The sequence below is a fragment of the Streptomyces sp. NPDC046985 genome, assembly GCF_040644415.1.
Taxonomy (GTDB): domain Bacteria; phylum Actinomycetota; class Actinomycetes; order Streptomycetales; family Streptomycetaceae; genus Streptomyces.
The window spans coordinates 387,024-603,393 of the sequence record NZ_JBEYWK010000001.1; the positions used below are offsets into that span (position 1 = coordinate 387,024).

Genomic DNA, 216,370 nt, shown 5'->3' on the forward strand with positions numbered 1-216,370 from the left:
GCGCGACCGCAGACTGGCCGCGCTGCGGCTGGTCGGCGCCGACAGCCGGATGGCCCGCCGGATCGCCGCGGGCGAGGCGCTCGGCGGCTCGCTGCTCGGGCTGGTCTTCGGCGCCGTCTTCTTCCTGCTCGGGCGGCAGGCGGCCGGCTCGGTCGAGATCCTCGGCATCAGCGCCTTCCCCGACTACCTCGACCCGGCGCCCGCGCTGGCCGCCCTGGTCGCCCTCGCCGTCCCCGCGGCCGCCGTGCTGGTGACCCTGTTCGCGCTGCGCCGGGTGGTCATCGAACCGCTGGGCGTGGTCCGCACGGCCAAGCCCGCACGGCGGCGGCTGTGGTGGCGGCTGCTGCTGCCGCTCGCCGGCCTGGCGATGCTGTCCGTGATGATCGGCCAGGGCCGGACGAACGGGGACTTCAACCAGTACCTGGTGATCGGCGGCGTGCTGCTGCTCCTGGTGGGCGTGACCACCTTGCTGCCGTGGATCGTCGAGACCGTGGTGGCCCGGCTCGGCCGGGGGCCGGTGGCCTGGCAACTGGCTGTGCGGCGCTTGCAGTTGAGCAGCGGCACAGCGGCCCGCACGGTGAACGGCATCGCGGTCGCGGTGGCCGGGGCGATCGCCTTGCAGATGCTGTTCGCGGGCGTCGCGGGCGACTACACCAAGGCGTCGCGCAACGACCTGGACCGGGCCCAGATGGAGGCGCAGCTCTCGCCCGGGACGCCTGCCGCGCCGCTCCTCCAGGCGTTCGCGGCCACCCGGGGCGTGCGGAAGGCGATCGCGCTGGGCGGCGCCGACGCGGGCCCCCGGCGCTCCGAGGACGACGGGGGCCCGAGCACGGAAGTGACCGTCGGCGACTGCGCGGCGCTGCGCGAGGTCGCCGCCCTGCCCTCCTGCCGGGACGGCGACGCCTTCGCCTTGCGCGGCGGCGACGACGACGACGCCGCCGCCTCCCTCGCCGAGCCCGGCCGGCCGCTGTACCTGCACGTCTCCCAGGGCGTGCGCGCCCCGCTCAACCTGCGGTGGACGGTGCCGCGCGGCGTGCGGCAGGCCCGCAGCGTGCCGGATCTCGAAGGCCGGCGCCGCAGCGGCCTCCTGGTGACCCCGGCCGCGCTGCCGCGGGGCGCCGACGCGTCCGTCGAACGGCAGATCTACCTGTCGCTGGACGACTCGGCGCCGGACGTCCGCGACCGCGTGCGCAACGCGGCGGCGCGCGCGGACCCGCTCGCGACCGTGTCGGTGTGGTCGTCCACCGAGCAATCCGAGAAGTTCGCCTCCATCCGCACCGGTCTGCTGGTCGGCGCCGCGTGCGTGCTGGCGCTGATCGGCGCGAGCCTGCTGGTCTCCCAGCTCGAGCAGTTGCGTGAGCGCAAGAAGCTGCTGTCGGCCCTGGTCGCCTTCGGCACCCGGCGGCGGACGCTGAGCCTGTCGGTGCTGTGGCAGACCGCGATCCCGATCGGGCTCGGCCTGCTCCTCGCGACGCTCGTGGGGCTGACGCTGGGCGCGGTGCTGCTGAAGATGACGGGCGCCTCGATCAGGGTGGACTGGCCGGACGTGCTGGCGATGACCGGCGCGGGCGCCGCGATCGTGCTCGCGGTCACCCTGCTCAGCCTGCCGCCGCTGCTGCGGCTGATGCGCCCCGAGGGGCTGCGCACGGAGTGATCGCCGCCGCGCCGGTGGCCGGGCACGGCGGGGAGGGGCCCTTCCCGGTGGGGGTCCCTGCCGCCCGGGGGGTCTTTCCGGACCGGTACTACTTCCGCAGAGTCGACGCCACGTCCCTCCCGCGCGGGGGGTCTTCCCGGTGGGCAGGCCCATTCCCGGTGGGGAGGGGCCCCTCCTAGTGGGCGGCACCCTTCCCGGCAGGCCCCCCGGGGCCCGCAGACGCCCGGAGCCCCCAGGTGCCCGGAGCCTGCTGGCGCCCGGAGCCTGCTGGCGCCCGAAGCCTGCGGGGCCCGCCGCTCAGGCGTCGGCGTCGGCGTCGGCGTCGGCGTCGGCGTCGAGCACCCGTACCGGCAGCGCGCTCAGCTCCGTGCGCAGGGCGGCGGCCAGTTCGCGGTACTCGGCGGCGCGGGCGGCGCCGGTGCGCAGGGCGAGGGCGATCCGGCGCGAGGGGGCGGGCTCGGCGAAGCAGCCGGTGAGGAGCTGGCTGCTGCGAGAGGTCTCGACCCTCAGCGCGGTGCGCGGCAGCAGCGTGCAGCCGAGGCCGCCGGCCACGAGCTGGACCAGCGTGGACAGGCCCGCCGCGGTCGTGGTCACCGGAGCGTCCTCGCGTCCCGCCTCCCGGCACACGTCGAGGGCCTGGTCGCGCAGGCAGTGGCCCTCGTCGAGGAGCAGCAGGCGCAGTTCCCGCAGCGCCGCGCGCGGTATGCCCTCGCGGCCGCCGAGCGGGTGGCCGAGCGGGGTGACGAGCACGAAGTCCTCGTCGAACAGCGGCAGTTCGGCGACGCCGGGCATCCCGGGCACGCCGGGAACGCCGACGGGCACGGCCAGGAGCAGCAAATCCAGGCGGCCCGCGGCCAGCCCCTCCAGCAGGCTCGCGGTCTGCTCCTCGTACACCTGGAGGTCGAGGTCGGGGTAGCGCTCGTGCACCAGGCGCAGCACCGTGGGCAGCAGGTAGGGCGCGACGGTGGGGATGACGCCGAGCCGCAGCACGCCCGTGAACGGCGCCCGGACCGCCTCCGCCTCCTCCAGCAGGGCGCCGACCTCGGCCAGCACCGCCCTGGTCCGCACGGCCAGCCGCTCCCCCGCGGGCGAGAGCAGCACCCTGCGCGTCGTACGCTCCACGAGGGTGACGCCGAGCGTCTCCTCCAGCGCGGAGACGGCGCCGGACAGGGCCGGCTGGCTCATGCCGATCGCGGCGGCGGCGTCCCGGAAGTGCAGGTGCTCCGCCACGGCGGCGAAGGCGCGCAACTGGGACAGGCTGGGCAGGGCCTTGCGCCTGCCTGGATTACCGACGGTCACTGATAACTGCCTCCGATCAACACGACCGAGTGTAGCTATTTCCGCAATCAATGCACGATGTGCCACCATCGGCATGATCCAACCCATGGGACGTACGCGAGCCTCGCGCGGTCCCTCAGTGCAAGGAGAGCGCGTGCTCACTGTCGGTGACAAGTTCCCCGAGTTCGAACTGACCGCCTGCGTCTCGCTGGAGCCGGGCGCGGAGTTCCAGGAGATCAACCACAAGACCTACGAGGGCAAGTGGAAGGTGATCTTCGCTTGGCCCAAGGACTTCACCTTCGTGTGCCCGACCGAGATCGCCGCCTTCGGCAAGCTGAACGAGGAGTTCGCCGACCGCGACGCCCAGGTGCTCGGCTTCTCCGGCGACTCCGAGTTCGTCCACCACGCCTGGCGCAAGGACCACGACGACCTGCGCGAGCTGCCCTTCCCGATGATGGCCGACTCCAGGCACGAGCTGATGCGCGCGCTGGGCATCAAGGACGAGGAGGGCTTCGCCAAGCGCGCGGTCTTCATCGTGGACCAGAACAACGAGATCCAGTTCACCATGGTGACGGCGGGCTCGGTCGGCCGTAACCCCAAGGAGGTCCTGCGGGTCCTGGACGCGCTTCAGACGGACGAGCTGTGCCCGTGCAACTGGAGCAAGGGCGACGAGACCCTGGACCCGGTCAAGCTGCTGGCCGGTGAGTGACCCGTGTCCCTCGACTCCCTGAAGTCCGCCCTGCCGGACTACGCCAAGGACCTGAAGCTCAACCTGGGCTCGGTCATCGGCAACAGCGACCTGCCGGCGCAGCAGCTCTGGGGCACGGTGCTGGCCACGGCCATCGCCGCGCGCTCCCCGCGGGTGCTGCGCGAGCTGGCGCCGGACGCGAAGGCGAACCTGTCGCCTGAGGCGTACACCGCGGCCAAGTCCGCGGCCGCGATCATGGCGATGAACAACGTCTTCTACCGCACCCGGCACCTGCTGTCGGACCACGAGTACGGCGCCCTGCGCGCCGGTCTGCGGATGAACGTCATCGGCAACCCGGGCGTCGACAAGGTCGACTTCGAGCTGTGGTCCTTCGCGGTGTCGGCTGTCAACGGCTGCGGCATGTGCCTGGACTCGCACGAGCAGGTGCTGCGCAAGGCGGGCGTCGACCGCGAGGTCGTCCAGGAGGCCTTCAAGATCGCCTCGGTGATCCAGGGCGTCGCGACGACTCTGGACGCGGAGGCGGCGCTGGCCGAGTGACCCGGCCGGCGCCCGCCCTCCGAGCCCCGTTCACCCCTGCGGTGCGCGGGGCTCGGCGCTCTCCGGCGCCGGCTCCCCGGGATCAGGCGACTCCGGCGACACCGGCGTCTCCGGCGTCTCCGGCAGCGGCGGCCGCTGCGGGACGACGTCCGCCGAGGCGGTCGACCCGCGCGGCCGGGGGGACTGATGCAGCGTCTGATCGTGGGCATAGGCCCGCAGATAGCCGACGACCGTGTTGGTGACCGCCACCAGCGGCACCGCCACCACCGCGCCGCCGATGCCCGCGATCATGCCGCCCGCGGCCACCGTCAGCACCACCGCCAGCGGATGGACCCGCACCGCCCGGCCCAGGATGAACGGCTGGAGCACATGGCCCTCGATCTGCTGCACCAGCAGCACCACCGCCAGCACCATCACAGCGGTGAACACCCCCTGGGTGACGAGCGCGACGACCACCGCCAGCGCGCCCGAGACCACCGCGCCCACCAGCGGGATGAACGCGAACAGGAAGATGAACACGGCCAGCGGCACCGCCATCGGCACGTTCAGGAAGTAGATGCCGAGGCCGATGAAGATGGCGTCTATCAACGCCACGATCACCGTGCCCCGCACATACGCCGTGAGCGTGCGCCAGGCGCGCGGACCGGCGCCGGCCACGCCCGGACGGGCCGCCGCGGGCACCAGCTTGAGCGTCCACTCCCAGATCCGCCGGCCGTCGTAGAGCAGGAAAAGCGTCGAGAAGACGGTCAGCAGGATGCCGGTGAGCGCCTCGACGACCACCGTCACGCCTTCGAGCCCGGCGGAGGTGATCTGGTCGGTGTTCGCCCCGATCGCGTCCCGCAAGTTCTTGGCGATCTGGTTGATCTGCTTGTCGGTGACGTGGAAGGGGCTGTTCAGCAGCCACTTGCGCAGCTCGTCGATGCCGTCCTGGATCTGGCTGGAGAGCGTGTCGATGTTCTCCATGACCTGCCAGGTGACGAACCATCCGATCAGGCCCATGACGACGAAGCCGAGGATCGCGGTGAGCGCGGTGGCCGGTCCGCGCGGCAGCCCGTAGCGGCGCAGCCGCGCCACCGTGGGCTGGAGCAGCGCCGTGACGAGCAGCGCGGCCACGAAGGCCAGCACCACCAACTGGACGGCGCTGATGACCCGCATCAGCACCCAGAGGGTGCCCGCCAGCACCAGCAGCCGCCATCCGGCCTCCGCCGCCACCCGGACGCCCCAGGGCACCGCCTGGGCGGGGTCGGGCCGGACCGGTACGACGGTCACTTGACCGGGCTGGTGCCCGTTGAGCGCACCCCGCTCCGGTTCGGATCCGACGCGGTCCTTCTCCACTTCGGCGCGGCGCTCGTCCAGCCGTTCACCCATCTCGGTGAGCCCGGCGCCGAGCCGTCCGAGCCACCCTCGCACACGCGACATGATCCGTCCTCTTCCCCCGGCCTTCCCCGCCACTCCTCCGGGAGCCGTCCTCTCTGACGCTACATGGCGACAGCCCCTCCCCCTAGAGACGGGGAGGGGCTGTGCGGGGTTGAGCGCGGCGCGGGATCAGTAGTTCCCGTTGGCCTGCCAGTAGGACCAGGCGTCGCAGGGGCTGCCGTAGCGCTGGTTCATGTAGTTGAGGCCCCACTTGATCTGGGTGGCCGGGTTGGTCCGCCAGTCGGCGCCCGCCGAGGCCATCTTGCCGCCGGGAAGCGCCTGGACTAGGCCGTACGCGCCCGAGGAGGGGTTGACCGCCCGGTAGTTCCAGGTGGACTCGTGGTCCACGATGTTGCTGAAGCACTGGAACTGGCCGCCGGGCACGATCTGCCGTGCGATGGCCTGCACCGCGCTGACCGAGTAGGAGCTCTGCAGCGGGAAGCTGGAGGCGTCGCGGGCGGCGCTGCGGCTGGCCGCCTTCTCGGCTTCCTCGCGCTTCTTGGCCTCTTCGGCGGCCTTGGCCGCTTTCTCGGCGGCGTCCTTCTTCGCGTACGCGGTCTCGGCGGCCGCCTTGCGCGCCGCCGCCTCGGCGTCCTTCTTGGCGGTCGCGTCGGCGGCGATGGCCTGGGCGTCGGCCTGCTGGGCGAGGGAGGCGGTCTGCACCTGGGCCTGCTGGCCCGCGGGAATGTCCGCGAGCAGCGTCGCGTCGGCTGCCGTCGCCTCGGCGTCGTTGTTCTGAGCGGTGCTGCCCGAGGCAACGCCGACGACGCTTCCCACAGCGGTGACCGCAGTGGCCGAGGCCACCGCGAATCCCCGGACCGAGATCCGGCTCACACGGTTTTCCTTCCAGCATCGCCCGCTTCGGTGACCCTGGCGGACGCAATCGTGCCCCCTGGCACTGGCCTCCCAACTGCGGGGTCACGGGGAGACGCGGGCCCGGTGGGCAACTCCCGGAAAGGGAGCGCCGCGTGGTGCTCGGGCGGCATACGACGGCGCTATGGAGTTGGCTGGTGCTCAAGAGGCGCTGCACCGCTGGGAATACAACTGTGTCGTATGCGGGGCCTGACAGGACTGAGACTCTGCCGCAACGGGATGCCGCGAGGCAATTCCGGGTTGAGTGTGAAAGCTCACATCCCGTTTGGCCCAAGGAGTTTGATGGAATCCCCGCACACGCGGACGCCGCCCGGCTAGGCTCTCGGCCTTTAGGGGCGGCGTCGACGGCCGCGTCACCGCGTCCCCGCCGGGGCCCGGTGCGCACCTCGGTCGGACGTGTCAGATGTGCCCGTCCTCCAGCATCTCCGTGACCAGGGCCGCGATCTGGGACCTCTCGGACCGGGTCAGCGTCACGTGGGCGAACAGCGGATGCCCCTTCAGCTTCTCCACCACGGCGACCACGCCGTCGTAGCGGCCGACCCGCAGGTTGTCCCGCTGCGCCACGTCATGGGTGAGCACCACCCGCGAGTTGGCGCCGATCCGGGACAGCACGGTCAGCAGGACGTTCCGCTCCAGCGACTGGGCCTCGTCCACGATGACGAACGCGTCGTGCAGGGACCGGCCGCGGATGTGGGTGAGCGGCAGCACCTCCAGCATCCCGCGCGCGGTGACCTCCTCGATGACCTCACGCGAGGCGACCGCCGACAGGGTGTCGAAGACCGCCTGCGCCCACGGGCTCATCTTCTCGGCCTCGCTGCCGGGCAGATAGCCCAGTTCCTGCCCGCCCACCGCGTACAGCGGGCGAAAGACCATCACCTTCTTGTGCTGACGGCGCTCCAGGACCGCCTCCAGGCCCGCGCACAGCGCCAGCGCCGACTTGCCGGTGCCGGCCCGGCCGCCCATGGAGACGATCCCCACGTCCGGGTCGAGCAGCAGGTCGAGCGCGATGCGCTGCTCGGCGCTGCGGCCCTTGATGCCGAACGCCTCCCGGTCTCCGCGCACCAGGCGCACGCTGCCGTCGGGGGTCACGCGCCCCAGCGCGTTGCCCCGCTCGGACTGGATCGTCAGGCCCGTGTGCACGGGCAGCTCGGCGGCCTCGGGGACGTGCACACGGCCCTCTTCGAAGAGGACGTCCACCTGTTCGCCCGGAAGGGTGAGGTCGGACATGCCGGTCCAGCCGGAGGCGTCCGTGATGGCGAGTTCGGCGCGGTACTCCTCGGCCAGCAGGCCGACGGAGGACGCCTTGATCCTGAGCGGCAGGTCCTTCGAGACGACGGTGACGTCGTACCCCTCGGCCTGGAGGTTGCGGGCGACCGCGAGGATCCGCGAGTCGTTGTCCCCCAGCCGGTAGCCGGTGGGCAGCACGCTGGGGTCGGAGTGGTTCAACTCGACCCGGAGCGTCCCGCCGAGGTCCCCGATCGGGATCGGGGCGTCCAGACGGCCATGGCGAATCCGGTAGTCGTCGAGCAGGCGCAGGGCCTGCCGGGCGAAGTAGCCGAGTTCGGGATGATGCCGCTTTGCCTCCAGTTCCGTGACCACGACGACGGGGAGCACGACCTCGTGCTCGTCGAAGCGGGTCAGTGCGTTCGGGTCCGCCAGCAGGACGCTGGTGTCGAGAACGTAGGTGCGCCGGTCTGGCTTGTGGCGCTTAGTGCTGGTCACCACGGAAGGACGTACCCCCTCGGATGAGGTCGGGGAGCGACGAGGCGGAGGTGGGCCGGTCGACGGCCGCGATGCACGCGCGCGGGCCGAGGACCGGCCCTCCGCGGCTGCTTCCGTGCGGTGAGCGCACGGTCGGGCTGGTGCAAAGGGCCTCCCGGGCGGGCGGCCCCGTGCCGCCCGCTGAGATGCGACACCCGTGGTTCGGGTGCCGACCTGACGGGGTTATGCCCTTTACGGTGCACCGCCATGCAACGGCGGGCTGCGCCACCCGGATGAACTCCTCGTGAAGAGCGGCGCGCCGCTCGCCTCCCGTGCGGCGCTCAGCCCCCGTAGCGGCGGTGACGGGCCGCGTAGTCGCGCAGCGCGCGCAGGAAGTCCACCTTCCGGAAGGCCGGCCAGAAGACCTCGCAGAAGTAGTACTCGGCGTGCGCCGTCTGCCACAGCATGAATCCGGACAGCCGCTGCTCCCCGCTGGTGCGGATCACCAGGTCCGGGTCGGGCTGGGCCTTGGTGTAGAGGTGCCGGCCGATCATGTCCACGTCCACGGCGTCGGCGAGGTCCTCCAGCGGGACGCCCCGGTCGCGGGCGTCGTGCAGCATCGAGCGCACGGCGTCGGCGATCTCCTGTCGGCCGCCGTATCCGATGGCCACGTTGACCACTATGCCCGGCACGTCGGCGGTGGTCTGCTCGGCGTCCTTCAGAGTGGCCTGCATGGCCGCCGGGAGCAGGTCCCGGGCGCCGACGTGGTGCACGCGCCAGCGGCCGTCGGCGGCCAGCGTGCGGACGACGTCCTCGATGATGCCGAGGAGGGGGCCCAGTTCGTCCTGCGGCCGGTCGAAGTTGTCCGTGGACAACAGCCAGAGGGTGACCACCTCGACGTCCGTCTCGGCGCACCAGCCGAGGAACTCCTCGATCTTGTCGGCGCCGGCCCGGTGACCGTGCGCCGTGGAGGAGCCCGCGGCCTTCGCCCAGCGCCGGTTGCCGTCCATGATGACGCCGATGTGCTTGGGCACCTGAGCGTGGTCCAAGTGACCTTCCACCCGGCGCGCGTACAGCCTCACCAGCAGACCGCGCAGCGTGTCGCGCAGGTTCACGTGTTCGTCAGCCCCTCCGTCGGGATCGGACAGGCGCGGCCGGGGGGCACTCCCCGCCCGTGCGGCGGCCTGGTCCGAATGGCGGTCCCCCGGGGCGAAGCGTACCCCCGGTGCTTCCAGGGTCCCGCACCCGGTTGTCCTGCGCGCCCCTAAGTAGGGGCGGTTGAGCGAGGGCCGTGGGGAGGGGTGGTGAGGGGGGTGTGCGTACGCCGGGTGGGGCGCGCGCTGGGGGGCGCGTGCGCTGGGCGGGCGGCGGCGTGGAGGGGGCGGCGGGCGCCGTGGGCGTGGGCAGAAAGCCCCCTCGAAGGAGCCGTCGAGAACCGGCGAGGAGCCGCAAGGGGGCTTCGGAATGGAAAGCAGCCGGGGCCCGCGGGGCCCGGGAACAGAAAACGGGCCGGTCCGTGGGGGGGATACGGACCGGCCCGAGGGGGGGTTTCCACCATAACCCTTCGTGAGTGCTACTGCGCGCTTCGGCGCGAAACAACTACTCTCCGAAGTCATCCGGCGACGCCCGAGGAGGGGCGGAGCCTGTCATTCCGCACCCGATCCTGGCTGGAACACAGCGAATTCACAGGGAAAACAGTCCGGGTGCGCCGCGTTGCGGAGACTTTGCGCCATCTAGGGGGCGCTCGGCGCGTCGTGCCCGCGTCGCCCGACCGGGCGACCCGGTCGCGAACGCGCGCTTGACGCGGGCGGCGGTCCGGCCGGAGTCGTCCGGAGGGCGCGGAGCTGGGCTCGCGGTCGCGCGCGGCACCGCGCCATCCCCTCCACAGCGCGCCGCCGCCCGCGCCGCTTTGCTCACGCGATTTGCAATGTTCCGAACTTAGTAGAGGCGAGAGTGTGACGGGAGGGGCCTGCGATAACGATGTGGACACCGTGAGACGCCGTCCCAGAACTCCCGGAGCGGCACCCCCCGTCACGCCGCCTTACGGCCCTCGATCAGATGGCGCGTGCTGTACGCCACGAACGGGCCTCCCGAGCCGATCTCCTCGTGCAGCTCACGCAGCCTGGGCTCGTGGGCCTCGACTGTGAAGCCGGGCGGCGGGCGCAGCCGGTGGAGAGGCGGGCCCGGTGGAGAAGCGGGCGCGGCGGGCAGAGCGGGTCACGTCGCCGTGAGCGCCCCCAGCAGTACGCCTGTGAGCGCGCCGCCGATCATGAACGGCCCCAGCGGCATCGCCGTCTTGCGGTTCGCGCGGCGCAGCAGCACCAGTCCCAGGCCGTAGCAGGCGCCGTACAGCAGTCCGGCGGTGCCGCCGAAGACCAGGACGGGCCAGCCGTACCAGCCGAGCGCCGCCCCCAGCGCGGGCGCCAGTTTGACGTCGCCGAAGCCCATCCCCGAGGGGTTGACGAGGAAAAGCACGAAGTAGACGGCGCCCAGGGCGGCCGCGCCGAGCAGCGCCGTCCGCCAGGAGCCGCCCGCGGCGGGCAGCAGCGCGGCCGCGCCCAGCAGGACGGCGGTCCCCCCGGCCAGCGGCAGCGTCAAGACGTCCGGCAACCGGTGCACGCGCAGGTCGACGAGCGCGAGCAGCACGCAGAGCGGCGCCGCCAGCAGCCAGACGGCGGCCTCGGGCCGGGGCCCGGTGGCCGCGGCGAGCGCCGCGCAGACGAGGGCGGTGACCGTGACGGCGACCGGGGCGCCCGGCCCGTACCCGGCGCACTGTGCGACGGCCGTGCAGCGGGCCCGGCCCAGCCAGCCCCCGAACGTCCCCGTGATCGGATGCCCGGCGGGGCAGTCCGCCCGCCACCGCTGCCCGGCGTCCACCGAGAACCGGTGCACGGCCCGGGGCACCAGCATTCCGGCGCCCGCGCCCCACAGGGCGGCGACGACGATCAGTAGTACGCGCACGCGGGGACCCTAGTCCGTGCAAGTACGCCCCGCATGGGCCCATGGACCCATGCGGGGCCCATGACCCGGCGGATACGGTCGGGCGGCACGGTGCCGGCACGGCGTGGCGTACGCGGCGCGATGGCCAGGCGAGGCAGGGCGAAGTGGGGAGGCGGGCCCGGGGATGGGGAGGGGACGGCGCCGGCGGGACGGGCGGGGCGAACTGGTCGTGCACGGCGAGGACGGTACGGCCGCCGAGCCCCCGGCCCAGGCGGCGACCGCGGCGACGGCCCCGGTGGCGGTGCTCGTGACGGTGCCGCTGGAGCTGGCGTCCTCTTATCGTGCCCGTACGAGGGGGCTGTTGGGCCGCGACGGGATCGACGGGGCGATCCTGCTGTCCCCCGCCAACAGCGTGCACACCTTCCGCATGCGCTTCCCCATCGACGTCGCCTACCTCGACCGTCACCTGCGCGTCCTGGCCGTCCGCACCATGCCTTCGGGCCGCCTCGGCCTGCCCCGCCTCCGCTCCCGGCACGTCCTGGAGGCGGAGGCGGGCGCCATGGCGGGATGGGGACTGCGAGCGGGCACACAGGTGGAGATCCGGGAGACGGATCAGGGATAGGCGAGTCCCTGGATAAGGGGAGTGACGGTGGGGCGCTCGCTGGGGTGCGCTGTCGGGGGTGGCTGGCGGTGCGGGGCTGGCTGGCTGGCGGTGCGTTGCGGGGCTGGCTGACGGTGCGTTGCGGGGGGGGGCGCTGGAGTCAGGGCGTGGCGGCTCGGTCCCGTAGGTGGGGCGGCAGGGTCGGGTCGGTCGCGAGGCGGGTGAGGGCCTCGCGGCTCCGTGCCGCCGTGCCGTGCCAGCGGAGCATGTCGACGGCCTCCTGCGCGGCCGTCCCGCACCGCGCGTACCGTTCGGCGAGTTCCATCGCCCAGGGGGTGAGGAGCGCGTCGTCGTCCACGTCCCTGCCGAGCCAGACGAAGACGCCCGCGGCGATCCAGGCGCCGATCCAGGTCGCCCACTGCCGCGCGAAGCGGCGCGCCTCCGCGCCGTCCGGGTCGCGCGGCACACCCGGCACGCCCAGCAGCGCGCACTCCCGCACCGCCTCGGCCATGCGCTCGCGGGTGACCTGGCGCGGGTAGGGCATCAGCTCCCACATGACCGCGCGGACGTCGAGCCAGGCGGGCAGCCGGTCGTCCCCGGTTCCGCTGCCCGCGGGGTCCGGCGCCGGCCCGAACGGCCCCGGCAGCGGTTCGGCCGGGGCGAGGGCCGTCAGCACGGCTCGGGCGCGGGCGGTGTTCTCCTCGTCCTCCGGCAGATCCTCCGGCCACTGGAAGCCGCTGCCCCAGCTATACGGCAGTTCGCGCACGGCGGGCGGCAGCAGGGGCGCCTCGTCCCGCGCCGGTCGCCGCGCACGGGCCTCGTAACGCGGGCGGCGCAGCTCGATGAGCGCCTCGCGCGCGCGAGCGCGGACGTCCTCGTCCGTCTCCGCCTCGCGCGCCAAGGCGTGGGTGCCCGCGTCCGTCTCCCGCTCGCGGGTCAGGGCGTGGGCGTCCTCGTCCGTCTCCCCCTCGCGCACGACGTCCAGCAGCGCCCGCTCCCCCTCGGGTGAGCCCAGGGCGTGCAGCAGTTCCAGCGCTTGGCCGGGCGCGAGCCCGCCGACGGCGCACCGCCCGGCCGCCGCCGCGATCGCCGCCGCGTCGTACGGCTGCTCCCCCAGCCACCGCAGCACGTCGCGGGCCCAGTCGGAGAGCGCGTCGCGGGCCAGCGTTTCGACGATCAGGTCCCGTTCCCGCCGCAGCCACCAGCGCGGAACCGGCGGCCGCGCCGACCCCGCCCAGTCCTCGACGACGGCGGCGACCCCCTCACGGGTGAACGATCCGGCGTCCGGCAGGGCCTCGTCGAGCCGTTCGCCCGCGCCCTGGCGGATTCGCTCGAAAAGCTCCCAGGAGTCGTCGTTCCAGAGGCTCCGCGCGGGCGGCCGCGGGGCGGGCTGGGCCGCCGTCAGCGCGTCCAACGCCGACTGTTCGCTGGCTCGCGTGTGCGGCAGTTCCGCGAGACCGCGGGTCCGTCGCCGGGTCAGGTCGGACCAGGGAGGGGACAGCCGGCTCATGCCCGCGGGCAGCAGCGGGCGCGTCGTCGCGGCCCGGTCGCCGCGCCCGCGCGGGCCGTCCGCCGGTTCTGCCTCAGGAAACACCCAGGTACTCCATCGCGGTCTTCGGGTCCTTCATCCTGCCCGAGTCCCGGGCCGCCTGCTTCTCGGCGTCGGTCATCCGGCTCCACGCGTCGTCCATCTCCCGGAGCTGCCGGGGCGAGAGATCCTGCCCGGCGACGCGCAGGGCGAGGCCGTTGTCGGCCAGGGTCCGCGCGGGCGAACCGAGCGGCGCCTCGCCCGTCTTCTTGTCCTTCTGGAAGCCGTCGAAGACCTTGTCCCAGCCCTGCTGCGTCTCGATCTCGTAGCGCGCCGCGCGGCCGGGGGCCGCCTTCTGCCACTTGGCCAGCTTCCCGGCCTGGGCGCGCACCGACGCCTGAGCGGCCGCCTGCCCGGTGTTCTTGACCTCCACGACGTGCACGGCGCCGTCCTTCCCCTTGTAGACGACGTCGGCGTCGTCCACGGCGCTGAGATCGGCGGTGGTCCCGTCGCCCAGGTCCACGGTCTTACGGCCCTTCTTCAAACCGACCCCGGCGTACACCTTCGTGCCCTCGGCCGCCTCGTCGGCAGCGCGCCGGGCCGCCCTGACCTCCGCCATGGCCTCGGCGAGCTGGTGCCGGTCGCCCGCCCTGAGCACGGGACCGCCCAGCGCGCCGCGGCTCTGGCTGTCGATGTTCCTGGTCCGCAGCATGTCCGAGAGGTCGGTGAGGGACTGGGCGAGTTCTTCCTTGCCGATCTCGCCCTTGGCCAGGTCCGGGTGGTCCTTCGCCTGGGCCACCAGGTCGTCGATCCTGCGCTCGTCGAGCTGGAACCGGTCGCCCTTGGGCGTCTTCTGCTTGTCCCTGGCGTCAGCGATGGTCCGCTTGGCCTCGTCGGCGGCCTGCCGCAAGTGCGCGGCGGCGGCCGCCGCATCCGCCTCGTCCGCCTGCTTGCGCGCCTCCTCGGCCTGCTTCTCGGCCTGCTCGTCGCAGCCGTCGTCGGCGAGGACGACGTAGGGGGCGGAGGCGCCGGCGGCGAGGACGGCGGTGGCGCCGGGGGATTCGATGCCGGTTCCGGTTCCGGTTTCGGTATCGGTCCCGGTTTCGCTTACGGCTTCTTCGCCCGGGTGAGGGGCGGGGGCGCCGGGGGATTCGCTCGGGCCGTCGCCGTACGGGATTCTGCGGGCCGGGGCGGAGACGGTGCAGCCGGACTGGCGCGCCTTCCTCTCGGCCTCGTCGGCCGCCTCGTCCGCCTGCTTCGCCGCCTTCTCGGCGCCCTCGGCGTCTCCGGCCTTCGCCGCCTTCTTCGCGTCCTCGGCCGCCTTTCCGGCCGTCTCCGCGAGTCGGCCGAGTTTGCCCAGCCTGCCGATCTTGCCGAGGTCCCCGACCTTCTCGACGACCTTGGCGGCGTCGTAACCGGGAATGAGGATCGAGCCGACGTTCCAGAGGACGTGGGTGACGGCGCGGGTCTTGTCGCCGTGCTTCCAGTCGTCGGCCGCGTCGGCGCCGACGAACATGTCGTACAGGACCGTCCCGCCGGTCTTCAGCGAGGCGCCGCCCCAGCTCCACACCGCGCCGAAGTGGTCGCCCTTGGCCCACTTGGCGCGGGCGCCCTGGGAGTCGTCCCACCAGTCGTCGCCGAGCTTCTCGCCGTAGGCGCCGATGCCCTTGATCGTGTCCACCGGGTGGCGGACCATGCCGTAGATCCCAGTGACGTCGCCCCACACGCCGTCGACGAACAGCCCCTGTCCGGCCTGCTTCACCTGGTGACCGGCGCAGCCGAAGAAGGCGCCGACGCCGGAGAAACAGCCGTGGTCCTTGCTTCCGCCGCCTTGGTTCTTGTCTGCGGTGGGTTTGTCTCCGGTGGGTTTGTCTGCGGTGGGTTTGCTTCCGCTGGGCTTGTCTCGGGTGGGCTTGCTTCCGGTGGCGTTGTCTTGGGTGTTCTTGCCGTCGCCGGACCTGGGGCCGCCGGTGGGCCTGGCGCCGTCTCCGGGGCCGGAGGCGTGGGCGTCGCCCGTAGGAGCGGGGCAGCCCATGCCGGTCACCTTGCAGACCTGGGCCTGGATGCCGCCGAAGATCTGCGTTCCGAGCCCGCCGACCACCAAGGCCAGCACGACGGCCATGACGAGCGCGACGAGTCCCGCGTACTCGACGGCGGTCTGCCCCTCGTCCTGCCGCCGCCACCGCATCATCCGCGCGACCGAGAACGGCCGGGGCTCGATCCGCTCCGCGGCGGGGAGGAGGTACCACTGACGGCTCTCCGGCTGGAGGAGGAAGCAGAGGATGAGGACGGGCAGGAGGAGCTGCGTGCCGCCGCGGGCGTTCCCGGCGACGACGTGGACGAGCGCGCCGAGGATCAACCACGCCTGCACGCCGATCAGTCCGCGCCGGACGCGGGTGCCGCCCTTCCTGCTGCGCCGGGCGAGCCACCAGCCGAGGACGCCGGGCGCCGCGGCGTAGGCCGTGAGGGCGACGACGGCGCCGTCGAGGTCGCCGTACGATCCGGCGGTCAGCAGCAGGCCGATCCCGCCGAGGACGGTGACGGCGAACAGGGCGTGCACGAGCAGGAGCGCTGCGGAGAGGGAACGCGGCATCGCGCCGTCCCCGCCGTACCTGGGCGGACGCGATCCTTCCGGCCCCACTGCTTCCGCTCCCCCGAACGGCCCCATGCGTAACGCCTCCCCCGCGCTGTTCGACACAACGCACCGAGGCTAGGAAGAGACGGGCCGCCCGACGTGGGCCCGAGGACCCAAACCAGCGCCCAAATCTTCGGGCAGGCGGGCGCGCAGGTCCGGTCGCGTCAGTCCGGCTGGGTTCGGGGGAAGGTGACTTCCACGCGGCGGTTCTTCCTGCGGCCGTCCTCGGTGGAGTTGTCCGCGATGGGGTACTGCTCGGCGTAACCGCGGACGTCGAAGGTGACGTTGGGGTCGTTCAGCTCCTGGGAGAGGACGTCCTGGACGGCGTTGGCGCGTTGCTTGGACAGGGTGACGCCGTGTTCGTGGGTGCCGAGGTTGTCCGTGAAGCCGAAGACGCGGACCTGGCCGGCCTTCTGCTTCTTGATCTCCTGCGCGATGGCGTCGATGCGGGACCGCGCCTGGTCGCTCAGCTTCGCGCTGTCCTTGGCGAACAGCACCTCGGCCTGGAGGGCGAACGTCACGTCGGTGTTGGTGTCCTCGCGGCGCTCCTCACCGCCCTGGTCCTCGACCACGGACTTGATGTCCAGCACCTTGGGCGCGGCGAGGGTGGCGCCCTCGGGCAGCTTGAGGTCCGGGTCGGCGGGGTCGACCCGCACGGGCGCGGAGGCCGACGCCTCGGTCCCGGGCGGCTGGCTGGGCCCGCCGTCGGCATGAGCGGCCGCGGCGCCGCAGAGGTTCGCCGCGAGGAGGAGGGTGGCGGCGGTGAGGACTTGGGGGAGGCGGGGGTGGGGGGGACGGGGGTGCGGGTGAGGATACGGGTGGGGGTGCGGGTTCGGGTTCAGGTGCGGGTCCGATGGGGGTCGGGGTGAGGTGTGGGTCATGGTGGCCGCCTCAACCGGAGATCTTGATGGTGCCGCTGGAGAAGGTGGGGAGTTGCAGGGTGACGTCGGTGACGTCCGTCGGCGGTGACGGGAACTGCATGAAGACGGGGATGGTTTGGCCGGCGTCCACCGTGCCCAGGCCAGTCGTCGTCAGCGGACGTCCCTCAGTGTCCCGCAGGACGTAGTAGCGCTTCTTCCCATGCGAGTCCACCAGGGTGGCGCCTCCCAGTGAAATCCCGTGTCTAATGATCTCGGTTTCATCTCCACTGACTTGCGCCGGAATCGGAACAGTGTTCGCACCATCGTTCTTCAGGGTGCCATTCACAGTGACGAATCCGCCGGAATCACGCTGGGCAGAGGCGACCTGAAGAAGCAAACCGTCCGATCCCCGGAGTTCTACCAGAGGGGTTTGCGACTGACCTTCCTGAGCACTTGGTTGAGATCCGCCGCTGCCCTTCGGAGCCGATGCCGAGGCTTCCGGCTTCTTGTCGTCGCCGCTCCCACCGCAGCCGGTCGCGCCGAGGGCCAGACCGGCCATCATGGTCAGCGCGACCAACCCTCGGCGGCCCCTCGCAGTGAATCCAAGGCTCATCGCTCTGCTTCCCTTTTCGCTCGTCGTTCGCTGATCAGTTGGCCAGGTGGACGTCGAACAGATCCTGAGGTTGGGGGAGATCGGTGAGGTGCTTGGGATCCAGATCCCAGTACCTGTTGTTCTTGCAGGTGAGACGCGGCAGGACGTCCGGACCGGCATTCGCCGCCGGCGGCTGGAATGTGCAGAGCCCCTGGATCACCGCGGTGGCATGCGCCTTCGAGTGCTTGGTCGCGGTGACGGGCACCACCGACTTCCCCATGGCCTTGTTCGTCTCGACCGATACCGAGTACTTCGGGAGGTCCGGAAGGCACGTGCCGGGGAGGAGCCGGGCGTCGTTCTCCTGGGCGAGTTCACTTGCCCGCTGGCACGAGCTCCGCAGGCCAAGCCACTTGCCGTCGAAGATGTCCTGCCACTTGGCCGGGTCGAGGACGTTCTTCGTCCACGCGTCCGCGAGCTGGTCACGGGTGTCCAGGGCGGCCCCTAGCGCCGCCGCGTCGGCCGCCGTCTGCGCGCTGCTCCGATTCACCGTCGCCTGGCCGACCGCGAAGTAGGCGAGCGCAAGGAAAAGCAGGCCCCCCACCACCGTGATGTAGATGGGGAAGGCCTGCCCGGCGTCGCCGTAGCGCCGCGGTGGCGTCAATTGCCGACCTTGCCGATGAGGCCGGTGATCTTGGTCAGGATGGTCTGACCGATGCTGGTCCCCGTGATCGCCAGCACGATCGCCACCACGACCGCGATGATGCCCAGGTACTCGACCGCGGTCTGGCCCCTGTCGCCGGTGCGGCGCTGCATCGCCTCGACCGTCGTGTTCTTCCAGCCGTTCACGCGGACCTTGGTCGCCACCGCGGTCTTCAGCATCAGGTCGCTCATGGTGTTCCCCTCCCGGTTCGGTCTCCGTGCCGCTCGCGGCAGCCGCACCGTATGCCGGAACGTCCCGTCGGCCAGAGGGTCCCTGGGCCCAATCCCGGGCCCAAAGGGAGGACCGGCCGCGCCTCGCCCGTGCCGTCACGTCAGATCACCTCGGCCCTTGGCGCGAGGAGTCAGGCGACGTGCCCAGCCACTTCGCGGCCGCCTCGGAGCGGCTGGTGCTGTGCAGCTTGGCGAAGATGCGGTTGATGTGGTTCTTGACGGTCTTCTCGCTGATGAAGCAGGCAGCGGCGATCTGCTGGTTCGTCATCCCGGACGCGATGAGGTCCATGATCTCCGCCTCCCTCGCGCTGAGCAGGAACCTCGACCTGTCGACGGCGGCCGACCGGCCCCCCGTCCACCCAGAAGACGACTGTCCCACGTTTGGTTGCAAACGTGAAGGTGACTGCGCAGAATTCGCTCGATGTAATGAAGTTGACGGCTCTGCGTCGTGTGCATTCGCACTTCCCAGGCCCTCCGGCAGGCGCGCACCCGCCGCTCCCGCCGCACCCGCCGCTTTCGACTCCGCCGCCCCGGCCTGCCGCAACTGCGCCAGCAGCGCCCCCGCCGCCGTCGGCGTGAAGTGCGCCCGGCCCTCCTTGACGTCCCGTATCGCCGCGACCAGTTGGCCGGCCGTGAACTCGCCGTGGACCAGGTAGCCGACCGCGCCCCGGCGCAGCGCCTCCTGGACGATCTCGGCCTCCCTGCTGTAGGTCAGCATCATCACCGGGGCGAACGGCACCAGGTACGGCAGCGCGGAGATGCCGTCCACGCCGGGCATGCGGACGTCGAGCAGGACGACGTCCGGCCGGTGGCGGTGGGCGGCCTCCCAGGCGGCGCGGCCGTCCGCCGCCTCCGCGACCACGACGATGTCGGCGCGGCCGGAGAGCAGCGCGGTCAGCCCGGCGCGGACCACCGGGTTGTCGTCGGCGACCACGATCCGCAGGGGCGCGGTCGGCGCCGTCGCGGGAAGGTCCTCGAAGGGGTCCTGCATCAGTGGTGCCTCCTCTCAGGACGGGGGTGCGGGGCGGTCGGCAGGGCGGCGAGCGGGAGTTCCAGGCGTACTTCCGTCCCTTTCGGACGGCTGCCCCGGCCGATGCGGATGCGGGCGCCCACCGAGGCGGCCCGTTCGACCATGCCGACCAGGCCGAAGTGGCCCGTGCGGCGGAGCTGTTCCAGTGTGGTGCCGGGGGGCAGGCCGCTGCCGTCGTCGTAGACGCTGATGCGCAGCAGGTCGCCGTGCACGCCCGCGCGGACGTCGACACGGGTCGGCGCCGCGTGGCGGTGGGCGTTCTCCATGGCTTCCGAGGCGATGACGAGGAGTTGGCGGGCCACCGCGGGCGGGACCGGCGGCACGTCGTGCTCGCCCGTCGGGCGGTAGACGGCCGGCACGCCCGTACGGGCGGTGAAGTCCTGTACATGCGCCGCGAGTTCGACCAGCACGTCGGCGCCGTGGCACGGGTCGTGCTCGCGCCGCAGGTCGGTGAGCAGTTCGCGTGCCTCGGCTGCGGCTCGGCGTGCCGAGCGGGCGACCAGGTGCGCCTGCCGCTCGACCAGGTCCGGGTCCATGCGGTCGACGGTCGCCGTGCCCGCGAGGCCCTCGGCGGCGAGGGCCACGCCGTGCAGGGTCTTGGCCACCGAGTCGTGCATCTCCCGGGCCAGCCGGGCGCGTTCGGCCGCCACCGCCTCGGTGACCGCGAGGCGGGACTGGACCGTGGTCAGGGTCCGGGTGGCCTCGCCGAACCGGAGGAGCAGGGTGCGCTGGGTGGCGCCGGCCGCGCCCGCGATCAGGCACAGGCCCGGGAACAGCGCGGAGCGCGCCAGATCGGCGTGCAGTTCCTTCGTCGCCGCGTAGACGACGAGCAGGATCAGCGACTGGAGCGAGGCGAAGATCGCCGCTCCGCGCCAGCTATAGACGAGTCCGGCGAGCAGCGGGGTGCAGACGCTGACGTAGGCCAGGGTGCTGTCCGGGCCCGCCGCGATCAGCAGCAGCGAGTTGAAGAGGGTGTCCAGGGCGAGCAGGACGGGGTGGCGCAGGAGGAGGGGGCCGAAGCGCTCCCAGTCCCGGAAGAGGACGTAGGAGCCCATGAAGGTGACGACGACGGCCGCGCCGACCAGGCGGGTGGCCACTCCGGGGGCCGCGTTGACCAGGGCGGAGGGGGCGGAGAGGGCGATCATCGCCAGCCGGAAGGCGAAGACGTGGCGGCACATCGCCTGGAGCGCGCCGATCTGGATGCGTTCCGGGTCGGGAGCGGGGCCCTGCGGGAGCGGGGCGGCCGGGAGGACGGTTCCCGCCGGAGGGGTGGTGATCTCGGGTGTCCTGGGGCGGCGGCGGAGCGGTCCCGTGCGGTCGCGGACCTGCGTGCTCGTCATGGCCGGACTCACCTCCCCCTCCCCCGCCTTCCCTGTCTCCCCCGCCTTCCGCGGCCTGCTCACCCCTCGCTCCCCCGCTACTTGCCCGTGACGGAGCCGAAGTCCACGCCGGAGCCGAGGATCAGGCCCGCGCCGAGGAGGATCATCGTGGCCGGGACCATGAACGTGGTGATCATCACGGTGGCCTTGGGGACCGCGCGGGCGGCCTTGCGGCGGGCGTTCTGCGCGTCGGTGCGCCGCATGTCCTTGGCGAGCGAGACCAGGGTGTCGACGATCGGCGCGCCCAGTTCCTCGCCCTGCTGGAGGGCGGTCACGAACATGGCGACCTGCTCGGAGTCGTTGCGGCGGCGCAGTTCGGCGAAGGCCTGGCGGCGGCTCATGCCCAGGTCCATCTGGCGCAGGGTGATGCGCAGTTCGTCCGCCCAGGGACCCTCGTACCGGGAGGCCACCCGGTCCAGCGCCTGGCGGAAGCCCAGACCGGCGCTGACCACGACGGCGAGCACGTCCAGGAAGTCCGGCAGGGTGCGTTCGATGACGTCCCTGCGGACGCGAATGGCTGACCAGAGGCCGACCTCCGTCCAGAACGCGCCGAACGCGAACAGCAGCGCCGCCACGACGAACTGGCCGCGCAGGACGAAGACCGCTCCGCCCACGCCGCCGAGGAAGCCGTACACCGCCCGCCTGGCCGCGTAGCGGTCGATGGTGAGGCCGCCGGGGTTGCCGGCCAGGTCGATCTTGCGGCGGTACTTGGCGACCCGTTTCGGGCCCATCAGGCGCAGCACGGCGGGGGCGTAGCGCATGCCGAGGCGGTCGACGACGGAGTCCACGGCGCCGGTGCGCGTGGCGCCGACCTCCAGGGCGAGCGCCAGGTCGCCGGGGAGTCTGGCCTCCGCCCGGTACATGCGGACGCCGGCGAAGGCGCCCCAGACGGCGAGGCCCATGACGAGGGCGAGCAGCGGTCCCATCCCGTCTCCCCTCCTTTCGTTGTCCGTTGGTCGTGGCGTGGGTCGTGGCGGCGGTCGTGGCGTGGAGGCTCAGACGTCGACGCGGGACAGCCGGCGGATGAGGAGGAAGCCGACCGCGTAGAGGGCGAACGCGATGATCACCGCGGCCTGGCCGAACGGGGAGCCGGTCATGCGGTCCAGGGCGCCGGCCTTGACGCCGTTCATCAGGAAGAGCGCGCCGACGCCGAGGACGGGGACGGCGTAGGAGGTCATGTTGACCTGGGAGAGCTGGGTGCGGACCTCGCGGCGGGTCTCCTTGCGCTCCTCCAGGGTCTCGGTGAGGTTGCGCAGCGCGCTGACCACCTGGCCGCCCGCCCGGTTGGACAGGACCAGGGTGGTGACCAGCACCACGAGTTCGCGGGACGGGAGGCGGTCGGTGAGTTCGCCCAGGGCGTCGTCCATCGAGGCGCCGAGCGCCAACTGGTGGGCGACCTTCCCCAGTTCCTCGCCCGCTGGGGCCTCCAGTTCCTCCGCGGCCATGCCGACGGCGGTGCGCAGGGCGAGGCCGGCCTGGGTGGCGTTGGCGAGGATGCGGGCCAGTTCGGGAAGCTGGTTGATGAACTTCTCGATGCGCCGCTGGCGTTGCCAGGCGAGGAACTGCCAGGCCGCCCAGACGCCGAGGAGTCCGGCGAGCGGCCCGAAGAAGGGGGCCAGGGCGGCCTGGCCGATGAGCCAGAGGGCGGCTACGGCGGCGAGCATGGCGGCGAAGAACTCGCCCGGGGTGACGTCCAGGCCGGTCGCGGCCAGCCGCAGTTCCAGCCTGCGTCCCACCTGGGTGCGGCGCAGGCGGCGGTCGAGGGTGCGGAAGCGGCGACGGCGGCCGGCCGTGACCTGGCCGGTCTGGGACAGGCGGTCGACGAGGGCCGCCCGCTGCGCGCTGCCCCGGCTGTAGACGTGCAGGCCGATGACGGCCAGCATGCAGGTCAGCAGGGTGACGCCGGTGGTGAGGGCGACGAGGGTGCTCAGATCCATGGGGACGGTTCCTCCCTGCCTACCGGGCTTCCCGGGTGGCGAGCTGGGCCGTGGAGCGGGCGACGCCGAACGCCTGCGGGATGGGCTGGTTCGCCATGTAGAGGCGTTCGGCGGTGCGGCGGGGCATCGGATGGTGTTCGAAGGCGCCGTGGATCCGGCCGTCCGGCGTCATGGGCTGGGCGGCGAAGCGGGCGACGGACGCCAGCCGGTACGGCTCGCTGCCGTGGCTGTCGAGCACGGCGACCTCGGTGACGCGGCGGGCGCCGTCGGCGAAGCGGGTGAGCTGGACGATGACGTCGACGGCGCTGTTGATCTGGTCGTGCAGCGCGACGAAGGGGACCTCGACGTCGGACATGGAGGCGAGCGTCTGGAGGCGCATCAGGGCGTCCTCGGCGCTGTTGGCGTGCACGGTGGCGAGCGAGCCGTCGTGGCCGGTGGACATCGCCTGGAGCATGTCCAGGGACTCCCCGCCGCGGACCTCGCCGACGACGATGCGGTCGGGCCGCATGCGCAGCGAGTTGCGCACCAGGTCGCGGATGCTGATCTGGCCGCGGCCCTCGACGTTGGGCGGGCGGGACTCCAGCCGGATCACGTGGGCCTGCTGGAGCTGGAGTTCGGCGGAGTCCTCGATGGTGATGATGCGCTCGCCCTCGGGGATCAGTCCGGACAGGGCGTTGAGCAGGGTGGTCTTGCCGGTGCCGGTGGCGCCGGAGACGATGATGTTGAACTTCGCCTGCACCAGACCGGCTAGCAGGAACAGCGTGTGCTCGTCCAGCGAGCCGAAGCCGATCAGCTCCTGGAGGGTGAAGGAGCGCGGGAAGCGGCGGATGGTGAGGATGGGCCCGGTCAGCGACAGCGGCGGGATGATCACGTTGACGCGCTCGCCGGAGGGCAGACGGGCGTCGACCATCGGATGGGACTCGTCCACCCGGCGGTTGACCGTGGAGACGATGCGCTCGATGGTCTGCATGAGCTGGTCGTGGGAGGCGAAGCGGAGCGGGAGCTGCTCGACGCGGCCGCCGCGCTCCACGAAGATCGCGTCGGGGCCGTTGACCATGATCTCGGTGATGGAGGCGTCTTCGAGCAGCGGTTCGAGGATGCCGAGGCCCAGCGCCTCGTCGACGACCCGGCGGATGAGCTGGGAGCGTTCCACGGTGGACAGGACCGGGCCTTCGCGGCTGATGATGTGCCCGAGGACGCGCTCCAGCCGGGCCCGGCGTTCGGCGGCGGCCAGCGAACTCATCTCCGCGAGGTCGATCTCCTCCAGCAGCTTCGCCCGGTAGGAGGTGACGAGGTGGCCGTCCTCGCCCCGGCTGCCTTGTTCCTCGGGCGAGTTGACGCGTGCGCGGAGGCTCATGGGCGCCTTCCTGGGTCAGTGGTCGAGCGGCATGGTGGCGGTCTTGCGGGCCGCCCCGAAGGCGCCGTCCCAGAGCGGGATGACAGACGGGATGCGCACGCTGGCGGTGACGGTGACCGTGTCGCCGCCGGCCGAGGTCGCGCAGGCGGTGCCGGCCGCGAGGTTGCCGCTGACGGCCTGGACGCACGCCTGCTGGGCGTCCTGCCGCAGGGAGGCGGCGCGCGCCCCGGCTCGGGCGGCGGTGCCTGCCTGCTGGGCGGTGTAGGCGACGAGGCCGATCTGCACGGCGGCCAGGGCGACCAGCAGCAGGACAGGGAGGAACCCCAGGTACTCGATGGCGACTTGGCCCCGGTCGCGCCGGGCGCGGGCGGACGGCATGTCAGTGGGTCGCCTCCTCGACGGCGCCGGCGTGGCCGGGGACCGTGACGGGGAAGTCGATCAGGCCCGGGACGAGGACGGGCACCTTGAGGGAGACGTCGGAGGTCACGTAGCCGCCGGCCGTGTGGCACGCCACGGCGGCGCCGCTGCGCCACGCCGCGGACAGCTTGTCGAGCCCGGCCTGTTCGCAGGCGGCCTCCCGCCCTCCGGGATCGGCCGCCGTGCCGGCCCGCACCGCCTCGTCCGCGGCGTTGCCCGCGAGCGTGTACGTGTATCCCAGCAGCACGCACTGCCACAGCAGCACCAGCGTGACGATGATCGTCGGCGCCATGCCCAGGAACTCGATCGCGACCTGCCCGCTGTCGGAGCCGCAGCGGTTCGCGCCGTGGGAACGCCGCTGCTTCCTCGCGCCCGCCTTCATCCCCCCGCCTCCCTGCGCCGCCGGAAGCTCACCGCGCCGCGGTCGCCGCCGCGCGGCCGGCCGCCGCCCTTGCGGTCGCCCTCGGGCGCCTTGACGAGGGCCAGTTCGGCCGCCAGACCCCACAGTGCCTGTTTGACGGTGCTCTTGTCGTCCAGTTCGTGCATCCGGCCGGAGTCGACCGCGCTCTGGAGTTCTTTGAAGTTCGCCGGGATCGCGGTGGCCGCCACCGCCGTGCCGGTGATCTTCCGGATGAGCGGGGGCTGGATCTCGGTGGCGCGGGTGTGCCGGTTGACCACGATCGTCGTCTCCTCGGCCTTGCGGATCTGCAGCCGGTCCCACATCCGCACGGTCCGCTTGGCGGCCCGTACGGAGACCACGTCGGGGGTGGTGACCAGCAGCGCGGTGTCGGCCATCTCCATCGCCGCCGCGCTCGCCTCGCTGAGCTGGGCGCCGCAGTCCAGGACGACGACCTCGTAGCGGGAGCGCAGGGCGCTGACGATCTGGCGGGCGGCCCGGTCGGCGACCTCCTCGCCGCGTTCGCCGTCGCCGGGGGCGAGCAGCAGCGCGATGCCGGTGTCGTGGCGGAAGACGGCGTCGGCCAGCACGCGCGGGGAGATGTCGGCGATGGCCGCCAGGTCGGCCACCGAGCGGCGGAACTGCACGTCCAGGTAGGAGGCGACGTCGCCGGACTGGAGGTCCATGTCGACCAGGGCGGTGCTGTGCCCTGAGGTCCGGGCGGCGAGGGCGAGTTGGATGGCCGCCACGGTGGCGCCCACGCCGCCCTTGGCGCCGCTGACCGCGACCACGCGTCCGCCGACGCCGGTGAACACGTCGCCGCCGCGGCCGAGATGGCGACGGACGCCCACCGACCACTGGGCCACCGCCTGCACCCGGTTGGCCAGTTCCTCGTAGCTCAGCGGCAGGGAGACCAGTCCGCGGGCCCCGGAGTCCATCGCGGCCGCGAACAGGCCGGGGCTCGCGTCCGAGGTGACGAGGATGACGCCGACGGCGGGGAAGCGCAGGGCGACCTCGCGGATCAGTTCCAGGGCCGGCACCGGACCGATCCGCTCGTGCACGACCACGATCTCGGGCAGTTCGTCCACGGACTCGGCGGCCAGCCGGGCGAGGGCGTCGACGAGCTGGGTGGAGTCGGCGACGGGAGTGACCGGCTCCGCGTCGGGGAGCTGGCTGAGCAGGGTCGTGACGGACCGGAGGGCGTCCGCGTCGCCGGCCGCCGGGAGGATCCTGGTGGGCATCCGTGCGCGCCTCTCACTTGTCTTTGGCGAGTTCGTAGGTCCGGTCCTGGGCGGGGACGCCGGCGCCGCCGCCGGGCCCGACCAGCGCGAGCCGGACCCGCTGGGCGAAGGACTCGGCGTAGGTGATGCGCTGCGCGTCGATGGTGGAGAGCGCGAAGGTGATGGGGACGGTCTCGGCGGACTGCCGGTTCTTGTCGTCGGCGTTCGGGTCCAGCGCGGTGATCTCGCCGACGTCGAGCACCCGGGCGCCGGTGACGATGATCTTGGACTGGGCGGGGTCGCCCTCGCGCTGTCCGGCGAAGGTGGCGTAGACGTTGACCGTGGCGCCGGGCGTGATCTTGCCGGCCACGCCGGTGGCCGCGTCGATCATGATGGCGACCTCCTGCTGACCGGGCTGGAGGGCGGGCTGGTTCACGATCATGTCGCTCTGGAGCAGCGAGCCCTGGCGCAGCGCGGTGACCGCGATCTTGCCCTGGATCTGGGCGAGGTCGGTGACGGCGTTCGGCGACAGCCACCGCTTGGGCATCCGTATCTTCTCGAACTGGCCCGTGTTCAGCGGCGTGTAGGGCTGCACGCTGGTCCTGAGCTGGTACGCGGTGACCTCTGGGCCGACCTCGGACTTGACGTCGCTGACGACGGAGAGCACGCCCGCGAACGCGCCGAGCGCGCAGAGGACGGACAGGAGCAGGAGTATCACGCCGCGGCGCTGACGGGAGTTCATGAACCGTGCAACCTCGTTGGGGATGTCGGTCGAGCGTGATCCGGCGGGCGGGAACGCGATCGAACGGGATCGGACGGGATCAGGGGGCGGGGCGGGCTCGGGCGGATGCGTGGGCGTGCTGGGAGCGCTTCGGGGTCACCCCGTCGGCGTGCGGCTGTCGTCGGCCGGCCGGTCGGGCCGGTCGTGGCCGGGTGGAGTGGCGGAGCAGAAGACGCAGCGGTCCCCGATCACGTCGACGCCGCACCAGTGGCAGACGCTCTGCCGCACCGAGGTGACCAACTGGTAGAGGACCGGGAGATCGGGCAGGTAGGTGCAGAACTCGACGAGCTTCGCCGTGCCCCACCATCGCGCGGACTCGGCGGGGAGCGGGACCTCGCGCAGCCCGAGCACGTTCCAGGAGGGGGCGAGGGAGGCGGTGACCCAGTCCGACGGGAGCTGGCCCTTGGCGACCAGCATCCAGGCGCCGAAGTCGGGTCCGGACAGGGCGGCTTCGGGGCCGATCCGCACCAACTGCGGCTCAGGGTGGGCGATCACGCCGAACTGGGCGCCCGGGACCCAGGACTTGGCGTGCGCCTTGAGCCCGACGGGGACCCGGTCCAGGCGGGTGACGGAGCCGAGGACGGCACCGCAGTGGACGTAGTGGGTGAGCAGGCGGGCCGCCGAGGCGAGCACGCCGGGGCTGAGGTCGCAGGTGGCCAACTGCCTCAACTGGCGTGCTAAGACGGCGATTCCGAGGGGCGGCAGCCCCGGGCGGTATAACGCGATGCGGTCGCTCTCCAGCAGGGAGCGCACGGTGCGCAGCCGCCGCAGCACGCCGTCGGCGGCGCCGTGCGAGCAGACGACGATCAGGTGCCCGTGCTGGTCGAGCACGGTCCGCACGCCGTCCAGCGTCTGCTCCAGCGGCTGCCGGTCCAGGTCGTGCAGGACGACGGCGGGCATGGTGCGCTCGTCCTGCGCGGGCAGCGCCATGTCGGCGCCGGTGACGGCGATGGCAGTGGACACGCGAGCCCCCCGTTCGAGCCTGCCGGTCCGCCGTGGGTCCTCCGGCGCACCGAGTTGACTTCACTGCGTGACTACCTCAGCACTGTATCCACGCCTCACTGACCGGAGAAACAGCGATTCTGTAGCTGAGCGGCAATTGTGATCGCGCAAGTCACGCCAAAGCGGGACAGGTTGAGCATTCGGACCGGCCCCGAACGCCTACGGTCGGCGCTTCCCCGCTGACTTCGCCGCCGCGGGCGGGGAGTTCGCACCGGGCCCATTGACAACTCAATTGGTCTGGACCAGCTTAGGGGCACGCGGTGGCCACCGCGCAGCCCCCCTCCCGGTCCTCCCCCGCCGGGCGCCCCGCCCCTGCCGTCCCCCTCCGCTCTCCTCCGCGCTCCCCCCTTCTCCTCCTTCTCCCCCTTTCTCGCCTTTCCCGCCTTTCTCTCCCTTCTCCCCACCGGAGGCACCCCATGGACCGCGCACCGGGCACGTCCCGACACAGACGCATCTGGGCCGGCGCCGCCGTCGCCGCCCTCGCCCTCTCCTTCGCGGGCGCCGGACAGGCGTCGGCGGCCGACGTCAACAACGCCAAGAACGCCGGGTTCGAGTCCGGCCTGAGCAACTGGACGTGTTCCGCGGGCAGCGGGACGACCGTCTCCTCCCCCGTGCACGGCGGCGCGGCCGCGCTGAAGGCCACCCCGACGGGCCAGGACAACGCCCAATGCACCCAGACGGTGGCGGTCAAGCCCAACTCCACCTACACGCTGAGCGCGTGGGTGCAGGGCGGCTACGCCTACCTGGGCGCCACCGGCACCGGCACGACCGACGTCTCGACCTGGACCCCGGACACCGCGGCCTGGAAGCAGTTGTCGACGACCTTCACCACCGGCTCGTCGACCACCTCGGTGACGGTCTACCTGCACGGCTGGTACGCGCAGGCGGCGTACTACGCCGACGACGTGTCGGTCCTCGGCCCGGACGGCGGAGGCGGCGGCGACCCGGCGCCCACGGTCCCGGCGACCCCGGGCGGTCTCGCGGTGACCTCGACGACGTCCTCCTCGGCCTCGCTGTCCTGGAACGCGGTGACCGGCGCGACGGGCTACAACGTCTACCGCGACGGCGCGAAGGCGGCGTCGGTGACGGGCACGTCGGCCACGGTGAGCGGCCTGACCGCCTCGACCTCCTACTCGTTCCAGGTCACGGCGGCCAACGCGGCCGGCGAGTCGGCGAAGTCGACGGCGGTGACGGCCAGGACGGCGGCCGCCGGAGGCGGCGGAGGGGGCGGGGGCGGCCTGCCCAAGCACGCGGTGACCGGCTACTGGCAGAACTTCAACAACGGCGCGACGGTGCAGAAGATCTCCGACGTGCCGTCCGCCTACGACATCATCGCGGTCGCCTTCGCGGACGCCACCGGCACACCGGGCGCGGTCGCCTTCAACCTGGACTCGGCGGGCCTGAACGGCTACACGGTCGCCCAGTTCAAGGCGGACATCAAGGCCAAGCAGGCGGCCGGAAAGAAGGTCGTCGTCTCGATCGGCGGCCAGAACGGCACGGTGTCGATCAGCGACCCGGCCTCGGCGGCGAACTTCGCGAACTCGGTCTACTCCCTGATGCAGACCTACGGCTTCGACGGCGTCGACATCGACCTGGAGAACGGCCTGAACCCGACGTACATGACGCAGGCGCTGCGCTCCCTGTCGGCGAAGGCGGGCCCGTCGCTGATCCTCACGATGGCCCCCCAGACGATCGACATGCAGTCGACGTCGGCCGGGTACTTCCAGACGGCGCTGAACGTCAAGGACATCCTGACGGTCGTCAACACCCAGTACTACAACAGCGGTTCGATGCTGGGCTGCGACGGCAAGGTCTACAGCCAGGGCTCGGTGGACTTCCTCACCGCCCTCGCCTGCATCCAGTTGCAGGGCGGTCTGGCCGCCTCCCAGGTGGGCCTGGGCGTGCCCGCCTCCCCCAGCGGCGCCGGCGGCGGCTACGTCTCGCCCACCGTGGTGAACAACGCCCTGGACTGCCTGACCAAGCTGACGAACTGCGGTGCCTTCAGGCCGTCGACGAGCTACCCCGACCTGCGCGGCGCGATGACCTGGTCCACCAACTGGGACGCCTCGGCGGGCAACGCCTGGTCGAACTCGGTGGGCGCCCACGTGCACGCCCTGGGCTGACGGCGGCCCCCGGTTCGTTCGGCGCCCGGTCCCTGGGACCGGGCGCCGAACGGCGCGGAGGACGCCGTACGGCCTGAGCCGCGCTGAGCGGCGCTGAGCGGTGCGGCGGAGGGCGCGAGGCACGCGAACGGCTGGCGGATGCCGATGACTTCGGCCGTCGACAAGACGGGACGTCAGCCGTCAGCCGTCAGCCGTCACCCAGCGGCCGTCAGTCGTCGGCCGTCAGTCGTTACTCGTCAGTCATCAGTCGTCTTCCGAACCGTCCGGGGTCGCGGGCTCGCGCCGCGCCTCCGCCTCGTCCTCGGGATCCTGGCCCTCCGCGGCCCCGGGCTCCTGGCCCTCTTCGAAGTACGCGTCCAACACCGCGTCCAACTCCCGCTCCCAGTCCGCGAAACGGGACCGGGACGGCGCCTCGATCTCGATCGGGTACCAGCGGCGGTCGGGGGTGTGCACGGTGATCGTGAACCGCTTGCCGAAACGGGGGGTCTCCGTCTCGACCGCGCCGATCTCGTCCCAGCCGAACTCGCACCGCTGGTCGTCCAGGGACAGGCGTACGCCCCGGCGGTCGGCCACGATCCGGGCCCGGCGGTCGGCGGCCTCGAAGACGGGACCGCCTGGGGCCTCCTCCGCGGACTCGCCCGGATCCTCCTCCCCGACGGCGTCGGCCTCGGCGCCGCCGTGAGGGCGTGGCGGCGGCTCCTCCGCGCGGGACGCGGACGGGGACGTGTCCCGCGGCGCCGCCGCGGCGGCCTCCTCGCCGTCCGGGCTCTCCGGCGCCGGGGTCGCGGGCGCGGTGAGGCCGGGGACGAAGGCCGGGTCGAACCCGGCGCCCGTCACGGGCTCGCTCGTCAGGGGCTGGCTGCTCGAACCTTTGCGCTGCTCCACAGCGGGCAGTATGGTCGACGATCCTGTGCCCGGCACAGTCAGCCCCCGACTTCGTTACCCAGAAGCCGACTTACGCCTCACGTCCGCTCACCCGGACCGGGCGTCGCAGCGGCGGCGGCCGGCCTCAGCCGAGGACGGCGAGCGCATCGATCTCGACGAGGAGTCCCGCGGGCAGGCCGACGTAGACCGTGGTGCGCGCGGCGGGCGGCTGGGTGAGGGCCTGCTCCGCGAAGTAGGCGTCGTAGATCTCGTTCATCTCGGCGAAGTGGTCCACGTCGGTGAGGTAGACGCGGATCATCATCACGTCGTCCCAGCTCGCGCCGCCCTCGGTGAGGACCGCCTTGACGTTGGCGAGGGTCTGGAGGGTCTGCGCGCGCAGGGTGGGGCCGGCGGGCGCGGGGGGCTCGCCGTCCTGGGCGGGCAGGAAGCCGACCTGGCCGGCGACCTGGAGGACGCCGCCCTTCCTCACGCCGTGGGAGAACCGCGCGGGCGGCACGGAGTGGGTCGAGGGGGTGAGCGCGGTCTTCTCGGTCATGCGGTGCTCCTGTCCGGGCTGGTCACGGGAGTCTTGACGGGGTCCCTGTCTGGGCCGGCCACGGGAGTCTTGACGGGGTCCTTGTCGGGGCTGCTCACGGGGGTCCTGTCGGGGCTGTTCACGGGGGATCTGCCGGAGTACTCGGCGCTGACGGCGTCCGCGGTGCGGCGCACCAAGGGGAGCAGCGTGAGGAGTTCGTCGGCGCCGACCACGACGTTCGGGGCGGACACCGACATCGCGGCGACCACCCGGCCGTCGGCGCCCCTGATGGGCGCGGCGACGCAGTTGACGGACTCCTCGTGGCCGCCGAGGTCGGTGGCCCAGCCCTGTTCGCGCACGGCGGCCAGCTCCTTGAGGAGGGCGGCCGGGCCGGGGGTCGAACGGGCCGTGTAGCGGGGGTAGTCGAGCCTCTCCACGACGGCGCGGCGCTCCGCCTCGGGCAGGTCGGCGAGCAGCAGCTTGGCCACGGCGGCGACGGTGAGCGCGACGGGCCTGCCGATCCGCGAGTACATGCGCACCGGGTAGCGGCTGTCGACCTTGTCGATGTAGAGGACCTCGTTCTCCTCGTGCACGGCGAGGTGCACGGTGTGACCGCAGTGCTCGTTGAGGCGGACGAGGTGGGGGTGGGCGATCTCGCGGACGTCGAGGCTTTCCATCGCCTCCTGGGCGAGGGCGAAGAGGCGGGCGCCGAGGCGGTAGCGCTGGTCGGACTGGCGGTAGACCAGGCCGTGCTCGTGCAGGGTGCGCAGCAGCCGGAGGGCGGTGGACTTGTGGACGCCGAGACGGCCGGCGACCTGCCCGAGGTCGGCGGGCCCCCCGGCGAGCAGCGGCAGGATGCTCAGCGCGCGGTCGACGGTCTGGCTCATGGCGTGCGTCCTTCCTCCCCGGTCCGGGCGGGGCGCGTCCATCCCGGGCCGAGTCGCAGTCTCCCCCACCCGTCCTCGTCGAGGGTGGCCAGCCGGTCGAAGAGAGCGCGGGCGGGGGGTGCGGCGAGGTCGCCGGGGACGGTGAGCGCGGCGGCGGCCGCCAGGTGGCCGTGGCGCAGGCGGAGGCGCACGGGCAGCCCGCGCAGGACGGCGGAGAGATACCCGGCGGCGAACGCGTCCCCGGCGCCGACGGAGGCGACGACGTCGACGCGCGGGGCGGGGGCGAAGTCGGCGCCGTCCCGGTGGAAGACGGTGGCGCCGGCGCCGCCCTGCTTGACCACCAGCGCGGCGGGCTCGGGCAGCAGCTCGCGGACGGCGCGCGGCCCGCCGCGGACGTGCCACGCCCGCTCCGCCTCGTCCTCGCCGACGAAGACGAGGTCGGCGCCGCGCGCCAGCTCCAGCAGCACCCGGGGGCCGTCCTCCCCGCGCCACAGGGCGGGACGGTGGTTGACGTCGAAGGACAGCAGCGGGCGGCGGCCGGTCCGCGGGGCGAGGAGGCAGCGCAGCAGATCACGGCAGCCCGGGGAGAGCGCCGCCGTGACGCCCGACAGGTGCAGCACCCGGCAGGCGTGCAGGGCGGTCTCGTCGACGCCGCCGACGGCCATCGCGGAGGCCGCCGAACCGGCCCGGTAGTAGGCGGTCTCGTGGGCGTCGGTGAGGCGGTCGCCGGCGGTGCGGAAGTAGACGCCGGTGGGGCGGTCGGGGTCGCGGGTCACCGAGGCGACGTCGACGCCGTACGCGGCGATCGCCTCCAGCAGGTGGTCGCCGAAGCCGTCCGCGCCGACCCGGCTCACCCAGCGGGCGGTGTGCCCGGCGGCGGCGAGCGCGCAGGCCACGTTGGACTCGGCGCCGCCGACGGCGCGCGCGAAGGACGGCACGTCGGCGAGGCGCCCGGGGCGGGAGGGCAGGAACGTCACCATGGACTCGCCCAGCGCCACGACGTCCACGACGTCCGGCGCGTGCACCTTGTGCACCACCTCCGGCGCGTCCACCGCATCCGCCGCGTGCGCCACATGAGCCGCGTGCGCCACATCCGCCGAGTTCACCGCGAGCCCCGCATCCACCGCGTCCGCCGAGTTCACCGCGAGCCCCGCATCCGCCGCTTCCGCCGCTTCCGCACCCTCACGCCGTCCGCGGCCCCCCGCGGACCCCGCGGCGCCGGGTCGGGCGTCGGAGCCGTCGCCGCCGTCGCAGCTTCCGGTGACGGTCACGCTGCTCGCGACTCCTCGGGGGCGGGGGCCCCGGGCGCCGTCGGGGCCGGGGACCAGAAGGCCCGCATCCGGTGCGGACCGGGACGGCGGGCGCGGGACCGGCGAACGGCGTCAGACCCGCGGGCGTTTCGTTGACCTCGTCTGGCCGAGATGCTAGACAGCGGAAAACGTTCTCCGCAACGAGCGTTGCACCCTACGCAATATCGCTGATCAGGGAGGATTCATGGGCACCGAGGCGCTCGCCCGCCTGGCCGAGGAACGCGTCGACCACCGGTTCAAGGGACTCCCGCCGGACGCGGACGGGCTGACCGTCGGCGAGCTGGCCGCCCAGCGCCGCAACCTCTTCACCGGCGGCTTCGCCACGCCCGTGCTCGCGCTGTCCGCCGAGCGCCTGGAGCACAACCTGACGCTCATGGAGACGTACGCGGCCCGGCACGGCCTGGCCTTCGCCCCGCACGGCAAGACCTCGATGGCGCCCCGGCTGTTCCAGCGGCAGATCGAGCACGGGGCGTGGGGCATCACCCTCGCCGTGCCCCACCAGGTGCGGGTGGCGCGGGCGTTCGGGATCCAGCGGGTGTTCCTGGCCAACGAGCTGGTGGACCCCGCCGCCCTGCGCTGGGTCGCCGCCGAGCTGGCCGCCGACCCCTCCTTCCGCTTCGTCTGCTACGTCGACTCGGTGCGCGGGGTCGGCCTGATGGACGCGGCCCTGCGGGAGGCGGGCGCCGGGCGGCCCGTGGACGTGGTGGTGGAGCTGGGGGCGGGCGAGGGCGCGCGCACCGGCGTGCGGACGGAGGCCGAGGGCGCGGCCGTGGCCGACGCGGTGGCCGCGACGCGGACGCTGCGGCTCGTGGGGGTCGCCGGGTACGAGGGCGAGGTGCCGCGGGCCGACCCGGAGCGGGTGGCCGCCTGGCTGCACCGGCTCGTCGACCTGGCCGTCCGCCTGGACGAGGCGGGGCGGTTCGCCGGGGCGGAGGAGATCGTGGTGAGCGCGGGCGGCAGCGCCTGGTTCGACGCGGTCGCCGACGTGTTCGCGAAGATCCCCGCCCTCTCCCTCCCGGCGCTGAAGCTGCTGCGCTCGGGCGCGTACGTCTCGCACGACGACGGCCGCTACCGCGAGGTCACCCCGTTCAACCGCGTGCCCGAGGAGGGCGCGCTGGAGTCGGCCTTCCGCCTGTGGGCGCAGGTCGTCTCGCGCCCGGCCGCCGGGCAGGCGTTCGTCAACGCCGGCAAGCGGGACGCGGCCTACGACCTGCACCTGCCCGTCGCGCAGGCGGTGCGCCGGGACGGCGTCGAGCGGCTGGCCGCCGGCGTCACGGTCACCGCGCTGTCCGACCAGCACGCCTGGCTCGCCACCGAGCCCGGGGCCGATGTGGAGGTCGGCGACTGGATCGGGCTCGGCCTCTCCCATCCGTGCACGTCCTTCGACAAGTGGCCGCTGATCCCGCTGGTCCAGGCGGACGGCACGGTCGTGGACTACGTCCGCACGTACTTCTAGGACGCGCGCCGTGGCTCCGGTCAGGGACTCCGTCCGCACGTGCTTCACGGACCCCGTCCGCACGTGCTTCATGGACTACGTCCGCACGTACTTCTAGGAGGCGCCGTGGATCCGGTCGAGCGGGGCGGCCTAGCCGATCTCGTCATCCGCGACGCCGACGTGGCGGACGGCACCGGCGCCCCCTCCTACCGCGCCGACGTGGCGATCCGGGGCGGCCGGATCACGTCCGTCGTCAGGGAGGCCGCGGCGGCCGGCTGCGGGCGGCCGCGGGCGCGCCGGGCGCTGGACGCCGAGGGCCTGGTGCTCTGCCCCGGCTTTATCGACATGCACGCGCACAGCGACCTCGCCCTGCTGCGCGACCCGGAGCACGTCGCGAAGGCCGCCCAGGGCGTGACGCTGGAGGTGATCGGGCAGGACGGGCTGTCGTACGCGCCGGTGGACGACGCCACGCTGGAGAAGGTGCGCCGGGCCGTCGCGGGATGGAACGGGCTTGGCGACGACGCCGACTTCACCTGGCGCTCGGTCGGCGCGTATCTGGACCGGCTCGACCACGGCTTCGGCGGCGAGGGCATCGCGGTCAACGCGGCCTATCTGATCCCGCAGGGCACGGTCCGCGCCCTGGCCGTGGGCTGGGAGGACCGCGCGGCCACCGCCGCCGAACTGGACCGGATGCGGCGGCTGGTCGCCGAGGGCCTGGAGCAGGGCGCGGTCGGCCTGTCCTCGGGGCTCACCTACGCGCCGGGCATGTACGCCACGCACGCCGAACTGACCGAGCTGTGCCGGGTGGCAGCCTCCTACGGCGGCTACTACTGCCCGCACCACCGCAGTTACGGCGCCGGGGCGCTGCGCGCCTACCGGGAGATGCTGGACCTGGCCCGGGAGGCGGGCTGCCCGCTGCATCTGGCCCACGCCACCCTGAACTTCGGCCCGAACCGGGGGCGGGCCCCCGAGCTGCTGGCGCTGCTGGACGAGGCGCTGGACGGCGGCGCCGACGTCACCCTGGACACCTACCCCTACACGCCCGGCTGCACCACGCTGGCCGCTCTGCTGCCGAGTTGGGCGAGCGCGGGCGGGCCCGACGCGGTGCTGGCCCGGCTCGACGACCCGCAGAGCGCCGAGCGGATCCGCCACGACCTGGAGACGGCCGGATCGGACGGCTGCCACGGCGTGCCGGTGCAGTGGGAGACGATCGAGGTCTCCGGGGTCGTCGATCCGGCGCTCGCCGGGCACGTGGGGCGCACCGTCCGCGAGACGGCGGCGCTGCGCGGCGAGAGCCCGTGGACGGTCGCGCGCCGGCTGCTGGTCGAGGACCGGCTCGGCACGACGATCCTCCAGCACGTCGGCCACGAGGAGAACGTCCGCGCGATCATGCGGCACCGCGCGCACACCGGCGGCTCCGACGGCATCCTGCGGGGCGCCAAGCCCCATCCGCGCGCCTACGGCACGTTCCCGCGCTATCTCGGGCGCTACGTCCGCGAGTTGGGCGTGCTGTCGCTGGAGGAGTGCGTCGCGCACCTGACCGGGCGCCCGGCGGCGCGGCTGCGGCTGCCGGACCGGGGCGCGGTCCGCGAGGGGTACCGCGCCGACCTCGTCCTGTTCGACCCGCTCACCGTCGCGGCGGGCTCGACCTTCGAGCGGCCGCGCGCGCTGCCCACGGGCATCCCGTACGTCCTGATCGACGGCCGGTTCGTGATCGAGGACGGGCGGCGCACGGACGTGCTCGCGGGGCGGGCGGTCCGCCGCACTCCGGCGTGACCGCCCGCCCCGCCGCCCTTACGGCTTGGGGAGCACGCAGCCGGCGGCGGTCAGGTCGAGCCTGTTGCCGGTGGTGAAGCAGGCGGGGATCTGGTAGGTCTCCTCCGCGTAGTTGATGCCCTCGCGGACCGTCACGTTGCCGTTCTGGTCGACTTCGCAGGGGTTGTCCTCGGTGCAGCGCTCGCCGTCCTCGTTGCCGGTGTTGTTGACGGCGACGACCTTGCCGGTGGCGACGTCGACGACCGGCGAGCCGGAGGTGCCGCCGATGGTGTTGCAGGCGGGGGTGTAGCGGACGGAGTCCTTCCAGGTCCAGCCGCCCTCCTTCAGGCGGTACACGAACCCGTCGACGTTGCAACTGTAGATCCGCTTCCAGTAGCCGGAGACGACCTTGATGGCCGTGCCGGCGACCGGGTGGGAGTCGTTCAGGGTCAGCGGGCTGATGCCGTAGCTGCTCTTGATCTGCGCGTAGCTGCGGGTGAGTTGGTAGATCGTGATGTCCGTGTCGGTCATCGTCGAGTAGACGACCTTGCTGGCGCGCAGCGTTCCGACCTGGGAGCCGGAGGAGTTGAGCAGCCCGAACGAACGGCTGGAGGACTGGTTGACGATGACCTGGCCGGGCTGCGGGAAGCCGGTCTCCAGGCAGTGTCCGTTGGTGAGCACGAGCGCCGGGTCGCTGTCCGCGGAGGCGGGGAAGCGGATCACCGAGCCGGAGCAGTTGCTCAGCGCCACGGTGCCGGCGAAGTCGACCGCCTTGACGGTGGGCGCCGTCTTCGCGGCGCCGCCGCCGCTCTGCTGGGCGGCGACCGCGGGCGCCATGCCGGACCCGGTGATCACCAGGGCGGCGAGCGTGGCAAGGAGAGGCTTGTTCATGTGTGGGGGTCCCCTCTGGCAGACGCGGGCGGCCGGATCTCTTCCGGCCGCTGTTTGTCATGGGCATTGTTGTGTCGGGAGGGGACGGCCACAAGAAGCCCTCACGCGGTCGCGGGTTATCCCTAGCGCTGTGGCCGAAAGGTCCACCGGCGCCTTTCCGGCCACAGCGCCAGGGGCGCCGCCCTGCCGGACGCCTGCTCTCGGCATCCGGCCGCCGGGCCTTGCGGGGCCCGCTCCGGACGGCGGCGAGGCAGCGGCCCGGACGGCCGCCTGGGCAGCGGCGATCCGGCGGTCAACGCGGCGGCCAGGCAGCGGCCCAGGCGGCGGCCGGCGTGGCGACAAGGCAGCGGCCCAGGCGGCGGCCGGCGTGGCGACAAGGCAGCGGCCCAGGCGGCGGCCGGCGTGGCGACAAGGCAGCGGCCGAGGCAGTGACCCGCAGGGCGGTCAGAAGGCGACCTCGCGCGCGCATCCCGCTCCTTCGGCTGATCAGAGGCGGTCAAGTGGCGGAGAACACGAGCCGCCGGGCGTGACCGGCCTCTAAGCTCCCAGGCATGCAGGTGATCCAGTCGACGAAGCTAGCCAACGTCTGTTACGAGATCCGGGGCCCGGTGCTCGAGGAGGCGATGCGGCTGGAAGCGGCCGGGCACCGCATCCTGAAGCTGAACACCGGCAACCCGGCCGCGTTCGGCTTCGACTGCCCGCCGGAGATCCTGGAGGACATCCTCCGCAACGTCTCCACCGCCCACGGCTACGGCGACGCCAAGGGCCTGCTGGCCGCCCGCCGCGCGGTCGTCATGCACAACCAGACGCTCGGCATCGAGACCGACGTCGAGCACGTCTTCATCGGCAACGGCGTCTCCGAGCTGATCGTGATGGCGATGCAGGGGCTGCTGGACGACGGCGACGAGGTCCTCGTCCCGGCGCCGGACTACCCGCTGTGGACCGCCGCCGTCTCGCTGTCCGGCGGCACCGCCGTGCACTACCGCTGCGACGAGCAGGCCGACTGGACGCCCGACCTCGCCGACGTGGAGCGCAAGGTCACCGACCGCACCAAGGCGATCGTCGTCATCAACCCCAACAACCCCACGGGCGCGGTCTACGACCGGGCCGTGCTCAAGGGCCTCACCGACATCGCCCGGCGGCACAACCTGCTGGTCTGCTCGGACGAGATCTACGACAAGATCCTCTACGACGACGCCGTGCACACCCCCACCGCCGCGGTCGCCCCCGACCTGCTGACGCTGACCTTCAACGGCATGTCCAAGTCGTACCGGGTGGCGGGCTACCGGGTCGGCTGGATGTCGATCTCCGGACCGCGCGCCCACGCCGACTCCTACATCGAGGGCCTGACGATCCTGGCGAACATGCGCCTGTGCGCGAACATGCCGGGCCAGCACGGCGTGGTCGCCGCGCTCAGCGGGCGGCAGACCATCAACGAGCTGGTGCTGCCGGGCGGCCGCCTCAAGGAGCAGATGGAGGTCGCCCACGAGCTGCTCACCCAGATCCCGGGCGTGACCTGCGTACGGCCCAAGGGGGCGCTGTACCTCTTCCCCCGCCTGGACCCCAAGGTCTTCAAGGTCAAGGACGACCGGCGGATGGTGCTGGACCTGCTGCGCCGGGAGAAGATCATGGTCGTGCAGGGCACGGGCTTCAACTGGCCGGAACCGGACCACTTCCGGGTGGTGACGCTGCCCTCGGTCGACGACCTGCGGGACGCGGTCGGCCGGATCGGCAGCTTCCTGGACGGCTACGGCCAGATCTGAACCTGGGCGGGACCCAGACCGGGCCCCTCGCCTCACTCCGCCCCCGCTCACCGACCGCGACACCACGGACCCGTTCCGCGAACCGACTCAACTTTAGACGAATTCTAAGCTAGGATGTCTTCTGTCAGCGCACAGGAGGCCCCCATGTACGAGCCGATCCGCACCAAGTCGGTCCACCGGGCGATGGCCGGCGCTTCCGCCGACTTTCCGCACCGCTCCCGCGAGGAGGAGCTGGACGTCCAGCTCGCGGGCCATCTCGCGGCGCTGCTCGCCACCACGGACGAGCTGCGCGCGGAGGCCCCCTCCGCCGACCTGGACGCGGCGGCCGAGCGCCTGGCCGGGCAGGTGGCCCGGCTGCGCGGCGGCCGCGGCCCGGTCCGCGCGGCGGGGACGTCGGGCGCCCGCGGCTACCGTACGGCGGCGCTGCACCGGCAGGCGCACACCCTCGCCGGACGCGCGCTCGTCGTCGCCGCGTCCCGGGCGGACACCGCGGCGGCCATCCTGGCGGCCGAGCGGATGGACGCCCACGCCGCCGCTGCCGCCGGGCCGGAAGGCCGCCAGGAGTTGAGCGGCGCCGCCCGCGAGCCCCTGCCGTCCTGACGGAACGGTCCCGCCCGGACGCGTTCACCCGCCGGGGAAGCGGGCCCCGGCGTGATGCGAGGATGGCCGGCGTGACCCGACCCGCCGCCGTCGTCCGGCCCGTCCGCCGGCACGACCTCACCGCCGTGGCCGCCATCCACCGGCATTACGTGCTGCACAGCGTCGCCACCTTCGACGAGGTCCCGCGGCCGCTGGAGGACTGGGAGCGGAGGGCGGACGACCTCGCCGCCCGCGGACTGCCGTTCCTGGTGGCCGAGGAGGCGGACGCCGTCGTGGGCTTCGCCTACGCCGGGCCCTGGCGCCCCAAACCGGCGTACCGGCACACCGTGGAGGACACCGTCTACCTCGCGCCCGGCGCCACCGGACGCGGGCTGGGCTCCGCCCTGCTGGGCGCCCTGGTCGACGCCTGCGCCGCGGCGGGGGCGCGCAGCATCGTCGCGGTGATCGCGGAACCGGGCGGCGAGGCGTCCACCGCCCTGCACCGCCGCCATGGCTTCACCGACGCAGGGCGGCTGACCGGCGTGGGCCTCAAGCACGGCCGCACGCTCGACACGGTGCTGCTGCAACGCACTCTCTGACGCGCACGGGCCCGGCGGGGCGATGTGCGGCGGCGCCCGGCGGATTCCGCAGCGCCCCCGGAGCGCCGCCCGGCTCGGCGGCTCCGGGTCAGCCGAAGATCACCACGAAGATCACGAAGACCACCAGGATCGCCAGGACCACCGCCCAGACCGGCCAGGCGCCTTTGCTGTGCGGGTCCTCGGGGCCGCCGCCGCGCGGCCGGTCCTCTTCCAGGCCGGAGTCCTCCGGGCGGTCGTGCTTGTAGAAGTCACCGTCTCCAGCCATGTCAGCTCACGCTCCTTCGCCGGGGACGCCCCGGGTACCCGGAGCGGATCAGGCCATACGGGGCGAACCGATCACGCGACGCGTGAAGCGCCGAAGAGGCCGGACGCGCACCCCGTGGCGGACCCTTGAACGGGTCCGGCGGGTGCGCGTCCGGCCTCGTGCGGCGCCGCGCCGCGGCCGGCCGGTGCGACAGAGCAGGTCAGGGCCACGTCGCGGCCGGCCGCGGAGTTCTGGGCGGGCGAGCGGTCCGGGCGGTTCAGCCCAGGCGCTCGACCAGCGCGCGGTACTGGTCCCACAGCTCCTTGGGCGTGTGGTCGCCGAAGGTGTTCAGGTGCTCGGGGACCAGGGCGGCCTCCTCGCGCCACACGTCCTTGTCGACGGTGAGCAGGAAGTCCAGGTCGGCCTCCGAGAGGTCCAGGCCGTCGGTGTCCAGCGCCTCCCGGGTCGGCAGGACGCCGATCGGGGTCTCGACGCCGTCCGCCTTGCCCTCCAGCCGCTCGACGATCCACTTCAGCACGCGGCTGTTCTCGCCGAAGCCGGGCCAGACGAACGCGCCCTCGTCGTTCTTGCGGAACCAGTTCACGTAGTAGATCTTCGGCAGCGCGGACGCGTCGCCGTCGCGCTGCGCGGCGGTCTCGCCGAGCTTGATCCAGTGGCCCATGTAGTCGCCCATGTTGTAGCCGCAGAACGGCAGCATGGCGAACGGGTCGCGGCGCAGCTCGCCGACCCTGCCCTCGGCGGCGGCGGTCTTCTCCGAGGCCACGTTGGCGCCGAGGAAGACGCCGTGGTTCCAGTCGAAGGACTCGGTCACCAGCGGCACGGCGGACGCCCGGCGGCCGCCGAAGAGAATGGCCGAGATCGGCACGCCCTTGGGGTCCTCCCACTCGGGCGCGATGATCGGGCACTGGGCGGCGGGCGTGGTGAAGCGGGCGTTGGGGTGCGCGGCCGGGACGCCCGACTCGGGCGTCCAGTCGTTGCCCTTCCAGTCGGTGAGGTGGGCCGGCGTCTCCTGCGTCATGCCCTCCCACCACACGTCGTTGTCGTCCGTGAGGGCGACGTTGGTGAAGACCGAGTTGCCCCACAGCGTCTTCATCGCGTTGGCGTTGGTGTGCTCGCCGGTGCCGGGCGCCACGCCGAAGAAGCCGGCCTCGGGGTTGATCGCGTAGAGGCGGCCGTCCGCGCCGAAGCGCATCCAGGCGATGTCGTCGCCGACGGTCTCCACGCTCCAGCCGGAGATCGTCGGCTCCATCATGGCGAGGTTGGTCTTGCCGCAGGCGCTGGGGAAGGCGGCGGCGACGTACTTGGCCTCGCCGCGCGGCGGGGTCAGCTTCAGGATGAGCATGTGCTCGGCGAGCCAGCCCTCGTCGCGGGCCATGACGGAGGCGATGCGCAGCGCGTAGCACTTCTTGCCCAGCAGCGCATTGCCGCCGTAGCCGGACCCGTAGGACCAGATCTCGCGGTCCTCGGGGAAGTGCGAGATGTACTTGGTGGAGTTGCACGGCCAGGGCACGTCCTCCTGGCCCGGCTCCAGCGGGGCGCCGAGGGTGTGCACGGCCTTGACGAAGAAGCCGTCCTCGCCGAGTTCGTCGAGGACCGGCTGCCCCATACGGGTCATGGTGCGCATGGAGGCGGCGACGTAGGCGGAGTCGGTGATCTCGACGCCGATCGCGGACAGCGGGGAGCCCAGCGGGCCCATGCAGAACGGGACGACGTACATCGTCCGGCCCCTCATCGAGCCGCGGAAGAGGCCGCCCCGGCCGTCCGCGCCCTGGAAGACCTCCCGCATCTCGGCGGGCGCCGTCCAGTGGTTGGTGGGACCGGCGTCCTCCTCCTTCTCAGAGCAGATGAACGTACGGTCCTCGACGCGGGCCACGTCAGAGGGGTCCGAGGCCGCGTAGTACGAGTGTGGGCGCTTGATCGGGTCGAGCTTGCGGAACGTGCCCTTGCGGACCAGCTCCTCGCAGAGTCGCTCGTACTCGGCCTCGGATCCGTCGCACCAGACCACACTGTCCGGCTGGGTCAGTTCGACGATCTCGTCGACCCACGAGATCAGTTCCTGGTGGTGGGTGGGGACGGAGGGAGCCGCGATGTCGCGCGCCACGATTGCTCCTAAATGAGGGGGTTTTTGTCTTGTCGCCCCGTGGGGGCCTCGACCCGGACGCTTCGGAGCCGCTCATCCGGTGCCGACCGCACTCATTTGATCATCCGACTCCTCTGCCCATCTGTCCATAGGGCCGCACAAGTGAGCGGCGTGAGGTATGCCACGGTTTCCACGGTTCTTTGCGTTCGGGTGGGGTCCGGCTGAAGAATTTTTTGCGCACGACCCCTTCGTCCGCACTCGGGTGCGCCCGCACATGAGCGACGCCGCTCACGCTGCGCGCTGACGCCGAACCTACGGTGACGTAGGTACCATCTGATCCATGACTGCGTCCGCCTCCGACGCGCCCTTGGACCCGCCGGCCGGCGGCCGCGGTCCGAAGGCGCTCTCCCTGCCTCATCCGGTCAAGCCGAAGCTGCGCGGCTGGCTGCACCTGGGCATGTTCCCGGCCGTGCTCATAGCGGGTCTGGTGCTGACCGCGCTCGCCGACTCCACCCGCGGGCGAGTCGCCTGCGGCGTCTACGTGCTCACCGCCTGCCTGCTGTTCGGCGTCAGCGCGCTGTACCACCGGGGCGACTGGGGCCCCCGCATGGGCGGGGTGCTGCGCCGCCTCGACCACGCGAACATCTTCCTGATCATCGCCGGCACCTACACGCCGCTGGCCCTGCTGCTCCTGCCCGGCGCCACGGGCACGTGGCTGCTGTGGGGAATATGGGCGGCGGCCCTGGCCGGCATCGTCTTCCGCGTCTTCTGGGTCGGCGCCCCTCGCTGGCTCTACACCCCCTGCTACATCGCCATGGGCTGGGCGGCCGTCTTCTTCCTGCCGGACTTCCTGCGCGCCGGCGGCATCGCGGTCCTCGTCCTGGTGATCGCGGGCGGCCTGCTCTACAGCGCGGGCGGCGTCGTCTACGGCATCAAGCGCCCCAACCCCTCCCCCCGCTGGTTCGGCTTCCACGAGGTCTTCCACTCGTTCACCCTGGCGGCCTTCGTCGTCCACTACGTGGGGATCTCGTTGGTGGCGTACCAGCACGGGTGAGTGGGGGGGGCTGGGCGCGGGGTGCGGTGGGGTTACGTTCGCCGCGACGTGGGTCTCGGGTGGGCCGCCCTGGCCGTGGGTTCCCGGTCCGGCTGTGGGTTCTCGGTCCGGCCGTGGACTCCTGGTTCCGCCGTGGGTTTCCGGTTCGGCCGTGGGTTTCCGGTTCGGTCGCGGGTTCCGGGCCTCGGGTCACCCAGGTGGCGGAGGCCGGGCTGTGACCTCATGCCGTTCGTACGCTCCCCCGGCCCGATGCCCCCGGCACCCGACGCCGCCCGCGCGGGGCGAGCTGGCAGCCGCGACTGCCTGACGGCGTGCGCTGACCCCCGACGCCGCCCGCGTGGGGCGAGCCCTCCGCCGCCCCCGCCGACCGTCCGCGGCTGAGGATGGCCGGATCTGGGCCCTGGCCATGTCCCTGATCGGCGGGCTGCTGACGACCGCCCGTAAGAGGCCTGGCGGGGCTGCCGGGACGCCCACGCCGACCGGGCCGACCGGGCCTTGGCCGTCCTCCCGGACGGTCCGACGCCGGCGATCGGCTGAGGCCGCGGGCGCGCCCGTGCCATCCTGACCGGGTGAACGGTCCGGAGATCCACGTCGAGTTCGCCCCCGGCCTGGCGCTGTTCGTCCCGCACTCCCGGCGCGGGGGCCCCACCGCCGTCCGCACCGACGGCGTCTCGACGCTCGGCCATGTCGTGGAATCCCTCGGCGTGCCGCTGACCGAGGTCGGCGCGCTGGAGGTGGACGGCCGCGCGGCGCCGGTCTCGCACGTGCCCCGCGCACAGGAGAGGGTGCGCGTGAGCGCGGTCGAACGGCCGCAGCGGGTCCCCGGCGCGCCCCTGCGCTTCCTCCTCGACGTGCACCTGGGCACCCTCGCGCGTCGGCTGCGCCTCCTCGGCGTCGACACGGCGTACGAGTCGACCGACATCGGCGACCCGGCGCTCGCCGCTCGCTCGGCGGCCGAGAAGCGGGTGCTGCTCAGCCGCGACCGCGGCCTGCTGCGCCGCCGCGAGCTGTGGGCGGGGGCCTTCGTCTACAGCACCCGTCCCAGCGACCAGCTCGACGACGTCCTCGACCGCTTCCGTCCCGGTCTGCGGCCCTGGACACGCTGCACCGCCTGCAACGGCCTGCTGCGGCAGGCCCCCAAGGAAGAGGTGGCGGACCAGCTCGCCCACGGCACGCGGCGCACCTACGACGTCTTCGCCCGATGCCGGGACTGCGGCCGCGCCTACTGGAAGGGCGCCCACCACGACCAGCTCGAAGCGATCGTGCGGCAGGCGATGAGCATAGGCGCCGACGAGAGCTGAGGCCCGGCAGACCCGCCGCGCTCAGCCCGTCATCGCGGCGCGCGCCAGCGGCCTCGCCCGGCACGCGCCAGCGGCGCCGCGGTCACGCACGGCGCGCGTCAGCCGCCCAGTACGGCGCGCACCCGCTCTGGTCCGACGTCTGCGGCGGGCACCAAGCGGCCTGCGCTCGCGCGTAACGAGCGCCAGCGGCCCACCTCCCGCGTCGCGCGCGTCAGTCGTCCAGTGCGGTGCGCAGCCGCTCCGGGTCCGTCGTCGGGGCGGCGCAGACGAAGCGGCGGCAGACGTACGCCGCCGGCGTCCCGTCCACCAGGGGGCGGTCGGCGAGGAGGGGGAACTCGTCGCCGTTCGGCGGGCCGCAGGCGACGACGGCGCCGGGCGCGGCGCCCAGCAGCGCGGTGCGGTGCAGGGCCCGCGTCCGCTCGTCGGTGGGCGAGGGGCCGACGACGGCGACCTCGCGCGGCCCGTCGAGGAGCGCCTCGGCGGCGGCCAGTCCCCAGCCGATGAAGCGCGGGACGCGCGGCCCGAGCGCGCGGACGACGCCCAAGGCGCGCTCGGCGGCGGTGCGGTGGACCTCGGAACCGGTGTGGGCGGCGTAGCCGAGCAGGGCGGACGCCGCGGCGGTCCAGCCGGAGGGGGCGGCGTTGTCCGTGGGGTCCTGGGGCCGCCGGATGAGCCGTTCGGCGTCGGCGGCCGTGTCGTACAGGGCGCCGGAGTCCGGGTCGGCGAACCGGGTGAGGATCTGGTCCAGGAGCAGGCCCGCGAAGTCCAGCCAGACGCCCTCGGCGGTGACCGACGCGAGGACGAGGAAGCCCTCGGCGACGTCCGCGTAGTCCTCCAGCACGCCGGAATGGACGCCGGCGCGCCCGCCCCTGCTGGTGCGGGACAGCCCGGCGTGCTCGTCCAGGTGCAGGCGGACGAGCAGGTCGGCGGCGCCGACCGCGGCCTCGACCAGGTCGGGGCGGTCGAAGTAGGCGCCGGTCTCGGCGAGCGCGGCGACCGCCAGGCCGTTCCAGGCGGCGACTGCCTTGTCGTCGCGGCCGGGCGCGGGACGCTCGGCGCGCCGGGCGAGCAGGCGGCGCCGGATCGACTCGACGCGCTCGGCGTCGAACACGCTCTCGGACTGCGGCAGTCGCAGCACCGAGGCGCCCTGCTCGAAGGTGCCCTGCTCGGTCACGCCGAAGTAATGGGCGGCCAGTTCGGCGTCCTCGTCGCCGAGGGCGTCGCGAAGCTGCTCCGGGGTCCAGACGTAGTAGGCGCCCTCGACGTGCCGACCGGTTCCGTCGTCGCTGTCGGCGTCGAGGGCGGAGGCGAACCCGCCTTCGGCGGTGCGCAGTTCGCGGACCATGAAGTCGGCGGTCTCCAGGGCGACCCGGCGGGCGAGCGCGGAGCCGGTGGCGCGCCACAGGTGGGCGTAGACGCGGCACAGCAGCGCGTTGTCGTACAGCATCTTCTCGAAGTGCGGCACGGTCCAGTCACGGTCGACGGAGTAGCGGGCGAAGCCGCCGCCGAGCTGGTCGTAGAGGCCGCCGCGGGCCATGCGCTCGCAGGTGTCCTGGGCCATCTGGAGCGCGCCCTCGGCGCCGGTGCGGGCGTGGTGGCGCAGCAGGAACTCCAGCACCATGGACGGCGGGAACTTCGGCGCCCCGCCGAACCCGCCGCGCTGCGGGTCGTATTCGCGGGTGAGCCCGAGGAGCGCCTGCGCGAGTTCGTCCTCGCCGGGGGGCTGCGGGCCGCCGTAGTCGATCTCCCGCTGGGAGAGGTCGCGCACGATCCTCCCGGCGACGCCGGCCACTTCCTCCCGCCGGGTCCCCCACGCCTCGCGCACCCCTCGCAGCACCTGCCGGAAGGAGGGCATCCCGTGCCGGGGCTCGGGCGGGAAGTACGTGCCGAAGTAGAACGGCTCGGCGTCCGGCGTGAGGAACACGGTCATCGGCCAGCCGCCCTGCCCGGTGGCCGCCTGCACCGCCTCCATGTACACGGCGTCGACGTCGGGCCGCTCCTCCCGGTCGACCTTGACGCTGACGAAGTGCTCGTTCAGGTATGCGGCGGTGTCGGGGTCCTCGAAGGACTCGTGGGCCATGACATGGCACCAGTGAACTGACAGAAGCTATAAGTGACAGGACGCATAGCCCACACTCAAGAGGATGGGCACGTCCCGCCGCTTCGCTTCTGTCATCGCCTCCTCTCCCCAAGGCCACCAGTCCACAGGATTGGAGGCGTGCTGGAGCAGATAAGGCGACTGGGAGTCGGCCAGTCGATTCATACCGTCATCGTCGCACGATCCGGAGCGTCCGGCCCCGTAATCGAGGGCCCGACCCGGAAGTAATCAAATGTGCGCAGTAAGTAACCAAGAGGGTCCGTCTCCCGCCGCGGAGGAGGAAACACGCCCGAGCGATCTCGGTCTTTCGGGGCAGGCCCGCCGGCCTGGCGCCGCCGCACGGGCTTGCCCGCCTCTAGCCGGCATGGCCTTCTTGTTCGCATATTCACGCATCTCAGACGAACTGCACGTTCATTGCGCAGAGGACGAAAGAGGCTCGCTGACGCGACACATGGTCATTCGAGAACGCCGTCATGCAGTTGAGCGAAGAGATCGGTGTTATGCGTGTAGTCGACGTGGACGTCAATGACAGTGACGCCGGGCTCCCCCAGGAGATCACGGTCCAGCGCGGTCTTGAGCTCGGTCTCGAATTCCTGCATGGAGTGGACCCGCACTCCCTTCCCACCGAAGGCGCCGGCGTATTGGACGATGTCGTAGTCGCCGAGCTGCACCCCCGACTTCCGCCCGTACTTCAGGAGTTCCTGGAATCCCACCATGTCGTAGGTGTTGTCACGCATGATGATGTGCGTCAGGCGCAGGCCGAGACGCTTCGCGGTCTCGAGTTCCTGAGCGCTGAAGAGGAATCCGCCGTCACCGGAGATCGACACGATCTGTGTCCGGGGCCGGACGATGCTGGCGGCCATGGCCCAGGGCAGCGCCACCCCCAGGGTCTGTTGACCATTGGAGAACAGCAGGTGCCCAGGCTGGTACGCACGGAAGTGACGGGCCGTGTAGATGTAGTGAGAGCCGACGTCGCAGACCACGGTCGCGTCGTCGTCGACGTGCTCCCTGATCTTCAGGACTACCGCGGCGGGATTCAGACCTGCGGCGGTCGCCGATTCGATCTGGGCCTCCCTGTCAATGCCACGCAGTGCGGCGCGTTGCTCTGCGATGGCCGCGTTGGCCTGCTCTCCCAGCCGAAGTCCGCTCACAAGCCGGCCCAGCTCGTTCAGGGTCGAAGCGACGTCGCCGCGCAGTTCCAGGGCGGGCTGGTAGTGGTTGTCGATGTCAGCCGGAAGCGCGTCGATGTGGATGATCGTCCGGTCAGGGTCGGTGTTCCACAGGCCCGGATCGTATTCGACCGCGTCGTAACCGACGGTGACCAGTACGTCGGCCTTGGCGATCACGATGTCGCCGGGCTGGTTGCGGAACAGGCCCACGCGCCCGAGGAAGTGGCCTTCCAGCTCACGCGAGACTGCTCCTGCGGCCTGGAACGTCTCCACCACCGGAAGATCCGTTCCGTCGATGAGCGTGTGGAGCGCCGCGCACGCCTTGGCGTCGGCCGCTCTGAGGCCGACGAGCAGTGCGGGTCGCTCGGCGCCCCGGATCAGTCGGGCCGCGCGAAGGATCTCGTCTTGCGGGGCGGGGCCGAGCGCGGGGACGGGCAGCGGTCGTGTGATCTCGGCGGAGGTCAGTGCGCTGAGGACGTCGGCGGGCAGGATCACCGCTGTCGCGCCGCGCGGCTCGGTGAGCGCGGCGCGCAGGGCGTCGGCGAGGGCCTCGCCGACGTCGTCGGGGTCGTCGACCTCCCCGACGAACTTGGTGAACGGCCGGAGCGCGGCGGTGGCGTCCATGGACTGGTGGGTGCGCTTGAGACGGTCCGCCCGCGGTACGGCCCCGCACAGTGCGACCATCGGGTACTGCTCGGTGTTCGCGGTGATCAGTCCGGTCAGCAGATTGGTGGTCCCCGGCCCGGAGGTGACCACCGCAGCGCCCGGCGTGCCGGTGAGGCGGCCCACGGCGGCGGCCATAAGGGCCGCGTTCTGCTCATGCCGGCACACCACGAGTTGGGGACCGGCATCGACCAGGGCGTCGTAGACGGCATCGATCTTCGCTCCGGGAACGCCGAAGACATAATCGACGCCGTGCGCGGTGAGAGTCTCGATCGCGCGCTGCGCGGAACGGACGGGCTGAGCACTCATTCAGTTCCACGGCCTTTCGGATGCAGAGGTCGACTCGGATGCAGAGGTCGACTCGGATGCAGAGGTCGACTCGGATGCAGAGGTCGACTCGGATGCAGAGGTCGACCTCGACGGCCGGCTGTGCCGTCGTCGAGGTCTTTCTTCTCTTCCTTCACGCGTCGGGGGCCGTCCGCACGGCTCAGCCGCCCTCGGCTCGGTGGATCTGCCGGGCGAGGCCCTCCGAGTCCAGGTCCGACGCGAGGAACTGCCGCGTGCGCGGCAGGCTCAGGTGCAGCTCGGACTGGGAGCTGATCTCGATCACCCCGTCCTCCAGGCGGTAACCGAGGACGTGGCCACCGTGCCGGTAATCGCCCTCGATGAAGTGCAGGTGGTAGCCGACGACCGAGATGTCGTGCTCGAAATCGGGGGTCCGGAAGCCGGCCACGGTTCCGTGCACGTCGTGGAAAGTGCTTTCCTGCTGCTTCTCGGCGACGTCCGTCAGGGACGGATAGGGGGGTTGCTGCCGCATCACGGTGCGGGTGCGCACTTCGCCGAACGTCCCCCCGATACGTATCGCGTAGATGAGGTTGTCGCTGCCGAGCGCCTTGTCGATCAGAGCGGTCACAGCGGCCTGGTCCGTGCTCTCCTTCACCGGGATCGTCGTCTCAGGCCGGAACCAGGTGACGGCGGCGAACGGAGTGAGGTCACCGGCATCGGCGATACTGGCGCTGCCGTCGGCACGCAGCCGGTAGCAGGTCCCGTCGAGTACGACCATCTCGCCGTCGAGGCGGTTGAATGTGCCCAGGCCGAAATCGCCGTGCCGGAGCAGCTCGCCGATCGTCACGTCGCCGTCGTAGACGCCGTCGATCAACGCCCCCATGGTCGAGGTCTGAAAGATCTCGCCCGCCTGCGGCACGTCACGACCGCCGCGCGTGCCACGCACGTGAGCCAGCATGGTCCGCGCCCATGCGCGGAACACAGCCTGCGGGTCCTCCAGCGCGCCCATGTCCGCCTAGCCTTCCGGAGTTCCGGTTGCGGCGGATCCGAGCGGCGCCGACCACATGCACTCAGGTCGTCCCCACGACCGCTCTCCGCACGCCGGACTCCCTCAGTCTGCCCCCACCAACTGCCCCGCCGCATCTCGGCCGGCGCCGCCGAGCCATGCGCGGCGCTCGCCTCTCCGCGTGCTGAGCGGCTCCTCGGCCGGGCGCCGGTTGCCTGGCGCGGTGAGGGTCTCTTCACCCCGGCGTGAACATCATTGCAGAAATCCCTTGTATCGGTGCTGTTCCACCTGACTGCCGATCTGCTTCACGGTCTCCAAGCCGACGCTGACGATGATCAAAATGCTCGTGCCGGTCAGCATGTTCGCGCCGCCGAAAGCACTGAAGGCGACGGTGGGGACCAGGGCGATGAGGCCGAGATAGAGGGATCCCGGCCAGGTGAGCCGGTTGAGCACGTATCCCAGGTAATCGGCGGTGGCACGCCCAGATCGAATACCGGGGATGAATCCACCTGCCTGCTTGATGTTTCCTGCCACTTCATCGGGATTGAAGGTGATCGCGACGTAGAAGAAAGCGAAGAAGACTATCAGGAGGAAGTACGCGGCCACGTAGAACGGATGGTCGCCGCGGACGAGGTTCGCCTTCACCCAGGTCGCCCATCCGGATCTCGAGTCGGAGAACTGCGCGATGAGCGCCGGGACGTAGAGAAGCGACGAGGTGAAGATGACCGGCACGACACCCGCCTGGTTGATCTTGAGCGGGATGTACGTGGCCGCCCGGCCGTACGACTTGCGCCCGACCACCCGGCGCGAGTACTGCACGGGAACGCGGCGCTGCGCCTGCTCGACGAAAACGACCAGACCGACCATGGCGAATCCGACGATGATCACGATCCCGAAGGCGAACCAACCGCCCGCGATCGTTCCCTCCTGCTTGACGGTCCACAGCGCCCCCGGGAACGTCGAGGCGATCGAGATGAAGATGAGCATCGACATGCCGTTGCCGACACCGCGCTCGGTGATCAGTTCACCGAACCACATCACGCACGCGGTTCCCGCGGCGACGGTGATGACCATGGTGACGGCGGTGAAGACCGAACGATCCGGCACGATCTGGTTCGCTGTCTGGCAGCCCGGAAAGAGCACGCCGCTGCGCGCCGTCCCGACGAGACCCGTGGCCTGAAGAACGGCCAGCGCCACCGTCAGATAACGCGTGTACTGCGTGATCTTCCCCTGGCCGGACGCGCCTTCCTTCTTGAGCGACTCCAGCCGCGGGATTACCACTGTGAGCAACTGAAGAATGATGCTGGCGGTGATGTACGGCAGGATTCCCAGGGCGAGAACAGTGATCTGCAACAGGGCGCCGCCGCTGAAAACGTTCACCAGTCCGAACAGCGGCCCGTTCGCGACGGAATCGACGCACGCCTGCACGTTCCGGTAACTGACACCCGGAACGGGTATGTGCGCCCCCGCTCGGTACAGCACGATGATGCCGAGCGTGAAGTAAATCTTCTTGCGCAGGTCGGGGGTCTGCACAACCTTGACGAGCGCGCCGAGCACAATGTCCTCCCACACGGGCACGTCGAGGATCGGCGTCAACCGCGACCCGTCGCAGCAGTGCTGCACGCTGCCCGCATCACCTATCTTCACTTGCGTCATCCGGGCGCGCACGCCGACCGCCACACCGCTGCTCAGCCGCGGATGCCCCCGGACCGCGAGGAGACGATGAAGAACGACTCGGCCCGGCTCGGCTCGGCTCACAGCGTGGCGAGTGCGGGGGCGGGGGCGGGCACAGTGGCCGGTGGGAGGGCGAGTTCGGCCCAGATGGTCTTGCCTTCGGACCGTTGCCGGGTGCCCCAGCGCTCGGCGAGCTGCGCCACGATGAACAGTCCGCGTCCGCCCTCGTCGAAGGTGCGGGCACGGCGTAGGTGAGGGGCGGTGTTGGAGCCGTCGGACACCTCGCAGATCAGGGTGTCCTGGCGGATCAGGCGCAACTGCACGGGGCTGCCGCCGTAGCGGATGGCGTTGGTGACCAGCTCGCTGACTACGAGTTCCGCGAGGAACGCCGCCTCCGGCAGACCCCAGCGCGCCAGTTGCAGCGAGGCCAGGTCGCGGGCGCGGGCGACCTCGGAGAGATCCTCCAGCAGCTCCCAGGCGACGGTGTGCCCGTCGTCCAGGGCCCGGGTGCTGGCGACGACGAGGGCGATGTCGTCGCGGGTGCGGTCGTCGACCAGCCGGTCCAGTACGTGGTCGCAGGTCTCCTGCAACGAGGGCTTCGGCTCGGACAGGACTTCGAGCAGGCGCTCGAGGCGCTCGTCCAGGCAGTAGCGGGGGGATTCGACGAGGCCGTCGGTGTACAGAACGAGCAGACTGCCCTCAGGCAGATGCGTCTCAGCGGTCTCGAAGGGCAAGCCGCCCACACCCAGCGGGGGACCGGCCGGGAGTTCGAGGAACAGGGCGCCCTCCCCGGGGCGCACCACGGCCGGCGGGGGGTGGCCGGCCCGGCCGGCGGTGCACCGCCGCGAAATCGGGTCGTAGACCATGTACAGGCAGGTCGCGACGAAATCGCCGACATCCGCATCTGCGACCGCGTCCTCGCCCGAGCCCGCCGGGGTGGGAGCGGCCTCGCTCTGCAGCCGGATGACGATGTCGTCGAGGTGGGTGAGCAGCTCGTCGGGCGGGAGGTCGATGTCGGCGAGGGTGCGCACCGCGGCACGCAGCCGCGCCATCGCCGCCGAGGCACGGATGCCGTGCCCGACCACGTCGCCCACGACCAAGGCGACCCGGGCCCCGGACAGCGGGATCACGTCGTACCAGTCGCCCCCCACGCCCACCTCGACGTCCGCGGGCAGATAGCGGGCGACCGCCTCCATGGCTGGCTGCGGCGGTACCACCTGGGGCAGCAGGCTGCGCTGCAGTGCCACCGAGGTGGCGCGCTCGTGGGTGTAGCGGCGGGCGTTGTCCACGCACACAGCGGCCCGCGCCGCGATCTCCTGCGCGAGCAGCACGTCGTCGGCGTCGAAGGGGTCCCGGTGCCGGGAGCGGGTGAACAGTGCCGCACCGAGGGTGACCCCGCGGGCGCGCAGCGGGACCGCCAGAACGGAGTGCGGCGCCTGCGTGCCGGTGCCGTTCGGATCGGCGGGCCAGCACTCCTCGCCGTCTGCGGCGGGGGCGAGCTGCCCGTGCACGGGGACGCCCCGTAGCAGGCTCAGGGCCGGCATCGAGCCCCTGCGGTAGGTGACGGTACTGCTGTCGGGCGGTGCGGCGGCCGAGAGCGCGGTCGGCACCGACCGGCGGGCGGCGCGACGCAGGGTGACCGGGCCCGCGTGCGGCCCTGGCGCGGGCTCCTCGCCCTTGAGGACGGGATCGAAGAGGTCGACCGCGGCATGGTCCGCGAAGCGGCGCACGGCGACCTCGACGAGCTCCTCGGCGGTGCGGGCGACGTCCAGGGTGCCGCCGACCCGGGTGCTGGCCTCGCTGAGCAGCGTGAGCCGCTCCCTGGCCACCATCAGGCCTTGCAGGCTCCTTTCCGCGGCGATACGGGCGCGGCAGACGGCCAGGCTGACCAGGACCGAGGCGATCAGCGCGGTGATGACGGTGATCCGGCTGGCGTGGGACATGGACGTCAGCAGAACGCCGAAGGCAAGGATGCCGACGACCAGGTTCGCCAGGCCCAGGATCAGGGTCTGCCGCAGCGGCAGCAGAGCGGCGGCCACGATCGGGATCAGCGTTGAGTACTCGGCCATCCCTATGATCTGGATGCCCGCGGCGGCCAGCGCCAGTCGCGCGCCGGCGACCACCGCCACGGCGATCAGCAGGGTGACGAAGACGGCCCGGACGGACGGGGCGGCGGTCCGGGCCCGGCGGGGTACCGGCGGGGTGCGGTGCATGGCGTCCTCCTCAGGCTGGCTGCCGAACGGCGAGGCGGCCGGGAAGCGGGCGGCCGGTGGCATGCGTGCGGAGCTGCAGGCGGCCGGTGAAAGCGCTGTTCACAGGCCGTTGGTCAGACCGACAGCCGGAAGCGGCAAGAACTCTTCACACTTCACCTGACAGGAGAAATTTACGCTGGGTCGGTTGGGCGCTTCCACAGCGAGCGTGCCCGGCCCGCCGCGGCGGAGGAAACGGCCGACACGAGAGAGGTGACCGTTGCGTGCCGGGTGCGGCATGGGTGTGACGCCGACTGGGGTCTGCACGTTCCCGTCGCACCGCGCTCCGGCGACCGGCGTCGTCCTGCACGATCACCGGCTCCGCCTCGCCGTCGACCGCGCAGCCCGTTTCCCGGCACCGCCCCGTGCACGCCGTCGAGACTGCGCAGGGCGCTCCGTCAGGGGTTCTCAAGAACGATTCACCACGGCACCGCCAACTCCTCGGCAAGACAGACGAGATGACGCTGCGAGATCCCGTGAAACAGCCGATGCGCGGACACCGCCCGACTGACCACGACCGTCGCCCTCGGATCATGCCACCGGCCAGGCACGATGCCTCATCCGCTGTCACGCGCCGATTCGGTGGCTCGGCGTTTGACGTCGGCCGTCGAAAGCGGCCTCGACCTTGCTGGCTCTCACGGTCAAGCGCCCGGCGTGGGAACGGCCTTCGTCTGATCCTGTCCTCTGTCGCAGAGGCACTTGCCCCGTACGAAGGCCGTGGCAATGCCCGCGTGAGCCGCGAGAACAGCGGCTGCCCGGTCCTCGGTCACGGCCGTCACGTTCTCACCTCTGAGCATCCTTCTTGATCGGGAGGTGATCCGGGACGAGGGCCGGTCAGAGTCGCGTGACGTCCACTACGGCCTGTGTGAAAGCGTCGGGTGCCTCTTGCGGCACGTTGTGCCCGATGTTGTGCAGAGTGCGGTGCTCGTACTTTCCCTTGAACTTGGCCCGGTAGGAGGAGCCGTTACCGGGTGGGGTGAAGGGGTCGAGGGCTCCGTCCAGAGCGATCGTGGGCAGTGAGATGGGGGATTCGCGTGCGAGTCGCGCCTCGACGTCGTCGTAGCGCGGATCGCTCTTGGCCAGGCCGAGCCGCCAGCGGTAGTTGTCGATGGTGACGGGGACGAAGTCCGGGTTGTCGAAAGCCGCCGCGGAGCGGTCGAAGGTGGCGTCGTCGAAATGCCAGGTCGGGGAGTTGGTCTTCCAGACCAGCTTGGTCAGGTCGTGCCGGTAGCGTTCCAGTCCGCGCTGGCCGCGGTCGGTGGCGAAGTAGTACTGATACCACCACGCCTGTTCCGTCTTCGGTGCGATCGGTTGCTGGGCGTTCTTGCGGTTGACGATCAGATAGCCGCCCACGGAGACCAGCCCCGTGACCCGCTCCGGATGCAGCACCGCGACGATGTCGGCTGCCCGTCCACCCCAGTCGAAGCCGGCGAGGACAGCCTTCTTGATCTTCAGGGCGTCCATGAGCGTGACGACGTCCGTTCCGAACACCGCCTGTTCGCCGGAGCGGGGCGTCGAGGAGGACAGGAAGCGTGTCGTGCCGTAGCCCCGCAGGTAGGGGACGATCACCCGGTAGCCCTTCGCAGCCAGCATCGGTGTGACCTTGACGAAGCTGTGGATGTCGTACGGCCAGCCGTGAAGCAGCAGCACCGCGGGGCCGGTGGCCGGACCCGCTTCGACATAGCCGACGTTCAGAACCCCGGCCTTCACCTGCTTGAGCGGGCCGAACCCTGTAGCGCCCTCGGAAGCCATGGGCGTCGCCATCGTGTCCGACACGGTCGTCGCGCACCCCGTGGCGGTCTGGGCCATTGCGGCGGTGACCGCTCCCATGCCGACCATCTTGCCGAAGTTCCGTCTGTCGATCATCTGAGTCCTTCCCTGGAATGCGGGGAGTGGACGGCGCACGTCGGCTCGAGAGGCGGGCGTGCGCCGTCCGCAGAAGGCATGCGGGCTACGGGCGCTGCATGCGCGCGGTGCGCTACTTTCCTCCCCCGCCGCCGGAGGGCGAGGAGGCCTGTGTGCTGCTCCACGCGTTGCGATAGGGGGCCAGGAACGAGTTCAGTCCCGCCACCATCTGTGCGGGCGCCTCTTCCTGGACCCAGTGTCCGGAGCCGGGCACGACCAGGCTCTGCACGTTGTTCGCGGTGAGCTTCATCGTCTTCGCGACTGCCGCTCCCTGGCTCGTCGCTCCCCCGATGCCGAGAACGGGCATGGGGAGTTTCCGGGTCGCGCGCTGCTTGTTCTGCGCGATGGTGGTGTCGAGCGCCTCGTACCAGCCGAAGCTTCCGTGCACGGTGTTCTTCCCGCAGGAAAGGATGTCGGTGTAGTACTTGACGGCGTAGTCGGGGATCTTCTTCGACCCCGCGGCCTCGATGGTGAACTGGTACCCGAAGTAGACGTCCTCGCGTCCCTTGACGAGCTTCTCGTTCACCTCGGGCACACGGTTGAAGGCCAGGTGGTAGGTCTTCTTCGTGGCCTCCGAGGAGGTGACCAGAGGCGGCGAGGGAGTCACACCCGGTATGAAGGAGTCGACCACGGCCAGACGGTCGACCCGGTCGGGGTGGTCCGCGGCCAGGGCGTAGCCGATCGACATTCCGGTGTCGTGGCCGACCACGGCGAACTTCCGGTGGCCGAGCTTGTCCATCAGCGCCACCATGTCGTTGGCGAGGGCGCGGGTGTCGTACCCGCCCTTCGGCTTGTCGGTCAGCCCGATGCCACGCTGGTCGGGGACGATCAGCGTGTACTTCTTCGCCAGCTCGGGCATGACCAGGCGCCAGGTGTACCAGTTCTCCGGCCAGCCGTGGATCAGCAGCAGAGGAGGCCCCTCGCCTCCGATGTACACGTGCTGACGCAGCCCTCCAGCGTTGACGAACCGGCTGGTGAACGTGTCGGTGAACGCCTTCGACAGGCGAGGCGGCTGGACCGAGCAGTCTTGTCCCTCCGTTTTCATAGCAGCGGCGGGTTTGGCGGACTGGGGGTGGGAGGGGCTGAAGCTCCCAGCCGCCGCCAGCGAGGCGCCGCTCACAACGAGCGCCACAGCAGCCGCGACGGACCCGCGGGCCAAGCGTCGGGGCGTCCGGGCGCTGGCTGTGTTCTCGCCCGGTTCGCGGTCAGAGGATGCTTGGGGCACGAGGCTTCCCTTTCACCTTGGACGGCACAGCGAAGACGGACCGCCGTATGCACGCCGAGGACGGCGTTGGAGTGCACCGACAGCCGGCGACGACGTACGACGGGCTCGGAACTGGGGAGGGCCGCCGGTCGCGAAGCGACTGGGCCCCGGCGCTCGGCGATGCCGAAACCAGGCCAGGTCCGGGCTGGTGACTTCACTATCCGCAGACCGAATAGGCGCCGCCAGACAACGCGGCCGATCGGGTGAAGCAACCATGAGGTGAACCGTTCCGGGTCTGATCGATTCTCTGGATCTTGGCTGTGACCTCGGTTTTCGTGGTCTGACTCTGGACAGCGTCTTCACAGGTCAGATCCAGAGCAGGACTGAGGCGAGGGTGACGACGGTTCGGCAGGACACGCGGGTCCGTCGTAGCGGGTAGCCAGCCCGCGGCACTGCTGGAGGCGGTTGAAGCAGCGCTGCCCACGTCATTGCCGCTCAATCGGCAGCCGTTTCGGCACACACGTGACGGTGGCCCCTCGCGTCAGGTGGTTGTGCGCTAAAAGCAGCCTGGTGTCAGGGAAGTTCTGCTCCAGACTGCTCGTTCGCCAAATAGGTGGCGTACCAGTCGGCACGCTTGGCGTCGGGCGAGCCGGTGCGCTCCTGGTGCTCTCTGTGAGCAACTGCGCGTGGCAGTGCCGCCGCGAGGTCGGCGACCGACGCGAACGTGGTGCCCGCACCGGGGTCATTGCGCGCCCGGGGAGGCGAGACGTCACCTCCTGTGGCCGCCAGACGTTGCCGTCGGGATCACTGATCTCAGCGACGGAACGGTGGCCGCGTCACTCGTGGTCCGAAGCGCGGACCCGACCGCCGTCCTCCCCTCGATGAGAGATTTCCCCCCACGTCCCCATTTGAGGAAAGCAGGTGCTCTCGGGTCCTCTCCAGGTTCGATGCCACCAGGAACATGCCTTGTGCAGCCACTTAGAGTGCGCATCGGGTACGCAGCGGCAGAACTGCCGCTGCACCTTCGTGGCTGAGGGCTTAACGTCGAGAGGTAGGCGAACGCACCACACGAGGTGTAGGGGTGAGCGGAACCACGCTCTGCTGGGCTGTCGCGTCGGAGGTGACGCATGACATCGAGAGGATGTGGGCTTCGGGCCGCCGTCGACCGGGCGGACACCGTCACCGCCCTCGACCTCGTCGGCTACGTCCGCACCTCGCTCAGTAGCCGGGCCGCGAGTAGCACACCTGAGTTCACCGTCCAGAAGCCGCCGGCCAGGGCACAAACGCGTGTTCCAGGTGGCGAGCAGGCCACGGAGACCCGGTGGGCCGGCCCCGCCCCGCACGCCCGTCCACGGCGCGTAACTCAGGTCGGCCGCGCGCGGCCGGATGGCATCCGTGGCCTCCGTCGAAGCTGCCCGACAGCAACGGTCGGTGCGCCGGCCTTGACAGACAGTCCCATGATCGTTCCCTGGATTGCGGATCGGCGGCCTTAGCGGGCTCTCGAGCTGGACTTCCGATGCCGTTCCGCACGCCTACGCCGCGGTGACGGTGCGGGTTCCGGGCGCGCTGATTGACCCGTCTTGCACGGCAGCCGCCACGTCACGCCGAAAGGATCAGGAAATGGAATCGAACGGATTCGGATCGCCGCCGGGACCGGATTCCGCGGGCAGTGCAGGCGATGCGTGGAACACCGTGACTACCTACGACACCTACGAGGACGCCCAAGCGGCGGTGGACCGTCTTTCCGACGAGCAGTTCCCCGTGGAAAACCTGGAGATCGTCGGATCGGGTCTGCGTCTGGTGGAGCATGTGACCGGCCGTCTGACGAAAGGCAAGGCGGCGGCGGCTGGAGCCGCCAGCGGCGCGTGGTTCGGTCTGTTCATCGCCCTGCTGCTCGGTATCTTCGCCTCCGTCAGAGCTTGGCTGGCACTCATCGTGGTGGGCCTTGTCATCGGTGCTGTCTGGGGAGCCGTCTTCGGCTTTGTCGGCCATCGCGCCACAGGCGGCAAGCGCGACTTCTCTTCGAACCAACACCTTGTCGCCTCGCAGTACGCCGTGATCGCACGAGGCGGTTTGGCCGACCGCGCACGGAATATTCTGGAAACCACCACCTGATGGTGAGTCCACACGGTGAGAACCGAGTCGCGGCCGTGGCCCGTATCGGCAGCATGACAACGGCGAGGGAACGTCAGCGCGCTCCACGAACGGCGCGCGATGCTTTCTGTCGAGGCGGCGTATTCGACCCTCGGAAATCACAGGAAGGTGACCGATATGCCGGAAGAAAAGATACTTACGTCATTCGACGGTGTGCTGGTGACGATCCGTTCGAAGAAGTCTTTCTTCGAAGTCACCAAGGCGATCGAGGAACGCCTGCAGCGCTTCTCCACCTCGAAGATGGTGGAGTACGTGGTGGTAAAAGACGTAAAAGGCCTTGAAGATTACGTCGAGAAGATTTCCGAACCCAGTCGGTTCTCCATCTTCTGGGAATTCGAACAAGGGTCATGCATGAGGCTGGCCGGCATCCCCACCGAGTCGAAGTTCTATCTGGTCGGAAATGCTGTCATCGCGCGTGGACTCTTCAAGTACAGCGGGGCGGCAGGCCTCGGGGCGCCGGTGCGGATTTGCGTTTCACAGCGCGACGGTGAAGACACCCGCATCGACATGGATCTCCCGTCGGCCTTCTTCGGGAAGTTCCCCGAGATGAGCGCGTCTGACGTTCCTGCCGTTCTCGATGCCGAGATGGTCAAGGTATTCGAGGACGCCGCTGCTTAGACCGTGTCCTGCATGGTCGGTTCGAGGAACCGCTTACAGCACAGAGAGCGTCTGCCAGGCCGAAGAAGGTCAGGTGGTTGGTGTCCGCCGACATCCGTTAGTTTTCAGGCGGCGGCAGCAAGATCGGCGCCTTGAGGAGTCGGTAGACGCGGTCGACGAGCGCGATGAAGTCCCGCTCGCCCATGCTACGGCGCTCGCCTTTGCCCGCTCGGTGGGTGCGCACACGGCAACTGGGCGGAACGGGACGAGGCAGACCGCGCCGATACGTAGGTTTTCTCAAGCGTGCCCCGTGAGCCAACCGGAGAGAAGCGGGCCGACCATGTCGGGGGCCTCGACCTGGGGGAAATGCCCGATGGCCGGAGGGCCACTCAGGACGGTGACCTTCGCGTCCGGTACCGTTTCGCGAATGCGTGGAATCACATGGGCGCCGCTGACTGGATCGGCGGGACCCCATATGAACTGCTGTTCCCCCGGATAAGTGCGCACCGCGTCCGTCCAGCGCGTGCTGTGCTCCCGGCGTTCGGCCATGTACCGAAGGAGCGAGGGCAGGACACGGATACCGTCGCGGGCCCGCGCGCCGAGCCACAAATCGTGCAGCAAATCATCCGAGAGAGGGCGCTCGCCGATGAGGCGGTTGATGGAGACGATGAACTTCTCTTCGTCCATCTGCTGTGCGGCCTTCGCTCCCTCAGGGCCGGACAGCGACTTCTGCTCGGGAATCGGATGGTGAAGGTCCGGCCAGATGCCTCCGTTGAGCCACGTCACGGAGTTCACCCGATGGGTGTCCCTGGCCAGGAGTTCCTGGGCCACGGACACCCCGTAGTCGTGCGCGACCAGAGCGGTGACGTCTCGGGCGTCGAGCCTCCAAAGCGCCTCAATGAGATCGGCCTGTTCGAGGACCGAGTACGCGTGCGGATAGGGCTTGTCGCTCTCACCGAAGCCTACGAAGTCGGTGGTGGTGACCCGCAACCCCGCCGACGCCAGCAAGGGTACGACAGCCGCCCAGTCGTGCGACGAGGTGGGGAACCCGTGCAGCATGGTGACGGGCGGGCCATCCTCGGGACCGTCCCGGCGCACGAACACCGTGTGCGGAAATCCGGGAAGGGAAAGCCGCCTTCCACCAGCGATCCATTCTTCTCGAGCCTGTGCGACGTTTCCCATGTTCGCTCCATCTACGGGTTTGCGTTGGCGGGACCCGCACAGCCACCCGTTGCGAGCATTTCCGGGTTCGATCGGGGGTGGGCGGCGGGAGAAGCACCCGCGTCGGCAGATCGGGGGCGCGATCTTGTACGTGGCCAGGACCGGCTGTCAGTGGCGCCGCCTCCCCGACGACTTCCTGCCGCAGCCGACGGTGTCCTGGTACTTCACCTGGTGGCACGGCGACGGCACCGTGAACAGGGGACACGACGCGCCCACGCGGAACCCATGATCCGCTGGGCCATGACCGACGTGATACTCCGCCGGCTCACCCGCGGAGAACCCGTCAACCGACCCGGCCCCAAAGCCCTACGACGAGTTCTCCGAGCCGATCTCGAACGCGCTCTGAGTGGCACGACGAATAGCCCACCGAGAGAAGGACGGGTACGTCGCGCCGCTTGGCCTCTTGCGTCGCCCCCTCTCCCCATGGCCACCAGTCCACTGGATGGGAGGCGTGCTGGAGGAGGTAGGACGACCGGGAGTTCGCCAGTCGCTTCATACCCGCATCGTCGCACGATCCGGACCAGGACGGGTGGCCGTGTGCGTGCGACGCAGGATGCGGACGCCGGCCGGGTCCGGCCCTCGCCGGGAGCCCTGGGGCGCACCCGCACGACCGCGGCGTTCCCGGCCCGGCCGTGTCACGGCCGCCTGCGTCGGGCGAGCGCGAGCAGACCGGCCCCGGCGACCAGGACGCCCGCGGCGATGCTCAGCGGCAGCACCGGGTCGGACCCGCCGGTCCGCGCCAGCGGTTCGCTCCCGCCCTGGGCCGTGAGGCCGGAGTCGCGGTCACCGGCCGCGCCGGATGTCGCGCCCTTGCCGCCGGCCGTGTCCGCGCCGGATGTCGCGCCCCTGCCGCCGGCCGCGTTCGCGCCGGTCTCCGTGCCCGCGCCCTCGGCCGGGCTCCGCTGCCCCGGCGCCGACGACTCACCGGCGCCCGTGACGGTCTCCGCGGCTGCTCCAAAGCTGTACGCGCCCCGGTCCGGTGCGCCGCCCTCGCGGGCAGCCCCGGTGAAGTCGGTGGACACGGCCGGGAACGCGAGGGCGGAGCCGATGGCGGGCGAGCCCTTCATGAGGCGGAAGTCCGCGTTCGGGCTCGTGCCGGGGGCGACGAACCTCGGGTCGGCGATGATGTCGTGCGGGCCCTTGGCCTCGGGCGCCTTGCCGCCGAAGTAGACGTTGTAGTCGTACGTGACGTTCACGTTGCGGGACGTGCTGTTGGTGGCCTGACCCGGGCGGCCGTAGGCGATGTTGTCGAGGAGCCGTACGTCGGTGCTGTCGTGGGCGAAGATGTTGGCGTAGGGCGTGGTGATCCGGGTGCTGCGGCCATTCAGATAGGCCGTGTTGTGGACGATGTCGACGTGCTGGCTCTTGTAGGAGTGGATGCCCGAACCGCCGTTGTCATAACTGATGTTGTCGGCGACCAGAACGCGTCCGTTGTAGGCCGGCCTTCCCCGCTCGGGGTCGCCCTTCGTCGTGTCGACGATGATGCCGTTGCCGTCGGAATAGCAGCGGCAGCCTTCCCACTTGACTTTGGTCTCGTTGTCGTGGACGCGGTTGCCGGTGATGCGGATCTTGTACGTCCGCGGGTCGCCGCCGTCGGTGTCGCGGGGGGTGAGGACGGAGATGCCGCTGCTGCCGTAGACGGTGTACCAGGCGTTGGAGTAGACGTGGTTGCCGGTGATGTCGACGTGGTCGGCCTCGATCGCGGAGATCCCGCCGCCCGCGCAGTCATGCACCAGGTTGCCGATGATGTCGACGTGGTGGGGGAACGCGCCGGACTCCCGGTTCTTCTCCACGGATATGCAGTTGGTGTTGTACGTGGGGTCGGTCTTGCTCGACGAGCGTTCGGCGTCGGCCAGGGACAGCGCGGCGTTGTTGCCCTCGACCTCCAGGTTCTTGATGACGATGTAGGACGCGCCGTAGACGCTGATGCCGTTCCAGGCCGTCTTCGGGTGCAGGACCGGCCGGTGGCCGGGATACGCCATGAAGGTGATGGGCGCTCCCGGACGCCCCGAGCGTGTGACGGTCAGCACGTTGGAACCCTTGCGGGGCTCGGTGTACGTGCCGTTCATGACGGCGACGACGTCGCCGGGGCCGGCCAGGTCCGCGGTCTTCTGGAGGGTGCGGAACGGCGATCCGGCCGACGTGCCGGGGTTGGAGTCGCTGCCGCCGGCGCTGACGAAGTAGGTGGGGGCGAAGGTCTTCGCGGGCGGGGACGTGCGGAAGCTCGCGGCGACGGGGGACGGGGCGGGGGTGCGGCTCTTCGCGGGGGCGGGCGTCCTCGTCATCGTCGACGGACTCGCCTGTGCGGCCGTACTGTGCGCGTCGACGGAGTACTCCGCCCGCGACGGGACCATGACGAGGCCCGTCACCACGAGCGCGGTCACCCCGGCGGCGACGGCCGCGCTCGTCACCTTGGCGGGGAGTCCGGCGAGCATGCTGTGACCGCCGCTCGAGCGGCCGGCCGCGCGGCGGCCGTGCCCGCGCAACGCCGACCGGGGAGCGGTGTGCCGGGCGGTCGCGGCCGGGTGGGGGTGGCCCCCGGCGCCGACGACACCGGCCTCGGCCGGGTCGCCCGCGCGACCGGGTACGAGCAGGGGCAGGCCGGCGAGCAGCCGCTCGGGCGAGACCAGTCGGCCGGCGGGATGACCGCACGGCTCGCAGGCGCGCAGGTGCCGGGCGATCCGCTTGCGCAGCAGGGGGCTGGGAGTCGGGTCGCCCGCCCCGGCCAGCTCGGTCAGCTCCGCGCAGCGCGGGGCGCGGGACAGCGCTCGGACGACCGTCCGCGCCACGTCTAGCTGGGTCTTCATCCGCTGGACCTGAACCGCCAGATGGGCCGCCGAAAGGTGCACAGCCGCTGCGACGTCCTTGCGGGACAGCCGTCCGCACGCCTCCAGCCACCACAGCGACAGCAGGTCGCGGTACGACGGGTCGAGCCACGCGGTGGCGGCGGCGACCTGCCGCTGCTCGGCGGAGAGCGACTGCCGCAGCAGGAAGAGAGTCGCGAAGTCGGGTTCCGGCGCGTGCCGTTCGTCGGCGTGCTCCAGTGTCGTCAGCCGGCCGGACCGCGCCCGGCGCCGGGCGTCGGTGAGCTGGCGGACCGCGATGGCCACCAGCCAGGAGCGGAACTTCGCCGTGTCCCGCAGGTCCGGCAGCGCGCGGATCACCGCGACCATGGTGTCCTGCACGATGTCGTCGACGTCGAGGTCGCTCTCCGCCGCCCGCCCGACCACGTTGTAGACCAGCGGCAGGGCCCCTGCGGTGAGCCGTTCGACTGCTCCGGCGTCCCCGTCGCGGGCTGCCTCGACCGTGCGGCGGTCCGGAAACGCGTCGGTCCTGACGGACCCGTCATGTCGCATGCGATACATCCTCGGACGAGAGCAGGTGTGGCTGCTCTGGTGGACGGTTTTCGCAGCAGGAGACGAGCGGGCCCCCCGGGCATAACACTTTTCGCACCGCGGACCCGCCTGCCTTCCTCCTCGCCGGACGACCGCCCCTCAGCTCGGCCGCCCGCATCGGCGTTGAGCGGATCGAGGACGCCGTGCCGGCAGCCGTGGTCGCCGCCCCGAACCGCGTCACCAGCGGCGGGCGTTGCAGCCGACGCTCAAGAACGCGGAGACGTCGCGCCGCCGGGCTTCGTCGCACGCGTCCGCCTCTCACGGCGACCAGTCAACGGGGCGGTCCGCGCACTGAAGGAGACACGGGGACGTGGCGTGGGCGGGTCGGTTGGGCATGCCCCCATCCTTGCGCACCGGCCTGCGCCCCAGCCATCCCCGCGGGGGCAGGGGTGGGGGCGAGGAAGCGGTAGCGGCCGAGCGGGTCGAGGACCAGGCCGAGTGCGCCGAGCCGATCCTCCATCCCGTCGCGGTGTGCACGGACCTGGTGGGCGACCAGACAATCAGCGGCCTTCGGCGTGTCCGGCCAGTGCGTGATCGCCTTGTCGAGGTCCACGCGGCTGCGGGCCGGATTCTCGACCGCGCCGTACGTGCCCGTCGCGACGCCGAGCCTCGTGGGCCGCCAGAACCGCTGGTCGTCCGGGTCGCGGAACCGCGGGCCGAAGTCGTGGCCGACTGGTGCGGCGGGCGTGCTCAGGTGCGCGAGGCGACCGGGGTCGTGGCGCCGGTTGTCCTCGGAGGCCGCCTGTGCGGGCTCGGGCGCGACGGCGGATCCAGCCGGTGGCCAGGACGACCCCGGCGATCAGTGCGGCGGCGGCGAGGAGAGCGGGTCCGCTGAGGGTGACGACGTGCTTCAGGGAGGTGGCCGCGGTGTAGCCGACCGTGGCTTCGGCGCCGGCCCACAGGGGTGCCGCCAGCAGGCTGTAGGGGGCGATGCGCCGGTAGGGCAGCCCGCTCGCGCCCGCCACATGCGGGGCCAGGGTGCGTACAACAGCGACGAAGCGGGCGAGGAAGACGGCCTGTCCACCGCGTTGGGCCATGAGAATCTCGGTCCGCTGCCACGCGGAGGCAGGGATGCGGCGGCCGAGGCGGCCGGCCCGTAGACGGCTTCCCAGAAGGCGCCCGGTGCGGTGGCCGAGGGCGTCCCCGGCCACGACCGCGCACGAGGCGGTGGCGATGATCAGGACCAGATTCAGGTCACCGGCGCGGGCCAGTGCGCCGAAGGCCAGCAGCAGGGTCAGGGTCGGGACGAACGCGCCGATCAGCAGCACGGACTCGGCCAGCACCGCGGCGGCCAGGATCGCGTAGGCGGCGGGTGAGGGGACCTGGCTGACGAGGCCGGTCAGCGTGTTCACCGGCCTGCTCCGGCCAGGGCGGTCAGCGAGGTCACCGGGGCCGTCGCGGGTGCGGGACGGCGCAGACGCCAGACCCTCGCCGGGGGCAGGTTGGCCCACACGGTCCAGCAGCCGGTGGCGTACCGGCGCTGGTAGTCCGCGAGGACCTCTTCGACGCCGCGGTGACGGCGCGCCTGTGCCCGGGTGGCGGTCAGGGCGCGGGCGTAGCGGGTGCCCCGGTAGGCGAAGTAGGTGAGCGTGCCGCCGGGCTCCAGCATGTTCATGTACCGGTCCATGATCGTCTCGACCTGGGCGGGAGTGAAGTTGGTGAAGGGCAGACCGGAGACGATCACGTCGTAGCGGCGGCCGGTGTCGAGTTCTTCCACGAAGGCGTGGTGGACGCGGACGCGTTCGCTGTCGCCCGCCAGATGAGGGTGGGCACGGACGAGGCGGCGCAGCCGGGCGGCGAAGCGGGGGTTGGCCTCGACGACGTCCAGGAGACTGGCGCAGGCGAGGCGGGGGATGAGTGCGCGGGTGACCGAGCCGGTGCCCGCGCCTGCCTCCAGGACGTTCACCGGCCGTGCGCCGTGCTCGGCCACCGGGTCGGTGAGCAGGCGGGCCAGGACCCGGCCGCTGGGGGCGATGGCGCCGGTGGTGCGCAGATCGCGGGCCGCTTCGAGGAGGAACGTCCAGCCCTCGGCGTTGCGCTGCGCGAGGACCCGGTCGTGTGAGGTAGTCCAGTCGTCCATGTCTTCGACGCTACGAAGGCCGACAGCCCTGCGAATCCGCCCTTGTGCGACCTGTAGCCCCTACGAAAGTAGGGGGACACCGTGGCAGAACGACGGATGAGGAAGGTCTCGCGGCATGCCTACGATTTGCCGGTGATTCGGGAACACAGTCAGAGTTTGGCCGCATACGGCAGATACGGTCTGGTGGCCCTGCTGACCCTGGGCGCTGTTCAGAACGGCGCGTCGACGGCCGGCGGCCACTACCTCACGCTCCGCAGCGCCGTGGTGGGGTTGTGCGGCGTGCTCCTGCTGCTGCGCCGAGGCCACTGGCTGCTCACTCCCGCCGTGGCGACGGCCGCGGCCGGAGTGTGGGGCTGGCCGTTGCTCCCGCTGCTGGTGCTGGCCTTGTTCGACCTTGCCGCAGACCGTCATACGCGGACCGCCGTGGCCTGCGCCGTCGCCGCGCTGACCGCGAACGCGGTCTTTCCCCCGACGGTGTCCCTGTGGCGGCCGCAGCAGTACGGCTCCAGCCTGTTCCTGTTGTTGGCCGTCGTGGGAGGTCTGTGGATGGGCAACCGGCGCCGCCTCGTGCGGGCGCTGAACGCACAGGTCGAACACCTGAGGATCGAACGAGAACTGCGCGAGGACGCCGCACGCGTCGCCGAGCGGTCCGCGATCGCCGCGGAGATGCACGACGTGCTCGCCCACCGGCTCAGCCTGATCGCCCTGCACACCGGCGTCCTGGCCACCAGAAAGGACGCTCTGCCCGCCCCCGTCGCCGAACGCCTCGCACTGCTGCGCACCGCCTCCACCGACGCGCTGACCGACCTGCGCGACGTCCTCGGCGCCCTGCGCACCACCAGCCGCAGCGCCTGCGCCGACGGGCCGGCGCCGGTCCTGCGGGACGTGCAGGAAGTGATCGAGCAGGCCAGGAGCGCGGGACAGCGCATCGACACCGCTGTCGACGGCGCACCCGAGCAGGCCCCCGCGGCGCATCGGCTCGCCGTCCTGCGGCTGACTCAGGAAGCCCTGACCAACGCCCGCAAGCACGCCCCCGACGCGGCCGTTCGCGTGCGCATCGACTACGGGCCGCCCGCCACCCTCGTCGAGGTCGTCAACACCCCCGGCGCCCGCACCGGTCAGGCGGTGCCCTCCGGCTTCGGGCTGGTGGGCCTGCGCGAGCGCGTCGAGGCACTCGGCGGGCGCCTCGACGCAGGCCCCTGCGGCGCCGGCGCCTGGCGTCTGACCGCCCGCATCCCCCACCTCACCGCCGAGCAGAACGGCATCCGCCTGTGATCCGCGCCATGATCGTCGACGACGACGCCCTCGTACGCCTCGGACTGGCCGACCTCCTCGACGGCGACGAGGACGTCGAAGTCGTCGCCCAGGCCGCCGACGGCCTGCACGCCGTCGAACTGGCCACCGCCCACCGCGTCGACGTCGCCCTCGTCGACGTCCGCATGCCCCGCATGGACGGCATCGCCGCCACCGCACGACTGCGCGCCCTGCCCCACCCGCCGAAGATCATCACCCTGACCACGTTCGACCTCGACGAGTACGTCTACGACGCACTGGCCGCAGGCGCCGACGGCTTCCTCCTCAAAGACACCGACCCCGCCGAGATCCTGCGCGCCGTCCACCTCGTCGCCGCCGGTTCCGCCATGCTCCACCCCGCCGCCGCACGCCGCCTCATCGACCGCTACCACCGCACCACACGCCCCCACGCCGCCGATGCTCAGAGCCGCATCGCCTCTCTCACCCCCCGCGAGCAGGACGTCTTGGCCCTGCTCGCTCAGGGCGACACCAACGCCGACGTTGCGCAGCGGCTCGGCATGCGGGAGAGCACCGTCAAATCCCACGTCAGCCGCATCCTGACCACCCTTGAGGTCACCAACCGAGTGCAGGCCGCCCTCCTGGCCCGCGACGCCGGCCTCACACGATGAGCAGCACGGCAGCACCCTCACGAACCGGGCCAGACCCTGCGATCTCCGGTTGCGATCTCCGGTCCAGAGCGGCACGAGCCCGCCGCCGTCGCACCCACCACTGGTACTTCCGCTTCGGCTCGCGCGTGGACGTCTACCTGCCCGAGGGAGTGGAGGCCGACGTCGAGGTCGCCCAGAAGACCGTCGCTGGGGTGACACGCCTCGATCGTCGGTGAGACGCGACCCAGTGCGGCGCTCGCCTCCGCGGCCTGGACGCGAGCCCGGTCTGACGAGTGCTTCGAATGACTGAGAATCAGAACCGAGATTCACCGAGACGGTGGCTTCTGACTATGCGCGACGTCTCTGAAGTCTTCGTGTGCGCATACCACGTGTCCCGGCGAGCGCTTCGGCGAGCGCGCGTCGGTGAGGGCTCGGCTTCAGTCGTCGGCCAGTTCGACCGCACGGCGGAGGTCTTCGGCGTACGCCTCGGGCTGTTCCCAGGCTGCGAAGTGGCCGCCGGCGGGGTGTTCCACGTAGGCGCGGACGTTCAGGAACGCCTCGGCGTAGCTTCGCGGCTCCGGTTTGACGTCGTGCGCGAACACCGACAGGACGGTGGGAGCGTCGACCCGGTCGGGGAGGGCGACCGGTTCGGTGTAGGAGGCGAAGGACGTGCCGATCGTGCCGGTGACCCAGTAGGCGGTGACCCAGGTCAGCAGGTCGTCCGGGGTGAAGGCCGCCTCGTCGGACCAGGACTCCAGCTTCTCGACGATCCACGCCGCGAGGCCGGCGGGTGAGTCGCCGAGGGCGACGGCGAGGGTGTTCGGCCGCGTCGACTGCTCCGCGATGTAGCCGCCCTCGGTCCGGAACCACTGCGCCGCCCGGCGGAGGTGGGCCGCCGCGTCGGGCGCGAGCGTCGCCGGGTCCGCCGTGAGCGCGTGCTGCGGGGCGGTGTTGGTGAGGTGCAGGGCGGCCACCCGGTCCGGGTGTTCGGCCGCGAGGATCTCCGCGACGGTCGCGCCCACGTCGCCGCCGGACACCGTGTACCGCGGGTGACCGAGCGCGTCCAGAGCATCCGCGACGACCCCGGCGATGCGGTGGGCCGACATGCCGGGAGCGGTGAGCGGGGCCGCGAACGGGAAGCCGGGCAGCGCGGGAACCACCACGTGCAGGTCCGTGAGCAGCGGCAGGACGCGCTCGAACCGCAGCACCGAGTCCGGCCAGCCGTGCAGCAGCACGACGACCGGGGCGTCGGGATGCGCGGACCGCTGGTGGATCACTCGCAGTTCGACGTCGCCTGCCTGCACCGTCGCCCAGGGGAGCGCGGCTATGCGTCGCTCGTGAACGCCCCAGTCGTACGTGTTCGCCCAGCGGTCGAGCAGTGCGTCCAGGCGGGCGCCGCCGATGCCGCGCGTGTGGTCGTCACTCCACGGGGTCGTGACGCGCCGCGTCCGCCGGAGTCGCTCTCGTGTCTCGTCGTCCATGTGTATCAGCGTACACATAATGTGTATGCTCGTATACATGAGTGTGCGCAACGCGGCCGCCACCAGGCGACGGATCCTGGAACACGCCCGAGACCAGTTCGCCCAGCACGGATACGCGGCCGTCACGGTCAGAGGCGTGGCGGATGCGGCCGAGGTGTCGCCGAACCTGATCACGCGCTACTTCGGCGGCAAGGACGGCCTCTTTCTGGCGGCGACCCGGGTGGAGATACCGGTCTCGGACTCCTTCGACGGCGACCGCTCCGAACTGGGCGCCCGCCTGGCGGCGAGCATCGTCCAGCGCTGGTTCGGCGCACCCGGGGAGGATCCGCTGCTCGTGCTGCAACGCGCGTCCGGGGAAAGGCCGGAGGCGGCGGAGGCGCTGACCGCGTTCCTCGACTCCCACTCGCTGGCGCCACTGCACCGTTACCTGCGCGACAGCGGCGTGGACGACGCGGACGCCCGCAGCCGGGCGGCGGCGATCGACGCCTTCGTGCTCGGCGTCTCGACCCGCCGCCGGGTCCTGCGCTCCGAACTCGGCGACCCCGCCGCCCTCCAGAGCTGGCTGGGCGACACCATCCAACGCCTCGCCGACGGCTGACTCGGCGCAGGCGAGGGCGGCGGCGCAGGCCCGTGTCCCAGGCGGCGGCTGTGGCAGCGCTTCGCGGAGGCGTCCAGTGCGCCGTCGGAGCCGGTTCCGGACCCGGTGGCGCGCCCCGCCTCTGCGAGGCGGTAGAGTAGGCACTGCCGACGCGGGGTGGAGCAGCTCGGTAGCTCGCTGGGCTCATAACCCAGAGGTCGCAGGTTCAAATCCTGTCCCCGCTACCAACGCAAGGGGCCCGGTTCGTCACCGGGCCCCTTTGCCATGTCCGGGGACAGTCCGTTGCCGTGTCCGGGGACAGTTTGTCGAGCGCCGGGGCGGGCCCGGCGATGAACCAGGCCCGCCCCTCCCCCTTTCAGGGCGCGCGCCAGCCGATGTCCGCGAGGTCGAGCAGGGCTGTGCCCTCGGTGTAGAGCATGAACGGGACGTCCACGTGGCGCAGGTCCATGCCGACGTCGGCCAGGCGGGTGAGCGGGACGGAGACGGTGGTCCACTCGCCCAGCGGCGCCTCGCGCAGCGCTGGTGACAGGTTCACGCCGGGCTGGGCGGGATAGTCGTCGTGGCAGGCGAGGAGCAGCGCGGCGGACGGCGGCTCCAGCACCTTCACGCGGAACCGCACATGAGCGCCGGCGTTCAGATGGCCGCGCAGGTCGGCGGGGTCGCCGGTGGGCGACTCGGCGTAGACGAAGGACGGGTAGCCGGTGAAGCGCAGCCGCAGCCCGGCGCCCGACGCGGCGGGCACGGGATCGGCGTGCACGATGAGGCACCTGGTGGGCCCGGTGAGCGAGAGGTCCTCGCGGGACCAGGTGTTGTGCCCGCCGACGCGCAGCCGGTACGGGCTGCCCTCCGCGTCCAGGATCCTGAGCGGGCCGTCCGCCGGGGGCGGCGGCGGGGCCTGCTGGAAGGCGTCCGGCGGCAACGGGGCGTCGGGCGCCGGGTCGTGCAGGGACAGCCCGTGGCCCACCGGGAACAGCGGGGCCCAGCGGCCCTCCGGCGCGGTCTCCTCGGCGGGGACGCGGTAGTCGGGCAGGTGGGGCGGGATCCGGTTGACGGCCGCCGAGTCCCGGGTGCGCGGCCACGAGGACGACAGCCGGCCCTGGAAGTCGTGGGCGGCGGCGCCGTCCGGGGCGGCGAAGAGGACGTCGGTGACGCCCTGCGCGTACGGGCCGGGCAGCCAGGCCGCGACGAAGGCGTCCGAGAGGTTGATCTCCTCGGTGCAGTACAGGGGCCGGCCCGTGAAGAAGACGCTGACGGCGGGCAGTCCGGCGGTGTGCAGCCGGCGCAGCACCTCCAGGTCGCGGGCGTAGGAGAGCTTGAGGTCGGCGTAGCCGAGGGAGCGCCAGGGCTTGAGGGTGCCGCGCATCTCGGCGTAGGAGTCCTCGCCGAGGGCGACCACCGCCACGTCGAAGTCGGCGGGATCGGCGCGCACCAGCGCCGGGTCGACGACGCACCGCTCGGCGCCGACGACGGCGCGGATCGCGTCCGCCAGGGTGGCGCCCTCCGGCAGGTCGGCGCGGTCGACGTCGTCGCCCTGCCAGGTCAGCGTCCAGCCGCCGCACTGCTTGCTCAGGTCGTCGGCGGCGCTGCCGGTGACCAGCACCCGCGCGGTGCGGGGCAGGGGCAGCAGGCCGGGCGTGTTCTTCAGCAGCACCAGGGACTTGCGGGCGGCCTCCCGGGACAGCGCCCGGTGCTCGGGCGCGCCGAGCACCGGCGTCCCGGCGTGCGCGAGGGCGCGGTCGCGCGGGCGGGGCTTGTCCCACAGGCCGGCGCGCATCTTCACCCGCAGCACGCGGGTGACCGCGTCGTCGACGCGCGCCGTCGGGATGACGCCGTCCCGTACGTACTGGACGGTCGTGCGGTGCACGCTCTGCCAGGCGTCGCGGCCGGCGATCATCAGCACGTCCATGCCGGCGTTGATCGCGTATCCGGCGTCCCCGGCGGAGCAGCCGGCGACCTCGGCGTGCGCGTCCCAGTCGCTGATGACGATGCCGTCGAAGCCGAGGGCGTCCTTGAGCACGTCGGTGAGCAGGTAACGGCTGCCGTGCACCTTGTCGTTGTACGGCTCGCCCCGGTCGGGACTGTGGTCGTAGTTGGCGGGGCCCGACCAACTGCTGAAGGAGACCATCACGCTCTGCGCGCCGGCCTCGATGCCGGCCACGAAGCCCTGGGCGTGGACGTCCCGCAGCACGTCCTCGGAGCAGCGGGCGGTGCCGCGGTCGCCGCCGTTCTCGGTGCCGCCGTCCGCGATCCAGTGCTTGAGGGTGGCGAGCACCTTCCCGTCGGTGCGCAGCGCGGCCGCGCCGCCCTGGAGGCCCTCGACCATGGCCCGGCCGTAGGCGTGCACGAGGGCCGGGTCCTCGCCGTAGCCCTCGTAGTAGCGGCCCCAGCGGCGGTCGCGCGGTGTGGTGACGGTGGGGGCGAAGATCCAGTCCATGCCGGTGGCGGCGACCTCGCGGGCCGTGGCCTCGCCGATGCGCCGCACCAGGTCGGGGTCGCCGGCCGCGCCGAGGCCGATGTTGTGCGGGTAGATCGTGGCGCCGTGCACGTTGTTGTGCCCGTGGACGGCGTCGGTGGCCCACATGAAGGGGATGCGGAACGGGCGGTCCTGCCAGTGCTCCTCGGACGCGGTCCAGAAGCCGTCGACGGCGTCGATCCAGTCCCGCACGCCGGCGTGGCGCTTGCCGTCGGGCCAGATCCCGGCGCCGTTGAGGGCGGAGCCGATGCCGTAGGCGCGGACGTCCTCGCGGGTCAGCTCGGCCAGCTCCGGCTGGATCATCTGGCCGACCTTCTCCTCCAGCGTCATCTGCGCGAGGATCTCGGCCACCCGGCGTTCGATCTCGGGGTCGGGCGGGATCGCGGAGGTCAGCCGCGGCCACTGCGTCAGCGGCCGCAGGCCGGGCAGTCCGGCGGCGCGGGGGGCGCCGCCGTCCGCTGCCGTCGTCGCCGTCGCCGTCGTGCCGTCCGGCGCGCGGTCTCCCTCGTCTCCTGCGGTCGGCGCGGAGTCGCCTGTCACGGTCGTCACGGTCGTCGTCACTCCCCTTCCCCGGTGTGGCCGTCCTGCCCGGCGCGGACGTCCTGCCCAGCGCGGCCGTCCTGCCCGGTGCGGGCGTCGGCGTCGCCGCCGGGCTCGGTGATCCAGAACTCCTCGGTCCGCGCGGCGAACACCCGCTCCTGGAACGGCCACGGCACGACGGGCCGGGTCTGCCCCGGGGCGAACAGCTCGACCTGGGTGCGGTGTTCACGGAACGCGGCGTGCTTCTGCGCCACGTAGTCGGCGATGTCGAAGGACACGAGCCGTTCGACCGCCGTGCCGGGACCGTCGGCGGGCTTGCGGTTGACGAAGCCGAACTCCTCCTCGGTGCGCTCGTCCCACACCACGTACCGGTACACGTCCGGGGTCAGCCCCAGTTCGGCCAGGCAGGACACCACCGTCTCGCCGGTCAGCCGGTGGTCGGCGTTCAGCTCCCGGATCTCGTGGGGCACGTACACCTGGGTCACCGCCTCGTGCTCGCCCAGGAGCGCCAGCACGTCCCGGCGGAACTCGGGCAGGCGGTCCGCCAGTTGGGTGTCCGGATAGTCGAGGAACCGCACCGACTCCTCGCGCAGCCCCAGCGCCTTGCCCGCCATACGGGCCTCCTGGCGGCGAATCTCGCGCACTTCCGCGGGCGTGGGGTCGGTGTGGATGCCCAGCACGGCGGAGTGGGACATCGCCCCGTCGGTGGCGAAGACCACGCCCACGTGCGCGCCTTCGGCCGCGAGCCGGGCGACGGTGCCGCCGCAGGCGATCACCTCGTCGTCGGGGTGCGGCGAGAAGACCAGCACCCGGGGCGCGTCGCGCCGCGCCTCCCGGTCCTTCCAGGTCCACATGCCGAGCAGCGGCGGGGTCATCGGTTCGCCTTCCGTGGGTGTGCGGGCGCCGGCGTCTTCCGCGTCCGCCTGGTCGATGGGGCGCACCACCGTGCCGAAGCGCTCGGTCGCCTCGCCGTCGGCCAGTCCGCGCGAGCGGAGGACGTCCTCGATCTCGTGGAAGTGGTTGTCCGGCACGAGGCGCGCGACCGGGGTGTTGAACTTGGCCGCGAAATAGCGGTAGTTGCGGGCGGCCGAGCGCATGTTGGCCTCGTAGCTCTTGGGGTGCGGCACGTGCAGGGCGGCCGCGTCGCGGCGCAGCGTGAACCGCGCGCCGGCCGTGCGCAGCCGGTAGCCGAGGTCGACGTCCTCGGCGCCCCAGGAGCGGTACGCCTCGTCGAAGCCGCCGGTCGCGCGCAGCAGCGCGGTGGAGGCCGAGGCGTTGCAGGTCCACCACATCAGCCAGGGCGCCGTGAGCGCGTCCAGCTCCTCGCCGTAGCGCTCGTAGTAGTCCTCGCGGATGTCGGGCCAGCGGCGCTCCGCGGTGAACCGGGCGAAGGAGGCGTCGGGGTCGGCGAAGTCGACGGCGTCCAGGATCTCCTGGCCGTCCTCGTTGCCCTCGTTGAAGCAGAGGACGTAGCCGACGACCGCGGTGGGCCCGGACGTCTCGCGGTGCGCGGCGAGATGGGCGGCGAGCGCCCCGGAGTGCAGGATCACCCCGGAGTCCACGAACACGCAGACGTCGGCGCGGGCGTGCTCGATGCCGGCGTTGCGGGCCTTGGCGACGCGGTAGCCCTCGTCCGGCTGGAAGAAGTAGCGCACGTCGAGCCGGTCGCGGTAGCCGGCGACGACCTCTTCGGTGCCGTCGGCGGAGCCGTCGTCCGCGACGATCACCTCGAAGCGGTCGCCGGGCGGGAGCTGCTGGCGGCACAGGGATTCCAAGGTGTGCTGGAGCAGTTCGGTGCGGTTGTAGGTGGGCACGACGACTGTGCAGGCGGGCTGCGAGGTGCTCACGCGGCTCTCCCTTCGCGGGGCTGGGCGGCGTCCGCGGCGTGGGCCGGGTCGGCGTCCTCGGGGTGAGGGCCGGCGGCGCGGACGGGGGCGGTGTCGGAGTCGGGGGCGGTGTCGGAGCGGAGGAACAGCACGAGCAGCCCGGCCAGCGCGGTCAGTCCGGCGCACAGCCAGAAGACCTGTCCGTAGCCGGTCCAGGTGGCGACCGTGCCGACGGCGAGGCCGCCGAGGAACATGCCGGCCTTGAAGGCGCTGGAGTACAGCGCCGACGCGGTGCCCGGCCGGCCGGGCAGGCTGTCCTGGAGCGCCACCACGGGGATGTTCAGGGCGACGGCCACCCAGGCGGCGTTGAGCGGCTGCACCGCGAACAGCAACGGGGCGTTGCGCGCGAACGGCAGGGAGGCGAAGAACAGGGTGGCGCAGACGGTGGCCGCGATCATCAGCCGCCGTTTGCCGACCCGGTCCGCCCAGGCGCCGACCGCGACCATCAGCGGGATCTCCAGCGCGGCGCTGACGCCGAGCAGCAGACCGGCGGACTGGGCGCTCATCTTCAGCTCGCGGGTGACGTACAGCGGCAGGTCGATCTGGTACATCGCGTTGGCGGCGAGCAGCAGCACGACGGAGCCGAGGAGGATCATCGTGCGCGGCCCGACCCCGGCGAACATGCCCAGCAGTCCGGGCGGCGGCTCGGCGGACCCGGGAGCGGTGGACGCGGACTCGGCGGACCCGGACTCGGGTGGCCCGGCGACGTCCTCCGCGTTCCCGTCCTCGCCCTCCGCGACCGGCCCGCCGGGGCGCGGCAGCCCCCACCGGCACAGCACCGCCGCCAGCAGGGACAGGGCGGCCGTCGCGGTGTAGAGCACCGTGAACGACCACTCGGCGATCATCCAGAAGGCCAGCGGCGGCCCCACCACCCAGGCCAGCGAGGTCACCGAGCGCAGGAAGCCGTTGAAGAACGGAGCGTCCACGCCCCGCCTGTCCGCCAGTTCGCGGGTGTAGGCGAACAACTGGCCGAAGCACGCGCCGCCCAGACCGAAGCAGACGATGCCTGCCACGAGCAGCGCGTAGTAGTCGCGCAGCAGCGTGTAGCACAGCGCGCCGGCCGCGTTCAGCAGCGCGGTCGACACCAGGATCGTACGGCGGTCGCGCAGCCGGTCGGAGACGGCGCCCACCACCACGTCCGTGCCGATCTCCGCGATCGACCGGGCGGCGAAGAACAGGCCGACCATCAGCGGTGTGGCGGCGACCGCCTCGGTCAGGAAGAGGCTGGTGGTGGGCACCACGAAGGCGCCCACCAGCCCGATCGCGCCGGTGACGGCGATCAGGTTGCGCACCGCGGGCTCGGCGACCAGGCGCCAACGGCCCACCGCCGCCCGGTCCTCGCCCTCGGTGTCGGTCGGGGCGTTCACGCCGCTGCCCCTCCCGCGGACCCTTCGGAACCCGTCTCGCGCTGCCGGTACGGCAGCCAGGGGGCGAGTTCCCGTCCGGCCGGCACCCGCTCGGCCGCCGCCAGGTCGCCCGGGTCGATCTCCCCGCGGGTCAGCAGCCGTCGCCGGGTCTCGGGGGGCAGCGCGGCCAGGACGCGGTGCCGGACGCCGTCCAGGTCGAGGCGGTCGTCGTGCGCGGCGGGCGACGGCGACGCCTCTTGTCCCGGGCGCAGGTTGGCGGGGTCGACCTGGCTGGAGACGAGGGTCCAGTAGGCGCGGAAGCGCACCGCCGGATCGGGCAGCGCGCCGCTGAGCAGCCCGAGGCGCACCGTCTCCAGCCAGCAGTCGAGGTAACGCCGGTCGTGCAGCGCGGACATGTGCCGGGTGCACCACGCGGCGCGCTCGGCGGGTCCGGGCAGCGCCGTCTTGCCGCCGAGCACGCTGAGCACCCAGCCGCCGATCGCCTCGAAGTACGGACAGGCGGTGCCGAACGCCTCGGTGTCGACGGGGGTGTTGACCACGGCCAGCGTCGGGTCGTGCCGCCAGAAGTGATGCTCGTACAGGTCCTCGCGGCGCAGGTCCGCGAGGAAGCCGTAGTCCGGCGGCTCGTAGCCGAGGCACAGCACCACGGCGTCGTAGCGGGCGGTCGTCCCGTCGGTGAGGACGGTCTCCCCGTCGGGCGTGAACCGCTCGAAGGCGGCCACCGGGCGCACCCCGCCGGAATGCACCGCGGGCACGATCTTCTCGTTGACGTGCACCGCCCCGTGGAAGCCGTCGCGGGGCAGCAGTCCGGTGGCCCGGTACATGTCCATGTACGCGGGCATCCACTCCGTCAGCCAGTCCAGGTACTCGGCGTACGGGACCTCCTCTACGGCGACCCGGCCCGCGTAGGAGAACAGCGCGTCGTTGTACTCGCCGCCGATCTCGCGCGGGAGGAAGAGCTGTCTGCGGCGCACCGACCAGTCCACCCGGGCGGCGCGGCCGGCCAGGTCGGCGGCGATGTCGGCGCCGCTCACCCCGCCGCCCACGACGAGGACCCGCTGCCCGGCGAAGGCGTCCGGGCCCCGGTACTCCGGGGAGGTGAGCACGCGGACCCCGGTCCCGGGCGCCGGCAGGCCGCCCTCGGGGCGCCGGGGTTCCCACAGCTCCCCGTTGGCGACCAGGACGGCGTCGACGCGCACGGAGTCCTCCGCGCCGCCCGCCTGCCGGGCCGTCACCCGCCACTCCCCGCCCTCCTTGGCGACCCGGACGACCTCGTGGCCGAACCGCACCGCGCCGAGCAGGCCGAACCTCTCGGCGTAGGAGCGCAGATACGCCTGCACCTCGCTCAGGGCGGGGAAGTCGGCGGCATAGGTCGGCGGGTGGTCGGAGAACGGCATGCTCATGCGCGAGCTCTGCATCCGGACTCCCGCGTAGGCGCCGCCGGACGCGGCGTTCCAGATCCCTCCGAGGTCCTGGTGCTTCTCGAAGCAGACCACGTCGTGGCCGTCGGCGAGCGCCTGCTTGACGCAGGTGAGGCCCGCGGCGCCGGCTCCGATCACGGCTAAGCGCATGTGTGGACTCCTGGCCTTGTCGCTGGGTTGTTCGGGCGTGCGCAGCGCACGGGCGCTTGGTGGGCGCCGGCACTGGGCGCGCGGTGTGCGCGGTGTACGCGGTCGGACCGGGGCGACGCTCCTGGTGACGACCGCCGCGCGGACGGGCGCCGCGGAGACGACCGCCGGGCGGACGGCCGACGGGCTGCCGACGGGCGGACACCCGGCACGGGACGAGGGCCGGACCGCTGCCCCGCCCGCCCCCGCCCCCGTGACTCGGCTTCGGCTTCGGTCGTCAGACGAAGCGGTCAGGAGGGTCAGCCAGGCCAGACCGGCCATTCGGCCGAACCGGTCGCGTACCAGTCGGGCGTGCCGGTCAGATGAAGGGGTCGAAGTCCTCGACCAGGTCGACCGGCGTGGGACGTTCCGGCAGCAGCGCGATCTCCTGGTTGGTGCCGTGCCGGGCGCACACGAAGCGGCAGTCCTCGGTGGGGTCGATGACCGTGGTGTCGGCCTGCGACCACATCTCGGCGAAGCTCATCCGCTGGATGTCGCCGATCCGCCCCTTGGGGTTGCCCCGGTGGTACGGGCAGACGAAGACGCCGGTGGGCGTGACGGTGGTACGCAGCTCGGTGACCGCGCAGGCGTGGTACTCCTTCGGCTGCACCGGGTCGGAACCGCGGCGCACCGCCTGCCAGTTGGACGAGTACAGGATGTGGAAGGAGTCGTCCTCCAGCTCCCGCAGCCGGGCGATCTGCTCCTCGACCAGCTCGATGTCCTCGGCCCGCTGGTTGACCGTGTAGTGGTCCTCGTCCAGCATCGCCTTGACCTCGAAGTAGTCGCAGCCGATCTCCCGGGCGAGCAGTCCGGCCTGGTACACCTCGCCGTAGTTGCTGTCGGCTGTCTTGCCGTCCTCGTCGGAGCGCTGCATGAGCAGGAACGAGTAGCCGAGCCGTCCCTGCTTGCGCGAGGCGAGCAGCCGCATGTTGTCGATGACCTGGGGAAAAGCGCTGTGCTTGCCCCGGCTGGGGCGGAACGCCTGGAAGGTGTCCGCACTCCCGGCGTCCACCGAGACCCGGACCCAGGACAGCATGCCGGCGAGCTGGTCGATGTGCCGGTGGATCTGGGTGCCGTTGGTGACCAGACCGAGCTGGATGCCGGCCCCGTGCAGCACCTCGATGATCCGCCCGATGGCGCGGTGCAGCAGCGGCTCGCCGCCGCCGATGAGGATCACCGCGCGGACGTCCGACTCGGCCAGCTCGTGGGCCAGGCGGACGATGCGGTCCTGGCCTATCTGGCCGTGGTGCAGCACCTGGGAGCTGATGCACTCCGGGCAGGCGAGGTCGCACACGGTCGTGGGGTCGAGGTCCACGACGAGCGGCGAGGACAGCCGTTTGCCGCTGGCGACGTCGAACGCCGCGGGATACACGGAGCGTTGGTAGATCTTGCCGACCAGGTCGAGATTGCGCTCCACGAAGGGAGTGCCGAGAGTGGTTCCGGGCTGAGCTAAGGGCTGTGCGGAGGTGCGGTCAGGCATGCGTGCGATCACTTTCCGGTTCGACGGTCTCATGGTCGGCGGCGCAGGAGCAGAGGCGCATACGGGCAAGGCGCATGCGCGGGCTGGGGGAAGACAGCGTGACGGACAGCGGGGCCGGGAGCCGATGATCTGTGGGAGCGCTCCCAAGACGGTTGCCGAATCAACGGCAGCGTGTCAACCGGTCGCCGCCAACTGTACTTGGCTCCCTGCCAGTTGGCTTGAAACCGTGCCATTCGACCGCTCTTGACAAGCGAGACGGAAGCGTTTGGCCTGCTCACGGGCCGTCGCTGTCGCGGGCGTCGGCGGACCGCCCCGCCTGGCCGCGCGGCCGACCGGCGAGACCCGCCTCGGGTGCGCCTCCGGCACACGGCCGCCGCGCAGGGCTCGCGCAGGCCACCGCGGCCTTTCGCCCGGTCGCCGGGGGCGCCGTCCGCCGCCTCGGCCGCCGCCGCACGAGGGTCCGCCGCCCCGGTCGCGGCCGTTCCGGCGGCACGCCTCCGAACGGCGGGCGAGCCGTCGTCGCAGGAGGCGGGGAACGCCGAATCGAAGAAAGGCACATGCCGCCGTCAAGGGCCTCCGTAAGGCGTTTTCAGCCAGTCCGGGCGAACTCGCGGAACGGGAAGGTAACAAGAAATCAACGCTGCGGACATTTCAGAGGATCGACGACGCTCATCGCGGCGATCCACGGGCGAAAAAGCCGACAAAGCCGCCGCACGTCAGGAGCTGTGCCCAACGTCACACGCGACAGATTGGCCGAATTGCCGCCGGAACCGAGAGGCGTCAAACAACACCCGAGAGAGGGGAAGGGGGAGACGCAAGGGGAGGAAGAGAGCGGGGGCGGGAATCGGTACCGCGATCGTTCATCCCGCCGACAGGTGCGGTCTGCAACCGCTTCAAACTCTCAACTGAGCGCCTTACGGGAACGTTTGAGCAGGCCGCGAGCATTAACGGGCCGCCCTGAGCCGCCCTCCGGCACGAGCGCTGAAGATCTACAGCCCTTTGCCGTACGACGAAGAAAGGGCGACGGGACGGAAGTCGAGCGAGCGCGGGCTGAGAGAATTCACGGCTCCCCTCGGCACTCCTTTTCGTGCGGAGTGACGCATGAGGGGGACTCAGTGGGACTCAGTGCAGAGACATCGCTTCTGACACGGCGCAAGAAAGCGTGATGATTTCCGCTTTGACGACTGCGGAGAAAAGCGACCGTGGCGGGTGAAAGGTCCGGCCGCCTCGTGGAGGAGACGGTGAGGCGGGAAGGATAAGCCAACCCGCGCGCCGTCGGCGTCCCGCACCTCCGTACCGCAAATGCTTCAGGCATATGCGCCGCACCCCGGCGGTCGTCCGAGTGGGCCGGCCCTGGGGCGAAGCCGGGCGCCGGGGGCGTGTGCCGGGCCGAGTGCCGGGGCCCCGGGCGCCGAAGGCCGCGACGGGAGCCGAAGACGGGCGGCCTAAGCCGAGCCGCCCACGCAGCACCCCCACAGCACCCCCAAGCCCCCCACCCCTCGCACACCCACCCCCACTGATGACGGGAGCGCTCCCATGATCACGGGAGCGCTCCCACTCTGTTCCGGACCGCTCCCACGATCAAGGACTCCCCCTCCCCCGAGGCCGCGGCACGCCAGCACACCGCGTAAAACGCGCGGGCCGCGCAACCCGCGCCGACCGCCGCCTACCGCGCGTACGGGAATTCCAGAGCTTCCGCGTCGACGGATTCCCGAATTCTGAATCCCGCCTGGAAACGCGTCTCGGAATCGAAGCGCTGCATGATCTCGGATATGTGTTTCCGGCAGGTGCGCAGCGATATGGCGAGGCGCCGCGCGATCATGTCGTCGCGCATGCCGTCGGCCAGCATTCTGACGATGGATCTCTGGATGTCCTCGGTCAGGACGCCGTTGCTCCCGCCTGCCGGGAAAGGAGTCGCGTGCGTCCACGCCGTGTCGAACACACCGCAGAGGAAACGCACCACCAAAGGCTGGGTCACCACGGTCGCGCCGTCCGTTCCGTCGCTCTGCGCGAGGAACGCGATGGTGCGGTCGAACGAGATGAAGCGGGGCGGAAGATCGGAAAGGGTGCGGACCTCCGCACCCTTTTCCCTGCTCTTCTCCACGTATGCCCGGGTGGGCCGATCCCGGCGCGCGGCGTGCTGGTAGAGGATCTTCATCCGCACCCCCCGGTCCAGCATGGCCAGGTCGCGGTCGGCCGCCTCCGCCAGCAGATGGGACGGCCGGCTTCCGCCGGGCTGACAGGTCAGCACCTCCCGCACGCAGGCCGCGGTGGCCTTCTCGATCAGTTCGTTGACCGTGCCGGTGTCCGGAATGCGGAGCGGTCCGTCGCCGTCCCCGACCTCCGTGGTCAGCGTCTGGGACACCGCGCGCAGCCCGGCCACGCTGCGCCGGGCCTCGCCCAGCGAGTCCAGGGCCTCCCGGAGCGAGTGCTCCACGTCCCCGGAGAGCAGCGTGAAGGCCAGCTCGACGGGGACCGCCTCCATCCGCGCGTCCCCGGCCAGGCCGCCGGACGGGGCGTCCTGGCCGCCGGAACCGGTGTCGGGGGCGCCCGCAGTGCGCAGCAGATGAAGTGCCTGTAAATCCTTGAGGGCTTCCTCCACATCCGACACCGGCATGCCGAGTTCCCGAGCCGCGCTTCGTCCGTCGACGCCGCCCCCGCGCCGAACCCGTTCGTATACCTGCGTCTCGATGCGTCCGAGAGTCCCGTCCTGTGAATCCTGTGCTGGCATTTTCCTCATTCCGGCGAGGGGATTTACTGCATGCATCTTCATGCAGTCGACATCACTGTACATTCACTCGACGTGGAGACCATGATCTGAGCAGATCAGTCAAACGAGGGGGCTCCATGCTGTGTGCACTCTGCGGACCGCAGAGCGAATTCCCTGTTTCCGACACCGCCTGGGGCGGCCGTCCCGCGGGCGGTCCGCAGCCCGCCCTGTGACGTCCGGGCGGTAGTCCAGCGCCCCGTCACGTGAGCCCGGAGCGTCGTGCCGCGCACCGCTCCGATCGGCCGGTCCCACCCGGTCGGCTCACGCGGACGTCCCGTTGCCGCAGACCAGTAGACCGAGCGAGGAACAGCGCGACCGGGACGTGCCCCGCACGGCTTTCCGCCTGCCTGTGCGCGACGACGCGCACACCGCCGCCCCGGCAGAAGTCCGGCCGGACGGCGCGGACCGGGCGCCGCCGTCCGACGCGACGTCCGCCTTCCGCCCTCCCGCCCTCGCGGCGGACGCGAGGAGTCCTTCTCCCACGGCGACGAGGCCGTGCGTGCCGGAAAGCTCCCGCCCCTGACCGCTCCCCCACGCAGCACCACACCGTCACGTAAAGAGGTGTTTCATGCTCAGCCAGTGTGGATCCGCGGCCCCGGCCCCGAGCCGAGGACGGCCGGCGGACCCCGCGAAGCACCTGCCCGCCGACTCGCAGGCCCCCGAAGGCGCGCGATGAGCCGCGTCGTGGTGACCGGCGCCGCGGGCATGCTCGGCGCCGCCCTGGTCGACCGCTTCGTCCGGGACGGCCGGCAGGTCGTCGGGCTCGACGTCGCCCCGCCCGCCGCCGCGCACCCGGACGTCGAGTGGATCCGGGGCGACATCCGCGACGCCGCGGTCGTCGGCAAGGCCGTCCAGGGCGCTTCCCTGGTCGTGCACAGCGCGACCGCGCTGCCCACCTACCCCGAACAGCAGATCCGCTCCGTCAACGTGACCGGGGCCCGCACCCTGCTCGACGGCTGCCGGGACGCGGACGTGCCGCGCGTCGTCCACCTGTCCTCCGCGGCCGTGTACGGCGTGCCGAAGACGGTGCCGACGCCCGAGGAGCACCCGCCGGGGCCCTGCGACCCCTACAGCCGCTCGAAGGCGGACGCGGAGCGGGTCGTCGCCGAGTTCCGCGCCCAGGGCATGGTGATTCCGGCGCTGCGGGCCAAGACCTTCGTCGGTCCCGGGCGGCTCGGCCTGTTCGCCATGCTCTTCGAGTGGGCGCACGAGGGCCATCACTTCCCCATGCTCGGCGGCGGCGACGTGCTCTCGCAGATGCTCGACGTGGACGACCTGGTCGAGGCGGTGGTCGCCGCGGCCGAGCACCCCGACGACGACGCCGTCAACGACGCGTTCAACATCGCGGCCACCGAATTCCGTACGCTGCGCGAGGACTTCCAGTCCGTGCTCGACGCGGCGGGCCACGGCAAGCGCGTGGTGGCCCTGCCGACGGCCCCCGCCGTCGCCGTGCTGAAGGCGCTCAGCCGGACCGGACTGTCCCCGGTCTACGGCCGGCTCCTGCACAAGCTCCAGGTGGACAGCTACGTCTCCACCGAACGCGCCGCCGACGTGCTGGGGTTCCGCCCCCGCTACTCCAACCAGGACGCCCTGCTGCGCACGTTCGCCTGGTGGCGCGCGCATCACCGCACCCGGAGCGCCGCCACCGGGCTGACCAGTCGCGCGCCCTGGAAGCAGGGCGCCCTCGCCCTGGGCAAGGCCCTGTTCTGATGCGGCCCGGCAGCCGAGGGGCCCAGCCCCGACCGCACAGGTCAGCGACTCCGCCCGCCCGGAGCCCCGTTCACGACGCGCCTCCCACGCCTAGGAGAGCCATGTCCGCCGCGGATCCCGCCTCCCGCCTCTCCCCCGCCGTGAGCGACACCGGCTCACAGCTCACCGCCGAACCGCCGTCCGGCGCCGTGGCCGCACCGCCCGCGCCGACGCCCTCTGCACCGCCCGCGCCGACCATGACGGCGGCCTCCGCACTGCCCGCGCCGACCATGACAGCGGCCTCCGCGCCGACCACGACGGCGCCGCACCCCCTGCCTCCCGATCCGCTGACGCCCCGGCGAGGGCCGGTGCACGCCCTGGTCGCGCTCGCCCGGCCCAAGCACTGGGTGAAGAACGTCTTCGTCGTCGCGCTGCCGTCCCTGCTCATCGGGCCGGTGACCCCCGCGGCCGTGCGCGCGGTGGCCGCGGCGACCGGCCTGTTCATCGCCGCCTCCGTCTTCGTGTACGTCCTCAACGACCTGGTGGACCGCGAACGCGACCGGCTGCACCCGGTCAAGCGCCGCCGCCCGATCGCGGCGGGCGAGGTGAGCGTGCGGACCGCGTGCGCGGCCCTCGCCGTGCTGGCGGTGCTCCAGGGCGCGGGCATCCTGCTGGGCGGCGTGGACCGGTACTGGCCCGTGGCGGCCTACCTCGCCCTGAACGTCGCCTACAGCTTCCGCCTCAAGCACCTGCCCATCGTCGACGTCTTCGCCGTCGCCGGCGGGTTCGTGCTGCGCGCCCTGGAAGGCTGCCTGGCGCCCGGTCAGACGCCGTCCCCCTGGCTGCTGATGTGCGTCTTCACGCTGTGCCTGGTGCTCGCCCTCGGCAAGCGCCGACGCGAGCTGAGCGAGGCCGGAGGCGCCCACCGCCCCGCCCTGGCCGGGTACACGACCCAGTTGCTCGACTACATGGTGGTGGTCAGCGCCAGCCTGTCGGTGATGATCTACGTCGTCCACCTGTTCGCGCCGCCGTCCCACGCGGCCGCCGTCGCGCTGACCCTGGTGACCGTGCCGTGCGCGATCTTCGCGCTGTTCCGGTACCTCCAGGTCGTCCTCGTCCACGGCGGCGGCGGCGATCCGGTCCGGCTGCTGCTCGGCGACCGGGTGCTCATCGCCGTAGGACTGCTGTGGGCCGTTCTGATCGTGCTGCTGCCCTCCCCGGCGTGACCCGGCCCGGACCCCGCCGACCGCCGTCGCCGCGCGGCCGGACGGCGCCGGCCCACCGCGCGTCCCGGCCGCCCGCGGACCGCCCGCACCGCACCGACGCCCGCCCGCTCTGAGAAAGGCACCGCCATGACCGGCGCACCTCTGGTGTCCGTGATCATCCCGAACTACAACTACTCGCGCACCCTGGGCCTGTCCATCCGGTCCGCGCTCGCACAGGACTACCCGCACAAGGAGATCATCGTCGTCGACGACTGCAGCACCGACGACTCGCTGGCGACGGCGCGCGCCGTCCCCGGCGTCACCGTGCTGAGCACGCCCGCCAACGGCGGCTCCGCGGTCGCCCGCAACCTCGGCGTCGCCCACGCCTCCGGCGAGATCCTGATGTTCCTCGACTCCGACGTCGCCCTCGCCCAGGGCGCGATCACCGAGGCGGTGGACCAGCTCCTCGCCGAGCCCTCGCTGGGCGCGGTCTGCGGCATGTACGAGCCCGAACCCCTCATCCGGGACAGCCTGGTGGAGGAGGCCCGCTGCCTCCAGGCGTACTACTGGCGCTACGACTCCGCGGGCTCGGTCAGCTTCCTCATCTCCGCCATCTGCGCGATGCGCACCGCGGTGTTCCACGAGATCGGCGGCTTCAACCCGAGGCTGCGGCAGACCGAGGAGGTCGACTTCGGCGAGCGGCTCTCCCAGAAGTACGAGATCCGGCTCACCGACCGCATGCGCGGCGCCCACGACGACGACCACGAACTGCTCGCCCTGGTCCGCAAGATGTTCGTGCGCGGGCGGCTGCGCGTCCCCCTCTACGCGCAGCGGCGGCGGCACGCCGAGGGCTTCGAGACGATGGCGCGCTCCTGGGCCGCGCTGCTCGGCCTGCTCGCCGTGCTGCTGCTGTTCGCCCCGCTCGCGCTGGGCCCGCTCGGCTGGCTGCTGCCGGCCGCCGCGTTCTCCGCGGTCGTCGTCTGCGACCTGGGCATGTACGCCTTCGTCGCGCGGCGCAAGGGCCTGCTCTTCCTGCCCGCCTTCTTCGGGGTGCTGCTGGTCTTCAACGTCACCGTGGCCGCCGCCGTCCTCTTCGGCGCGGTGCACTGGCTGCTCTCGCCGCGCTTCCGCCGCCTGTACGACCGCGAGCAGCCCGCGGCCGACCGGACGGGCGGCACGGCGCAGGGCGCGACGGCGGGGACGGGGCCGGGCGCGACGGCGGTCCGCAGCGAGTCGAGGGAGGAGACCGGCGAGGTGGTCGTGCCGTGACCGAGCACGCGACCGAGAACGCCGCCGCCGGACCGGCCGAGGGCGCCGCCGCGCCCGAGGCGCCCCCGCCCGGCGCCCCGGGTCCGCCGGACGCCGGCGCCGGACGCCCCGGACGGGTCCGGCGCACGGCCCGGCGGCTGCGCCGCGTGCGGTGGACCCGGGCGGCCGCCGTGCTCTGGCTGGCCTTCGTCCTGGTCCATCTGGCGCTGTCCGGCCGCTGGTGGCCGATGCTCGTGCCGGACCTGGCCCCGCCGATCGCCTATCTGGCCGTGCCGCTGCTGCTGGCTGTCCTCGCCGTGGCCGGGCGGCTGCGGCGGTCGGCGCCCGCGCGCCGGGTCACCTTCACGGCCGTCGCCGCCGCCGCGCTCTCCCTCGCCCTGGCGTGGAACTCCACCGGCCTCCAGTGGGGCGTGCTCTTCCACGACTCCCCCGCCGGCGCCCCCGATCTCCGCGTCGTCTCCTGGAACACCCGGTACTGGGGGGCAGGCGCCGACCGGACGCGGTTCTTCCGCACGATCCGGGCCCAGCACGCCGACGTGTACCTGCTCCAGGAGTACATCACCACGTACGACGACGGGGCGACCGCCCAGCCCGTCGACGAACTCGCCGCGCTGCACCGCTCCTTCCCCGGATACCGCGTCTTCGTCCGGGGCGAGCTGGTCACCCTGTCCCGGCTCCCGGTCGTGGCCGCGCACAGCGTCGGGCCCGGCGCGGCCGTGGAGAACGCGCACACGCCCTGGCAGACCGCGTTCGACGAGGAGAAGGTGCTGCGCACCGACGTCCGGGTGCACGGCCGGACCGTGTCCCTGTACAACGTGCACGTCCCGGTCCAGATCAACGTCGGCCTCAATCCCCTGGGCAGCAGGCTGTACCGGATGATGCGCGCCAACGACCGCGCCCGGCAGAGCCAGTTCGCGGGCCTCGCGGACGAACTGCGGGACAACGGCCTGCCCACCGTGGTGGCCGGCGACTTCAACACCAGCCCCGTCATGGGCGATCTCCGGACCCTGCGCGGCATGGGCCGGGACGCCGCCGACGCCGGGGACAGCCTCTACCCGGGCACCTGGAGCCTGCTCGGCGCCCCGCTGTGGCGGCTCGACTGGGCCTTCACCCGCGGCGGCATCACCGCCGACCACTACCGCATCGACCCGATGGGCGACATCTCCGACCATCGCGCGCAGGTCATGTCGTTCACCGTCTGACGACCCGTCCGTCCGTCGTACCGCGACCCGCGGACCGCTGAACCGAAAGGCCCGGCTTCGTGCAACCCACCGTCTCGGTCGTCATCCCCAACTACAACTACGCCAAGACCCTGCGGCTGTGCCTCCAGTCCGTCTTCGACCAGGACTACCCTCTGCACGAGGTGATCGTGGCCGACGACGACAGCACGGACGCGTCCCGCGAGATCGCCGCCGAGTTCCCCTGCACCGTGCTGCACCTCACCCCCAACGGCGGTGTCTCCGCCGCCCGCAACGCCGCCGTGGCGGCCAGCAGCGGCGACGTCCTCTTCTTCCTCGACTCCGACGAGACGATCGCCCCGGACGCCGTGCGGCAGGCGGTCCGCCTGCTGACCGAGGACCCCGGACTCGGCTGCGTGCACGGCGTGTTCGCCCCGCAGCCGCTCGTCGACGACGGTCCCGTCGAGTGGTACCGCACCCTGCACGCGCACCACTGGAGGACGAAGGCGCTGGGCGAGACCTCCACCGTCATCTTCGTCGCCACCGCGATGCCGCGCCGGGTCTTCGTCGAGGTGGGCGGCTTCGACACCACGCTCCGCGACGCCGAGGACGTGGAGTACAGCGACCGGCTCTCCGCCCGCTACCGCATCCTGCTGACCGACCGGATCGTCGCCTGGCACGACGAGGAGCACCGGATGGGCCGCATGCTGCGCGAGTCCTTCCGCCGGTCGCAGTTCCTGGTGCCGTTCGGCGCCGCCCACCGCCGCAAGGAGGGGGCGCTGCGCGTCAACACCACGGGCGGGGTCGCCTCGGCGATGCTCGCGCTCCTCACGCTGCCGCTGGCCGCCACGGGCTCCTGGTGGGCGCTGGTCCCGCTCGCCGCGCTGGCCGGCTTCGCCGTCTCCGACCCGGGCCTGATCGGCGTGGTCCGCCGCCATCGCGGCCTGCGGTTCCTGCCGTTCTTCCTGCTGTGCCACCTGCTGGTCAACATGAGCATCGGTCTGGGCGCCCTGTGGGGCGTCGTCCGGATGGTCTTCACCGACTTCGGCACGCCGACGGCCCGCCGCCGTCCGGACCCGGCGCTGAGCGGTGAGACCGGATGACCCCCCGCCCCCGCCGCAGGGTCCTGCGCGCGGCGCTGATCACGGCGTTCGTCGCGGCCGCCTGCTACGGCATGTACCGGGCGCTGGGCGACTCCGCGGGCGGCGTCACGGCGTTCCTCTCCCGCGGCGACGCGCCCGCCGTGCTCGCCGGCGCCGCCGCGCTCGACCTGGTCGGCCTGACCCTCGGCATGGCGGCCTGGCGCAGCCTGCTCAGCGGCCTCGGCCATCCCCTGGGCCCCGGCCCGACGATGCGCGTCTACGGCGCCGCGATGCTCGGCAAGTACCTCCCCGGACCGTTCTGGAGCGGCCTCGCGAGCGTCCACACCGGGCGCGCGAGCGGTGTGCCCGCGGCCCGCATGCTCGCCGCGTACGCGCTGAACTCGGCGCTGGTGCTGCTCACCGCGGGGGTGGTGGGACTCGCCGCGGCCCCGGCCGTGACGGACCACTCCGCCGTGGTGCTCGCCCTCGGCCTGGTCGTGCTCGGCGTGCTGCTGCACCGGCCCCGGCTGGTGCTGCGGCTGGCCGAGACGATCGCCCGGGTGCTGCGCCGGCCGCCGCCGCGCACGCCCCTGACCGAGTCGCTGCTGCGTCGCTCGATCGTCGTCCAGATCGTGTCCTGGGCGGTCGGCGGCCTCCACCTGGTGCTCATCGTGGCCGCCGTCGACGGCCCGCCCGACGTCCACACTGCGCTGCTGTGCGTCGGCGGCTTCTCCCTCGCCTCCGCGGCCGGGATGCTCGTGCTGGTCGTCCCGGACGGCGCCGGGGTGCGCGAGGTGGTGCTGACCCTGGCGCTCGCCCCGGTGCTGACCACCGAGCAGACCGTCACGGTAGTCGTCGTCAGCCGGATGGCCTGCACGCTCGCCGAGGTGTCCGGCTCGCTGGCCGGACTCGGCACGGCGGCGCTGCTCGCCCGCGCCCGGCCCCGCCCGGCGCGGGAGGGCGCCGACCGCCCGGCGCCGGAGAGTCCCGACCGCCCGGTGCCAGAGAGTCCTGATTGCCCGCCGCCGGAGAGTCCCGACCGCCCGTGGCCGGAGAGTACTGATTGCCCGGCGCCGGAGAGTTCCGACCGCCCGGCGGCCCGGCCCTCGGCCCCGTCCGAGGTCTGAACCGGCGCGGCGCCGACCCGCCCCCGTCCGCTCTGTCCCCTGCCCCCTACGCCTCCGTCCGCTCCGTCGCACGCCACCCCACCCCGTCCCTGTCCTCCCGCCCGCCGTCTGCTCCCCGGCGCCTCGCCCGCCGCCCCTCGCGCCTCGCCCTGAGAGAGGTACGCATGTCGCGCATGGCCCCCCGTCCCGTCGTCACCAAGGCCGTCGTCCCCGCCGCCGGACTCGGCACCCGGTTCCTGCCGATGACCAAGTCCACGCCGAAGGAGATGCTGCCGGTCGTCGACAAGCCGGCCATCCAGTACGTCGTCGAGGAGGCCGCCGCCGCGGGCCTGACCGACGTGCTGATGATCGCCGGACGCAACAAGCACTCCTTGGAGGACCACTTCGACCACAACGTCGAGTTGGAGTCCGTCCTCGCCCAGCGCGGCGACCGCTCCAGACTCGCCAAGGTCCGCGCCAGCAGCGAACTCGGCACGCTCCACTACGTCCGGCAGAAGGAGCCCCGCGGCCTCGGCCACGCGGTGCTGTGCGCCCGTTCCCACATCGGGGACGAGCCGTTCGCAGTGCTCCTCGGCGACGATCTCATCGACCCCCGCGACTCCCTGCTGCACCGCATGCTCGCCGTGCAACAGGCCGTCGGCGGCAGCGTGATCGCCCTGATGGAGGTCGACCCGTCCCAGACGCACCTGTACGGCTGCGCCAGGATCACCGCCGCCGACGGCGGCGACGTCGTGCGCGTCACCGGACTGGTGGAGAAGCCGCCGCCCGGCGCCCAGCCCAGCGACTTCGCGGTGATCGGCCGTTACGTGCTCCAGCCCGAGGTGTTCGGCGTCCTGGAGGGGCTCGGTCCCGGCCACGGCGGCGAGATCCAGTTGACCGACGCCCTGCAAGTCCTGGCCGCCGAGGGCTCGGTGCACGGCGTGGTCTTCACCGGACGCCGCTACGACACCGGCGACCGCCACGACTATCTGCGCTCGGTGGTGCAACTCGCGTGCGAGCACCCGGAGCTGGGTCCCGCCTTCAGCGAGTGGCTGACCGGATTCGTGGCCTCCCGCGGCCTCGCGCCGAGCCTGGCGGGCGCGAGGTGACCGGCGACGCGCAGGTGCGGGCGGCGCGCCGAGGGGGTGATCGCCGGGCCCGGCGGCCTCTCGGCGGTGGCCGATAGCAGCCCCCGTCCGGCACACGCCTCCATGCCGTGTTGCGGGCACGGCGCCGACCGTGCTTCGCTGCCCACCAGCCCGCCACACTCATCCGACAGCCCGTCATGCCCTGTCCCGTGCCGATCGCAGCCGGCGCCGGGCGGCCACTCTCACCCTGCGCCCAGCGGCGGACCGTTGGGCCGCGCCGACGGCCCCCGCAGGTCGTCCCACGTTGTTTGGAGCCAAGATGACGCAAGCGCACCGCATGATCGGCGACACCGGCATCCCGCCCCTGGGCATGGGGTGCTGGGCGATCGGCGGCCCGTTCTGGGCCGGAGACACCCCGGTCGGCTGGGGCGAGGTCGACGACGCCGAGTCCACCCGGGCCGTACGGCGCGCCCTCGACCTCGGCGTCCGCTTCTTCGACACCTCCGACGTCTACGGCGCCGGGCACAGCGAGCGCGTCCTGGGCGCGGCCCTCGCAGGACGGCGCGACGAGGCGTTCCTCGCCACCAAGTGGGGCAACGTCTTCGACGAGGACACCCGGCAGATCACCGGCGAGGACCCGTCGCCCGCCCAGGTGCGGAGCGCCGTCGAGGCGTCGCTGACCCGGCTCGGCACCGACCGCGTCGACCTCTACCAGTGGCACCTGGGCGGCGCCTCGCCCGAGCAGGCGGAACAGGCCCAGGCCGCGCTGGAGGACCTGGTCGCGGCGGGCAAGATCCGCTTCTACGGGTGGAGCACCGACGACCCGGCCCTTCCCCCGGCCCTGGCCGGACCGCATTTCGCGGCCGTGCAGCATGAGTTGAACGTGCTGAACGACGCGCCGGCGATGCTGGACCTGGTGGCCGAGCGGAACTGGGCGAGCGTGAACCGCAGCCCGCTCGCCATGGGCCTGCTCAGCGACAAGTACACCGGCGGCACCCGCATCGGCCAGGACGACGTGCGGGGCGACGAAGCGCCGCCGTGGATGCGGTACTTCGCCGACGGCGCTCCCGCCGAGGAGTGGCTCAAGCGCCGCGAGGCGGTCCGCGAGATCCTGACCTCGGGCGGCCGCTCCCTGGTCCAGGGCGCCCTGGCGTGGATCTGGGCCCGCAGCCCCCATACCGTCCCCATCCCCGGCTTCCGCACCGTCGCGCAGGTCGAGGAGAACGCCGCGGCGCTCGGCAAGGCGCCGCTCAGCGCCGGGGACCTGCGCGAGATCGACACCCTGCTCGACCGCTGAGCCCCGGCGCCGGACCGCACCCTCACCGCGGTCCGGCGCCGGGGCCGTCCCGGATCGCCCTGGCCGACGACGGCAGGGCGGGCGCCGCGCGCCGCATCCGCCGCTTCTGGAGCGGCAGACGCGGCGCGCACGCCGACAGGCCGCGTCCGGTCGCTCCCCCTCCGGGCGACCGGGCGCGGCTGTCGTCCGCCCGTACCGGGTCAGCCCTTGGGCATCAGCACCGAGTCGATGATGTAGACGTTGGCGTTGGCGGTCTTGACGTTGCCGCAGACCACCTTGGCGTTGCCGTTGACGGTGTAGGACTCGCCCGAGCCCGACGTCATGACCTTCGACTTCTCCAGCGTGTCGAAAGAGCCGTTCTGGAGGTCCATCGGCGTCAGCTTCTTGCCCACCACGTGGTAGGTGAGGATCTTGGTGAGCATGGCCTTGTCGTTGAGGACCTTGTCCAGGGTCGCCTTCGGGATCTTGGCGAAGGCGTCGTTGGTCGGCGCGAACACCGTGATGTTCTGGGCGTTGTTGAGCGTGTCGACCAGGCCGGCCTTCTTCACGGCCGTCACCAGCGTGGACAGCGCCGGGTTGTGGGAGGCGGCGGTGGCCACCGGGTCCTTGGACATGCCGTCGAAGGAGCCGGAGCCGCTCGTGGGCACGGCCGAACAGGCCGGGCCGAACGGCTGGTCCATGCTGCTGCTCGCGCTGCTGCTGGCGCCGCCCATGTCGTCGCTGCTCGCCGTGGCGGAGGCCGACGGCTTGCCCGAGGAGTCCGACTTGCCGGAGTCGCTGCTGGAGCAGGCGCTCAGCGCCAGGGGCAGCACAGCGGCGACGGTGAAGACACCGGCAGTACGACGCAGACGAGTGTTCATGGAATTCTCCTGTTCAACCATGCAGTTGTCTTCGGAGAGGCACAGCGATCCGCCGACGGACACCGCGTCGGCCCGGCGGCCACCGCGGCGCACCCGGCGCGGGTGCGGCGGGAGCGACCGGGCTCGCGGGTTCCCCTCTGCTGTCCTCACGCGGGGAATCCGTAGCCCACGCGGGTGCGGATGGGTCACATCACCCGATCGAGTGGAGAGACAACTCACAGCAATCCGCCGTCTCTTCCGCGACGAATTACCTTTCCTGCCCTGAGCGGGCGGGAGTTCCGGCGCCGCCGGTCATCGCCCGCGGTGCGACGGGCTCGGGGCTCTCGGCGAGGGCGGTGGGGAAGGCGCCCGGCGCCAGCGGTTCGAGCAGCGGGGCGCACGGCGCCGCTCGCCGCCGAAGTCGCCGAACAGGGCCGCCGAGCGGGGCGGGGACGGGGGTGAGGGTGGGGCGGGGCGGGGCGCTCGCGTCGCCCCGGCCGGAACCGTCGGTCAGTCGCTCTCGGCGTCGGGCGGCCGTTGCGCGGCGCGACGGGCCTCGGCCACCGCCCGCTCCACTCGGCTCGCCGCTTCGAGCGGGTCCTCGTGCTCCCAGATCCGGACCACCGTCCAGCCGGCCTCGGTCAGCCTGCGGTCCGTGTCGGCGTCCCGCGTCCGGTTGCGCTCCACCTTCGAGGCCCAGTACGCCCCGTTGCGCACCGCGACGGTGTGGTGCTCGGGGCAGCCGTGCCAGAAGCAGCCGTCCAGGAAGACCGCGACCCTGACCTTCGTGAACACCAGATCCGCGGTGCGCCGCAGCTCCCTGAGCGGACGGGCGGCCACCCGGTAGCGAAGGCCGCGCGCGTGCACCGCGCGGCGCAGCGCCAGTTCCGGCCCGGTGTCCCGGCTCTTGTTCGCCCGCATGCTCGCGCGCACGGCGTCGGACGAGGCCCATGACTGCCCCGGCTGTGCCGCCGCGGTCTCCGCGGTCGCCGCGGCTCTCACCGTCTCTGCGGCCCTCGCGGTCTTCCCGGTCTCCGCGGTCGCAGCGGCCCTCACCGTCGCCGCGGCCCTCGCCGTCTTCCCGGTCTCCGTGCTCGTCGCGTCCCGGTCGGGCTCCGTCGGCACCTCCGCGTCCCCTTCCCTGCGTCTGCTCGCCGCTCTCGTTCCCCGCGTCCGCTCGCCGCTCTCGCGGGTCTCGCCGCTTTCGGCACTCCAGGCGTATCGGGCGGCTGGTGCGGCCCGTGCGGCCGTGCGTGCGTCGGGCGCTCGGCGTTCCCATCTGCGGTCGCGCTCGCCCACGTGAGCCCCGTCACCTGCGGGACGCCCGTCCCGCCTCTCCCGCATCGTAGGCGCGGGCCGCCGTCCGCGTCTCTCCGCTCTCGGGAGGGCTGTCGGCGCCCTCCCGTACCATCTACCGCGTGACTGTAGCCCTCGCCTCCGCCCCTGACGCCGCCGGTCCGGTTGCCGGCCAGGCCGAATTCACGGTCGCCGAGTTCTTCGCCGGGATCGGCCTCGCCCGGCTGGGACTGGAGAGCGGCGGGACCGGCTTCAAGGTCACCTGGGCCAACGATCTGGACGACCAGAAGCACGACATGTACAAGAGGCATTTCGCCGACGCCGAGGACCACTACGTCCTGCGCGACATCCGCGAGATCGCCGACGACATCCGCTCCCCCCTCGCCCCGCACGGGGTCTCCCTGGCCTGGGCCTCCTTCCCGTGCACCGACCTCTCCCTGGCGGGCGGCCGCTCGGGCCTGGCCGGAGTGCACTCCAGCACGTTCTGGAACTTCACCGACGTGGTGGCCGCCATGGGCGAGCGCGACGGCGAGACGCCCGCCGTGATCGCCCTGGAGAACGTCAACGGCTTCGCCACCAGTCACCGCGGCGCCGACATGAAGGCCGCCATCGCACGGCTGAACACGCTGGGCTACTGGGCCGACGTGGTCACCCTGGACGCCCGGCGCTTCCTGCCGCAGTCCCGTCCGCGCCTGTTCGTCGTCGCCAGCCGCCTGCCCAAGCCGCACGCCGACGAGCGGCGCGGCACCGCGCTGCGCCCCTCCTGGCTGGACCTCGCGCTCGACGACGAGAGCGTCGACACCCACCGCACCCTGCTCCCCGAGCCCCCCGCCCTGCGCGGCGCCGGCTGGACGGACCTGGTCGACGACGACGGCGATCCGTACGTCGAGTGGTGGGACGCGCAGCGCGTCGCCGCCTTCGAGGGCCAGTTGTCGGGCCTCAACAGAGCGCGCGTCGAACAGCTCGGCCGTGAGCCCGAGCCGTCCTACCGCACCGCCTACCGCCGCACCCGGGGCGGCGTGCCCGCCTGGGAGATCCGCGCCGACGACGTCGCCGGCTGCCTGCGCACCGCCCGCGGCGGCTCCTCCAAGCAGGCCGTCGTGCGCATGCAGAAGGGCGAGCCGCTGCGCGTGCGCTGGATGACGGCCCGCGAGTACGCCAAGCTGATGGGCGCCCCTGGATACGTCCTGCCGCCGAAGCGCAACCAGGCGATCATGGGCTTCGGGGACGCGGTCTGCGTGGACGCCGTGGCCTGGCTCGCCCGCCACTACCTCCAGCCGCTGCTGAGCGGCGCGCTCCACCGCGGCCCGATCCCGTTCCAGCAGGCCGCCGCCTCCTCCTGACGGTCCGGCCGCTCTCGCCGGACCGCCCCCGTCGGACCAGCCGCCCCGTCGGCCAGCCGCCCCGACGAACCGGCCGCCTCGGCAGATCGGCCCCGCCCTTCCCCCCGCCGTGAGGAGAATCGATGGTCACCTTCGAAGCGGACATAGCCGGAGCACCGGCGGAGGCGGCGACGGCGCTCTGCGCGGCCCTCGGCGCCTGGTACGAGGAGCTGCGGGACGCCAAGGGCACCGTGAACTCCAACGTCATGTGCGCCGGCCTGTACATGACGGAGTTCCTCGCCGCGCACTACCCCCTCGAACAGCACCACTACTGCACCCGCTCCCAGGTGAAGACCGCCAGCGGGAGCCGGGCGCAGCGGCTGCTCGCGCAGCACGGCGAGGAGCGCAAGTTCACCAGCGAGGGCGGACGCACCTCTCGGGCCACCCTCGACCACGCCCACGCGCTGGCCGACCTCTTCAACTCCGCGGGCGAGGAAGCCGGGTTGAGCGACCTCACCGGCCTCCAGCGCACCGCACTCGCCGCGCTCCTCCAGGCGTGGTTCGTGCGCCGGATCCAGGAGGACTACTTCGGGCGCAAGCGCATCGAGGCCGACATCGACCCCGACCACCCCGTGCGCACCGCCGTGGCCGCGCTGATCGCGGCCGGGCGGCAGCGCGGCGGCAACACCGCGGGCGCCCTCGCCCAGCACCTCGTCGGCGCGGCCCTCACGCTCCGTTTCCCGGACCAGGACGTCAACGTCGAGAGCTACACCACCGCCGACGTGCAGACCGGGCGCGCGGGCGACTACCAGATCGCCGACACCGCCATCCACGTCACGGTGTCCCCCGGCGAGAAGGTCTTCGCCGAACGCTGCGCCGACAACCTCCGCCAGGGCTACCGCCCCCGCGTGCTGGTCCCCGAGGACCGGGTGGCCGCCGCCGTCCAGCTCGCCGCCAACGCCGACCTGGGCGAGCGGGTGGCGATCCAGTCCGTCGAGGACTTCGTCGGGACCGGCGTCGAGGAGGCCGGCGGCTTCTCCAAGAGCGGCGTGCGCGACCGTCTGCGCGAACTCCTCACCGCGTACAACTCCCGTATCGACCGCGCCGAGGCCGACAAGTCGCTGAAGATCCAGATCCCCGAGAACCTCTGATCCGCCCCGGCGCCGTGAGCGGGCCCGCGCCCCCGAACGCATCTCATCGACGCGCCGACGCGTCAGAGGACTGACCGCGGCACAGGCCGGGCAGACACCGCCGGAGTCCCGTGATCGCCGCCCTCTCGCGCTCACGGTCGGCGCGAAGGACACTTGAACGAAGGGGAATTGACGCCGGAGGGGGACGGTAGATGCGGGACGCTCATCGGGCGGAGGCCGAACGGCTGCTGGCGCGGGCCGTCGAGGAGGAGGTACGCCGCTCGGGCGGCCGGGTCGACGGGGCCGTGCTGCTGGCCCGCGCCCGCGCCGAGCTGGACGCCCTGGCGCAGCCGGCGGCCGAGGAGTACGCGGCCTACGTCCGGGCGCTGGACGAGGCGGGCGCCGGTCAGCTCACCTTCGGTCAGCGCTACGCGCGGCAGGGCGCCGCGACCGCGCTGCTGGCCGTGGCCGTCGCCGCGCTCGCCGCGGCCGCCGCCGACGCGGCCCTCGGCGCCGGGGCCGGTACCGCCCTGGGGGCCGGTGCGGTCGCGGGCGCGGCCGGCGCGGCGGCCACCGTCGCCAAAGCGGCCGCGGCCCATCTGCCCGCGGCCCACCACCGCGCCGGGGCCGCCGGGCAGCCCGGCGGCCCCGAGCAGGTGCGGCTCCAGTGGCTCACCGCCCTGGAGGTGCGCGGGATCCGCCCCTTCCTCGACCAGCAGCGGGTGCTCAGCGCCGCCACCGGCCCGAAGCGGACGGCGCCGCGGCTGCGCGGCACGGACAAGAGCGCGGCGGCCCGCAGGCGCAGCGTGCTGGAGCAGTCCTTCGGGCAACTGCCCGAGCCGACCGGGGTGTTCGCGGGGCGACGGCAGGAGATGGCGCTGATCCGGCAGTGGGTGCAGGCGGCCCGCGCAGGCAGCGAGACCCAGCCGACGGTCGTGGTGCTGCACGGCCCGCAGGGCTCCGGCCGCTCCGCTCTCGCCGTCCGCGCGGCGCACGATCTGAAGGACCAGTTCCGCGGGGCGGTCGTCGTCGACCTGCGCGGCGACAGCGCGGACGAGGCGCCGCTGACCACGCGCGAGGCGCTGCTGCACCTGCTGAACCGGCTCGGGGCGCCCCGCGAGCAACTGCTCTTCCGCGACCGTTCCTCCGCAGGCCAGCAGGTCAAGCGGCTGGGCGAGCTGTACGACCAGCATCTGACCGGACTGCCGGTGACGATCGTGCTCGACGACGCCTCGGACGCCGAGCAGGTCCGCGCCCTGGTCCCCGAGCGCTCCGACAGCCTGGTCCTGGTCACCGCCCGCACCGCGCTGCCGCTGCCCGGCGACCTGCCGGCCCGGGTGCACCAGCTTCCGGTCCGGGCCCTGGACGAGGCGGGCGCGGAGGAACTGCTGAGCGCGGCGGCGCAGGACGCCTCGGAGCCCTACGACGCGGAGTCCGCCGAGCGGATCGGCCGGCTGTGCGGCGGCCTGCCGCTGGCCCTGCGCGTCGCGGGCTCGTCCCTCGGTCCGCGCTCGCCCCGCCGGCTGGCCGCGGACCTGGAGGCGTACGGGCCGGTGGAGCCGGTGGAACGCGTGCTGTGGCTGCGCTACACCGACCAGCCGGAGACCGGGCGGCGGCTGCTGCGACGGCTCGCCCTGGCGGGGCGTGCCTCGCTCGGGGCCGCGGCGGCCGCCGCGCTGCTCGGCGCCGACGAGGCGGAGGCGGCCCGCCAGCTCGCGGCCCTGGCCCGGTCGGGCCTCATCGACCACGTGCGCGGCAGCCGCTACCGGCTGCACGACCTGGTGCGCGCCTTCGCGCACGCCCGCCTGCTCGACGAGGAGGAGCCGGCCGAGCGGACCGCGGCGCAGGAGCGGCTGATCGGGAACTACGCCGAGCTGGCCGACTCGGTGCTGCGGCTCGTCGACGGCAACAACTCGACCCGCTCCGACCGCTTCAGCCCGCACGGGTTCACCTCGCTGGACGAGGCGCTGCGCTGGCTGGACGACGAGTCGAGCTTCATCACGGCGGCCCTGCGGCACGCGGAGGGCGTGGACCAGGCGGCCGTGCTGAACCTGCTGGGCGCGCTGTGCGACTACTGCCTGCTGCGCGGCGACCTGTACCGGCTGGGCGAGATCAGCGAGCTGACGCAGGCGGTGGACCAGGGGCTGCTGGTGCGCTCGGTGCAGTGGCGCACCGGCATCGCGGCCCGTCAGCTCGGCGAGCTGGACCGGGCGCGCACCACGCTGACCTCCGTGGTGGACCTGTACCGGGAGGCCCGTCACGACGCGGGCGTGGGCCGGGCGCTGAACTCCCTGGGGATCACCCTGCACCACCAGGGCAGTCTGACGGAGGCCGCGGCCCGGCTCCGGGAGGCGTTGGAGCTCCAGGCGGCGCCCGAGCTGGCGGCCGACCGGGCCTGGACGATGCACGCGCTGGCGGCGGTGGAACGCGACCGCGGGAACCTCGCCCCGGCGCTGGACCTGCTGACGCGGTCGCTGGCGCTGCACCGGGAGGGCGGCTCGGTGCACGGCGAGGCGTGGGCGCACTTCCAGCTCGGCCAGCTCGCGCTGCGGCAAGGCGCGCCCGAGTCCGCGCGGGAGCACCTGCGGCAGGCGCTGGACCGCTACGGCCGCACCCAGGACGCCCGCGGCGAGGCGTGGGCGCTGACCCAGCTCGCGCGGGCCGGGCTGGTGGCCGGCGACGGCGCACAGGCGGTGGACGAGCTGCGGCGGGCGGTGGCCCGGCACCGCGACAACGAGGACGCCCGCGGCGAGGCGTGGACGCTGTACTACCTGGGCCAGGCGCTGGAGGAGGCCGGCGACCTGGACCAGGCCCTGCGGGAGCTGGAGCGGGCGCGCACGATGTTCTCCCGGATGCGCGACGTCTACGGCCTGGCCTGCGCTCGCCACCACTCGGCGCGGCTGACCCGCGACCAGCGGGCGGCCCAGACCGGCTCGCTGCGCAACTCCGGCTTCGCCCGCCAACTGCTGGCCGACGCCCGCGCCGACTTCCAGCGCATCGGCGTCGCCCACGGCGAGGCGTGGACCTGCCTGGAGCTGGCCGTGGTGGACGCGGGCAACGCCCGTATCCCGCAGGCGCTGGCCCTGTGCGACGAGGCGCTGGCCCTGTTCGTCTCCTACGGCGACCGCCGGGGCGAGGACTGGGCCCGCTTCCTGCGCTGCACCCTGCTGCCGTACGCGGCCCCCGGCGGGGTCGAGGTCGGCACGGCGGTCGCCGAGCAGGAGCTGTCGGCCCTGGCCCAGGGCGGACACGCGCTGCGGGACGGCAGGCTGGACGACTACGTGGGCGCCTTCCAGCTCGTGCTGGAGCGCGGCGTGAGCCTGGAGGCGGGCTGGCAGGGCTGGCGCCTGGGCGTCGTGCCCGACCGGCACGCGCGGGAGGTGATGGGCGTGGAGGTCGCCCCGGTACGCGGATGAACCGTCCTCCGGTTCCGGCCGTGCCGCCTCGGGCTGTCTCGGGCGGTCTCGGTCTGTCTCGAATCGCGTCCTTCGTGCGTACGCGGACGTGCGCGACCGTGCCGCCGGTGCGCGGGGTCACGGATCGCCGGACCACGGCGGCGGTTCCGGTTCGTCGGTGGGCAGCAGGGTGCCGAGCGGGCCGAGGTCCAGGTTGAGATCGGCCAGGGTGAGGCCGTAGCGGGCGCAGAGATCGTTCATCCGGTCGTGCAGGATCATCAGGGTGGCGCCCAGCCGCTCTTCCTCGTCCTCGGTGAGATCGCCCTGGTCGGCTCGGTGCAGCGCCTGCCGCTCCATGAGCTGCCGGAGCAGTTCGACCAGGGTGAGGACGAGTCTGACGAGGTCGCGCTCCACCGTGTCGGGGTCGGCGCTGATCCGGCGCGCGGGACGCGGCGGGCCGTGGCCTTCGGACGGGGCGACGTCCTGCGGCGCGGCCGGCAGCAGCCGGAAGGCCCGCGCGGCCGCGGCGGCGACCTCCCCGAGCCGGTCGGGCGCCCCGGCCCACGCAGCCTCGCCCGGCCCGACCCGCTCACCCCCGCCCGTCCCGGCCCCCGCGCTCTCGCCCCTCCCGGTCCACGCGCCGTCACCCGTCCCGGCCCGCTCGACCTCGCCCTCGCCCGTCACGGCGCCTCCTCGGGGCGTTCCCGCGCGCTGTCCCACGGTGAGGGGGTCTGCTCGCTGACGGAGACGATCAGCGCGCGCAGCGATATCCGCACCAGGTCGATGCCCGCGATCGACAGCACCACGTCGCCGGTGAGCACGACGCCGCCGCTCAGCAGGCGGTCCAGCAGGTCGACGAGGGCGACTTGGCGCTGCGCCAGCGGCGCCGCACCGGACGTCGCCGCCCCGCCGTTCACGGCGCCTGGCCGGGCGCGCCCGGCGGGGCGGCGAAGGAGTACGGCGCCCAGGGCCCGGTGACGTCGATCCGCACGCCGGGCAGCCCGCGGGCGGCCTCCAGGATCTGCGCACGGAACTGCTCCGCCGTCTCGCGCGTCACCAGGTAGGCGTCGTTGACGATGTTCTCCCCGGCGCCGGCGGCGAGTTCGCCCTGCTGGGCCCGGTGCCGGGCGCGGCCGGACGCCGCGGCCTGCCCGATCTCCTCGACGCGCCGCGCGGCCTGCCGGGCGGCGCGGTAGGACTCCTCGCGCGCCTGCCGCTGGACGCGACGGTCGCGCAGGTAGGCGCGCCCCGCCCCGAGCCCGGCCGCCGGGTCCGGCGCGGCGGCGGTCGTCTCCGGCTGCGCCTCCAGGTAGATCTTGACGCCCCATTCGACGTGCCCCGCCAGTCGCCGCAGCGCCTGCCCGAACATCTCCGCGTCGGCGCGCAGCATCGCCCGGACCCGCTCGTCGTCGCGGTAGACGGTGGCCAGCCGCAGCGGCAGCACGGTGGTGTGCGCGGCGAGCGCCTCGACCACGGTGTGGTGGGCGCGGGCGACGGCTTCCAGCCAGTTCAGGTCCTCCAGTCGGCGCCGCAGGGCGTCCTCCTGGAACTCGTCGGCCGGCGCCGGGCTGACGGCCGCGGAGAGCGCGCCGCCGGGAGACCGCGCCACCAGGTGCACCGGCGCCTCCGCCACGCCGCGTACCGCGTCGAGCGCCGCGGCGACGCCTGGCGCGTCGGCCAGCACGGCGTAGGCGTAGGCGACCTGCTCAGTCATCGTCGGTACGGCTCTCCGTCCGGCTGTCCGTCCGGCTGTCCGTCCGGCTTCGGCGGCGTTCGGCGGCGGGGCGCGCGGCGCGGCGCCGTGCGGCCGGCGGGCGCGCCGACCGGGCCGGCAGCTCCCGTTCCTCCCGCAGCGCCTCGATCTCGGCGTGCAGGCGCCGGTTCTCCTCGGCCAGCGCATGGTCGTCGGCGCGGGAGGAGAGCGCCGGATCGTGCTCCCACCAGTCGATGCCCATCTCCCGCGCCTTGTCCACGGAGGCGACGATGAGCCGCAGCTTGATGGTGAGCAGCTCGATGTCGAGGAGGTTGATGCGGATGTCCCCCGCGATGACGATCCCCTTGTCCAGCACGCGTTCCAGGATGTCGGCCAGGTTCGCGCTGGAGTTCTGGCCGTAGCCGTAGGGCGACGCCGCGCGGGACGGGGCGCCGTACCGGTCGGGAGGCTCCGTCACGATGGCTCCTCGCTTCCCCTCACCGGTCCGGTCCGCCGCGCCGGTGGGCCGCGATCTCCTCCAGGCGGTCGAGGAGCAGGTCCTCGCGCTCGTCGAAGGTCTCCTGGTCGATACGGCCCTCCAGCAGCGCCTTCTCCAGCGCCGCCAGCTCGCGTTCGACGGGCTCGGGGTCGTAGTACTCGCGCTCGGCGGCCTCGACCACCCGGTCGACGACCCAGCCCACGCCGCGCACCGGCGCGAGCGGCAGCGTGAGGATGCCGGACAGCAAACCCATGAGCAGCGCCTCTCAGACGAAGCTGTAGGCGGGGAGCGGTCCGCGCAGCCGCACGTCGCACTCCTCGCGCAGTTGGTTCGCCACGCTGGTCTGCGTGGCCAGGAACATCTCCTCCTGGTCGTCCGCGACCAGGAACGAGACGTTCAGGAAGTCCTGGCCGCCGGGCGCCGCGAGGTTCTCCTCGCGGGCGTACGGGCGCAGGGCCTCGACGATGCCGGCGGCCAGCGCCTGCTGCCGCGCCTCGACCTCCCGCGCGACCAACTCGCCGAGCGCGAGGGGCGTGTCGGAGGAGGCGGCGCCGCCGCGGATCGCGTCGTTGAGGGCGCGCGCCTCGTCCGATTCCGACAGAATCCGGTGCAGCAGCGCGTCCTCCTCCCAGGCGGCCTTCAGGTTGTACTCGACGGCGCCCTCCAGCCGGTGCAGCGTCTCCCGGAGGGCGGCGGCGCGGACTTCCAGGGCCGCGCGCACCGCGTCGTCGTCCTCGGCGGTCAGCCCGAAGCGCAGCGGCAGGACGGTCCCGTCGGCCATCAGCCGCTCCTGCACCTCGTGGTGCGCGGTGACGTCGCGGCGCCGGGGCCGCAGGTCCTCGGGCGCGTCGCCGACCACGGCGTGCAGCGTTCCCGCACTGACCGTGCGCAGCGGACCCGGGGAGCGCCCCACCCCCTGCAAGCCCTCCACGCGGGCCGGATGGTCCTTGGAGAGCACCGAGTAGACGTAGACGGCCATGGTCACTCCCTCGGCCGACGGGTCGTCGTCTTCCGGGCCGGCCGGCGGCGCTTCTGCCGGTGCTCCTCCTCGTACTCGGCTTCCTCGTGGTAGCCGTCGGTCTCGTACTCCTCCTCGGTGTCGTCCTCCTCGTCACGGCCGCCGGTGAGCGACTCCTTGACGGACTCGACGGCGCCGCTCAGCACGCCCTTGGACTTGCCCTTGGCCCCGCTCTCGGTGATCTCGCCGACCAAGTCGGTGAGCTGCGAGGGCCGTTTGCTCCCCGACTCCAGGTCGAGGCGGTTGCACGCCTCGGCGAAGCGGAGGTAGGTGTCCACGCTGGCCACGACGATCCGGGCGTCGATCTTGAGTATCTCGATGCCGACGAGGGACACGCGCACGAAGACGTCGATGACGAGGCCGCGGTCGAGGATCAGATCGAGAACGTCGTAGAGGCTTCCCGAGCTTCCGCGCGAGACGCCGCCTCCTCCGCTCTGCGGCACCACGGTCATGGCGTTTCCCTTCGCCTTGGTGCAGTTAAGTTGCCTGGTGCGGGCCAGTCGCCTGCCGCGGACCGGCCGCTCGCCGTGGCGCCGGTCAGCCGCGCTGGTCGATCTGCCCGCGCGTGTGGCGGCCGGTGCGCTCGTACGACAGCAGGGCGCCGTCGGCGTCCAGGCTGACGTGGTAGGTGCCCAGCACGCTGGTGGTCTCGGGGACCCGCTCCAGTTCCACCACCTCGACGTCCGCCTCCCAGCCCTCCTCGGTCGGCCGGACCGCCGTCACGGCCTCGGGGGCGCGGCCGAGCAGTTCTTCCAGTTGCCCTGCGGCGGATTTCATGGCCCAGGCGGCAGAGCGCCTGCCGGGCTCGCGGACCTTGTCGGCGCGGGGCGAGCGAGGTGCGTCGTGCGTGCGGCGCGAGGGCCGGCGGCCGCTTCCGGCGCCGGCTTCGTTTGTCGTGGCCATGTTTCTGACTCCATCACTGGAGCGGCGCTACCCTGTCCATTAACCGTACTATTTCAGCATATACACCTGAACAGGCGAGCCGCGAAGGACTGTCGGCGAAGCGCGCCGCGGGTACGTCCGCGCGCCGGTTCGACGTCCGCGCATCGCTATGGCGTCCGCGCACCGGCTTGCCGGAGAGAGCAGCGATGAACCAGTCGACGAAGGTCGCCCTCGCCGCCGCGGTCGCCGGCGGCTATGCGCTCGGCCGCGCGAAGAAGGGACGCATGGCCCTCGGGGTCGCCACCTATCTCGCGGGTCGCCGTTCCGGCCTCGACCCCCAGCAACTCCTGACCGAAGGACTGAAGAAGGTCCAGGAGATCCCCCAGGTCGCCGAACTCGGCGAGCAGGTGCGCGGCGGACTCAAGGACGCGGGCCGCAGGGCCGCCGCCGCGGCGGCCGACCGCAAACTGTCCGACCTCGCGGACGCCTTGCACAGCAGGACCACCCGGCTCAGGAGGGGCGGCGAGGACAAGGCCGAGGAGGAGGAGCACCCGCCCGAGGAGGAAGGGGAGGAAACAGAGGAAGGCGAGGAGGAGTTCGAGGAGGAGCCCGAGGACCGGGAGGCGCATGACGAGGAGGAAGAGGAGCCCGAGGAAGAGGAGTTCGAGGAAGACGAGGAGTTCGAGGAGGACGAAGAAGAGCCGGAAGGCGAGGAGGAAGAGGGAGAGGAACCGGAAGGCGAGGAGGAAGAAGAGGGCGAGCCGGAGGAGGAAGAGCCCGAGGAGGAAGAGGAGCCCGAGGAGGAGCGTCCGAGGCGGCGCCGGAAGGCGGCCCGGTCCGGACGCGAGGCGCAGGCCGAGAAGAGCGCCGAGAGGCCCCCGCCGGGGAAGAAGGCGGCGGCCCAGAAGCAGGCGCCGTCCGCACGGAGGAGTCCCGCGAAGAAGACCGCCGCACCGGCGAAGAAGACCGCGGCCAAGAAGACCGCGCAGGCCCCGCGGGGCACGACCGACAAGCCCGCCGCCAAGAAGACCGCCGCGAAGAAGACCGCGGCCAAGAAGGCGCCGGGGCGCCGGAGGTAGACCATGGCGAAGCCGGACACCACGACCACGCAAGACGGAGCGAGCGGCCTGGACCGACTGCGCGCCGAACTCGTCAGTTTCCTCGGCGCGCAGGCGGGACATCTCGCGAGCCTCGCAGGCGACAAAGTCGAGGGTCTCACCGGCCAGTTGATCGACGTCGCGGAGAACGACGGCATGCTCGGCAAGGTCGGCGCCCGCGTCCTGAAAGGGGAGTCACCCGTCAAGGCCCTCATCGGCACGAAGACGAAGGACATCAAGGACAGCGTGGTCGATAAGGCGAAGAGCCTCTTCGGCGGCAAGGGACGCAAGTCCGGCCAGTCCAAGGTCATCAACATCATCGAGCACCTCGACGTCGGCGTGCCCCTCCGCGTCGCCTACGACCACTGGACCCAGTACGCGAAGTTCAGCTCCTTCACCAAGGGCGTGCGCAGCGTCTCGCAGGAGAACGAGACCAACAGCGACTGGAAGTTGAAGGTGGGGCCCTCTTCGCGGTCCTGGAAGGCCACGGTGCAGGAGCAGGTCCCGGACGAGCGCATCATGTGGACCTCCGAGGGCGCCAAGGGCACCACCCGAGGCTGCATCAGCTTCCACGAGGTGACTCCCACGCTCACGCACATCGCCATCGTCGTCGAGTACTACCCCTCCGGCTTCTTCGAGAAGACCGGCAACATCTGGCGCGCGCAGGGCCGCCGCCTGCGGCTCGACGCCAAGAACTTCCAGCGCTACGTCACCCTCTCCGACGAGGCCCCCGAAGGCTGGCGCGGCGAGATCCGCGACGGCGAGGTGGTGCGCAGCCACGAGGAGGCGCTGGAGGAAGAGGAGAACGAGCGCGAGCGAGAGGGCGAGGGCGAGGGCGAGGAGACCGAAGGGCCTGAGAACGAAGAAGAGTTCGAGGACGAGGAGGAGCCCGAGGGCGAGGAGGAAGAGGACGAAGGAGACGAGGGGGACGAAGACCGCGAAGACGACGAGGAGTACGAGGACTACGGGGACTACGAGGACGAGGACGAGGACGAAGAGGAGCCCGAGCACGAGCGCGAGTACGAAGGGAGCGGGGCGGGCCGACGGCGGTAGCGGGGCGGCTGACCCCGCGGCGCCCCGCCGATGACGGCACGCCGAGGGCCGCGCCGTCGCGGAGGCGGGGCGAGCACGGCCCGGCCGCTTTCCGGGGGCTGCCGAGGCGCCCGGGGACGGAGTACGGCCGGTCACCCGAAGGGAGTACGGCCGACCGCCCGGCGCAGGGTATGACCGACTGCCCGGCGCAGGGTATGACCGACCGCCCGGCGCAGGGTTTGGCCGACTGCCCGGGGACACGCAGGGCGTATGACCGACAGCCCCGGGGCATGCAGGGCGTACAGCCGTTTACCCGGGGGCAAGTAGGGCACGGCCGGCTGCCCGGGGCGGCCGGCCGCTCTGTCGTCAGCCTCGGGAGGGCCGGTTCTCCCCGTCGTCCGGACCGTCGTGGCCGGACGTCTTCGCCCCGGCCCTCGGGACGTCCTTGAAATCGACCCGGCCCATATGGCGGTTCATGGACTTCATCAGGCCCCACACGGCCAGGGCCATCGCCGCGAAGACGATGAAACCGAGGACGCCGGGGGTGACCTTGTTCTTGTCGAACTCGGCCAGAGTGACCAGATGCGTCGTGACGAGGCTCGCGCTTGCGCTCATGTCAGGCATTGTCCCTCAGGAGTGCCGGACGCCCGCAAAGAGGTCGTCCTCGGGGAGCGACGTGTCCACGAGCGACTTCGCCAGCTCGTACTCCTCCGTCGGCCAGACCTCCTTCTGGACCGTCATCGGCACGTGGAACCAGCCGCCGTCGGGGTCGATCTGCGTGGCGTGGGCGATCAGCGCCTTGTCGCGGATCTCGAAGAAGTCGGCACAGGGGACGTGCGTGGTGAGGGTGCGGTCCCTGTGGCCCGACGCGTCCCAGCGCTTCAGCCACTCCCCGTAGGGCGACTCCAGGGAGCGGTCCAGCAGGGCCTTGTGCAGCGCCTCGGTGCGCGGGCGGTTGAAGCCCTGGTTGTAGTACAGCTTGACCGGCCGGTGCGCCGGGCCGTACTCCTCCTCCGGGTACTTCTCGGCGTCCGCGGCGCCCTCGAACGCCACCATGGAGATCTTGTGGGTCATGATGTGGTCGGGGTGCGGGTACCCGCCGTTCTCGTCGTAGGTGGTGATCACCTGCGGGCGGAAGGCGCGGATCTTGCGGACCAGCTCGCCGGCCGCCTTGTCGACGTCCTCCAGGGCGAAGCAGCCGTCGGGCAGCGGCGGCAGCGGGTCGCCCTCGGGCAGGCCGGAGTCGACGAAGCCCAGCCACTCCTGCTTGACGCCCAGGATCTCCCGGGCCTCGTCCATCTCCTTCTGGCGCACCTCGTGGATGTGCTCCTCGATGTAGGCGTCGCCCTGGAGCTTGGGGTTGAGGATGGAGCCGCGCTCTCCGCCCGTGCAGGTCACCACCAGCACGTCCACCCCCTCGGACACGTACTTCGCCATGGTGGCCGCGCCCTTGCTCGACTCGTCGTCGGGGTGCGCGTGCACAGCCATCAGTCGTAGCTGTTCAGTCAAGGCTCAATCCTCAAGGTCAAGTCGGTGCCCGGTGTCGGCGGGCCTGTGTCGGGCGGCCGGCGGGCGCCGCACGGTCGGTCGGTCCGGGGCGGCGGCCGAGCCGGGGGGCCGGGGCTTCTATAGTGACCGAACCGGGGGGCGAAAAATTCCGGGGCCCGGCTCCGGGAGCCCCCCGCGGGACGCTCGTCCCGCACCGGCCGAGAGGACGATCATGAGCACGGCGAGCATCCGGCCGCCCGAGGGCCGCTACGGCCGCTCCTCGGACGAGCACGCCGATCGCAAGCTCAAGACGCTGGGCGCCGTGCTGGGCGCCGCGCTGCTCGCCCTGATCGGCTACTTCGCCTACTACTACGTGGGCCGGGTCGAGATCAGCGCCCAGGTCGTCTCGTTCCAGACCTCCGACCACGCGGTGCGCATCCACCTCGAGGTCCACAAGGACGCCGACGCGCACGGCTACTGCACGCTGCGCTCCCAGGCGGCGAACGGCGACGAGGTGGGCCGGGCCGACTTCCGCTTCGACCAGCGGGCGACGCAGGTCGACAAGATCCTCACGCTGCGCACGACGGCCCGGGGGACGACGGGCGAGCTGCTGGGCTGCCAGGCCGGCTGACGCCCCGGACCGCCCCTGATCCGCCTGGAATACGCCCGACGTGACCTGCGCTGACGTGAAGGTGATGGCTTATGTCCTCCCCCTTTGCGGCCCCAAGCGTTAGGCTCGTGGTTTCGCCCTTCCGTGAGGGAACATTCTTCTGGGCAGGGCGATGCTTTGTCTTCCCAGTACCGACGAGGAGCACCTGTGACCCAGACCAGCGAGAACGTCACCTGGCTGACCCAGGAGGCGTACAACAAGCTCAAGGACGAGCTTGCGCAGCTTACTGGTCCCGCGCGCACGGAGATCGCCGCCAAGATCGCGGCCGCGCGCGAGGAGGGCGACCTGCGTGAGAACGGCGGGTACCACGCGGCCAAGGAAGAGCAGGGCAAGCAGGAGCTGCGCGTCCGCCAACTGACCCAGCTCCTGGAGAACGCCCAGGTCGGCGAGGCGCCGACCTCCACGGACGGCGCGGTAGCGCCCGGCATGGTCGTCACGATCGCCTTCGACGGCGACGAGGACGACACGCTGGCCTTCCTGCTGGCCTCGCGCGAGTACGCCAGCTCCGACATCGAGACCTACTCGCCGCAGTCCCCGCTGGGCTCCGCGGTGATCGGCCACAAGGTCGGCGAGGACGCGGAGTACGAGCTGCCCAACGGCAAGAAGACCTCGGTGAAGATCCTGAAGGCCGAGCCCTACAACGGCTGACCCCCCTTCTCTCTTCTGCGGCGAGGCCCCCGGCGCCCCTGACGGTGCTCCGGGGGCCTCGCCGCGTCCGCACCGGGGCCGGCGCTCACGCGGTCGCCGAGCGGTACTTCCGGACGGCCAGGGTGCGGAAGACCAGGATGATCAGCGCCGAGTAGATCAGCGACGCCCACACCGGGTGCTGCATGGGCCAGGCGTCGGACTGCGACTGGCCCGGGTTGCCGAAGAGCACCCGGCACGCCTGGACGGTGGCGCTGAACGGATTCCACTCCGCTATGTGCCGCAGCCAGGGCGTCATCCTGCTGGAGTCCACGAACGCGTTGGAGATGAAGGTCACCGGGAACAGCCACACCAGTCCCCCGGACGTGGCCGCCTCGGGCGAGCGCACCGACAGGCCGATGAGCGCGCCGATCCAGGTGAACGCGTAACCGAGCAGGAGCAGCAGGGCGAAGGCGGCCAGCACCCGTCCCGCGCTCGTGTCGCCGTCGGAGCCGACCCGCCAGCCGACCAGCAGGGCGACGCCGGCGAGGACGACCATGGTCAGCGCCGTCTGCACCAGGTCGGCGAAGGTCCGTCCGGTCAGCACGGCGCCCCGGGCCATGGGCAGGGAGCGGAACCGGTCGATGAGGCCCTTGTGCATGTCGTCGGCGATGCCCGCGCCGGCGCCTGCGGTGGCGAAGGTGACGGTCTGCGCGAAGACGCCGGCCATCAGGAAGTTCGTGTAGGTGGCGGAGTCGGTGGTGCCGCCGATCTGCATGGAGCCGCCGAACACGAAGGTGAACAGCACCACGAACATGATCGGCTGGATGAGCCCGAAGATGACCACCTCGGGTATCCGGGACATGCGGATCAGGTTGCGCTGGGCCACGACCAGGGAGTCGCGGACGGACTGGGTCAGCGCGTTCCCAGCCGGGGCGGGGCGCAGGGCGGGGCGGGCGGTGTCGGGGGCTGCGCTCACTTGACGGTCTCCTTCTCGCGGCCGCGGTCCTGGTCTTCGTCGCTCGACGCGTCCGTCTCCCCGCGGCTCTCCGCGCTGCCGGGCTCGGCCGCGTGGCCGGTCAGGGAGAGGAACACGTCGTCTAGGGTCGGCCGGCGCAGTCCGATGTCGTCGATCTCGATGTCGCGGGTGTCCAGCTCGCGGATGATCTCCGCGAGGAGCCGAGCCCCGCCGGTGACGGGCACGGTGATCTTGCGTGTGTGCTCCTCCACCGCGGCGTCGCCCGCGTCGGCGCCGCGCGGGCCGAACCGGTCCAGGAGGGCGGCGGCGTCGGCGATGCGCTCCCGGCTGTGCACCACGACCTCGACGCGCTCGCCGCCGGTGCGGGCCTTGAGCTGGTCGGAGGTGCCGCGGGCGATGACGCGGCCGTGGTCGACCACCGCTATCTCGTGCGCGAGGTGGTCGGCCTCCTCCAGATACTGCGTGGTCAGCAGCAGCGTCGTACCGCCGGAGACCAGTTGTTTGATGACCTCCCACAACTGCTGGCGGTTGCGCGGGTCGAGGCCGGTCGTCGGCTCGTCCATGAACATCACCGGCGGGGAGACGACGAGCGCCGCCGCCAGGTCGAGCCGGCGCCGCATGCCGCCGGAGTACGTCTTGGCGGGCCGGTCGGCGGCGTCGGCGAGCCCGAACTGCTCCAGCAGCTCCTGGGCGCGCTCCTTGGCCTGCCGCGCGCGCATCTGGTAGAGACGGCCGACCATCTGGAGGTTCTCGCGGCCGGTCAGGTACTCGTCCACCGCGGCGAACTGGCCCGAGAGGCCGATCAAGCGGCGCACCGCGTCGGGATGCCGCAGCACGTCGACGCCCGCGACGACCGCACTGCCGCTGTCGGGACGCAGCAGGGTGGTCAGACAGCGGACGGCGGTGGTCTTGCCCGCCCCGTTCGGCCCGAGCAGTCCCAGCACCGTGCCCTCGGGGACATCGAGGTCGACGCCGTCCAGAGCTCGTACGTCGCCGAAGGTCTTGACCAGACCTTCGGCATAGATGGCGCCTGGCATATGCATCTCCACGTCGTCGGGGATCGTCGGGAAAGCCTAGATTCAGCCGCCCTCGCTCCGCCGGGATTTTCCCCATGCGGTGAAGGCCGACCGCGCCGACCAGCGGCACGAGCAGAACAGTAACGCGATGTATCGCGTCCGTCGACGGATTTCCCCGAACGAGTGACGGGGGCGGGATGGAGGGCGGGGAGCGCGCGAGGAGACGCCCCCCGGCCCGGTCTGGTCTCGTCGGGTCTGGCCCGGTCAGGTCAGGTAGCGCCGCGGCTGACCCTCGGCCGTCGTCAGCCGTCGTCAGCCGTCGATGACCGTGTATCCGGACTCGCGCAGCGCCTGGCCGACCTCGGCGCAGTGGGCCGGGCCCTTCGTCTCCAGGTGCAGCTCCACCTCCGCCTCGCTCAGTCCGATCCGGGGATCGGTGCGCACGTGGCTCACGTCGAGGACGTTGGCGTCGACCGCCGACAGCACGCCGAGCAGCGTGGCCAGCGCCCCGGGCCGGTCCCGCAGCCGCAGCCGCACGGCGAGGTAGCGGCCCTGCGCCGCCATGCCGTGCCGCAGCACGCGCTGGAGCAGCACCGGGTCGACGTTGCCGCCGGACAGCACCGCCACCACCGGGCCCGCGAGCCGTTCCCGCTCGCCGAGCAGCGCGGCGACCGAGATCGCCCCGGCCGGCTCGACCACCAGCTTGGCCCGCTCCATGCACAGCAGCAGCGCCGCGGCCAACTCGTCCTCGCCGACCGTGCGCACTTCGTCGACCAGTTCCTCGACGATCCTGAACGGCACGTCGCCGGGCCGTCCCACCCGGATGCCGTCGGCCATCGTCACCGGGTTCTCGATCGCCACCGGGCGCCCGGCCGCCAGCGAGGGCGGATACGCCGCCGAGCCCGCCGCCTGCACCCCGACGATCCGCACGTCCGGCCGCAGCGACTTCACCGCGACGGCGATGCCGGCCGCCAGACCGCCGCCGCCGATGCCGACGACGATCGTGCGCACCTCGGGGCACTGCTCCAGGATCTCCAGGCCGACGGTGCCCTGGCCCGCGATGACGTCGGCGTGGTCGAAGGGGTGGATGAACACCGCGCCGGTCTCGGCCGCGTACCGCTGGGCCGCCCACAACGTCTCGTCGACCACCTGGCCGTGCAGGCGCACCTCGGCGCCGTAGTCCTGGGTCGCGCTGACCTTCGGCAGCGGGGCGCCCTTGGGCATGAACACCGTGGCCCGCACTCCGAGCAGCGACGACGCGAGGGCGACGCCCTGCGCGTGGTTGCCGGCGCTCGCGGCGACCACGCCGGCGGCGCGCTGCTCGGGCAGCAGTCCGGCGATCCGCACATAGGCGCCGCGCAGCTTGAAGGAGCCGGTCCGCTGAAGGTTCTCGCACTTGAGGTGCACCGGCGTGCCGGAAAGCTGGGACAGATGCCTGCTGCTCTCCATCGCGGTCATCCGCGCCACCCCGGAGAGCATCTTCCGGGCCCCCCGCACGTCGTCGAGGGTGACGGGCGGGCAGGAGACAGACGTGCCGAAGCTCATACCTCCAGTCTCGCAGTTCACGGGCGCGACGGGCGGCTGCGACGGACCCTTGGGGACCGGTTTGCGCAGCGCTGGTACGGTCCGACCCGGGGCCGCGTACCCTGTCCCCCAACCCAGCAGCCCGTCAGAAGTGAGCCTCCGGCCATGCCCACAACGCCTGATATGTCGATGGACATGACGACCGCCGGTGACGCCGGCCTCCTTGAGAGCCTTCAGCACGAGGTCGCCCTGTTCGCCCGGCGGGCGGAACAGACCCGGCTCGGCGGGGTCGGGCAGGTGCGCAACTCGATGGACCGTGCCGCGTACCTGCTGCTTCACCGGCTGGACCGGGAGGGTCCAATGGGCGTCAAGGCGCTCGCCGCGAGCATGGGCATCGACTCCTCCACCGTCACCCGGCAGGTGGCGCCGCTCGTGGACACCGGCCTCGTCAAGCGCACCTCGCACCCCGAGGACGGCCGGGCCGTGGTGCTCCAGCTCTCCCCGCGCGGCCTGGCGCGGCTGGAGGAGGTGCGCTCGTCGCGGCGCCAGCTCATGGCGGAGTTGACCGAGGACTGGGCGCCCCAGGAGCGTGAGGCCTTCTGCTCGCTGCTGACCCGCTTCAACCACGCGCTGTCCGCCCGCCAGGCGTCTGGGGGCGCCCCGGCGGCCGAGACGGGCGACGCCGCCTCCGACTCCTCCGATCTCTCCGGTTCCTGAGATTCCGCTGGGCTCTCGGGCTTCTGAGAATCCCCTGATCTCTCCGGTTCCCGAGATTCCTCTGGTCTCCGGTTCCTGAGAGACCGCCGGCCTCCGGGCTCCACGGGAGGTCTCCACAGGTCCGCCGCCGACGGGAGGCGCGGTGCGCGAACGGCAGGCGTCTCGGGGCGCCCGCCGGGCCCGGGAGTTCGAGTCGTTCGTCGCGGGCGCGGCCGGGCGGCTGCTGCATGCCGCGACCCTGCTCACCGCGGAGGCCGCGGACGACAACCCGCGCGCGTGCCGTCTGCTGACCGAGGCCCTCGCGCACACGTACGCGCACTGGGACCGGCTGCACGGCGAGGACCCCTACGCCTACGCCCGCCGCAGGCTGGCCGGGCGCTTCGACCGCGGGTCATGGCGCCCGGTCGGCGTCCTGGGCCGCGCCCGGCCGGCGCCGTCCGGCGTCCTGGCCGCCCTCAGCCCGCGTGAGCGCCTGGTCCTCGTGCTCCGGTTGTACGAGGGCGTCGCCGAGGAGCAGACCGCGGCCCTGCTCGATCTGCCTCCCGAGCGCGTCCGCGTCCTGTGCGACCGCGCGACCGCCGCCCTCACGCACCCGCGCGGGCGGACCGCGGCCGTCGGCGGCCCGACGGCCGCACCGCCCCGCGCGGGAACAGGGGAGGCAGCGGGGGCGCGGCGCCGCGCTGAGGGGAGGCGGGGATGAACCGGACGGAGCGCGAGGCGGCGGTACGGCGGGTCCTGGACCAGACGCCGCCGCAGGTCCCGCCGGAGCTGCACGCCGCCGCGGTGCGCCGCGGCGACCGCGTGCTGCGCCGCCGGAGGCTGGCCCGCCGCGTGCTGTGGCTGCTGGTGTGCGCGGCGGCCGTGGCGTTCACCGTGTGGGCGCTGACCGCGCGCCCGTGGGCGGCGCCGCCGCCGGCGACTCCGCCCGTGGGCGACTGGTGACGCGCGCGACGGCGCCGACCGGCTAACCGAGGGCCTGCTGAAGGTCCTCGATCAGGTCCGCGACGTTCTCGATGCCGACGGACAGGCGGACCAGGTCGCCGGGGACCTCCAGGGCGGAGCCCGCGACGGAGGCGTGCGTCATGCGGCCGGGGTGCTCGATCAGGGACTCGACGCCGCCCAGGGACTCCCCGAGGGTGAACACCTTGGCGCGGTCGCAGACCTCGACCGCCGCCGCCTCGCCGCCCTCGACCTGGAAGGAGACCATGCCGCCGAACGACCGCATCTGCTTGGCGGCGACCTCGTGGCCGGGGTGCTCGGGCAGCCCCGGGTACAGCACGCGCGTCACCCGCGGGTGCCGCGACAGCATGTCGGCGACCTTCTCGGCGTTCTCGCTGTGCCGGTCCATGCGCACCGGGAGGGTCTTGGCGCCGCGCAGCACCAGCCAGGAGTCGAACGGACCGGCCACGGCGCCCATCGCGTTCTGGTGGTAGGCCAGTTCGTCGCCCAGCGCGGCGTCGCCGACGACCAGCGCGCCGCCGACCACGTCGGAGTGGCCGCCCATGTACTTGGTCAGCGAGTGCACGACGACGTCCGCGCCGAGCGCCAGCGGCTGCTGGAGGTAGGGCGTGGCGAAGGTGTTGTCGACGACGAGCCGGGCACCCGCGTCCCGGGCGATCTGAGCGACGGCGGCGATGTCGGTGATGCCGAGCAGCGGGTTGGACGGGGTCTCCACCCAGACCGCCTTGGTGCGCGGCGTGATCGCGGCCCGTACGGCGGCCGGGTCGCTGGTGTCGGCCACCGACCAGTCCACGCCCCAGCGGGAGACGACCCGGGAGAACAGCCGGAACGTGCCGCCGTAGGCGTCGTTCGGGATCACGACGTGGTCGCCGGGGCTGAGCAGCGCGCGCAGCAGGCAGTCCTCGGCCGCCAGTCCGGACGCGAACGCGAGCCCTCGGCAGCCTCCCTCCAGGGCGGCGAGGTTCTCCTCCAGGGCGGTCCGGGTGGGGTTGGCGCTGCGGCTGTACTCGTAGCCGCCGCGCAGGCCGCCCACGCCGTCCTGCTTGTAGGTCGAGACCTGGTAGATCGGCGGGACCACCGCGCCGGTGAGGGGATCCGCGGTGTTGCCCGCGTGGATCGCGAGGGTCTCGAAGTGCTCACTGATGTGCCTGTCGCTCATGGGCCCGAGAGTAATGCGCCCGAGGGGGCGGTGCCGTCCACCGGGGCGAACCGGCGCCGTCCGCCGTCCGCCGTCCCGGACCGTGCCGCACCCGGTCGTCCGCCGTCCCGGACAGCGCCGCACCGAGTTGTCCACAGGCTCGGGCCCCGGCCGGACGGGGTTGTCCACAGGCGGCGGACGCAGGTTGGCCAACTGTCGGCGCGGTCTGGTTCGCTTGTCCCATGGAGATTCTCTGGGTCCTGACGGCGCTGGTCATGCTGAGCTTCGTGCTGCTGTCCCTGACGCGGCGCAGGCGCGGTGCGATCGAGCAGGTGCACCCGGGGCACCCGGACGCCGCGGACCCGGCGAACTACGGCTTCGTGCCCCAGGAGGAGCTGGACGTCCGCATGCCCGGTCCCGACCAGGACCTGCTGGACGTGCTGGACCTGGTGCAGCGCACGCAGGACTACCGCGCCGCCTCCCAGCTCCTGGCCGGCACCGGCGCGGAGGGCGAGCTGCGCTGGCAGCGGGTGCAGGCGTTCGCGGGGGCCGCGGCGCTGGAGCTGGCCCGGCGGCCGGGAGGGGTGCACGAGACGCCGGGCGGCCAGTGGCTTCGGGTGTGGCGGGCCGAGCAGCCCAAGGATCCCGGCGGCGCGGCGGTGCACGCCGAGTTCCTGGTGCAGCAGGCGTGGCGGACGGCGACGCCGGGGACGGACGAGTTCCGGATCATCATGGAGGAGGCCCGGGAGACGTGCGGCCAGGCCGCGCTGCTGGCCCCGGGCGACCCGGTGCCGTACGTCATCGAGCTGTCGGCGGCGCGCGGACTGAACGACACGCAGGCGGAGTTCGAGAAGCTGTGGCTGAAGATCCTGGACCGCGCGCCGCACCACATGGGCGCGCACCTGGCGGCCCTGCACTACTGGTGCGAGAAGTGGCACGGCTCGCGGAAGCTGGCGGCGGCGTTCGCCGAAGCGGCCGCGGCCCGCGCGCCCCGAGGGTCGCTGCTGGCGGCGCTCCCGTTGTTCGCCGTCTTCGAGCACCTGCCCGAGCTGAACCTGGTCCGCGGTTTCTACCAGAGCGAGGTGGTGATCAAGGCGGTGCACGGCGCGCTGTTCGCGGTGCAGGCGGCCCGCGCCGACGACCCGGTGCTGGCGCACGTCCGCCACCTGCTGGTCTGCTTCCTGGTCCGCTCCGAGCGCTGGGCGGAGGCCATGGACCAGCTCATACACGTCGACGGGCACGTGGGCGCCCTGCCCTGGGTCCTGTCCGAGGACCCGGCCGCGGAGTTCGCGGTCTACCGCGCACTGGCGGTGGCGGGCTACGAGGCGAACGGCGGCAGCCCGGCGACGCTCCCCCACTGACGAGCCACCGCGCCCGACCGAGGGCCGAAGCCGCCCGACCGACCTACCGACCGACGGGCCGACGGGCCGCCCACCCGACAGGCCGATGCTGCCCGGCCGACGCCCGACGCCCGGCACGCACGTGCGCCCCGGCCGGGGGTCCGGCCGAGGGGCGCGGGGCGCACGGAACGCGCCGGGCACACAGAACGCACGGGGCGCACGGAACGCGCCCGGTCACCGACGGGCGGCGGCCCGCCGACGACGGCTCAGATCGTCGCCGTGTCGATCACGAACCGGTAGCGGACGTCGCTGGCGATCACCCGCTCATACGCTTCGTTGATCTTGTCGGCGCCGATCAGCTCGATCTCGGCGCCCAGGCCGTGCTCGGCGCAGAAGTCGAGCATCTCCTGGGTCTCCGGGATGCCGCCGATGTTGGAGCTGGTCAGGTTGCGGCGGTTGCCGAAGAGGCCCGCCAGCGGGATGTCGACCTGCTCCTCGGGCACGCCGACGTTCACCATCGCGCCGTTCGTCGCCAGCAGCGACAGGAACGCGGGAAAGTCCAACGGCGCCGAGACGGTGTTGAGGATCACGTCGAAGGCGCCCTTGAGCTCCTCGAAGGTCGCCGGGTCACTGGTGGCGTAGTAGTGGTCGGCGCCCATGCGCAGACCGTCGTCCTTCTTGCGCAGGGACTGCGACAGGACCGTCACCTCCGCGCCGAGCGCGTGCGCGATCTTGACGCCCATGTGGCCGAGACCGCCGAAGCCCACGACGGCGACCTTCTTGCCGGGGCCCACGTTCCAGTGGCGCAGCGGCGAGTAGGTGGTGATGCCGGCGCACAGCAGCGGGGCGGCCACGTCCAGGGACAGGCCTTCGGGGATGCGGACGACGAAGTTCTCGTCGACCACGACCTTCTCGGAGTAGCCGCCGTAGGTCGGCTCGCCGTCCTTGCCGACGCCGTTGTACGTCCACACCGACCCCTGGACGCAGTACTGCTCCAGGCCGGCCTTGCAGTTGTCGCACTCGCGGCAGGAGTCGACCATGCAGCCGACGCCCACGCGGTCGCCTACGGCGTACTTCGTGACGCCGGGGCCGACCTCGGAGACGACGCCGGCGATCTCGTGGCCGGGGACCATCGGGAAGATCGCTTCTCCCCAGCCCTCGCGGGCCTGGTGGATGTCGGAGTGGCAGATGCCGGCGAACTTGATGTCGATCAGCACATCGAACTCGCCGACGGCACGGCGCTCGATGGTGGTGCGCTCCAGCGGGGCCTTGGCGGCCGGAGCGGCGTATGCGGCGACGGTGGTCATGACGGGAGTTCTCCTAGCGGTTGCCGTGCCCGGCGGGTGTCGTCCGGACGCAGTCTCCAGGGTGCCCCGAACACCGCTGTTCACCCAGGTCACGCCTTTGCCTACGTTCGGCGTGCCTACCACGGGCGGGGTCAGGCTGATGTGCGTACGACCACGGATACTGGGCGTATGGAACACCGCCCCGCCCGCCCTGACCACCCCGTTCGCCCCGGCCCGGCCTCCGCCGCGGAAGCCGCCCCGGGCGCCGCGGGCGCCGCGGGGGAGGCTCCGGCCGGGCTGGACCGGCGGGCGGAACTGGGCGAGTTCCTGCGCAGCCGCCGCGCCCGGCTGCGACCGGAGGACGTCGGCCTGCCGCAGTACGGGCGCCGCCGGGTTCCGGGCCTGCGCCGCGAGGAGCTGGCCCAGCTCGCCGGGGTCTCGGCGGCGTACTACACGCGGCTGGAGCAGGGCAACGGGCGCAACGTCTCCGCGGAGGTGCTGGACTCCATCGCCCGCGCGCTGCGCCTCACCGACGCCGAGCACGCCCACCTCACCCACCTCGCCAAGCCCCAGCACAAGAAGAGGCAGTCCGCGTCCGCCCAGCAGGTGCGCGTCGCGCTGCGGCAGCTCCTGGACATGATGGACGCGGTCCCGGCGTACGTCGTCGGACGGCGTGCGGAGCTGCTGGCGTGGAACCGGATGGCGGCGGCGGTCTTCGGCGACTGGTCGGAGCTGCCCGCGCAGGAGCGCAACTGGGCGCGGATGGTCTTCCTCAAGCCCGAGTACCGCGACCTGTACGTCGACTGGGAGCAGAAGGCGATCGACGTGGTGTGCGCGCTGCGGATGGAGGCGGGCTGCTATCCGGAGGATCCCCGACTGTCCGCCTTGGTCGGCGAGTTGTCGGTGAAGAGCGAGGACTTCCGGCGACTGTGGGCCGCCCACGAGGTCAAGGAGAAGAGCCACGGGCTGAAGCGCCTGCGCCACCCGCTGGTCGGCGAACTCGCCCTGTACTACCAGTCGTTCAAGGTCGCCGGCGGCGCCGACCTGTCCCTGGTCGCGTACCACGCCGAGCCCGGCTCGGAGTCGGCGGAGGCGCTGCGCCTGCTGGCGAGCTGGGGCACGGACGCGACCCGGGCGGGGACGGCGCCGGTGTAGAGCGCCGGGGCGGGGACCTCGACGGCGCAGAGGGAACGGCGCCACGCGGAGGGAGAGCGAGAGGGAGCGAGGCGGCGCGGAGGGAGCGAGGCGGCGCGGAGGGAACGGGGCCGCGCGGAGGGAACGGGGCCGCGCGGAGGGAACGGGGCCGCGCGGAGGCGACCGCGCAGACGACGGCGCCGCCCCGGAGGGCGGCGCCGTTGAGATCGCGGACGGAGCGTCAGGCGGCGGAGCCGGCCTTCCACTGCGCCCAGCTCAGGTTCCAGCCGTTGAGGCCGTTGTCCGGGGCGACGGTCTTGTCGCCGGTGTGCTGGACGACCACGACGTCACCGGTCAGCGAGTGGTCGAAGAACCAGGCGGCCGGGGTGTTGGGGTCGCCGGCGCCCTTCTTGTCCTGGAGACCCACGCAGCCGTGGCTGGTGTTGACGCTGCCGAAGACGGACGGAGCGCCCCAGTAGTTGCCGTGGATGAAGGTGCCCGAGGTGGTCAGGCGCATGGCGTGCGGCACGTCCTTGATGTCGTACTCGCCCTTGCCGTCGTCGTCGGTGAAACCGACCGTCGCGCCGTTCATCCGGGTCTGCTTGAACTTCTCCGCGATCACCATCTGGCCCTGGTACGTGGTGTGGTCGGGGGCGCCGGCGGAGACCGGGATGGTCTTGACCGTCCTGCCGTCCTGCGTGACCTTCATCTGCTTGGTCTTCGCGTCGACGTAGGACACCTGGTTGCGGCCGATGTGGAAGGTGACCGTCTTCTGCTGGACGCCGTAGATCCCGTGGGCGCCCTGGACGCCGTCGAGGTTCAGCTTCAGCGTGACGGTGGAGCCTTCCTTCCAGTACGACTGGGGCCGGAAGTCCAGGCGGTTGCCGCCGAACCAGTGGCCGACGACCTCCTGGCCGCTGCTGGAGGAGACGGTGATGCCCTTCTGGACGGCCGCCTTGTCGGTGATCGACTTGTCGAAGTTGATCGACACGGGCATGCCCACGCCGACCGTGGTGCCGCCGTCCGGCGTGAAGGAGCCTATGTAGCTGTGCGCCGGGGCCACCGTGCTGAACGAGGCGTTCTCGTGCGCGGCGCGGCCCTTGGCGTCCGTCGCGGTCGCGGCGACCTTGTAGGTCGTGGCGCGGTCGAGTTGGGCGCTGGGCTTCCAGCTCTTCTTGTCGGCGGATATCTGGCCCTGGACCGCCTTGCCGTCGACCGTGGTCATGGTGACGCTCGTCAGCGTGCCCTGAGCGACGGCCACGGCCGCCGAGTTGTTGATCGAGGCGTTGTCGGAGCCGTCCGCTGGTGTGATCTTGATCTGGGCCTCGGAGGATTCCTGTGCCGCCGCCTGGTCGGACTTGGCCCGGGAGGTGTCGCCTCCGCCGCCGCCGACCGCGTTGCTGCTGCCGGAACAGGCCGTGAGCACCAGAACACCGCCGAGCAGTGCGGACGCGGCCGTCACGGACCTGCGTCGCTTACTGTTCGTCATCAAACGCTTCTCCATCGTTGCCGAATTCCCCAAGACCCTCGCGCCCCCGGTCACGATTCATCAACGCTACGACCGATTCGTCCCGTTCCCCAGACCGCACGGATGTGGGCCTCGCCACGTCCACGGCCGTGGACGGGCGGGATCGGGGCGGTGCGCCTGCCGGTCGACATCATCCTCGCCGGGCGTTCTCCCAGGCGAGCCGGGGTCGCGCCCGGTTCGCCCGCCGCGCCAGGGTTTCGCCCGGCGTTTCCAGGCCCTCCGGCCGGCCGTTCGCGGCGGCGCCGGGACCGGTGCGGGCCGCGTCGCCTCCCGCACTCCGCTGGCCAGTACGAACGGCGTGTCAAGAAACGTCGGCGGGGTCATGGTGTCTTCCGTCACAACGCGCCCGTCCCGGCGGTCCGTCCGGGCCATCACGGTCATTCGGGGACGATCTCACGGTTCCCTCGCCCGTCATGAGCGCTTCAAACCCGCTGTGACTTTCCCGTGACCCGTGAGTTCACTACCATCGGCCCACACGGCCAATTCGCCAACGCCACAAGGGGGATCGATATTCCGTGTCATCCGCACGCCGCACGTTGCTGACCGCCACCGCCGCGGGCACCCTGCTGGGCGCCCTGTGGTTCGTACCCTCCGCGCACGCGACGGACGCCCCGGTCGGAGCGACCGGCGCGCGGTCGGCGGCGCACGTCCGCACGCAGGGCCGGGCCGTCTCAGCCGACGCGCCGGCGACCGCGGACGGCCGGCGGTCCGCCGCAGCGGCGCCGGACGGCACGAGCGCGGCCCTGCACGCGCCGGACGGCGTCGGACTCGCCGACACGGGAAGCGTGGACACCACCCCCTATGTCGTCGGCGGCACCGCTTTCCTCGCCCTCGGGGCGGGCTTCGTCGTGTACTCGATACGCCGCGAACGCCTCGGCTTCTGAGCGCGGCCCGCTGTCGGGGCCGCTCCCCTTTTCGCACTGGCCCGCTTCCTCCCGCTGGCCCGCTTCCCCCTGTTCCGCCGGGGTCGCTCGCGGGCCGCTCCTCCTTCTCCCGCCGGGGACCGCCGGGGGCGCCCCTCCTTCCCCCGCCAGGCCGCTCCCGGGCCGCGAGACGACCTCCGTGCCGGGTGGCCCTCTCGCCTACGAGCGCGGCCGGGTGGCCCTCTCGCCTACGAGCGCGGCCGGGTGACCCCCTCGTCAACGAGCGCGGCCCGGTGACCGCCCCCCGGCTACTGAAGCGGGCCGGTGACCGTCTCGGCCGCCGCGACCAGGCGGCCGTCGCGCACGAAGGCGTCGGCGGCGGCGAGGTCGGGCGCCAGGAAGCGGTCCGGGCCGGGGCCCGCCACGCCCGCCGCGCGGGCGGCGTCGATGACAGCGCGGCTCGCGGGCGCCGGCGCCAGCCCCTCGCGCAGCTCGACGGCTCGGGCGGCGGCGTACAGCTCGATCGCGATGATCCGGGTCAGATCGTCCACCGCCGTGCGCAGCTTGCGCGCCGCCGACCAGCCCATGGAGACGTGGTCCTCCTGCATGGCGGAGGACGGGATGGAGTCGGCGGACGCCGGGACGGCGAGCCGCTTCATCTCGCTGACCAGCGCGGCCTGCGTGTACTGGGCGATCATCAGCCCGGAGTCCACGCCTGCGTCGTCGGCGAGGAACGGCGGCAGGCCGTGGCTGCGGTTCTTGTCCAGCAGCCGGTCGGTCCGGCGCTCGGCGATGGAGCCGAGGTCGGCGGCGGCGATGGCGAGGAAGTCCAGGACGTAGGCGACCGGGGCGCCGTGGAAGTTGCCGTTGGACTCCACCCGGCCGTCGGGCAGGACGACGGGGTTGTCGACGGCGGCGGCCAGCTCGCGCTCGGCGACGAGGCGGGCGTGCGCGAGGGTGTCCCGGCCCGCGCCCGCGACCTGCGGGGCGCAGCGCACGGAGTAGGCGTCCTGGACGCGCGGGGCGCCGTCCTGGTGGTGGCCGGTGAGCTGCGAGCCCTTGAGCACCGCGAGCATGTTGGCGGCGGACGCGGCCTGGCCCGGGTGCGGGCGGATGGCGTGCAGCTCGGGGGCGAGCACCTTGTCCGTGCCGAGCAGCCCTTCCAGGGTGAGGGCGGCGGTGACGTCGGCCGACCGGTAGAGAGCGTCGAGGTCGGCGAGGGCCATCACCAGCATGCCGAGCATGCCGTCGGTGCCGTTGAGCAGGGCGAGGCCCTCCTTCTCGCGCAGTTCCACGGGCTGGATGCCGTGTTCGGCGAGCAGGTCGGCGGCGGGCCGCACGACGCCGTCCGGGCCTTCGGCGTCGCCCTCGCCCATGAGCGTGAGGGCGCAGTGCGAGAGCGGCGCCAGGTCGCCGGAGCAGCCGAGGGATCCGTACTCGTGGACGACCGGGGTGATGCCGGCGTTGAGGACGTCGGCCATGGTCTGCGCCACCTCGGGGCGGACGCCGGTGCGGCCGGAGCAGACGGTCTTGAGCCGCAGGAACATCAGCGCGCGCACGACCTCGCGCTCCACCCGCGGTCCCATACCGGCGGCGTGCGAGCGGACGATGTTGCGCTGAAGCCGGGCGCGCAGCTCCGGGCTGATGTGCCGGGTCGCCAGGGCGCCGAAGCCGGTGCTGACGCCGTAGACGGGCTCGGGCTTGGCCGCCAGCGCGTCCACGATCTCCCGGGCCGCCGCGAGGGCCGTCACCGCCTCGTCGGACAGTTCGACCCGCGCGCCGCCGCGCGCCACGGCGAGGACGTCGGACGCGGTGACTCCGGACGTCCCCACCACCACAGTGTGCATATCCATATTCAGGAGCGTACGCAGTGAATGTGATGATGTCACTAGTCGCGCTCGGGGGCGCCCCTTACGTGCTCGGGGGCGCCCCTTACGTGCTCGGGGGCGCCGCTCGCCCGGACGCGGGGGCGGTTCACCGCCGCCGCTCCTGCGGTCGGCGGCCCCGGAAGCGGCGGCGCTCGGCCGGGTCCGCGGGCGCGGGGGACGGCGCGTCGGCGAGGCGGACCACCGGATCCCCGGGTCCTTCGCGGCCCGCTACCACCGGCCGGTCCGAGCGCAGGGCCTTCGCCCGGTACTGCGCGGCGTCCGCGAGCCGGAACAGCCGCCGGGCCGAGCGTACGGGCCCGACGGCGTCCTGCGTCGAGGCCACCCCGCAGGCGACGCCCTCCCCCAGCTCCAGCTCGGCCGCGCGCCGGCACAGCTCCTCGGCGGCCTTGACCACCTCGTCGACCGGCGCCCCCACCGCGAGCAGGCAGAACTCGTCGCCGCCCAGGCGCGCCGCGAGCCCGCCCGGCACCATCGCCCCGCACAGCGACAGCACGGACCCGAACCGCTCCAGGAGCCGGTCGCCGACCGCGTGGCCGAGGGTGTCGTTGACCCGCTTGAGGCCGTTGAGATCGCAGACGACGAGGCTGACGGCGCTCCCGTCGGCGCGGTGCCGCTCGATCGCCTCCTCAAGGCGTACGTCCACGGCGCGGCGGTTGGCCAGTCCGGTGAGCGGGTCGGTGAAGGCGAGCCTGCGGGCCTCCTCCAGCCGCTCGGTCTGCGCGAGCCCGGCGGACGCCACAGCGGCCAGGACGGTGGCGAAGTCGGCGTCGGCACGGTCGAAGACGGGCACGCCGGCCGCGCGGGCGACGTACAGCTCGCCCCAGGCGCGGCCGTGCTGCACGATCGGCGCGACCACGCAGCAGCCGCGGCCCCGGCGGCGCAGGGCGTCCACTCGCCGGTGGCTGTAGCCGGGGCGCCCGGCGGCCGCGCCCTCGGCCGTCTCCACCCAGGCGCCCGGCTCGCCGGCCGTCTCCACCCAGGCGTCCGGCTCGCCGCCGGAGGCCCACCGCTCGTGCAGGAACTCGGTGATCTCCGGGAACTGGTGCACCGGATAGGTCTCCGCCTCCGGGAACTCCTCCTCCCCGGCCGCCCGGTCCCCCACGTTCGCCAGGACCCGCAGCCGGCCGCACTCGCGCTCCCACACCGACAGCGCGGCGAAGCTCCCCTCCAGCGCCCGGCACGCGCCGAGCGCCGCCGCCCGCCACGACTCGCGCGGAGTGTGCGCCGCTGCCATCCCCTGCGCCAACGCCACGACGGCGGCCAGCCGCCTGTTCTCGCCCATCACCCCAGGCTAGGTACGTTCCACGCAAAGCGGGACATCGGCGCGACGGTCGGGGCGCCGCCGCGGCGGCCGGCGCGCTGCGGCCGGGAAGGCCGTGCGCGCGGGTGCACCGTCCAGGCCGGCGCGGTGCCGGCGCTGCGGCCGGTCAGGCCCACCGGCTCGCGGCGCGCCCTTCCGGCCCCAGCGCTGACGCCGCTTTCCCGCCCCCGCGCCAGTGCTGTCGCCGGAAAGGTCTGCCCGAGAGCTGCGGCGTCCGGTGCGGCGCCTCGCAAGGCGGAGCACTGCCCGCGCACTGGGCGAGGCGGAGCACTGCCCGCGTACTGGACGGACGCGGGCGGTGCGACGACGCGGCGAGGCGCCGTGGCGGGCGCCGCGAGCCGGTGAACCTCTCCGGTCACAGCACTAGGGCGTGTTGCGAAAGGAGCGTCGTCCGCCCGCCGGGCAGACGGGACTTTCGCAACACGCCCTAGCGTCCCGGCCAGCGCGGGGCGCGCTTGTCGTTGAACGCCGCGACGCCCTCCGCGCGGTCCTCGGAGAACGCCGCCGAGCGCCAGGCCGCGTCCTCGACCTCCAGTCCGGCGCGCAGATCGAGCCCCTGCCCGAGCCGCAGCGCCCGCTTGGCCGCGCGCAGGCCGACCGGCGAGTTCGCCGCCATCCGCGCGCCCAGCTCCAGCGCCTCCTCCCGGTCCCGCCCCTCGTCCACCAGGCAGTCCACCAGGCCCAGACCATGCGCCTCGGCGGCCTCCAGGCCACGCGCGGTGAAGATCAGCTCGGCGGCGCGGGCGGCGCCCACCCGGCGCGGCAGCAACTGCGTGCCGCCGCCGCCGGGGATCACTCCCACGGATACCTCCGGCAGCCCCACCACGGCCGTGCGGTCGGCCACGATCACGTCGCAGGACAGCGCCAGCTCGAAGCCGCCGCCGAGCGCGAACCCGTGCACCGCGGCGATCGTCGGCATCGGCAGCTCCAGCACGCCGGTGTACGCCCCGCGCGCGACCGGACGCTGGCGGACCAGGTCGGCGTCGCTGAACGAGTTCCGCTCCTTCAGGTCGGCGCCGACGCAGAACGCCCGTTCGTGCGTCGAGGAGAGGACGACCGCACGCACGTCCGGGTCGGCGGCCAGCGCGGCGCAGGCGCCGCCGATCGCGCGGGCCATCTCCGTCGACACCGCGTTCATGGCCTTCGGCCGGTCGAGGACCAGCTCCGCGACGTACGCGTGCCGCCGCACCAGCACGAACTCCCCGAACCGCTCCTCGCCCATGACACCCTCCGGTTAACGCGGGTTAACTTCGTACGCCCCGATCATCGCAGCCGGAGCGCGCACGGGGAAGGGCCTCACTCCTCGGCGGCGTACCCCCGTTCGGGTGATTTCCGAGCCAACGCGTTCGTCGCTCGCGCGCCAGCGCATAGCGTGCGTCCGCCACGGCGCAACGGGGGCGGGAGCGCACCGGGAGGACGGCCATGACCACCGACACGACCAAAGCCGAGAGAGCCGGCATAACCGCCCGACCATCGGTGGCCGCGGACGCCGGTACGGCGGACGATGCGGGCGCGGGTGCGGCTACGTCAGCGGACGCAGGCGCTGGCACTGGCACGCGCGCGGATCCGAGCGCCCGTACGGCGGACGATGCAGATGCCCGTTCACCGCACGACACCGGCACGGGCGCTCCTGCGGGCGCGGGCACCCTTACGGGCGCGGGCGCCGGTACGTCAGCGGGCGTCGGCGCGGCGGACGGCACGGGCACTCGCGTGACTCCAGGCGCCCCCGCGGGTGCAGAGGCGCCCGCGGGCTCGGGCGCTCCTGGGCACCCGGGTCCCGTCATCCCCACGGGTGCGGGCACCCCGAGGGGATCCCGTGCTTCCGGTGCGCGGAGTCCCGTGCTCCCGTTCCGTGTCCGCGGGCGGCACCGCCGCACCGGGCGGCGCAAGGCGCTCATCGCGGCGGGCGCCCTGGCGCTGGCCGCCGGGGCGCTGAGCCTCGTACGCCTCGCCCCGGAGTACGCGGGCGGCGGCCTGGGCACGGCCGAAGCCGAACCCCACGCGTCCGCCGCCCCGGCGCGTCCGGCCGACCCGTCGGCCCGCTCCTCCGCCCCGGCCGGGGCCGGTGCAGCCGCGCTGCCCTCGGCGACCGCGCTCATGGGCGGCGAGAGCGGCACACCCGTCTCCGACTCCTCCGGTCTGCCGCCGACCTCGCCCGCCGCGGCGTCCTCGGTCCTTCCCGAGCGCGCGGGCCAGGCGGAAGGCCGCGCCTCCGCCCTTCCGGCGGCCGGCGCGACGACGATCCCGCAGGCCCCGAACCCACCGGACCGTCCGCGCCCGGCGCCCCCCGCGACCCCGCCGGGCCGCACGTCGCCGACCGGCGCCCCGCCGTCCGCCCCGGCGCATCCGGCCCCGTGGCCCGTCCCCGCCCCCGGTCACGGCACGCACCGTCCCCCGCAGTCCCCGCCGCCCGCCCCGGGAGGGGACGACGACGGAACGGGCCTGTGCTTGCCGATCGTCGGGCTGTGCGTGAACGTGGGAGGGACGGGGGGATGAGAGCCGGGCCGCCGGACGAGAGGGCGGGCCGTACGCGCAATCCACCCCGCCGAAGCCGCCACGCTCAAGCCACCGCACCAGACCCGCCACGCGTGAGCCGCCACGCCCAAGCCACCGCACCAGACGCGCCACGCGTGAGCCGCCACGCGCAGACCACCGCGCCGCGCCTCCGGTCTCAGGGCCGCCCGTCGTCCCGGCGGGTGAGCAGCCAGGGTTCGACCACGCCCAAGCCGCGCACCGGGCGCTGCCAGGTGGGACGCAGGGCGAAGCGGTACGCGGGCGGTTCCTCGCCCTCCTTCTCCGCCGCCGCGACGGCCTCGGCCGCCTCCGCCTCGGACGCCGGGGCGTCCCCGGTGCGGATCAGCTCCGCGGCGAAGGCGCCGTCGACGAGCACGGCGTCGCGCGGGGCTATCGACGTGAGGCGGGAGGCCAGGTTGACGGTCGTGCCGAAGACATCGCCCATCCGGGTGGTGACCGTGCCGAACGCCATCCCGACCCGCAGCTCGGGCATCGTCTCGTCGTTCTCCATGGTCTCGACCAGGCGCAGCGCGATGTCGGCGGCCGTTCCGGCGTCGTCGGCGGCGTACAGCACCTCGTCGCCGAGGGTCTTGATCAGCCGTCCGCCGCGCGCGGCCACCAGGTCGGCGGCGGTGGTCTCGAACGCCTCGACCAGCTCGCCCAGCTCCTCCTCCTCCATCCGGCGGGTCAGCCGGGTGAAGCCGACGAGGTCGGCGAAGGCGACGGCGAGGCGCCGGTCGACCATCTCCTCGTCGTCGGCGGCCTGCACCACCCGGCCCGCGGAGGCGGCGAGCTGGCGGCGCCAGACGTAGACCAGGAACTCCTCCAGCTCGGGCAGCAGCAGCTCGACGATCGGATACGTGACCTCGGTGCGCGTCATGCCCGGCTCGGGCGGCTCGGTCAGCCCCTCCAGGAAGGAGTCGATCTGCCATTCGGCCAGCCGGGCGGTGGTCTGCCCGGTGGAGCGCGCCACCTGCACCGCCATGGCCTCGCTGAGCAGACCCGCCTCGACCAGACCGGCCAGGCGCCGCAGGGCCAGCACGTCGGCCTCCGTCAGCGCCTTCGCCTGACCTATGTCGGCGAAGCCCATCGCCCGCCAGAAGCGGGACGCCAGTTCCATGGAGACACCGGCGCTGCGGGCCGCCTGGAAGGGGGTGTAGCGCCGCTCGGCGCCCAGGATGAGCTGTTCCAGGCGCAGCGCCAGCGGGTCGCCGCCGGAGTCGGCGTCCTGGGGCGGGTCCACCCGGCCGTCCGCGTCCGCGCCGGAGCCCGTGTCGTCGACGGTCACGCCTGCTGCCCTTCCGATCTGCCGCGGTCATGTTCGACCGGCCTCAACTCTACGGCAGGTGTGCGCCAGCTCACTCCGTCAGCCGAAGCCGTCGGGTCAGGTGAGCGGCCTCGCCCGCGGTCGCCGGCGGCCCTGCGCGACCGCGCCCCGGGCGGTCCGGGCCGCCGCCCGGTAGACGCCGGGCGGACGCGGTCGCACCGGCCCGCCGACGGGGTCAGGCGGGCCGCAGATGCACGATGTCTCCCGCGCCCACCGGGGCCCGCACCCCGTCCGCCGTCGCGAGGACCAGCCGTCCGTCGCCGTCCACCGCGACCGCCTCGCCGACCAGCGACCGGTCGCCGGGCAGTTCGGCGCGCACCTTCCGTCCCAGCGTCGCGCATCCCGCCGCGTACGTCTCCTGGAGTCCGCTCGCGACCGGATCGCCCCCGGCGTCCCGCCACCGTCCGTACCAGTCCGCCAGCGAACGCAGCACGGCGCGCAGCAGCGGGTCCCGGTCCGTGCCCGCCGCCCCGGCCAGGGCCAGGGATCCGGCCTGCGGCACGGGCAGTTCGTCCTCGCGGAGCGTGACGTTGAGCCCGACCCCGACGACCACGCCGCCGTCCCCGGCCCGCTCCGCCAGGATGCCGCCGGCCTTGCGCTCCTCGCCGCCGACCGTGACGAGCAGGTCGTTGGGCCACTTCAGGGCGGTGTCCACCCCGGCGGCCCGGCTCAGGCCGGTCGCCACCGCGACCCCGGTGAGCAGCGGCAGCCAGCCCCAGCGGGCGACCGGCACGTCACCGGGCCGCAGCAGCACCGAGAAGAACAGCCCGGAGCGGGCGGGAGCGGTCCACCGGCGGTCCAGGCGGCCCCGGCCCGCGCTCTGCTCCTCGGCGACCAGCACGGCGCCCTCCTCCGCGCCGCCCGCCTCGGCGCGGGCCACCAGGTCCGCGTTGGTGGAGCCGGTGCGCTGCACCACCTCCAGCGAGGACCACAGGCCGTCCTCGCGGACCAGCGCGCGCCGCAGCGCCGCGGCGTTCAGCGGCGGCCGGTCGAGGTCGGACCAGCGCCCGCCTCCCACCGGCCCGCCGGAGCCAGAGGGACCGCCGGAACCGGCGCGAGCGCCCGCACCGGAGGGAACGGCCGCACCAGATGGGGTGCCGGAGCCGGAGCGAGCGCCGGAACCAGAGGGAACGCCCGCACCGGAGGGGGCACCGGGCCCGGAGGGGGCGCCTGGCCCCGTGGGGGCGCCTGGCCCGCTCGGCCGGCCGGGTGTGTCGTCTGCTGCATCTCGCGGCGTCATGCAAGTAACCCTAGGTGTGGTAAACACCGCACTGCCGAACCGAGTGCCCCCCACTACGCTACGGATGAGTAACCGTCCCCCTTTTGAGCAGGCAGGGAGCCGCATCCCGATGTCCGAGCCGGAAGAGCGTCACGAGATCCAAGGGATCGACATCCATACGACCGCGGGGAAGCTCGCGGATCTCCAGCGGCGCATCGAGGAAGCGACGCACGCCGGCTCCGCACGCGCTGTGGAGAAGCAGCACGCGAAGGGCAAGCTCACCGCCCGCGAACGCATCGAACTGCTTCTCGACGAGGACTCGTTCGTGGAACTGGACGAGTTCGCCCGGCACCGCTCCACCAGCTTCGGCCTGGAAGCCGACCGCCCCTACGGCGACGGCGTGGTCACCGGCTACGGCACCGTCGACGGCCGGCCCGTCGCCGTGTTCTCCCAGGACTTCACCGTCTTCGGCGGGGCGCTGGGCGAGGTCTACGGCCAGAAGATCGTCAAGGTGATGGACTTCGCCCTGAAGACCGGCTGCCCGATCATCGGCATCAACGACTCCGGCGGCGCCCGCATCCAGGAAGGCGTCGCCTCGTTGGGCGCCTACGGCGAGATCTTCCGCCGCAACACCCATGCCTCCGGCGTGATCCCGCAGATCAGCCTGGTGCTCGGCCCCTGCGCCGGCGGCGCCGTCTACTCCCCCGCCATCACCGACTTCACCGTGATGGTCGACCAGACCAGCCACATGTTCATCACCGGCCCCGACGTCATCAAGACCGTCACCGGCGAGGACGTCGGCTTCGAGGAGCTCGGCGGCGCCCGCACCCACAACACCGCCTCCGGCGTCGCCCACCACATGGCCGGCGACGAGAAGGACGCCGTCGACTACGTCAAGCAGTTGCTGTCGTACCTGCCGTCCAACAACCTCTCCGAGCCCCCGGTCTTCCCCGAGGAGGCCGACCTCGCCCTCACCGACGAGGACCGCGAGCTGGACACGCTCGTCCCGGACAGCGCCAACCAGCCGTACGACATGCACACGGTGATCGAACACGTCCTGGACGACGCCGAGTTCTTCGAGACGCAGGCGCTGTACGCGCCGAACATCCTCACCGGGTTCGGCCGGGTCGAGGGCCGCCCGGTCGGCGTCGTCGCCAACCAGCCGATGCAGTTCGCCGGCTGCCTGGACATCACCGCCAGCGAGAAGGCCGCCCGCTTCGTGCGCACCTGCGACGCCTTCAACGTCCCGGTGCTCACCTTCGTCGACGTCCCCGGCTTCCTGCCCGGCGTCGACCAGGAGCACGACGGCATCATCCGCCGCGGCGCCAAGCTGATCTACGCCTACGCCGAGGCCACCGTCCCGCTGATCACCGTCATCACCCGCAAGGCGTTCGGCGGCGCCTACGACGTGATGGGCTCCAAGCACCTGGGCGCCGACCTCAACCTCGCCTGGCCCACCGCCCAGATCGCCGTCATGGGCGCCCAGGGCGCCGTCAACATCCTGCACCGCCGCACCCTCGCCGAGGCCGGTGACGCCGACAGCACGGAGGCCGCCCGCGCCCGCCTCGTCCGGGACTACGAGGACACCCTCCTCAACCCGTACACCGCGGCCGAGCGCGGCTACCTGGACGCCGTCGTCATGCCCTCCGAGACCCGCCGCCACGTCGTCCGCGGCCTGCGCCAGTTGCGCACCAAACGCGAGTCCCTGCCCCCGAAGAAGCACGGCAACATCCCCCTGTGACCCCACGACCCCGGGAGACCACATGACGATCAAGGTCGTACGCGGAAACCCCACCCCGGAGGAGCTGGCCGCCGCCCTGGCGGTGGTCAGGGCGCGCGCCGCGGCGGCGACCGGCCAGCCGTCCGGCGCGCCCGCTCCGCAGGACTCCTGGGCGGACCCGTCCCGCATCGCCGGCCGCCTCGTGCCGCGTCCGGGCCCCACGTCCTGGGCGCGCACCTACTGGCCCGGCTGAGCCCGCCGCGCGCCGTCGGGTCCGGCCGACTTGAGTACGCGTACTCAGGCGCCGGACCCGGCGGCGGCCGGACCATCGAGGCATGCTGTGGTCCGACCCGGAGAACGAGCCGCCGAAGGAACTGCGCGACACGCAGGCGATGCTGCGCCGCCTCGGCGTCCTCATGGCGCTGGCCATGGTGCTGACGATGCTCGTGATCGGGACGAGATGAGCCCGGCGGGCGGGCCTGGATACGCTGACCGCATGACAGACCAGCCGCGCCGCCGTCTCGTGCTCGCCTCCCAGTCCCCCGCCCGGCTCGGGCTGCTCCGGCAGGCCGGGCTGGACCCCGAGGTCATCGTGAGCGGGGTCGACGAGGACGCGCTCTCCGCCCCCACCCCCGCCGAGCTGGCGCTCGCGCTCGCCGAGGCGAAGGCGTCCGTCGTGGCGGCCCGGCCCGAGGTGCTCGGCGCCCTGGTGATCGGCTGCGACTCCGTGCTCGACCTGGACGGCCGGGCGCTCGGCAAGCCCGCGGACGCCGAGGAGGCCGTCGGCCGCTGGAAGGCGATGCGCGGCCGGGCGGGCACCCTCCAGACGGGGCACTGCGTGTGGGACACGGCGAGCGGGCGGCACGTCTCGGCCACCGCCTCCACGGTGGTCCACTTCGGCGAGCCGACGGACGAGGAGGTCGCCGCCTACGTCGCCTCCGGGGAGCCGCTGAACGTCGCCGGGGCCTTCACCCTGGACGGCCGATCGGCGCCCTTCATCGACGGCATCGACGGCGACCACGGCAACGTCATCGGCATCAGCCTGCCCTTGGTCCGCCGGCTGCTGGCGGAGCTGGGCGTCGGGATCACCGCCTTGTGGACGCCGGGCGCCGGCGCCTGAGCGGCCCCGGCCGTCGGGCGGCGCCGGACCCCGTCAGGCGGCGCCTGACCCGGGCTCGGGGGCCGCGGGAGGGACCGGAGCGGGCTCGCCGCCCCCGGGGCCGCCCTTGTCCCCCGGCGCCGCGCCTCCCGGCCTCGTGTCTTCAGGCGCCACGCCGCCCGGCCTCGTGTCCCCTGGCGCCGCGCCTCCCGGCCCCGCGGCCCGCGGCCCGTCGGCGGCGCCCGCGGCGCCTCGGGACGCCTCTCCGCGGTCGTAGGTCATCAGCAGCAGCACGATGAGCGCCAGGACGACGACCATGAACAGGAACGCCTTCCAGCCCACCAGCCCCCAGGCGAACGCGGCCAGCAGCCCGTGCACCACCGCCGCGCTGATCAGCAGGATCCGCCCGAGACCGGCCGGACGGCGGCCGCGCACCGCGACGAGCAGGGCGACCAGACCGCACAGGGCGAAGTAAAGGCCGACGACCAGCCCGCCGATCTTCGACGAGGTCGCCATGACGTTCGGGTCCAGCCCGGCCAGGGACATCCGCTGCCGGTGGACGACCTCGCCCAGGAACCAGTTCAGCGCCGCGAAACCGACCGCCTCGGCGAAGAGCACGACCGCCACGATCCACGCCACCGGTCTGCGCAGCACCGGCTCCACCCACTTTCGCCTGCCGCTCCACCGCGGAGCCCTGTTACCGCGAGTACCGTCCGGACGACATGAACGCTACTCACGGGTAAAGCGGGGGACAAGACTCGTGCCCGCGGCAAAGAATCATTGGGCCATTCGTAGGGACTCCACAAAGAAACGAAGTGGCCCGCAGCACGGTTTTACAGAGACCTTGACCACACCGGAGGGCTAGGGTTTCCCAGGGGAGCCCTGCGTACCGAGGTGCGACAAGGGCTTTCGCGGTATGGGCGAGCCTCGCATCACGCTCCGTGTGGGCAAGCTCACCAGTGGGGACGGGTCGAAGTGCCGTGTCGGCAGTCCCTAAACTCGGCTTGTTTCAAGGAGGGAGCCTCAATCGTGCGCAAGGTGCTCATCGCCAACCGTGGCGAAATCGCTGTCCGCGTGGCCCGAGCCTGCCGGGACGCCGGGATCGCGAGCGTGGCCGTCTACGCCGACCCGGACCGTGACGCTCTACACGTCCGCGCCGCGGATGAGGCGTTCGCCCTGGGCGGTGACACACCCGCCGCCAGCTACCTGGACATCGACAAAGTCCTCAAGGCCGCCAAGGAGGCCGGCGCGGACGCCGTCCACCCGGGCTACGGCTTCCTGTCGGAGAACGCCGAGTTCGCCCAGGCCGTCCTGGACGCCGGGCTGACCTGGATCGGCCCGCCGCCGCAGGCCATCCGCGACCTGGGGGACAAGGTCGCCGCCCGGCACATCGCCCAGCGCGCCGGGGCGCCTCTCGTCGCCGGCACCTCCGACCCCGTCTCCGGCGCGGACGAGGTCGTCGCCTTCGCCGAGGAGCACGGCCTGCCCATCGCCATCAAGGCCGCCTTCGGCGGCGGCGGCCGCGGCCTGAAGGTCGCCCGGACCCTCGACGAGGTCCCCGAGCTGTACGACTCCGCGGTACGCGAGGCCGTCGCCGCCTTCGGCCGCGGCGAGTGCTTCGTCGAGCGCTACCTCGACCGGCCCCGCCACGTCGAGACGCAGTGCCTGGCCGACAAGCACGGCAACGTCGTGGTGGTCTCCACCCGCGACTGCTCCCTCCAGCGCCGCCACCAGAAGCTCGTCGAGGAGGCCCCCGCGCCCTTCCTCAGCGACGAGCAGGTCGCCGAGCTGTACCGCGCCTCCAAGGCCATCCTGAAGGAGGCCGCGTACGAGGGCGCCGGCACCTGCGAGTTCCTGGTCGGCCAGGACGGCACCATCTCCTTCCTGGAGGTGAACACCCGCCTCCAGGTCGAGCACCCGGTGACCGAGGAGGTCGCCGGCGTCGACCTCGTCCGCGAGATGTTCCGCATCGCCGACGGCGAGGCACTCGGCTACGACGACCCGCCGCTGCGCGGTCACTCCTTCGAGTTCCGCATCAACGGCGAGGACCCGGGCCGCAACTTCCTGCCCGCCCCCGGCACCGTCACCCGCTTCGACGCGCCCTCCGGGCCCGGCGTCCGCCTCGACGCGGGCGTGGAGGCCGGCGCGGTGATCGGCCCCGCCTGGGACTCGCTGCTGGCCAAGCTCGTGGTCACCGGCCGCACCCGCGCCGAGGCCCTCCAGCGCGCCTCCCGCGCGCTGGAGGAGTTCCAGGTCGAGGGCATGGCCACGGCCATCCCGTTCCACCGCAAGGTCGTCACCGACCCGGCCTTCGCGCCCGAACTCACCGGCTCCACGGACCCGTTCACCGTCCACACCCGCTGGATCGAGACCGAGTTCGCCAACGACATCCCCCCGTTCACCGCTGCCGCGGACGCGGAAGGGGACGAGGAGACCGGCCGGGAGACGGTCGTCGTCGAGGTCGGCGGCAAGCGCCTGGAGGTCTCCCTGCCCTCCTCCCTGGGCATGTCACTGGCCCGCACCGGCCTGGCCGCCGGGGCCCGCCCCAAGCGCCGCGCCGCCCGCAAGTCCGGCCCCGCCGCGTCCGGCGACACGCTCGCGTCGCCCATGCAGGGCACCATCGTCAAGATCGCGGTGGAGGACGGCCAGGAGGTCAAGGAAGGCGACCTGATCGTCGTCCTGGAGGCCATGAAGATGGAGCAGCCGCTCAACGCGCACAAGGACGGCACCGTCAAGGGCCTGAACGCTGCCGTCGGCGCCTCCGTCACGTCCGGCGCGACGATCTGCGACATCGCCGACTGACACCCGCACGCACCGAGCAGTGCCCCGCACGGCACTGCTCTCACGGCGAGGCGCCCGGCGGACCGCGCACAGCGGAACCGCCGGGCGCCTCGCCGTGCGGCGCCTCGCTGTTGAGCGCATAGCCGTCGGGCGCTTGGCCGTCAGGCGCTTGGCCGTCAGGCGCTTGGCCGTCAGGCGCTTGGCCGTCAGGCGCCAGGGCGATCGTCCGCCCGTCCGGCACCGAGCCGAAGGGGAGAGCCCGGAGGCGGCCCCGCCCACGTCTCAGCGCCCGCGTCTCAGCGCCGACGTCTCACCGCCCGCGCCTCACCGCCCGCATCTGACCCGCCCTCCTCTCACCCCTCACCGCCTGCGGAGGTCGGCCACCCGGGCCGACCGCTCCGCCCCCGTCGGCTGCTCGGCGCCGAGCGGAGTGGAGCGCAGGGCGGCGGCCGGGCCGCGGCGCGGGCTGGGAAGGGAGACGTCACGCCGACGGTCGCCGCGGGCCGGGGGCTGGTCTCCCGCCTGATTTCCCGGCGAGCCCGCCACGGCGATCTGGACGCCCTGGTCCGCGAGGGCCTGCAACTCGGCGCCCGCGCGGTCGTCGTGCGGCGGGGGATCGTCCGTGACCAGACGCGTGACGAGTTCGGTCGGCACCGTCTGGAACATCGTGTCCGCGCCGAGCTTGGTGTGGTCCGCGAGGACCACCACCTCGGCCGCGGCCTGTACGAGGGCGCGGTCGACGGAGGCGGAGAGCATGTTGGACGTGGACAGCCCCCGTTCGGCGGTCAGACCGCTGCCGGAGAGGAACGCCTTCGACACGCGCAGGCCGTGCAGCGACTGCTCGGCGCCGGACCCGACGAGGGCGTAGTTGGAGCCCCGGAGCGTGCCGCCGGTCATCACCACCTCGACGCGGTTGGCGTGGGCCAGCGCCTGGGCGACCAGGAGCGAGTTGGTGACGACCGTCAGGCCGGGCACCCGGGCGAGCCGGCGGGCCAGCTCCTGGGTGGTGGTCCCGGCGCCCACGACGATCGCCTCGCCCTCTTCGACGAGGGAGGCGGCGAGGTCGGCGATGGCCGTCTTCTCCGCCGTCGCGAGGTGCGACTTCTGCGGGAAGCCGGACTCCCGGGTGAACCCGCCCGGCAGTACCGCACCGCCGTGCCGGCGGTCGAGGAGTCCTTCGGCCTCCAGCGCGCGCACGTCCCGCCGTACGGTCACTTCGGAGGTCTGGACGACGCGGGCGAGTTCACGGAGCGACACCGCGCCGTTGGCTCGCACCATTTCGAGGATCAGTTGGCGACGTTCAGCAGCGAACACGGAACTGACAGTAACCCCGACGACCGTCTGGTTTCAGCAGTTTGCGCCGAATAACAGAAGTTGTTCGCAGGAGAGGGAAGCCAGTGGTATAGGACGTGATCCCGGCGACTATGCCAGCCGCACGGCCCGCGACTCCCCGTGACCGGCGGGGAGCCGGATCCGGACATCAGCCCCCGTCGGCCGTCTTGCGCGTGTGGAGCTGCCGGGCCACCTCGGCGATCGACCCCGAAAGAGAGGGGTACACGGTGAACGCCTTCGCGATCTGTTCGACCGTCAGATTGTTGTCGACGGCGATCGAGATGGGGTGGATGAGTTCCGAGGCGCGCGGCGCCACGACCACGCCGCCGACCACGATGCCGGTGCCCGGACGGCAGAATATCTTCACGAAGCCGTCCCGGATGCCCTGCATCTTCGCGCGCGGGTTGCGCAGCAGCGGCAGCTTCACGCAGCGGGCGTCGATCTTGCCGGCGTCGACGTCGGCCTGGCTGTAGCCGACGGTGGCGATCTCGGGGTCGGTGAAGACGTTGGAGGAGACCGTCTTGAGGTTCAGCGGGGCCACCGCGTCGCCGAGGAAGTGGTACATCGCGATGCGCCCCTGCATCGCCGCGACGGACGCCAGGGCGAAGACGCCGGTCACGTCGCCGGCCGCGTACACGCCCGGCGCCGTCGTCCGCGACACCTTGTCGGTCCAGATGTGACCGGAGTCGCGCAGCTTCACGCCGGCGCCCTCCAGGCCGAGGCCGGCGCTGTTGGGGATGGCGCCCACGGCCATCAGGCAGTGCGAGCCCTCGATGACCCGGCCGTCGGCCAGCGTCACCTCCACCCGGTCGCCGACCCGCTTGGCCGCGGCGGCGCGGGAGCGGGCCATCACGTTCATGCCGCGGCGGCGGAAGACGTCCTCCAGCACGGCCGCCGCGTCCGGGTCCTCGCCCGGCAGCACCCGGTCCCGGGAGGACACCAGGGTGACCTTCGAGCCCAGCGCCTGGTAGGCGCCCGCGAACTCGGCGCCGGTCACGCCGGACCCGACCACGATCAGCTCTTCGGGCAGCTCGGTGAGGTCGTAGACCTGGGTCCAGTTCAGGATGCGCTCGCCGTCGGGCTGGGCGTCGGGCAGCTCGCGCGGGTGGCCGCCGGTGGCGATGAGCACGGCGTCGGCGGTGAGGGTCTCCTCGGTGCCGTCGGCCGCGGCGACGACGACCTTCCGCGAGCCGTCCAGGGCCTGCATGCCGTCCAGCCGCCCGCGCCCGCGCAGGACCCGCGCTCCGGCGCGCGTCACCGACGCGGTGATGTCGTGCGACTGGGCGAGCGCCAGGCGCTTCACCCGCCGGTTCACCTTGCCCAGGTCGACGCCCACCACCCGGGCGTCCTGCTCCAGGGGCGGGGTGTCGTCGGCGACGATGATCCCCAGCTCCTGGTAGGAGGAGTCGAAGGTGGTCATCACCTCGGCGGTGGCGATGAGGGTCTTGGACGGCACGCAGTCGGTGAGGACCGACGCGCCGCCCAGGCCGTCGCAGTCGACGACGGTCACCTCCGCGCCGAGCTGAGCGGCGACCAGCGCCGCTTCGTATCCGCCGGGTCCGCCACCGATGATCACGATCCGAGTCACGTACTCCATTGTCCCGCACGCCCGGGGGTGCCACGGCCCGGGGGCGCGGCGGGGCCCGGGGCGGCGCCCGCCGGACGGGTGGACCACGCGCCCCTGCCGTACCCTTCGACCCATGTCGCTCTACGCCGCGTACGCCGGCAATCTCGACGCGCGGCTGATGTCCCGCCGCGCCCCGCACTCGCCGCTGCGCGCCACGGGCTGGCTGAACGGCTGGCGGCTGACCTTCGGCGGCGAGCACATGGGCTGGGACGGGGCGCTGGCGACGCTGGTCGAGGACCCGATCTCCCAGGTCTTCGTGGCGCTGTACGACCTGGCCCCGCCGGACGAGGAGTCCCTGGACCGCTGGGAGGGCGTCGGCCTGGACGTCTACCGGCGCATGCGGGTGCGCGCGCACACCCTGGACGGCGAGGAACGGGCCTGGGCGTACGTCCTCAACGGCTACGAGGGCGGCCTCCCCTCGGCCCGCTACCTGGGCGAGCTGGCGGACGCGGCGGAGTCCGCGGGCGCCCCGCACGACTACGTGATGGAGCTGCGCAAGCGGCCCTGCTGAGCCGCCGGACCGGCCCCGGCCGGAAACGACAAGACAACGATCGCCAGCCCGCGCTCTCCGTGGTCTACGCGCGTAGGCGAATTACGGCTACGCTCATCCGCGTGAACGCATCTCTTCTTCCGGACGACCTCCAGGGCGACCCGCACGCCGTCGCCGACGCCGCCGCCGCGCGGCTGCGCGAACTGACGGGCGCGCAGACGCACGACGTCGCCCTCGTGATGGGCTCCGGCTGGGCCCCGGCCGTCGACGCCCTGGGCGCGCCCGAGGCCGAGTTCGAGGTCACCGAGCTGCCCGGCTTCCCGGCGCCGGCGGTGGAGGGCCACGGCGGCACGGTCCGTTCGTACGCGGTGGGCGCCAAGCGCGCCCTGGTCTTCCTCGGCCGCACGCACTACTACGAGGGCCGCGGCGTGGCCGCCGTCGCCCACGGCGTGCGGAGCGCGGTCGCGGCCGGCTGCAAGACGATCGTGCTGACCAACGGCTGCGGCGGCCTGCGCGAGGGCATGCGTCCGGGCCAGCCGGTCCTGATCAGCGACCACATCAACCTGACCGCCGCCTCCCCGATCGTCGGCGCCAACTTCGTGGACCTGACCGACCTGTACTCGCCGCGGCTGCGCGCCCTGTGCAAGGAGGTCGACCCGACCCTGGAGGAGGGCGTCTACGCCCAGTTCCCCGGCCCGCACTACGAGACGCCTGCCGAGATCCGCATGGCCCGCGTGCTCGGCGCGGACCTGGTGGGCATGTCCACGGTCCTGGAGGCGATCGCCGCCCGCGAGGCCGGCGCGGAGATCCTGGGCATCTCCCTGGTCACCAACCTGGCTGCCGGCATGACCGGCGCCCCTCTGAACCACGAGGAGGTCCTCCAGGCAGGCCGCGACAGCGCCACCCGCATGGGCGCCCTGCTCACCGAGGTCCTGGACCGCATCTGACCCACCCCCAAGCGCCCCCCAAAGACACACGGAGAACCAGCCGAAGCCCCCCCCCGAACGCACACCCCAGCGCACGGCGAGACAGCCAAAAGCGCACGGAAGCGGCCCCCAACCCCCTGCGGACCAGCCGGAAGCCCACCGCATGGGGGAATGCGGGAGGACGCACGGCGGGTCACCCGATAGACCACGGAACGGGGAAGGGCACACGGCGGGTCACCCGAAAGACCACCGTATGGGGGGGGGAGGGCGCACGGCGAGACAGCCGAAAGCCCCCCGCATGGGGAAACGGGGGAGGACGCACGGCGGATCAGCCGGAAGACCACGGAAGCGGGCCGTGGGGGGTGCGTCCAAGGGCCGCCGCGTACTGCGGTCTCCGCCAAGGTGACCACACTCCTCCGGGCCGTATGTCCGTGTGCGGCGGCCCGGACGCACCCCCCACGGCCCGCGCCCCACGACGCACGCCCCCCGCACCAGCGGGCACAGGCACAGGCGCAGCCCCCGCACTAGCGGGCACAGGCACAGGCGCAGCCCCCGCACTAGCGGGCACAGGCACAGGCGCCGCACCCCCCGCCCCGCTCCTCCCCCACCGACCGACCGACCGATCACGAGAGGCAGACGCAAACGTGCACGACGACCTCATGGCACGGGCCAAGGCGTGGCTGGCCGAGGACCCCGACGCGGACACCCGCGCCGAACTCGCCGCCCTCATCGACGCGGATGCGAAGGAGGAGATCGCCGCACGCTTCGCAGGCACCCTCCAGTTCGGCACCGCCGGCCTGCGCGGCGAACTCGGCGCCGGCCCGATGCGGATGAACCGCGCCGTGGTCATCCGGGCCGCCGCCGGGCTGACGGCGTACCTGAAGAAGCACGGCGCCCCGCACGGCGACGGCCCGGCCGGCCTGGTCGTCATCGGCTACGACGCCCGCCACAAGTCCGCCGACTTCGCCCGCGACACCGCCGCCGTCGTGACCGGCGCGGGCCTGCGCGCGGCGGTCCTTCCGCGACCGCTGCCCACCCCGGTCCTCGCCTTCGCGATCCGGCACTTGGGCGCGGTGGCGGGCGTGGAGGTCACCGCCAGCCACAACCCGCCGAGGGACAACGGCTACAAGGTCTACCTGGGCGACGGCTCCCAGATCGTGCCGCCCGCCGACGCGGAGATCGCGGCGGAGATCGCCGCGATCGACGCGCTGGCGGACGTCCCCCGGCCGGCGTCGGGCTGGGAGACGCTGGACGACGACGTCCTCGGCGCCTACCTCGCCCGTACGGACGCCGTCCTCGCCGAGGGCTCCCCGCGCACGGCCCGCACGGTGTACACGGCGATGCACGGCGTCGGCAGGGACACTTTGCTGGCCGCGTTCGCCCGCGCCGGCTTCCCCGCCCCGGCGCTGGTCGCCGCGCAGGCGGATCCGGACCCGGACTTCCCGACCGTCGCGTTCCCCAACCCGGAGGAGCCGGGCGCGATGGACCTGGCTTTCGCGCTGGCCCGGGAGACCGATCCCGACCTGGTGATCGCGAACGACCCGGACGCGGACCGCTGCGCGGTGGCGGTGAAGGACGGCGCGGACTGGCGGATGCTGCGCGGCGACGAGGTCGGCGCGCTGCTCGCCGCGCACCTGGTCTCGCGCGGCGCGCGCGGCGCGTTCGCGGAGTCGATCGTCTCCTCCTCCCTCCTCGGTCGGATCGCCCGCGCGGCGGGCCTCCCGCACGAAGAGACCCTGACGGGCTTCAAGTGGATCGCCCGCGTCGAGGGCCTGCGCTACGGCTACGAGGAGGCCCTCGGCTACTGCGTGGACCCGGACGGCGTGCGCGACAAGGACGGCGTCACGGCGGCGCTGCTGGTGACCGAGCTGGCCTCGCGGCTCAAGGAGGAGGGCCGCACGCTGCTCGACCTCCTCGACGATCTCGCCGTCGAGCACGGGCTGCACGCGACCGATCAGCTCTCGGTGCGCGTCGAGGACTTGTCGGTGATCGCGGACGCGATGCGCCGCCTGCGCGAGCGGCCCCCGGCCGAGCTGGCGGGGCTGCCGGTCGTCAAGGCGGAGGACTTGGCGCAGGGCACGGAGGCGCTGCCGCCGACCGACGGCCTGCGCTACACCCTCGACGGCGCCAGGGTGATCGTCCGCCCGTCCGGCACCGAGCCGAAGCTGAAGTGCTACCTGGAGGCCGTGGTCCCGGCCCCGACCCACGCGGACCTCCCGGCGGCCCGGGAGCGGGCGGCGACCCTGCTGGCAGCGCTGAAGCGGGACTTGGCGACGGCCGCGGGCCTCTGAAGCCACCCGCACCGACGGGCGACGGGCGACGGGCGGCAGACGACAGCCGCCCTCACCCTCGGAGCATCACCCCAGCCCACACCCTCGGCGCACCGCTCCAGCCCACGCCCCCGGAGCCACCGCCCCACCCCAGCCCACACGCCCGGGGCTTGAGGCACCGCGCCCCAGCCCACACCCCAGGAGCACCGCCTTGGCCCACGTCGGCCCGCCGCGGTCGCCCAACCCACACGCCCGGAGCGGTGCGCCCCAGCCCACAGGCTCGGTGCACCGCCCCAGTCCACACTCCCGGAGCACCGCCCCAGCCCAAACCGGCCGCAGCAGGCGCCCCAGCCCACACGCCCGGGACTAGGGGCACCTCGCCCCTGCTCACACGCCCAGGGCTCGGGGCACCTCGCCCCAGCCCACACCCCGGAGCGGCGCCCCACCCCACACGCCCAGAGCACCGCGCCCCAGCCCACAGGCTCGATACACCGCCCAATCCGCCCGCCGCAGTCGCCCAGCTCACACCCCCGGAGCCCGGGGGCACCGCGCCCCAGCTCACACCCCCGAGGCACCCCCAGCCCAAAAGCCCGCCGCAGGCGCCCCCTCACGCCACCGCGAGGAGGATCGCCAGCAGCACCGCGCCGGCCACCGCAGGCCCCACGATCTCGTAGGCCCAGCGGACCTTCACCTCGCCCTGCGCGGTCTCGGCGTCCTGCCGGGACTCGTGCAGGGCGCGCAGGTCGTTCATCGCCTGGTCGGAGGCCGCGCGCAGGGGGCCGCCGGCGTCGCCCGCCGTCACGCCCCGGGCGCCGAGCCCGCCGCCCCCGCCGAGCCCGCCGCCCCCGCCGAGCAGGCCGCCGCGCCCGCGGGCGCCGGAGCGGCCGCCCTCGCCCGTGGCGGCGGCCCGCGCCTCCTCCCGGGCCGCCCGCTTGCGCGCCCGCAGCGACACGGGCAGCGCCCAGAGCTGGTACCTGGTCCCGGACTCGGTGACCGCCTCGTGCGAGTAGCCGGAGCGCAGGGCGGCGACCTGCCCCCAGGGCAGCACGATCACGCGGAAGGGGTTGCGCACGCGCAGCCGGTCGTCGTTGACGTAGACGGCGGGGCGGAGGGTGAAGGCGATCACGAGGGGCACGACGAGGATCATCCCGGCCAGCGCCAGCCACGGCGTGCGGCCGGCGCCGGTGAACAGGGCGTCCAGGCCCAGCCAGAGGATGACGGCGAGCAGCAGCACTCCGCATACGATGCCTCCGCTCGACCGGTGGATCCGGTCCTTGAACTCGGGATCCTGCGGCTGAGGCGCGGGGGGCTGGTGCTCGGGCGTCGTCATGGCCCCGATTCTGCCCGACGGCGTCAAGCCGCGGCCGTCCGCGGCGCCGCGGACGGAGAGCGGCCGCGCGCCGCCAGGGCTGCCGCCCGAGGGGCCCCTCCCCACCGCCCCCGGGCCTTCCGCCGGGGCTGTACTTTCGCTACGCGCGTAGATATGCTCGCCTGGTGACCATGCCCACCACTGCACCCACCGCACAGGCGCTCGCCGACGTCACCGGGTCCGACAGCACGCTGCGCCGTTTCCTGCACGGGCTGCCCGGCGTCGACGCGGTCGGCCTGGAGGCGCGCGCCGCCTCCCTCGGCACCCGTTCCATCAAGACCACCGCGAAGGCGTACGCCATCGACCTCGCCCTCTCAATGGTCGACCTGACGACGCTGGAAGGCGCGGACACGCCGGGCAAGGTCCGGGCGCTCGGCGCGAAGGCGGTCCACCCCGACCCGACCGACCGCCAGACCCCCGCCGCGGCCGCGGTCTGCGTCTATCCCGACATGGTGCCCGTCGCCAAGGAGGCGGTCGCGGGCTCCGGCGTGAAGGTGGCCTCGGTCGCCACCGCGTTCCCGGCCGGGCGGGCGTCCCTGGACGTCAAGCTGGCCGACGTGCGCGAGGCCGTCGCCGCCGGCGCCGACGAGATCGACATGGTCATCGACCGCGGGGCGTTCCTGGCGGGCCGGTACCTGAAGGTCTGCGAGGAGATCGCCGCGGTGAAGGAGGCGTGCGGGACCTCCGCCCGCCTGAAGGTCATCTTCGAGACCGGCGAGCTGTCGACGTACGACAACATCCGCCGCGCGAGCTGGCTCGGGATGCTCGCGGGGGCGGACTTCATCAAGACCTCCACCGGCAAGGTCGCCGTCAACGCGACCCCCGCCAACACCCTCCTCATGCTGGAGGCGGTGCGCGACTTCCGCGCGCAGACCGGCGTCCAGGTGGGCGTGAAGCCGGCCGGCGGCATCCGCACCTCCAAGGACGCGATCAAGTTCCTGGTCCTGGTCAACGAGACCGCGGGCGAGGACTGGCTGGACAGCCACTGGTTCCGCTTCGGCGCCTCCTCGCTGCTGAACGATCTGCTGATGCAGCGTCAGAAGCTGGCCACCGGCCGCTACTCCGGCCCCGACTACGTGACGGTGGACTGATCACCATGACCGAGAAGAACCCGCAGAAGCCGTCCGCCGCGTTCGCGTACGCCCCGGCGCCCGAGTCCCGCTCGGTCGTCGACATCGCCCCCTCCTATGGCCTGTTCATCGACGGCGAGTTCGCCGAGGCGGCCGACGGCAAGGTGTTCAAGACGCTCTCGCCCAGCAGCGAGGAGGTGCTCTCGGAGATCGCGCAGGCGGGCGAGGCGGACGTGGACCGGGCGGTGCGGGCCGCGCGGAAGGCGTTCGCGTCCTGGTCGGCGCTGCCCGGCGCGGAGCGCGCCAAGTACCTGTTCCGCATCGCGCGGATCATCCAGGAGCGCAGCCGCGAACTGGCGGTCCTGGAGACGCTGGACAACGGAAAGCCGATCAAGGAGACGCGGGACGCCGACCTGCCCCTGGTCGCGGCGCACTTCTTCTACTACGCGGGCTGGGCGGACAAGCTCGGCCACGCGGGCTTCGGCGCGGACCCCCGGCCGCTGGGCGTGGCCGGCCAGGTCATCCCGTGGAACTTCCCGCTGCTCATGCTGGCGTGGAAGATCGCCCCGGCGCTGGCGACGGGCAACACGGTCGTCCTCAAGCCCGCCGAGACCACCCCGCTCTCCGCGCTGTTCTTCGCGGACGTCTGCCGCCAGGCGGGCCTGCCCCGGGGCGTCGTGAACATCCTGCCGGGCTACGGCGACGCGGGCGCCGCGCTCGTCGCGCACCCGGACGTGAACAAGGTCGCGTTCACCGGCTCCACGGCCGTCGGCAAGGAGATCGCCCGGACCGTCGCGGGCACGCGCAAGAAGCTCACCCTCGAACTGGGCGGCAAGGGCGCCAACATCGTCTTCGACGACGCGCCCCTCGACCAGGCCGTCGAGGGCATCGTGAACGGCATCTTCTTCAACCAGGGCCAGGTCTGCTGCGCGGGCTCGCGGCTGCTGGTGCAGGAGTCGGTGCACGACGAGGTGCTGGACGCGCTCAAGCGGCGGCTGTCCACGCTGCGCCTGGGCGACCCGCTGGACAAGAACACCGACATCGGGGCGATCAACTCCGCCGAGCAGCTCGCCCGGATCACCGCGCTGGCCGAGCGGGGCGAGGCGGAGGGCGCCGAGCGCTGGTCCCCGGCCTGCGAACTGCCCGCGAGCGGCTACTGGTTCGCTCCGACGCTGTTCACGCACGTCACCCAGGCGCACACGGTCGCCCGAGAGGAGATCTTCGGCCCGGTGCTGTCGGTGCTGACCTTCCGCACGCCGGACGAGGCGGTCGCCAAGGCCAACAACACCGCGTACGGCCTCTCGGCGGGCATCTGGACGGAGAAGGGCTCGCGCATCCTGGCGGTGGCGAACAAGCTGCGCGCGGGCGTGATCTGGTCCAACACGTTCAACAAGTTCGATCCGACCTCGCCGTTCGGCGGCTACAAGGAGTCGGGCTTCGGCCGCGAGGGCGGTCGCCACGGCCTGGAGGCGTACCTCGATGTCTGACAAGAGCGACAAGACCGAGCAGCGGCGGCTGTCCGTCTTCAAGACCTACAAGCTGTACGTCGGCGGGAAGTTCCCGCGTTCGGAGAGCGGCCGGGTGTACGAGGTGACGGACTCCAAGGGCGACTGGCTGGCGAACGCGCCGCAGTCCTCGCGCAAGGACGCCCGGGACGCGGTGGTCGCCGCGCGCAAGGCGTTCGGCGCGTGGTCGGGCGCGACGGCGTACAACCGCGGCCAGATCCTCTACCGGATCGCCGAGATGCTGGAGGGCCGGCGCGAGCAGTTCACGCGCGAGGTCGCCGAGGCCGAGGGGCTGTCCAAGGCGAAGGCGGGCGCGGTCGTCGACGCGGCGATCGACCGCTGGGTCTGGTACGCGGGCTGGACCGACAAGATCGCCCAGGTCGTGGGCGGCGGCAACCCGGTGGCGGGGCCGTTCTTCAACCTCTCCTCGCCCGAGCCGACCGGCGTGGTGGCCGTGCTGGCCCCGCAGGAGTCGTCGTTCCTGGGCCTGGTGTCGGTCATCGCCCCGGTGATCGCGACCGGCAACACCGCGGTGGTGGTCGCGAGCGAGCGGGCGCCGCTCCCGGCGCTCTCCCTCGGTGAGGTGCTGGCCACCTCCGACCTGCCCGGCGGCGTCGTCAACGTCCTGTCCGGGCGCACCGCGGAGATCGCGGCGCCGCTGGCAGCGCACCAGGACGTCAACGCCATCGACTTGGCGGGCGCGGACGAGGAGTCGGCGAAGGACCTGGAGATCGCGGCGGCCGACAACCTCAAGCGCGTGCTGCGTCCCCAGCCTGTGGACGACTGGGCGGCGGCCCCGGGGACCGAGCGCATGACGGCCTTCCTGGAGACCAAGACGGTCTGGCACCCGACGGGTTCGCTGGGCGCGTCCGGCTCGTCGTACTGAGCCGTCCCCCGGCCGAGAGCCGAGAGCCGCGCCCTCCCCGGTCCGGGGGCGGCGCGGCTCTCGGCGTGCCACCGGTCAGCGCGTCGCGCCGAGCAGCCCGCCCGCCAGCGGCACGGCGCCGACCGACGGGGCCTGTGCCACCGGGCCGGTGAGCGTCTTCGAGGTCAGCGGCTTGAAGTCGGCGAGCTGGGTGCCCACGCCGTTGTCCAGCGGGTCGACGCCGGTGCCCGCGAGGGGGTTGGGCTTGAGACCGGCGACCGGGCCCGTGGCGTAGCCGACCGAGCCGGTCAGCGCCTTCAGGCCCGCCTGCGGGTCGGTCTTGCCCAGGGAGCCGAGCTGGTGCGCCGTGCCGAGCACCGGGACGCTGTCCGCCGAGGCCGTGGCCGCACCGGCGCCCAGGGCGGCGCCGGCGGTCGCGACGGCGACCAGGACGCGCCGGACGGTCGGGCGGGAACGGTCGCGGGACGGGGACGCGTGTCGGGCCATGTCGGGTGCCGCCTTCTGGTACGGGGAGTGCCGAGAGTAACGAGAACAGCGCACAGGGTAGTTGAGACGCAGCCCACCCTCCAAAGCGGACCCGCGGGGTCGGCAGCCGGGCCCCCATACGTCAAACTGGTGTTCCGTGAGCCTTCATTCCGCGTCCCCCGCCCGTGTCGTCCTGCTCTGCGGCCCCTCGGGCTCGGGCAAGTCCCTCGTGGCCGCCCGCTCCGGACTGCCCGTGCTGCGCCTCGACGACTTCTACAAGGAGGGCGACGATCCCACGCTGCCGCTGGTGGCGGGGAGTTCGGACATCGACTGGGACAGCCCGGAGTCCTGGGACGCGGACGTCGCCGTACAGGCGATCAGCAGTCTGTGCGCGACCGGCAGCACGGGCGTCCCGGTGTACGACCTCGCGAGCAGCTCCCGCACCGGCGAGGCCGCCCTGCACATCGGCCGGACCCCGCTGTTCGTCGCGGAGGGGATATTCGCCGCGGAGGTCGTCGAGCGCTGCCGCGAACTCGGGCTCTTGGCGGACGCGTTGTGCCTGACCCGCGGGCCCGTCACCACCTTCCGCCGGCGCTTCCAGCGGGATCTGCGCGAGGGCCGCAAGTCGGTGCCGTTCCTGCTGCGCCGCGGCTGGCGGCTGCTGCGCGCCGAACGCTCCATCGTGGCCCGCCAAATCGCCCTGGGCGCGCACGCGTGCGACCGAGACGAGGCGCTGAGCCGGCTCGCGGCAGCGGCGGTGGGCCGACAGGCGGGGGCGCGCGCGGCCGTGTGACGGCGCGCGGACGACGTCAGACGAGTACGGCTGAACGCGGGCGAGAACCGCCGCACACGGCCGAACGCCGCCGAGCACGGCCGAAGGCAGCCGAACGCGGCCGACGGCGCCGCAGAAAGAGAGCGGGACCGCAGGGCCCCCGGCCCCTGCGGTCCCGCTCTCTTTCGGTGCTCCCCCGCTTCCCCCTGTCACCGCTCCCCCGAGCGGTCCCCCGTATCCCCCGTATTCCCCCGTATCCCCCGTGTCCTCCTATCCCCCTGGGCGTCCCGGGCTTCCCCGAGTCCCCCTCTCCCCCTGGGCTCCCGGTCTCCCCGGGCGCCCCGACCTCCGGCGGGCTCGTCAGGCGACGAGTTCGCCGAAGGACTCCTCCCGGTCCCGGCCGAAGCTGAGCGCCTCGTCGTCCCGCAGTCGGCGCAGGGACCGCCAGATGCTGGACTTCACCGTGCCGACGCTGATGCCGAGGACGTCGGCGATCTCCGGGTCCGTGCGGCCCTCGTAGTAGCGCAGGACCAGCATGGTGCGCTGGAGTTCGGGCAGCCGGGTCAGCGCCTGCCACAGGACCGCGCGCAGCTCGGTGCCGCGCATCGCGTCCGTGTCGCCGGGCGTCTCGGGCAGTTCCTCGGTCGGGTACTCGTTGAGCTTGCGGCGCCGCCAGGCGCTGATGTGCAGGTTGGTCATGGTGCGGCGGAGGTATCCGCCGACGGCCGCCTTGTCGCTGATCCGGTCCCACGCCCGGTAGGTCGAGAACAGCGCGCTCTGCAAGAGGTCCTCGGCCTCGAAGCGGTCGCCGGTGAGGTGATAGGCGGTCGCGTACAGGGAGGCCCGGCGCTCCTGCACGTAGGCGGTGAACTCCGCCTCCGACAGGGACCGTCGCTCCCCCGAGCCCTCCCCGTACGCGCGCCCCCCGGGCGCCTCCCCCGGGCGCCCGTCCACCACCGTCATGTACGCGGTGTGCTGGCGTGCGGCGCCGCGGGCGCTCCCCCGTTCGAGCGCGCTCGCACGGACCGATCCACCCTCGGCCCCGGACTTCTCGGCGTTCCGGACTTCGTGCAGGCGCGTGGCCACCGCGCCGGCGCCGGTGCTGTGCAGAGTGTTCATCTCGCGCCCCCCCGTCGTGGAGTCCCGGCGTTCGCCCTGCCGGGTGCAACGCGTTTCCTTGGCCTGTGCCGAAAATCATGCCGGGGGCAGTTCATCGCGGTGTCCGCCGATCGTCACAGACCTGTCACAGCGGTTCCTCATGCCGGCCGTCGTCCGAGGCGGGGGCGCGGGAGCGCTCCGGGTGTCGAAACCCGCTGCGGCATGAGCCAGAATGAGGCCGTGCCTTCCCTGTTGCTGATCGAGGACGACGACGCCATCCGGACCGCCCTGGAGCTCTCGCTGACGCGCCAGGGGCACCGGGTGGCGACCGCTGCCAGTGGCGAGGACGGTCTCAAGCTGCTGCGCGAGCAGCGGCCGGACCTGATCGTGCTGGACGTGATGCTGCCCGGCATCGACGGTTTCGAGGTGTGCCGGCGGATCCGGCGCACGGACCAGTTGCCGATCATCCTGCTGACCGCGCGCAGCGACGACATCGACGTGGTGGTGGGCCTGGAGTCCGGCGCCGACGACTACGTGGTCAAGCCGGTGCAGGGGCGGGTGCTGGACGCCCGGATCCGGGCGGTGCTGCGGCGCGGCGAACGGGAGTCGAACGACGCGGCGGCCTTCGGCAGCCTCGTCATCGACCGGTCGGCGATGACGGTGACGAAGAACGGCGAGGATCTCCAGCTCACGCCCACCGAGTTGCGGCTGCTGCTGGAGCTGAGCCGTCGCCCCGGTCAGGCGCTGTCCCGGCAGCAGTTGCTGCGCCTGGTGTGGGAGCACGACTACCTCGGCGACTCGCGTCTGGTGGACGCGTGCGTGCAGCGGCTGCGCGCCAAGGTCGAGGACGTGCCGTCGTCCCCGAAGCTGATCCGCACGGTGCGCGGCGTCGGCTACCGGCTGGACGCCCCTCAGTGACGGATCGGCACGGGAGGCTCCGCGGCTGGGGCGCGGGGCGCAAGGGGGCGCTGTTCCGACTGCCGTTCACCAGTCTGCGGCTGCGACTCGTCGTCGTCTTCGCGCTGGTGGCGCTGACCGCCGCCGTGTCCGCGTCGGGCATCGCCTACTGGCTCAACCGCGAGGCGGTGCTGAACCGCGCCCAGGACGCGGTGCTGCGCGACTTCCAGCAGGAGATGCGCAACCGCGCGGGCGCCCTGCCGGTGCACCCGACGCAGGACCAGTTGCAGCGCACGGCGGACCAGATGGCGGGCAGCAGCCAGCGGTTCAGCGTGCTGCTGGTCGGTCAGGACGCCAACGGCCGCGAGGCGTACGGCAATTCGGAGGGGCTGAGCGGCTTCTCGCTGCACGACGTGCCCCTGGCGCTGCGCACCGCCGTGGACAAGCGGCAGCCGGACTCCTCCCGGAGCGCGGCGCCGTACCACCTGTACTGGCAGCGGGTGACCGAGCACGGCGCCCCGTATCTGGTGGCCGGGACGCGGGTGATCGGCGGCGGTCCGACCGGATACATGCTCAAGTCGCTGGAGCCGGAGGCCAAGGACCTCGACTCGCTGGCCTGGTCGCTGGGGATCGCGACCGCGCTGGCGCTGGTCGGCGCCGCGCTGCTGGCGCAGGCCGCCGCGACGACCGTGCTGAAGCCGGTGCACCGGCTGGGCGTCGCCGCGCGGCGGCTCGGCGAGGGCAGGCTCGACACCCGGCTCCAGGTGTCCGGCACCGACGAACTGGCCGATCTGGCCCGTACGTTCAACAACGCGGCCGAGGCGCTGGAGAAGCGGGTCGCCGACATGGCCGCCCGCGACGAGTCCTCCCGCCGGTTCGTCGCGGACATGAGCCATGAGCTGCGGACGCCGCTGACCGCCATCACCGCCGTCACGGAGGTGCTGGAGGAGGAGCTGGAGTCCGAGGGGGGCGGCATGGACCCGATGATCGAACCGGCGGTGCGGCTCGTGGTCAGCGAGACCCGGCGGCTGAACGACCTGGTCGAGAACCTGATGGAGGTCACCCGCTTCGACGCGGGCACCGCCCGGCTGGTGCTGGACGACGTAGACGTCGCCGACCAGATCACGGCCTGCGTGGACGCCCGCGCGTGGCTGGACGCGGTGGAGCTGGACGCCGAGCGCGGCATCCACGCCCGGCTGGACCCGCGGCGGCTGGACGTCATCCTCGCCAACCTGATCGGCAACGCGCTCAAGCACGGCGGCTCGCCGGTGCGGGTGTCGGTGCGGGTGTCGGTGCGCACGTCCGGCGGCGAGGCAGCCCAGGAGGGCGACACGGGGGAGGCGGCGGACCTGGTCATCGAGGTCCGCGATCACGGGCCCGGCATCCCGCAGGAGGTGCTGCCGCACGTGTTCGACCGGTTCTACAAGGCGAGCGCATCCCGGCCCCGCTCCGAGGGCAGCGGGCTGGGCCTGTCCATCGCCCTGAACAACGCCCACATCCACGGCGGAGACATCACCGCGGCCAACTCACCCGACGGCGGCGCGGTGTTCACGCTGCGACTGCCGCGGGACGCCTCCGCGCTCACCGAGGAGGCGGACGCCGACGACGGTGGCGGAAGCGGCGGCGCGGTGCGGGACGGCGGCGGGGTGCGGGACGGCGGCGGGGTGCGGGACGGCGGCGGGGTGCGGGACGGGGACGGCGGCGGAGTACGGAACGGGGACGGTGAAGTGCGGGACGGGGACGGGGACGGCGGCTCGAGGGGGGGCGTGCGATGAGGGACCGCGGCACAGGCGGGCGCACCGCGTCCGCCGCGCGCTCGTTGCCGTCGCTGGCACTGCTCGCCCTGCTGCTCGCGCCGCTGCTCGCCGGGTGCGGGATCCGGCCCACGCAGGTGCCCACCGACTTCGGCGCCGCGCCGTCGCGGGCCCCCTGCTCGCTGTCCCAGCCGGACCCGGCCGCGCAGACCGCCGGCGGGGTGCCGGTGCAGGTGTTCCTGCTGTGCGGCGCCTCGCTGGTGACCGTCGACCGCGTGGTGCGGGTCCCGGAGGGCACGGCGGACGCGCGGCGGCGCGTGATCGTGGCGCGGGGACTGCTGGAGCAGCTCGCCACGGCGCCGTCGGCCGGCGAGAGGGCGGCCGGGTACGCCACGCACGTGCCGGCCGGTGTGACGGCGGCCGGGCCGGGCGCCAAGGACCCGGAGGACACGCTGCGGCTGAGCGTCGACCCGGCGGACCTGGCCGCGTACGCCCTGGCGCAGATCGTCTGCACGCTGTCCGACTCGACCGCCGCCCAGGGCGACGGCTCGGTGGTCCTCGGCGGCCCCGGCGCCGCCCGGCCGCGCCGCTACGCGTGCACCGACGCCCTGCGCTCCCGACCCGCGACGACACCGCCGCAGTCGACGGAGGTGGCGGCGGGGGCGGGTTGAGCGGGGCTGCGGCTGCGCGGGGACGCTGGCTGAGCGGGCCGCTGCGGCTTAGCGGGGGCTGGGGCTGAGCGGGAGCTGGGGCTGAGCGGAAGCTCGGGCTGGGTAGGGGCTGCGGCTGCGGCTGCGAACGAACGCCGTCTGAGCAGGCCGCTGCTGCTGAGCAGGCGCTATGGCTGAGTACGGACGCCGTCTAAGCGGGGGCGGCGACTGCGCACGGACGCCGTCTGAGCAAACACTGCGGCCGAGCGGGGAGGCTGCGGCCGAGCAAGGACGCCGACCGAGTACGGACGCCGTCTGAGCAAGCCGCTGCGGCTGAGCAGGCGCTGCGGCTGAGCACGGACGCCGTCTGAGCAGGCGCTCCGGCTGAGCACGGACGCCGTCTGAGCGGGGGCGGCGGCCGAGCAGGGGCTGCGGCTGAGCGGGTGCGGCCTTCGGGCGGCCGGTGCGGGGGCTCGGTCCCGGGCGGGAGACCGGGCATCTCCCCGGCTCGCCTCCGCTCCCATGGGATAGGACGGTCGGCTCGGGAAAGGGACGGTCGGCTCGGCCAACCCTCCGCCCGCGGAACCGGGCCGCCCCCGCTCCCGTGGGAAGGGGAACCGATCATGCCGGGTGGCACGTCTTGGTGGGCGTGCAGCGTCAAGGCTCCGGCGGCAGCGCCGCGATCCGCATCCGCGCGGCGGGGGCTCTCCTCCTCGTCGCCCACCTCGGGCTCGTCGCCTGGCTGATGCTGCGTCCCCTGGACGTCCCCTGGGTGATGCCGGCCAATCTGCGCCCCGGCGCCACCGTCCGCGCCGACCTGGCGCTCGGCTGGCCCGAGGCGGTCCGGCGCATCGGCGAGGGGCTGGGCCTGCTGGCCCCGCTGGGCGTGCTGCTGCCGATGGCGCACGGCAGGCTGCTGACGTCCCCGGTGGCGTCCCTGGCCCGCACGGCGTCGGCGGGCGCCCTGATCTCAGTGGGCGTCGCCCTGTTGCAGACCGGGGTGCCCGGCCGCGTCGTGGACGTCGACACGCTGCTGCTGAACACCGCGGGGGTGGTGCTGGCGCACCTCGCGGTGGTCCCGGCGGCGCGGGCCGCTCTGCGCCGCAGGAAGGGGCGACGGGCCTCACGGGCAGTTCGCGAGGAGAGTGCGGTTCAGGGTCGCACCCCGACGATTCCCAGGGTCGGGATCACTCCATGGGGCGACGCGCTGCCGCCTTCGTCTCCGTAATGTGGAGGTCAGATGGGGCGCCGCCCAGGAGGCCCCGCACCGACGGCTCATGAAAGGCGTCACGATGACCGCCCTTGTCCGCCCTGCCCACGGCCGTGTGATCGCCGGAGTCTGCGCTGCCTTGGCCCGGCGTTTCGGCGTCTCCGCCACGACGATGCGGGTGATCTTCCTGCTGTCGTGCCTGCTGCCCGGACCGCAGTTCCTGCTGTACCTGGCGCTGTGGATACTGCTGCCCTCCGAGGAGCGGGCCGCGCCCTCGGCGTGGTAGCCGGTTCCGGGGGGGGGGGAGCACCGGGGCGAGACGACGCCGGAACGCGCCCTGACCGCATGTCCTCGAGCAGGGGCACGCTCCGGCGGTGGCTGGGCGCAATGGCAGGGCTCAGCCCGATGCCTTGAGCGCCCTGGCGGGGCTCAGCCCAGCGTCCTGGGCGCCGTGGCGGCGCTCAGCCCAGGGGGAGGCCGTTCAGGGGCAGGCCGTGGGTGGGCAGGCTCTGCACGGGCAGACCGCCGAGCAGGCCGGAGACCGGCTTGGTCGGACCGTGCGTCAGCATGCTCTGCGCCATCGGCTGGGCGGCGGCCAGACCCGTCTGAACAGCGGGCCTGGCCTGGTTCAGCGCCTGACCGGCTCCGGGCAGCGACTTGGTGACGTTCTGCGCCGGGAGTTCCTGGCCGACGGCGTTGAGCGCGTGGCCGGCGTCGGGGAGGGCCGGTGCGGCGTTCGCGGCACCCGCGCCCGCGGCGGCGAAAGCGGTGCCGAGGGCGGCGACTCCGAGGGTCTTGGCGGCAGACTGCTTCATCAAAGTGCGTCCTTGAGTGGAAAACGGGGGACCAAGCGGTCCACGACCGTAGACATTTCACAGCGCGGGGCGCAAACACCGAAATGCAGGCGGACGGTGAAGCCGCTAGGCGTCGAGTTCCCGTTCTGCCGCCCCTCGTTCGCCTCCGCTGCGGTACAGAACCGCTGGTGGGAGCCGCCGGGGAAAACGGCCACACGGAAGGCGGCGCGCCGTCCGTCCGGGCCCGCGCACGTCATTGATCATCGCCAGCCGTTCACTGAAAGGTGGGAACTTCGCTTTCATCGCATTGACGGGAGATCCGCCGATCGTCGAGCGTGCAACCGAATGCGTCGACAAGACGCTCGAATTCCGGCGGCTCAGGACGCCGCTTCCGGTCCGGGACGTCGGCGGACGGCCCCTGTCGGCCGCGGACATGACGCGCGGTCAGCGCAGCCGCCCCGGGGAAGCTCGGCGCGGGAGGATCGGCGCCGCAGGGGACGGCGGCGCAGGAGAGGGCGCCGCAGGGGACGGCGGCCGCCTGACGCGTGCCAGGAGGGTGCGAATCCGGTCGATACGCAACGGTGACCGCACGGACGGGTGGCGTACGTCGGCGCTTCTGACACTGTTCTGCCATGGCACAGCAAGCGACGACGCCGACTCGCACGGCCCGGCTGGGAAGGACGATCGGCCCGCAGCCGGCCACGGTGAGCGGAGCGGTGCTGCTGCTCCCGGGCGGCCAGGAGGTCTCCGCCCGCAGACCCTCCCCGGGACCGGCCGCCGCCGCGCTGCGCGCGCTCGGCCGCCGACTGGTCCGCGCCGCACGCGACGAGGGCTTGGCCGTCCACGTGGTCCGCTACCGCTACCGCGGCTGGAACGGCGGCGAGGCGCACCTCGCGCACGACGCCGCCTGGGCGGCCGACGAGGCCGTACGGCGCTACGGGGACGTGCCGGTGTGCCTGGCCGGGCTCGACATGGGCGGCCGGGCGGCGCTGCGGGCGGGCGGCCACGACGCCGTCGGCTCGGTCGCGGCCATCGCCCCCTGGCTGCCCGAGGACGACGTCGCCGCCTCCCCCGAGCCGGTGAAGCAGCTCGTCGGGCGCAAGGTGCTGATCGTGCACGGCACGAACGACGAGCGGACCGACCCCGAGCTGTCCTTCCGGTACGCGGCGCGGGCGAAGAAGGCGAACCGGGACGTGTGCCGGTTCGAGGTGCACGCCGACCGGCACGGACTGCGCCAGTACCGGGACGAAGTCAGCTCCCTGGTCGCCGACTTCGTCGTGGGCACGCTGTTCGGACGGCCGCTCTCCCGGCCGGTCCAGGACGCGCTGGCCGCCCCGCCGCCGCTGGGCCTGCGGATGCCGCTGGCGGCCGGATTCGGCCGGTCGCTGCGCCAGCGGTAGCCGCCGCCCGGCCCTGGCGAACCGGAGTTCGGCACGGTGAGCCAGCCGGACGGCGCCTGACTCCCTGAAAGGGGGTCAGCCAATCGGCTTCGGTCGCAAGGCGTCCATGACGAGGTCGATCAGTCGTCCGGTCCTCTCGGAGGAGGCGTCGTCGGCGGTGTCGGCGAGGAAGATCCCGAGGAGCATCACGGTGACGTCCTCCGGTTCGACGTCGGCGCGGAGCGAACCGGCTTCGGCGCCGCGGGCGAGGATCGTGGCGATGGCGTCGGTGACGCGTGCGCGGGTGGTGGGCGGGGCGATCCGTCCCGAGGCCCAGCCGGCGCGGAGGGTGTCGGCCATGCCGCGCTTCGTCGCGACGAACGCGGCGTAGCGCTGGATCCAGGCGCGCAGCGCGGCGTCCGGCGCCAGCTCGTCGAGCAGGGCGGGGGCGCTGCCGGTGACGTCGTCGAGTTCGGCGGCGTAGACGACCTCCACCAACGCCTCGCGCGTCGGGAAGTGGCGGTACAGCGTGCCGATGCCGACGCCTGCCTCGCGAGCGACGGCCTCCAGCGAAACGGCGGCGTCCGAGGCGGCGAACGCGGTACGGGCGGCCTGGACGAGCCGGTCGCGGTTGCGCAGTGCGTCGGCGCGAGGGACGCGCGGCTTCTTCCCGGGGCCGGGTCCGGGGGACGTCGGGTCGGCGGAACTCATAACGGAGGACCCTCCGGTAATAGTGTTACAGTCAGTGAAGCGGAGGATCCTCCGCTTCACTGAGCATTTCATGAGAACGGAGTTTCCCATGACCACTGCCGGCACTCCCTCCTCCTCGCTCACGGCCACCGGCGCCCCACGCGCCGGAGGGGCCGGGACGATCGGCGGCCGGACGGTCTCCCGCATCGGATACGGCGCGATGCAGTTGGAGCGCCTGCACGGCGACCGCCAGGCCGCGATCGCCCTTCTGCGGCACGCGGTAGCGCTCGGCGTCGACCACGTCGACACCGCCCAGTTCTACGGCGACGGCTTCGTCAACGGACTGCTTCGCGAGGCGTTCCGCCCGGAGGACGGCGTCGTGATCGTCAGCAAGGTCGGCGCCGACGCCGATCCAGGCGGCGCCATCGGCCTGCGTCCCGCTCAGCGACCGGAGGAACTGCGGGCGAGCGTCGAGGACAACCTCGCCGCCCTCGGCCTCGACCAGATCCCGGTGGTGAACCTGCGCCGCCTGGACGCCGGACCGGGCCTGCGCGCCGAAGGCGACCAGGCGGTGGACCTCGACGACCAGCTCGCGACGATGTCCGCGCTGCGGGACGAGGGCAAGATCGGCGGGATCGGTCTGAGCGGCGTCACGCTCGACGGACTGCGCCGGGCCCTTCGCGCCGGGATCGTCTGCGTCCAGAACTCCTACAGCGTGCTGTCGCGCGGAGACGAGGAGATGCTGCGGCTCTGCGTCGACGAGCGGATCGCCTGGACGCCGTTCTTCCCGCTCGGCGGCCTCTTCCCCGGCAGCCCGAAGGTGATCGACGATCCGGCCGTCGTCGCCGCCGCGCGCTCCCTCGGCCGCACTCCCTCGCAGGTCGGCCTCGCGTGGCTGCTCCACCACACGCCGAACACGCTGCTCATCCCGGGCACCACGCACCCCGGCCACCTGGAGGAGAACGTCGCCGTGGGATCGATCCAGCTCGACGACGCCGCGTGGGCCGCGTTGGACGCCGTCGGCGCCCGGTCCGCCGACGGCGGCCTCGGGTGAGCGGCGCGCGGCGGCGACGGTTCAGGCCAGCAGCCTGCCCCTCCGGGAGAGCAGGAACTCCTTGAAGGCCGCCACCGGGGGCGTGTCCGGGTGGCCCGCCAGCCAGGCCACGCCGATCTCGCGCACCGCGCGCGGGGCGGTGACCGTCAGCTCGACGACTCCCGGGCGGGGCACGGCGGGCGGCGGCAGCAGGGCCACGCCCAGCCCCGCGGCCACCAGGCCCCGCAGCGTCTCGGTCTCCTCCCCCTCGAAGGCGACGCGCGGGACGAAGCCCGCCTCGCGGCACAGGTCGTCGGTGATGCGGCGCAGCCCGTAGCCGGGCTCCAGGGTCACGAACGCCTCCTCGGCGGTCTCCGCGAGGCGGATCCGGCGGCGCCCGGCGAGCCGGTGGTCGGCGGGCACGACCAGGCGCAGCTTCTGCTCGTCGAGACGGCGGGCGACGAGGTCGGGGGCGTCCGGCACCGGAGACGTCAGGCACAGGTCCAGCTCGCCCGCGCGCAGCCGCTCCAGCATCGCCTCGGCGTAGTTCTGCACGAGGCTGAAGCGGACCCGGGGATGGTCGGCGCGGAAGGCGTGGATCAGCGCGGGCACGGTCTCGGCGCCCATGGTGTGCAGGAAGCCGAAGGCGACCTTGCCGGCGGCCGGATCGGCGTCGGCGCGCACCTGCTCGGCGGCGCGCTCGACGTCGGCCAGGGCGCGTTCCACGGCGCCGAGGAAGGTGCGTCCGGCGGGGGTGAGGGAGACGGTCCGGCCGCGGCGGGCGAACAGGGCGACGCCGAGGTCCTGCTCCAGGCGGACCAGGGCGCGGGAGAGCGTCGACTGCGGGACGCCCATCTCCTGCGCGGCCCGGGTGACGTGCTCCGTGCGGGCGACGCCGGCGAAGTGCGCGAGGCGCGGCGCGAGCAGCCGCGCGACCTCCTCGCTGCCGCGTTCGACGCCTTGGGCGCCGCCAGAGGCGGGACGCTTTGCCTGTGAGCTGTGCTGATGCGCCATGGGAACGATTATCCCGATTCCCTGCATTGGACGGATCAGCGTCCGCCTTCCTACGGTCGACGCATGTCTGCCGCCGACCCCGCCGCCACCGGGGCGTCCGCCGTCGCGGGCGCCGCCCCCGCGGCCCGCACCGCCGACGCCTCCTCGTCCGACGCCTCCTCCCCGGCCCCCGCCTCCTCCCCGGCCCCCGCCTCCTCCCCGGCCCCCGCCTCCTCCGCCTCCTTCTCTGGAGCCGTCTCCGCGGCCGCCTCCGCCGACGCCGCCGACTCCCGGATGACGCCGGGCGGCCCCGGCTACCGCCGGATGAGTTTCGCCCTCTTCCTCGCCGGGGTGGCGACGTTCGCGCTGCTGTACTCGACGCAGGCGCTGCTGCCGCTGATCTCCGGGGAGTTCGGGGCGCCGGCCAGCGAGGCGAGCTGGACGGTGGCGGCGGCGACCGGGGGCCTCGCCCTGTTCGTGCTGCCGATGAGCGCGCTGTCGGAGCGCTTCGGCCGCCGTACGGTCATGACGGCGTCGCTGGCGGTCGCGGTGACCGTCGGTCTGCTGGCGCCCTTCGCGCCGTCGCTGGGCGCGCTGGTGGCGCTGCGCGCGCTCCAGGGTGCCGCGCTGGCCGGGCTGCCGGCCTCCGCGCAGGCGTATCTGGCGGAGGAGGTCCGCCCGAAGGCGCTGGTGACCGCGATCGGCCTGTTCGTCGCCGGCAACAGCGTGGGCGGCATGAGCGGCCGGATCATCACCGGCTGGGTCGCCCAGGAGTGGGGCTGGCGGGTCGCCGTCGGGGCGATCGGGCTGCTCGCGGTGCTCTGCGCGGCGGCCTTCCGGCTGCTGCTGCCCGCGCCCCGGCACTTCCGGGCGGGCTCGCTGCGCCCGCGCGTGCTGGCGGGCGCGGTCCGCGACCACCTGGCGAACCCGCTGCTGCGCCGCCTGTACGCGATCGGCGCGCTGTTCATGACGGTGTTCGGCGGCGTCTACACGGTGATCGGCTACCGCCTGACCGAGCCGCCCTTCTCCCTTCCGCAGGGCCTCATCGGCTCGATCTTCCTGGTCTACCTGGTGGGCACGGCATCGGCGTCGACGGCGGGCCGGCTGGTGGGCCGGCTGGGCCGCCGGGGCGCCCTGTACCTGGCGGGCGCCACCACGGCGGCCGGACTGCTGCTGTCGCTGGCGGCCTCGATGCCGCTGGTGGTGGGGGGTCTGGTGCTGATCACCGCGGGCTTCTTCGCCGGGCACACGGTCGCCTCCTCGGCGGTCGGCAAGACGGCGGCGCACGGGCGCGCCCAGGCGTCCGGCCTCTACCAGTCCGCGTACTACATCGGCTCCAGCGCGGGCAGCACGGTGGGCGCCCTCGCCTTCCGCGCCCAGGGGTGGTCCGGCACGGTCGGCGTCGGCCTGGTGGCGGTCCTCGGCGTCGCGGCGATCACGCTGCTGGGCTCGCGCGCCGCCCGCCGGGCGCCCGCCACCGCCTGACCGCGCGGGCCCCGCACCCCCTTTGACCTGCTGTCTCGTCCGCTCCGGGGGCCGTTGTCAGTGGGCTGCGATAGCTTCCGAAGTGCCGGGCGCGACGAGGCGTCCCGGCCGGGAACGGCAGGGGCGGGTGGACGACGATGGGCGACGGCACGGCGACGGCGACGGCGACGGACCTCGGCGCGGAGCTGGAGGAGTACCGGACCGAGCTGACAGGCTACTGCTACCGCATGCTCGGCTCGTCCTTCGAGGCGGAGGACGCGGTGCAGGACACGCTGGTGCGCGCCTGGCGCGGGCACGGCGCCTTCGAGGGCCGCTCCAGCCTGCGGTCCTGGCTGTACCGGATCGCGACGAACGTCTGCCTGGACATGCTGGCGGCGGGCGGCAGGCGGGCGAGGCCGATGGATCTGACGGAGTCGGCGCCGCTGGCCGGCGCGGCGCTGTCGACCCGCCCGGACAGCACCTGGCTGGAGCCCGTGCCGGACGGGCGGGTGCTGCCCTGCGTGCAGGACCCGGCGGAGGCGGCGGTCGCCAAGGAGTCGGTGCGGCTCGCCTTCATGGCCGCGCTCCAGCGGCTGCCGCCCAAGCAGCGGGCGGTGCTGATCCTGCGCGAGGTGCTGGCCTGGCGGGCCAGCGAGGTCGCCGTGCTGCTCGGCACGACCGTGGCCTCGGTCAACAGCGCCTTGCAGCGGGCGCGCGCCACCCTCGCGGAGCGGGCCGCGGCGGAGGCCGACCAGGCGGACGTGTCCGACCCGCTGGACGACGAGCAGAGAAAGCTCCTGGAGCGCTATGTGACGGCGTTCGAGGGGTACGACATGACGGCGCTGACCGCGCTGCTGCACGAGGACGCGGTGATGACGATGCCGCCGTTCGACCTGTGGCTGACGGGTCCGGCGGACATCACCGGGTTCATGACGACGCTGGGCGCCGGGTGCGCGGGCTCGCGCCTGCTGCCGGTGCGGGCCAACGGCCTGCCGGGCTTCGCCCACTACCGGCCGGATCCGGACGGGGGCGGCTTCACCCCGTGGGCGGTGCAGGTGCTGGAGATGTCAGGCGGCCGGATCACCGGGTTCCACTGCTTCCTCGACGCTCAGCGCCTGTTCCCCCTGTTCGGGCTCCCCCTCCGTCTCGAAGGCGAGCCCGGCCGGACCTACCAGGCCGACCATGTCGAGCAGGGCGCGTAACGCCGGACTGGCCGCGCGCAGCCTGACCCGCCCCCCGGCCCGGCGGGCGGCGAGCTGAAGCCGCGCCAGCAGGTCGACGGCCCCGAGGCCCGGCGGCCCCATCCCGCCGACGTCGCACACGACGACGCGGGCGCCGCTGTCCCGCACAAGCGCGCGGACCTCGGCGCACAGCGACGCGATCTCGCCCCGGGAGACGGGACCCGACAACACGAGCACGGCGGGTGTCTTGGCGTCCACATCCGGTAGACCGGCCGCCGAGCACGAACTCATCGAAACGCCGCCGACCCCCCGCCGCGGCCCCCAGCCGCGCGAAGCGCGACGACCGGGCCAGACGTCACCTGACGGGGAAGACGCCCGTGTCGAGGACCAGCCTGAACGGCTCGGGCAGCTTGATCTGCTCGCCGTACTCGACCGAGGCGAGGACACGGTACGTGCCGTTCTGCGGCTCGCCGTACAGCGTCGCCGTCGGCCGGCCCGACTGCCAGGAGTCCAGGAGGAGATACAGCGGCGCGCCCGCCACGGCGTACCCGTGGGCCTTCTTGATGCGGTCATGGTGGGCGTTGCTCGGCGAGGTGACCTCGACGACGAGTTCCGCCTCACCGGCGTGCACCCGTGTTCCTCGGCGCAGGGCCGTCCTCGGCACCACGCAGAGGTCGGGGACGAACAAGCCCCCGCTCTGGGGGCACATCAGCCCGAGCGTCTGGTAGACGCCCCAGTCGCACCCGGGCGGAAGCGCGCCGTACAGGCGCTGCTGCATCAGCTCAGCGGTGTCGTCGTGCTCTGCGGACCGCGGCGGCTGCACGGTGACGACCCCTTCGACGATCTCCGCCTTGCTGCCCTCCGGCCAGTCCGTCTCCTCCCAGAACCGGACGAGGTCGTCCCAGCTCTGCTCGGGGTCCTGGCTGACGGTGAGTGCGCCCATGGCGGTTTCTCCTCTCGGTGCGTCACGCAGTGCAGCATGCCGAACGGGACCGGCGCCAGGGCGCCGGTCCCGTTCACTCGAAAGGAGAGGTCGCAGGTCAGGCGATGCGTTCCAGGATCACCGGGGACGGGGTGAAGGGGGTGCCGGCGGGGGCGACGTCGTAGGCGCCGTCGACCGCCTGGAGCGCGTAGGCGAAGCGGTCGGGGGTGTCGGTGTGCAGGGTCAGCAAGGGCTGGCCCTGCGTCACCGTGTCGCCGGGCTTGGCGTGCAGCTCGACGCCCGCCGCCGCCTGCACCGGGTCCTCCTTGCGAGCGCGGCCCGCGCCGAGGCGCCAGGCGGCGACGCCGACGCCGTAGGCGTCCAGGCGGGTGAGGACGCCCGAGGACGGGGCCGTGACCACGTGCTGCTCCCGTGACGTGGGCAGCGGCGCGTCGGGGTCGCCGCCCTGGGCGGCGATCATCCGCCGCCACGCGTCCATCGCCGAGCCGTCGGCCAGGGCCTTGGCGGGGTCGGCGTCCTTCAGTCCGGCCGCGTCCAGCATCTCCCGCGCCAGGGCGAGGGTCAGCTCCACGACGTCGGCCGGGCCGCCGCCGGCCAGGACCTCCACAGACTCGCGGACCTCCAGCGCGTTGCCCGCCGTCAGACCCAGAGGAGTCGACATGTCGGTCAGCAGCGCGACCGTCCGGACGCCGTGGTCCGTGCCCAGGCCGACCATCGTCCGGGCCAGCTCGCGTGCGTCGTCCAGGGTCTTCATGAAGGCGCCGGCGCCGACCTTCACGTCCAGCACCAGCGAGCCGGTGCCCTCGGCGATCTTCTTGGACATGATGGAGGAGGCGATCAGCGGGATCGCCTCGACCGTGCCGGTCACGTCGCGCAGGGCGTAGAGCTTCTTGTCGGCCGGGGCCAGGCCGTCGCCCGCCGCGCAGATCACCGCGCCGACCTCGTCCAGGACGCGCAGCATCTCCTCGTTGGACAGCAGCGCGCGCCAGCCGGGGATCGACTCCAGCTTGTCCAGGGTGCCGCCGGTGTGGCCGAGGCCGCGGCCGGAGAGCTGCGGGACGGCCGCGCCGCAGGCGGCGACGAGCGGCGCCAGCGGCAGGGTGATCTTGTCGCCGACGCCGCCGGTGGAGTGCTTGTCGGCCGTGGGGCGGGAGAGCGCGGAGAAGTCCATGCGCTCGCCGGAGGCGATCATCGCGGCGGTCCAGCGGGCGATCTCGCGCCGGTCCATGCCGTTGAGCAGGACGGCCATCGCGAGCGCGGACATCTGCTCGTCGGCCACCTCCCCGCGGGTGTAGGCGTCGACGACCCAGTCGATCTGCTCGTCGCTGAGTTCGCCGCGGTCCCGCTTGGTGCGGATGACGGAGACGGCGTCCATGGCCATGAGGGGGGCCTTCCAGGTGCGAAGGGTGGGTGCGGGGTGCGCAGCCCCTCCGGGCCGTGAGGCCGGAGGGGCTGAAGGGGCGGAGGGGCGCGCACCCCGGGCGGGGAGGCGCTGTATGGCGCCGCCGCAGGGGTTGGCGCCGCCGCAGGGTTACGAGGCGAGGTGGTCCGGGCCGAAGGCCTGCGGGAGCATCCGGGACAGCGGCAGCACGCCCTCGGGGGTCTCCAGGAGCAGCTCCGGCCCGCCGAACTCGAACAGGAGCTGACGGCAGCGGCCGCACGGGACGAGGGGCTCGCCGCGGCCGTCGACGCAGGTGAAGTGCGTCAGGCGGCCGCCTCCGGTGCGCTGCAACTGGGAGACCAGTCCGCACTCGGCGCACAGGCCGAGTCCGTAGGAGGCGTTCTCGACGTTGCAGCCGGTGACGACGCGGCCGTCGTCGACCAGGGCCGCGGCGCCGACCGGGTAGCCGGAGTAGGGGGCGTAGGCGTGGGACATGGCCTCGCGCGCCTGGGCGCGCAGCACCTCCCAGTCGGCCCCGGCGGCCTCGGCCGCCGTCACTTGCCCTGGCCCTTGCGGTAGCGCAGGCCGTCCGCCTTCGGCATCCGCAGGCGCTGCGCCGACAGCGACAGCACCAGCAGGGTGACGACGTAGGGGGTGGCGCCGACGAAGTCGCCGGGGACCTCGTCGGTGAGCAGGTACCAGACGAGGATCAGGGCGGCCGCGACGGCGCTGAGCGCGCCCTGCCACACCGCCTTGCGGTACAGCTTCCAGCCGGCCAGCGCGGCGAGCAGCACGACCAGCAGGAGCAGCAGGGCGTGCACGGTGACGCCGCCGTTGCGGAGCTGGAGCGCGTCGGAGTAGCCGAACAGGCTCGCGCCCATCGCCAGGCCGCCCGGCCGCCAGTTGCCGAAGATCATCGCCGCGAGGCCGATGTAGCCGCGGCCGCCGGTCTGGCCTTCGAGGTAGGTGTGCGAGGTGACCAGCGCGAGGAACGCGCCGCCGAGTCCGGCGAGGCCGCCGGAGATCGCCACGGCCGCGTATTTGTACGTGTAGACGTTGACGCCGAGCGACTCCGCGGCGACCGGGTTCTCGCCGCAGGAGCGCAGCCGCAGGCCGAACGGGGTGCGCCACAGGACCCACTGGCTGCCTGCGAACAGCAGCACGGCGAGGAGCGTGACCACGGACAGGTCGGTGACCAGGCCGCCGAGGATGCCCGCGACGTCGGAGACGAGGAACCAGTGGTGGTGCTCGACCGAGGCGAGGCCGTCGGAGAGGCCGGGCACGGTGACGTTCGGCAGCGCGTCGGCGGGCGGCGACTGCTTCGGGTTGCCGCCCGCGTCGGCCGCCTTGCCGCCTGCGAAGAACAGCTTGGCGAGGTACTGCGTGGCGCCGAGCGCGAGCAGGTTGACGGCGACGCCGGAGACGATGTGGTCGACGCCGAAGGTGACGGTCGCCACCGCGTGCACCAGGCCGCCGAGGACGCCGAAGGCGATGCCGCACAGCAGGCCGAGCCAGGGGCTGGACTGCCAGCCGATCCATCCGGCGCCGAAGGTGCCGAGGATCATCATGCCTTCGAGGCCGATGTTGACCACGCCGGACCGCTCCGACCACAGACCCGCGAGGCCCGCGAGGCCGATCGGCACGGCGAGGCTGAGCGCGGCGCTCACCTGGCCGGCGGAGTCGAGCTGGTTCGACCCGGTGATCACGCGGACCGCGGCCACGAGCAGCAGGGCGCCCGCCACGATCATGAGGGTCTGGCCGAGCGGGCGGCCCGAGCGCCGGCGTGCGCCCGCCGCCTTGGGCGCCGCGGGCGGCGGCGCGTCGGTCATCGTGGCAGTCATCACGCCACCTCCTGCTTCTTCATGGGAGCGGCTGCCTGGGCGGCGAGTTCGGCGCCCACCCGCTGCTGCTGGCGCTTCAGGCCGTAGCGGCGCACGACCTCGTAGGCGATCACGACGCACAGGACGATGACGCCCTGGATGACGCCGAGGATCTCCTTGTCGTAGCCCTGGAACTCGAGGTGGTTGGTGGTGCGCTCCAGGAAGCCCCACAGGAGGGCGCCGAGCGCGATGCCGATCGGGTGGTTGCGGCCGAGCAGCGCGATGGCGATGCCGGTGAAGCCGATGCCCACGGGGAAGTCATTGCTGAACTGGTGGCTGTCGTTGAGCAGGGTCGGCATGCCGACCAGGCCGGCCACCGCTCCGGAGATGATCATGCTGGTGGCGATCATCTTCTTCACCGACACGCCGCTCGCGGCGGCCGCGCTCTCCGACTGGCCGACGGTGCGCAGGTCGAAGCCGAACCGGGTGCGCCCGAGCACGAACCAATACGCGACGCCGACGAGCGCGGCGACGACGAGGAAGCCCCACAGCTCGCCCGCCGGTCCGGCGTCGATGCTGAAGAAGTACGACGACGACGGCAGCGGCTTGGTGGAGACGAGGGTGCCGCCCTGCTGGAGCTCGCCGAGCTTTCCGGGCTGGAGCAGGTAGGCGATGATCGCGGTGGCGATCGAGTTCAGCATGATGGTCGCGATGACCTCGCTGACGCCCCGGGTCACCTTGAGGACGCCGGCGATGGCCGCCCACAGGGCGCCGGTCGCCATGGCGCAGACGACGATCAGCGGGATGGAGATCCAGCCCGGCAGGCTCAGCGCGCCGCCGAGCACGGCGGCGACGAACGCGGCGAGCCGGTACTGGCCGTCCACGCCGATGTTGAACAGGTTCATCCGGAAGCCGACGGCGACCGCGACGCCCGCCAGGTAGTACGTCGTCGCCTTGTTCAGGATGTAGACCTGGCTGTCGCTGGCGAAGCCGTAGGTGGTCATGTCGCTGAACGCGTCGCCCGGGTTCTTGCCGGTCGCGAGGATCACCAGGGTGGTGACGACGAGCGCGGCCACGACCGCGAGCAGCGGCGCGGCTATGCCGAGAAGCAGCCGCTCCTTGTCGATCCGTGAGGTCAGCTTGTTCATCGCGCGTCGTCCTCTGTGTGCTCCAGGTGGCCGGTGGCCGCGCCCGTCATGGCGGAGCCCAGCTCCTCGGGGGTGATCGTGGCGGGGTCGGCGTCGGCGACCAGGCGGCCGCGGTACATCACCCGCAGGGTGTCGGAGAGGCCGATCAGCTCGTCGAGGTCGGCGGAGATCAGCAGCACGGCCAGGCCCTCGCGGCGGGCCTCGCGGATGTGGTCCCAGATCGCCGCCTGAGCGCCGACGTCCACGCCGCGGGTGGGGTGGGCGGCGATGAGCAGCTTGGGGGCGTGGCTCATCTCGCGGCCGACGATGAGCTTCTGCTGGTTGCCGCCGGACAGCGAGGCCGCGGTGACCTCGATGCCGGGCGTGCGGACGTCGTAGTCCCGGACGATCCGCTCGGTGTCGGCGCGGGCGGCCTTCAGGTCGAGCAGCGGGCCGCGGGAGTTGGGGCGCTCGCTGACGTGGCCGAGGACGCGGTTCTCCCACAGCGGCGCCTCCAGCAGCAGGCCGTGGCGGTGGCGGTCCTCGGGGATGTAGCCGATGCCCGCCTCGCGGCGGTCGCGGGTGGGCGCCTGGGCGATGTCGGCGCCGTCGAGGGTGACGGCCCCGGCGTCGGGGCGGCGGATGCCCATGATCGCCTCGACCAGCTCGGACTGGCCGTTGCCCTCCACGCCCGCGATGCCGAGGACCTCGCCCCGGTGGATGGTGAAGGCGATCTCGTCGAGGATGACCCGCTCGACGCCGTCGAGGTCGGTCTGCGTGAGGTGCAGGCCGTCCACCGTCAGCATCGCCACGTCCGTGACGGTGGACTCCTCGGTCTCCGGGGTGGGCAGCTCGCTGCCGACCATCAGCTCGGCGAGCTGCCGGGGGGTGGTGCTCCGCGGCTCGACCGTGCCGACGGTGGTGCCGCGCCGGATGACGGTGATCTCGTCGGCGACGGACAGCACCTCGCCCAGCTTGTGGGAGATGAAGATGACGGTGAGGCCCTCGGCCTTCAGCTCGCGCAGGTTGTCGAAGAGGGCGTCGACCTCCTGCGGCACGAGCACGGCGGTGGGCTCGTCCAGGATGAGGGTCCTGGCGCCCCGGTAGAGGACCTTGAGGATCTCCACGCGCTGGCGGTCGGCGACGCCCAGCTCCTCCACCAGGGCGTCCGGGCGGACGTTCAGCCCGTAGGACTCGGAGATCTCCTTGATCCTCGCGCGGGCCCGGCCCCCGATGCCGTGCAGCTTCTCCGCGCCGAGGACGACGTTCTCCAGGACGGTGAGGTTGTCGGCGAGCATGAAGTGCTGGTGGACCATGCCGATGCCGCGGGCGATGGCGTCGCCGGGGTTATTGAGGACGACCTGTTCGCCCGCGACGGCGATGGTGCCCTCGTCCGGCTGCTGCATGCCGTAGAGGATCTTCATCAGGGTGGACTTGCCGGCGCCGTTCTCGCCGCACAGGGCGTGGACAGTGCCCGAGCGGACCGTGATGTCGATGTCGCGGTTGGCGACGACGCCGGGGAAACGCTTGGTGATGCCGCGCAGTTCGACGGCAGCGGGAGGGCTGGACGCGTTGATGGCGCACTCTCCTCGGGGAAAGGGGCTGCGTAGGGGAGGGCAGGCGTCGGCGACGCTAGCGCGGCAACTCCGCGCTACACGCGTAGAGTTGACACATTGTTATGGCCCGGCGGGGGGCTCCGGAAGGGGCCCCCGCACCGAGCCGGAGTCCGACGGGGCGACCAGGCGAGCGCCGGGGCGGCGCGGCGAACGGACGCGCGGGGCCTCCCTTCGGGATCAGGCCGCGCACCGGCGGGCGATCCCGAAGAGAGGCTTCAGGTCACGGGGTGGTCTTGACCTTGATCTCGCCGTCGACGATCTTCTTCTTCGCCGCGTCCAGCTTGGCCTGGATGTCGGCGACGAAGCCGCCGCTGGTGGCCAGCGAGACGCCGTTCTTGGCGAGCGAGTACGTGTTGGTGCCGTTCAGCGGCTTGCCGTCGTGCACGGACTTGATGAAGTCGTACACGCCGACGTCCACGTTCTTGACCATGGAGGTCAGGATCGAGTTCTTGTACTTCGCCAGACCCGGGATGTTGTACTGGTCGGAGTCGACGCCGATGGCCCAGGCGCCCTTCTTGCCGCTGACCGCCTCGATGGCGCCGTTGCCGGAGGAGCCGGCCGCCGAGTAGACGACGTCCGCGCCGTTGTCGAGCATGCCCTGCGCGGCCTCCTTGCCCTTGTCGGGGCTGGCGAAGCCGGAGGTGTCCGAGCCGTGGGACAGGTACTGGGTGTCGACCTTGACCTTGGCGTCGGTGTCCTTGGCGCCCTGGACGAAGCCCGCCTCGAACTTCTTGATCAGCGGGACGTCCACGCCGCCGATGAAGCCGACGTGGTGCGTCTTGGTCTTCAGCGCGGCGGCGACGCCGGCCAGGTAGGAGCCCTGCTCCTCGGTGAAGGTGATGCTGTCGACGTTCTTGGCGTCCACCACCGAGTCGACGATGCCGAAGCTGGTCTTCGGGTACTTCGCGGCGACCTTGCCCATCGACGTCGCGTAGGCGTAGCCGACGGCGATGATCGGGTTGTAGCCGGCGTCGGCCAGGTCCGACAGACGCTGCTCGCGGTCGGCCTCGGTGTCGGAGGTCTTGGCCGTCAGCTCCTTGGCGGAGCCGCCGAAGTCCTTCTCCGCCTTGTCGGCGCCGCGCGCGGCGGAGTCGTTGAAGGAACGGTCGCCGCGGCCGCCGACGTCGTAGGCGAGACCTATCTTGACGCCCTTGCCGCCGCCGGAGGCGGAGGCGGACGAACCGTTGGTGTTGTCGGAGGAGGTGCTGCCACACGCGGTGGCAGTCACGGCGAGAGCTGCGGTCGCGATAAACGCAGCGGAAAGCTTGGCTACCCGGCGCACGGGAAGGCTCCTTCACCTGACCTGAGCGCCGTGTCGGCGCTTGACGCGGGCGCCGTGCCGGCGCCCGGACCGAGGCGCCCTGGCGACCTCGGCTTCGCGGCATCGTAACGCGCGTAGATGTCAGAAAAACACCTCTCGCGAAGCCGTTATCGATTCGAGGCAAACACTGCCTGAACTCGTACTCTTAACCCTGTCGCCGTAATGTCGCGGACAGTGCACGAATGGCTTGCGAAGGCGTTGCGCGGGCGGCGTTCGGGCGCTGGGCGAGCGGTGCGGGGGCGGTGCGCGGGCGCGGTGCAGGGGTGGTGCGCGGGCGCTGGGAACGCGCCGGTGAGCGGCCCCCGGAGGGACCGCCGCTTCTCGCGCGGGCGGCGCGGGAGCTTCCTCCCTTAAGGATTGCCTAAGAAGGTTTTACCTGGGGGGATTACCTCGGGGCGTCGTCGGAGTCGAGGAACGCGGCGGCGGTCAGCATCTCCACGCCGACCGTGATCGCCCGCTCGTCCGCGTCGAAGTCGCCCTGGTGCAGGTCGCGCACCGTGCGCTCGCCGGGCCGGCGCACGCCGAGGCGGGCCATGGCCCCGGGCACGTGCTCCAGATACCAGGAGAAGTCCTCGCCTCCCAGGCTCTGCTCGGTGCTCTCGACGGAGTCCCGGCCGAGCCGCGAGGCCATCGCCCGGCGCAGCAGCTCGGTGGACTCCCGGTCGTTGACCACGGGGGGCACCCCGCGCACGTAGGTGATCTCGGACTTGGCCCGGTGCATGGCGGCGACCTCGTCGACGGCCGCGTGCACGATGTCCGGCGCCTGCCGCCAGGCCTCCAGGTCCAGGCAGCGGACGGTGCCCGACAGCTCGGCGTGCTGCGGGATCACGTTCGGGGCGTGGCCCGACTCGATCCGCCCCCAGGTCAGGGCGAGGCCCGCCCGGGTGTCGACGCGGCGGCCGATCAGCGCGGGCACGTCGACGGCGACCCGGGCGGCGGCGGTGACCAGGTCGGTGGTCAGGTGCGGCCGGGCGGTGTGCCCGCCGGGGCCGTCCAGCGCGATCTCCAGGCGGTCGCAGGCGCTGGTGATCGCCCCGTGCCGCAGCCCGATCCGGCCCGCGTCGACCCGGGGGTCGCAGTGCACGGCCAGGATCCGCCCCACTCCCCGCAGCGCCCCGTCCTCGATGGCGTCCAGGGCGCCGCCGGGCAGCACCTCCTCGGCGGGCTGGAAGACCAGCCGCACGGGCCGCGTCAGCAGCCCCTTGGCGTGCAGATCGGCGAGCACCAGCCCCGCGCCGAGCACCACGGTGGTGTGCACGTCGTGCCCGCAGGCGTGCGCCCGGTCCGGCACGGTGGACCGGTACGGGCAGTCGGCCTTGGTGTCCGGGATGGGCAGGGCGTCGATGTCCGCGCGCAGGGCGAGCGCCGGGACGGCCGGCCGCTCCCCCTCGATCCGGCCGATGTCGCACACGAGTCCGGTTCCGGAGGCGAGCACGCGGGGCTGGAGCCCGGCCTGCTCAAGCCGCTCCTTGATCGCGGCGGTGGTGCGGAACTCCTGATTGCCCAGCTCGGGATGCATGTGCAGGTCGCGCCGGAAGGCGACCAGCTCGGCGTGCAGGGACTCGCTCAGCACGCCGGGGAGCACATCCCCCGGGAGGCCGGCCACGGACTCTAGGGACATCAACTGATTCACCCTCTGAAGGGTAGGACGCCCGACCGGTCGTGCACGGTGGATCAACAGAAGTTCAGCCCGTTAGGGGAAGAAAATCCGACCGTCGGACGCTTGGCTTATGACGCTGATGGGTAGGAACACTGTTTCCTCTCTCCACGGATACCACGCATCACAGGACTCACGCGCGGGGTGTCCACCCAGCGGACTGGCTGGCGAACCGCGCGCGCACTCGTCTCAGACCCCGGACACTCGTCTCAGACCCCGGCCGGACGGCCGTCACGTCAGCGCGACCGTCGCCAGGCGGTGGACGTCGCGGGCCGTGCCCGTGACGCCGGACAGGAAGCCGTGGGCCCGGGGGGAGGCGTGTGCGGTGAGCCAGGCGGGGTCGATGTCGCAGACCGCCACCCGGACGCCCGTGCCGGACAGCGCCAGCGGGAGGGTGTGGACCACCGTGGAGGGGAAGCTGAGGACGGTGCGGCCGATGGGGCCGCGGCGGGCGATCAGCTCCAGGGGGAGGTCCGGGCGGACGATCTCCAGGCCGGTCTCCGCGGCCAGCCGGTGCAGTTTCTGCGTGCTCTCCCGGCGGTGCGCGAAGTAGCGGGTGGCGCCGTGAGCGCGGGCCAGGCTCCGCACTGCCTCCAGGTAGCGGTCGCCGTCCACCACGCCGGTCTCCACCAGGGAGGTGCCCACCATGTCGGCGCCCTTGGTGATGCGCGGCGGCCCGAAGCGGGCGCGGGTCCAGACGAAGTCGTTCGCGGTGACCGTGACGCCCTCGGGGACGTCGGCCACCGGCATGGAGGAGAAGACCTCGACGGCGCGGCGGCCGCCGGGGGTCAGGCGGCGGCGGGCCGAGGAGGCGACCGGGCCGAACAGCAGATCCCGGGGGCCCGGCCGGCCGCCCTTGCGGTGCCAGCGCACGAGGCGCTCGCCGCGGGCCAGTTGGGCGACGAACTCCATCGTCGCCGTGCCGTCGTCCACCACCACCAGGTGCTTCGCCCGGGTGATGGTGAGCAGCAGTTGCACATAGCGGGAGAACGGGTCTCCCATCACGACGCGGTCCGCCCGGCGCAGGGATCCGGCCAGGCCGCCGATGGTGTGGAAGGGGGCCGTCGCGCCGCCCCGCGCCTCCTCCCAGCGCACCCGGTGTCCCTCGTCCCGGGCCAGCTCCGCCATGCGGCGCAACTGGCCCCGGGTCATGGGATCGGTCGGGGCGAGGACGACGACCGTGAGGTCCGGGCCGTGCGGGCCCTGCGGCGGGCCGCCGGCCACCGTCCGCCGCACCTGCGCGGGCACGGACGGCAGGACGTCCGGCCGGGCGCCGCGCAGTCCGTGCAGGTGGGCCCATTCCAGCGTGTTCAGAAGCTGGACCGGGCTCTCCACGAAGGCGAGCGTGCGGGGAGGGTGACCGGCGTGACCGGCGCCAGGGCTCATCGGGGTGCGACCGTTCCGTCGTGTCCGTCGTCAGGGGAGCCGTGCGGGTGCGCGGGCCCCGGTCTCACACCGCGACCGGCTCGCCCGCCGCCGCGGCGATCTCCGCCTCGGCGACGACGCCGGCGACGCGGCGCAGCTTCTTCATCGGGCCCCTCTCGGAGTCGTAGACCTTCTTCACGCCGTCGCCCAGGGACGCCTCGATGGTGCGGATGTCGCGGACCAGGCGGGTCAGGCCCTGCGGCTCCACGGAGGCCGCCTGGTCCGAGCCCCACATGGCGCGGTCGAGGGTGATGTGGCGCTCCACGAAGACCGCGCCGAGGGCGACGGCGGCCAGCGTGGTCTGGAGGCCGGTCTCGTGGCCGGAGTAGCCGATCGGGACGTTCGGGTACTCCTTCTCCAGCGTGTTGATCACGCGCAGGTTCAGCTCCTCGGCCTTGGCCGGGTAGGTCGAGGTGGCGTGGCACAGGAGGATGTTGTCCGAGCCCAGGACCTCCACCGCGTGGCGGATCTGGCGGGGGGTCGACATGCCGGTGGAGAGGATGACCGTGCGGCCGGTGGCGCGCAGGGCGCGCAGCAGCTCGTCGTCGGTGAGGGAGGCGGAGGCCACCTTGTGGGCGGGGACGTCGAACTTCTCCAGGAAGGCGACGGCCTCGGTGTCCCACGGGGAGGCGAACCAGGCGATGCCCTTCTCCTTGCAGTGCGCGTCGATCCGGCGGTACTCGTCCTCGCCGAACTCCACGCGGTGGCGGTAGTCGATGTAGGTCATCCGGCCCCAGGGGGTGTCGCGCTCGATGTCCCACTGGTCGCGCGGGGTGCAGATCTCGGGGGTGCGCTTCTGGAACTTCACGGCGTCGCAGCCGGCCTCGGCGGCCGCGTCGATCAGCTTGAAGGCGTTCTCGAGGTCGCCGTTGTGGTTGATGCCGATCTCGCCGGTGACGTAGACGGGGCGGCCGGGACCGGCCTCGCGCGAACCGAAGGAGCGGAGGCGGGCGTCGGCGGGCACTGCGGTCATGACGGGGTTTCCTTACTGGGGGAGGGAATCGAGAGAGGGGCCGAGGATCCAGCCGGCGATCTCGCGGACCGCGCCGTCGCCGCCGGGCAGGACGGTGACGGCGCGGGCCGCGGCGCGGACGATCTCGTGGGCGCTCGCGACCGCCACGGGCCAGCCGACGAGGGCGAAGCACGGGAGGTCGTTGACGTCGTTGCCGACGTAGAGCACGCGCTCCGGCGCGATGCCCTGTTCCTCGCACCACTGCTTGAGGGCGAGGTCCTTGCGGTCGACGCCGTGCAGCACCGGGAGCTTGAGCTTCCGGGCCCGTGCGGCGACGACCGGGTTCTGTTCCGTGGACAGGATCAGCATGCGCAGGCCGCTGCGGCGCAGGGCCGCGACGCCGAGTCCGTCCCCGCGGTGCACGGAGACGAACTCCCGTCCCTCGGAGTCGATCAGCACCCGGTCGTCGGTCTGGGTGCCGTCGAAGTCCAGTACGACCGCGTCGACGTCGTCGGCGGTCGGCAGCGCGGCGGGGCGCTCCGCGTCGAAGAGGGGCGCCAGCGCGCGGGCGCGGGCGAGGTCGTGCGGGTCGTCGATCTCCAGCACCCGGGCCGGGTCGGTGCGCACCAGGTCGGTGCGGCCGAAGAAGCGGTGGCCGTGCTCGCGGAAGCCGGACGCGTCCATCGCGTAGGCGGCGCCGGTCTCCAGGAAGTCCTGGGGGCGGTCCTGGCGCCGGGGGCGGAACGCCTTGTCGTGGTTGACGCCGGCGCCGCCCCGCGGCGCCCCGGCGGCGGCGCCTCCGCCCGAGCCGGAGCCCGCGCTGTCGCTGTCGCTGTCGCCCGCACGCTCGTCGTCGCCCGCGCCCCCGCTCCCGCCGTCGCCCGCGCCCTCGCCGTCGCTCTCGCGCCAGACGAAGCCGTGGAAGGGCGCCACGGTCACCGCGGTGTCCGCGCCGTCCCGCACGACCGCGGCGGCCACCGCGTCGACGTCCTCGCGGACCAGGAACGGGCTGGTGCACTGCACGAGGAGCACCGCGTCGAGCCCGGCGCCGTGCAGCGCCTCGTGGGCGTCCATGGCGTGCAGCACGGCGGACTCGGAGGTCGCCGTGTCCCCGGCGAGGGCGGCCGGCCGCAGCACGACCTCGGCCCCTGCCGCCCGTGCGGCGGCGGCTGTCGCCGGGTCGTCGGTGGACACGACGACGTCGGTCACCAGCCGCGCCGCCCGGCACTCGCGCACCGCGCGGGCCACCAGCGGCAGGCCGCCGACGGCGGCGAGGTTCTTGGCGGGCACGCCCTTGGAGCCGCCGCGCGCGGGTATCACCGCGAGCACCCGGCGCGGCGAGGCGCCGTTCGCCTCCGAGGGGGCCTCCCGGGGGGACTCCAACGGGTCCTCCGACAGGGACATGACGTCAACTCCTTGGCTGGGGACCGCTTCGCGGGCGGAAGTCACAGCTCCCCCATCCGCCGGATCACCGGCGCCACCCGCTGCACGCCGTGCCGGTAGGCGCCGCGCGCCGCTCGGCGCACGATCTGCCGGACGGGTCCGGGCGCCTTGTCGGCGGCGGGCGCGCCGGGCAGCGGGGCGCCCTCGGGGTCGAGGTGGTGGCGGGCGAGGATGCCGGGCAGGTAGCCGGGCGCGGTCCGGGTCGTGTAGTAGGGGTTCAGGGGCGGCAGGCCGCCGGGGCGGTCGAGCAGGGCGGCGAGGCGCGCGCGGGCGGCGTCGAAGGCGCCGCCGTACGACCCGTCGGCGGCCACGCCCTGCCGGGCCAGCCACTCCGGGTCGGGCGCCGGGCGGTGGCCGGCGTCCAGGTCGTCCCAGGAGGCCAGGCATCCGGACCCCGTGAAGTGGTGGTTGCCGAGGGCCTCGCGCACCCCGAGGTCGGTGAGGACGGCGGTCGGGACGCGGCGGTGCAGGGCTTCCAGGGCGGCCGTGGAGCTGATCGTGACCAGCAGGTCGGCGCGGTCCAGCACCTCCCCCATGTGCCCGTAGGCGAGGCGGAGGTTGGCGGGCAGGTCCCGGCCCTGGGCCAGCTTCTGGTAGGGCAGTTCCTCGATGTGGGTGGTGTGCTCGCCCGGCTTCGAGCGCAGCTTGAGCAGCACCTCGCGCTCGGGATGCCGGCGGGCGTGCCCGATCAGGCGGTCCAGCAGGTAGGCGCGGTCCGTGCGGCTCTCCGGCACGGAGGGCTGGGCGGCGAACACGACCGTGTAGGGGTCGTGCGGGCCGCTGTAGGGCGCGCCGCCCAGGAACGGCAGCGCGACCTCGGCGACCGCGCCGGCGTCCGCGCCCACGCCTTCATACACGGCCCGGAAGCGGTCCGCGTCGTGGCGGGAGTTGGCGAGCACCAGGTCGGCGCCGTGGCGCAGCAGCAGTCCGTCGGCGAGCTTCTCGTAGACGACGCCGACGTAGCCGGTGACGACGACGGGGCGCCGTCCCGCCGTCTGGAACGGGCCGCGCAGTCCGTGCAGCATCGCCTGCACGCCGCCGCCGACCAAGGCGAGGACCAGGACGTCGTACTCCTGCTCGGCCATCGCGCGCAGGAACTCGACGCCGGTCACCTCGCGGAGGCTGTCGGCGTGGACGCCGACCTCCGTCAACTGGCGGGCGGTGGGGGTGGCGCGGCCTCGCAGGAGGTAGCCGTCGAGCCGGATCCGCTCCCCGGCGGGGGTGATGCGCTGCGCGGTGAGCGCTCCCCATTTCCACCGGGTGTCGGAGTCCGCGAGAACGGCGACCCGCCGGGCCCTGTCGGTACGTACTGGCACGTCGAAGACCGTAGGAAGGCATTTCTAGGTTCCGCCCAACCCGACTGCAACAAACGGTTAACAGCACATCGCCGAATGGCGAATCGGCCCCCGGCGGGGCGGGAAACAGGGCTGGTTCACGGCATCGCCACGCGTCGTTCACCCACGCTCAAACCAAAGGTAAAGACGCAGGCGGGGGCCGCGCCCTAACGTCATCTGCGTGGTCAAGCTCTCCGTCATCGTGCCGTTCTACAACGTGCAGCAATACGCGCCCGACACCCTGAAAAGCCTGCGTGCGAACGCCCGCGACGATTTCGAATTCGTCCTGGTCGACGACTGTTCGCGCGACGAGACCCCGGAGATCCTCGCGCGGGCCGGGCGCGAGCTGCCGGGCGCGGTGTTCGTCCGGCACGAGCAGAACGGAGGGCTGGCGACCGCGCGCAACACCGGCATCGACGCGGCCAGCGGCCAGTACCTGACGTTCCTGGACGGCGACGACTGGCTGGCGCCGGGCTACTACCCCCGGCTGCTGGCCGTCATCGAGTCGCTGGACTGCGACTTCGTGCGCACCGACCACGTCCAGTGCACCGGGCGGGCGCGCACGATCCACCGGGCGCCGCACGGGCGGCGCGGGGTGGCGCTGGACCCGCGGGCGGCGATCCTGCCCGCCGACCGCTCCACCTCGGTCGACTACCCCTACGCCTGGGCGGGGATCTACCACCGCCGGCTCGTGGACCGGGGCCTGCTGCACTTCACGCACGGGCTGCGCACCGCCGAGGACCGGCCGTGGATCTGGAAGCTGCACCGGGAGGCGGAGTCCTTCGCCGTGGCCGGCCTGCTGGGCGTGCACTACCGGCGCGGGGTGGCCTCCTCGCTCACCCAGATCGGCGACGTGCGCCAACTGGACTTCATCCGCGCCTTCGACCAGGTGATCGAGGAGACGGCGCGGGACCGGGACGCGGCGCGGCTGCTGCCCAAGGCGGTGCGCACCTACTGCGCGATCATCTCGCACCATCTGGGTTCCATCGAAAGGTTCGAGCCGGCGGTGGCAAGGAGACTGAAAGCGCTCAGCGCGAACGCCCTGCGGCGCATGCCGCAGAACGTCCTGGACGAGGCGCTGGACTCCATGGACCTCCAGCGCGCCACCCGGCTGCGCCGCCTGCGCCGCCGCCCCGCCCCGACGGGAGCCGCCGCGTGAGCACGCAGATCTTCATGGCGTCGACCCTGTACGGCGTCGCCACGCTCGCCGCCGGCCTCGATTCCGAGTGCTTCGGCCCGGCCGACCGCCGGGTGCTGCTCGTGTGCAACAACGCCGCGACCCCGGAGACCACCCCGCCGCTGGACGAGCTGCCCGGCTTCGAGCGGCTGCGGGGGCGGTTCGACGACGTGCTGTCGTGGAACGAGACCATCTCCCCCTTCCACCCGGGCGGCTGGTCTCCGCGCCCCGACGACACGCCCCTGTGGGAGCGCTTTCTGCGGCTGCTGTGGCGCCTGGGGGACGACGACGTCGAGCTGGTCGTGGAGTCCATCCAGGTCAACCCGGCGCTCGCGGTCTGCCAGATCTTCACCGGCGCCCCCGTCACCGTCTACGCCGACGGCCTGATGAGCTACGGCCCGACCCGCAACAAGATCGACCCCTTGGTCGGCACCCGCATCGACCGGGTGCTGCACCTGGACCTGGTCCCGGGCCTGGCGCCGGTGCTGCTCACCGAGTTCGGCGTGCCGCCGCAGACCGTGCCGACCGACGCCTTCGTCAAGGTGCTCGCCGACCTGTCCGACGCCGCGCGGGAACTGCCCGGGACCGGCGAGGAGTCGGCCCTGCTGCTCGGCCAGTACCTCTCCGCCCTCGGCATCCTCACCGCCGTCGAGGAGGAGGAGCTGCACGTGCGGATGCTGCGCGGCACGGTCGCGCTCGGCCACACCCGCGTGGTCTTCAAACCGCACCCCTCGGCGCCGGCCCGCTGGTCGCGGGCGCTGGAGCAGGAGGCCGACCGGCTCGGCGCCGACCTCACGGTGCTCGACGCCCCCGTGCTCGCCGAGGTGCTGTACCAGCGGATGCGCCCGGCGCTGGTCGTCGGCTGCTTCTCCACCGCGCTGCTCACCGCCTCCGCGCTGTACGGGCTGCCGGTCGCCCGCACCGGCACCGGCACGCTCCTGGACCGCCTGACGCCCTACGAGAACAGCAACCGGATACCGGTCACGATCGTCGACGCGCTCCTGCCGGACCTCAAGGACCGGACGGCGGTCGCCGAGCAGTCGCCGGGCATGTCGGTGCGGGCGCTGACCGAGCTGGTGCGGGCGGTGTCCTTCGCGATGCAGCCGAAGATCCACCCGGGGCTGCGCGAGGCCGCCGCGCGGTACCTCGCCGCGCACCCGGACGCGCGGACCCGGAGCTACTTCAAGCGCCGCCGCCTCACCTCGCTCGCCCTGCCCGGCGGCGTCCCGGCGCAACTGGCGTTCCTCCCGCGCAACGCGACGGTACGGCGGGTGGCCCGCCGGGCGCGCGCGCTGGGACGCGCGACCGGCCGCTGACGCCGAGGCGGCGCGCCGCCCTGCGCCTTACGTCCTACGCGCTCGCCAGGGTCAGCTTCACCGCGAAGCCCAGGAACAGGGCGCCCGCCGCCGACGTCGCCCACGCCGACAGGCGCCTGCGGCGGCGGAAGGCGGCGGCCAGCCTCGTGCCGCCGAAGATCAGGGCGCTGAGGTAGAGGAAGCTGGCGAGCTGGGCGAAGGCGCCCAGGACGACGAAGGACAGCGCCGGGTAGGCGTAGCCGGGGTCGACGAACTGCACGAAGAAGGCGACGAAGAACAGGATCGCCTTGGGGTTGAACAGGCTGATGACGAACGCGCGGCGCAGCGGCCGCTCGTCGGCCGGGCCGGCCGCGACGGGCGCCTCCTCGACGCGCTCGCGCCGGGTGCGCCACATCCCCCAGGCGGCCCGCAGCATGCCGGTCGCGAGCCACGTCAGGTATCCGGCGCCCGCGTACTTCACGATCCCGAACAGCACCGCGTCGCCCTTCAGCAGGGAGGCGACCCCCGCGGCCGACAGGGTCATCAGCACGGTGTCCCCGCACCAGACGCCGGCCGCGGCGGTGTACCCGGCCCGGACGCCGCGCCGGGCGGCCATGGACAGCACGTACAGCGAGTTGGGCCCCGGCAGGAGCACGATGAGCACGAGGCCCGCCAGATAAGTGGGCAGATCGATGACGCCGAACATGCGGGGAGTGTCGCACGAACGTACGACTCCCGGGGGCGCCGTCTCGCGGTCGCCGCTGTGCGCGAGAGGGCGGGTGGGCGACGAGGCCGCGGGGCGCCGGTGACGCGGGAGGCAGGCGAGGCAGGCGAGGCGGTGTGGGGCGGTGTGGGGCGGTGTGGGGCGCGGGCGGGACGGGGGAAACATGTCCCGCCCGCGCCACAGGCACGAGCCGCGGGTACGGGGGGAACCCCGGCTGCGTGCGAGGGCCGATGACCAGTCGGCTCACTCGTTACTGCGCCGTAGCCTCCGAAAACGTCACACCTGGCGGAAGGAGAGCCCGCCGAGCGGGACGGCGCGGGTCAGCCGCGGCCCTTGGAGAGCCCCGGCGGCGCCGTGCCGGGCCGGGACGACCCCAGGGGCGGCAGGACGCCGAGGGGCGCGTGCGGGAGGACGCCCTTGCGCGGGAGGACGACGTTCTCGTGCGGATCGTCTCCCGCACGGCCGCCACCGCCGCCTCCGCCGCCGTTCTTGCCCCGCCCGTCACCGCCTTGGCCGTGCCGGCCGCCCCCGTGGCCCTCCCGGTGGCGGCCGTCGCCCCGGCCGCCGCCGTCGCCGTGCCCGCCGCCGTGCCTGGCGCGGCGGTCGTCGGCCGCCTTCAGGAGCGCCGCGCAGTACGACTTCATGTGGGCGGCGCCGCCGGCCGCGCCCGCCAGGGCGTGCTCGCGGCCGGCGTCCAGGTCCGTGCCGTCGCGCAGGGCGCGGCAGGCCGCGGCCAGACGGCTCGCGATGCGGGCGGAGTCGTCGGCCGTCCCGCCGTCCCGCCCGGCGGACCCGGGGCCGGCGCCGCCGCCCGGGGCGCTCGCGGCGGCGCCGGGAGAGCCGCCCAGAACGCCGGCCGGCGCGGACGGGCCCGGCCGCCGGGTCAGGGGGCCGTCCGGCGATGCGGACACGGCCGGGGCGACGGGGGTGGGCCGGTCGGGGACCGAGCCCGCGGGGGCGGGAGCGCCGCTCCCGAACGGGGTCGGCAGCACGCCGGTCGCGGCCACCGCGACCCCGCCGACCGCGCACGCCGCGAGCGCCGCCGACAGCGCCAGGCGCACGGGGCGGCCCCAGCCCGCGCGGTCCCGGGGACTGAGCGACCCGCCGCCCGGCACGCCGATGCGCACCACTCCGGCGTCGGCCGGGACGGCGGCGGCGCGGCCCGGCGCCCCGGCGGCGGCCCGCTCGGCGCGCGCCGCGCGGAAGGCGGCCAAGGCGGCCGCCTCGCCGGGCAGTTCGGCGCCGGTCTCCCCCGCCGGGGCGGACGGCGGCACGGCGCGGACCGCGGCGGACAGGTCGTTCAGGGTCTCGGCGAGCCGTACGGCGCGTTCGTCCGGCAGAGCGTGCTCGCGGGAGACGGCGCGTTCGCCGGGGGCGGCGCCGGCGGCCTCGACGGCGTCCAGAGGCTCTCCGCGCAGCAATCGTTCCGCCGTGTCGCGGTCCAGCCAGTGGTACTGCTCGTCGGCCATCACATGTCCTTCTGCGTCCGGGCGTGCGGATGCGTCACACCGGCGGACGCCACCGTGGAGCCGCGCGGTCCGCGCGGGAGGGGCAGCGCGTCGAGCGCGGCCGCGGACTCCGGGTCGCCGCCGAGGAGTTCCGCCAGCCGCTTCAGGCCGCGGTGCGCGGCGGTGCGGACGGCCCCCGGCCGCTTGCCCAGGGTCTCCGCGGCGGTCTTGGCGTCCAGGCCGACGACCACGCGCAGCACGACGGCCTCGGCCTGGTCCTGGGGAAGCCGGGCGATGAGCGCGAGGGCGCCGTCGGTGGCGAGGGACTCCATCGCCTCGCCCGCGGTGTCGGACTCGGCGGCCCGGCCGGTGAGTTCGCTCTCGTCGCCGCCTATCGCCGGACGCCGGCCGCGCACGCGGATGAAGTCCAGCGCCCGGTTCCGGGCGATCCGGGCGGCCCAGCCGCGGAACCGGTCGGCGTCCCCGCTGAAGCGGTCCAGGTCGCGGGCGATCTGAAGCCAGGACTCGGAGGCCACGTCCTCGGCGTCGTGGTCGCCGACCAGTGTGCGTACGTATCCGAGCAGCCGTGGGTGCACGGCGCGGTACACAGTCCGGAACGCGGTCTCGTCCCCGTCCTGCGCCGCACGCACCGCGGCGGTCAGCTCCGCGTCGTCCCCCAACACCCCGTGGTTCCCCAGTAGATCGATCAGGACGGTCGCGGCGCCGCGGCCGACCCTCCGTGCGATGGCCGTCAGGCGCCTTCCGCGCCCGGCGCGAACAGCACGTCAGGACCGGACACCGCCTGCCGTCCATGACGGTACAACGCGCAACCATCCAGGGCGCCCCGAGGTGTGACAGAAAACGCACCCACGGCGCTGTAGGGAGTACGGGCCGCCGCGCGACCCGTACCACGCGACGGCCGGGGCCTCTCCTGTGGGGGGTGGCGGCTCCGGCCGTCGACGCGGTGGACGCCGATCCGACCTTCGGCGACGCGAGCCGAGCCCGACCGTCGACTCGGCCGCACCGCGGGGGAGACGCTACGTCTGGCCGACCATGCCGGCGGGGCGGACGATGCGGTCGAAGTCCTCGGCGCTGACGTAGCCGGTGGCGAGAGCGGCTTGGCGGAGGGTGGTGTCCTCGTCGTTCGCCTTGTGGGCGATGGCGGAGGCCCGGTCGTAGCCGATCACGGGGGACAGCGCCGTGACGAGCATGAGGGATCGGTCGACATAGCTGTCGATCTGGTCCTGGTTGAGCTGGACGCCCTCGACGCAGTATTCGCGGAGCTTGGTGCAGGCGTCGGCGAGGATCGTCGCCGCGTGCAGGAAGTTGTTGACGATGACCGGGCGCATGGCGTTGAGCTCGAAGTTGCCCTGCGTGCCGGCGAAGGCGATGGCCTGGTCCTCGGAGAGCACCTGGATGCAGACCATGACCATGGCCTCGCACTGGGTCGGGTTCACCTTGCCCGGCATGATCGAGGAGCCGGGTTCGTTGGCCGGGAGGACGAGTTCGTCGAGACCGCAGCGGGGCCCGGAGGCCAGCCACCGGATGTCGTTCGCGATCTTCATCAGCGGCACGGCCAGGCCCCGCAGGCCGGCGGAGGCGCTGACCATGGCGTCCAGGCCGCCCTGCGCGGCGAACTTGTTCTGCGCGGTGGTGAACGGGTAACCGGTCGCCTCGGCTATCTCCGCGGCCACCTGCTCGCCGAATCCGGGCGGGGCGTTGAGCCCGGTGCCCACCGCGGTGCCGCCCATCGCCAGCTCCAGCATGGGCCGGCTCGACTGGGCGACCCGCTCGACGGCCTGCCGCAACTGCTGGGCGTAGCCGGACCATTCCTGCCCCACGGTGAGCGGGACGGCGTCCTCCAGATGCGTGCGGCCGATCTTCACCACGTCGTGCCACTGCTCCGCCTTGGCCTCGATGGCCTGTTGCAGCGCCCGCACACTGGGCAGCAGGTGCTCGTGGATCTCCTTGATCGCGGCGATGTGCATGGCGGTGGGGAAGGTGTCGTTGGACGACTGGCCCATGTTCACGTGGTCGTTGGGGTGGATCGGGGTCTTGCTGCCCAGTTCCCCGCCCACCAGTTGGACAGCCCGGTTGCTGATCACCTCGTTGGTGTTCATGTTGGACTGCGTGCCGGACCCCGTCTGCCAGACGTACAGCGGGAAGTTCTCGTCGAGTTCGCCCCTGATCACCTCGTCCGCGACTCGCTGGATCAGGTCGGCCTTCCAGCCCGGCAGACGTCCGGCACGCCCGTTGACGCGGGCGGCGGCCTTCTTGACGTGGCCGTAGGCGTGGTAGACCGCCTTGGGCATCCGGTCGTCGCCGATGGAGAAGTGCTTCAGGGAACGCTGCGTCTGCGCACCCCAGTACCGGTCGGCGGGGACCTCGACGGCGCCCATGGAGTCGGTCTCCCGCCGCGTGCCGGTCGCGTGCAGTCCGATGGGGACGTCCAGGATGCGCGGGGCCTGGTCCCCCCGAGCGGAGTCGGGGCGGTCCCGGTCCGCGCCCGTGCGGCGGGTCATGCCGAGTCCCCTGAGGAGTAGGCCGGTTGCCACATCGCTGCCCGTACCGCCTTGACGTCGGCGGCGGGCTGACCGGTGGCCACGCCGTCGTCGATCGCCGCCTTCATCACCGCGGCCGCGGTGATCGCGGAGGACTCGCGGAGGTCGTCCACGGGCGGCAGCAGGGAGGCGCCCGGCCCCGACGGGTCGATCTGGTCCGCGACGGCCTGAGCGGCCGCGATCAGCATGCCCGGCGTCACATGGGAGGCCCCCGACAGGATCGTGCCCAGGCCCAGCCCCGGGTACAGCAGCGCGTTGTTGGCCTGCGCGATCTCGTAGGTCACGCCGTCGTACTCGGCGGGCGGCACGGGGATGCCCACCGCGACCAGCGCCTTGCCCCGGGACCACTCGACGACGTCGGCCGGCATGGCCTCGATCCGGGAGGTGGGGTTGGAGATGGGCAGGATGAGCGGCCGCTCCGTGTGCGCGCACATCGCCTCGACGACGTCGCGCGTGAAGGCGCCGTGCACGGTGGACGTGCCGAGCAGGATCGTCGGCCGCGCCCGCCTGATCGTCTCCAGCAGGGAGATTCCGCTCTCGCCCTTGCTCCAGTCCGCGACCTCCGCGGGATCGCGCGCGTACGCCTGCTGGAAGTCGCGCAGGTCGGACATGTCCCGGGTGAGCAGACCCTGTTTGTCGACCAGCCACACCTGGGCCGCGGCGTCTTCGGGGCTCGCGCCGTCCCGGACCATCGCGTCGCGCAGTTGGTCGGCGATGCCCACACCGGCGGTTCCGGCGCCGAACACCACCAGCCTCTGGTCCCGCATCCGCTCCCCGGTGACCTTGACGGCGGAGAGGGCGGCGGCCAGCGTGATCGCCCCGGTGCCCTGCATGTCGTCGTTGAAGATGCGGTACCGGTCTCCGTACTGCTCCAGGATGCGGCGCGCGTTGTCGGGGCCGAAGTCCTCGAAGTGCAGGAGCGCGCCGGGGAACGCGGAGGACGCCTTCTCCAGGTACTTCTCGATGAAGGCGTCGTAGTCGGCGCCGCGCACGCGGGGATGCCGGTTGCCCAGGTACAGCGGGTCGTCCCGCAGCGACGCGCGATCCGTGCCCACGTCCAGGGACACGGGGACGACACGACGCGGATCGATTCCGGCGGCCGCCGTGTAGACCGCGAGCTTTCCGACCGATATCTGCATCCCTCCCACGCCCCAGTCCCCGATGCCGAGGATCTCCTCCGCGTCGGTGCACACGATCAGGTCGACGTCCTCGGGCCCGAGGTCGAGCGTCTCGAAGGCCCGGTCCATCTCCTCGGGCCGGTCGATGGACAGGTACACGCCCCGCGGGCGCCGGTACTCGTGGGAGTACTTCTCGATCGCCTCGCCCACGGTCGGGTCGTAGACGACCGGCAGCAACTCGGTGAGATGGTCGGTGAGCACCCTGTAGTAGAGGGTCTCGTTCCGGTCGTGCAACTGCTCCATGTACACGTTCTTCGCGAGGTCGTCGCCCTGCGCCTGGAGCTGTTCGTAGGAACGCTCGGCCTGCCGGTCGAGCGAGAGCACCCCCGACGGCAGCCGCCCGGTGAGGCCCAGGGCGCTGCGTTCGTCCTCGGTGAACGCGACGCCGTGGTTCAGCAGCGGATCCACCAGGACGTCGGGAGTGGCCGGTGTGTGCGCGTGGCTCTGGTGCATGCGGGATCTCCCTGTGCGCAGATGCCGGGCGGCCCCGGTCTCCGGGCCCGACCAGCCAGTCCCGACCACCCGGCGGGGACGCCCGCGGGTGGTCGGCGGGATGTTCGCAGCGGCCGGACTCGGTGAGACGACGGAGGAAGTCCGAGCACGCCTTCGACCAGGCGATCATCGGATCCGCTACGTACGTTCAGGTTATCCACCGGCCTCGCAGCCGCGCGACCGCAGTCAGAGGCGAGCGGGCGGTCACCGGCGGGCGACGCGTCTCGCGGTCCGGTGCACGGCCGGACGGCGTCCGGCGCCTGGATCGCGCGGCGGAGGATCCTTCCGGTGGGGCCCTTGGGGAGAGCGTCGACGAGCCGGACCTCGCGCGGGTACGCGCAGGCGGCGATCCGGTCCCGGCGGAAGTCCCGCGGTCCCCCGTCGCGGGCGGACGGAGCGATGATCGCGGCCTCGGAGGCAAGGGGCCGGGCGCCGCCCAGTCCGTCGATCCGCCGGACCCTCGGTGACCGGACGCCCGGCGCGGCCCCCGACCGGGGCGCCGCCGCCGGGGCGCCCCCCGCCGCCGGGAGGCTGCCGTCATCGGGCCGGCGGCGGCCCGGCGTGGTAGGCGCCGTCGGCGAAGAGCAGGGCGCGGCGGGCCGTCAGGGCGTGGTGCTCCACGGCGCCCAGGAGGACGAGGTGGTCGCCGGCCGGGAGGACGTCGCCGCGGCGGCAGCACAGCGTGGCCGCGGCCCCCGGGATCAGCGGCTCCCCGTGCGGGCCGGGCCGGGTGGCCAGGCCCTGGAAGCGGTCGCCCGGTCCGGCGAACCGGGCCGCGAGAGCGCGCTGACCGGCCGCGAGCACGTTGACGGCGAAGTGCTCGGCGGCCGTGAAGGCGGGCCGGCCCCGTGAGGTGAGCGCGAGGCACCAGAGGATCAGGGGCGGGTCGAGCGAGACGGACGTGAACGAGTTGACGGTCACCCCGGCGCGGGCGCCGTTCGGGTCCGTGCAGGTGACGACGGTGACTCCGGTGGCGTATCGGCCGAGGACGTCGCGCAGCGCGCGCCGCCCGGCGCCGGCCGCCCCGGCGCGGTGCGGCGCCGGAGCGGCCGTGTCCCCGGGCGCCACGGCGGCGCCCGGCACGGTCGTCACGCCGCGTCCGGCTCGCCGCGCAGCGCGGTGAGCGCCTCGGCGATTTCCGGGTCCTCCGGGTCGAGCACGGCGGCGAGTTCGAGGTCGGCGAGGGCCTCCTGCCGTCCGCCGGTCTCCTGGTGGAGGAAGGCGCGGTTGTAGCGCAACGCGGCGTCCTTCGGGTCGAGTTCGACCGCGCGGTTCAGATCCAGGAGCGCGTCGCGGGGACGTCCGGCGTCGTAGCGCGCGGCCGCCCGCCCGGACAGGGCGCTGACCAGCTCGGGGTCGGCCTCGACCGCCCGGTCGTACGCGGCCTCGGCCTCGGCGAGTTCGCCGCGCTCGGCGAGCGCCCGTCCGACGGCCGCGTGCAGATGGGCGTTGCCCGGGTCGAGGTCCAGTCCGGTGCGGGCGTCGGCGAGCGCCGCGTCGAGGTCCCCGGCCTCCAAGCGGATGCCGGCGCGGTTGATGTACGCGTCGGTGAACTCGGGGTCCTGCTCGATGACGTAGCTGAAGTCGGCGAGCGCGCCGTCCACGTCGCCCTCGCTCAGCCGCAGGTCGCCGCGGTTGTAGTAGATCTCGGGGAACGGCGGCGACAGGCTGAGGGCGCGGGAGTAGTCGGCGAGCGCTTCCTCGGCGCGTCCGAGCCGGCGCAGCAGGTTGCCGCGCTCCAGGTAGTGCTCCGCGTGGTTGGGGTCCTGGTCGATGACGACCGCGTAGTCGGCGAGCGCGTCGTCGAGCCGGCCGAGGATCGAGTACACCCGGGCGCGGTTGTTCTTGAGCACCGAGCGGTGCAGGCGGTGCTCGTCCGGGGTGAGCCGCCGGTCGAGGTCGTCGATGCACTCGGTGACCAGGCGCAGCGCGTCCTGGGGGTCGCCGAGGTTGACCTCGACGAGGGCCCGGCCGTTCTTGTAGAAGGCGCTCTGGAAGGCGCGCGCGACCCGGTCCGGCAGCAGCGAGGCGGTGGCGATGGCGTTGTTGAGCAGCGCCTTGGCCTTCTTCTCGTCGCGGTCGGCGGGGTCGTTGTGCCGGGTGTAGAGCATGGCGGTGGAGTAGGCGCACGCCATGTGCACCGCCGGGTCGGTGGACAGCAGCCGGGCCTCGTCGTAGACGGCCTCGGCTTCCTTGGTCCGGCTCAGAATGGACAGGGCGAGGCCGAGCTGCACGCCGAACTTCCACCACTGCCCGGTGTCCGCGCGGCCGTCCACCAGATGCTGTCCGCGGCGGCCGTAGTCGACTACGGCGTCGAAGAAGCCGTTGACGAGGCAGTGGTCCGAGGCGGCCCACAGCGCCGGCACGGCCTCGGCCGCCGGGTCGCTGCCGCGTTCCAGGTGGTAGGGGAGCGCGCCCAGGGTGAGTGTGAACTCCCCCGTCTCGCGCAGCCCGGCGGCGCGCCGGTCGTGCAGGGCGGCGCGCTCGGCGGCGGGCAGCGCCTCGTAGGCGGCGCGGGCGCTCTCGCCGTCGGGGCCGTCGAGCAGCCCCTCGGCGGCGACCCACCGCCAGGCGGGCTCGCCCTCGGCCGTCTCGGGGGCCGTGCCCGCCTCGGTCAGGGGCAGCGGGGCGGTGTGGCGGTCGAGCGCGGGCGCCAGCGCGCCGCCGGGGTCCGGGGCGTGCGCGCCGCACAGGACGACGGTCAGCACGGCCGGGTCGATGCGGCGCACCAGCGCGGCGAGGAACTCCTCGTCGGTGTGCTCGGCGTGGTCGACGTTCTCCGCCACCAGGCAGCGCGGGCCGTCGTGGCCGAGGACGGGCAGCGCGTCGCGGACGAACTCCACGAGGCCGCCCGCGATGCGCGTGGTGCGCAGCCGGGCGTAGAAACGCGTGCGCTCCGCGGGCAGCGCCATGGAGGTCAGCGTCTCCCGCGAGTGGGGGACGACGGAGGCCAGTTCGGGCGCCACCGAGAGGATTTCGATGTCGTGGCGGCGCACGAGGTCGGGGGCGACGGCGAGCACGTCGGGGACGAGCGCCCGGACCACGGCGCCGGCCGCGGTGTACGGTCCGCGCAGCCTTCTGTGGGCGTCGACCGGAGGCAGCAGCCGGGGCGGCAGCGGGCGGCCGTCCACGGTCGCGGCCCGGTCCCGGCGGGTCCCGCCATACAGCTTCCAGTGGCCGGGGAGCGCGGCGTCAGCCTGCTGCATGTGCGGTCTCCTTCGCGGGCGAAGCGGTCGAAGCGGCGGGGCGGGCGCGGCGCCGCCAGGCGCGCAGCGCCAGACAGGCGGCGAAGACCGGCTCCCAGAAGTTGAGGGCGAGGAACGTCAGCACGTCGGCGGCGTTGGCCGGGGAGAAGTCGGCGCCGAGCTTGTGCACCGCGACCTCGGTGAGCCGGATCCCGGTGGGGATCGCCGCGGTCAGCAGGGTGACGGTGAGGAAGCCGTAGCCGGCCACCATGAGCCACGAGTACCAGCGCGCGATCTGGCGGTCGCGCTCTCCCCAGGCGCTCTCGTCCGCCATGCGCTCCGGCCGGCCCAGCAGCCGCATCAGGCGGTTGCGCAGCATCTGGCGGGCCGTGGTCTGGAGGTCGTTGCAGCCCAGCACGGTGATGGCGAGGTAGTACAGGTCGGTGCGCAGGAAGAAGTAGAACTGCCAGACCAGCCGCAGGACGACCGCGAACGCCATCGACAGCAGCAGCCGGTGGATCACGGCGGCGGCGCCCGAGGCGTCCGGCAGGGCCGCGGCGACGAGGGTCAGGCCGCTGATGACCAGGACGTCGACGATCATCCCGGCGAGCATCGGCAGGTACCGCTTGCGCCGGGGCACGGCGACCAGGCCGTCGAGCGCGGTCACGAACACCACGTAGTAGAAGCGGCGGCTGATGGACAGCGTGGAGTTGAGGCCGAGCCGGCGTCCCGCGAGCGCGTGGGCGGCCTCGTGCAGCAGGATCCACGGCACCTGGCCGAGGACGATGCCGAGGGTCAGCAGCACCAGCGACCGGTGGGTGAAGAACAGGTTCTGGTACTGGGGGGCCAGGTCGGGCCGCCGGACCATGGCGGTCACGGCCGCGATCACGAGCAGGCCGTAGAGCGCCCACGCGACCGGGGAGAAGACGGCGGCGCCGAGCCGCTGCCAGCGCACCGGGCCCGTGGCCGCGGCTGCCTGCTCCCCGTCCTTGACGACGAGTTCGAGTTCTTCGAGGACTTCGAGGAACTCGGCCATGTCGACCTGTTCGCCGTATTCCTCCGTGTACCACCGCGCCGCGGCGTTCGGCGGTGCGCCGGCCTCCATGCGGCGCAGCAACGCGGCGCCGTCGGGCGGAAAGAGGCCGTAGGAGTCGATGTCGGCCCGGCCGACGGTGACTTCCTCGCCCTCTTCGAGATAGGTGAGCGGATGCAGCGGCACAGGTCGGTCGAAATCCCGGGACGGCGTTGTCGTCACTGCCTCACCTCACTGGTCGGCGGCCGGAGTGCGGTGCGCGCCGGGCCAGGAGGCCCGGCGCGCACCCGCCTTGAGCAGGCGTTAGTTCGTACCGCAGCAGTACGCGGACGCGGCGGCGGAGGTCAGACGGACGGTCCCGGCCTTGCGCACGGCGATCTTCTTCATGGGGATCTCACTCTCTGCGAAGTGGTGCACCGCGCCGCCGGGAGCCCGGACGGCGTACCCGATTTCTCGGGTGCTTGTGGAGAAAGTGAAAAGGAACGCCCGCAGGAACACAGGGCGGTTCCACCCGGAGAATTCGCTCACGCGCTGAATGAATGACCGTGACAGAGGATGGCCGACCGTCTGCACATCTTCTTTTGGAACTCTTTTGAAAAGCACTCTCACGGGCATCGGGATTCGTTCCCCGATGCGCCCCCCGATTGGACGAGCGACAGATTTGCACGCTCCGCTCAGGCATGTCAACGGCCTGTACGAGCCGAACACGGCCTCTTCGGGAGGGGCTTCGCACTCCCGCCGCCAAGGGGAATTAAACGTTCAGTCATGCCGCCGGGATAGGTGGACAACGGTCGCCGGGCGGTTCATAGTCGGCGCATCGAACGAGGTTTCGGCCCGGCCCCACGTGAATCCATGTCTCACGTGGTTCCGCCGGTCGCCTAATAGACCGAGCGCACGGAATGGGGAAGCCGGGCGCGGTGTGGGGGGAATGATGAAATGCGAGCTGGCCCGACGGCTGGTGCCGGACGGGATGTGGAACGTGGTCGAACCGCTGCTCCCGGCGTTCACCGGCCGGCGCCAAGGCGGCGGCACGGCGCCGCTGGACGAACGGCGGACCTTCACCGCGGTGGTCTACGTGCTGACCTCGGGATGTTCCTGGCGGCAGTTACCGCCGTGGTGCGCGGTGTCGTCGGCCACGGCGCACCGCCGGTTCCTCGCCTGGACGCAGTCGTCCCTGTGGGGCCGCCTGGCGGAGGCCGCCGCGACGCACCCCGACGAGCCGTGGATCCACGACGTCGTGGCCGCCGCCCATGTGCGGGCCGCCTCGATCCCGGGCAGATCCTGACGTCCACCACGTGAGATGAGCCCAATGCCGGTAATGCCTGTTTCCGGCTCCTCGCTGGAGTGTCGCGCCATCCGCGCTCCAGCGTCTGCCCCGGGCCTCCCGACGTGTCGACGCCGTCACCAACGGTGACCGGGCAGGGCGTCCGGGGGCTCCGGGGCGGGGTCCGAGGCTCGGTCTGGAGGTGGAGTCCGGGGCGCGGTTCGCCGGGGCGTGGACGAGGGGAGCGGTTCGCCGGGGCGTGGACGAGGGGAGCGCTTCCCGGTAACGCCGCGGGTCCTCGGGCCCCGGGCCCCCGGCCCCCGGCCCCGGCCGCGTCACCGCCCGGCCCGCCTCCCCTGGATCGCGTCCCGGCACAGCAGCCGCAGCGAGCCGTGGCCGCCGAAGCAGCGACGGGCCTCTTCGATCGGATCCCACAGCAGCCCGTCGCGGGTGCGGATCCAGCGCTCGCCGCCGGTCGCCCACCACTCGGCGCCGCCTGCGCGGACGATCACCTCGCCCGCGTACGCGCCGAAGCCGCGCAGCACGCTCTCCATGGCGGGGTACGGGGTGTCCTCCCGCCGTATCTCCTCGATCACCCGGTCCACGCGCCACAGGCTGCGCGCCGAGTAGTCCAGCCGCAGCCGGGCGCCCTCGCGCATCGCCGCGACGGAGTCGGCCGCCCATCGCACGGGCGCCACGGCGGCCTGCGGCCGGTTCCGGTGCGGGGTCTGCGCGGTCGCCGAAGTCGTCACTTCCTGCACTGTCATATAAGGAGGAGCGCGGCGGGCGCGGGTTTCGTCACGCCGATCCGGCCGTTTCCCGCAACCGGCGCACGACCGGCGCACCTCCCCCGCATCCCGTCCGCAGGACGCGCACACAAGCCCGCCCGCAAGCGCGCACGGCCGGGTCGGCCCTGTCCTCCCGAAGTTGCCGCGAAGTGACAAGTACTTCTCTGTAGTCAGAGTGACGCTCGGTCAGAGGGTGCGGGGTGGGGTCCGGGGGCTTCGTCGGCTTGGAGGGCGTCGACGACTCCGGCCCGCCGCGGTGTCGGGCAGCGCGTCCAGCAGAGAGGGGCAGTCGCTCATGACCGACCAGCGCAGCGGCACGGGAGGCCTTCCGCGGCCGCAGGGCTTAGAGGGAGCTTCGCCATCGGCCTGGAGCAGGGCGTCGCGCAGTACGTCCGCTGGCTCAAGAAGACGCCGGCCGCTGCGCCAGGAGGCCGCGTACAGCGCCTCGGCACGCTAGACCAGCGGTGGGCGGCCCAGGCGCGTCATCCGCGCGACGGTCGCCCACCGCATCGGCCGGCGCGGGCCGCCCGAGCAGCGCACCCCCTCGGCGAAGCCCGCAGCCCACGCCCGAAGACCGCCCCAGGACCGCGCCCTCACCAGCGTCAGCACCGCCCACACCCCCAGGTACAGGGGCACCAGCGCGGCCGGCAGGCGCCGCTTGGCCAGCCACACCCGATTGCGCGCCGTCATCCGGTAGTAGACCGCGTGCCGCGCCGGAGAGGTCCACGGATGCTGGAGCAGCAGGGACGGCTCGTACACGACTCGCCATCCGGCGTCCAGCGCCCGCCATGCGAGGTCGGTCTCCTCGTGGGTGAAGAAGAACTGGTCCGGCCAGCCGCCGATTTCGTCCAGCATCCGCATGGACAGCGCGTGGCCGCCGCCGAGGAAGGTGGTCACCTCACCGCCGCGCAGCGGGTCCTTCGCCCGCAGCCGGGGCACGTGGCGGCGCTGGGTGCGGCCGCGTTCGTCGGCGATCCGGAACGACACGACCCCCAGCCGCTCGTCGGCCGCATACAGCGCGGTCAGCTCCTCGAAGACGCGCGTGTCCACCAGCAGCCCGTCGTCGTCCAGGTCGACGACGACGTCCACGCCCCCGCAGGACCTCAGGTGCTCGATCGCGACGTTCCGGCCCCCGGACACCCCGAGGTTCTCCGCCAGCTCGACCCCGTCCACACCCTCCGGCAGCTCCGGCGGCGGGCTCCCGTTGCCGACGACCACCACACGCGCGGCGGGCATCGTCTGCCGCGCCACCGAATCCAGCAGCGCCCGCAGCTCGGCAGGCCGGTTGCCCATGGTCAGGATCGCGATCCCCAGGCGTGGGCGACTCACAGGTGAACTCCGATCAACCATCCGACCTACGCAGCCTAACGGGCGCCGTCCGTGCCGAGGGCTCGCAGAACAGGAACCCGCCGTGACCGACACCGACGCCCGCCTGCTCCTGAGCAGCCATCTCAGCACCCCTGCCGACCCCGACCTCGCCGACACCCCCTACGGCCGCCTCGGCGACTTCGACCTGGCGCAATGGCTCACGGACCGGGACGACCTGCATGCGCAGGCCCTCAACCGCCTCGAACGCCGCGTCCATCCGACGGCCCGCATCCACCCCACCGCGATCCTCGGCGAGGACGTCATCGTCGGGGCCGGCGTCCGTGTCTGGGAGTTCACCACGGTCCGCGGCCGCACCTACCTGGGTCCCGGCGTCAGCGTCGGCTTCAACTGCGAGGTCACCAACTGCTACCTCGGCTCAGACACCGTGCTGGGGCACAGGATCGGCCTCAACCGCACTCTCGTCGGCGACGGCGCCCACCTCTCCGCAGACGTCGTCGCCGCGGCGATCCACATGACCGACCAGATGACCCGACCCGACCGCGACGCCTTCCTCCGCCTGCCCGACGGCCTGTACCGCTGTCGCACTCCCCGCTTCGGGGCACTGATCGGCGACCGGGTGCAGACCGGCAGCCGCATCACCCTCGGCCCAGGCGCCGCCGTCGGCCGTGACTGCCGCATCCACTCCCATACCGCGATCGGCCCCTCCTCGGTCATCTCCGACCGGCAGGTCGTCGCTCCGGCCGACCCCACCGCCCACCACGCGCATCAGCGTCGCCGCTGACCGGCGTGGGCGACATCGAACACGTGAACGATTCCAGCCCCATCCAAGCTCGGCCAGCTTTACTTCCTCGCCCGCGTCCAGGAACAGATCTCGCTCGCATCCGGCGCTGGATCGCGGATGAGGAGCGTCGGCAGGCCGAACGGCGACGCGGGCTCGCCGCCCAGCCACCCCCGCCGGACTGGCTGATCGAGCACGGGCTGATCCGAGAACCCCGCCCCTCTCCAGGCACTGCGGGGACTGCCCCCTGGCGGGGGAACGGTCCCGGCCAATCGACCGGGCCGCAGCGCTGTACGCGCTCGCCGAGGGTGTGACCGCGTGCCCGTTCTGCCGGCCGGACAGCGCGCTCGGATTCGTAGACGGCTAGGCCCGGGGCGAAGGGCGGCAGCTTCGGGAGCACTGCGCCGGGTCCGCGCGTCGAGCCCTACGGCCCCGGGCGCGCACGCCCCGGCTCCGGTACCGACCACGGGCCGGACCGCCCCACCCGCACGCCATCCCGCCCGCGAGCAAGACAGCCTCGCTCGCCTCAACGAGCCCGCTCGCCGCTCGCCTCGCCAGCCCGCTCGCCCAGCCGTCCCGTCACACCCGTCCGCGTGCCCGGCGGGAGACCACCGCGCGCAGCACCCTGCGCCCCTCGAGGGAGACCACCAGCGCCTGGCGCAGCCCGGCCGGGCCGTGCCCGGACAGCAGCTCCAGCACGGCGATCTGGCGGCGCAGCTCGGCGGCGACCAGCGGTGACATGCCCTCGGTGCGGCCCTCGCGCCGGGCGTCGAGCGGGGCGGCGTCATCGGCCGGGTCGAGGATCCGGTGGACGCGCAGCGAGGCGACCGAGCAGTCCTCGGCCCACCGGCGCACCGCGGCGGCGGTCGGCGCGTGCGGTGCGGCGGCGAGCATGCCGTGCGCGAGCAGCGCGGCCTCGTCCTCGGCCGGGGCCGGCTCGCCGGCGGCCTCCAGGCCGCCGCGGACCTCCCCCAGCCGCTCGCCCCAGTCGTCGCCCGCGCCCTGCGCCACGGCGCCCCACAGCGGGCGCAGCGCCTCCTCGTCGCCGCCGAGCAGCGGAAGGCACCGATCCAAACAAGCCAGCCCGCTGACGGCCAGCCCCCGCTCGTCGGCCTGTGCGATCAGTTCCACCAGACTCATCCACGCCTCCTCGCCAGGGCGCACGACCTCACCCGGAGGCCGCGCTCACCTCGTACAGCGCGCGGCTGGGCGGTAGTGTCACACGGCCTCGAACGGCCGGTCGAGAGCGCGGCGGAAGATCGGGCGGAGAAAAAGATCCGGCCACCCGCTCCGGGTCAGCCCAGCCGGCCCGCCAGCGCCTGGAAGTCGGTCCAGGACATCGTCGGCGTGCCCGGGTCCCACAGCTTCTGGACGGTCGCCCGCAGCGGCATGCGGATGCCCGCGGCCACCTGGTCCTGGGTCTGCGCGTCGGCGTGGTCGCACCAGACGGCGAAGCTGCCGCCGAGGATCTGGGAGTCGTAGCGGGCGGGCACGGCCTGGGTGCCGCGCAGCACGCGCGGGGTCCACTGCTGGTAGATCCGCCGGCCGGTGGGATAGACGAAGGTCTGCGGCTGGCCGAGGACGTAGTACAGCAGCTCGTCGTTGTAGTTGATCACCTTGCGGCCGGCGGCCAGGTAGTCCTCCGGCGGGCGGGCGCCGATCTCCTTGCCGGTCCAGTAGGCGACCTCGATGTTCGGCGCGGGCCGTACCGAGGCGTCCCGGTAGAAGCCGTCGTTCCAGGCGCGCGGGGTGCGGTCGTGGCGGGTGACGACGGCGGCGCGGCCGTTGAGCCAGCCGGTGGTGAGGTCGGCGACGGTGCCGCCGGGACCGTACGCCCGGCGCGCGGCGGCGGCGAGCTGCGGGAAGGACGCCTGCGGGTCGCGCACGGCCAGCGCCTGGTACTCGTCGCCGCCCAGGTGCCAGTACGCGCCGGGGAAGACGCCCGCGAACTCGTTGAGCAGGTCGTCGACGATCGCGGCGGACCCGGGCTTGGAGATGTCGATCGCGCCCTGGACCGGCGCGCCCCGCACGTTGCGGAGCTGGAGGTCGGGGTGGGCGTCGAGCACCGCGCCGAGGTGGCCGGGCGAGTCGATCTCGGGGACGACGCTGATGTGGCGGCTGGCCGCAAGGTCGACGATCTGCTTGACCTGCGCCTTGCTGAGGTGGTCCTTGGAGACGATCTCGGGGTGGGTGTCGGACTGGATGCGGAAGGACTGGTCGTCGGAGAAGTGGAGGCCCAGCTCGTTGTACTTCAGGTCGCCCAGTTCCTTGACGCGGTCCTCGATCCAGCCGGCGGAGAAGGGCTTGCGCGCGATGTCCAGCGAGAAGCCGCGCCGCGGCTTGGCCGGCGCGTCGTCGACCACGCCCTCGGGTGCGGCGGCGCCGCCGTGCACCTCCTGTTTCAGGGTGCGGGTGCCGTAGAAGACGCCCGCGTCGGCCGGTCCGCTGATGGCGACCCGCCCGCCGCTCACGGTCATGCGGTACGACTCCGGGCCGCCGCCCTTGGCGCCGCCCAGCGCCAGGCGCAGGTCCCCGTCGCGCGTGTCGTTCCTCTGGCCCGCGTACGCCAGGCCCAGCTCGCCGGCGATCAGCCGCCCCTCGTCGGCCAGCGACGCGTCGCTCACCACCACCCGCTCGCCGTGCGCGGGGCGCCAGCCGGGGCCGCGGGCCGCGGTGTGCGACCGCACGGCGGGGATGGTCTGCGGGGCCCGGGACATCGGATAGGAGCGGGTCGGGCTGGGGCTGGGGCTGACGTCGCTCGCCTGCGCGGAGGCGGACGCGCCCGAGGCGGGCCGCGCCGCCCCCGACGGGGATCCGCCGCTGGACGCCCACACGCCCAGTCCGGCGCCGAGCCCGGCCGTCACGGCGAACGCCCCGCCGGCCAGCGCGTACCGAAGATGCCGCGGCTTGCGCGCCGTGGACCGGCGCCGCCTGTGCTGACTCACACAGGCCAACCTACGGCCAACGGGCTGAGCGCGCGTCCGCAGAATGTCCACACCCTGATCCAAAACTCCGCCGTACGGGTGAAAGGCGGGAGTCCCGCCGACACGTCATGACCACAGCCGCTAACGTCACTGTCACACCCCTCACCGCATCCGCCGCCGACGCGCACGGGCCGTCCACGACGGGCGCCGCCGCGTCCCACCGCCGAGGACCCACGCTGCCCGAGCAGAGCCTGGAGCACTTCAACGCCGCCCCGCCCGAGGCGGCCCGCCGCATCCTCCTGACCTGCCTGCGCGGCCCGCGCTGGGCCCACCGGGTCGCCGCCCACCGCCCCTACCCCGACCTGGCCGCGCTGCTGGCAGCGGCCGACGAGGCGGCGTACGACCTGGGGCCGGGCGAGCTGACGGAGGCCCTGGAGACGGAGCCGCCGCCGGTGCTGCCCGAGGACGCCTACGCGGCGGCCTCCACGGCGCTGGACGCCGCCTACGCCGCCTACGAGGCCCGATTCGGACACGCGTTCGCCCTCTGCCTGGAGGACGTCTCCCCCGACGAGGCGGTCGACCGCCTCCTGGCGGCGATCCGGTCACGATTGGCGAACGATCCGGAGGAGGAGCGGACGGTCGCGGCGGAGGAGCTGCGGCGGCTCGCCCGAGCGCGCCTGCGGCGTCTGCTCGGCGACGCGGGCTCACCCGTCCGTGCACCGTTGAGTGCTAGTTGAATCACACGGGCAGCCCCCCTGTAACCAGCGCGGCGGCGCCTCGGTACGATGCTGGGGGCCGGTGGACCGTACCCGGCCGGGCCCGACCGACAGTGAAGCCGGCGCGGCCCTAGTCCCCGCTCCCGGAGGGTTCTTCCGTGCCGGCTGGAACGCTGTACCGCGGCCGGGAAGGAATGTGGTCCTGGGTGGCTCACCGAGTCACCGGCGTCCTCATTTTCTTCTTCCTGTTCGTTCACGTGCTGGACACCGCGCTCGTCCGCGTGTCTCCCGAGGCCTACGACAAGGTCGTGGCCACGTACAAGACCCCGATCGTCGCGTGCCTGGAGTACGGCCTCGTCGCCGCTGTCCTCTTCCACGCGCTCAACGGTCTCCGCGTCATCGCCGTCGACTTCTGGGCCAAGGGCGCCCGCTACCAGAAGCAGATGCTCTGGACCGTCGCCGGCATCTGGGTCGTGCTGATGATCGGGGCCGTCTACCCCGTCCTCGGCCACGCCGTTCGAGTCCTGTTCGGGAGCTGACGCGCATGTCCACCACCGAAACCCCCGCTTCCGGCGTCGGCCCCGTCGAGGGCTCCGCCTACGGCGTCGACAACCCGGCGCCGTTCATCGAGGCCCCCCGGCAGCGCACCAAGAAGTCCCCCAAGTCCACCCGGGGCAACTTCGAGCTGTACGGCTGGCTCTTCATGCGGCTGTCCGGCGTCGTCCTGGTCGTCCTCGTCATCGGCCACCTGCTGATCCAGCTCGTGCTGGACGGCGGCGTCTCCAAGGTCGGCTTCGCGTTCGTCGCGGGCCGCTGGGCCTCCCCCTGGTGGCAGGTCTGGGACCTGCTGATGCTGTGGCTGGCGATGCTGCACGGCTGCAACGGCCTGCGCACGGTCATCAACGACTACGCGGAGCGCGTGAACACGCGCCTGTGGCTGAAGGCGCTGCTCTACACCGCCACGGTGTGGACGATCCTGCTGGGCACGCTGGTGATCTTCACCTTCGACCCGAACATCCGCTAGGCCACGGGACCGAGGTACACACTGATGAAGATCCACAAGTACGACACCGTCATCGTCGGCGCCGGCGGCGCCGGCATGCGCGCCGCCATCGAGGCGACCAAGCGCAGCCGCACGGCGGTCCTGACCAAGCTCTACCCCACCCGCTCCCACACGGGCGCCGCGCAGGGCGGCATGGCCGCCGCGCTGGCCAACGTGGAAGAGGACAACTGGGAGTGGCACACCTTCGACACGATCAAGGGCGGCGACTACCTGGTCGACCAGGACGCCGCCGAGATCCTGGCGAAGGAGGCCATCGACTCCGTCCTCGACCTGGAGAAGATGGGCCTGCCGTTCAACCGCACCCCGGACGGCACCATCGACCAGCGCCGCTTCGGCGGGCACTCGCGCAACCACGGCGAGGCCCCGGTCCGCCGCTCCTGCTACGCGGCCGACCGCACCGGCCACATGATCCTCCAGACGCTGTACCAGAACTGCGTCAAGGAGGGCGTGGAGTTCTTCAACGAGTTCTACGTCCTGGACCAGCTCCTCACCGAGGTCGACGGCGTCAAGAGGTCCGCCGGCGTCGTCGCCTACGAGCTGGCCACCGGCGAGATCCACGTCTTCCAGGCGAAGTCCGTGATCTACGCCTCCGGCGGCACCGGCAAGTTCTTCAAGGTGACGTCGAACGCGCACACCCTGACCGGCGACGGGCAGGCGGCGGTGTACCGGCGCGGGCTGCCGCTGGAGGACATGGAGTTCTTCCAGTTCCACCCGACCGGCATCTGGCGCATGGGCATCCTGCTCACCGAGGGCGCCCGCGGCGAGGGCGGCATCCTGCGCAACAAGGACGGCGAGCGCTTCATGGAGAAGTACGCTCCCGTCATGAAGGACCTCGCGTCCCGTGACGTGGTGTCCCGCTCCATCTACACGGAGATCCGCGAGGGCCGCGGCTGCGGTCCCGAGGGCGACCACGTCTTCCTCGACCTGACCCACCTGCCGCCGGAGCAGCTCGACGCCAAGCTGCCGGACATCACCGAGTTCGCGCGGACCTACCTGGGCATCGAGCCGTACACCGACCCGATCCCGATCCAGCCGACCGCGCACTACGCGATGGGCGGCATCCCGACCAACGTCGCGGGCGAGGTCCTGGCGGACAACACCACCGTCGTCCCGGGCCTGTACGCGGCCGGCGAGGTCGCCTGCGTGTCCGTGCACGGCGCCAACCGCCTGGGCACCAACTCGCTGCTCGACATCAACGTCTTCGGGCGCCGCGCGGGCATCGCCGCCGCCGAGTACGCGCAGGGCGCGGAGTTCGTCGAGCTTCCCGAGGACCCGGCGTCCCTCGTCGTCGCGCAGCTCGAGCGGCTGCGCGACTCCGCCGGCGCCGAGCGGGTGGCCGAGCTGCGCCGCGAGCTGCAGGAGACCATGGACGCCAACGTCATGGTGTTCCGCACCGAGCAGACGATCAAGACGGCGGTCGAGAAGATCGCCGAGCTGCGCGAGCGCTACAGGAACGTGGCGGTCCAGGACAAGGGCAAGCGGTTCAACACCGACCTCCTGGAGGCTGTCGAGCTGGGCAACCTGCTGGACCTGGCCGAGGTCATGGCGGTCTCCGCCCTGGCCCGCAAGGAGTCCCGCGGCGGTCACTACCGCGAGGACTACCCCAGCCGCGACGACGTCAACTTCATGCGCCACACCATGGCGTACCGCGAGGTCGGCGCCGACGGGGCCGAATCCATCCGTCTCGACTACAAGCCGGTCGTGCAGACCCGCTACCAGCCGATGGAGCGTAAGTACTGATGGCAACTCCTGTTCTGGACAAGGCGGAAGCGGCCGGGCAGCCCGAGCCGGGATTCGCCGACTCCCCCTACATCACGGTCACCTTCCGGATCCGCCGCTTCAACCCCGAGGTCTCGGCGGAGTCGACGTGGGAAGACTTCCCACTGGAGATCGACCCCAAGGAACGCGTCCTCGACGGCCTGCACAAGATCAAGTGGGACGTGGACGGCACGCTGACGTTCCGCCGTTCCTGCGCGCACGGCATCTGCGGCTCGGACGCCATGCGGATCAACGGCAAGAACCGGCTGGCCTGCAAGACGCTGATCAAGGACATCAACCCCGAGAAGCCGATCACGGTCGAGCCCATCAAGGGCCTGACGGTCCTGAAGGACCTGGTCGTCGACATGGACCCGTTCTTCCAGGCGTACCGGGACGTGATGCCCTTCCTGATCACGAAGGACACCAACGAGCCGACGCGTGAGCGGCTTCAGTCGGCGGAGGACCGCGCGCGCTTCGACGACACGACGAAGTGCATCCTGTGCGCGGCCTGCACCTCCTCCTGCCCGGTGTTCTGGAACGACGGGCAGTACTTCGGCCCGGCGGCGATCGTCAACGCGCACCGCTTCATCTTCGACAGCCGTGACGAGGCGGGCGAGCAGCGGCTGGAGATCCTGAACGACAAGGACGGCGTCTGGCGCTGCCGCACCACCTTCAACTGCACCGACGCCTGCCCGCGCGGCATCGAGGTGACGAAGGCCATCGCGGAGGTCAAGCGCGCGCTGATCACACGCCGCTTCTGAGCGGCCAGCACCGCGGGGCGCGTCCCCCGGCGGCACGTCAAAGGCCCCGCTCCGTCACGGAGCGGGGCCTTCGGCGTTCCTCGGCCGGGCGGGTGACCTCACGGTCCGGTGGCGAGGGGCGGGTCCGGGAGCGTCCCTAACCTGATCGCATGTCAGATGACGAGTCGTACGAGCTGCTCGGGTTCGACAACGTGCTGCTGCCCGTGGGCGATCTCGGCGAGGCCGTGGAGTTCTACTCCCGCGCCGGGTTCGCGGTCGCCTTCCGGCTGGACGAGGCCGGGATCGCGCTGCTGAAGGTCGGAGGCGAGACACCGGGGGTCCTGCTGCGCGCCGAGGAGGCGTTCGGGCCCCGTCCGCCGCTGTGGCCCTCCCCGCGGCTGTGGCTGGAGGTCCCGGACGCACGGGCGGCGGCCCGGGAGCTGGCGGCGGCCGGAATCGCGCTGCTCGACGAGCCGTTCGCCGGGGCGACCGGCTGGACCGTCGAGATCGCCGACCCCTGGGGCAACGTCGTCGGCCTCACCGACTACGCCAAGCGCCCGGAGCTGGGCCGCCGCTCCTGACCGGCGGGCCGCGGGCCGCCGGCCCCCTCCCCGGCGCCTCCCGGCGCCCGCGTCAGATCCAGCCCAGCTTCCACAGGCGGAACACGCCCGTGCCGTCGGACAGGTACTGGCCGCCGCCCACGTCCTCGGTGGTGACGACGTACTCCTTCTGCTGCCACAGCGGGATCAGCGGGACGTCCTCGGCCACGGTCTGCTGGATGGTGCGGAAGTCCGAGGTCGCCTGGCCGCGGTCGGCGAAGCGCTGGCTGTCGGTGATCATCCGGTCGACGCCCTTGCTGCTGTAACCGGTGTTCAGGCTGCTGCCGGTGCCGACGAGCGGACCGGCGAAGGTGTCGGGGTCCGGGTAGTCCGCGACCCAGCCGACCGCGTAGGCGTCGAGCTTCCCCGTGGCCCAGCGCTTCTGGAAGTCGGTCCACTCGTAGCCCGCGAGGTCGACCTTGAACAGGCCGCTCGCCTCCAGCTCCCGCTTGAGCTCCACGGCCTCCTCGGCGGCCGCGCCGCGCCCCTTGCCGTAGCCGTAGGTGAAGTGCAGGGGAAGGGAGACCCCGGCCTCGGTCAGCAGCTCCCGCGCCTTCCGCACGCTCGGCGCCGGGTAGGCGTCGAAGAACGCGGTGGTGTGGCCGGTGATGCCCGCCGGGACCAGCGAGTACAGGGCGTCCACGGTTCCGTCGTACACCGTGTCCGCCAGTTGCTCGCGGTTGACCAGCCAGGCCACCGCGCGGCGGACCCGGACGTCGTGCAGCGGCGAGGAGGACCGGGTGTTGAAGTACAGGTTGCGGGTCTCGGAGCTGTCGGACTCCGAGACGCGCTGGTCGGGGTCGCTCGGGTTGAGCCCGGCGAGCACCTTCGGGGTCAGCGTGCGGGTGGCGACCTCGACCTGCTTGGTCTGCCACGCCTTGTCCAGCGCCTTGCCGTCGGTGTAGTAGCGCAGCTCGATCGGGCGCCCGGCGCCGCTGATGGCGCCCTGGTAGGCGGTGTTGGGCGCCAGCGCGGCGCTCTGGTTCTTGGTGTAGGCGGTCATGCGGTACGGCCCGGTGCCGTCGGCCTCGTCGCCGCCGCGCAGCGCGTCCAGCGGGTAGCGGGTGTGGTCGACGATGACGCCGGCCCCGGTGGCCACCTTGAACGGGAACGTGGCGTCCGGCGTGGACAGGTGGAAGGTGACGGTCATGCCGTCGGAGTCCACCGAGCCGAGCGTGGACAGCAGCGGCGCCGGGCCCACGGCGGCCTTGATCCTCTTGACCCGGTCGAAGGAGTACTTCACGTCCTCGGCGGTCATCGCCCGGCCGCTCGGGAACTTCAGGCCCGGCCGCAGCTCGCAGCGGTAGGTGCGCAGTCCGCCCCCGACGAAGGCGCAGCTCTTCGCCGCGTCGGGCACCGGAGCGGCCCCGTCCGGCTCGAAGGTCAGCAGCGACTGGAACAGGTTGCTGTACAGCGCCCAGGAGCCGGCGTCGTAGGCGCCGGCCGGATCGAGCGACGTGACGGCGTCCGTCGTGCCCACGATGATCGTCTTGTCCTTGTCGCCCTGCGACGGCAGCAGTTGCCAGCCACCCACGCCCACGACGGCCAGCACCAGAAGCGCCAGCAGAATCCGCATGCGAACCGATCGCATCGGTCATGCCCTCCCCAGGCCCTCATGGGCCGCTGTGCACATGCCACACCCTGAGTGGCGCGGTCACCTAATCACACGACTTTCAGCCAGGGGAAGAGGGTTTTGAAGGGGAGGGGAAGACGTTATGAAGAAGTGTTTCCCGTTCGTTTCACAGGGACTTCTCAGCCAACGTCCGGTGCGGCGGCGGACGTTCCGCTTTGTCTGATTTTGCGCCGCGCTTGCGTCGCCCTCGCGCCGCCTCGGCCGGGCGCCGCTATGACGTGCGGCGCAGTGCGCGCAGCCCGCGCAACCCCACGACCCCGATGGCCGTCCCCCATACGAGGGAGACGACGGCCAGCGCCAGATGCACCCAGAAGTAAGCGGTGGGGTCACCGTGGTGGAACGCGAGACCGCTGCCGTTCTTGACGAGGTTCTTGACGAAAGTGATCCAGATGATCCAGCTCCACACCCCGAAGACGAGCAGGAACCAGGAGAGGGGGCGACTGAGCTTCATCTCCCCAGTATCGCCGCCGGGCGTCCCGCTCCGTGCCCGGGGTGGGCGCCCGGCGGGCGCCGGGCGCGCGGGACGCGCCGGGCAGTCGCTGCTGGCCGCCTCCGCCGCCGTGCTGTCCGTCGCCGTGACCGGGCCCGCCGCGCTGGCGGCGCCCGCTCCGGCGACGAGCCCGCCGGCCGCTCCCCCGGCGGGGATGTCCACGGTGGGCGGCGCCCGCCTGGGCCGGGCGGGCACACAGGTCGACCTGGCGGGCGGGGCGCCCGTGCTGCCCAAGGACCTCACCGCGCGCTCGTGGATCGTCTCCGACGCCGAGTCCGGGCAGGTGCTGGCCTCGCACGACGCGCACTGGCGGCTGCCCCCGGCCAGCACCCTGAAGATGCTGTTCGCCGACACGCTGCTGCCGAAGTTCCCGCGGACCGAGCAGCACAAGGTGCTCCCGGCCGACCTGGCCGGCATGGGCGCCGGATCCAGCCTGGTCGGCGTCAAGGAGAACGAGAGCTACAGCGTCCACGACCTCTGGCTGGGCGTCTTCCTGCGCTCCGGCAACGACGCCGTGCACGTGCTGTCCGCCATGAACGGCGGCGTCCCGCGGACCGTGGCGGACATGAACGCCCACGCCCAGGACCTCCAGGCGCTGGACACGCACGTGGTCACCCCGGACGGCTACGACGCCCCCCTCCAGGTCTCCTCGGCCTACGACCTCACCCTGTTCGCCCGGTCCGGGCTCCAGAAGAAGGACTTCCGCGAGTACTGCTCGACCGTGCGGGCCGAGTTCCCCGGCGAGACGAAGAAGGGCGGGAAGGGCGGGAAGACCACCCGGACGTCCTTCGAGATACAGAACACCGACCGGCTGCTGAGCGGCGACTACGACATGGCCGTCTACCCGGGCATAGCGGGCGTGAAGAACGGCAACACCACCAACGCGGGCGCCACTTACACCGGCGTCGCCGAACGCGGCGGTCATGTGCTGCTCGTGACGGTGATGAACCCGCAGAAGAAGGAGCACAACGAGGTCTACCGGGAGGCCGCCCGGCTCCTCGACTGGGGCTTCCAGGCGGTGGGCAAGGTCCGGCCGGTGGGCGAACTGGCGGCGCCGCGCGGCGCCGCGTCCGCGGACGGGCGGCCCGGCGCGACCCCTTCGGCGGGCCAGGCGGGCGGCGAGCAGGCGGGCGGGTCCTCCTCGGGGGCCGCCGCCGCCCGCGCCTCCGCGGGCGGCGGCCACAGCGGGATGTGGACCGCCCTGGGCATAGCCGCCGGGGCGGCGGCGCTGCTCGCGGGCGGCGCCTTCCTGGTCAACCGGCGCTGGCCGCTGCCGGATCTGATGCGCCGCCGTCCCCGTTCCTGAGCCGCCCGACCGGCCCGCCGGAGCTGTCGCGGCCTTCGCGGTCCCGGCCGTCGCGGGTGTTCTCGGTGTTCTCGCCAGCCTCACTGGCCTCGGGGGCCTTGCCGGTCTCGGCGTGCTCGGCGGCCTCGGTGACCTCACCGGTCTCGGTGTTCTCGCCAGCCTCGGTGGCCTCACCAGGCCCACCGGCCTCGGCGACCTCACCCTTCTCAGCGTCCTCGGCGCCCTCGCCGCCCCCGTCGGCGGCGGTCGGCTTGCTTCCCGTCGCCGTCCAGGAGGCGCAGTAGAGGAGCAGCTTGGAGGTGAAGTTGATCCACAGCAGCAGGGCGACGGGCACCCCGAACGTGCCGTACGTGCTTTTCGCGGCCACACCCTGGATGTAGCCGCTGAGCAGCAGCTTCAGCAGTTCGAAGCCGACCGCGCCGAGCAGCGCCGCGACCACCAGCCGCCGGCGCGCCGGTTCGACGCCGGGCAGCAGGGTCAGCACGTACGCCAGCACCAGGAAGTCGGCGGCGACGGCGACCACGAACGCGATCACCCGCAGCAGCACACTCCCCCAGCCGTGCTCGTCCAGGCCGATCTGCCGCGACGACCAGCCGATCGCCGCCGAGGCGATCCCGGAGACCGCGAGGGTGATCACCACCGCGCCGCCGAGCCCGACCAGGACGCCGCCGTCCCTGAGCCTGCTCACGAGGGGGTTCTCGTCCCGGTCCGGCAGCTCCCACACCGCGCGCAGGCAGTCCCGCATCTGCCCGACCCAGTTGGCACCGGTCAGCAGCAGGGCGGCGCCCGCGATGACGCCGACCGTGCCCGCGTTCTGCGCCAGGGTCGTGATGTCGAGCTGGTCGCCGAGGCCCGGGAACTGCTCGGTGATCTTGTTCTCCAGAGAGTGCTGCTGCTGCGTGCTGAGCGTGGCGGCGCCGATCGCGGCGGCCACCGTCAGCAGCGGGAACAGCGCGACGAAGCTGACGAACGTCATGGCGGCGGCCAGTCGCGTCCACTTCACCCGGTCCAACCGCTCGTAGGACCTCCAGGCGTGCGTGAGCATCAGGCGCGCCAGCCACGGGCCGACGACGGGCAGGTTCTTCAGCCAGTCCATGACCCGACTGTGCCCGCTCGGCGCGGTCGTCAACACCGCGTTTCTGCGACGTCGCGGACATAAGCGGACGATACAGTCGTCTGCCGTGAAGGATGTCTCCGGTCTCGCCCGTCTCCTCCCCCTGCCGACGCTGGCCGCCCTGCCGACGCTGGCCGCCCTGGCGGCGCCGCGCCGTCCCCGCCTGCCGGAGTCGCTGCTCGTGCTCGGCGGGACGTCCGGGATCGCGCTGGCCGTCGCGCGCCGCCTGATCGCGCGCGGCGCCCGCACGGTATGGCTGGCCGGGCGGCCCTCGCCCGCGCTGGAGGAGGCCGCCGCGCGTCTGCGCGCCCTGGGCCCGGACGTGCGCACCGTCGCCTTCGACGCGCTCGACCCCGCCTCCCACGAGGCGGTGCTGGGGAAGGTGTTCGCGGAGGGCCGCATCGACCTGGCGCTGATGTCCTTCGGCGTCCTCGGCGACCAGGCGTACGACGAGCGGGAGCCGCTGAACGCGGTCCGGGTCGCGCAGACCAACTACACCGGTGCGGTCTCGGCGGGGCTGGTCGCCGCGCGGGAACTCCAGAACCAGGGGCGCGGCTCGCTGGTGGTGCTCTCCTCCGTGTCCGGCGAACGGGCCCGGCGCACGGACTTCATCTACGGCTCCAGCAAGGCCGGCCTGGACGTCTTCGCCCAGGGCCTGGGCGACGCGCTGTACGGCACGGGGGTGCACGTCATGATCGTGCGCCCGGGGTTCGTGCGCACCGCCGCGACGGCCGGACGCCCGGCGCCGCCCTTCGCGCGCACCCCGGAGCAGGTCGCCGCGGCCGTCGAGTCGGGGCTGCGGCGGCGCGCGGAGACCGTGTGGGCGCCCGGCGTCCTGCGGTGGGTCGCGATGGCGCTGCGGCACCTGCCGCGGGCGGTGTACCGGCGGCTGTCGCTGTAGCCGAAACGGGGCGCCGAGGACCGCCGTCACCGCGACGGGGCGCCGGGGACGCGGGGCGGGCGCCCGGGGTTCAGCGGGCGGGGAGCGAGCCGTGGTCGGCCGGGGCCGCCTGCGGGGGCACCACCGGGCTGCCGCCGAAGGGGAACTCGCGCAGCTTGCGCCACACGCCGTCGGCGCCCTGCCGGTGCAGGGCGAAGCCGGTGCACGGCCACTGGGCCGCGTAGCCCGCCAGCTCCTCGAAGGCGCGGTCCATCGCCGCGTCGTCGATGCCGTGCGCCACCGTCACATGCGGGTGGTAGGGGAACAGGAGTTCGCGTGCGAGCGGCCCGGAGTCGGCGCGGACCCGCTGCTGGAGCCGGGCGCACGCCTCGGCGCCCTCGACGACCCGGAGGTAGACCACCGGGGAGAGCGGGCGGAAGGTGTCCGTGCCGTGCAGCCGCATCGTGAAGGGGCGCCCGGCCGCGGCCACGTCGGTGAGGTGGGCCTCCACGGCGGGCAGGCGGTCGGCGTCCACCTCGGTCGGCGGCAGCAGCGTGACGTGCGTGGGAATGCCGTGAGCCGCGGCGTCGCCGAAGCCCGTGCGCCGCTCCTGGAGCAGGCTGCCGTGGGGCTCCGGGACCGCGATCGACACGCCGATCGTTACGGTCCCCACGTCTTCTCCTGTCGTCGTCCCGGTGATCTTCGCCGTACCGGCGGACGCCGCGACCGATTCGTCGTGACCGTCCGGCTATCGACTGTAAGGCCACGGCGACGCCGTGGGCAGGCACGGCCCCAGTGATGTGCGGCGCTCCACCCGGTCGCCGGGGCGCCGGACGCGGCGCCCCTCAGTGCTTGGCGGGCAGGAAGCCCACGCGGTCATACGCCTGGGAGAGGGTCTCGGCGGCGACCGCGCGCGCCTTCTCCGCGCCCTTGGCCAGGACGGAGTCCAGCGTCTCCGGGTCGTCCAGGTACTGCTGGGTCTTCTCCCGGAACGGGGTCACGAAGTCGACCATGACCTCGGCCAGCTCCGTCTTGAGCGCGCCGTAGCCCTGGCCCGCGTACCGCTCCTCCAGCTCGCCGACGCCGGCGCCGGTGAGGGTGGAGTAGATGGTGAGGAGGTTGCTGACGCCCGGCTTGGTCTCCGGGTCGAACCGGATGACCGTGTCGGCGTCGGTGACCGCGCTCCTGACCTTCTTCGCGGTGGCCTTCGGGTCGTCCAGGAGGTTGATGAGGCCCTTCGGCGTGGAGGCCGACTTGCTCATCTTGATCGTCGGGTCCTGGAGGTCGTAGATCTTGGCCGTCTCCTTGAGGATGTACGGCCGGGGCACGGTGAAGGTCTCCCCGAAGCGGCCGTTGAAGCGCTCCGCGAGGTCGCGGGTCAGCTCGATGTGCTGGCGCTGGTCCTCGCCGACGGGCACCTCGTTGGCCTGGTAGAGCAGGATGTCCGCGACTTGGAGGACCGGGTAGGTGAACAGGCCGACGGAGGCCCGGTCGGCGCCCTGCTTGGCGGACTTGTCCTTGAACTGGGTCATCCGGGACGCCTCGCCGAAGCCGGTGAGGCAGTTCATGACCCAGGCGAGCTGGGCGTGCTCGGGAACATGGCTCTGCACGAACAGCGTGCAGCGGTCCGGGTCGAGACCGGCGGCCAGAAGCTGGGCGGCGGCCAGCCGGGTGTTGGCCCGCAGGTCCGCGGGGTCCTGCGGGACCGTGATCGCGTGCAGGTCGACGACCATGTAGAACGCGTCGTGAGTCTCCTGGAGGGCGGCCCACTGGCGGACCGCGCCGAGGTAGTTGCCGAGGTGGAACGAGCCCGCGGTGGGCTGGATTCCGGAGAGCACGCGAGGTCGGTCAGTGGCCATGCTCATCATTCTCTCAGGTCCGGCGCTCCGATCCGGACCTGGCGGGAAACAGAACGGACCGAATCCGCCCCCGTGCTGTCACCGGGCGACACGCCCCGCGAGCGCCCGGCGCCACGCGACGGCCTGGCGACACGCGACGGCCCGGCGCCGGGCGGTCGGCGGAGGACGCCCGGCGCCGGAGGCCCGGCGACGGCGGCGCGAGGACAGCGGCGCGAGGACAGCGGCCCGGCGGGCGCGGGCGCCGGGCCGCCGGGCGCCGGGGCGTCAGCCGAGGTCGATCTCCGGGTACAGCGGGAAGCCCGCGACGAGGTCGGTGGCCCGGTGGGAGACCTCGTCCGCGACCTTCGGGTCGAGCACGTGCTGCGCCTTGGAGGGGGCGCCCTTGGCGGTGGTCCCGGGCTCGGTCGTCGTCAGCACCCGGTCGATCAGGCCGGCGACCTCGTCCATCTCGGCGGCGCCGAGGCCGCGGGTGGTCAGCGCGGGGGTGCCGACGCGGATGCCGGAGGTGTACCAGGCGCCGTTGGGGTCGGCGGGGATGGCGTTGCGGTTGGTGACGATGCCGGAGTCCAGCAGCGCGGCCTCGGCCTGGCGGCCGGTCAGCCCGTAGGAGGAGGCGACGTCGATCAGGTTGAGGTGGTTGTCGCTGCCGCCGGTCACCAGCGTGGCGCCGCGCCGCGTCAGGCCCTCGGCCAGGGCGCGGGAGTTGTCGACGATCCGCTGGGCGTAGTCCCGGAAGGCGGGCTGGCGGGCCTCCGCGAGGGCGACCGCCTTGGCGGCCATGACGTGCGGGAGCGGGCCGCCGAGCACCATCGGGCAGCCGCGGTCGACCTGGTCCTTGAGCGAGTCGTCGCACAGGACCATGCCGCCGCGCGGGCCGCGCAGCGACTTGTGGGTGGTGGTGGTGACGATCTGGGCGTGCGGGACCGGGTCGAAGTCGCCGGTGAGCACCTTGCCCGCGACCAGCCCGGCGAAGTGGGCCATGTCGACCATGAGCGTGGCGCCGGTCTCGTCGGCGATCTCCCGCATGATCCGGAAGTTCACCAGGCGCGGGTAGGCGGAGTAGCCGGCGACGATGACCAGCGGCCTGAACTCGCGGGCCGAGGCGCGCAGGGCGTCGTAGTCGATCAGGCCGGTGGCCGGGTCGGTGCCGTAGGAGCGCTGGTCGAACATCTTGCCGGAGATGTTCGGGCGGAAGCCGTGGGTGAGGTGGCCGCCCGCGTCCAGGGACATGCCCAGCATGCGCTGGTCGCCGAGGGCGCGGCGCAGCTCGGCCCAGTCCTCCTCGGAGAGGTCGTTGACCTGGCGGACGCCGGCCTTCTCCAGCGCGGGCAGCTCGACGCGCTGGGCGAGGACGGCCCAGAAGGCGACGAGGTTGGCGTCGATGCCGGAGTGCGGCTGGACGTAGGCGTGGCGGGCGCCGAACAGCTCCCGCGCGTGCTCGGCGGCCAGCGACTCGACGGTGTCGACGTTGCGGCAGCCGGCGTAGAAGCGGCGGCCGACGGTGCCCTCGGCGTACTTGTCGCTGAGCCAGTTGCCCATGGCCAGCAGGGTGGCCGGGGAGGCGTAGTTCTCGGAGGCGATCAGCTTGAGCATCTCGCGCTGGTCGGCGATCTCCTGGCCGATGGCGTCGGCGATCCGCGGCTCGACGGCGCGGATCACGTCGAGGGCGGCGCGGTAGGCGGTGGACTCGCGGGAGAGGGGCGCGGACATGGCGGGGACCTCCGGACGTGGCGTTCGGCTGCACGGGACGGCCCAGGCGCACGGCACACTTGTCGCTCAGGCCGCTCCCCGATGGTCGGTCCCATCCCAGCGCGCCAGTCACGGCCCGAGTCCCAGCCTACCGGGCGCCCCGTCCCCGCACGCCGCAACGTCCGCCATGCGAGCGCGATCTGGGACGGGGACGGACGTCGTCCGGCGGGCGGGCGTCGTCGTTCGGGCGTCGTCGTTCGGGCGTCGTAGTTCGGGCGTCGTCGTTCGGGCGGACGGGCGTCGTCGGCCTCCCCCGTCGCCGGGGTCGTCGACCGGCTCTCCGAGGGCGGACGCCGGGAGAACCGCCTCTACATGCTGCACCACGCCCTGATCAGCCACGCCCTGCGTCTACGGGGCACCGGCGCCGGCGAGTCGCCCCTCTTCCGGACCGTCCGCTTCCCCCGGGACTCCTCCCGCGCCCCCCCACGACCATGACGGGCAGATTTGAGTCGGTGGCGTGCACCGCGCTTCTCGACTCCTGATCGATCCGGTCTAGAGGATCACGTGCGGCAGGAAGCGGGCGTATTCGTCGGTGATCAGACCGGAGGACTCGCGGATGCCGAGGCCGGCGGGCTCGTCCCCGACGACCCAGGCGCCGAGGACGACGTGGTTGCCGTCGAAGGCGGGCAGCGGGGCGAGCGCCTGGTAGCAGCAGGGCTCGTCGCGCGGGACCGGCGGCGTGCCCGGCGCGTGCACGGTCACTCCGGCGCCCTCGCGGCCGAGCAGCGGCTTGGCGACGTAGCCGGTGGTCGCCGCCAGGTCGCGCGGGCCGTCCAGGTGGGCGGGGAGCAGGTTCGGGTGGCCGGGGAACATCTCCCAGAGGACGGCGAGCAGCGCCTTGTTGCTCAGCAGCATCTTCCAGGCGGGCTCGATCCACAGGGTGGCGCCGGTGCCGCCGCCGTTGTCGAGGGTGTCCAGGACGTGTCCGGCGAAGCGGTCGGAGGTCAGCCACTCCCACGGATAGAGCTTGAAGACGCTGCGGATGAAGTGCAGGCCGTTGTCGACGAACCGGCCGGAGAGCGGGTCCCAGCCGATCTCCTCCATGGAGATCCAGTCGGTGTCGAGGCCCGCCTGCTCGGCGGTCTCCTTGAGGTAGGCGACCGTCATCAGGTCCTCGCCGAGTTCGTCGTCGGCGGAGTGCGCGAAGTGCAGCGGGGCGCCCGGCGGGAGCAGATGGGCCTGCCGCTTCCAGGCGTCGACCAGGCGTTCGTGCAGGGAGTTCCACTGGTCGGCGCCGGGGAAGCGCTCCTGCATCCAGAACCACTGCGGCGAGGCGGCCTCGACGAGGGAGGTGGGGGTGTCGGCGTTGTACTCCAGCAGCTTCGCCGGGCCCGTGCCGTCGTAGCGCAGGTCGAAGCGGCCGTAGACGGTGGGGAGTTCGGCGCGGCGGCGCCAGGACTCGGCGACGGCGCGGGCGAGGCGGGCGTCGGTGATGCCGAGGTCGGCGAAGCGGCCTGCGGCGACGATGCGGTCCGCCGCCGCCAGGCACATGCGGTGCAGTTCCTCGACGGTCTCCTCCAGGGCCTCGACCTCGGGGAGCGTGAAGGCGTAGTAGGCGCTCTCGTCCCAGTAGGGGCGCAGGGCGCCGTCCGGGTACCGGGTGAGCGGGTAGATCAGCCCCTGTGACTCGACGGTCTGCTGCCAGCCGGGGCGGGGCGCGAGGGTGCGGCGTTCCACGCGGGGTCAGCCGCCGGACTTGCCGTGGCCGCCGCCGAAGCCGCCGCGGTCGACGCCGCCGCGGCCCGAACCGCCGGACTTGCCGCCCGACTTGGTGAAGGAGCCGCCGTCGATGTAGCCGCTGCCCCGGCTGCCGCCGTAGTACCAGGTGCCGTGCACCGGGGACGAGGAGGACTTGCAGTACTTGTCGTCGACGACCTTGTACCCCTTGGAGTGGGTGTAACTGTCGCGGTCGACGCAGCGCTTGTCCGGGTCGGAGGAGCAGGCCGCGAGCGTCGTGGCGAGCAGTCCCACGCCGCCGAGCACCACCGCGCCGGACCTCAGCCGCCGTCGTACGGCCGCCGCGTCCGTCTCGCCTGCCGCGTCCGTCTCGCCTGCCGCGTCCGCCCCGCCTGCCGCGTCCGCTCTGTCCGCTGTGTCCGCCATGCCCGTCTCCCCGTTCTCCCCGTGATGGTTCCGTCGTCGGCCGTGCGCCGGTCGCGGACGTCCGACGGCCAGCCTAGAGACGGCGCCGATGCCGGGCCACGGGCCCCCTGGGTTCCGTCGCGGGCGCTCCGCTCCCCTCGCCGGGCCGCCGGGAACTACTTCCTGCCCCGCATCGCCGTGCGAACGCCTGCGACCCGCCGTCAGGCGGCAGGCCCTGGGGGCTTTCGTTCGGATCAGGCCGGATCAGCGAGCCCGGCATGATCTGAACGAGAGGCCCTAGAGTCGGCTCGTGCTCTTGGGAATGGTGTGCGCGCTCGGCGCGGCGGTGTGTTTCGGTACGGCGACGGTGCTCCAGGCGGTCGCCGCGCGGGCCGCCGCGGATCCGGCCGGGTCCGGCGGCGGGGGCGCCGACGCGGCGCTGCTTCTTCGGGCGCTGCGGCAGTGGCGGTACCTGGCGGGCCTGGCTCTGGACGGGCTCGGCTTCGTGTTGCAGATCGTGGCCCTGCGCTCGCTGCCCATCTACGTGGTGGGCGCGGCCCTCGCGGCCAGCCTGGCGGTGACCGCGGTGGTCGCGGCCCGGCTGCTGCGGGTGCGGCTGAGCGGCACGGAGTGGGGCGCGGTGGGCGTGGTCTGCGCGGGCCTGGCGATGCTGGGCCTGGCCTCGGGCACGGAGGGCGACCGGGCCGGCCCGGCGGCGCTGCGCTGGGCGATGCTGGCCGCCGCCGCGGCCGTGCTGGCCCTGGGCGCGGTGGCCGGGCGCCTCCCCGACCGCGGCCGGGCCCTGCTGCTCGGTCTCGGCGCGGGCTTCGGCTTCGGCGTGGTGGAGGTGACGGTGCGGCTGATCGACTCGCTCCGCCCGGCTGCGCTGGTCGCCAATCCGGCGGCGTACGCGCTGCTGCTCGGCGGCGGCGCCGCCTTCCTGCTGCTGACCTCGGCGCTCCAGCGCGGCTCGGTGACGACCGCCACCGCCGGGATGGTGATCGGCGAGACGATCGGCCCCGCCGCGGTGGGCGTGGTGTGGCTGGGCGACCGCACGCGGGAGGGCCTGACGTGGCTCGCGGTCCTGGGCTTCGCGATCGCGGTGACCGGCGCGCTGGCCCTCGCCCGCTTCGGCGAGGCCCCGAGCGAACAGACGTGAGCGGGACGCCTGCGGGCGGCGGACGGGAGGCGGGCCGCGGGAGGCGGGCCGGTTCGGCTCGGACGCCCGCAGGCGGCAGCCGCTGAGCGACCCGAGCCGGACGCCCTCATCCGCCGTCCCGTCCCGTCCCAGGCTGGGCTGAGCTGGGCGTCCGCGAGCGCCGAACGGTCCGGAGCCGTACGCCCGTGCCGGGACGAGACGGGACAGGACGAGACGGGACGGGACCGGAGACGCCGGGCCGGGCGATCGGTCCTCGGAGGCTGTGCGGTGCCAGCGGTGAGGACGGCCGCGGGCCCCGTCCCGGATGACGTCGGAACGGGGCCCGTGGCGAGCCGACTTGGCGGGCGGCGGGTCGCGGAAGGCGCAACCCGGGGGCGCTCAGGCTCAGATGAGGCCGAGGCCGCGGACCGCCTCGCGCTCCTCCTCCAGCTCCTTGACGGAGGCGTCGATGCGGGCGCGGGAGAACTCGTTGATCTCCAGGCCCTGGACGATCTCGTACCGGCCGTCCTTGGCGGTGACCGGGAAGGAGGAGATCAGGCCCTCCGGGACGCCGTAGGAGCCGTCCGACGGGATGCCCATGGAGGTCCAGTCGCCCTCGGCGGTGCCGTTGACCCAGGTGTGGACGTGGTCGACGGCGGCGTTGGCGGCGGAGGCGGCCGACGAGGCGCCGCGGGCCTCGATGATGGCGGCGCCGCGCTTGGCGACGGTCGGGATGAAGTCCTCGGCCAGCCACTTCTCGTCGCTGACGACCTCGGCGGCGTTCTTGCCGGCGATCGTGGCGTGGAAGACGTCCGGGTACTGGGTGGCGGAGTGGTTGCCCCAGATGGTCAGGCGCTTGATGTCGGCGACCGAGCTGCCCGTCTTCTGCGCGAGCTGGGTCAGCGCGCGGTTGTGGTCGAGGCGGGTCATGGCGGTGAAGCGCTCGGCCGGCACGTCCGGGGCGGCGGCCTGGGCGATCAGCGCGTTGGTGTTCGCCGGGTTGCCGACGACCAGCACCTTGACGTCGTCCGCGGCGTGGTCGTTGATGGCCTTGCCCTGCGGCTTGAAGATGCCGCCGTTGGCCTCCAGGAGGTCGCCGCGCTCCATGCCCTTGGTACGGGGGCGGGCGCCCACCAGGAGGGCCACGTTGGCGCCGTCGAAGGCGACGTTCGGGTCGTCGCTGATGTCGATGCCCCGCAGCAGCGGGAACGCGCAGTCGTCCAGCTCCATCGCCGTGCCCTCGGCGGCCTTCAGCGCCGGGGTGATCTCCAGGAGCCGCAGCTTGACCGGCACGTCCGCGCCGAGGAGCTGGCCGGAGGCGATGCGGAAGAGCAGGGCGTAACCGATCTGGCCGGCTGCGCCGGTGACGGTGACGTTCACGGGAGTGCGGGTCATGGCGTTCTCCGTATGACAGCAGGCGGTGGGGCGTCCCTGCCCCGGGTGCTGGATCCCCGCGTCCGGTGGGCGCCCGGCGCCGCCGCGGTGACCGATCCCGGGTGAGGATGATCGATCTCTTGGCGTCAAGAGAGATCCAGCGATCAGGCTATCGCGCCTCCGGCGCCCCGGACGGCAGGGCCCCTGTGGGCCGCCCCACAGCCAGGCGAGCGGGAACGCCGCGGGAGGTGGGAGGGGGAGACGGGGGCAACGGGGCGTGCGCCGGAGGAGAGGACACGTGGGCGAGAGCGGAAGGGCAAGGAGGCGGGAGCGGAAGGGAAGGGAGGGGTTGCGCGGGGAAGCAGTGAAGAAACGTGCGGGGCGCGCATGGGGCGCGGGATCGAGGGCACAGGAAACTCACCCCCCACGGGAGTCCGGCTGACCGGCACCCCCACCCGGCGGTCGTCCGTCCGGGGCGTCTCCCTGATGAGACGCCCACCGCGCGCAGGGTCCCCTTCTCCGACGTGGAACGGGCCCGTGTGCAGGT

Annotated in this window: 185 protein-coding genes, 1 tRNA gene, 10 pseudogenes and 1 riboswitch (1 of these 197 running past the window's edge); of the genes and pseudogenes, 77 read left to right on the forward strand and 119 right to left on the reverse strand. The window is 72.8% G+C overall.

What is annotated here, in order from left to right; genetic code table 11:
* On the forward strand, positions 1-1,654 hold the 3' portion of the coding sequence (locus ABZ861_RS01665) for an FtsX-like permease family protein (RefSeq protein ID WP_361621870.1). It extends 692 nt beyond the left edge of the window; only the last 1,654 of its 2,346 coding nucleotides appear in the window; the start codon falls outside the window, past its left edge; the stop codon is at positions 1,652-1,654.
* A 297-nt stretch (positions 1,655-1,951) separates the two neighbouring features.
* Here ABZ861_RS01665 and ABZ861_RS01670 read toward each other — a convergent pair whose 3' ends face one another.
* The gene (locus ABZ861_RS01670) at positions 1,952-2,953 is read right to left on the reverse strand and encodes a LysR substrate-binding domain-containing protein (protein ID WP_361621873.1); all 1,002 of its coding nucleotides are present in this window, start codon (positions 2,951-2,953) and stop codon (positions 1,952-1,954) included.
* A gap of 133 nt (positions 2,954-3,086) precedes the next feature.
* Here ABZ861_RS01670 and ABZ861_RS01675 point away from each other — a divergent pair, with 133 nt between their 5' ends.
* The gene (locus ABZ861_RS01675) at positions 3,087-3,641 is read left to right on the forward strand and encodes a peroxiredoxin (RefSeq protein WP_361621876.1); all 555 of its coding nucleotides are present in this window, start codon (positions 3,087-3,089) and stop codon (positions 3,639-3,641) included.
* A gap of 3 nt (positions 3,642-3,644) precedes the next feature.
* Positions 3,645-4,178: an alkyl hydroperoxide reductase gene (locus ABZ861_RS01680; RefSeq protein ID WP_361621879.1), complete on the forward strand. Its 534-nt coding sequence runs from the start codon at positions 3,645-3,647 to the stop codon at positions 4,176-4,178.
* 30 nt (positions 4,179-4,208) lie between these two features.
* Here the strand turns inward: ABZ861_RS01680 and ABZ861_RS01685 are convergent, their stop codons facing one another.
* The 6 genes and pseudogenes from ABZ861_RS01685 to ABZ861_RS01710 all read right to left on the reverse strand — a co-directional run bounded on the left by ABZ861_RS01685 (position 4,209) and on the right by ABZ861_RS01710 (position 11,129).
* Positions 4,209-5,597 carry an AI-2E family transporter gene (locus tag ABZ861_RS01685; protein ID WP_361621882.1) on the reverse strand — a complete coding sequence of 463 codons (1,389 nt, stop codon included), beginning with the start codon at positions 5,595-5,597 and terminating at the stop codon, positions 4,209-4,211.
* 126 nt (positions 5,598-5,723) lie between these two features.
* A complete protein-coding gene (locus ABZ861_RS01690; protein ID WP_361621885.1) occupies positions 5,724-6,428 on the reverse strand; it encodes a transglycosylase SLT domain-containing protein in 705 nt (234 codons plus the stop codon).
* A 438-nt stretch (positions 6,429-6,866) separates the two neighbouring features.
* Complete coding sequence (locus tag ABZ861_RS01695) at positions 6,867-8,192, reverse strand: PhoH family protein (RefSeq protein ID WP_361621888.1); 1,326 nt, start codon at positions 8,190-8,192, stop codon at positions 6,867-6,869.
* 317 nt (positions 8,193-8,509) lie between these two features.
* On the reverse strand, positions 8,510-9,283 hold the full coding sequence (locus ABZ861_RS01700; protein ID WP_361621891.1) for an isoprenyl transferase: 774 nt from the start codon (positions 9,281-9,283) through the stop codon (positions 8,510-8,512).
* Positions 9,284-10,199: 916 nt separating this feature from the next.
* Positions 10,200-10,322: pseudogene (locus ABZ861_RS01705) on the reverse strand (SAM-dependent methyltransferase); the annotation flags it as partial.
* A 63-nt stretch (positions 10,323-10,385) separates the two neighbouring features.
* On the reverse strand, positions 10,386-11,129 hold the full coding sequence (locus ABZ861_RS01710) for an A24 family peptidase (protein WP_361621894.1): 744 nt from the start codon (positions 11,127-11,129) through the stop codon (positions 10,386-10,388).
* Positions 11,130-11,292: 163 nt separating this feature from the next.
* On the opposite strand from ABZ861_RS01710, the gene ABZ861_RS01715 reads away from it, so the two are divergent.
* On the forward strand, positions 11,293-11,730 hold the full coding sequence (locus ABZ861_RS01715; protein WP_361621897.1) for a DUF192 domain-containing protein: 438 nt from the start codon (positions 11,293-11,295) through the stop codon (positions 11,728-11,730).
* A gap of 139 nt (positions 11,731-11,869) precedes the next feature.
* Here the strand turns inward: ABZ861_RS01715 and ABZ861_RS01720 are convergent, their stop codons facing one another.
* The 16 genes from ABZ861_RS01720 to ABZ861_RS01795 all read right to left on the reverse strand — a co-directional run bounded on the left by ABZ861_RS01720 (position 11,870) and on the right by ABZ861_RS01795 (position 27,702).
* Complete coding sequence (locus tag ABZ861_RS01720) at positions 11,870-13,303, reverse strand: hypothetical protein (protein WP_361621900.1); 1,434 nt, start codon at positions 13,301-13,303, stop codon at positions 11,870-11,872.
* The gene (locus ABZ861_RS01725; RefSeq protein ID WP_361621903.1) at positions 13,293-15,830 is read right to left on the reverse strand and encodes a hypothetical protein; all 2,538 of its coding nucleotides are present in this window, start codon (positions 15,828-15,830) and stop codon (positions 13,293-13,295) included. Before ABZ861_RS01725 ends, ABZ861_RS01720 begins: the two co-directional genes overlap by 11 nt.
* A gap of 206 nt (positions 15,831-16,036) precedes the next feature.
* A complete protein-coding gene (locus ABZ861_RS01730; RefSeq protein ID WP_361621906.1) occupies positions 16,037-16,753 on the reverse strand; it encodes an OmpA family protein in 717 nt (238 codons plus the stop codon).
* A 10-nt stretch (positions 16,754-16,763) separates the two neighbouring features.
* The gene (locus tag ABZ861_RS01735; protein WP_361621909.1) at positions 16,764-17,345 is read right to left on the reverse strand and encodes a hypothetical protein; all 582 of its coding nucleotides are present in this window, start codon (positions 17,343-17,345) and stop codon (positions 16,764-16,766) included.
* A gap of 34 nt (positions 17,346-17,379) precedes the next feature.
* The gene (locus ABZ861_RS01740; RefSeq protein WP_361621912.1) at positions 17,380-17,985 is read right to left on the reverse strand and encodes a pilus assembly protein TadG-related protein; all 606 of its coding nucleotides are present in this window, start codon (positions 17,983-17,985) and stop codon (positions 17,380-17,382) included.
* A complete protein-coding gene (locus tag ABZ861_RS01745; protein ID WP_361621915.1) occupies positions 17,982-18,215 on the reverse strand; it encodes a hypothetical protein in 234 nt (77 codons plus the stop codon). Before ABZ861_RS01745 ends, ABZ861_RS01740 begins: the two co-directional genes overlap by 4 nt.
* Positions 18,216-18,360: 145 nt before the next feature.
* Complete coding sequence (locus tag ABZ861_RS01750; protein ID WP_361621918.1) at positions 18,361-19,245, reverse strand: response regulator transcription factor; 885 nt, start codon at positions 19,243-19,245, stop codon at positions 18,361-18,363.
* Entirely contained in the window at positions 19,245-20,624 is a 1,380-nt protein-coding gene (locus tag ABZ861_RS01755) for a histidine kinase (RefSeq protein WP_361621921.1), read from the reverse strand. The genes ABZ861_RS01750 and ABZ861_RS01755 overlap by 1 nt, the downstream gene beginning before the upstream one ends.
* 77 nt (positions 20,625-20,701) lie before the next feature.
* The gene (locus ABZ861_RS01760) at positions 20,702-21,589 is read right to left on the reverse strand and encodes a DUF5936 domain-containing protein (RefSeq protein ID WP_361621924.1); all 888 of its coding nucleotides are present in this window, start codon (positions 21,587-21,589) and stop codon (positions 20,702-20,704) included.
* 69 nt (positions 21,590-21,658) lie between these two features.
* Positions 21,659-22,600 (reverse strand): type II secretion system F family protein, encoded by a 942-nt coding sequence (locus ABZ861_RS01765; protein WP_361621927.1) that lies wholly within the window; start codon positions 22,598-22,600, stop codon positions 21,659-21,661.
* A 19-nt stretch (positions 22,601-22,619) separates the two neighbouring features.
* A complete protein-coding gene (locus ABZ861_RS01770) occupies positions 22,620-23,957 on the reverse strand; it encodes a CpaF family protein (RefSeq protein WP_361621930.1) in 1,338 nt (445 codons plus the stop codon).
* A 15-nt stretch (positions 23,958-23,972) separates the two neighbouring features.
* Positions 23,973-24,335, reverse strand: coding sequence for a TadE/TadG family type IV pilus assembly protein (locus tag ABZ861_RS01775; protein ID WP_361621933.1), 363 nt, complete (start codon positions 24,333-24,335; stop codon positions 23,973-23,975).
* 1 nt (position 24,336) lies between these two features.
* Positions 24,337-24,756 (reverse strand): TadE family protein, encoded by a 420-nt coding sequence (locus ABZ861_RS01780; protein ID WP_361621936.1) that lies wholly within the window; start codon positions 24,754-24,756, stop codon positions 24,337-24,339.
* Complete coding sequence (locus tag ABZ861_RS01785) at positions 24,753-26,012, reverse strand: AAA family ATPase (protein WP_361621939.1); 1,260 nt, start codon at positions 26,010-26,012, stop codon at positions 24,753-24,755. The genes ABZ861_RS01780 and ABZ861_RS01785 overlap by 4 nt, the downstream gene beginning before the upstream one ends.
* A gap of 13 nt (positions 26,013-26,025) precedes the next feature.
* Positions 26,026-26,733 (reverse strand): Flp pilus assembly protein CpaB, encoded by a 708-nt coding sequence (gene cpaB, locus ABZ861_RS01790; RefSeq protein ID WP_361621942.1) that lies wholly within the window; start codon positions 26,731-26,733, stop codon positions 26,026-26,028.
* Positions 26,734-26,868: 135 nt separating this feature from the next.
* Complete coding sequence (locus ABZ861_RS01795) at positions 26,869-27,702, reverse strand: hypothetical protein (RefSeq protein WP_361622443.1); 834 nt, start codon at positions 27,700-27,702, stop codon at positions 26,869-26,871.
* 488 nt (positions 27,703-28,190) lie between these two features.
* Here ABZ861_RS01795 and ABZ861_RS01800 point away from each other — a divergent pair, with 488 nt between their 5' ends.
* On the forward strand, positions 28,191-29,897 hold the full coding sequence (locus ABZ861_RS01800; protein WP_361621945.1) for a glycoside hydrolase family 18 protein: 1,707 nt from the start codon (positions 28,191-28,193) through the stop codon (positions 29,895-29,897).
* Between the two features lie 243 nt (positions 29,898-30,140).
* Here ABZ861_RS01800 and ABZ861_RS01805 read toward each other — a convergent pair whose 3' ends face one another.
* The 4 genes from ABZ861_RS01805 to ABZ861_RS01820 form a co-directional block, all read right to left on the reverse strand.
* Entirely contained in the window at positions 30,141-30,782 is a 642-nt protein-coding gene (locus ABZ861_RS01805; protein WP_361621948.1) for a hypothetical protein, read from the reverse strand.
* A gap of 124 nt (positions 30,783-30,906) precedes the next feature.
* Complete coding sequence (locus tag ABZ861_RS01810) at positions 30,907-31,317, reverse strand: RidA family protein (protein WP_361621951.1); 411 nt, start codon at positions 31,315-31,317, stop codon at positions 30,907-30,909.
* On the reverse strand, positions 31,314-32,183 hold the full coding sequence (locus ABZ861_RS01815; protein WP_361621954.1) for an IclR family transcriptional regulator: 870 nt from the start codon (positions 32,181-32,183) through the stop codon (positions 31,314-31,316). Before ABZ861_RS01815 ends, ABZ861_RS01810 begins: the two co-directional genes overlap by 4 nt.
* Positions 32,180-33,220: a sugar kinase gene (locus tag ABZ861_RS01820; protein WP_361622446.1), complete on the reverse strand. Its 1,041-nt coding sequence runs from the start codon at positions 33,218-33,220 to the stop codon at positions 32,180-32,182. Before ABZ861_RS01820 ends, ABZ861_RS01815 begins: the two co-directional genes overlap by 4 nt.
* Before the next feature lie 457 nt (positions 33,221-33,677).
* Between ABZ861_RS01820 and ABZ861_RS01825 the strand changes: the two genes are divergently transcribed.
* Together ABZ861_RS01825 and ABZ861_RS01830 are read left to right on the forward strand one after the other, a co-directional pair.
* A complete protein-coding gene (locus ABZ861_RS01825) occupies positions 33,678-34,949 on the forward strand; it encodes an amino acid deaminase (protein ID WP_361621957.1) in 1,272 nt (423 codons plus the stop codon).
* Between the two features lie 105 nt (positions 34,950-35,054).
* Positions 35,055-36,704: a D-aminoacylase gene (locus ABZ861_RS01830; RefSeq protein WP_361621960.1), complete on the forward strand. Its 1,650-nt coding sequence runs from the start codon at positions 35,055-35,057 to the stop codon at positions 36,702-36,704.
* Between the two features lie 18 nt (positions 36,705-36,722).
* On the opposite strand, the gene ABZ861_RS01835 is transcribed toward ABZ861_RS01830, so the two are convergent.
* On the reverse strand, positions 36,723-37,574 hold the full coding sequence (locus ABZ861_RS01835) for a serine protease (protein ID WP_361621963.1): 852 nt from the start codon (positions 37,572-37,574) through the stop codon (positions 36,723-36,725).
* Positions 37,575-38,125: 551 nt separating this feature from the next.
* On the opposite strand from ABZ861_RS01835, the gene ABZ861_RS01840 reads away from it, so the two are divergent.
* The 3 genes from ABZ861_RS01840 (at position 38,126) to ABZ861_RS01850 (ending at position 40,515) form a co-directional block, all read left to right on the forward strand.
* Positions 38,126-39,337 carry a pyridoxal phosphate-dependent aminotransferase gene (locus ABZ861_RS01840; protein ID WP_361621966.1) on the forward strand — a complete coding sequence of 404 codons (1,212 nt, stop codon included), beginning with the start codon at positions 38,126-38,128 and terminating at the stop codon, positions 39,335-39,337.
* A gap of 144 nt (positions 39,338-39,481) precedes the next feature.
* Positions 39,482-39,937, forward strand: a complete 456-nt coding sequence (locus ABZ861_RS01845) for a hypothetical protein (protein ID WP_361621969.1) — start codon at positions 39,482-39,484, stop codon at positions 39,935-39,937.
* 71 nt (positions 39,938-40,008) lie between these two features.
* The gene (locus ABZ861_RS01850; protein WP_361621972.1) at positions 40,009-40,515 is read left to right on the forward strand and encodes an N-acetyltransferase family protein; all 507 of its coding nucleotides are present in this window, start codon (positions 40,009-40,011) and stop codon (positions 40,513-40,515) included.
* Positions 40,516-40,603: 88 nt separating this feature from the next.
* Here the strand turns inward: ABZ861_RS01850 and ABZ861_RS01855 are convergent, their stop codons facing one another.
* Both ABZ861_RS01855 and ABZ861_RS01860 read right to left on the reverse strand, forming a co-directional pair.
* A complete protein-coding gene (locus ABZ861_RS01855) occupies positions 40,604-40,780 on the reverse strand; it encodes a hypothetical protein (protein WP_361621975.1) in 177 nt (58 codons plus the stop codon).
* A gap of 256 nt (positions 40,781-41,036) precedes the next feature.
* Positions 41,037-42,881: a phosphoenolpyruvate carboxykinase (GTP) gene (locus ABZ861_RS01860; protein WP_361621978.1), complete on the reverse strand. Its 1,845-nt coding sequence runs from the start codon at positions 42,879-42,881 to the stop codon at positions 41,037-41,039.
* 319 nt (positions 42,882-43,200) lie between these two features.
* On the opposite strand from ABZ861_RS01860, the gene ABZ861_RS01865 reads away from it, so the two are divergent.
* Positions 43,201-43,914, forward strand: a complete 714-nt coding sequence (locus ABZ861_RS01865; protein ID WP_361621981.1) for a hemolysin III family protein — start codon at positions 43,201-43,203, stop codon at positions 43,912-43,914.
* Positions 43,915-44,483: 569 nt separating this feature from the next.
* Positions 44,484-45,215: a Mut7-C RNAse domain-containing protein gene (locus ABZ861_RS01870; protein ID WP_361621984.1), complete on the forward strand. Its 732-nt coding sequence runs from the start codon at positions 44,484-44,486 to the stop codon at positions 45,213-45,215.
* 211 nt (positions 45,216-45,426) lie between these two features.
* Here ABZ861_RS01870 and ABZ861_RS01875 read toward each other — a convergent pair.
* The 7 genes and pseudogenes from ABZ861_RS01875 to ABZ861_RS01905 all read right to left on the reverse strand — a co-directional run bounded on the left by ABZ861_RS01875 (position 45,427) and on the right by ABZ861_RS01905 (position 57,309).
* Positions 45,427-47,478: pseudogene (locus tag ABZ861_RS01875) on the reverse strand (thioredoxin domain-containing protein).
* A gap of 290 nt (positions 47,479-47,768) precedes the next feature.
* On the reverse strand, positions 47,769-49,454 hold the full coding sequence (gene alsS / locus ABZ861_RS01880; protein WP_361621987.1) for an acetolactate synthase AlsS: 1,686 nt from the start codon (positions 49,452-49,454) through the stop codon (positions 47,769-47,771).
* A 178-nt stretch (positions 49,455-49,632) separates the two neighbouring features.
* Entirely contained in the window at positions 49,633-50,439 is an 807-nt protein-coding gene (budA, locus tag ABZ861_RS01885) for an acetolactate decarboxylase (protein ID WP_361621990.1), read from the reverse strand.
* A 249-nt stretch (positions 50,440-50,688) separates the two neighbouring features.
* Complete coding sequence (gene secY / locus ABZ861_RS01890) at positions 50,689-52,116, reverse strand: preprotein translocase subunit SecY (RefSeq protein ID WP_361621993.1); 1,428 nt, start codon at positions 52,114-52,116, stop codon at positions 50,689-50,691.
* Between the two features lie 74 nt (positions 52,117-52,190).
* Entirely contained in the window at positions 52,191-54,323 is a 2,133-nt protein-coding gene (locus tag ABZ861_RS01895) for a SpoIIE family protein phosphatase (RefSeq protein WP_361621996.1), read from the reverse strand.
* Positions 54,324-55,193: 870 nt separating this feature from the next.
* Positions 55,194-56,225 (reverse strand): alpha/beta hydrolase, encoded by a 1,032-nt coding sequence (locus ABZ861_RS01900; RefSeq protein WP_361621999.1) that lies wholly within the window; start codon positions 56,223-56,225, stop codon positions 55,194-55,196.
* Between the two features lie 112 nt (positions 56,226-56,337).
* On the reverse strand, positions 56,338-57,309 hold the full coding sequence (locus tag ABZ861_RS01905; RefSeq protein ID WP_361622002.1) for an alpha/beta hydrolase: 972 nt from the start codon (positions 57,307-57,309) through the stop codon (positions 56,338-56,340).
* Positions 57,310-59,088: 1,779 nt separating this feature from the next.
* Between ABZ861_RS01905 and ABZ861_RS01910 the strand changes: the two genes are divergently transcribed.
* Both ABZ861_RS01910 and ABZ861_RS01915 read left to right on the forward strand, forming a co-directional pair.
* Positions 59,089-59,583: a general stress protein gene (locus ABZ861_RS01910; RefSeq protein WP_361622005.1), complete on the forward strand. Its 495-nt coding sequence runs from the start codon at positions 59,089-59,091 to the stop codon at positions 59,581-59,583.
* A gap of 99 nt (positions 59,584-59,682) precedes the next feature.
* Entirely contained in the window at positions 59,683-60,240 is a 558-nt protein-coding gene (locus tag ABZ861_RS01915; RefSeq protein WP_361622008.1) for a hypothetical protein, read from the forward strand.
* A gap of 276 nt (positions 60,241-60,516) precedes the next feature.
* Here ABZ861_RS01915 and ABZ861_RS01920 read toward each other — a convergent pair whose 3' ends face one another.
* Positions 60,517-61,401, reverse strand: coding sequence for an alpha/beta fold hydrolase (locus ABZ861_RS01920; RefSeq protein WP_361622011.1), 885 nt, complete (start codon positions 61,399-61,401; stop codon positions 60,517-60,519).
* Positions 61,402-61,477: 76 nt separating this feature from the next.
* Between ABZ861_RS01920 and ABZ861_RS01925 the strand changes: the two are divergent.
* Positions 61,478-61,669: pseudogene (locus tag ABZ861_RS01925) on the forward strand (transposase); the annotation flags it as partial.
* Positions 61,670-61,723: 54 nt separating this feature from the next.
* Here ABZ861_RS01925 and ABZ861_RS01930 read toward each other — a convergent pair.
* The 6 genes and pseudogenes from ABZ861_RS01930 to ABZ861_RS01955 all read right to left on the reverse strand — a co-directional run bounded on the left by ABZ861_RS01930 (position 61,724) and on the right by ABZ861_RS01955 (position 66,915).
* Complete coding sequence (locus tag ABZ861_RS01930) at positions 61,724-61,936, reverse strand: DUF255 domain-containing protein (RefSeq protein ID WP_361622014.1); 213 nt, start codon at positions 61,934-61,936, stop codon at positions 61,724-61,726.
* A gap of 139 nt (positions 61,937-62,075) precedes the next feature.
* The gene (locus tag ABZ861_RS01935; RefSeq protein ID WP_361622017.1) at positions 62,076-64,796 is read right to left on the reverse strand and encodes a sigma-70 family RNA polymerase sigma factor; all 2,721 of its coding nucleotides are present in this window, start codon (positions 64,794-64,796) and stop codon (positions 62,076-62,078) included.
* Positions 64,797-65,024: 228 nt separating this feature from the next.
* Positions 65,025-65,171, reverse strand: a pseudogene (locus ABZ861_RS01940) (DUF255 domain-containing protein); the annotation flags it as partial.
* A 133-nt stretch (positions 65,172-65,304) separates the two neighbouring features.
* Positions 65,305-65,508 (reverse strand): annotated as a pseudogene (locus ABZ861_RS01945) (Tn3 family transposase); the annotation flags it as partial.
* A 208-nt stretch (positions 65,509-65,716) separates the two neighbouring features.
* Positions 65,717-66,286 (reverse strand): annotated as a pseudogene (locus ABZ861_RS01950) (DedA family protein); the annotation flags it as partial.
* Positions 66,184-66,915 (reverse strand): methyltransferase domain-containing protein, encoded by a 732-nt coding sequence (locus tag ABZ861_RS01955; RefSeq protein WP_361622020.1) that lies wholly within the window; start codon positions 66,913-66,915, stop codon positions 66,184-66,186. The pseudogene ABZ861_RS01950 and the gene ABZ861_RS01955, both read right to left, overlap by 103 nt.
* Before the next feature lie 156 nt (positions 66,916-67,071).
* Here ABZ861_RS01955 and ABZ861_RS01960 point away from each other — a divergent pair, with 156 nt between their 5' ends.
* From ABZ861_RS01960 to ABZ861_RS01970, 3 genes and pseudogenes are all read left to right on the forward strand, one after another.
* The gene (locus tag ABZ861_RS01960) at positions 67,072-68,190 is read left to right on the forward strand and encodes a histidine kinase (protein ID WP_361622023.1); all 1,119 of its coding nucleotides are present in this window, start codon (positions 67,072-67,074) and stop codon (positions 68,188-68,190) included.
* Positions 68,187-68,837, forward strand: coding sequence for a response regulator transcription factor (locus ABZ861_RS01965; RefSeq protein ID WP_361622026.1), 651 nt, complete (start codon positions 68,187-68,189; stop codon positions 68,835-68,837). Before ABZ861_RS01960 ends, ABZ861_RS01965 begins: the two co-directional genes overlap by 4 nt.
* 110 nt (positions 68,838-68,947) lie before the next feature.
* Positions 68,948-69,052, forward strand: a pseudogene (locus tag ABZ861_RS01970) (phosphatidylserine decarboxylase family protein); the annotation flags it as partial.
* A gap of 201 nt (positions 69,053-69,253) precedes the next feature.
* Here ABZ861_RS01970 and ABZ861_RS01975 read toward each other — a convergent pair.
* Positions 69,254-70,297, reverse strand: coding sequence for an epoxide hydrolase (locus tag ABZ861_RS01975; protein ID WP_361622029.1), 1,044 nt, complete (start codon positions 70,295-70,297; stop codon positions 69,254-69,256).
* Between the two features lie 37 nt (positions 70,298-70,334).
* Between ABZ861_RS01975 and ABZ861_RS01980 the strand changes: the two genes are divergently transcribed.
* Positions 70,335-70,895 (forward strand): TetR family transcriptional regulator, encoded by a 561-nt coding sequence (locus tag ABZ861_RS01980; RefSeq protein ID WP_361622032.1) that lies wholly within the window; start codon positions 70,335-70,337, stop codon positions 70,893-70,895.
* A 150-nt stretch (positions 70,896-71,045) separates the two neighbouring features.
* A tRNA-Met gene (locus tag ABZ861_RS01985) sits at positions 71,046-71,122 on the forward strand.
* Positions 71,123-71,250: 128 nt separating this feature from the next.
* Here ABZ861_RS01985 and ABZ861_RS01990 read toward each other — a convergent pair.
* The 6 genes from ABZ861_RS01990 to ABZ861_RS02015 form a co-directional block, all read right to left on the reverse strand.
* A complete protein-coding gene (locus tag ABZ861_RS01990; protein WP_361622035.1) occupies positions 71,251-73,917 on the reverse strand; it encodes a glycoside hydrolase family 3 N-terminal domain-containing protein in 2,667 nt (888 codons plus the stop codon).
* 8 nt (positions 73,918-73,925) lie between these two features.
* Positions 73,926-75,755: a PIG-L family deacetylase gene (locus ABZ861_RS01995; RefSeq protein WP_361622038.1), complete on the reverse strand. Its 1,830-nt coding sequence runs from the start codon at positions 75,753-75,755 to the stop codon at positions 73,926-73,928.
* Positions 75,752-77,161 carry a sugar efflux transporter gene (locus ABZ861_RS02000; protein WP_361622041.1) on the reverse strand — a complete coding sequence of 470 codons (1,410 nt, stop codon included), beginning with the start codon at positions 77,159-77,161 and terminating at the stop codon, positions 75,752-75,754. Before ABZ861_RS02000 ends, ABZ861_RS01995 begins: the two co-directional genes overlap by 4 nt.
* Complete coding sequence (locus tag ABZ861_RS02005) at positions 77,158-78,732, reverse strand: FAD-dependent oxidoreductase (protein ID WP_361622044.1); 1,575 nt, start codon at positions 78,730-78,732, stop codon at positions 77,158-77,160. Before ABZ861_RS02005 ends, ABZ861_RS02000 begins: the two co-directional genes overlap by 4 nt.
* A 355-nt stretch (positions 78,733-79,087) precedes the next feature.
* Positions 79,088-80,248, reverse strand: a complete 1,161-nt coding sequence (locus ABZ861_RS02010) for a radical SAM protein (protein WP_361622047.1) — start codon at positions 80,246-80,248, stop codon at positions 79,088-79,090.
* A gap of 1,666 nt (positions 80,249-81,914) precedes the next feature.
* Complete coding sequence (locus ABZ861_RS02015) at positions 81,915-82,865, reverse strand: helix-turn-helix transcriptional regulator (protein WP_361622050.1); 951 nt, start codon at positions 82,863-82,865, stop codon at positions 81,915-81,917.
* 825 nt (positions 82,866-83,690) lie between these two features.
* On the opposite strand from ABZ861_RS02015, the gene ABZ861_RS02020 reads away from it, so the two are divergent.
* From ABZ861_RS02020 to ABZ861_RS02055, 8 genes are all read left to right on the forward strand, one after another.
* A complete protein-coding gene (locus tag ABZ861_RS02020) occupies positions 83,691-84,728 on the forward strand; it encodes an NAD-dependent epimerase/dehydratase family protein (protein ID WP_361622053.1) in 1,038 nt (345 codons plus the stop codon).
* A gap of 101 nt (positions 84,729-84,829) precedes the next feature.
* The gene (locus ABZ861_RS02025) at positions 84,830-85,933 is read left to right on the forward strand and encodes a UbiA prenyltransferase family protein (RefSeq protein WP_361622056.1); all 1,104 of its coding nucleotides are present in this window, start codon (positions 84,830-84,832) and stop codon (positions 85,931-85,933) included.
* A 126-nt stretch (positions 85,934-86,059) separates the two neighbouring features.
* Complete coding sequence (locus ABZ861_RS02030) at positions 86,060-87,181, forward strand: glycosyltransferase family 2 protein (RefSeq protein ID WP_361622059.1); 1,122 nt, start codon at positions 86,060-86,062, stop codon at positions 87,179-87,181.
* Positions 87,178-88,383, forward strand: a complete 1,206-nt coding sequence (locus ABZ861_RS02035) for an endonuclease/exonuclease/phosphatase family protein (protein ID WP_361622062.1) — start codon at positions 87,178-87,180, stop codon at positions 88,381-88,383. The genes ABZ861_RS02030 and ABZ861_RS02035 overlap by 4 nt, the downstream gene beginning before the upstream one ends.
* 59 nt (positions 88,384-88,442) lie before the next feature.
* Positions 88,443-89,462: a glycosyltransferase gene (locus ABZ861_RS02040; protein WP_361622065.1), complete on the forward strand. Its 1,020-nt coding sequence runs from the start codon at positions 88,443-88,445 to the stop codon at positions 89,460-89,462.
* The gene (locus ABZ861_RS02045; RefSeq protein ID WP_361622068.1) at positions 89,459-90,568 is read left to right on the forward strand and encodes a lysylphosphatidylglycerol synthase domain-containing protein; all 1,110 of its coding nucleotides are present in this window, start codon (positions 89,459-89,461) and stop codon (positions 90,566-90,568) included. The genes ABZ861_RS02040 and ABZ861_RS02045 overlap by 4 nt, the downstream gene beginning before the upstream one ends.
* Positions 90,569-90,732: 164 nt before the next feature.
* Positions 90,733-91,656, forward strand: a complete 924-nt coding sequence (locus ABZ861_RS02050) for a UTP--glucose-1-phosphate uridylyltransferase (RefSeq protein WP_361622071.1) — start codon at positions 90,733-90,735, stop codon at positions 91,654-91,656.
* Positions 91,657-91,954: 298 nt separating this feature from the next.
* Positions 91,955-92,932, forward strand: a complete 978-nt coding sequence (locus ABZ861_RS02055; protein ID WP_361622074.1) for an aldo/keto reductase — start codon at positions 91,955-91,957, stop codon at positions 92,930-92,932.
* Between the two features lie 200 nt (positions 92,933-93,132).
* Here ABZ861_RS02055 and ABZ861_RS02060 read toward each other — a convergent pair whose 3' ends face one another.
* Entirely contained in the window at positions 93,133-93,792 is a 660-nt protein-coding gene (locus ABZ861_RS02060) for a fasciclin domain-containing protein (protein WP_361622077.1), read from the reverse strand.
* Between the two features lie 489 nt (positions 93,793-94,281).
* Positions 94,282-94,896 (reverse strand): very short patch repair endonuclease, encoded by a 615-nt coding sequence (locus tag ABZ861_RS02065; RefSeq protein ID WP_361622080.1) that lies wholly within the window; start codon positions 94,894-94,896, stop codon positions 94,282-94,284.
* A 293-nt stretch (positions 94,897-95,189) separates the two neighbouring features.
* Between ABZ861_RS02065 and dcm the strand changes: the two genes are divergently transcribed.
* The 3 genes from dcm (at position 95,190) to ABZ861_RS02080 (ending at position 100,935) form a co-directional block, all read left to right on the forward strand.
* Positions 95,190-96,410 carry a DNA (cytosine-5-)-methyltransferase gene (gene dcm, locus ABZ861_RS02070; RefSeq protein WP_361622083.1) on the forward strand — a complete coding sequence of 407 codons (1,221 nt, stop codon included), beginning with the start codon at positions 95,190-95,192 and terminating at the stop codon, positions 96,408-96,410.
* A gap of 122 nt (positions 96,411-96,532) precedes the next feature.
* Complete coding sequence (locus ABZ861_RS02075) at positions 96,533-97,540, forward strand: DUF4928 family protein (RefSeq protein WP_361622086.1); 1,008 nt, start codon at positions 96,533-96,535, stop codon at positions 97,538-97,540.
* 191 nt (positions 97,541-97,731) lie between these two features.
* Positions 97,732-100,935, forward strand: coding sequence for a tetratricopeptide repeat protein (locus tag ABZ861_RS02080; RefSeq protein ID WP_361622089.1), 3,204 nt, complete (start codon positions 97,732-97,734; stop codon positions 100,933-100,935).
* Between the two features lie 117 nt (positions 100,936-101,052).
* Here the strand turns inward: ABZ861_RS02080 and ABZ861_RS02085 are convergent, their stop codons facing one another.
* The 8 genes from ABZ861_RS02085 to ABZ861_RS02120 all read right to left on the reverse strand — a co-directional run bounded on the left by ABZ861_RS02085 (position 101,053) and on the right by ABZ861_RS02120 (position 105,027).
* Positions 101,053-101,598 (reverse strand): gas vesicle protein K, encoded by a 546-nt coding sequence (locus tag ABZ861_RS02085; protein ID WP_361622092.1) that lies wholly within the window; start codon positions 101,596-101,598, stop codon positions 101,053-101,055.
* Positions 101,595-101,831: a gas vesicle protein gene (locus ABZ861_RS02090; RefSeq protein WP_361622095.1), complete on the reverse strand. Its 237-nt coding sequence runs from the start codon at positions 101,829-101,831 to the stop codon at positions 101,595-101,597. The genes ABZ861_RS02085 and ABZ861_RS02090 overlap by 4 nt, the downstream gene beginning before the upstream one ends.
* Positions 101,828-102,628 carry a GvpL/GvpF family gas vesicle protein gene (locus ABZ861_RS02095; RefSeq protein ID WP_361622098.1) on the reverse strand — a complete coding sequence of 267 codons (801 nt, stop codon included), beginning with the start codon at positions 102,626-102,628 and terminating at the stop codon, positions 101,828-101,830. Before ABZ861_RS02095 ends, ABZ861_RS02090 begins: the two co-directional genes overlap by 4 nt.
* Positions 102,621-103,085 carry a gas vesicle protein gene (locus tag ABZ861_RS02100; protein ID WP_361622101.1) on the reverse strand — a complete coding sequence of 155 codons (465 nt, stop codon included), beginning with the start codon at positions 103,083-103,085 and terminating at the stop codon, positions 102,621-102,623. The genes ABZ861_RS02095 and ABZ861_RS02100 overlap by 8 nt, the downstream gene beginning before the upstream one ends.
* Before the next feature lie 19 nt (positions 103,086-103,104).
* Entirely contained in the window at positions 103,105-103,359 is a 255-nt protein-coding gene (locus ABZ861_RS02105) for a gas vesicle protein GvpG (RefSeq protein WP_361622104.1), read from the reverse strand.
* 12 nt (positions 103,360-103,371) lie between these two features.
* Entirely contained in the window at positions 103,372-104,085 is a 714-nt protein-coding gene (locus tag ABZ861_RS02110; protein WP_361622107.1) for a GvpL/GvpF family gas vesicle protein, read from the reverse strand.
* Positions 104,086-104,087: 2 nt separating this feature from the next.
* On the reverse strand, positions 104,088-104,576 hold the full coding sequence (gene gvpJ / locus ABZ861_RS02115) for a gas vesicle protein GvpJ (protein ID WP_361622110.1): 489 nt from the start codon (positions 104,574-104,576) through the stop codon (positions 104,088-104,090).
* Between the two features lie 85 nt (positions 104,577-104,661).
* Positions 104,662-105,027 carry a gas vesicle protein gene (locus tag ABZ861_RS02120; protein WP_361622113.1) on the reverse strand — a complete coding sequence of 122 codons (366 nt, stop codon included), beginning with the start codon at positions 105,025-105,027 and terminating at the stop codon, positions 104,662-104,664.
* A 185-nt stretch (positions 105,028-105,212) separates the two neighbouring features.
* On the opposite strand from ABZ861_RS02120, the gene ABZ861_RS02125 reads away from it, so the two are divergent.
* Both ABZ861_RS02125 and ABZ861_RS02130 read left to right on the forward strand, forming a co-directional pair.
* On the forward strand, positions 105,213-106,085 hold the full coding sequence (locus tag ABZ861_RS02125) for a histone protein (RefSeq protein ID WP_361622116.1): 873 nt from the start codon (positions 105,213-105,215) through the stop codon (positions 106,083-106,085).
* 3 nt (positions 106,086-106,088) lie between these two features.
* A complete protein-coding gene (locus ABZ861_RS02130; protein ID WP_361622119.1) occupies positions 106,089-107,156 on the forward strand; it encodes an SRPBCC family protein in 1,068 nt (355 codons plus the stop codon).
* 345 nt (positions 107,157-107,501) lie between these two features.
* Here ABZ861_RS02130 and ABZ861_RS02135 read toward each other — a convergent pair whose 3' ends face one another.
* Positions 107,502-107,759, reverse strand: coding sequence for a hypothetical protein (locus ABZ861_RS02135; protein ID WP_361622122.1), 258 nt, complete (start codon positions 107,757-107,759; stop codon positions 107,502-107,504).
* Between the two features lie 6 nt (positions 107,760-107,765).
* On the reverse strand, positions 107,766-108,644 hold the full coding sequence (gene mca, locus ABZ861_RS02140; protein ID WP_361622125.1) for a mycothiol conjugate amidase Mca: 879 nt from the start codon (positions 108,642-108,644) through the stop codon (positions 107,766-107,768).
* A 211-nt stretch (positions 108,645-108,855) separates the two neighbouring features.
* Here mca and ABZ861_RS02145 point away from each other — a divergent pair, with 211 nt between their 5' ends.
* Positions 108,856-109,254: a DUF4307 domain-containing protein gene (locus ABZ861_RS02145; RefSeq protein WP_361622128.1), complete on the forward strand. Its 399-nt coding sequence runs from the start codon at positions 108,856-108,858 to the stop codon at positions 109,252-109,254.
* A 186-nt stretch (positions 109,255-109,440) separates the two neighbouring features.
* Complete coding sequence (gene greA, locus ABZ861_RS02150) at positions 109,441-109,941, forward strand: transcription elongation factor GreA (protein WP_361622131.1); 501 nt, start codon at positions 109,441-109,443, stop codon at positions 109,939-109,941.
* Positions 109,942-110,026: 85 nt separating this feature from the next.
* Here the strand turns inward: greA and ABZ861_RS02155 are convergent, their stop codons facing one another.
* From ABZ861_RS02155 to ilvA, 3 genes are all read right to left on the reverse strand, one after another.
* A complete protein-coding gene (locus ABZ861_RS02155) occupies positions 110,027-110,863 on the reverse strand; it encodes an ABC transporter permease (RefSeq protein ID WP_361622449.1) in 837 nt (278 codons plus the stop codon).
* Positions 110,864-110,892: 29 nt separating this feature from the next.
* Positions 110,893-111,933, reverse strand: coding sequence for an ATP-binding cassette domain-containing protein (locus tag ABZ861_RS02160; RefSeq protein ID WP_361622134.1), 1,041 nt, complete (start codon positions 111,931-111,933; stop codon positions 110,893-110,895).
* A gap of 291 nt (positions 111,934-112,224) precedes the next feature.
* Positions 112,225-113,457 (reverse strand): threonine ammonia-lyase, encoded by a 1,233-nt coding sequence (gene ilvA / locus ABZ861_RS02165; RefSeq protein ID WP_361622137.1) that lies wholly within the window; start codon positions 113,455-113,457, stop codon positions 112,225-112,227.
* Between the two features lie 168 nt (positions 113,458-113,625).
* On the opposite strand from ilvA, the gene ABZ861_RS02170 reads away from it, so the two are divergent.
* The 3 genes from ABZ861_RS02170 (at position 113,626) to ABZ861_RS02180 (ending at position 115,095) form a co-directional block, all read left to right on the forward strand.
* Entirely contained in the window at positions 113,626-114,153 is a 528-nt protein-coding gene (locus ABZ861_RS02170) for a MarR family transcriptional regulator (protein ID WP_361622140.1), read from the forward strand.
* 142 nt (positions 114,154-114,295) lie between these two features.
* The gene (locus ABZ861_RS02175; protein ID WP_361622143.1) at positions 114,296-114,853 is read left to right on the forward strand and encodes a sigma factor-like helix-turn-helix DNA-binding protein; all 558 of its coding nucleotides are present in this window, start codon (positions 114,296-114,298) and stop codon (positions 114,851-114,853) included.
* Positions 114,850-115,095: a hypothetical protein gene (locus ABZ861_RS02180; RefSeq protein ID WP_361622146.1), complete on the forward strand. Its 246-nt coding sequence runs from the start codon at positions 114,850-114,852 to the stop codon at positions 115,093-115,095. Before ABZ861_RS02175 ends, ABZ861_RS02180 begins: the two co-directional genes overlap by 4 nt.
* Before the next feature lie 22 nt (positions 115,096-115,117).
* Here the strand turns inward: ABZ861_RS02180 and ABZ861_RS02185 are convergent, their stop codons facing one another.
* Positions 115,118-116,272: a cystathionine gamma-synthase gene (locus ABZ861_RS02185; protein WP_361622149.1), complete on the reverse strand. Its 1,155-nt coding sequence runs from the start codon at positions 116,270-116,272 to the stop codon at positions 115,118-115,120.
* A gap of 221 nt (positions 116,273-116,493) precedes the next feature.
* On the opposite strand from ABZ861_RS02185, the gene ABZ861_RS02190 reads away from it, so the two are divergent.
* Positions 116,494-117,612 carry a hypothetical protein gene (locus ABZ861_RS02190; RefSeq protein WP_361622152.1) on the forward strand — a complete coding sequence of 373 codons (1,119 nt, stop codon included), beginning with the start codon at positions 116,494-116,496 and terminating at the stop codon, positions 117,610-117,612.
* Between the two features lie 245 nt (positions 117,613-117,857).
* Here the strand turns inward: ABZ861_RS02190 and ABZ861_RS02195 are convergent, their stop codons facing one another.
* Positions 117,858-118,898, reverse strand: coding sequence for an NAD(P)-dependent alcohol dehydrogenase (locus ABZ861_RS02195; RefSeq protein WP_361622155.1), 1,041 nt, complete (start codon positions 118,896-118,898; stop codon positions 117,858-117,860).
* 168 nt (positions 118,899-119,066) lie between these two features.
* Between ABZ861_RS02195 and ABZ861_RS02200 the strand changes: the two genes are divergently transcribed.
* Entirely contained in the window at positions 119,067-120,032 is a 966-nt protein-coding gene (locus tag ABZ861_RS02200; RefSeq protein ID WP_361622158.1) for a helix-turn-helix transcriptional regulator, read from the forward strand.
* A 220-nt stretch (positions 120,033-120,252) separates the two neighbouring features.
* On the opposite strand, the gene ABZ861_RS02205 is transcribed toward ABZ861_RS02200, so the two are convergent.
* Positions 120,253-121,500, reverse strand: coding sequence for an Ig-like domain-containing protein (locus ABZ861_RS02205; RefSeq protein WP_361622161.1), 1,248 nt, complete (start codon positions 121,498-121,500; stop codon positions 120,253-120,255).
* 554 nt (positions 121,501-122,054) lie between these two features.
* Here ABZ861_RS02205 and ABZ861_RS02210 point away from each other — a divergent pair.
* The gene (locus tag ABZ861_RS02210; protein WP_361622164.1) at positions 122,055-122,423 is read left to right on the forward strand and encodes a hypothetical protein; all 369 of its coding nucleotides are present in this window, start codon (positions 122,055-122,057) and stop codon (positions 122,421-122,423) included.
* Between the two features lie 287 nt (positions 122,424-122,710).
* Here ABZ861_RS02210 and hutH read toward each other — a convergent pair whose 3' ends face one another.
* The 3 genes from hutH to ABZ861_RS02225 form a co-directional block, all read right to left on the reverse strand.
* The gene (gene hutH, locus ABZ861_RS02215; protein ID WP_361622452.1) at positions 122,711-124,249 is read right to left on the reverse strand and encodes a histidine ammonia-lyase; all 1,539 of its coding nucleotides are present in this window, start codon (positions 124,247-124,249) and stop codon (positions 122,711-122,713) included.
* A gap of 127 nt (positions 124,250-124,376) precedes the next feature.
* Positions 124,377-125,573, reverse strand: coding sequence for a diguanylate cyclase (locus ABZ861_RS02220; protein WP_361622167.1), 1,197 nt, complete (start codon positions 125,571-125,573; stop codon positions 124,377-124,379).
* Positions 125,574-126,039: 466 nt separating this feature from the next.
* Positions 126,040-126,834, reverse strand: coding sequence for an enoyl-CoA hydratase-related protein (locus ABZ861_RS02225; RefSeq protein ID WP_361622169.1), 795 nt, complete (start codon positions 126,832-126,834; stop codon positions 126,040-126,042).
* 617 nt (positions 126,835-127,451) lie between these two features.
* Here ABZ861_RS02225 and ABZ861_RS02230 point away from each other — a divergent pair.
* Entirely contained in the window at positions 127,452-128,108 is a 657-nt protein-coding gene (locus tag ABZ861_RS02230) for a hypothetical protein (RefSeq protein WP_361622171.1), read from the forward strand.
* A gap of 175 nt (positions 128,109-128,283) precedes the next feature.
* Here ABZ861_RS02230 and ABZ861_RS02235 read toward each other — a convergent pair whose 3' ends face one another.
* Both ABZ861_RS02235 and ABZ861_RS02240 read right to left on the reverse strand, forming a co-directional pair.
* A complete protein-coding gene (locus ABZ861_RS02235; protein ID WP_361622174.1) occupies positions 128,284-129,414 on the reverse strand; it encodes an adenylate/guanylate cyclase domain-containing protein in 1,131 nt (376 codons plus the stop codon).
* A 214-nt stretch (positions 129,415-129,628) separates the two neighbouring features.
* A complete protein-coding gene (locus ABZ861_RS02240) occupies positions 129,629-130,471 on the reverse strand; it encodes a biotin--[acetyl-CoA-carboxylase] ligase (protein ID WP_361622177.1) in 843 nt (280 codons plus the stop codon).
* Between the two features lie 331 nt (positions 130,472-130,802).
* Here ABZ861_RS02240 and ABZ861_RS02245 point away from each other — a divergent pair, with 331 nt between their 5' ends.
* The 4 genes from ABZ861_RS02245 (at position 130,803) to ABZ861_RS02260 (ending at position 133,512) form a co-directional block, all read left to right on the forward strand.
* Positions 130,803-132,413, forward strand: coding sequence for an acyl-CoA carboxylase subunit beta (locus ABZ861_RS02245; protein WP_361622180.1), 1,611 nt, complete (start codon positions 130,803-130,805; stop codon positions 132,411-132,413).
* A gap of 22 nt (positions 132,414-132,435) precedes the next feature.
* On the forward strand, positions 132,436-132,645 hold the full coding sequence (locus ABZ861_RS02250; protein ID WP_361622183.1) for an acyl-CoA carboxylase epsilon subunit: 210 nt from the start codon (positions 132,436-132,438) through the stop codon (positions 132,643-132,645).
* 82 nt (positions 132,646-132,727) lie between these two features.
* Positions 132,728-132,856 (forward strand): hypothetical protein, encoded by a 129-nt coding sequence (locus tag ABZ861_RS02255; RefSeq protein WP_361622186.1) that lies wholly within the window; start codon positions 132,728-132,730, stop codon positions 132,854-132,856.
* A 32-nt stretch (positions 132,857-132,888) separates the two neighbouring features.
* Positions 132,889-133,512, forward strand: coding sequence for a nucleoside triphosphate pyrophosphatase (locus ABZ861_RS02260; RefSeq protein WP_361622189.1), 624 nt, complete (start codon positions 132,889-132,891; stop codon positions 133,510-133,512).
* A gap of 33 nt (positions 133,513-133,545) precedes the next feature.
* Here ABZ861_RS02260 and ABZ861_RS02265 read toward each other — a convergent pair whose 3' ends face one another.
* On the reverse strand, positions 133,546-134,145 hold the full coding sequence (locus ABZ861_RS02265; RefSeq protein ID WP_361622192.1) for a hypothetical protein: 600 nt from the start codon (positions 134,143-134,145) through the stop codon (positions 133,546-133,548).
* A 375-nt stretch (positions 134,146-134,520) separates the two neighbouring features.
* Between ABZ861_RS02265 and ABZ861_RS02270 the strand changes: the two genes are divergently transcribed.
* Positions 134,521-136,293, forward strand: a complete 1,773-nt coding sequence (locus tag ABZ861_RS02270; RefSeq protein ID WP_361622195.1) for a biotin carboxylase N-terminal domain-containing protein — start codon at positions 134,521-134,523, stop codon at positions 136,291-136,293.
* A 339-nt stretch (positions 136,294-136,632) separates the two neighbouring features.
* On the opposite strand, the gene ABZ861_RS02275 is transcribed toward ABZ861_RS02270, so the two are convergent.
* Together ABZ861_RS02275 and ABZ861_RS02280 are read right to left on the reverse strand one after the other, a co-directional pair.
* Positions 136,633-137,586: a DeoR/GlpR family DNA-binding transcription regulator gene (locus ABZ861_RS02275; protein ID WP_361622198.1), complete on the reverse strand. Its 954-nt coding sequence runs from the start codon at positions 137,584-137,586 to the stop codon at positions 136,633-136,635.
* Between the two features lie 166 nt (positions 137,587-137,752).
* Positions 137,753-139,201, reverse strand: coding sequence for an NAD(P)H-quinone dehydrogenase (locus ABZ861_RS02280; protein ID WP_361622201.1), 1,449 nt, complete (start codon positions 139,199-139,201; stop codon positions 137,753-137,755).
* Between the two features lie 103 nt (positions 139,202-139,304).
* On the opposite strand from ABZ861_RS02280, the gene ABZ861_RS02285 reads away from it, so the two are divergent.
* The 3 genes from ABZ861_RS02285 (at position 139,305) to ABZ861_RS02295 (ending at position 142,938) form a co-directional block, all read left to right on the forward strand.
* Positions 139,305-139,742: a gamma-glutamylcyclotransferase gene (locus tag ABZ861_RS02285; RefSeq protein WP_361622204.1), complete on the forward strand. Its 438-nt coding sequence runs from the start codon at positions 139,305-139,307 to the stop codon at positions 139,740-139,742.
* A 101-nt stretch (positions 139,743-139,843) separates the two neighbouring features.
* Positions 139,844-140,668, forward strand: coding sequence for a purine-nucleoside phosphorylase (locus tag ABZ861_RS02290; protein WP_361622207.1), 825 nt, complete (start codon positions 139,844-139,846; stop codon positions 140,666-140,668).
* A gap of 623 nt (positions 140,669-141,291) precedes the next feature.
* Positions 141,292-142,938 carry a phospho-sugar mutase gene (locus tag ABZ861_RS02295; protein WP_361622210.1) on the forward strand — a complete coding sequence of 549 codons (1,647 nt, stop codon included), beginning with the start codon at positions 141,292-141,294 and terminating at the stop codon, positions 142,936-142,938.
* A gap of 586 nt (positions 142,939-143,524) precedes the next feature.
* Here ABZ861_RS02295 and ABZ861_RS02300 read toward each other — a convergent pair.
* Complete coding sequence (locus ABZ861_RS02300) at positions 143,525-144,247, reverse strand: PH domain-containing protein (protein WP_361622213.1); 723 nt, start codon at positions 144,245-144,247, stop codon at positions 143,525-143,527.
* A 170-nt stretch (positions 144,248-144,417) separates the two neighbouring features.
* Between ABZ861_RS02300 and deoC the strand changes: the two genes are divergently transcribed.
* Genes deoC through ABZ861_RS02315 form a run of 3 tightly spaced genes read left to right on the forward strand, consistent with a single transcriptional unit; the run spans position 144,418 to position 147,747 of the window.
* Positions 144,418-145,377, forward strand: a complete 960-nt coding sequence (gene deoC / locus ABZ861_RS02305) for a deoxyribose-phosphate aldolase (protein ID WP_361622455.1) — start codon at positions 144,418-144,420, stop codon at positions 145,375-145,377.
* Positions 145,378-145,382: 5 nt separating this feature from the next.
* The gene (locus ABZ861_RS02310; protein WP_361622216.1) at positions 145,383-146,843 is read left to right on the forward strand and encodes an aldehyde dehydrogenase family protein; all 1,461 of its coding nucleotides are present in this window, start codon (positions 145,383-145,385) and stop codon (positions 146,841-146,843) included.
* Positions 146,836-147,747: an aldehyde dehydrogenase family protein gene (locus ABZ861_RS02315; protein ID WP_361622219.1), complete on the forward strand. Its 912-nt coding sequence runs from the start codon at positions 146,836-146,838 to the stop codon at positions 147,745-147,747. The genes ABZ861_RS02310 and ABZ861_RS02315 overlap by 8 nt, the downstream gene beginning before the upstream one ends.
* A gap of 75 nt (positions 147,748-147,822) precedes the next feature.
* On the opposite strand, the gene ABZ861_RS02320 is transcribed toward ABZ861_RS02315, so the two are convergent.
* The gene (locus tag ABZ861_RS02320; RefSeq protein WP_361622222.1) at positions 147,823-148,233 is read right to left on the reverse strand and encodes a hypothetical protein; all 411 of its coding nucleotides are present in this window, start codon (positions 148,231-148,233) and stop codon (positions 147,823-147,825) included.
* A gap of 136 nt (positions 148,234-148,369) precedes the next feature.
* Here ABZ861_RS02320 and ABZ861_RS02325 point away from each other — a divergent pair, with 136 nt between their 5' ends.
* Positions 148,370-149,005, forward strand: a complete 636-nt coding sequence (locus tag ABZ861_RS02325) for a uridine kinase (protein ID WP_361622225.1) — start codon at positions 148,370-148,372, stop codon at positions 149,003-149,005.
* 339 nt (positions 149,006-149,344) lie between these two features.
* Here the strand turns inward: ABZ861_RS02325 and ABZ861_RS02330 are convergent, their stop codons facing one another.
* Positions 149,345-150,103 (reverse strand): SigE family RNA polymerase sigma factor, encoded by a 759-nt coding sequence (locus tag ABZ861_RS02330; RefSeq protein ID WP_361622228.1) that lies wholly within the window; start codon positions 150,101-150,103, stop codon positions 149,345-149,347.
* Between the two features lie 219 nt (positions 150,104-150,322).
* Between ABZ861_RS02330 and afsQ1 the strand changes: the two genes are divergently transcribed.
* From afsQ1 to ABZ861_RS02355, 5 genes are all read left to right on the forward strand, one after another.
* Positions 150,323-151,000 (forward strand): two-component system response regulator AfsQ1, encoded by a 678-nt coding sequence (gene afsQ1, locus ABZ861_RS02335; protein ID WP_361622231.1) that lies wholly within the window; start codon positions 150,323-150,325, stop codon positions 150,998-151,000.
* Positions 150,997-152,754 carry a HAMP domain-containing sensor histidine kinase gene (locus ABZ861_RS02340; RefSeq protein ID WP_361622234.1) on the forward strand — a complete coding sequence of 586 codons (1,758 nt, stop codon included), beginning with the start codon at positions 150,997-150,999 and terminating at the stop codon, positions 152,752-152,754. Before afsQ1 ends, ABZ861_RS02340 begins: the two co-directional genes overlap by 4 nt.
* Positions 152,751-153,404 carry a hypothetical protein gene (locus ABZ861_RS02345; protein ID WP_361622237.1) on the forward strand — a complete coding sequence of 218 codons (654 nt, stop codon included), beginning with the start codon at positions 152,751-152,753 and terminating at the stop codon, positions 153,402-153,404. Before ABZ861_RS02340 ends, ABZ861_RS02345 begins: the two co-directional genes overlap by 4 nt.
* Before the next feature lie 628 nt (positions 153,405-154,032).
* A complete protein-coding gene (locus ABZ861_RS02350) occupies positions 154,033-154,611 on the forward strand; it encodes a VanZ family protein (protein ID WP_361622240.1) in 579 nt (192 codons plus the stop codon).
* Positions 154,612-154,675: 64 nt separating this feature from the next.
* Positions 154,676-154,879, forward strand: coding sequence for a PspC domain-containing protein (locus ABZ861_RS02355; protein ID WP_361622243.1), 204 nt, complete (start codon positions 154,676-154,678; stop codon positions 154,877-154,879).
* Positions 154,880-155,054: 175 nt separating this feature from the next.
* Here the strand turns inward: ABZ861_RS02355 and ABZ861_RS02360 are convergent, their stop codons facing one another.
* Positions 155,055-155,408, reverse strand: coding sequence for an ATP-binding protein (locus ABZ861_RS02360; RefSeq protein ID WP_361622246.1), 354 nt, complete (start codon positions 155,406-155,408; stop codon positions 155,055-155,057).
* A gap of 216 nt (positions 155,409-155,624) precedes the next feature.
* Positions 155,625-155,757 (reverse strand): annotated as a pseudogene (locus ABZ861_RS02365) (adenosine deaminase); the annotation flags it as partial.
* A 262-nt stretch (positions 155,758-156,019) separates the two neighbouring features.
* On the opposite strand from ABZ861_RS02365, the gene ABZ861_RS02370 reads away from it, so the two are divergent.
* On the forward strand, positions 156,020-156,787 hold the full coding sequence (locus ABZ861_RS02370; RefSeq protein WP_361622249.1) for an alpha/beta hydrolase: 768 nt from the start codon (positions 156,020-156,022) through the stop codon (positions 156,785-156,787).
* 75 nt (positions 156,788-156,862) lie between these two features.
* Here the strand turns inward: ABZ861_RS02370 and ABZ861_RS02375 are convergent, their stop codons facing one another.
* Positions 156,863-157,477 (reverse strand): TetR/AcrR family transcriptional regulator, encoded by a 615-nt coding sequence (locus ABZ861_RS02375; RefSeq protein WP_361622252.1) that lies wholly within the window; start codon positions 157,475-157,477, stop codon positions 156,863-156,865.
* 88 nt (positions 157,478-157,565) lie between these two features.
* Here ABZ861_RS02375 and ABZ861_RS02380 point away from each other — a divergent pair, with 88 nt between their 5' ends.
* Positions 157,566-158,510 carry an aldo/keto reductase gene (locus tag ABZ861_RS02380; protein ID WP_361622255.1) on the forward strand — a complete coding sequence of 315 codons (945 nt, stop codon included), beginning with the start codon at positions 157,566-157,568 and terminating at the stop codon, positions 158,508-158,510.
* Positions 158,511-158,531: 21 nt separating this feature from the next.
* Here ABZ861_RS02380 and ABZ861_RS02385 read toward each other — a convergent pair whose 3' ends face one another.
* Positions 158,532-159,503, reverse strand: a complete 972-nt coding sequence (locus tag ABZ861_RS02385; RefSeq protein ID WP_361622258.1) for a LysR family transcriptional regulator — start codon at positions 159,501-159,503, stop codon at positions 158,532-158,534.
* Between the two features lie 273 nt (positions 159,504-159,776).
* On the opposite strand from ABZ861_RS02385, the gene ABZ861_RS02390 reads away from it, so the two are divergent.
* Together ABZ861_RS02390 and ABZ861_RS02395 are read left to right on the forward strand one after the other, a co-directional pair.
* Positions 159,777-160,967 carry an MFS transporter gene (locus ABZ861_RS02390; RefSeq protein ID WP_361622458.1) on the forward strand — a complete coding sequence of 397 codons (1,191 nt, stop codon included), beginning with the start codon at positions 159,777-159,779 and terminating at the stop codon, positions 160,965-160,967.
* Between the two features lie 137 nt (positions 160,968-161,104).
* Complete coding sequence (locus tag ABZ861_RS02395; RefSeq protein WP_361622261.1) at positions 161,105-162,148, forward strand: sigma-70 family RNA polymerase sigma factor; 1,044 nt, start codon at positions 161,105-161,107, stop codon at positions 162,146-162,148.
* A gap of 30 nt (positions 162,149-162,178) precedes the next feature.
* Here ABZ861_RS02395 and ABZ861_RS02400 read toward each other — a convergent pair.
* The 13 genes and pseudogenes from ABZ861_RS02400 to ABZ861_RS02460 form a co-directional block, all read right to left on the reverse strand.
* A pseudogene (locus ABZ861_RS02400) lies at positions 162,179-162,418 on the reverse strand (hypothetical protein); the annotation flags it as partial.
* Between the two features lie 64 nt (positions 162,419-162,482).
* The gene (locus tag ABZ861_RS02405) at positions 162,483-163,070 is read right to left on the reverse strand and encodes a Uma2 family endonuclease (RefSeq protein ID WP_361622264.1); all 588 of its coding nucleotides are present in this window, start codon (positions 163,068-163,070) and stop codon (positions 162,483-162,485) included.
* A gap of 97 nt (positions 163,071-163,167) precedes the next feature.
* Positions 163,168-164,451, reverse strand: a complete 1,284-nt coding sequence (locus tag ABZ861_RS02410; protein ID WP_361622267.1) for a thymidine phosphorylase — start codon at positions 164,449-164,451, stop codon at positions 163,168-163,170.
* Positions 164,452-164,601: 150 nt separating this feature from the next.
* Complete coding sequence (locus ABZ861_RS02415; RefSeq protein ID WP_361622270.1) at positions 164,602-165,009, reverse strand: cytidine deaminase; 408 nt, start codon at positions 165,007-165,009, stop codon at positions 164,602-164,604.
* Positions 165,006-166,292: an ABC transporter permease gene (locus tag ABZ861_RS02420; RefSeq protein WP_361622273.1), complete on the reverse strand. Its 1,287-nt coding sequence runs from the start codon at positions 166,290-166,292 to the stop codon at positions 165,006-165,008. Before ABZ861_RS02420 ends, ABZ861_RS02415 begins: the two co-directional genes overlap by 4 nt.
* Entirely contained in the window at positions 166,292-167,419 is a 1,128-nt protein-coding gene (locus ABZ861_RS02425; RefSeq protein WP_361622276.1) for an ABC transporter permease, read from the reverse strand. The genes ABZ861_RS02420 and ABZ861_RS02425 overlap by 1 nt, the downstream gene beginning before the upstream one ends.
* The gene (locus ABZ861_RS02430) at positions 167,416-168,975 is read right to left on the reverse strand and encodes an ABC transporter ATP-binding protein (RefSeq protein ID WP_361622461.1); all 1,560 of its coding nucleotides are present in this window, start codon (positions 168,973-168,975) and stop codon (positions 167,416-167,418) included. The genes ABZ861_RS02425 and ABZ861_RS02430 overlap by 4 nt, the downstream gene beginning before the upstream one ends.
* A gap of 259 nt (positions 168,976-169,234) precedes the next feature.
* Complete coding sequence (locus ABZ861_RS02435; protein ID WP_361622279.1) at positions 169,235-170,296, reverse strand: BMP family ABC transporter substrate-binding protein; 1,062 nt, start codon at positions 170,294-170,296, stop codon at positions 169,235-169,237.
* Between the two features lie 424 nt (positions 170,297-170,720).
* On the reverse strand, positions 170,721-171,956 hold the full coding sequence (locus tag ABZ861_RS02440) for a M20 family metallopeptidase (RefSeq protein ID WP_361622464.1): 1,236 nt from the start codon (positions 171,954-171,956) through the stop codon (positions 170,721-170,723).
* 267 nt (positions 171,957-172,223) lie between these two features.
* Complete coding sequence (locus ABZ861_RS02445) at positions 172,224-173,378, reverse strand: hypothetical protein (protein WP_361622282.1); 1,155 nt, start codon at positions 173,376-173,378, stop codon at positions 172,224-172,226.
* Between the two features lie 64 nt (positions 173,379-173,442).
* A complete protein-coding gene (locus ABZ861_RS02450; RefSeq protein WP_361622467.1) occupies positions 173,443-174,381 on the reverse strand; it encodes an N-acetylneuraminate synthase family protein in 939 nt (312 codons plus the stop codon).
* 21 nt (positions 174,382-174,402) lie between these two features.
* Positions 174,403-175,773, reverse strand: a complete 1,371-nt coding sequence (locus ABZ861_RS02455; RefSeq protein ID WP_361622285.1) for an N-acylneuraminate cytidylyltransferase — start codon at positions 175,771-175,773, stop codon at positions 174,403-174,405.
* A gap of 41 nt (positions 175,774-175,814) precedes the next feature.
* Entirely contained in the window at positions 175,815-177,128 is a 1,314-nt protein-coding gene (locus tag ABZ861_RS02460; RefSeq protein WP_361622288.1) for a DUF6716 putative glycosyltransferase, read from the reverse strand.
* 199 nt (positions 177,129-177,327) lie between these two features.
* On the opposite strand from ABZ861_RS02460, the gene ABZ861_RS02465 reads away from it, so the two are divergent.
* Positions 177,328-178,305 (forward strand): glycosyltransferase family 2 protein, encoded by a 978-nt coding sequence (locus ABZ861_RS02465; protein ID WP_361622291.1) that lies wholly within the window; start codon positions 177,328-177,330, stop codon positions 178,303-178,305.
* Entirely contained in the window at positions 178,302-179,639 is a 1,338-nt protein-coding gene (locus tag ABZ861_RS02470; RefSeq protein WP_361622294.1) for an alpha-2,8-polysialyltransferase family protein, read from the forward strand. Before ABZ861_RS02465 ends, ABZ861_RS02470 begins: the two co-directional genes overlap by 4 nt.
* A gap of 34 nt (positions 179,640-179,673) precedes the next feature.
* Here ABZ861_RS02470 and leuE read toward each other — a convergent pair whose 3' ends face one another.
* From leuE to ABZ861_RS02515, 9 genes are all read right to left on the reverse strand, one after another.
* Positions 179,674-180,324, reverse strand: a complete 651-nt coding sequence (gene leuE, locus ABZ861_RS02475) for a leucine efflux protein LeuE (RefSeq protein WP_361622297.1) — start codon at positions 180,322-180,324, stop codon at positions 179,674-179,676.
* Between the two features lie 338 nt (positions 180,325-180,662).
* Positions 180,663-181,811, reverse strand: coding sequence for an extensin (locus ABZ861_RS02480; protein WP_361622300.1), 1,149 nt, complete (start codon positions 181,809-181,811; stop codon positions 180,663-180,665).
* A complete protein-coding gene (locus tag ABZ861_RS02485; RefSeq protein ID WP_361622303.1) occupies positions 181,811-182,473 on the reverse strand; it encodes an RNA polymerase sigma factor in 663 nt (220 codons plus the stop codon). The genes ABZ861_RS02480 and ABZ861_RS02485 overlap by 1 nt, the downstream gene beginning before the upstream one ends.
* 354 nt (positions 182,474-182,827) lie before the next feature.
* Positions 182,828-184,312, reverse strand: coding sequence for a class II fumarate hydratase (fumC, locus tag ABZ861_RS02490; protein WP_361622306.1), 1,485 nt, complete (start codon positions 184,310-184,312; stop codon positions 182,828-182,830).
* Positions 184,309-185,982, reverse strand: coding sequence for an NAD-dependent malic enzyme (locus ABZ861_RS02495; RefSeq protein WP_361622309.1), 1,674 nt, complete (start codon positions 185,980-185,982; stop codon positions 184,309-184,311). The genes fumC and ABZ861_RS02495 overlap by 4 nt, the downstream gene beginning before the upstream one ends.
* Before the next feature lie 576 nt (positions 185,983-186,558).
* Positions 186,559-187,113: a flavin reductase family protein gene (locus ABZ861_RS02500; protein WP_361622312.1), complete on the reverse strand. Its 555-nt coding sequence runs from the start codon at positions 187,111-187,113 to the stop codon at positions 186,559-186,561.
* Positions 187,110-189,227 carry a tetratricopeptide repeat protein gene (locus ABZ861_RS02505; protein WP_361622315.1) on the reverse strand — a complete coding sequence of 706 codons (2,118 nt, stop codon included), beginning with the start codon at positions 189,225-189,227 and terminating at the stop codon, positions 187,110-187,112. Before ABZ861_RS02505 ends, ABZ861_RS02500 begins: the two co-directional genes overlap by 4 nt.
* Entirely contained in the window at positions 189,214-190,461 is a 1,248-nt protein-coding gene (locus ABZ861_RS02510) for a hypothetical protein (protein ID WP_361622318.1), read from the reverse strand. Before ABZ861_RS02510 ends, ABZ861_RS02505 begins: the two co-directional genes overlap by 14 nt.
* An 81-nt stretch (positions 190,462-190,542) precedes the next feature.
* Positions 190,543-190,767 carry a hypothetical protein gene (locus tag ABZ861_RS02515; RefSeq protein WP_361622321.1) on the reverse strand — a complete coding sequence of 75 codons (225 nt, stop codon included), beginning with the start codon at positions 190,765-190,767 and terminating at the stop codon, positions 190,543-190,545.
* Positions 190,768-191,167: 400 nt separating this feature from the next.
* On the opposite strand from ABZ861_RS02515, the gene ABZ861_RS02520 reads away from it, so the two are divergent.
* A complete protein-coding gene (locus tag ABZ861_RS02520; RefSeq protein WP_361622324.1) occupies positions 191,168-191,524 on the forward strand; it encodes a transposase in 357 nt (118 codons plus the stop codon).
* Between the two features lie 314 nt (positions 191,525-191,838).
* On the opposite strand, the gene ABZ861_RS02525 is transcribed toward ABZ861_RS02520, so the two are convergent.
* Together ABZ861_RS02525 and ABZ861_RS02530 are read right to left on the reverse strand one after the other, a co-directional pair.
* Positions 191,839-192,162, reverse strand: coding sequence for a hypothetical protein (locus ABZ861_RS02525; protein ID WP_361622470.1), 324 nt, complete (start codon positions 192,160-192,162; stop codon positions 191,839-191,841).
* A 582-nt stretch (positions 192,163-192,744) separates the two neighbouring features.
* Positions 192,745-193,620 (reverse strand): glycosyltransferase, encoded by an 876-nt coding sequence (locus tag ABZ861_RS02530; RefSeq protein WP_361622326.1) that lies wholly within the window; start codon positions 193,618-193,620, stop codon positions 192,745-192,747.
* An 82-nt stretch (positions 193,621-193,702) separates the two neighbouring features.
* On the opposite strand from ABZ861_RS02530, the gene ABZ861_RS02535 reads away from it, so the two are divergent.
* The gene (locus ABZ861_RS02535; protein ID WP_361622328.1) at positions 193,703-194,401 is read left to right on the forward strand and encodes a transferase; all 699 of its coding nucleotides are present in this window, start codon (positions 193,703-193,705) and stop codon (positions 194,399-194,401) included.
* Positions 194,402-194,645: 244 nt separating this feature from the next.
* On the forward strand, positions 194,646-194,765 hold the full coding sequence (locus ABZ861_RS02540) for a DUF6233 domain-containing protein (RefSeq protein ID WP_361622473.1): 120 nt from the start codon (positions 194,646-194,648) through the stop codon (positions 194,763-194,765).
* Positions 194,766-194,977: 212 nt separating this feature from the next.
* Here the strand turns inward: ABZ861_RS02540 and ABZ861_RS02545 are convergent, their stop codons facing one another.
* Positions 194,978-195,538 (reverse strand): hypothetical protein, encoded by a 561-nt coding sequence (locus tag ABZ861_RS02545; protein WP_361622330.1) that lies wholly within the window; start codon positions 195,536-195,538, stop codon positions 194,978-194,980.
* A gap of 155 nt (positions 195,539-195,693) precedes the next feature.
* Positions 195,694-197,283, reverse strand: coding sequence for a glycoside hydrolase family 20 protein (locus ABZ861_RS02550; protein WP_361622476.1), 1,590 nt, complete (start codon positions 197,281-197,283; stop codon positions 195,694-195,696).
* Positions 197,284-197,450: 167 nt separating this feature from the next.
* Here ABZ861_RS02550 and ABZ861_RS02555 point away from each other — a divergent pair, with 167 nt between their 5' ends.
* The 6 genes from ABZ861_RS02555 (at position 197,451) to ABZ861_RS02580 (ending at position 202,180) form a co-directional block, all read left to right on the forward strand.
* Positions 197,451-198,059: a 2-oxo-4-hydroxy-4-carboxy-5-ureidoimidazoline decarboxylase gene (locus ABZ861_RS02555; protein WP_361622333.1), complete on the forward strand. Its 609-nt coding sequence runs from the start codon at positions 197,451-197,453 to the stop codon at positions 198,057-198,059.
* A gap of 137 nt (positions 198,060-198,196) precedes the next feature.
* On the forward strand, positions 198,197-198,577 hold the full coding sequence (gene sdhC, locus ABZ861_RS02560) for a succinate dehydrogenase, cytochrome b556 subunit (RefSeq protein ID WP_361622336.1): 381 nt from the start codon (positions 198,197-198,199) through the stop codon (positions 198,575-198,577).
* Positions 198,578-198,582: 5 nt separating this feature from the next.
* Positions 198,583-199,062 (forward strand): succinate dehydrogenase hydrophobic membrane anchor subunit, encoded by a 480-nt coding sequence (locus ABZ861_RS02565; protein WP_361622339.1) that lies wholly within the window; start codon positions 198,583-198,585, stop codon positions 199,060-199,062.
* 24 nt (positions 199,063-199,086) lie between these two features.
* Positions 199,087-200,841 carry a succinate dehydrogenase flavoprotein subunit gene (gene sdhA / locus ABZ861_RS02570; RefSeq protein ID WP_361622342.1) on the forward strand — a complete coding sequence of 585 codons (1,755 nt, stop codon included), beginning with the start codon at positions 199,087-199,089 and terminating at the stop codon, positions 200,839-200,841.
* The gene (locus tag ABZ861_RS02575; RefSeq protein ID WP_361622345.1) at positions 200,841-201,620 is read left to right on the forward strand and encodes a succinate dehydrogenase iron-sulfur subunit; all 780 of its coding nucleotides are present in this window, start codon (positions 200,841-200,843) and stop codon (positions 201,618-201,620) included. Before sdhA ends, ABZ861_RS02575 begins: the two co-directional genes overlap by 1 nt.
* A gap of 149 nt (positions 201,621-201,769) precedes the next feature.
* Entirely contained in the window at positions 201,770-202,180 is a 411-nt protein-coding gene (locus ABZ861_RS02580; RefSeq protein WP_361622348.1) for a VOC family protein, read from the forward strand.
* Positions 202,181-202,232: 52 nt separating this feature from the next.
* Here the strand turns inward: ABZ861_RS02580 and ABZ861_RS02585 are convergent, their stop codons facing one another.
* Both ABZ861_RS02585 and ABZ861_RS02590 read right to left on the reverse strand, forming a co-directional pair.
* On the reverse strand, positions 202,233-203,774 hold the full coding sequence (locus tag ABZ861_RS02585) for an ABC transporter substrate-binding protein (protein WP_361622351.1): 1,542 nt from the start codon (positions 203,772-203,774) through the stop codon (positions 202,233-202,235).
* Between the two features lie 268 nt (positions 203,775-204,042).
* The gene (locus tag ABZ861_RS02590) at positions 204,043-204,282 is read right to left on the reverse strand and encodes a hypothetical protein (protein ID WP_361622354.1); all 240 of its coding nucleotides are present in this window, start codon (positions 204,280-204,282) and stop codon (positions 204,043-204,045) included.
* A gap of 124 nt (positions 204,283-204,406) precedes the next feature.
* Here ABZ861_RS02590 and ABZ861_RS02595 point away from each other — a divergent pair, with 124 nt between their 5' ends.
* Complete coding sequence (locus ABZ861_RS02595) at positions 204,407-205,627, forward strand: D-alanyl-D-alanine carboxypeptidase (RefSeq protein ID WP_361622357.1); 1,221 nt, start codon at positions 204,407-204,409, stop codon at positions 205,625-205,627.
* A gap of 253 nt (positions 205,628-205,880) precedes the next feature.
* Here ABZ861_RS02595 and ABZ861_RS02600 read toward each other — a convergent pair.
* Positions 205,881-206,723 (reverse strand): annotated as a pseudogene (locus ABZ861_RS02600) (YihY/virulence factor BrkB family protein); the annotation flags it as partial.
* A gap of 148 nt (positions 206,724-206,871) precedes the next feature.
* Here ABZ861_RS02600 and ABZ861_RS02605 point away from each other — a divergent pair.
* Entirely contained in the window at positions 206,872-207,642 is a 771-nt protein-coding gene (locus tag ABZ861_RS02605; protein ID WP_361622479.1) for an SDR family NAD(P)-dependent oxidoreductase, read from the forward strand.
* 70 nt (positions 207,643-207,712) lie between these two features.
* Here ABZ861_RS02605 and ABZ861_RS02610 read toward each other — a convergent pair whose 3' ends face one another.
* From ABZ861_RS02610 to ABZ861_RS02630, 5 genes are all read right to left on the reverse strand, one after another.
* A complete protein-coding gene (locus tag ABZ861_RS02610) occupies positions 207,713-208,294 on the reverse strand; it encodes a 2'-5' RNA ligase family protein (RefSeq protein ID WP_361622360.1) in 582 nt (193 codons plus the stop codon).
* Positions 208,295-208,466: 172 nt separating this feature from the next.
* Positions 208,467-209,480, reverse strand: a complete 1,014-nt coding sequence (trpS, locus tag ABZ861_RS02615) for a tryptophan--tRNA ligase (protein ID WP_361622363.1) — start codon at positions 209,478-209,480, stop codon at positions 208,467-208,469.
* Positions 209,481-209,744: 264 nt separating this feature from the next.
* Entirely contained in the window at positions 209,745-211,190 is a 1,446-nt protein-coding gene (locus tag ABZ861_RS02620; RefSeq protein ID WP_361622366.1) for a glycine hydroxymethyltransferase, read from the reverse strand.
* 33 nt (positions 211,191-211,223) lie between these two features.
* Positions 211,224-211,312, reverse strand: a riboswitch (ZMP/ZTP riboswitch).
* Between the two features lie 409 nt (positions 211,313-211,721).
* Positions 211,722-212,906: a glutathionylspermidine synthase family protein gene (locus tag ABZ861_RS02625; RefSeq protein ID WP_361622369.1), complete on the reverse strand. Its 1,185-nt coding sequence runs from the start codon at positions 212,904-212,906 to the stop codon at positions 211,722-211,724.
* Between the two features lie 6 nt (positions 212,907-212,912).
* On the reverse strand, positions 212,913-213,332 hold the full coding sequence (locus ABZ861_RS02630) for a hypothetical protein (RefSeq protein WP_361622372.1): 420 nt from the start codon (positions 213,330-213,332) through the stop codon (positions 212,913-212,915).
* Between the two features lie 301 nt (positions 213,333-213,633).
* On the opposite strand from ABZ861_RS02630, the gene ABZ861_RS02635 reads away from it, so the two are divergent.
* Positions 213,634-214,470 (forward strand): hypothetical protein, encoded by an 837-nt coding sequence (locus ABZ861_RS02635; RefSeq protein ID WP_361622482.1) that lies wholly within the window; start codon positions 213,634-213,636, stop codon positions 214,468-214,470.
* 384 nt (positions 214,471-214,854) lie between these two features.
* On the opposite strand, the gene ABZ861_RS02640 is transcribed toward ABZ861_RS02635, so the two are convergent.
* Positions 214,855-215,844: a malate dehydrogenase gene (locus tag ABZ861_RS02640; RefSeq protein ID WP_361622375.1), complete on the reverse strand. Its 990-nt coding sequence runs from the start codon at positions 215,842-215,844 to the stop codon at positions 214,855-214,857.
* Between the last annotated feature and the right edge of the window lie 526 nt (positions 215,845-216,370).

Bases quoted from the DNA above. Each gene is read 5' to 3' on its own strand.
- ABZ861_RS01685 (WP_361621882.1), bottom strand. From the start codon at position 5,597: ATGTCGCGTGTGCGAGGGTGGCTCGGACGGCTCGGCGCCGGGCTCACC.
- ABZ861_RS01715 (WP_361621897.1), top strand. From the start codon at position 11,293: ATGGGGAGGGGACGGCGCCGGCGGGACGGGCGGGGCGAACTGGTCGTG.
- ABZ861_RS01725 (WP_361621903.1), bottom strand. From the start codon at position 15,830: ATGCCGCGTTCCCTCTCCGCAGCGCTCCTGCTCGTGCACGCCCTGTTC.
- ABZ861_RS01730 (WP_361621906.1), bottom strand. From the start codon at position 16,753: ATGACCCACACCTCACCCCGACCCCCATCGGACCCGCACCTGAACCCG.
- ABZ861_RS01735 (WP_361621909.1), bottom strand. From the start codon at position 17,345: ATGAGCCTTGGATTCACTGCGAGGGGCCGCCGAGGGTTGGTCGCGCTG.
- ABZ861_RS01745 (WP_361621915.1), bottom strand. From the start codon at position 18,215: ATGAGCGACCTGATGCTGAAGACCGCGGTGGCGACCAAGGTCCGCGTG.
- ABZ861_RS01750 (WP_361621918.1), bottom strand. From the start codon at position 19,245: ATGCAGGACCCCTTCGAGGACCTTCCCGCGACGGCGCCGACCGCGCCC.
- ABZ861_RS01755 (WP_361621921.1), bottom strand. From the start codon at position 20,624: ATGACGAGCACGCAGGTCCGCGACCGCACGGGACCGCTCCGCCGCCGC.
- ABZ861_RS01760 (WP_361621924.1), bottom strand. From the start codon at position 21,589: ATGGGACCGCTGCTCGCCCTCGTCATGGGCCTCGCCGTCTGGGGCGCC.
- ABZ861_RS01765 (WP_361621927.1), bottom strand. From the start codon at position 22,600: ATGGATCTGAGCACCCTCGTCGCCCTCACCACCGGCGTCACCCTGCTG.
- ABZ861_RS01770 (WP_361621930.1), bottom strand. From the start codon at position 23,957: ATGAGCCTCCGCGCACGCGTCAACTCGCCCGAGGAACAAGGCAGCCGG.
- ABZ861_RS01775 (WP_361621933.1), bottom strand. From the start codon at position 24,335: ATGCCGTCCGCCCGCGCCCGGCGCGACCGGGGCCAAGTCGCCATCGAG.
- ABZ861_RS01780 (WP_361621936.1), bottom strand. From the start codon at position 24,756: ATGAAGGCGGGCGCGAGGAAGCAGCGGCGTTCCCACGGCGCGAACCGC.
- ABZ861_RS01785 (WP_361621939.1), bottom strand. From the start codon at position 26,012: ATGCCCACCAGGATCCTCCCGGCGGCCGGCGACGCGGACGCCCTCCGG.
- cpaB (WP_361621942.1), bottom strand. From the start codon at position 26,733: ATGAACTCCCGTCAGCGCCGCGGCGTGATACTCCTGCTCCTGTCCGTC.
- ABZ861_RS01795 (WP_361622443.1), bottom strand. From the start codon at position 27,702: ATGGCGCTGCCCGCGCAGGACGAGCGCACCATGCCCGCCGTCGTCCTG.
- ABZ861_RS01800 (WP_361621945.1), top strand. From the start codon at position 28,191: ATGGACCGCGCACCGGGCACGTCCCGACACAGACGCATCTGGGCCGGC.
- ABZ861_RS01810 (WP_361621951.1), bottom strand. From the start codon at position 31,317: ATGACCGAGAAGACCGCGCTCACCCCCTCGACCCACTCCGTGCCGCCC.
- ABZ861_RS01815 (WP_361621954.1), bottom strand. From the start codon at position 32,183: ATGAGCCAGACCGTCGACCGCGCGCTGAGCATCCTGCCGCTGCTCGCC.
- ABZ861_RS01825 (WP_361621957.1), top strand. From the start codon at position 33,678: ATGGGCACCGAGGCGCTCGCCCGCCTGGCCGAGGAACGCGTCGACCAC.
- ABZ861_RS01835 (WP_361621963.1), bottom strand. From the start codon at position 37,574: ATGAACAAGCCTCTCCTTGCCACGCTCGCCGCCCTGGTGATCACCGGG.
- ABZ861_RS01840 (WP_361621966.1), top strand. From the start codon at position 38,126: ATGCAGGTGATCCAGTCGACGAAGCTAGCCAACGTCTGTTACGAGATC.
- ABZ861_RS01845 (WP_361621969.1), top strand. From the start codon at position 39,482: ATGTACGAGCCGATCCGCACCAAGTCGGTCCACCGGGCGATGGCCGGC.
- ABZ861_RS01855 (WP_361621975.1), bottom strand. From the start codon at position 40,780: ATGGCTGGAGACGGTGACTTCTACAAGCACGACCGCCCGGAGGACTCC.
- ABZ861_RS01865 (WP_361621981.1), top strand. From the start codon at position 43,201: ATGACTGCGTCCGCCTCCGACGCGCCCTTGGACCCGCCGGCCGGCGGC.
- alsS (WP_361621987.1), bottom strand. From the start codon at position 49,454: ATGAGTGCTCAGCCCGTCCGTTCCGCGCAGCGCGCGATCGAGACTCTC.
- budA (WP_361621990.1), bottom strand. From the start codon at position 50,439: ATGGGCGCGCTGGAGGACCCGCAGGCTGTGTTCCGCGCATGGGCGCGG.
- ABZ861_RS01895 (WP_361621996.1), bottom strand. From the start codon at position 54,323: ATGCACCGCACCCCGCCGGTACCCCGCCGGGCCCGGACCGCCGCCCCG.
- ABZ861_RS01900 (WP_361621999.1), bottom strand. From the start codon at position 56,225: ATGATCGACAGACGGAACTTCGGCAAGATGGTCGGCATGGGAGCGGTC.
- ABZ861_RS01905 (WP_361622002.1), bottom strand. From the start codon at position 57,309: ATGAAAACGGAGGGACAAGACTGCTCGGTCCAGCCGCCTCGCCTGTCG.
- ABZ861_RS01910 (WP_361622005.1), top strand. From the start codon at position 59,089: ATGGAATCGAACGGATTCGGATCGCCGCCGGGACCGGATTCCGCGGGC.
- ABZ861_RS01915 (WP_361622008.1), top strand. From the start codon at position 59,683: ATGCTTTCTGTCGAGGCGGCGTATTCGACCCTCGGAAATCACAGGAAG.
- ABZ861_RS01920 (WP_361622011.1), bottom strand. From the start codon at position 61,401: ATGGGAAACGTCGCACAGGCTCGAGAAGAATGGATCGCTGGTGGAAGG.
- ABZ861_RS01930 (WP_361622014.1), bottom strand. From the start codon at position 61,936: ATGAAGCGACTGGCGAACTCCCGGTCGTCCTACCTCCTCCAGCACGCC.
- ABZ861_RS01935 (WP_361622017.1), bottom strand. From the start codon at position 64,796: ATGCGACATGACGGGTCCGTCAGGACCGACGCGTTTCCGGACCGCCGC.
- ABZ861_RS01955 (WP_361622020.1), bottom strand. From the start codon at position 66,915: ATGGACGACTGGACTACCTCACACGACCGGGTCCTCGCGCAGCGCAAC.
- ABZ861_RS01975 (WP_361622029.1), bottom strand. From the start codon at position 70,297: ATGGACGACGAGACACGAGAGCGACTCCGGCGGACGCGGCGCGTCACG.
- ABZ861_RS01980 (WP_361622032.1), top strand. From the start codon at position 70,335: ATGAGTGTGCGCAACGCGGCCGCCACCAGGCGACGGATCCTGGAACAC.
- ABZ861_RS02005 (WP_361622044.1), bottom strand. From the start codon at position 78,732: ATGCGCTTAGCCGTGATCGGAGCCGGCGCCGCGGGCCTCACCTGCGTC.
- ABZ861_RS02010 (WP_361622047.1), bottom strand. From the start codon at position 80,248: ATGCCTGACCGCACCTCCGCACAGCCCTTAGCTCAGCCCGGAACCACT.
- ABZ861_RS02015 (WP_361622050.1), bottom strand. From the start codon at position 82,865: ATGCCGGTGTCGGATGTGGAGGAAGCCCTCAAGGATTTACAGGCACTT.
- ABZ861_RS02020 (WP_361622053.1), top strand. From the start codon at position 83,691: ATGAGCCGCGTCGTGGTGACCGGCGCCGCGGGCATGCTCGGCGCCGCC.
- ABZ861_RS02025 (WP_361622056.1), top strand. From the start codon at position 84,830: ATGTCCGCCGCGGATCCCGCCTCCCGCCTCTCCCCCGCCGTGAGCGAC.
- ABZ861_RS02030 (WP_361622059.1), top strand. From the start codon at position 86,060: ATGACCGGCGCACCTCTGGTGTCCGTGATCATCCCGAACTACAACTAC.
- ABZ861_RS02045 (WP_361622068.1), top strand. From the start codon at position 89,459: ATGACCCCCCGCCCCCGCCGCAGGGTCCTGCGCGCGGCGCTGATCACG.
- ABZ861_RS02050 (WP_361622071.1), top strand. From the start codon at position 90,733: ATGTCGCGCATGGCCCCCCGTCCCGTCGTCACCAAGGCCGTCGTCCCC.
- ABZ861_RS02055 (WP_361622074.1), top strand. From the start codon at position 91,955: ATGACGCAAGCGCACCGCATGATCGGCGACACCGGCATCCCGCCCCTG.
- ABZ861_RS02060 (WP_361622077.1), bottom strand. From the start codon at position 93,792: ATGAACACTCGTCTGCGTCGTACTGCCGGTGTCTTCACCGTCGCCGCT.
- ABZ861_RS02075 (WP_361622086.1), top strand. From the start codon at position 96,533: ATGGTCACCTTCGAAGCGGACATAGCCGGAGCACCGGCGGAGGCGGCG.
- ABZ861_RS02080 (WP_361622089.1), top strand. From the start codon at position 97,732: ATGCGGGACGCTCATCGGGCGGAGGCCGAACGGCTGCTGGCGCGGGCC.
- ABZ861_RS02095 (WP_361622098.1), bottom strand. From the start codon at position 102,628: ATGACTGAGCAGGTCGCCTACGCCTACGCCGTGCTGGCCGACGCGCCA.
- ABZ861_RS02105 (WP_361622104.1), bottom strand. From the start codon at position 103,359: ATGGGTTTGCTGTCCGGCATCCTCACGCTGCCGCTCGCGCCGGTGCGC.
- ABZ861_RS02110 (WP_361622107.1), bottom strand. From the start codon at position 104,085: ATGGCCGTCTACGTCTACTCGGTGCTCTCCAAGGACCATCCGGCCCGC.
- gvpJ (WP_361622110.1), bottom strand. From the start codon at position 104,576: ATGACCGTGGTGCCGCAGAGCGGAGGAGGCGGCGTCTCGCGCGGAAGC.
- ABZ861_RS02120 (WP_361622113.1), bottom strand. From the start codon at position 105,027: ATGGCCACGACAAACGAAGCCGGCGCCGGAAGCGGCCGCCGGCCCTCG.
- ABZ861_RS02125 (WP_361622116.1), top strand. From the start codon at position 105,213: ATGAACCAGTCGACGAAGGTCGCCCTCGCCGCCGCGGTCGCCGGCGGC.
- ABZ861_RS02130 (WP_361622119.1), top strand. From the start codon at position 106,089: ATGGCGAAGCCGGACACCACGACCACGCAAGACGGAGCGAGCGGCCTG.
- ABZ861_RS02135 (WP_361622122.1), bottom strand. From the start codon at position 107,759: ATGCCTGACATGAGCGCAAGCGCGAGCCTCGTCACGACGCATCTGGTC.
- ABZ861_RS02145 (WP_361622128.1), top strand. From the start codon at position 108,856: ATGAGCACGGCGAGCATCCGGCCGCCCGAGGGCCGCTACGGCCGCTCC.
- ABZ861_RS02160 (WP_361622134.1), bottom strand. From the start codon at position 111,933: ATGCCAGGCGCCATCTATGCCGAAGGTCTGGTCAAGACCTTCGGCGAC.
- ilvA (WP_361622137.1), bottom strand. From the start codon at position 113,457: ATGAGCTTCGGCACGTCTGTCTCCTGCCCGCCCGTCACCCTCGACGAC.
- ABZ861_RS02170 (WP_361622140.1), top strand. From the start codon at position 113,626: ATGGACATGACGACCGCCGGTGACGCCGGCCTCCTTGAGAGCCTTCAG.
- ABZ861_RS02180 (WP_361622146.1), top strand. From the start codon at position 114,850: ATGAACCGGACGGAGCGCGAGGCGGCGGTACGGCGGGTCCTGGACCAG.
- ABZ861_RS02185 (WP_361622149.1), bottom strand. From the start codon at position 116,272: ATGAGCGACAGGCACATCAGTGAGCACTTCGAGACCCTCGCGATCCAC.
- ABZ861_RS02190 (WP_361622152.1), top strand. From the start codon at position 116,494: ATGGAGATTCTCTGGGTCCTGACGGCGCTGGTCATGCTGAGCTTCGTG.
- ABZ861_RS02195 (WP_361622155.1), bottom strand. From the start codon at position 118,898: ATGACCACCGTCGCCGCATACGCCGCTCCGGCCGCCAAGGCCCCGCTG.
- ABZ861_RS02200 (WP_361622158.1), top strand. From the start codon at position 119,067: ATGGAACACCGCCCCGCCCGCCCTGACCACCCCGTTCGCCCCGGCCCG.
- ABZ861_RS02205 (WP_361622161.1), bottom strand. From the start codon at position 121,500: ATGACGAACAGTAAGCGACGCAGGTCCGTGACGGCCGCGTCCGCACTG.
- hutH (WP_361622452.1), bottom strand. From the start codon at position 124,249: ATGCACACTGTGGTGGTGGGGACGTCCGGAGTCACCGCGTCCGACGTC.
- ABZ861_RS02220 (WP_361622167.1), bottom strand. From the start codon at position 125,573: ATGGGCGAGAACAGGCGGCTGGCCGCCGTCGTGGCGTTGGCGCAGGGG.
- ABZ861_RS02225 (WP_361622169.1), bottom strand. From the start codon at position 126,834: ATGGGCGAGGAGCGGTTCGGGGAGTTCGTGCTGGTGCGGCGGCACGCG.
- ABZ861_RS02245 (WP_361622180.1), top strand. From the start codon at position 130,803: ATGTCCGAGCCGGAAGAGCGTCACGAGATCCAAGGGATCGACATCCAT.
- ABZ861_RS02250 (WP_361622183.1), top strand. From the start codon at position 132,436: ATGACGATCAAGGTCGTACGCGGAAACCCCACCCCGGAGGAGCTGGCC.
- ABZ861_RS02255 (WP_361622186.1), top strand. From the start codon at position 132,728: ATGCTGTGGTCCGACCCGGAGAACGAGCCGCCGAAGGAACTGCGCGAC.
- ABZ861_RS02260 (WP_361622189.1), top strand. From the start codon at position 132,889: ATGACAGACCAGCCGCGCCGCCGTCTCGTGCTCGCCTCCCAGTCCCCC.
- ABZ861_RS02280 (WP_361622201.1), bottom strand. From the start codon at position 139,201: ATGGAGTACGTGACTCGGATCGTGATCATCGGTGGCGGACCCGGCGGA.
- ABZ861_RS02285 (WP_361622204.1), top strand. From the start codon at position 139,305: ATGTCGCTCTACGCCGCGTACGCCGGCAATCTCGACGCGCGGCTGATG.
- ABZ861_RS02300 (WP_361622213.1), bottom strand. From the start codon at position 144,247: ATGACGACGCCCGAGCACCAGCCCCCCGCGCCTCAGCCGCAGGATCCC.
- deoC (WP_361622455.1), top strand. From the start codon at position 144,418: ATGCCCACCACTGCACCCACCGCACAGGCGCTCGCCGACGTCACCGGG.
- ABZ861_RS02310 (WP_361622216.1), top strand. From the start codon at position 145,383: ATGACCGAGAAGAACCCGCAGAAGCCGTCCGCCGCGTTCGCGTACGCC.
- ABZ861_RS02315 (WP_361622219.1), top strand. From the start codon at position 146,836: ATGTCTGACAAGAGCGACAAGACCGAGCAGCGGCGGCTGTCCGTCTTC.
- ABZ861_RS02320 (WP_361622222.1), bottom strand. From the start codon at position 148,233: ATGGCCCGACACGCGTCCCCGTCCCGCGACCGTTCCCGCCCGACCGTC.
- ABZ861_RS02330 (WP_361622228.1), bottom strand. From the start codon at position 150,103: ATGAACACTCTGCACAGCACCGGCGCCGGCGCGGTGGCCACGCGCCTG.
- ABZ861_RS02345 (WP_361622237.1), top strand. From the start codon at position 152,751: ATGAGGGACCGCGGCACAGGCGGGCGCACCGCGTCCGCCGCGCGCTCG.
- ABZ861_RS02355 (WP_361622243.1), top strand. From the start codon at position 154,676: ATGACCGCCCTTGTCCGCCCTGCCCACGGCCGTGTGATCGCCGGAGTC.
- ABZ861_RS02360 (WP_361622246.1), bottom strand. From the start codon at position 155,408: ATGAAGCAGTCTGCCGCCAAGACCCTCGGAGTCGCCGCCCTCGGCACC.
- ABZ861_RS02370 (WP_361622249.1), top strand. From the start codon at position 156,020: ATGGCACAGCAAGCGACGACGCCGACTCGCACGGCCCGGCTGGGAAGG.
- ABZ861_RS02375 (WP_361622252.1), bottom strand. From the start codon at position 157,477: ATGAGTTCCGCCGACCCGACGTCCCCCGGACCCGGCCCCGGGAAGAAG.
- ABZ861_RS02380 (WP_361622255.1), top strand. From the start codon at position 157,566: ATGACCACTGCCGGCACTCCCTCCTCCTCGCTCACGGCCACCGGCGCC.
- ABZ861_RS02385 (WP_361622258.1), bottom strand. From the start codon at position 159,503: ATGGCGCATCAGCACAGCTCACAGGCAAAGCGTCCCGCCTCTGGCGGC.
- ABZ861_RS02390 (WP_361622458.1), top strand. From the start codon at position 159,777: ATGACGCCGGGCGGCCCCGGCTACCGCCGGATGAGTTTCGCCCTCTTC.
- ABZ861_RS02395 (WP_361622261.1), top strand. From the start codon at position 161,105: ATGGGCGACGGCACGGCGACGGCGACGGCGACGGACCTCGGCGCGGAG.
- ABZ861_RS02405 (WP_361622264.1), bottom strand. From the start codon at position 163,070: ATGGGCGCACTCACCGTCAGCCAGGACCCCGAGCAGAGCTGGGACGAC.
- ABZ861_RS02410 (WP_361622267.1), bottom strand. From the start codon at position 164,451: ATGGCCATGGACGCCGTCTCCGTCATCCGCACCAAGCGGGACCGCGGC.
- ABZ861_RS02420 (WP_361622273.1), bottom strand. From the start codon at position 166,292: ATGACTGCCACGATGACCGACGCGCCGCCGCCCGCGGCGCCCAAGGCG.
- ABZ861_RS02425 (WP_361622276.1), bottom strand. From the start codon at position 167,419: ATGAACAAGCTGACCTCACGGATCGACAAGGAGCGGCTGCTTCTCGGC.
- ABZ861_RS02440 (WP_361622464.1), bottom strand. From the start codon at position 171,956: ATGTCCCTAGAGTCCGTGGCCGGCCTCCCGGGGGATGTGCTCCCCGGC.
- ABZ861_RS02445 (WP_361622282.1), bottom strand. From the start codon at position 173,378: ATGAGCCCTGGCGCCGGTCACGCCGGTCACCCTCCCCGCACGCTCGCC.
- ABZ861_RS02455 (WP_361622285.1), bottom strand. From the start codon at position 175,773: ATGTCCCTGTCGGAGGACCCGTTGGAGTCCCCCCGGGAGGCCCCCTCG.
- leuE (WP_361622297.1), bottom strand. From the start codon at position 180,324: ATGTTCGGCGTCATCGATCTGCCCACTTATCTGGCGGGCCTCGTGCTC.
- ABZ861_RS02480 (WP_361622300.1), bottom strand. From the start codon at position 181,811: ATGGCCGACGAGCAGTACCACTGGCTGGACCGCGACACGGCGGAACGA.
- fumC (WP_361622306.1), bottom strand. From the start codon at position 184,312: ATGACCCGCCGCACGGGCGCGGACCGGGACCGCCCCGACTCCGCTCGG.
- ABZ861_RS02495 (WP_361622309.1), bottom strand. From the start codon at position 185,982: ATGCACCAGAGCCACGCGCACACACCGGCCACTCCCGACGTCCTGGTG.
- ABZ861_RS02505 (WP_361622315.1), bottom strand. From the start codon at position 189,227: ATGCAGCAGGCTGACGCCGCGCTCCCCGGCCACTGGAAGCTGTATGGC.
- ABZ861_RS02520 (WP_361622324.1), top strand. From the start codon at position 191,168: ATGATGAAATGCGAGCTGGCCCGACGGCTGGTGCCGGACGGGATGTGG.
- ABZ861_RS02525 (WP_361622470.1), bottom strand. From the start codon at position 192,162: ATGCGCGAGGGCGCCCGGCTGCGGCTGGACTACTCGGCGCGCAGCCTG.
- ABZ861_RS02545 (WP_361622330.1), bottom strand. From the start codon at position 195,538: ATGAGTCTGGTGGAACTGATCGCACAGGCCGACGAGCGGGGGCTGGCC.
- ABZ861_RS02555 (WP_361622333.1), top strand. From the start codon at position 197,451: ATGACCACAGCCGCTAACGTCACTGTCACACCCCTCACCGCATCCGCC.
- ABZ861_RS02565 (WP_361622339.1), top strand. From the start codon at position 198,583: ATGTCCACCACCGAAACCCCCGCTTCCGGCGTCGGCCCCGTCGAGGGC.
- sdhA (WP_361622342.1), top strand. From the start codon at position 199,087: ATGAAGATCCACAAGTACGACACCGTCATCGTCGGCGCCGGCGGCGCC.
- ABZ861_RS02575 (WP_361622345.1), top strand. From the start codon at position 200,841: ATGGCAACTCCTGTTCTGGACAAGGCGGAAGCGGCCGGGCAGCCCGAG.
- ABZ861_RS02580 (WP_361622348.1), top strand. From the start codon at position 201,770: ATGTCAGATGACGAGTCGTACGAGCTGCTCGGGTTCGACAACGTGCTG.
- ABZ861_RS02585 (WP_361622351.1), bottom strand. From the start codon at position 203,774: ATGCGGATTCTGCTGGCGCTTCTGGTGCTGGCCGTCGTGGGCGTGGGT.
- ABZ861_RS02590 (WP_361622354.1), bottom strand. From the start codon at position 204,282: ATGAAGCTCAGTCGCCCCCTCTCCTGGTTCCTGCTCGTCTTCGGGGTG.
- trpS (WP_361622363.1), bottom strand. From the start codon at position 209,480: ATGGCCACTGACCGACCTCGCGTGCTCTCCGGAATCCAGCCCACCGCG.
- ABZ861_RS02620 (WP_361622366.1), bottom strand. From the start codon at position 211,190: ATGTCCGCGCCCCTCTCCCGCGAGTCCACCGCCTACCGCGCCGCCCTC.
- ABZ861_RS02630 (WP_361622372.1), bottom strand. From the start codon at position 213,332: ATGGCGGACACAGCGGACAGAGCGGACGCGGCAGGCGGGGCGGACGCG.
- ABZ861_RS02635 (WP_361622482.1), top strand. From the start codon at position 213,634: ATGGTGTGCGCGCTCGGCGCGGCGGTGTGTTTCGGTACGGCGACGGTG.
- ABZ861_RS02640 (WP_361622375.1), bottom strand. From the start codon at position 215,844: ATGACCCGCACTCCCGTGAACGTCACCGTCACCGGCGCAGCCGGCCAG.